General features: G+C 52.8%; 167 protein-coding genes, 2 tRNA genes, 1 pseudogene and 1 riboswitch (1 of these 171 running past the window's edge). Of the genes and pseudogenes, 101 read left to right on the top strand and 69 right to left on the bottom strand.

Annotation, left to right across the window (positions count from 1 at the left end; all coding sequences use genetic code 11):
* Both P8N76_09135 and P8N76_09130 read left to right on the top strand, forming a co-directional pair.
* The coding region (locus tag P8N76_09135) for a S1 RNA-binding domain-containing protein (GenBank protein ID MDG2381826.1) at nucleotides 1–955 on the top strand (955 nt) is incomplete at its 5' end.
* A gap of 85 nt (nucleotides 956–1,040) precedes the next feature.
* Entirely contained in the window at nucleotides 1,041–1,994 is a 954-nt protein-coding gene (locus P8N76_09130) for a histone deacetylase (GenBank protein MDG2381825.1), read from the top strand.
* A 3-nt stretch (nucleotides 1,995–1,997) separates the two neighbouring features.
* Here P8N76_09130 and P8N76_09125 read toward each other — a convergent pair whose 3' ends face one another.
* A complete protein-coding gene (locus P8N76_09125) occupies nucleotides 1,998–3,752 on the bottom strand; it encodes an adenylate/guanylate cyclase domain-containing protein (protein ID MDG2381824.1) in 1,755 nt (584 codons plus the stop codon).
* Between the two features lie 736 nt (nucleotides 3,753–4,488).
* Between P8N76_09125 and P8N76_09120 the strand changes: the two genes are divergently transcribed.
* Nucleotides 4,489–5,613, top strand: coding sequence for a hypothetical protein (locus tag P8N76_09120; protein MDG2381823.1), 1,125 nt, complete (start codon nucleotides 4,489–4,491; stop codon nucleotides 5,611–5,613).
* Between the two features lie 125 nt (nucleotides 5,614–5,738).
* Here P8N76_09120 and P8N76_09115 read toward each other — a convergent pair whose 3' ends face one another.
* Nucleotides 5,739–6,641 carry a hypothetical protein gene (locus tag P8N76_09115; protein ID MDG2381822.1) on the bottom strand — a complete coding sequence of 301 codons (903 nt, stop codon included), beginning with the start codon at nucleotides 6,639–6,641 and terminating at the stop codon, nucleotides 5,739–5,741.
* A gap of 249 nt (nucleotides 6,642–6,890) precedes the next feature.
* Nucleotides 6,891–8,144 (bottom strand): peptidase T, encoded by a 1,254-nt coding sequence (gene pepT / locus P8N76_09110; GenBank protein ID MDG2381821.1) that lies wholly within the window; start codon nucleotides 8,142–8,144, stop codon nucleotides 6,891–6,893.
* A gap of 109 nt (nucleotides 8,145–8,253) precedes the next feature.
* Here pepT and P8N76_09105 point away from each other — a divergent pair, with 109 nt between their 5' ends.
* On the top strand, nucleotides 8,254–9,081 hold the full coding sequence (locus P8N76_09105; protein MDG2381820.1) for a 3'-5' exonuclease: 828 nt from the start codon (nucleotides 8,254–8,256) through the stop codon (nucleotides 9,079–9,081).
* Here P8N76_09105 and P8N76_09100 read toward each other — a convergent pair.
* Both P8N76_09100 and P8N76_09095 read right to left on the bottom strand, forming a co-directional pair.
* Complete coding sequence (locus P8N76_09100; GenBank protein MDG2381819.1) at nucleotides 9,078–10,178, bottom strand: endonuclease/exonuclease/phosphatase family protein; 1,101 nt, start codon at nucleotides 10,176–10,178, stop codon at nucleotides 9,078–9,080. The two genes, P8N76_09105 and P8N76_09100, sit on opposite strands and share 4 nt — an antisense overlap.
* Nucleotides 10,179–10,297: 119 nt before the next feature.
* Complete coding sequence (locus P8N76_09095) at nucleotides 10,298–10,834, bottom strand: molybdenum cofactor biosynthesis protein MoaB (protein ID MDG2381818.1); 537 nt, start codon at nucleotides 10,832–10,834, stop codon at nucleotides 10,298–10,300.
* A 23-nt stretch (nucleotides 10,835–10,857) separates the two neighbouring features.
* Between P8N76_09095 and P8N76_09090 the strand changes: the two genes are divergently transcribed.
* Nucleotides 10,858–11,241: a CoA-binding protein gene (locus P8N76_09090; protein ID MDG2381817.1), complete on the top strand. Its 384-nt coding sequence runs from the start codon at nucleotides 10,858–10,860 to the stop codon at nucleotides 11,239–11,241.
* Here the strand turns inward: P8N76_09090 and P8N76_09085 are convergent, their stop codons facing one another.
* Both P8N76_09085 and P8N76_09080 read right to left on the bottom strand, forming a co-directional pair.
* Entirely contained in the window at nucleotides 11,242–12,354 is a 1,113-nt protein-coding gene (locus P8N76_09085; protein MDG2381816.1) for a Gfo/Idh/MocA family oxidoreductase, read from the bottom strand.
* A 21-nt stretch (nucleotides 12,355–12,375) separates the two neighbouring features.
* On the bottom strand, nucleotides 12,376–14,745 hold the full coding sequence (locus P8N76_09080) for a hypothetical protein (protein ID MDG2381815.1): 2,370 nt from the start codon (nucleotides 14,743–14,745) through the stop codon (nucleotides 12,376–12,378).
* Nucleotides 14,746–15,838: 1,093 nt separating this feature from the next.
* Between P8N76_09080 and P8N76_09075 the strand changes: the two genes are divergently transcribed.
* The gene (locus P8N76_09075) at nucleotides 15,839–16,402 is read left to right on the top strand and encodes a hypothetical protein (protein ID MDG2381814.1); all 564 of its coding nucleotides are present in this window, start codon (nucleotides 15,839–15,841) and stop codon (nucleotides 16,400–16,402) included.
* 202 nt (nucleotides 16,403–16,604) lie between these two features.
* Here the strand turns inward: P8N76_09075 and P8N76_09070 are convergent, their stop codons facing one another.
* Complete coding sequence (locus tag P8N76_09070) at nucleotides 16,605–17,963, bottom strand: BBP7 family outer membrane beta-barrel protein (protein MDG2381813.1); 1,359 nt, start codon at nucleotides 17,961–17,963, stop codon at nucleotides 16,605–16,607.
* 428 nt (nucleotides 17,964–18,391) lie between these two features.
* Nucleotides 18,392–19,225, bottom strand: a complete 834-nt coding sequence (locus P8N76_09065) for an AAA family ATPase (GenBank protein MDG2381812.1) — start codon at nucleotides 19,223–19,225, stop codon at nucleotides 18,392–18,394.
* 211 nt (nucleotides 19,226–19,436) lie between these two features.
* On the opposite strand from P8N76_09065, the gene P8N76_09060 reads away from it, so the two are divergent.
* Nucleotides 19,437–20,345, top strand: coding sequence for a rhomboid family intramembrane serine protease (locus P8N76_09060; GenBank protein MDG2381811.1), 909 nt, complete (start codon nucleotides 19,437–19,439; stop codon nucleotides 20,343–20,345).
* On the opposite strand, the gene P8N76_09055 is transcribed toward P8N76_09060, so the two are convergent.
* A complete protein-coding gene (locus P8N76_09055; protein ID MDG2381810.1) occupies nucleotides 20,329–20,862 on the bottom strand; it encodes a hypothetical protein in 534 nt (177 codons plus the stop codon). The two genes, P8N76_09060 and P8N76_09055, sit on opposite strands and share 17 nt — an antisense overlap.
* 188 nt (nucleotides 20,863–21,050) lie before the next feature.
* Here P8N76_09055 and P8N76_09050 point away from each other — a divergent pair, with 188 nt between their 5' ends.
* The 3 genes from P8N76_09050 to dprA all read left to right on the top strand — a co-directional run bounded on the left by P8N76_09050 (nucleotide 21,051) and on the right by dprA (nucleotide 23,745).
* Nucleotides 21,051–21,275, top strand: a complete 225-nt coding sequence (locus P8N76_09050) for a hypothetical protein (GenBank protein ID MDG2381809.1) — start codon at nucleotides 21,051–21,053, stop codon at nucleotides 21,273–21,275.
* 211 nt (nucleotides 21,276–21,486) lie between these two features.
* Nucleotides 21,487–22,581 (top strand): 3-dehydroquinate synthase, encoded by a 1,095-nt coding sequence (gene aroB / locus P8N76_09045; protein ID MDG2381808.1) that lies wholly within the window; start codon nucleotides 21,487–21,489, stop codon nucleotides 22,579–22,581.
* Nucleotides 22,582–22,650: 69 nt separating this feature from the next.
* A complete protein-coding gene (gene dprA / locus P8N76_09040) occupies nucleotides 22,651–23,745 on the top strand; it encodes a DNA-processing protein DprA (protein ID MDG2381807.1) in 1,095 nt (364 codons plus the stop codon).
* Between the two features lie 14 nt (nucleotides 23,746–23,759).
* On the opposite strand, the gene P8N76_09035 is transcribed toward dprA, so the two are convergent.
* The 3 genes from P8N76_09035 to P8N76_09025 are packed head-to-tail and all read right to left on the bottom strand — an operon-like array spanning nucleotide 23,760 to nucleotide 27,219.
* A complete protein-coding gene (locus P8N76_09035) occupies nucleotides 23,760–24,938 on the bottom strand; it encodes a M48 family metallopeptidase (GenBank protein MDG2381806.1) in 1,179 nt (392 codons plus the stop codon).
* A gap of 9 nt (nucleotides 24,939–24,947) precedes the next feature.
* Nucleotides 24,948–25,625 carry a tRNA (adenine(22)-N(1))-methyltransferase TrmK gene (locus P8N76_09030; GenBank protein ID MDG2381805.1) on the bottom strand — a complete coding sequence of 226 codons (678 nt, stop codon included), beginning with the start codon at nucleotides 25,623–25,625 and terminating at the stop codon, nucleotides 24,948–24,950.
* Nucleotides 25,606–27,219, bottom strand: a complete 1,614-nt coding sequence (locus tag P8N76_09025) for a permease (protein ID MDG2381804.1) — start codon at nucleotides 27,217–27,219, stop codon at nucleotides 25,606–25,608. The genes P8N76_09030 and P8N76_09025 overlap by 20 nt, the downstream gene beginning before the upstream one ends.
* 253 nt (nucleotides 27,220–27,472) lie before the next feature.
* Between P8N76_09025 and P8N76_09020 the strand changes: the two genes are divergently transcribed.
* The 5 genes from P8N76_09020 (at nucleotide 27,473) to P8N76_09000 (ending at nucleotide 32,451) form a co-directional block, all read left to right on the top strand.
* Nucleotides 27,473–28,069 carry an RNA polymerase sigma factor gene (locus P8N76_09020; protein ID MDG2381803.1) on the top strand — a complete coding sequence of 199 codons (597 nt, stop codon included), beginning with the start codon at nucleotides 27,473–27,475 and terminating at the stop codon, nucleotides 28,067–28,069.
* 5 nt (nucleotides 28,070–28,074) lie between these two features.
* Nucleotides 28,075–29,082, top strand: coding sequence for a hypothetical protein (locus tag P8N76_09015; GenBank protein ID MDG2381802.1), 1,008 nt, complete (start codon nucleotides 28,075–28,077; stop codon nucleotides 29,080–29,082).
* A gap of 94 nt (nucleotides 29,083–29,176) precedes the next feature.
* On the top strand, nucleotides 29,177–29,722 hold the full coding sequence (locus P8N76_09010) for a hypothetical protein (protein ID MDG2381801.1): 546 nt from the start codon (nucleotides 29,177–29,179) through the stop codon (nucleotides 29,720–29,722).
* A 212-nt stretch (nucleotides 29,723–29,934) separates the two neighbouring features.
* Nucleotides 29,935–30,771, top strand: coding sequence for a hypothetical protein (locus P8N76_09005; protein MDG2381800.1), 837 nt, complete (start codon nucleotides 29,935–29,937; stop codon nucleotides 30,769–30,771).
* A 276-nt stretch (nucleotides 30,772–31,047) separates the two neighbouring features.
* A complete protein-coding gene (locus tag P8N76_09000) occupies nucleotides 31,048–32,451 on the top strand; it encodes a hypothetical protein (GenBank protein MDG2381799.1) in 1,404 nt (467 codons plus the stop codon).
* Between the two features lie 51 nt (nucleotides 32,452–32,502).
* On the opposite strand, the gene P8N76_08995 is transcribed toward P8N76_09000, so the two are convergent.
* Nucleotides 32,503–33,759: a DEAD/DEAH box helicase gene (locus P8N76_08995; protein ID MDG2381798.1), complete on the bottom strand. Its 1,257-nt coding sequence runs from the start codon at nucleotides 33,757–33,759 to the stop codon at nucleotides 32,503–32,505.
* A 311-nt stretch (nucleotides 33,760–34,070) separates the two neighbouring features.
* A complete protein-coding gene (locus tag P8N76_08990; GenBank protein ID MDG2381797.1) occupies nucleotides 34,071–34,370 on the bottom strand; it encodes a hypothetical protein in 300 nt (99 codons plus the stop codon).
* A gap of 359 nt (nucleotides 34,371–34,729) precedes the next feature.
* On the opposite strand from P8N76_08990, the gene P8N76_08985 reads away from it, so the two are divergent.
* Nucleotides 34,730–36,280, top strand: a complete 1,551-nt coding sequence (locus P8N76_08985; protein ID MDG2381796.1) for a hypothetical protein — start codon at nucleotides 34,730–34,732, stop codon at nucleotides 36,278–36,280.
* Nucleotides 36,281–36,488: 208 nt separating this feature from the next.
* Nucleotides 36,489–37,682 carry an aspartate/tyrosine/aromatic aminotransferase gene (locus P8N76_08980; protein ID MDG2381795.1) on the top strand — a complete coding sequence of 398 codons (1,194 nt, stop codon included), beginning with the start codon at nucleotides 36,489–36,491 and terminating at the stop codon, nucleotides 37,680–37,682.
* A 109-nt stretch (nucleotides 37,683–37,791) separates the two neighbouring features.
* Here P8N76_08980 and P8N76_08975 read toward each other — a convergent pair whose 3' ends face one another.
* A complete protein-coding gene (locus P8N76_08975; GenBank protein ID MDG2381794.1) occupies nucleotides 37,792–38,652 on the bottom strand; it encodes a hypothetical protein in 861 nt (286 codons plus the stop codon).
* On the opposite strand from P8N76_08975, the gene P8N76_08970 reads away from it, so the two are divergent.
* From P8N76_08970 to P8N76_08960, 3 genes are all read left to right on the top strand, one after another.
* Nucleotides 38,651–39,079 carry a hypothetical protein gene (locus P8N76_08970; GenBank protein MDG2381793.1) on the top strand — a complete coding sequence of 143 codons (429 nt, stop codon included), beginning with the start codon at nucleotides 38,651–38,653 and terminating at the stop codon, nucleotides 39,077–39,079. The genes P8N76_08975 and P8N76_08970 overlap by 2 nt on opposite strands.
* Entirely contained in the window at nucleotides 39,076–40,383 is a 1,308-nt protein-coding gene (locus P8N76_08965) for a Glu/Leu/Phe/Val dehydrogenase (protein ID MDG2381792.1), read from the top strand. Before P8N76_08970 ends, P8N76_08965 begins: the two co-directional genes overlap by 4 nt.
* Nucleotides 40,384–40,739: 356 nt before the next feature.
* Nucleotides 40,740–41,435 carry a hypothetical protein gene (locus P8N76_08960; protein MDG2381791.1) on the top strand — a complete coding sequence of 232 codons (696 nt, stop codon included), beginning with the start codon at nucleotides 40,740–40,742 and terminating at the stop codon, nucleotides 41,433–41,435.
* A gap of 464 nt (nucleotides 41,436–41,899) precedes the next feature.
* Here the strand turns inward: P8N76_08960 and P8N76_08955 are convergent.
* Nucleotides 41,900–41,981: transfer RNA gene (locus P8N76_08955), tRNA-Ser, on the bottom strand.
* Between the two features lie 420 nt (nucleotides 41,982–42,401).
* Between P8N76_08955 and P8N76_08950 the strand changes: the two genes are divergently transcribed.
* The 3 genes from P8N76_08950 to P8N76_08940 all read left to right on the top strand — a co-directional run bounded on the left by P8N76_08950 (nucleotide 42,402) and on the right by P8N76_08940 (nucleotide 43,569).
* Nucleotides 42,402–42,725 (top strand): hypothetical protein, encoded by a 324-nt coding sequence (locus P8N76_08950; GenBank protein ID MDG2381790.1) that lies wholly within the window; start codon nucleotides 42,402–42,404, stop codon nucleotides 42,723–42,725.
* Between the two features lie 185 nt (nucleotides 42,726–42,910).
* Nucleotides 42,911–43,216, top strand: a complete 306-nt coding sequence (locus tag P8N76_08945; GenBank protein MDG2381789.1) for a hypothetical protein — start codon at nucleotides 42,911–42,913, stop codon at nucleotides 43,214–43,216.
* A gap of 8 nt (nucleotides 43,217–43,224) precedes the next feature.
* Entirely contained in the window at nucleotides 43,225–43,569 is a 345-nt protein-coding gene (locus P8N76_08940; GenBank protein MDG2381788.1) for a histidine triad nucleotide-binding protein, read from the top strand.
* A 31-nt stretch (nucleotides 43,570–43,600) separates the two neighbouring features.
* Here the strand turns inward: P8N76_08940 and P8N76_08935 are convergent, their stop codons facing one another.
* Complete coding sequence (locus P8N76_08935) at nucleotides 43,601–43,864, bottom strand: hypothetical protein (GenBank protein MDG2381787.1); 264 nt, start codon at nucleotides 43,862–43,864, stop codon at nucleotides 43,601–43,603.
* Between the two features lie 231 nt (nucleotides 43,865–44,095).
* On the opposite strand from P8N76_08935, the gene P8N76_08930 reads away from it, so the two are divergent.
* Nucleotides 44,096–44,509, top strand: a complete 414-nt coding sequence (locus P8N76_08930) for a 2Fe-2S iron-sulfur cluster-binding protein (GenBank protein MDG2381786.1) — start codon at nucleotides 44,096–44,098, stop codon at nucleotides 44,507–44,509.
* A gap of 2 nt (nucleotides 44,510–44,511) precedes the next feature.
* The gene (locus P8N76_08925; protein MDG2381785.1) at nucleotides 44,512–44,832 is read left to right on the top strand and encodes a P-II family nitrogen regulator; all 321 of its coding nucleotides are present in this window, start codon (nucleotides 44,512–44,514) and stop codon (nucleotides 44,830–44,832) included.
* 55 nt (nucleotides 44,833–44,887) lie between these two features.
* Here the strand turns inward: P8N76_08925 and glnE are convergent, their stop codons facing one another.
* The 5 genes from glnE to def form a co-directional block, all read right to left on the bottom strand.
* On the bottom strand, nucleotides 44,888–47,989 hold the full coding sequence (glnE, locus tag P8N76_08920; protein ID MDG2381784.1) for a bifunctional [glutamate--ammonia ligase]-adenylyl-L-tyrosine phosphorylase/[glutamate--ammonia-ligase] adenylyltransferase: 3,102 nt from the start codon (nucleotides 47,987–47,989) through the stop codon (nucleotides 44,888–44,890).
* 135 nt (nucleotides 47,990–48,124) lie between these two features.
* Nucleotides 48,125–48,406, bottom strand: coding sequence for a DUF427 domain-containing protein (locus tag P8N76_08915; GenBank protein ID MDG2381783.1), 282 nt, complete (start codon nucleotides 48,404–48,406; stop codon nucleotides 48,125–48,127).
* Between the two features lie 31 nt (nucleotides 48,407–48,437).
* A complete protein-coding gene (gene miaB / locus P8N76_08910) occupies nucleotides 48,438–49,871 on the bottom strand; it encodes a tRNA (N6-isopentenyl adenosine(37)-C2)-methylthiotransferase MiaB (protein ID MDG2381782.1) in 1,434 nt (477 codons plus the stop codon).
* Between the two features lie 190 nt (nucleotides 49,872–50,061).
* Nucleotides 50,062–51,021: a methionyl-tRNA formyltransferase gene (gene fmt / locus P8N76_08905; GenBank protein ID MDG2381781.1), complete on the bottom strand. Its 960-nt coding sequence runs from the start codon at nucleotides 51,019–51,021 to the stop codon at nucleotides 50,062–50,064.
* 35 nt (nucleotides 51,022–51,056) lie between these two features.
* Nucleotides 51,057–51,644 (bottom strand): peptide deformylase, encoded by a 588-nt coding sequence (gene def, locus P8N76_08900; protein ID MDG2381780.1) that lies wholly within the window; start codon nucleotides 51,642–51,644, stop codon nucleotides 51,057–51,059.
* A gap of 307 nt (nucleotides 51,645–51,951) precedes the next feature.
* Between def and P8N76_08895 the strand changes: the two genes are divergently transcribed.
* The 5 genes from P8N76_08895 to P8N76_08875 all read left to right on the top strand — a co-directional run bounded on the left by P8N76_08895 (nucleotide 51,952) and on the right by P8N76_08875 (nucleotide 55,831).
* Complete coding sequence (locus P8N76_08895) at nucleotides 51,952–52,932, top strand: hypothetical protein (GenBank protein ID MDG2381779.1); 981 nt, start codon at nucleotides 51,952–51,954, stop codon at nucleotides 52,930–52,932.
* 67 nt (nucleotides 52,933–52,999) lie between these two features.
* On the top strand, nucleotides 53,000–54,001 hold the full coding sequence (locus tag P8N76_08890; GenBank protein ID MDG2381778.1) for a hypothetical protein: 1,002 nt from the start codon (nucleotides 53,000–53,002) through the stop codon (nucleotides 53,999–54,001).
* A gap of 142 nt (nucleotides 54,002–54,143) precedes the next feature.
* A complete protein-coding gene (locus P8N76_08885; GenBank protein MDG2381777.1) occupies nucleotides 54,144–54,935 on the top strand; it encodes a MotA/TolQ/ExbB proton channel family protein in 792 nt (263 codons plus the stop codon).
* A 33-nt stretch (nucleotides 54,936–54,968) separates the two neighbouring features.
* Nucleotides 54,969–55,391, top strand: a complete 423-nt coding sequence (locus P8N76_08880; protein ID MDG2381776.1) for a biopolymer transporter ExbD — start codon at nucleotides 54,969–54,971, stop codon at nucleotides 55,389–55,391.
* A complete protein-coding gene (locus P8N76_08875; GenBank protein ID MDG2381775.1) occupies nucleotides 55,388–55,831 on the top strand; it encodes a biopolymer transporter ExbD in 444 nt (147 codons plus the stop codon). Before P8N76_08880 ends, P8N76_08875 begins: the two co-directional genes overlap by 4 nt.
* Here the strand turns inward: P8N76_08875 and P8N76_08870 are convergent.
* Nucleotides 55,828–56,628: a biotin--[acetyl-CoA-carboxylase] ligase gene (locus P8N76_08870; GenBank protein MDG2381774.1), complete on the bottom strand. Its 801-nt coding sequence runs from the start codon at nucleotides 56,626–56,628 to the stop codon at nucleotides 55,828–55,830. The genes P8N76_08875 and P8N76_08870 overlap by 4 nt on opposite strands.
* A gap of 182 nt (nucleotides 56,629–56,810) precedes the next feature.
* Between P8N76_08870 and P8N76_08865 the strand changes: the two genes are divergently transcribed.
* The 4 genes from P8N76_08865 (at nucleotide 56,811) to P8N76_08850 (ending at nucleotide 60,477) form a co-directional block, all read left to right on the top strand.
* Nucleotides 56,811–57,728 carry an SDR family NAD(P)-dependent oxidoreductase gene (locus P8N76_08865; GenBank protein MDG2381773.1) on the top strand — a complete coding sequence of 306 codons (918 nt, stop codon included), beginning with the start codon at nucleotides 56,811–56,813 and terminating at the stop codon, nucleotides 57,726–57,728.
* An 11-nt stretch (nucleotides 57,729–57,739) separates the two neighbouring features.
* A complete protein-coding gene (locus P8N76_08860; protein MDG2381772.1) occupies nucleotides 57,740–58,531 on the top strand; it encodes an SIS domain-containing protein in 792 nt (263 codons plus the stop codon).
* Nucleotides 58,532–58,600: 69 nt separating this feature from the next.
* On the top strand, nucleotides 58,601–59,635 hold the full coding sequence (locus P8N76_08855) for a cobalamin-independent methionine synthase II family protein (protein ID MDG2381771.1): 1,035 nt from the start codon (nucleotides 58,601–58,603) through the stop codon (nucleotides 59,633–59,635).
* Nucleotides 59,632–60,477, top strand: a complete 846-nt coding sequence (locus tag P8N76_08850) for an MBL fold metallo-hydrolase (protein MDG2381770.1) — start codon at nucleotides 59,632–59,634, stop codon at nucleotides 60,475–60,477. The genes P8N76_08855 and P8N76_08850 overlap by 4 nt, the downstream gene beginning before the upstream one ends.
* Nucleotides 60,478–60,487: 10 nt before the next feature.
* Here P8N76_08850 and P8N76_08845 read toward each other — a convergent pair whose 3' ends face one another.
* Together P8N76_08845 and P8N76_08840 are read right to left on the bottom strand one after the other, a co-directional pair.
* The gene (locus tag P8N76_08845; GenBank protein ID MDG2381769.1) at nucleotides 60,488–61,669 is read right to left on the bottom strand and encodes an AGE family epimerase/isomerase; all 1,182 of its coding nucleotides are present in this window, start codon (nucleotides 61,667–61,669) and stop codon (nucleotides 60,488–60,490) included.
* Between the two features lie 5 nt (nucleotides 61,670–61,674).
* Entirely contained in the window at nucleotides 61,675–64,266 is a 2,592-nt protein-coding gene (locus P8N76_08840; GenBank protein MDG2381768.1) for a sodium/solute symporter, read from the bottom strand.
* A 204-nt stretch (nucleotides 64,267–64,470) separates the two neighbouring features.
* Between P8N76_08840 and P8N76_08835 the strand changes: the two genes are divergently transcribed.
* The 7 genes from P8N76_08835 (at nucleotide 64,471) to P8N76_08805 (ending at nucleotide 71,845) form a co-directional block, all read left to right on the top strand.
* Nucleotides 64,471–65,610, top strand: coding sequence for a sialidase family protein (locus tag P8N76_08835; protein ID MDG2381767.1), 1,140 nt, complete (start codon nucleotides 64,471–64,473; stop codon nucleotides 65,608–65,610).
* Between the two features lie 47 nt (nucleotides 65,611–65,657).
* Nucleotides 65,658–66,863, top strand: a complete 1,206-nt coding sequence (locus P8N76_08830; protein MDG2381766.1) for a PQQ-dependent sugar dehydrogenase — start codon at nucleotides 65,658–65,660, stop codon at nucleotides 66,861–66,863.
* A 327-nt stretch (nucleotides 66,864–67,190) separates the two neighbouring features.
* Nucleotides 67,191–68,570 carry a hypothetical protein gene (locus P8N76_08825; protein ID MDG2381765.1) on the top strand — a complete coding sequence of 460 codons (1,380 nt, stop codon included), beginning with the start codon at nucleotides 67,191–67,193 and terminating at the stop codon, nucleotides 68,568–68,570.
* Between the two features lie 250 nt (nucleotides 68,571–68,820).
* The gene (gene deoC, locus P8N76_08820) at nucleotides 68,821–69,528 is read left to right on the top strand and encodes a deoxyribose-phosphate aldolase (protein ID MDG2381764.1); all 708 of its coding nucleotides are present in this window, start codon (nucleotides 68,821–68,823) and stop codon (nucleotides 69,526–69,528) included.
* A gap of 113 nt (nucleotides 69,529–69,641) precedes the next feature.
* Nucleotides 69,642–70,490: a purine-nucleoside phosphorylase gene (locus P8N76_08815; GenBank protein MDG2381763.1), complete on the top strand. Its 849-nt coding sequence runs from the start codon at nucleotides 69,642–69,644 to the stop codon at nucleotides 70,488–70,490.
* Between the two features lie 18 nt (nucleotides 70,491–70,508).
* Nucleotides 70,509–71,303, top strand: coding sequence for a thymidylate synthase (locus P8N76_08810; GenBank protein MDG2381762.1), 795 nt, complete (start codon nucleotides 70,509–70,511; stop codon nucleotides 71,301–71,303).
* An 11-nt stretch (nucleotides 71,304–71,314) separates the two neighbouring features.
* The gene (locus P8N76_08805; GenBank protein MDG2381761.1) at nucleotides 71,315–71,845 is read left to right on the top strand and encodes a dihydrofolate reductase; all 531 of its coding nucleotides are present in this window, start codon (nucleotides 71,315–71,317) and stop codon (nucleotides 71,843–71,845) included.
* An 8-nt stretch (nucleotides 71,846–71,853) separates the two neighbouring features.
* On the opposite strand, the gene epmA is transcribed toward P8N76_08805, so the two are convergent.
* Together epmA and efp are read right to left on the bottom strand one after the other, a co-directional pair.
* Entirely contained in the window at nucleotides 71,854–72,840 is a 987-nt protein-coding gene (gene epmA / locus P8N76_08800) for an EF-P lysine aminoacylase EpmA (GenBank protein ID MDG2381760.1), read from the bottom strand.
* An 89-nt stretch (nucleotides 72,841–72,929) separates the two neighbouring features.
* Complete coding sequence (gene efp, locus P8N76_08795) at nucleotides 72,930–73,499, bottom strand: elongation factor P (GenBank protein MDG2381759.1); 570 nt, start codon at nucleotides 73,497–73,499, stop codon at nucleotides 72,930–72,932.
* Between the two features lie 151 nt (nucleotides 73,500–73,650).
* Here efp and epmB point away from each other — a divergent pair, with 151 nt between their 5' ends.
* A complete protein-coding gene (epmB, locus tag P8N76_08790; GenBank protein ID MDG2381758.1) occupies nucleotides 73,651–74,676 on the top strand; it encodes an EF-P beta-lysylation protein EpmB in 1,026 nt (341 codons plus the stop codon).
* Between the two features lie 70 nt (nucleotides 74,677–74,746).
* Here epmB and P8N76_08785 read toward each other — a convergent pair whose 3' ends face one another.
* A complete protein-coding gene (locus P8N76_08785) occupies nucleotides 74,747–75,325 on the bottom strand; it encodes a hypothetical protein (GenBank protein MDG2381757.1) in 579 nt (192 codons plus the stop codon).
* 848 nt (nucleotides 75,326–76,173) lie between these two features.
* Here P8N76_08785 and P8N76_08780 point away from each other — a divergent pair.
* The 3 genes from P8N76_08780 to P8N76_08770 all read left to right on the top strand — a co-directional run bounded on the left by P8N76_08780 (nucleotide 76,174) and on the right by P8N76_08770 (nucleotide 80,019).
* Nucleotides 76,174–77,742 (top strand): sigma-70 family RNA polymerase sigma factor, encoded by a 1,569-nt coding sequence (locus P8N76_08780; GenBank protein MDG2381756.1) that lies wholly within the window; start codon nucleotides 76,174–76,176, stop codon nucleotides 77,740–77,742.
* Between the two features lie 154 nt (nucleotides 77,743–77,896).
* Nucleotides 77,897–78,105: riboswitch (cobalamin riboswitch) on the top strand.
* Between the two features lie 245 nt (nucleotides 78,106–78,350).
* On the top strand, nucleotides 78,351–79,187 hold the full coding sequence (locus P8N76_08775; GenBank protein MDG2381755.1) for a DUF1559 domain-containing protein: 837 nt from the start codon (nucleotides 78,351–78,353) through the stop codon (nucleotides 79,185–79,187).
* 46 nt (nucleotides 79,188–79,233) lie between these two features.
* A complete protein-coding gene (locus P8N76_08770; protein ID MDG2381754.1) occupies nucleotides 79,234–80,019 on the top strand; it encodes a DUF4465 domain-containing protein in 786 nt (261 codons plus the stop codon).
* Nucleotides 80,020–80,036: 17 nt separating this feature from the next.
* Here P8N76_08770 and P8N76_08765 read toward each other — a convergent pair whose 3' ends face one another.
* From P8N76_08765 to P8N76_08755, 3 genes are read right to left on the bottom strand one after another with little or no spacing between them, the layout of a single operon-like run.
* Nucleotides 80,037–80,846, bottom strand: coding sequence for a class I SAM-dependent methyltransferase (locus tag P8N76_08765; protein ID MDG2381753.1), 810 nt, complete (start codon nucleotides 80,844–80,846; stop codon nucleotides 80,037–80,039).
* On the bottom strand, nucleotides 80,843–81,871 hold the full coding sequence (locus P8N76_08760; GenBank protein MDG2381752.1) for an agmatine deiminase family protein: 1,029 nt from the start codon (nucleotides 81,869–81,871) through the stop codon (nucleotides 80,843–80,845). Before P8N76_08760 ends, P8N76_08765 begins: the two co-directional genes overlap by 4 nt.
* A complete protein-coding gene (locus P8N76_08755) occupies nucleotides 81,858–82,748 on the bottom strand; it encodes a carbon-nitrogen hydrolase (GenBank protein ID MDG2381751.1) in 891 nt (296 codons plus the stop codon). Before P8N76_08755 ends, P8N76_08760 begins: the two co-directional genes overlap by 14 nt.
* Nucleotides 82,749–82,811: 63 nt before the next feature.
* Here P8N76_08755 and bioD point away from each other — a divergent pair, with 63 nt between their 5' ends.
* Nucleotides 82,812–83,516: a dethiobiotin synthase gene (gene bioD / locus P8N76_08750; protein MDG2381750.1), complete on the top strand. Its 705-nt coding sequence runs from the start codon at nucleotides 82,812–82,814 to the stop codon at nucleotides 83,514–83,516.
* A gap of 81 nt (nucleotides 83,517–83,597) precedes the next feature.
* On the opposite strand, the gene P8N76_08745 is transcribed toward bioD, so the two are convergent.
* The 6 genes from P8N76_08745 to P8N76_08720 all read right to left on the bottom strand — a co-directional run bounded on the left by P8N76_08745 (nucleotide 83,598) and on the right by P8N76_08720 (nucleotide 93,123).
* Nucleotides 83,598–85,763: a DUF1926 domain-containing protein gene (locus P8N76_08745; GenBank protein MDG2381749.1), complete on the bottom strand. Its 2,166-nt coding sequence runs from the start codon at nucleotides 85,761–85,763 to the stop codon at nucleotides 83,598–83,600.
* A 134-nt stretch (nucleotides 85,764–85,897) separates the two neighbouring features.
* Nucleotides 85,898–86,944, bottom strand: coding sequence for a galactose-1-phosphate uridylyltransferase (gene galT / locus P8N76_08740; GenBank protein MDG2381748.1), 1,047 nt, complete (start codon nucleotides 86,942–86,944; stop codon nucleotides 85,898–85,900).
* Nucleotides 86,889–88,379, bottom strand: coding sequence for a glycogen synthase GlgA (gene glgA / locus P8N76_08735; protein MDG2381747.1), 1,491 nt, complete (start codon nucleotides 88,377–88,379; stop codon nucleotides 86,889–86,891). Before glgA ends, galT begins: the two co-directional genes overlap by 56 nt.
* A gap of 697 nt (nucleotides 88,380–89,076) precedes the next feature.
* Nucleotides 89,077–90,141 carry a cyclase family protein gene (locus tag P8N76_08730; GenBank protein ID MDG2381746.1) on the bottom strand — a complete coding sequence of 355 codons (1,065 nt, stop codon included), beginning with the start codon at nucleotides 90,139–90,141 and terminating at the stop codon, nucleotides 89,077–89,079.
* Between the two features lie 45 nt (nucleotides 90,142–90,186).
* Nucleotides 90,187–91,944, bottom strand: a complete 1,758-nt coding sequence (locus P8N76_08725) for a hypothetical protein (GenBank protein MDG2381745.1) — start codon at nucleotides 91,942–91,944, stop codon at nucleotides 90,187–90,189.
* Between the two features lie 9 nt (nucleotides 91,945–91,953).
* Nucleotides 91,954–93,123 (bottom strand): enolase C-terminal domain-like protein, encoded by a 1,170-nt coding sequence (locus P8N76_08720; GenBank protein MDG2381744.1) that lies wholly within the window; start codon nucleotides 93,121–93,123, stop codon nucleotides 91,954–91,956.
* 216 nt (nucleotides 93,124–93,339) lie between these two features.
* On the opposite strand from P8N76_08720, the gene P8N76_08715 reads away from it, so the two are divergent.
* From P8N76_08715 to P8N76_08705, 3 genes are all read left to right on the top strand, one after another.
* On the top strand, nucleotides 93,340–93,690 hold the full coding sequence (locus P8N76_08715; GenBank protein ID MDG2381743.1) for a hypothetical protein: 351 nt from the start codon (nucleotides 93,340–93,342) through the stop codon (nucleotides 93,688–93,690).
* A gap of 233 nt (nucleotides 93,691–93,923) precedes the next feature.
* Nucleotides 93,924–99,824, top strand: coding sequence for an Ig-like domain-containing protein (locus tag P8N76_08710; GenBank protein MDG2381742.1), 5,901 nt, complete (start codon nucleotides 93,924–93,926; stop codon nucleotides 99,822–99,824).
* 158 nt (nucleotides 99,825–99,982) lie between these two features.
* On the top strand, nucleotides 99,983–101,281 hold the full coding sequence (locus P8N76_08705; GenBank protein MDG2381741.1) for a thymidine phosphorylase: 1,299 nt from the start codon (nucleotides 99,983–99,985) through the stop codon (nucleotides 101,279–101,281).
* Between the two features lie 509 nt (nucleotides 101,282–101,790).
* Here the strand turns inward: P8N76_08705 and P8N76_08700 are convergent.
* Nucleotides 101,791–103,074, bottom strand: a pseudogene (locus P8N76_08700) (NupC/NupG family nucleoside CNT transporter).
* 173 nt (nucleotides 103,075–103,247) lie between these two features.
* On the opposite strand from P8N76_08700, the gene P8N76_08695 reads away from it, so the two are divergent.
* Both P8N76_08695 and P8N76_08690 read left to right on the top strand, forming a co-directional pair.
* Nucleotides 103,248–103,574 (top strand): YbjQ family protein, encoded by a 327-nt coding sequence (locus tag P8N76_08695; protein MDG2381740.1) that lies wholly within the window; start codon nucleotides 103,248–103,250, stop codon nucleotides 103,572–103,574.
* A 32-nt stretch (nucleotides 103,575–103,606) separates the two neighbouring features.
* Nucleotides 103,607–104,107 carry a heavy metal-binding domain-containing protein gene (locus P8N76_08690; protein MDG2381739.1) on the top strand — a complete coding sequence of 167 codons (501 nt, stop codon included), beginning with the start codon at nucleotides 103,607–103,609 and terminating at the stop codon, nucleotides 104,105–104,107.
* Between the two features lie 13 nt (nucleotides 104,108–104,120).
* On the opposite strand, the gene P8N76_08685 is transcribed toward P8N76_08690, so the two are convergent.
* Nucleotides 104,121–104,900: an SDR family oxidoreductase gene (locus tag P8N76_08685; protein ID MDG2381738.1), complete on the bottom strand. Its 780-nt coding sequence runs from the start codon at nucleotides 104,898–104,900 to the stop codon at nucleotides 104,121–104,123.
* Nucleotides 104,901–106,234: 1,334 nt separating this feature from the next.
* Between P8N76_08685 and P8N76_08680 the strand changes: the two genes are divergently transcribed.
* Nucleotides 106,235–106,657 carry a hypothetical protein gene (locus tag P8N76_08680; protein MDG2381737.1) on the top strand — a complete coding sequence of 141 codons (423 nt, stop codon included), beginning with the start codon at nucleotides 106,235–106,237 and terminating at the stop codon, nucleotides 106,655–106,657.
* Between the two features lie 21 nt (nucleotides 106,658–106,678).
* On the opposite strand, the gene P8N76_08675 is transcribed toward P8N76_08680, so the two are convergent.
* The 7 genes from P8N76_08675 to P8N76_08645 all read right to left on the bottom strand — a co-directional run bounded on the left by P8N76_08675 (nucleotide 106,679) and on the right by P8N76_08645 (nucleotide 114,616).
* Nucleotides 106,679–109,225 (bottom strand): hypothetical protein, encoded by a 2,547-nt coding sequence (locus tag P8N76_08675; GenBank protein MDG2381736.1) that lies wholly within the window; start codon nucleotides 109,223–109,225, stop codon nucleotides 106,679–106,681.
* A 26-nt stretch (nucleotides 109,226–109,251) separates the two neighbouring features.
* Complete coding sequence (locus tag P8N76_08670) at nucleotides 109,252–109,932, bottom strand: RluA family pseudouridine synthase (protein MDG2381735.1); 681 nt, start codon at nucleotides 109,930–109,932, stop codon at nucleotides 109,252–109,254.
* Between the two features lie 10 nt (nucleotides 109,933–109,942).
* Nucleotides 109,943–110,311: a molybdopterin dinucleotide binding domain-containing protein gene (locus P8N76_08665; protein MDG2381734.1), complete on the bottom strand. Its 369-nt coding sequence runs from the start codon at nucleotides 110,309–110,311 to the stop codon at nucleotides 109,943–109,945.
* A gap of 51 nt (nucleotides 110,312–110,362) precedes the next feature.
* Nucleotides 110,363–112,237 carry an aldehyde ferredoxin oxidoreductase family protein gene (locus P8N76_08660; protein MDG2381733.1) on the bottom strand — a complete coding sequence of 625 codons (1,875 nt, stop codon included), beginning with the start codon at nucleotides 112,235–112,237 and terminating at the stop codon, nucleotides 110,363–110,365.
* The gene (locus tag P8N76_08655) at nucleotides 112,234–112,515 is read right to left on the bottom strand and encodes a MoaD/ThiS family protein (protein ID MDG2381732.1); all 282 of its coding nucleotides are present in this window, start codon (nucleotides 112,513–112,515) and stop codon (nucleotides 112,234–112,236) included. Before P8N76_08655 ends, P8N76_08660 begins: the two co-directional genes overlap by 4 nt.
* A 179-nt stretch (nucleotides 112,516–112,694) precedes the next feature.
* Nucleotides 112,695–113,690, bottom strand: a complete 996-nt coding sequence (locus tag P8N76_08650) for a DUF1080 domain-containing protein (GenBank protein ID MDG2381731.1) — start codon at nucleotides 113,688–113,690, stop codon at nucleotides 112,695–112,697.
* A gap of 158 nt (nucleotides 113,691–113,848) precedes the next feature.
* The gene (locus P8N76_08645) at nucleotides 113,849–114,616 is read right to left on the bottom strand and encodes a YceH family protein (protein ID MDG2381730.1); all 768 of its coding nucleotides are present in this window, start codon (nucleotides 114,614–114,616) and stop codon (nucleotides 113,849–113,851) included.
* Nucleotides 114,617–114,868: 252 nt separating this feature from the next.
* Here P8N76_08645 and P8N76_08640 point away from each other — a divergent pair, with 252 nt between their 5' ends.
* The 4 genes from P8N76_08640 (at nucleotide 114,869) to P8N76_08625 (ending at nucleotide 120,665) form a co-directional block, all read left to right on the top strand.
* Entirely contained in the window at nucleotides 114,869–115,252 is a 384-nt protein-coding gene (locus P8N76_08640) for a VOC family protein (protein ID MDG2381729.1), read from the top strand.
* 62 nt (nucleotides 115,253–115,314) lie between these two features.
* Complete coding sequence (locus tag P8N76_08635) at nucleotides 115,315–116,376, top strand: DUF1611 domain-containing protein (GenBank protein ID MDG2381728.1); 1,062 nt, start codon at nucleotides 115,315–115,317, stop codon at nucleotides 116,374–116,376.
* The gene (locus P8N76_08630; GenBank protein ID MDG2381727.1) at nucleotides 116,373–117,410 is read left to right on the top strand and encodes a dipeptide epimerase; all 1,038 of its coding nucleotides are present in this window, start codon (nucleotides 116,373–116,375) and stop codon (nucleotides 117,408–117,410) included. Before P8N76_08635 ends, P8N76_08630 begins: the two co-directional genes overlap by 4 nt.
* A 117-nt stretch (nucleotides 117,411–117,527) precedes the next feature.
* Nucleotides 117,528–120,665 carry a membrane dipeptidase gene (locus P8N76_08625; protein MDG2381726.1) on the top strand — a complete coding sequence of 1,046 codons (3,138 nt, stop codon included), beginning with the start codon at nucleotides 117,528–117,530 and terminating at the stop codon, nucleotides 120,663–120,665.
* A 9-nt stretch (nucleotides 120,666–120,674) separates the two neighbouring features.
* On the opposite strand, the gene ggt is transcribed toward P8N76_08625, so the two are convergent.
* Together ggt and P8N76_08615 are read right to left on the bottom strand one after the other, a co-directional pair.
* The gene (gene ggt / locus P8N76_08620; protein ID MDG2381725.1) at nucleotides 120,675–122,357 is read right to left on the bottom strand and encodes a gamma-glutamyltransferase; all 1,683 of its coding nucleotides are present in this window, start codon (nucleotides 122,355–122,357) and stop codon (nucleotides 120,675–120,677) included.
* 190 nt (nucleotides 122,358–122,547) lie between these two features.
* Complete coding sequence (locus tag P8N76_08615) at nucleotides 122,548–123,342, bottom strand: glucose 1-dehydrogenase (GenBank protein MDG2381724.1); 795 nt, start codon at nucleotides 123,340–123,342, stop codon at nucleotides 122,548–122,550.
* 193 nt (nucleotides 123,343–123,535) lie between these two features.
* On the opposite strand from P8N76_08615, the gene P8N76_08610 reads away from it, so the two are divergent.
* The 8 genes from P8N76_08610 (at nucleotide 123,536) to udk (ending at nucleotide 141,744) form a co-directional block, all read left to right on the top strand.
* A complete protein-coding gene (locus tag P8N76_08610) occupies nucleotides 123,536–125,239 on the top strand; it encodes a GDSL-type esterase/lipase family protein (protein MDG2381723.1) in 1,704 nt (567 codons plus the stop codon).
* Nucleotides 125,240–125,293: 54 nt separating this feature from the next.
* Nucleotides 125,294–128,683: a HEAT repeat domain-containing protein gene (locus tag P8N76_08605; protein MDG2381722.1), complete on the top strand. Its 3,390-nt coding sequence runs from the start codon at nucleotides 125,294–125,296 to the stop codon at nucleotides 128,681–128,683.
* Nucleotides 128,673–131,609, top strand: a complete 2,937-nt coding sequence (locus tag P8N76_08600; protein MDG2381721.1) for a DUF1553 domain-containing protein — start codon at nucleotides 128,673–128,675, stop codon at nucleotides 131,607–131,609. The genes P8N76_08605 and P8N76_08600 overlap by 11 nt, the downstream gene beginning before the upstream one ends.
* Nucleotides 131,610–131,729: 120 nt before the next feature.
* Nucleotides 131,730–133,211 (top strand): DUF1501 domain-containing protein, encoded by a 1,482-nt coding sequence (locus P8N76_08595; protein MDG2381720.1) that lies wholly within the window; start codon nucleotides 131,730–131,732, stop codon nucleotides 133,209–133,211.
* Between the two features lie 136 nt (nucleotides 133,212–133,347).
* The gene (locus P8N76_08590; protein ID MDG2381719.1) at nucleotides 133,348–135,315 is read left to right on the top strand and encodes a redoxin domain-containing protein; all 1,968 of its coding nucleotides are present in this window, start codon (nucleotides 133,348–133,350) and stop codon (nucleotides 135,313–135,315) included.
* 32 nt (nucleotides 135,316–135,347) lie between these two features.
* Nucleotides 135,348–137,642: an MMPL family transporter gene (locus P8N76_08585; protein MDG2381718.1), complete on the top strand. Its 2,295-nt coding sequence runs from the start codon at nucleotides 135,348–135,350 to the stop codon at nucleotides 137,640–137,642.
* A gap of 250 nt (nucleotides 137,643–137,892) precedes the next feature.
* Nucleotides 137,893–140,787, top strand: coding sequence for a VCBS repeat-containing protein (locus P8N76_08580; GenBank protein ID MDG2381717.1), 2,895 nt, complete (start codon nucleotides 137,893–137,895; stop codon nucleotides 140,785–140,787).
* A gap of 327 nt (nucleotides 140,788–141,114) precedes the next feature.
* Nucleotides 141,115–141,744, top strand: a complete 630-nt coding sequence (gene udk / locus P8N76_08575) for a uridine kinase (GenBank protein ID MDG2381716.1) — start codon at nucleotides 141,115–141,117, stop codon at nucleotides 141,742–141,744.
* A 263-nt stretch (nucleotides 141,745–142,007) separates the two neighbouring features.
* On the opposite strand, the gene P8N76_08570 is transcribed toward udk, so the two are convergent.
* Entirely contained in the window at nucleotides 142,008–143,753 is a 1,746-nt protein-coding gene (locus P8N76_08570) for a chloride channel protein (protein ID MDG2381715.1), read from the bottom strand.
* 737 nt (nucleotides 143,754–144,490) lie between these two features.
* Here P8N76_08570 and P8N76_08565 point away from each other — a divergent pair.
* Both P8N76_08565 and P8N76_08560 read left to right on the top strand, forming a co-directional pair.
* Entirely contained in the window at nucleotides 144,491–147,055 is a 2,565-nt protein-coding gene (locus P8N76_08565) for a zinc-dependent metalloprotease (GenBank protein MDG2381714.1), read from the top strand.
* Between the two features lie 31 nt (nucleotides 147,056–147,086).
* Nucleotides 147,087–148,232, top strand: coding sequence for an exo-alpha-sialidase (locus P8N76_08560; GenBank protein MDG2381713.1), 1,146 nt, complete (start codon nucleotides 147,087–147,089; stop codon nucleotides 148,230–148,232).
* A 65-nt stretch (nucleotides 148,233–148,297) separates the two neighbouring features.
* Here P8N76_08560 and P8N76_08555 read toward each other — a convergent pair whose 3' ends face one another.
* Nucleotides 148,298–150,484, bottom strand: coding sequence for a serine/threonine protein kinase (locus tag P8N76_08555; GenBank protein MDG2381712.1), 2,187 nt, complete (start codon nucleotides 150,482–150,484; stop codon nucleotides 148,298–148,300).
* Between the two features lie 140 nt (nucleotides 150,485–150,624).
* Between P8N76_08555 and P8N76_08550 the strand changes: the two genes are divergently transcribed.
* The 5 genes from P8N76_08550 (at nucleotide 150,625) to ilvE (ending at nucleotide 157,049) form a co-directional block, all read left to right on the top strand.
* Entirely contained in the window at nucleotides 150,625–151,878 is a 1,254-nt protein-coding gene (locus tag P8N76_08550; protein MDG2381711.1) for an amidohydrolase family protein, read from the top strand.
* Nucleotides 151,879–151,994: 116 nt separating this feature from the next.
* Nucleotides 151,995–153,572: a lysine--tRNA ligase gene (lysS, locus tag P8N76_08545; GenBank protein MDG2381710.1), complete on the top strand. Its 1,578-nt coding sequence runs from the start codon at nucleotides 151,995–151,997 to the stop codon at nucleotides 153,570–153,572.
* 71 nt (nucleotides 153,573–153,643) lie between these two features.
* Nucleotides 153,644–155,221 carry an FtsX-like permease family protein gene (locus tag P8N76_08540; protein ID MDG2381709.1) on the top strand — a complete coding sequence of 526 codons (1,578 nt, stop codon included), beginning with the start codon at nucleotides 153,644–153,646 and terminating at the stop codon, nucleotides 155,219–155,221.
* Entirely contained in the window at nucleotides 155,214–156,023 is an 810-nt protein-coding gene (locus P8N76_08535; GenBank protein ID MDG2381708.1) for an ABC transporter ATP-binding protein, read from the top strand. Before P8N76_08540 ends, P8N76_08535 begins: the two co-directional genes overlap by 8 nt.
* Nucleotides 156,024–156,185: 162 nt before the next feature.
* Nucleotides 156,186–157,049, top strand: a complete 864-nt coding sequence (gene ilvE / locus P8N76_08530; protein ID MDG2381707.1) for a branched-chain-amino-acid transaminase — start codon at nucleotides 156,186–156,188, stop codon at nucleotides 157,047–157,049.
* A gap of 123 nt (nucleotides 157,050–157,172) precedes the next feature.
* Here ilvE and P8N76_08525 read toward each other — a convergent pair whose 3' ends face one another.
* Entirely contained in the window at nucleotides 157,173–157,430 is a 258-nt protein-coding gene (locus P8N76_08525) for a zinc ribbon domain-containing protein (GenBank protein MDG2381706.1), read from the bottom strand.
* An 85-nt stretch (nucleotides 157,431–157,515) separates the two neighbouring features.
* Between P8N76_08525 and P8N76_08520 the strand changes: the two genes are divergently transcribed.
* The 3 genes from P8N76_08520 to P8N76_08510 all read left to right on the top strand — a co-directional run bounded on the left by P8N76_08520 (nucleotide 157,516) and on the right by P8N76_08510 (nucleotide 160,356).
* On the top strand, nucleotides 157,516–158,823 hold the full coding sequence (locus P8N76_08520; GenBank protein MDG2381705.1) for a LysM peptidoglycan-binding domain-containing protein: 1,308 nt from the start codon (nucleotides 157,516–157,518) through the stop codon (nucleotides 158,821–158,823).
* A 101-nt stretch (nucleotides 158,824–158,924) separates the two neighbouring features.
* The gene (pyrE, locus tag P8N76_08515) at nucleotides 158,925–159,485 is read left to right on the top strand and encodes an orotate phosphoribosyltransferase (protein ID MDG2381704.1); all 561 of its coding nucleotides are present in this window, start codon (nucleotides 158,925–158,927) and stop codon (nucleotides 159,483–159,485) included.
* Between the two features lie 190 nt (nucleotides 159,486–159,675).
* Nucleotides 159,676–160,356, top strand: a complete 681-nt coding sequence (locus tag P8N76_08510) for a hypothetical protein (GenBank protein ID MDG2381703.1) — start codon at nucleotides 159,676–159,678, stop codon at nucleotides 160,354–160,356.
* A gap of 44 nt (nucleotides 160,357–160,400) precedes the next feature.
* Here the strand turns inward: P8N76_08510 and P8N76_08505 are convergent, their stop codons facing one another.
* On the bottom strand, nucleotides 160,401–161,174 hold the full coding sequence (locus tag P8N76_08505; GenBank protein ID MDG2381702.1) for an NRDE family protein: 774 nt from the start codon (nucleotides 161,172–161,174) through the stop codon (nucleotides 160,401–160,403).
* 903 nt (nucleotides 161,175–162,077) lie between these two features.
* Between P8N76_08505 and P8N76_08500 the strand changes: the two genes are divergently transcribed.
* Together P8N76_08500 and pepF are read left to right on the top strand one after the other, a co-directional pair.
* Complete coding sequence (locus P8N76_08500) at nucleotides 162,078–163,064, top strand: ketoacyl-ACP synthase III (protein MDG2381701.1); 987 nt, start codon at nucleotides 162,078–162,080, stop codon at nucleotides 163,062–163,064.
* A 55-nt stretch (nucleotides 163,065–163,119) separates the two neighbouring features.
* Nucleotides 163,120–164,922, top strand: a complete 1,803-nt coding sequence (pepF, locus tag P8N76_08495) for an oligoendopeptidase F (protein ID MDG2381700.1) — start codon at nucleotides 163,120–163,122, stop codon at nucleotides 164,920–164,922.
* 41 nt (nucleotides 164,923–164,963) lie between these two features.
* On the opposite strand, the gene P8N76_08490 is transcribed toward pepF, so the two are convergent.
* Nucleotides 164,964–166,502, bottom strand: a complete 1,539-nt coding sequence (locus tag P8N76_08490; GenBank protein ID MDG2381699.1) for an aldehyde dehydrogenase family protein — start codon at nucleotides 166,500–166,502, stop codon at nucleotides 164,964–164,966.
* Entirely contained in the window at nucleotides 166,495–167,667 is a 1,173-nt protein-coding gene (locus P8N76_08485) for a saccharopine dehydrogenase NADP-binding domain-containing protein (protein MDG2381698.1), read from the bottom strand. Before P8N76_08485 ends, P8N76_08490 begins: the two co-directional genes overlap by 8 nt.
* A 249-nt stretch (nucleotides 167,668–167,916) precedes the next feature.
* Between P8N76_08485 and P8N76_08480 the strand changes: the two genes are divergently transcribed.
* The gene (locus P8N76_08480) at nucleotides 167,917–169,275 is read left to right on the top strand and encodes a hypothetical protein (GenBank protein ID MDG2381697.1); all 1,359 of its coding nucleotides are present in this window, start codon (nucleotides 167,917–167,919) and stop codon (nucleotides 169,273–169,275) included.
* Nucleotides 169,276–169,292: 17 nt separating this feature from the next.
* Here P8N76_08480 and P8N76_08475 read toward each other — a convergent pair whose 3' ends face one another.
* On the bottom strand, nucleotides 169,293–170,324 hold the full coding sequence (locus tag P8N76_08475; protein MDG2381696.1) for a hypothetical protein: 1,032 nt from the start codon (nucleotides 170,322–170,324) through the stop codon (nucleotides 169,293–169,295).
* A gap of 550 nt (nucleotides 170,325–170,874) precedes the next feature.
* On the opposite strand from P8N76_08475, the gene P8N76_08470 reads away from it, so the two are divergent.
* From P8N76_08470 to P8N76_08450, 5 genes are all read left to right on the top strand, one after another.
* Nucleotides 170,875–173,115, top strand: coding sequence for a sodium:solute symporter family protein (locus P8N76_08470; protein ID MDG2381695.1), 2,241 nt, complete (start codon nucleotides 170,875–170,877; stop codon nucleotides 173,113–173,115).
* Nucleotides 173,116–173,411: 296 nt separating this feature from the next.
* Complete coding sequence (locus P8N76_08465; protein MDG2381694.1) at nucleotides 173,412–174,413, top strand: sugar phosphate isomerase/epimerase; 1,002 nt, start codon at nucleotides 173,412–173,414, stop codon at nucleotides 174,411–174,413.
* Nucleotides 174,414–174,547: 134 nt separating this feature from the next.
* Complete coding sequence (locus P8N76_08460) at nucleotides 174,548–175,648, top strand: peptidase (protein ID MDG2381693.1); 1,101 nt, start codon at nucleotides 174,548–174,550, stop codon at nucleotides 175,646–175,648.
* A gap of 146 nt (nucleotides 175,649–175,794) precedes the next feature.
* On the top strand, nucleotides 175,795–176,433 hold the full coding sequence (gene msrB / locus P8N76_08455) for a peptide-methionine (R)-S-oxide reductase MsrB (protein ID MDG2381692.1): 639 nt from the start codon (nucleotides 175,795–175,797) through the stop codon (nucleotides 176,431–176,433).
* 342 nt (nucleotides 176,434–176,775) lie between these two features.
* Nucleotides 176,776–178,599, top strand: a complete 1,824-nt coding sequence (locus tag P8N76_08450; protein ID MDG2381691.1) for a sodium:proton antiporter — start codon at nucleotides 176,776–176,778, stop codon at nucleotides 178,597–178,599.
* 15 nt (nucleotides 178,600–178,614) lie between these two features.
* Here P8N76_08450 and P8N76_08445 read toward each other — a convergent pair whose 3' ends face one another.
* From P8N76_08445 to P8N76_08430, 4 genes are all read right to left on the bottom strand, one after another.
* Entirely contained in the window at nucleotides 178,615–178,842 is a 228-nt protein-coding gene (locus P8N76_08445; protein MDG2381690.1) for a MoaD/ThiS family protein, read from the bottom strand.
* Between the two features lie 45 nt (nucleotides 178,843–178,887).
* A complete protein-coding gene (locus tag P8N76_08440; GenBank protein MDG2381689.1) occupies nucleotides 178,888–180,273 on the bottom strand; it encodes an FAD-dependent oxidoreductase in 1,386 nt (461 codons plus the stop codon).
* Between the two features lie 69 nt (nucleotides 180,274–180,342).
* Complete coding sequence (locus tag P8N76_08435) at nucleotides 180,343–182,178, bottom strand: aldehyde ferredoxin oxidoreductase family protein (protein ID MDG2381688.1); 1,836 nt, start codon at nucleotides 182,176–182,178, stop codon at nucleotides 180,343–180,345.
* A 4-nt stretch (nucleotides 182,179–182,182) separates the two neighbouring features.
* Complete coding sequence (locus tag P8N76_08430) at nucleotides 182,183–182,692, bottom strand: 4Fe-4S dicluster domain-containing protein (protein MDG2381687.1); 510 nt, start codon at nucleotides 182,690–182,692, stop codon at nucleotides 182,183–182,185.
* Between the two features lie 394 nt (nucleotides 182,693–183,086).
* Here P8N76_08430 and P8N76_08425 point away from each other — a divergent pair, with 394 nt between their 5' ends.
* Complete coding sequence (locus P8N76_08425; GenBank protein MDG2381686.1) at nucleotides 183,087–184,088, top strand: hypothetical protein; 1,002 nt, start codon at nucleotides 183,087–183,089, stop codon at nucleotides 184,086–184,088.
* Between the two features lie 141 nt (nucleotides 184,089–184,229).
* Here P8N76_08425 and P8N76_08420 read toward each other — a convergent pair whose 3' ends face one another.
* Nucleotides 184,230–185,123, bottom strand: coding sequence for an endonuclease/exonuclease/phosphatase family protein (locus tag P8N76_08420; protein MDG2381685.1), 894 nt, complete (start codon nucleotides 185,121–185,123; stop codon nucleotides 184,230–184,232).
* A gap of 330 nt (nucleotides 185,124–185,453) precedes the next feature.
* On the opposite strand from P8N76_08420, the gene P8N76_08415 reads away from it, so the two are divergent.
* The 8 genes from P8N76_08415 to P8N76_08380 all read left to right on the top strand — a co-directional run bounded on the left by P8N76_08415 (nucleotide 185,454) and on the right by P8N76_08380 (nucleotide 195,814).
* A complete protein-coding gene (locus P8N76_08415) occupies nucleotides 185,454–186,731 on the top strand; it encodes a lactate racemase domain-containing protein (GenBank protein MDG2381684.1) in 1,278 nt (425 codons plus the stop codon).
* 217 nt (nucleotides 186,732–186,948) lie between these two features.
* Complete coding sequence (locus P8N76_08410; GenBank protein ID MDG2381683.1) at nucleotides 186,949–187,527, top strand: sigma-70 family RNA polymerase sigma factor; 579 nt, start codon at nucleotides 186,949–186,951, stop codon at nucleotides 187,525–187,527.
* Nucleotides 187,527–189,764: a serine/threonine-protein kinase gene (locus P8N76_08405; protein MDG2381682.1), complete on the top strand. Its 2,238-nt coding sequence runs from the start codon at nucleotides 187,527–187,529 to the stop codon at nucleotides 189,762–189,764. Before P8N76_08410 ends, P8N76_08405 begins: the two co-directional genes overlap by 1 nt.
* Before the next feature lie 612 nt (nucleotides 189,765–190,376).
* Nucleotides 190,377–191,576 (top strand): aminotransferase class I/II-fold pyridoxal phosphate-dependent enzyme, encoded by a 1,200-nt coding sequence (locus P8N76_08400; protein ID MDG2381681.1) that lies wholly within the window; start codon nucleotides 190,377–190,379, stop codon nucleotides 191,574–191,576.
* A gap of 188 nt (nucleotides 191,577–191,764) precedes the next feature.
* Complete coding sequence (gene infA, locus P8N76_08395; GenBank protein ID MDG2381680.1) at nucleotides 191,765–191,986, top strand: translation initiation factor IF-1; 222 nt, start codon at nucleotides 191,765–191,767, stop codon at nucleotides 191,984–191,986.
* Nucleotides 191,987–192,246: 260 nt separating this feature from the next.
* A complete protein-coding gene (locus tag P8N76_08390) occupies nucleotides 192,247–193,851 on the top strand; it encodes a hypothetical protein (protein ID MDG2381679.1) in 1,605 nt (534 codons plus the stop codon).
* 124 nt (nucleotides 193,852–193,975) lie between these two features.
* Complete coding sequence (lysA, locus tag P8N76_08385; protein ID MDG2381678.1) at nucleotides 193,976–195,232, top strand: diaminopimelate decarboxylase; 1,257 nt, start codon at nucleotides 193,976–193,978, stop codon at nucleotides 195,230–195,232.
* Nucleotides 195,233–195,415: 183 nt separating this feature from the next.
* Nucleotides 195,416–195,814: a 4Fe-4S dicluster domain-containing protein gene (locus P8N76_08380; GenBank protein MDG2381677.1), complete on the top strand. Its 399-nt coding sequence runs from the start codon at nucleotides 195,416–195,418 to the stop codon at nucleotides 195,812–195,814.
* A 24-nt stretch (nucleotides 195,815–195,838) separates the two neighbouring features.
* Here the strand turns inward: P8N76_08380 and P8N76_08375 are convergent, their stop codons facing one another.
* Nucleotides 195,839–196,654, bottom strand: a complete 816-nt coding sequence (locus P8N76_08375; GenBank protein ID MDG2381676.1) for a sugar phosphate isomerase/epimerase — start codon at nucleotides 196,652–196,654, stop codon at nucleotides 195,839–195,841.
* Between the two features lie 26 nt (nucleotides 196,655–196,680).
* A complete protein-coding gene (locus P8N76_08370) occupies nucleotides 196,681–197,613 on the bottom strand; it encodes a site-specific DNA-methyltransferase (protein MDG2381675.1) in 933 nt (310 codons plus the stop codon).
* A 454-nt stretch (nucleotides 197,614–198,067) separates the two neighbouring features.
* Between P8N76_08370 and P8N76_08365 the strand changes: the two genes are divergently transcribed.
* The 4 genes from P8N76_08365 to P8N76_08350 all read left to right on the top strand — a co-directional run bounded on the left by P8N76_08365 (nucleotide 198,068) and on the right by P8N76_08350 (nucleotide 202,327).
* Nucleotides 198,068–198,964, top strand: coding sequence for a polysaccharide deacetylase family protein (locus P8N76_08365; GenBank protein ID MDG2381674.1), 897 nt, complete (start codon nucleotides 198,068–198,070; stop codon nucleotides 198,962–198,964).
* A 174-nt stretch (nucleotides 198,965–199,138) separates the two neighbouring features.
* Nucleotides 199,139–200,431 (top strand): glycosyltransferase, encoded by a 1,293-nt coding sequence (locus P8N76_08360; GenBank protein MDG2381673.1) that lies wholly within the window; start codon nucleotides 199,139–199,141, stop codon nucleotides 200,429–200,431.
* Between the two features lie 243 nt (nucleotides 200,432–200,674).
* Nucleotides 200,675–201,280: a lysophospholipid acyltransferase family protein gene (locus P8N76_08355; protein MDG2381672.1), complete on the top strand. Its 606-nt coding sequence runs from the start codon at nucleotides 200,675–200,677 to the stop codon at nucleotides 201,278–201,280.
* 6 nt (nucleotides 201,281–201,286) lie between these two features.
* Nucleotides 201,287–202,327: a phosphatidate cytidylyltransferase gene (locus P8N76_08350; protein ID MDG2381671.1), complete on the top strand. Its 1,041-nt coding sequence runs from the start codon at nucleotides 201,287–201,289 to the stop codon at nucleotides 202,325–202,327.
* A gap of 71 nt (nucleotides 202,328–202,398) precedes the next feature.
* Here the strand turns inward: P8N76_08350 and P8N76_08345 are convergent, their stop codons facing one another.
* From P8N76_08345 to P8N76_08335, 3 genes are all read right to left on the bottom strand, one after another.
* Nucleotides 202,399–203,490 carry a hypothetical protein gene (locus P8N76_08345; GenBank protein ID MDG2381670.1) on the bottom strand — a complete coding sequence of 364 codons (1,092 nt, stop codon included), beginning with the start codon at nucleotides 203,488–203,490 and terminating at the stop codon, nucleotides 202,399–202,401.
* A gap of 389 nt (nucleotides 203,491–203,879) precedes the next feature.
* Complete coding sequence (locus P8N76_08340) at nucleotides 203,880–204,299, bottom strand: (deoxy)nucleoside triphosphate pyrophosphohydrolase (GenBank protein MDG2381669.1); 420 nt, start codon at nucleotides 204,297–204,299, stop codon at nucleotides 203,880–203,882.
* Between the two features lie 104 nt (nucleotides 204,300–204,403).
* The gene (locus P8N76_08335) at nucleotides 204,404–205,225 is read right to left on the bottom strand and encodes an enoyl-ACP reductase (GenBank protein ID MDG2381668.1); all 822 of its coding nucleotides are present in this window, start codon (nucleotides 205,223–205,225) and stop codon (nucleotides 204,404–204,406) included.
* Nucleotides 205,226–205,475: 250 nt separating this feature from the next.
* Here P8N76_08335 and P8N76_08330 point away from each other — a divergent pair, with 250 nt between their 5' ends.
* The gene (locus P8N76_08330) at nucleotides 205,476–207,464 is read left to right on the top strand and encodes a sigma-54-dependent Fis family transcriptional regulator (GenBank protein MDG2381667.1); all 1,989 of its coding nucleotides are present in this window, start codon (nucleotides 205,476–205,478) and stop codon (nucleotides 207,462–207,464) included.
* 37 nt (nucleotides 207,465–207,501) lie between these two features.
* On the opposite strand, the gene eutB is transcribed toward P8N76_08330, so the two are convergent.
* From eutB to eutH, 3 genes are read right to left on the bottom strand one after another with little or no spacing between them, the layout of a single operon-like run.
* Complete coding sequence (gene eutB / locus P8N76_08325; GenBank protein ID MDG2381666.1) at nucleotides 207,502–209,685, bottom strand: ethanolamine ammonia-lyase subunit EutB; 2,184 nt, start codon at nucleotides 209,683–209,685, stop codon at nucleotides 207,502–207,504.
* A gap of 31 nt (nucleotides 209,686–209,716) precedes the next feature.
* A complete protein-coding gene (locus P8N76_08320; GenBank protein MDG2381665.1) occupies nucleotides 209,717–211,189 on the bottom strand; it encodes an ethanolamine ammonia-lyase reactivating factor EutA in 1,473 nt (490 codons plus the stop codon).
* Nucleotides 211,190–211,192: 3 nt separating this feature from the next.
* Entirely contained in the window at nucleotides 211,193–212,482 is a 1,290-nt protein-coding gene (eutH, locus tag P8N76_08315; GenBank protein MDG2381664.1) for an ethanolamine utilization protein EutH, read from the bottom strand.
* 668 nt (nucleotides 212,483–213,150) lie between these two features.
* Here eutH and P8N76_08310 point away from each other — a divergent pair.
* From P8N76_08310 to P8N76_08290, 5 genes are all read left to right on the top strand, one after another.
* Complete coding sequence (locus P8N76_08310) at nucleotides 213,151–214,623, top strand: GNAT family N-acetyltransferase (protein MDG2381663.1); 1,473 nt, start codon at nucleotides 213,151–213,153, stop codon at nucleotides 214,621–214,623.
* A 227-nt stretch (nucleotides 214,624–214,850) separates the two neighbouring features.
* A tRNA-Lys gene (locus tag P8N76_08305) sits at nucleotides 214,851–214,923 on the top strand.
* 323 nt (nucleotides 214,924–215,246) lie between these two features.
* Nucleotides 215,247–215,480 (top strand): hypothetical protein, encoded by a 234-nt coding sequence (locus P8N76_08300; GenBank protein MDG2381662.1) that lies wholly within the window; start codon nucleotides 215,247–215,249, stop codon nucleotides 215,478–215,480.
* A 792-nt stretch (nucleotides 215,481–216,272) separates the two neighbouring features.
* Nucleotides 216,273–216,437: a hypothetical protein gene (locus tag P8N76_08295; GenBank protein MDG2381661.1), complete on the top strand. Its 165-nt coding sequence runs from the start codon at nucleotides 216,273–216,275 to the stop codon at nucleotides 216,435–216,437.
* Between the two features lie 203 nt (nucleotides 216,438–216,640).
* A protein-coding gene (locus P8N76_08290; GenBank protein ID MDG2381660.1) for a HEAT repeat domain-containing protein crosses the window boundary here: on the top strand, nucleotides 216,641–218,219 show its 5' portion. Its footprint extends 29 nt past the window's final position; only the first 1,579 of its 1,608 coding nucleotides appear in the window; it begins with the start codon at nucleotides 216,641–216,643; its stop codon lies off the right edge, out of view.

Here is a 218,219-nt window from a genome sequence, read left to right as displayed (position 1 = left end):
ACTAATGAAACGATCGGCCAGTGAAGCTCCAGCCAGTGAAGCTCCAGCCAGTGAAGCTCCAGCCAGTGAAGCTCCAGCCAGTGAAGCTCCAGCCAGTGAAGCTCCAGCCAGTGAAGCTCCAGCCAGTGAAGCTCCGGCCAGTGAAGCTCCAGCCAGTGAAGCTCCAGCCAGTGAAGCTCCAGCCAGTGAAGCTCCAGCCAGTGAAGCTCCAGCCAGTGAAGCTCCAGCCAGTGAAGCGACACTAATCAACTTGGCTGATCAGTTAGCTCAAGTGGATGTGTCGCCTTTGGCTAAAAAACTTTCCGTTGGGACGTTGCTTTTGACGGACATTATGGCGTCTTTGGCTCGTCCAGGACGCGACCCTCGAGAAGATTTGTCGCCTCCAGTTTTCCGACGTGAGATTCTGAAGATTGAGAATTTAAAGTCGGGCATGAAGTTTTCAGGAGCCGTGTTGAACGTTGTCGACTTTGGCGCCTTTGTCGATATTGGTTTGACAGACAGCGGTTTGATTCATGTCAGTCGTTTGGCCGATCGTTTCATTAGTGATCCCCATGATGTAGTGAGTGTTGGTGACATCCTCGAAGTCTGGGTTGTCGATGTAGATGAGAAACGTCGCCGCGTTTCGCTGACAGCGATTGAGCCTGGAACTGAGAAACCCAAGCCGGCTCGCGGCGCTAAGTCGACCGAGCAAGGTGCATCACAAAAGCGCCGGCGTCCGCCTCGAGGAAAAGGCGGTGAAAAAAAGCCCTCCAAAGTGGGCTCGCGAGGAAAAGGGGCACGCGAAAAGACATCTTGGAAACCCAAAAAGAAGTCGAAGCCTGTGGTTCCCATTACGGATGGTATGGCCGACGGCAGTGAGCCGATGCGGACGTTTTCTGATCTGCTGCAATTTCACTCGCGTAAGCAGACGTCAGATGCCCCTGATCCGAAAGATAAAAAGAAGTCTTCTAAGTGATGCAGAGGTTCGCTGATTCGTTCGGGTCATTTTCTTAACAGCGTTGTGGCTGCCATATGTTGGCGACAAGCTGGTGGTGAATACGATGGCGCTGCTGTATTACGACGAATTTTTCTTAAAACATGACACCGGTTCACACCCCGAGAGTGTCCGTCGCCTGGAAAGCGTCTTTTCCCATTTGGTTGCATCCGGTTTCGCAGGCCAATGCCGTCAATTGCCGGTGCGCCCCGCGTCCATCACAGAGCTTGAGTCGGTGCATTCGGCCGACCATATCAACCATGTTCAAGCTTTTGTCCAGCAGGGTGGTGGTCGCATTGAATCGGATACGATGGTCAGCGAATCGTCCTTTGATGTCGCTCTTCATGCCGCTGGAGCAGTCTGTGACGCGGTGCGGCAGGTCGTGGCGGGGGCCGATCGAGCAGCTCTCTGTCTGGTCCGTCCACCTGGACATCATGCAAATCCCCAAGGTTCGATGGGTTTTTGTCTGTTTAACAACGTTGCGATTGCTGCCCGATTAGCGACCCGAAAATTGAATGTCGACCGCGTACTGATCGTCGATTGGGACGTGCACCACGGTAACGGGACGCAAGATGTGTTTTACGCGGATGAGCAGGTGGGATTCCTATCAATTCATCGCTGGCCTTTCTATCCTGGGACTGGCGCGGCCGATGAGACCGGTCGCGGATCCGGATTGGGATTCACCAAGAATCTGCCGATCGAATTTGGGACTCAACGAGATGCTTATTTCAAACAATTTTCTCTGGAGCTGGGGCGATTCGCTGATGAGCTGAAACCGGATCTGGTTTTGGTTAGCGCTGGATTTGATGCGCACCACTTAGATCCCTTGGGGACGCTTGGTCTTGAAACCGAGGACTTTCACAAATTAACGCGCCTCGTCTTAGAAATCGCCAACTCGCATTGTGAAGGCCGAATCGTAAGCGTATTGGAGGGTGGGTATAACACGGACGTTTTACCCGATTGTGTGGCAGCCCACTTAACGCCGTTGATTGATCACTCCACTAAATCGATTGCAGACTAGTTGTTATTTGCTGTTCAACGGAATAACACCATCCCAGTTCGGAGGCGGTGTGAATGCCTGCTGGGCCATGAAATCAAGGAAGTAGTTTCGTGCCGGATCCACATCGCTGACTGTTTCCAATAACTCCTTCGCCTGCTCCCAGTCACCGTGTTCAAATGCAGCCATGCCACGGCTGTAGCTATCTTCAAATGAGTCGAAACTATTGGCAGGTTGCAGTTCGAAGACCTCGACGGTGGATTCCATCCCGTACGGTCGGAATTCGGCCAGGCGACGAATTCGAGCGACATCCGTCGGGAAATGAGTGCGTGCCTCGGACGCCGTTTTGGCATCGATGAGAATGACATTGCCGAATTGACGCGTCATGCCTTCCAAGCGGGCCGCTGTGTTCACGACTGGGCCAAAGACCGTTACTTTTACCTGGTCGATGGTGCCAATTTTTCCCGCGACTGCCCGTCCCGTGGCCAGGCCCATGCCCACCCGGAATCCTGACATCCTGTGCTCGTCATGTGAAGCGGCAACCTCGAAAGCAGCACGTATCTGAATGGCGGCCAAGCAAGCTTGTGAGATTGCGTCGGTTTGCGGCCAGGGCCAACCCCAGAATCCCATCGCTGCGTCACCATGAAAGTCGCCGATCACCCCACCGTGGTCGAGGATTTGCCGAGTCATAATGCCTAACGATCCACTGACGCGTTCCAGCAGTCCGAATAAATCGTCAGCCGCCCGTTCAGACTCCCGTGAGAACCCGCGCAGGTCGCAAAACAGAACAGCGACGTCCGCTTCACGCGGTGCAAGCGTCAATTCTGGATCCGAGTTGGCTAATGCATCTCGAACGGGTGGCGAAAAAAAATGAGAAAGCGATGCGGTGCGGCGCTGCAATAAACGCACATCACAGACGCTGCCCACGGTCGTAGCCAGTAGCTCGACAAACTTCAGCGAGTCTTGAAAGTCATCGGGCGTGATCGATGATCGCTCGCTTTCCGCCGTGTTTCCAGCGACGTAGATCGCCCAATTGGAACAGCTGTCACCGGGAACAGGTATGCAAAAAGCCCAGTCAAATTCTTTGACGCTCCGCTGCTCGTCAGCAGAAGCTTGTCCACGCCAAAGATAGACGACACTCTGTTTGGCTTGGATTGCCTCTCGGATTAAATGACCACAGGGCTGGAAGCTGTGTTCGATGTCTTCAGTTCGATCCCAATGCAATACTTCGATTTGTTCGGGAGGATCTTGATCGGAAGGAGCGCGGACGACGGCAACTGCCTTTGCGGAGGTAACGCCCGTCAACAGCAGATTGACGAGCCGTGCACAGAGTTCCTGGTCGGTCACCGCACCTGCAATAATTTCTGGTAGGCGACTCAACGCCTCAATTTGTTGACGTGCGTGCCGAAAGTCGATTCGGCGTAAGTAGTCGGGACTGAAAGTCTGTTGGGTGACAGGACGTGGAATGTCGATTGTTACATTGATTGCGGCATCCACGACGGTGAAAGTTGTCGCGCCAATCACAAAGTGCTCCCCCTGACGGATGCTGAATCGACTAGCGGGCTCGCCATGAAAAAAGATGGGATTGGGACGGTCGGGAATTGCCTCAACCTGAAGTGCCGAATATTTCCAGCACAGTTTCGCGTGCTGACGGGAAATGCGATTATCCCAAGCCACTTTCCAGGCATCTTGGCCTCGCCCCAGCATGATCGGCTCATTCGTCGGAAGGGGGCGGCGCCAGCGATCGGATCGATTGGGCCCCTGAGCGATTAGGTCAGCCATCGTGTCGGGTCCCCAGCATTCACGGTTGATGGTCCTCTCAGAATGAAAGCTTCGCTTGATCGGGGTATTTTGTCGACGATGGCTGGCTCGTTGGCTCGTCGGCGGGTTGGCTTCATGGGTTGGCAGTCGCAGGGATTTAGTAGCATTTATTCCTGAATCGGCAGAGGGGGAATTCTCGAGCTTACGTTCAGTTTACGGGTTTGGAATAGGGCGCAACCTGGGAAGGTTGAAAGCTTCGTTGATTCGATACCCTTGTTCGTGATTAGTAAATCACATGTAACCAAGTGGGAAGTAGAAAATAACGATTTATTGACGTGGAAATTGCGTAAATAAAAATCCTTGTCATTTTAGTGGACGTTTTTGTCTTTGTTTCGTAAAAGGAACGTAACTCATTGTTGATAAGGGGTTTGTAGGTATTGATGGGGTGGGGAGATTGGTTGATAAGAGCGGACTAAAGGTGTCATAACCGCAACGAAAGATGCTTGACGTTCCTAGGGCCACTCCTAAGAATAACTCGACAAAGCAATAACAGATTTACCCCCCTAACGCTTCGAGCTTGCCCCCATGAGAGCCGGTAGATTTGTTTCAAGAATTTGACCCCACCAACGTAACGCGGTCGAGCGAACGACGTTTTTTATTAATACTGTGGCGTTTTTTAGTAGACTAGGATCATCGAAGTGTTTTGCAACTTGCGAGCCACTTGACGCCAAGGGGCGGGAACGGGAGACGAGTAGGCATGGATAATATGACAACTACAGATGAGTGCAAACTGGACACGAGTTACGAAGATGTACGACGAACGCTGCTGGAGGAGCGGTACACGGACCGCTTATCGAAGCCGCTGGGTTATTGGGTGCTTCCCAACGACCGCCGGCTACCGCTGGCGTTTCTCGGCAGAACCTTGGGGGATCTTCTAGCGACTCCCTTCGACGAGCTGTCGGCAACTCCGGGCATTGGCGAAAAGAAGATAGGTTCTTTAGTCAAGCTCTTGCATCGGGCGACCAAAGATCAACCGCCAGCCGTTTCGTTTGAAGCTTCGCTTTTGGGAGACGCTTCCTTGCAAGGAGGGGCCGAAACGAATGGTGGGCTGAAATTTGATCCGTCGATTGTCTCAGAGGCGTTGTGGAGTCAGTGGCGGGAAGGCGTGCGGGATTACGAAGTTGGCAATGAGAAACTTGGTCGACTCGCGCCTTCACTCCAAAATCTTCCGACAGTCATCTGGCACACGCCACTAAGTCAGTACTTGGACCACACGGTCGCAGAGATTCGTCGGTTGCGTACGCACGGCGAGAAGCGGGTACGTTGTGTGTTGGAGGTTTTTCACAGTGTTTATCAAACGCTAAACAAGGCAGAGAAGAGCGATAATCTGCGGCGTTTGCTGACTCCAGTCAACATTTTGCAGGTTCATGATTGGGTATCGGCTCAGTTGAAGGACCCATCCTGTCCGGCAATCGACCAGCTTCGTGATCAATTTGTGAGCCCGCTTTTGCAGCAACTCCAAGTAGACTCGGGGCCAACGGTTCATCGCCTAGCGATGGAACGTTTGGGGTTCAACGGTGAACCGACGAGTGTTCGGGCGCAGGCTCGCTCGCTGGGCGTGACGCGTGCTCGTGTCTACCAACTATTGGATGACGGCGGCAAAGTGATGAATGTTCGTTGGCCGGAAGGCAAGCGAATGCTCGACGAGTTAACAAATCGGTTGAGTGCCTTAGGCGACAATCCCGAACTGAGACTGTTCTATGGGATGAAGGAGCTTTGCTTCCCTGAGAAGCAAAATGGAATTCCAACGCCGATCGCCACACGGGAGGACGCTGCCCATCCGACGCAAGTGACTCCTTCGTTCGAGGCCATACCGTCTTAAGCCGCAGCGGTTTAAAAACAGAAAGGTCAGCGAGAGGCTGACCTTTTGAAGTAGCCCACTTTGGTGGGCTTTTTTTTTGAACGGTATCGCCGCTGTGATTCCGAGAAGCTCGTTTGGACCGGTTGTCAGGCGCTACGTCGGTAGTAGCGATCTGAATCCGATCGGTCCACCTGCTCGGGAAAGGGGATGATTGCCGACTGTTGATCGTTTGGATCCCAGCTTGTACTTTGATTCAACCGTGATTGAATGTTGCCGAGGCAGTGTCCGAACATTGCGGTGACAACTCCCAACGATGGAACGTGACGCGTTACATTTGTGGCAACGGTGAACAGATGTTGAAGTGTGACAGTACTTCCCATCGCGCGACGATGACGATGGTAAACACGTTCGAGTTGTTGGCTCGACCGAAAGCCAGTGGGTCGCGATGGGACGGAGCCTCGAATCATACAATCCGGGACATGGGCCGTTTTCAGGTCGAGACGTTTGAGACGAGCTGCCGTATCAGCGTTGGCGTGGTGGATGCCGAGTTTTTCGTCAAAGGGCCCGATGGCAGCGAGCGTTGAGGCACGGAAAAATCCTGCCTCGATGCAGGGTGCATCCGGCTTGGCGGTTTGGCGACGTTTTACCCGGACTGGTTTGCCAGTGCCCCCCGCTTGATAGCGAATGCCAGCGATGAGGGCTCTGCTATCGTCTTGAATGGATGGAGTCAGCGCGGCTGATTCCGGGTCAGCATCAAAACGTTCCAGTACGGACTGTGTCCAACCGGGGGTCGCTTCCATACCGGTTTGCAGAGAATGAATCAGAGCCCCTTGGCTCGCTTCAATTCCCACATTTAGCAGATGCAGCGGCAGATCGCTGCTGGCTTCCACAAATCGGACTTCGTCGGACAGGTTGTAGGGGTCTTGGTATTCCTTGGTGTGCGGCACGACAACTTCTGCAGAGTCAGGCCGATTTTCCAAGACGGAAACCAGCGTGTTGTCGAATTCGGATTGCGGACCAAGGGCGGGTACAATAATGCTAAATCTCACGAGTCACGTTATCCTTTTGCGAATTCGTGATGCCGATGCCGTTTCGAATCAAAGATTCAGGTAACGGCAAAAGGGATTGTGGCTTCGTAAATCGTTCCTCGACCTCAAAGCCGCGCACGGTTTCCTATTGAGTAAGTCGGCTAGCTGAATCTGTTAATTCACTGATAATTGATTTCAACTTCAAACGTTGCGATTCCGGCTGCCAGCAGATGATGCTAGCGGAAACCGCGTGATAGGGCGTTCCGAGCCTTATTTTTTAGGTTCCGCTTGGGTTTCCGCCCACACTTGAAACAGCTCAAGATTGACCTGAACAGCTTGCGCCATTTCATCCAAGCAGGCCCATTCCAAGATCGAGTGAGGATTGTGTTGGCCGGAAGACAAATTCGGTGTTGGCAGGCCAAGTTCGGTGAATCGTGATCCATCGGTTCCCCCACGAATGATGGATCGTTGGCATGGTAGGTTAAGTCGTCGAAATGCCTCTTCGGCAAATCCGGCAGCACGGGGTTCGATTGCGAGTCCATCCGCGAGATTTCGATATTGGGCGGAGAGTTGGAGATCGAATTCGGTGCCGGGGAATTCGCGTTTCACTTCTTCGGCAAGTTTGTTCAGCATGGCAGCATGCGCTGATAGCTTGGGAGTGTCAAAATCTCGGATCAGGATACGAAGGGTCACTTCTCCCACCCCTCCATCAAAGCTGTACGGGTGTAAGAAGCCCTCACGTTCGCTGGTTGTTTCTGGTGAAAGGTGTGTGCTGGGCAGGCGATCGATCAAGGCGGCTCCTGCTTTGATCGCATTGACCATCCTGCCTTTCGCAATGGATGGGTGAATGTTGATGCCACGAATGGTGATGGTGGCCAGATCGGCTGAAAATGTTTCAACGTCAATTCGACCCGCTCCGGGGCCATCGAGAGTGTAGCAGGCTGCGGCGTTCAAGCTGGGGACGTCGACATGATCGACTCCTCGTCCAATCTCTTCATCACAGGTGAAGGCAACTCGGATTGGCCCGTGCAGGATATCGGGTTGTTCGCCCAGTGATTGGATCGATTCCATGATGATCGCTAATCCGGCCTTATCGTCGCCTCCCAGGAGTGTTGTCCCATCTGTTGTGATCAAAGTACAGCCGATTAGTTGATTTAGTTCGGGGTTTTCGGCGACGCGAATGATCTGATTTTGCTCGTTAGGTAAGGCGATATCCCCGCCACGATAATCACGAATCACTTGCGGGTTTACGTTTTTTCCCGTTGTTTCCGGGGACGTATCCAGGTGCGAATTTAGCACGACAGTGGGAGCCTCGTGCTTCGTGTTGCCGGGCATGGTGGCGAGGACGATCCCCCGATCGTTTTGAGAGACTTCATGAATTCCCATCTGTTTGAGTTCGTCGACAAGCAGACGGCCAAGTTCGAATTGACCTTCGCTACTCGGATAATCATCCGTGGTGTCGTTCGCAGTCGTATCGACGCTTACGTAACGTAGGAATCGTGCCAGAAGTCGTTCGGTATTCATTCGATTTCCCCTTGTTTCAAGTCGATGCGACCGCTACCCGCTCATCGCAGAAACTGATACGTTGACAGCTCCGGGTGAATAGCTTGAATTTCGACTTGCGGAGGCTGACGTGAGTTCTGGAAAAGTGAAGTATTTCGTTTTCGATGTCGAGAGTGTAGCGGACGGTGAGTTGGTTTCCCAGGTGCGATTTCCCGATGAATCGCTCGGTTCACAGGAAGCTGTCCAGCGATACCGCCAGCAATTGATAGAGGAACGAAACTCGGATTTCATCCCTTATACCTTTCAAATACCCATCTCAGTCGTAATTGCGAAGGTGACGGAAGACTTTGAGATCGACGATATTGTCCTGCTTGACGAACCCGAATTCAGACCGCATGTGATCGCAGAGCATTTTTGGCGGGGTTGGGAGCGTTACGATGCACCGACTTTCGTTAGCTTCAATGGTCGTACCTTTGATATTCCACTGATGGAGTTGGCGGCGTATCGCTATGGGGTTGGTGTCCCGAAATGGTTCACTCAGAATGCAAGGTCCTGGGAACAACCTCGAAATCGCTACAACACGGATGCCCATCTTGATCTTCAGGATCTTCTTTGTAACTTTGGTGCAACACGATTTAATGGGGGCCTGAATCTGGCTGCACACTTGCTTGGGAAACCTGGGAAAATGGATGTGCAGGGTCACATGGTACAGGACATGTACGATCGAGGAGAGCTCGATCGGATCAACGACTACTGTCGATGTGATGTGTTGGACACCTACTTCGTTTTCTTGCGGGGCTGCGTATTGACCGGTCGAATAAGCTTAGAACGTGAGCAAGAAATCATTGCCACAACCAAAGAATGGCTAAGCAAGAATGCAGACGGTTCACCCGCCTATCAGCAGTACCTCAGAGAATGGGGAGATTGGCAGAATCCTTGGGATCGTCAAGGGAGTTAGCGTTTGAGCGTAGCCTGGCTGGGAGCACCCGCAGGAAGTTCGGCAATTCGACCTGCCTGGCCGCCTTCGTAGATTGAAAACTCCGCCCAAACCGGAAGGTGATCAGATACTTCCGCCGCTTCTTCGAGATTCATGTTGTATTCTCGGAGGAAATCAAAAACGCCTCCCCGTCCTGTGAATTCGATGGTGGAATTCTTTTGTACCACAATGTTCGACCATGATTGATCCCCATGCGTATTGGTGGGAATTTGGCTGACGGCGTAGCTTACATCCGATAGTTGATCCAAATCGCCGAGTTCCCTCGCTGCAGCTCGGAAGTCACCTAGGATAATGACATCGTCTTCCTGTCGACCGTCATCTCGGACCGCGTGGACAACATCATCCAGGACCTTTCGCTCGGTGTCAGCATTGGTCGGATCAACACGAATATTGACGAGACTGAAGGTGAAGGCCTCGGTTTTATCTGGTCCTACGGCGCGAAACCAACCAACAAAGGGTTCTCGCAAGAGAAGATCATCTTGGTCATCGACCGTATACAATTCCGCTCGATCTAATAGGACCGATTGGCCATCAAAAATGAATGCGTACTGTTCTTGTGCACCAACAGGTCCCAATCGTGGACCAATTGCGTAATCGTAACGCTGGCCTGATTTGTTCATCAAATCAACGAGTCGGGGAATGATGTCGTCGACATCGGCCTGAATCTCCTGAATGGCGATCACGTCGAATTGCCGAGCGATTCGCGACAGCACGTTCATCACACGCGGTTTATGTGATTTCGTTTCATTGAACGCATCGATGTTGAACGTTGCAATTCGGATGACTTGATCTGCCTTGCCGGCAAAACTGGATCCCCCAACGGATGTCGACGGATCGGGGCTTGGATTTAGCCACTGTTTCACCGTCGAAGTGATCGAATTCAACGGAGAACTTTTCGGTTCATCCATGTGACTGCCGGCCGTTGTTGGGTCGGTCTCAGCCGTTGATTTTGAAAGGACAGCCACTTCAGTCAGACTGTCCATCTTGTAGTTTTTCAAAAAGATCCAGCCGATTGCCGCGACCAGGACGCCAATCAAGAATATGACCGGTTTGCGCATCGTTCCACTCCTTTTCCACGATCCCCCAGTTTCCCGGTGGCGGAAACGATACGTCATCGTGCACCGTAACTCTAGATCACTTCCTCGCATTTGCGCTGACTCGGCGACTGTTGCTAGCGTTAGCTGTGTGCTTGCTGTACCAAATGGCGAAGTTCAGGGAGGATAAGCTGTTCCATTGCCAAATTGACGGCGGCGGGTGAACCTGGCATTGTCAGGAGGAGGGTGGAGCCGCGGAGCCCACCGACGGCTCGACTTAGCATCGCAGCGGGCCCGATTTCCTGATAGCTGAGTTGGCGAAAGAGTTCTCCGTAACCTGGCAGCTCTTTTTCAATCAAGTCACTGATGGTTTCGAAGGTTTGGTCACGGCTTCCGATGCCAGTTCCACCAGTCATCAAAATCGCATCCACGGTTACCGAGCTGGAAGTCAGTTGGAGGATGATTTGGCGGATAGAGGTCGGCTCATCTTTGACGATTTCGCGATGGGCAATCTCATGACCGGCAAAAACCAGATGGTCCATCAGTTGTTGCCCACCGCGATCATTGTCGAGTGTGCGTGTATCACTTATCGTAATTACAGCACAGACGATTGTTTTTGGAGCAGCCGCTCGGTGATCGTTCGGGATTGTGTTCGGGGCTTTGGGGGGCGTATCGGTCATCAAATTCTCAGGAGGCAGCAAAGATGTTCAAACCGTCGGTTGCGATTGTAGGCGCAAGTTCTGATCGGGAGAAGTATGGAAACAAGTCGGTTCGAGCTCATCTACGGCAAGGATACGAAGTCTATCCGATCAATCCGAAGGCTGGGACGATCGAAGGTTTGCCGGTGTATCGTTCTTTGGCCGAACTGCCTGTCCAGTCTCTCGATCGAATCAGTCTTTATGTTTCGCCCGAGATTGGCCAGCAGCTTTTGACCCAGATTGCCGCTATCGATTGTCAAGAGTTGTGGTTCAATCCGGGTAGCGAAAGCGAAGCGGTGCTCGAGCAAGCTCGACGGTTGGGTTTGGAGCCGATCGTCGGTTGTAGTATTGTCGATCTAGGGTCGCGACCTGAGGAATTTGATTCCTAATCATGTATTCAATTTCGTCAGTCCATTGTCGCGGGAAGCCAAGGGAATAGTTACGGGCAGGCCCTGGCGATGGGAATCGAAGATTGCTGAAATCATTTCGACCGTGGTTCTGGCTTCGTAAACATTGGCCTCGGGTTGTCGGTCTTCTTCAATGGCTGACAACAAGTCTTGGCAGGCGAGCTGATTGCCACCGGGTAAGCCTCGATCCGTGAGCGGTTCGGGTTCACCGGGACCGGCCGAGGAGATGGGGACCCATTGCTTTCTGCTCCGTCCGGGTGACCAGAGGGGATCTTCCAGTAAATACGCATCCGGTAAGTGGCCTGTTAACAGGTCGATCGCGCCCTTTTCCCCAAGGATTCTCAATCCGAATCGCCCCGTTCCTCCGGGCCCTGCGTTGCGTCGTGACCCGAAAAAACCGGTGACTTCATCGTCGAATCGGTAGATGGCTTGAAGATGATCAGCGGCCAGCGCTCCGAGTCCTTCGTTGCCTTGCCGGACATCGGTTGCCATCACTTGATGGCCGCTTTCTCGCATCCAGGCGAAGCAACGATTGGGTTCTCCTCCAAAATAGTGCATGAGATTAAAAATGTGCGAGCCGAGTACCCAGAGATCTTCGCCACCGCCGCGTCGGTCTTCTTTTCCACGCCCTCTCAATTCCAGGATAGGGCCAATTTTGCCCCCATCAATCAACTGGCGGATCACGGGGAGTTTGGGACTGTATCGAGTCTGAAAGGCGATCGCGAGCTTGATTTGGTGTTGTTCGCAGGCATTCACGATCGCGTCGGCTTCGACAAGGTCTCGACAAAATGGTTTTTCGAGGTAAACGTGAATGCCGCGTTCTGCTGCGGCCAGCACCATGGCATGATGTTGATCGGCCCAGCGTGGACAAATACTGACGACATCTGGCCGTTCCTGATCGAGCATCTTGCGATAGTCGGCAAAACCCTTGTCGACTTGCAAACGCTTTTGAGCTTTCGCAAGACCTGTCGGGTCGGCATCGGCGACGGCGACAATCTCGCACTGTGGCAACGACTGCCAGACTTGATCCAGGCCGTGTCCGAAGTTTCCGCGTCCCGAATGTCCAATCACTCCAATGCGATAGTTGGCTGTCATTTTTTTAACCCACGGTAAGAGTTATTCGTCCGTTATTTCTCCATCCAGCAACAAGCTGATGGCGGGCGGATCGCGGTAAACAATTTGACCCTTGTTGAGTTTGTCTTTCCACTTGAAAACGTGGGTTTTTCGTGGTTTTTCCGCGTAGTGTGGCATGTACAGCGATGGGATTCCTGTGATCGCTTTGAGATTTTCATGGGCGACGATCCGGAAATCGCTGGAGGGATGATCCAGGTAGCTGACGAGCTTTTGATCACTTCCCGCTTTTAGTTGAACCGAATTGAAACCTGCCAGCAGGCGAAACAGATCGCGTCCTTCGGGACCGTGTTTGTCCTGCAACGCTTGCAGTAATTTTTGAGCCGACTCTGGGCTAACTGTCATCGACTGAGTCAATGCATTGTATTCATCTGTCCAGTAGGCCTTCATGCGATTGTCATTCATGGCGACCAGAAGCGAGTCGAAATCGCCGAGAAAGGCCAGGCTGCAGACGGCCAAGGAACGGACTTCGAGCCGTCGTGAATCTGCCTGTTCTTTCAAGGAAAGGCTGACCGGACGTTCGACGCCGACTTCGGGAAGAAGTGATCGAATCGCGGTTGGGTCACGGGGACTTGCATCGCTTCCGTCGATCCATGCCGGATAGGTCGACACATCATTCAGTTGCGACTGTCGATCGTCGACAATCGTCAAACGCTGCCCGGCGGCGACCGTTATCGGCTCGCTGTTGTTGATCTGCCAATCGACGGAACCACTTGTGGTGTAAATGTGCGTGACCGTATGTGCCAAATCTTGAATTACGTCAGATCCGGGTATCAATTGTCGTGATACTTCGATCGCAAAGGACGATTTGATATCCGCCAGCTTGGCGACTGCCGACTGCGACGTCCATTCGAAGTTGATCTTCGAGCCGACCTGAGAAAACGTTTCAATCGTAGCCCGCCCAAACTCAATGCCAATTCCGGGTGAGTCGTCAGCGTCTGGCTGCAATAGCTGTATTTTCGCAGGTCCGACAAGCGTGAGTTGCATACCAGTGGATAGCATCACTTGGGGGCGAAAGATCGGAAATGAAAGCAAATCTTCTTGTTGGCGAATCGAGTCCCGGGCAGGAATCCGATCCCACAGATTCGAGATCGGATTGAAACGCGCAAGCAGCTGATCTTCCGACAAAAACTTACCAACCTCGCGAGCTTCGTCCTGACTGGAGTTCGCGTTCACTGCAGTCGTTTCGTCTGAAGTGTCGGTCGCTGGTATCGACACGGCCAGGTCGTCCACACTCGGAGCCGAATTGCCAGGGCCCAAATCGATAATTCCAGCATTTTCGCGATTCGGCTGGATAGTTGTTAGTGCGTCGGGAGTGTCTGGAGTAGCCGTTGTTGTCGCTTCGAGTTCAGGAGCCTCCGTTGGGGCCTCGAAGGTACCCCGATTCAATGGGGCAGAGCGATCAGAACCAACAGCGCCGACCTCTGGTGCTTCGTTGATTGGCGAATTATCTGCGGGTATGTCGGTTTGAGGCGGAACCATTTCAGGCGACTCCGAAACGGTTGGGGGTTGGGCGGAAGTCGTGTTCGGACTCGCAGCTTGCTCCATTACTCCATCAGCCGGTTCCTCCCGAACCACATCGGTCTGCGTTGCCGGATCCGGAATGGTCACCTTCGGAATATCGATATTTTCAACGTTACTCGGTAAGGCAGCGACGTGTTCCCCTGGCAGCCAATTGGCAAGTGGATGTGATTGGTCTAACGGACCCATGCCTCGTAGACCAGCAAAAGCCAAGCAGAACGCGATCATGGCGACGATACCGACGGACTTCCACATCCCTCGTTCCCGCTTCCGTAAATAATCCGGTGCACTTGTCCAATGCTCATCTGAATCATAACCGGCTGTCTCGCTTGGTTGGATTTCGGCAATCGGTTCGATGTTCATCTCATCGACCGTTTCGACGATGCCAGCTATCGCCTGCATCTCCGTTGGCTCCATCGTCGCGACAGATTCCACATGTTCATCGCTCGAGTTTCGAGTGAGCTGATAGATCTGCTTTCGAAGTTGCGGTGTGATCTCCGCTGGCTCACCCAACACGATGGTCAGGATCTGGTGACATGCGGCTACCTCGCCCAATTGAACATCTGAGTCCAGGCAAGATCGTTCGAATTCGGGGACTGATTCCGGGGGAAGGGTATTGTCGAGATACTCAGAAACGGTGTTCGCATCGCCAGCTATCCCGTCGGCATTTAATGCTGGTGAGTCGAGTCGTGTTTGCCCAATGATCTGACGAATCCGATGAACCAATTGCGTGGCCATTTCACTTTCGTCGATCTTTTGCTGCAATTCGCGCGCATCCGATTCATCCAAGATATCATCTAGATAGGCGAGCAAAGTTCGGAGCGTCAAACGCATGGCCAATTACCTCAGATCTTGAAAAACTTGGTCGTCACCCAATATTCTGGCTGTTTAGGTCGGGACGATCGTGCTTACAACAGTCGCGAAGCGTGGATTTGTCGTGTAAATGCTTTTTTTCCGCAAGTCGGCTACGACAAACCACTTCTACTTATGTTAGTGACCGAGGAACTCTCTCCCCGTACAAGAATCTTTCAGATTTTCCAGAATCTTCTTGGCGATCGAATTGCGAGCACTGCTGTGCGTGCGACTCTATCAGCAGTAGCTCTCAACTCATTTTTCTAGCCTGATTGACGCGCCAGAGAAAAAGTTGCTCCAGAATCTGAATAAGCAGGGGCCACGACTCACGATAGTTATGAAATGTGTGAGATTCGACTCGCAGTTTTCAAGCCCGGGTCGTCTTCGGGACCTTCTTTGCAAAGGTTGCCAGCTATCAGCCGGGACCTGTAAACCCTTTTTTGCGTGTGTTGACTTCAATTCTTATGTTCACTTGCAGGGATCACGCTCCGGCCTGTGTAAGTTTCAAATGGTTGGCAGCAGAAAAAATATGTTACTTGTGAGCAAATAGAAAGCCTTTTTTTCAGTGACAAGCGGTCCGCAATCGAGTTAGTCGACAGTTGGTGGGACAGCTCGGAAAACAATGCGCGGAAAAACCTTAAGCATGTTTTACACGAGCTGTTCGTAATCATTCTTATCCAGCAAATGGATTTTCGCTGATTCATTATTTCAACGAACAGGTTGTGTGTATCGATTTTTCAACGCTCGACGGCCTCGGCTCATGCCGCCGAGGCAAATCTTTTTTTTCGGCTTGTGCCCCGACAGATTGATAGATCTCTTGACGTTGCAAGTCAATCAATTCTGCCAGATTCTAAGTTGTGATCAGGGTTGGAATAATCGGATTGATACATCGAGTTTATCGGATCGGTTGTTCCCTTGTTGTCGTTCGCCATTGCCTGATTAGAATTGGAGGTAGCACATTGCTGAAAAGCAACTTTGAACGCAGGCATAACCCTTGGGGTCGTGGCGTGCGATCGGTAAAATCTCGATTGCAACGGACCGATTTCCAGACTGCAGCAGGCGAGGACCGGTGAACGTGTCTGGTTATTCTCGAATTCGACGACAGCAACTCATGCAGGAGGCTGAGGGCTATTTGGATCTCATTATGGCGACCTCTGATCAGTCGCCATTGTGTTCCGTGCTGCGTTGTAAGTTGGCTCAGCGGGCGATTGATGCATTGGATCGGTTAGAGGCGAACGAATCCAATCACGGTCGTGCTTGTTACCTGCGCGGACAGGCCTACCGTTTTATGGAACGTTACGATCTTGCCATCGATGTGTTAGTTCGGTCCTCACAGTTTGATCCAAGTAACACGCACATTTATCTGGCGCTCGCTTGGTGTTTCAAGAGAATGGGGCGTCTGGATTTGGCGATTGAGTCGATGGAAGACGCTTTGGAAGTGGATACTTGCCAAGGGATAATTTACTACAATCTCGCCTGTTATTGGAGTTTGGCGAGCAACGTTGGGTTGACGTTGGCTCATCTGGCCAGGGCCTTTGATCTTGACCCCGACTATCGCAACCTTGTGTTTGATGAACCGGATTTTAACCCGGTTAGGAATCATCCAGAATTCCTGGCTCTGACAAGTGTCATTGTTTGAGATCTTCGCTCCGTCTGACTATCTTTCTTCAGACTTCTTTCTTCACTGAGTTGGGCATCTGAAGTTGTTGATCGGATTCGACCTTTGTTCTACGACATGGCGTCATGGAGGGTGCGGTGTAAAAGAACAAAGGCCTCCGTCTCGAATGAAACGAAAGCCTAGTCCAGTGAAACGAAGCGAGGTTTGCTTGTCTTCGACTGAATTACCAGTTGTATTCGATGCCCATGTGGGCGCCGTGTAGTAACAGGTAATCGCTCGAGTTGGTTGCTCGGTATCGTTCGGCGCTGCCAAACTCGCCTGCAAGTGGGATGTTGCTCGTCGAGCGGGCGACCCCGCAAGCAGCGACCGCACGGTATCCGCCCGTTAGTCGCCAGTTGTAGCACACATCGTAAGACACTCCGGCAAAAAGTTCCCCGACGAAAGCGGCCTCGTTGTCGGATACGTTGAAGCGATAGTCTTCTTCCGTAATTAAATTGGTCGCCCGTGTACCGTCGCCGCTTGTGAGAGCTTGTTTGTGAGTGATGTGATTTCCGAAAAGTCCGAATTTGCTTCCTCCATGGATAGCTAATTTGCGATAAATGTAATGGTCCATTCGACCGCCGACCTGGAATCCAAATAAGTGATTGTCGACGTCGATTTCATAGAAAAGTTCATTGGCCGGGTCGCTACCAAACGACTCGCCTGAGAAATTGGTGTCGAAACCAAATTCCTCGTTGAGTTGAAGGTATCGAAAACCGGCGATCAACTCAAAGTGTGTGCAACCCCCACGCCTGGAGGGGTTGCGAAGTAAATTAATTTCGATGTTGTGAGCTTCAAAGTTGCGCCGCAAGCGATGAACGAACGCCGGATTCTCCGGGGTTCCGTACCAGAAAGAAACGCTGTCACGGATTGACCCGCTGTTGTAAATCAAACCATCGAAATCAATCGCTGACGCCAAATCCAAGTTGTCACAGGTGCTGCATACTGAGAGCTCCTGTTGCTGTGGGAACACACCCCAATAACTGACTTCGACTCCGTAGCCGTTGTTGAGGTACTTGCCCAGTCGTGTTTCAAATCCCAGGCCCGATTTCATATCGGTCGAGTCGGTGGCGAGCGCGGCAGGATAGGGGTTCGCTCCGTCGTAACTCAGTTCCACGCCGTGGTCGTCGGTGAGGCTGAGTCCAAGGACGTAGACGCCACCGAACCAAGTAGATCCGCAAGCTGCTGAGGGCTGGCATAACCGATCGGCACAGCCAAATTCATCATGGTGGGTAGAGAATTGGACGGCGGTTTGAGGCCGGTTGTCGATTACGCCGGAACCGACCGAAGCGCCGGAACCGATGGATGAGTTGTTGGGCCCCGGTATTGTTTCCGCTGTCGAGGTGGGTTCAGCCTCGGGTGGGGGCGGCGGTGGAGTCGGTTGTTCTTGCCTGTTCGTCGGGAAAGTCAGTGCCGGATCATCGTTTGTATTGGTTTTTGCCAGCCAACCGTTCGCCGTTCCCCAAGGGGTTTGTGCTGGCAAAGTGCTGGTCAATCCGCAAACAGAAAATATGACACCCCAGTGGACGATTTTGCTCATCATGTGTCTCCTTACTTCGTAGATCGACGTTGTGCGCCGTCTTGTCAGTGGTGCTCACCACTGAAGGAGGACATAGAAGTGTCATGATGGTTTCCGTTCCTACGCTTGCAATTCCGTTGCAGGAGGACATCATCTAAATCCTGGTATCATTCCGCTTAATGACATCGTCTCGAGGAGCCCCGCGAACAGCACCAAACAGATTCCGAATCAGGAAAAGGGAAAGACTTGGCCCCTAGGAACCCGTACTCGTTACGCAATCCGAACACTGGTGAGGCGTTGTGCTGTTCGCGTCAAGTTCACCGGCTAGCCTTCAAGATGACCCATTCCGTGTGACTGCTAGGGTCCGACGGGAAGCTGCGAATTGGCGGAACCCTCTAGAATGATGCGGTGCACGAATAAACCGATCCTCGTCGGGGCTGACCCGGCAGGTTTCAACGGATGATCTGCGTGCCTGATCCATGATTCGGTACCACCGACTGAACCGGATTTAAAACCTCTTCTGCAAGACTTCGGTAATCTAACGCTCCATTTGAGTGCGGGGCGTATTCGAAGATCGTTTGACCAAAACTGGGAGCCTCGGCCAGCCGAATGTTCCGCCGAATCCGACTAGGGAAGATTTGCGCACCGTACCAGGGGCACTCCGGTTGTTGTACGGAGCTGAGGAATTGCTCGACGTCGCCGGTTACTTCTTGGGCAAGTCGAGTCGCCGATTCAAACATACAGAACACGACCCCCGTCAGTCGTAGCTCGCGATTTAATCGCCGAATGACGACTTCGATCGTCTCTAATAATTTGCTCAGGCCGTGTAATGCCAGAAAGTGAGGCTGGAGTGGAAGAAATACTTCGTGGACTGCGACCAAGGCATTCAAGGTCAACACACCCAAGGAGGGTGGGCAGTCGATGATTAAGAAATCGTACTCGCTCTCTTGCTGAAGCAACTTGTCACGCAGGATGACTTCTCGCCCGACTTCACCAGCGAGTTCGACTTCGGCTGCTGCCAAGTCGATGTGCGAAGGGATTAAGGACAAACCGGGATGAATCTCGCTCCGTACGTCATCTAAGGCTGCGTCGCCAATTAAGACGTCGTAAATCGAAGTGCCAGGACCGTGTGGGGTGATGCCCAGATGGAGCGACGCATGGGCTTGTGGATCGAGGTCCACAAGACAGACTCGCTGTCCCAAGGTGGCGAGACCGGCGCTTAAATTGACGGCCGTTGTCGTTTTACCGACTCCACCCTTCTGATTGATGATGGCGATCGATCGCATGCACGGAACTCCTTTTCCGTTTTCGGTTTCAGCATTTGCCCAGGAAAGGGCCGCTTGGAGTATACCCTGGTCAGCCGACGAAATCCTAGACGAGTGTTATCTGCCAGCACTGATCTGGGGTCGGTAAGAGTCCCAAGGTCGGTTTTTTAACGGCAGGGAATGCGGTACAAAGGGGAGACGCTCCCCCCCACATTCCACGAAGCGGCAAAAAATGCGACAAATCGGCTACCTCCACGACAAACGACACGCACAGGTTTTTCTTGATTACCTACTAACTCAAGGTATTTCTGCTCAAACTGATTCGGATGAGAGCGGCTGGGCAGTTTGGGTTCGCGATGAAAACGACGTGCAGGAGGCGAGAACGCGACTGGCCGAATTCGAGAAAAATCCTGCAGATTCTCACTATCAAACGGTGTCAAAAGAAGCCCAACGTATCCGAGATGCAGAACGCGATCGGCGTCGGGCTGCAGTTAAACAGACCGTTGACATGCGGCGTCAGTGGAGCAAGCCGATGGCACGTCGGGCTCCTTTGGTGATGACGCTGATTGGTCTTTCGATTGCGTTGTCCGTTTTTTCCAACTTTGGGTCGTTGAGAGACGGCACGATCATGCGGACGCTTGGTTTTACGGATGCGGTCAGCTTTCAGAAGAGCGGGGATGGACTTCAGCAGATTCTTCATGGACAGGCTTGGCGAACTGTCACTCCCGTCCTGTTGCATGGTTCCATCCTTCACCTGCTCTTCAACATGTATTGGCTCTACGTCTTGGGAACTCAGGTTGAGGCTCGGAAAGGCTCTTTAGCGTTCGGAGCCATCGTGTTGGCGATTGCCGTCATTTCAAACCTGGCTCAGTTTTTCATTGGTGGAAGCCCGAATTTTTTGGGCATGTCGGGCGTGGTTTACGGCATCTTGGGCTACATTTGGATCAAGCAGCAGTTTGAGCCTGGATCGGGTTTTCAGTTAAATCCGACGACCTTCGCATTTTTGATGTTTTGGTTGGTGCTCTGTTTCACGGGTATGATGGGTGCGGTTGCCAACTGGGCCCATTTGGGTGGATTGCTAGTCGGGATGGCGATCGCTTATTTTCCCGTTCTGTTTCCCCGTTCTAAGGCGCGGGCCTAGCAACAGATGGCGTAGCCAATTCAGCCCATTGTTCGTCCAGGAATGTACGAAGACCGGCAGTCACATGGGGTGCGAGGTTAGCTTGGTTCCCGTGTTCCACGTTGCGGATGACGCCTTGCTTGAGATCGAACGCGAATGTTTGTTGGAGCGGTCCCGATCCAAATCGGATCGCTTCGGTCCAAACCGGTTGGGCGGGGGGGACCGTATCCCACTTGTAGCTGGCGTCGCTGATTAAGGCTTGTCGAGCATGAACAATCCCGCGGGCTTTGCCAATATCAACTTGATCACCCACGCCCCACAGCTCGCCTGCGATGGAAATCTGTTCATTGCTTTCGATTCCCGGTTGGCTGAGCCGCATCAGCTGGCATTCGGGCGCCATGCGGATTTGGAAGGCCATTTCGGCGTCCCAAAGTTCAAGAACGCGAACACCCTGCTGGTATTGGTGCCACCAGGCCACGATACCTGCGGTTAGTCCGGCGGTAAGCATGATCAAAATCAGCAATTTGCCGCGATTCATCGTTCTCTTGAGACTCCCATGTTTTCCGTCGACCCAACCGTTTGTATACTTACCCGATCCTAGGCCGTCGCGCTGTTTCCGGCTAGTGTACCCGGCCGTTTTCGGCGAGTGCACCCGGTATTGTCCAGTGGCAACTGCCATCAAAGTCGCAGAGTGGTTTTGGACTGATTTAAGTTTGGAGTAAAACGATGCCAGACAAGTTTGATCCTTATCGTGAAGCACTGGTCATCGAGACGACGACGATCTGGCCCGAGGAATACTCCGGGATGGATACGAATTCGAAACGGCAAATCGAGCAAGCCTTGCACGATGCCCCGGAGAATGTATCGATCCTGACCTACCAACGGCTTCATTCCGGTTTTTCCCGCGAGATCACGGTGACTGAGGAAGATGTTGACCGTGTGACGGGTTAAGGAGGTCGGCCTGATGATTCTCCAGCGTTGACTTTTGCCGATGCGGTGAGTCAAGCCCCCGACCTCGTTTAGGTCGAGGGGGGCAAGTCAATGTCTTGAGGAAACGATGCCGGCCTGAAGGGTTAACAAGCGGCTAAAGTTTGTTACCCGATTGATTTGCGGCATCGGGAACAGATATAAGTGTCGAGAATCAAACCGTGGAGGCAGTGCGTTGAACGACTCCGTTGCGACCGTGCACGTCAACTTGGATGACCGCCGATATGACATTGATATTGGAACCGGTATCCTGCCACAGATTGGTAGGGAAATTCTTCAACGATGTGAATTGACGCATGCGGTCGTGATTGCCGACGAGCAGGTGGCTGCTCATTCGACGGTTGTGCGGCAGAGTCTCGACGAAGCCGGTTTGCGCACCTCCTTATGCACGGTTCCATCGGGGGAACAATCGAAGTCAGTTTCTCATGCAGAGCGTTTGTGGGACCAACTGCTCGCCGAAGCAACGGATCGTAAGTCGGCGGTTTTTGCCGTCGGAGGTGGCGTGGTTGGAGACTTGGCCGGATTTATTGCCGCCACTTTTACACGGGGCGTGCGATTCTGCCAAATACCGACGACACTCCTCTCGCAAGTTGACAGCAGTGTGGGCGGCAAAGTCGGTGTGAATTTAACCGGCGCTAAGAACATGGTGGGTGCTTTTTGGCAACCGCAATACGTTCTGATTGATACCCAGGTGTTGTCGACCTTGCCGGATCGTGAGTTTCGCAGCGGCTTAGCCGAAGTGGTCAAATATGGAGTCATCCTGGATGCCGACTTCTTTGCCTACTTGGAAAAAAATGTCGACGGTCTGATGCAACGAGATCCGAATGTGCTGCGACAAGTGATCTCTCGCTCCTGTCGGTTGAAGGCCGATATTGTTGAGGCGGACGAGCGAGAGACTTTGGGGCTACGCGCAGTCTTGAATTATGGTCACACCTTCGCGCACGCGTTGGAGGCCGTTTCGGGTTACGGTCAATTGTTACACGGCGAAGCTGTTTCGATTGGTATGATCTGTGCCTCTCAGCTTGCTGGACGATTGGGGAAAATCGATCCTTCCATCACCGCGCGTCAGATCGCGTTGCTCGAATCACTCAACCTTCCGGTTAAACTACCTGATCTCGACGAAGACACGCTGGTCGCTGCGATGCAAAGCGACAAAAAGGTTGAGCATGGAAAGTTGAGGTTTGTGTTGCCTACACGAATCGGGCATGTCGAGCTGGTTCCCGATTTGCCGATCGAGGAAGTCAAACGAGCGATGAATGACTGTCGCTAGGCGGTTGCCAATCTGAACAATCATGCCTTTAATCCTGACTTGGACCCTACGCACGAACGGCTTGCGACGTTGGCGTTGCATTTAACCCACGGAGTCGGACCTCGCGTTTATCAGGCATTGCTGAATGAATTTGGTGACTCGACAAGGGTTCTTGCCGCGCCTCTGCAGCGATTGAAATCCGTGCCCGGTGTTGGCTCAACCGTTGCTCGGAAGATCGTTGCCACGACGGTCGATACTCGGGCGGAGCGAGAATGGTTGGAATGTTCTCAGGCTCAAATTCAAATCTTGGATGGCAGTCGAGTTGACTATCCCTATCTGCTGACCGAAACGCCTGATCCCCCACCGGTCCTGTTTGTGCGAGGACAATTGTTGCCCGCTGATCGTGTTTCCATCGCGATTGTTGGGACTCGCAGGGCTTCCTATTACGGGATTCAACAGGCCGAGTCGCTGGCCGTTGGATTGGCACACGCGGGTGTCACCGTGGTGAGCGGTTTGGCGAGGGGGATCGATGCGGCTGCTCATCGTGGAGCTTTGCAAGCGGGGGGTCGAACGATCGGTGTGCTTGCGAGTGGGCTCGGTGAAATCTATCCCCCGGAACACGATAACCTGGCCGATCAAATCAGTGCACAAGGCGCCTTGGTGACGGAGTCGCCGTTACGAACTCGTCCGAAACGGGGGCAGTTTCCCCGTCGAAATCGCATCATTTCGGGCGTGTCGCTTGGCGTAGTTGTCGTTGAAGCGTCTGGCCGTTCCGGTGCACTGATCACGGTGAAGCATGCCGTTGAGCAGAATCGTGAAGTGTTTGCGGTGCCCGGGCGTGTCGACCAGGAGTATTCCCGAGGTTGCCACCGTCTGATTCGAGATGGAGCCAAACTGGTGGAATCGGTCGACGATGTGCTGGAGGAATTGGACCCGTTGTCGACGACCAGCACTTGTTCGCCCGTTTTAGTTTCCGAACCATCTGCGGAAATAGGGCTCAGCGATTTGGAACGAACCGTGCTCCAATCGGTCGGGCAGGATCCATTGAGTGTCGATCAGCTGATCGAGTCTTGCCAAAGGGCTCAGCCGCATCTTTCTGTGTCGAGTGTGTTATCCGCTTTGAGCATTCTTGAGATGCGTCGGTTGATCGATCGATTGAGTGGTAGCGTTGTTGTTCGTCGTTAGGCACGCTTGCCTCATCAAATCCGGTCGGCGAGCGCTAATCGATCTTTGATGGGCGGATGGCTGTGGAAAAGGAACACCTCGAGGGGATGAGGATCTGGGTCTGCTTTGTTTAAGCGGGCCAGTTTTGTGAAGGCGGATCGATAGGCATCGTGAAGACCGGTCTTGGTCAGTGCGTAAGTGTCGGATTGGACCTCGAAATGTCGACTGACGAGATTTTGAATGGGTTCAACCAACATGGAAAAAACTGTGATTACCAGTGTCAGGAACGGCAGTGTGTAAACTGGCAGTTGTGCGTAGTCAACGGTGCCGTCAACGGTGCCAACCCACCAGGCGAGCATGCGGTCGCAGAGAAAGAATCCTGCCGTGCTATAGATCAGTCCGGTGATGATCATCTTTCGGAGGTGGCGATGGACGTGATGGCCAATTTCGTGGGCGAAGATGACTTCGATTTCATCTGCGGAGAATCCTTCCAGCAGTGTGTCACCCATGATCACACGACGCGTATTGCCTAGGCCGGCGAGCATCGCATTGGCCTTAACGGTCTCGTCGCTCATCTTCATTCGGTAGACACCTTCGATCGACAATCCGGTGCCTTTCGAAAGTTTTGCCATGCGCTGTTTGAGTGTCTCGTCGTCCAGCCGTTCGATCTTATAGAAGAGAGGCAGGATGAGCACTGGGGCCAGCTGACCCATCACGATACTCAGCACAAAATATCCCGCGGCTGCAACGATCCACCAGATAGGGCCCGTCAACCAAATCATCCAAAAAAGCCCTTGGGTCAACAGCAGACCGAACACCAGGGTCAGGCCATTGCGTTTCAGATATCTCCAAAACCAGGCTTTTAGCGTTTGACGGCTCATTTGAAACTGATGTTCAAGCACGTGTCCGGAGTAGAAGGACAAAGGGAACGAAACCAAGATATGGATGCCGGTAACAATCAAATACATGACAGCCAGCCGCGCGGTGAGGGTGGCGAGCGCCGGAAAGGATTGAAGCCATGTATCGATTGGGCGGGCGAACATGAAGGTCATGATTGCCAGATAGGCGAGATCTAGGCCACGGTCGCCCAGGTCGCAGGCCAATTCAAGCTGGTTGTATTGTTTGGCTTCTGCGAGTTGTGCGTCAGTCAGCGGTTGTTGCTCGCCGTCTGTTTGATGGGTTGTATTCGTCAACCGAGCCGATTCATCACTCATCGATGGCTTTCATGCTTGTTTGTTGAGAGGTTGGGGTCTGCCGATCCAAGTCCAATGTCGATCGCTGGTCGGCTGTACGGAGTCTGCTGGAAAACCTAAATCTTTGATCAGGGCACGGATTTCGTTGAGGGAAAGGGCGGCGTGGAGTGAATCGTGAAACATTTGGCGGCCAAATTCCGACTCACTTCCTGCATACAATTCCACTAACCCCTCCAACTGTTCCTCATTGTCAGGTCGCATCAGGTCTCGAAAGAATAATAGCCCATCCTCCGCAGTGACCCTGACGGCATCCCGTATTACGGGCTGCGGATCCGGAATATGGTGCACAATGCTGTTCGACATCACCAGCTGAAAGCGATTGTCCCCATACGGCAACTGTTTGGCATCGATGTGGTCTAACAGGATTCGATCGGTCAGATTGGCCAATTCCAGGTTGATTTTCGCTGTGTCTAGCATGTTGATCGACAAATCGACAGCCACAACACGAGCCGTTTCACTCCGCTGGCAAAGTTCGATGGGGATACGAGCCGAACCGGTTCCCAGATCGAGCGTCTCGCCTGCGGGCAGGCCTGCTGCTAAAAGATCGTTGACGAAAAGACGATTCACGGAAGCATGGTCCATTTGGTCGTAGACCAACGCTTCTTCGGACGAGTCCATGACTTCAGATTCAAGTGTGCGCTTCAGCATGATTTGTTGAGTCCGCCTCAGCATTGGGAGGTGTAAACGCCTTTGTGTAGTAATGAAGCCCCAGCAGGATGAGCGCTGCCAGGAGATAACCCGTTACGTAACGTATGACGAGCTCGAATGGATGTGAATCGAGTTGCCAAGGGAGATACATGGGACTTCCTGCCAAGGGGGAATGAATGACCCCAAATAAGGCACAGATTGCCGTGATCAATAGAAAGATTGCGGTGGTCCTGAGGCGGCGATCAATAATTGCGGCCAAGGTGGATGCCCATAGCAGGCTCGTCACAATGTATCCGTTTGAGAGAATCCTCAGCGTCTGGATTTCTTCCCCGAGTGCGGGAGATAGTTGGATGTTGTTTTCCCCGATCACTTTATCAGCGTAAATTAATGCAAGGTACGCCAGAGCAGGAATGCAAGCCAAGGCTACGGCCGGATAGTGACGCTTTGGTGTTGCTTGGAAGCTTTGCGACGTGATTTCCAGTCCGATGAAAACTAGAATGGGAAAGACTGCGGCTTTTGGAATGATCACATACAGGTAGGCAAAGAATCCGAAAACCCCTGCGCTTCCAATGAATAAGGCGGTTGCCAACGTGTAGGCAGCTCGACCTCCCATTGCTTTGTAGGCGGGATGACCGATGTACGGTGTGGTCTGAATTACCCCGCCGCAAAGGCTGGCTACCAGGGTCGCAATCCCTTCACCTGCCACGATAAGCCGAGTGTCGTACTCATCGCCGACCGCCGCCGCACTCTCGGTGCAGTCGATTCCGCCGACCACCGTAGCGAGGGCAAAAGGCAAAATTACCGGCAAGTAACGCATCGTTTCGCCAAACGCGTCGAGCCATTCAAAATGGAAGACGGTTGTCCAACCGGTGGGCATGAGCGCTTCGTGAGGGGCAATCAAGGGAGCCTGGGAATCAAGCCAGCCCATCCAGTTCATGATGTGGAACATCGTCCCAGCCACAATCAGGGCGACCAGTGTACCTGGGAGGTTCCCCGGCATCCGAATTCGACCGATCAATGAGGTGAGGACGATTGACAGAGCGATCAAACCGATGATCGGCGTATGCAGGATTTCGACCAGCGGTAGAAAGCTGATCAGCACCAGCGCGATCGCGGCCAGGGAGCCAAGCAGACCGGCTCTCGGAATGAGACGGCGAATCCAATTGCTGCCAAAAGCACAAGCAGATTTGAACACCCCGCTGAGGAAAATTGCACAAATGCCGATATGCCAAGTGTGTAGGGCAGCCTGGTCCACGGACATCGTGGTTTTTGCGACGGTGAAGGCGGGCCCCAAGACGAAAAACACCATGCCGAAGGTACTGGGGGTATCCAGACCTAAAGGCATCGCAGTTACCGTGTTAGAGCCTGTGGATCGAGCCAGCCGAAAAGCCAGCCAAAAGAAGAGTAAATCCCCTACGAGGACGCCAATGGCAGTCCCGGGTACCATATATTGCAAGGCGAATTGTGTAGGAAATTCAAATAATACCGCTAGCAGACTTACCGCGAGCAATAAACCGGCAACGTTATCTAACATCAAGCCAAAAAAGGCGTTAACGTCGCCAGCACGTGCCCATTGATACTTTTTAGCTGTCACTCGTGAACCGTTCGGCACGGGGTTTGCTTTTGAAGAGACCCGACGAGTTTATTACTGCCGCAATTGGCTGTCAATTCTCAACCGACGTTCGTCCCCCGTTCAGCAGACTGATTAAAATCACCTAAAGTTGCCTGTAACGAGTGACTCTCATCGGTTGCGATTGTCAGAGTGGCTTTTTTCCGAACTCTTTTAGGTGGGGTTCGTAAGAACTATGACAACAGCAATCCCAAAACGAAAATTAAGTAAACAAAACGTGACTGAACAAACGGGTGAGCAACTCTTGCTGCGATACCGGGAGACCGGTGACCGTGAAGCGTTTGCGCGAATTGTTCAGATGTACGAGCATGAATTGTACAACTATCTGCATCGGTACATGGGAAGTGCCGAAATGGCAGAGGACGCATTCCAGGCAACCTTTCTTCAAGTGCACCTGAAATGCGAGCAGTTTGATCGGGGGCGTCGGTTACGCCCTTGGTTGTACGCGATCGCGACGAATCAAGCCATCGATGCACAGCGCCGGAACAAGCGACATCGGATGGCCAGTCTCGATCAGACGAACACGAAACACGACGACGAACTGGGTAAGCTGATGGACCTGCTTGTCAGTGCCGAGCCTGATCCGGTCGACGTGGTGGATGCGGGGGACAACCAGCAATGGGTGCGGGACGAGATTTCCACGCTTCCGGACCACTTGCGATCGGTTGTTGGATTGGTCTATTTCCAAGGAATGAAGTACCGTGAGGCGGCCGAGGCCTTGGCAATTCCGGTAGGCACTGTAAAGAGTCGGTTGCATGCCGCTGTGTTGAAGTTGAACCAAGCCTGGCACGCCAGCCATGTGCAAAGAAACTAAAGATTATGCGTGATGATCTAGTCGGATTTCTGGTCGGTGCGCTTGACGCATCGGAACACGACGAGCTTGCACAAAAGCTCGATAAAGATCAACAGCTACAGCAGGAACTGAAGCTGGTAGAGCGGGGGCTTGAGCCACTACGGTGGGATTCGGCTCAGGTCGAACCACCTCAAGGGCTTGCTTGTCGCACTTGTGAAATGATCGACCAACATGCGGTCGCTCAGCCGCTTGACCGTGCTCGCGGTTCGGCAATGAGTTCGGCCTCGGGGCGTGAGTCCTCTGGCCGACGTCGCCGTTGGACGGTCGCAGATTTTGTGGTGGCGGCAGGGGTCTGTGTGGCAGCAGCTTGTCTGTTTTTTCCCGCGATAATTAATAGCCGCTATCATCATCAGCTGAATATGTGTCAGATGAAGATGCGGGATATTGGGCTCGCGCTCACCGATTACAGCATGAAAGATCGGCGAGGGATGTTCCCGGCTGTTCCGGCGAAGGGAAACTTGGCAGTGGCCGGCATGTACGCCCCCACCCTGTTAGAGAACGGGTTTGTGAAGGATCCCAATGTTTTTTATTGCCCGGCCAAAAGTAACACGATCGTGTTGAAAATCCCAACGGTGGCTGACATTCGATCCTTGTCAGCTGAGGCACCTGAACTCGAGGTCATTCAGGGTGACATGGGAGGGGACTACGCCTATACGCTTGGCTTCTTTGAAAATGGCAAGTTACGGGGCGTCCGGAACCAAGGTCGTGAGTTCTATCCGGTTTTGGCCGATGAGCCACGTGAGCATTTGTCAGATTCGGTGGTGACTAGCCATGGGGTTGGCCAAAATCTATTCTTCGAAGACGGAAGAGTTGCCTTTCGAACGACCCGGCTAAGACCGAACAGTGACAAAGATGACCTGTTTAAGAACGACAACGATGCTTGGTATGGGGCCGGTGTCCATGCGGACGATGCTGTTTTGGCTCCCAGTGCGATCAAGCCAACTTTAGTTGGCTATCCCGCGCCATCTCGTTAGACCAATCGGTCGGATTGACACAGCTGAAGACATTCGATAATCCTGATACTGTAAGTTCGGGCGTTTCTTGTTTCTCGCTTTATGGATCGATGGTATGTCACGCATTTCCTGCCTGTTTTTGTTGTTCTTGTTCTTCTCTGTTGGTTGTCAGCAACCCGTAGACCCAGCGATTACTGCTCAACGAGAAAAGTATCTGTTATCGGAGGAGCCAACGGGAGCTGTTGGCGTCTTGGAGGCTAGAGGACTTGTTACCGAGCAGGTGACAGCAGGGGGGGAAGGGAGCCCGGCCCTCAAGCCGGTCGTGTTGCTGGGTCGAATCGGCTCAGGGCCAGATTCAACGTGGGATCCGGGTGTCGCCAAGTTTGTGATTCGAGATCCAGCGGCGGAAATGGAAGAACATGACCATGGTCCTGGACACGATCCGGACAATTGCCCTTTCTGTAAGGCCAAAAAAGAAAAGTCACCCGATATGACCGCCCTGGTGCAGGTCGTCGATTCGGAGGGGCAGGTTGTTGAGATTGACGCTCGAAAGCTACTTTCAGTCGATCTCAATCAATTGGTTGTCGTTCGTGGGCAAGCCCAGATTGACTCGCTGGGAAATCTGATTGTGTCGGCCGACGGTATTTATGTCCGGCAATAGTCGATGCGAATTGTGGTCGTAACGGGTCGTTGATGTGTTTTTTTTGCATCAATCGACGATCTTCGCTCCGTGCGTCCCTGCCGTATGTAACTCTCAAGCTCCCAATCACTTCGGGGGTAATAGCCGCTCGTATCAACCGTGCTCGTCGCGTCTGGCATCGCAGTTGCAGTTTTGCTGGTCTGGTCTTTCTTACCTCAGCGAGCTGCCTCTCTATGTTCCTTCAACAACTGGTTCATCTTCCGGTCTTGCTGGCCTGTTCGTCCAGTCGCCTGCTGCGGGCCCTGGATGTCATTCCGGATCCACTCTTGCATGAATATTGGCTCGCAGCACGAAAACTCACGTTTCGCTGGTGCTGTCAGTTGCGAGCCTTCCGAGAGGCTTTGATCGACGCGCAGGGGATCGATCGCGAGAGAATCTGGCATGATTCCAAGTTTGTTTTGCGAGAGGTGTTAATTCACGATCTCACTACCCGCTTATCTTCAGCGATCTTGGAAGGTCTTGACGCACAGTCAGGCACGGAAGCTCATTGCTGTGTTGCTCAAAGCGTTTTTTGCGGTCAATTGGACGCCCGTCACCGGACTTTGAATTTGATGGTTTCTGCTGAAGGGATGCAATTGCCAGATTTGCACTGTCTGAACGAGGACCGCCGTCAACTGGAGCGGTGGTCGGATTCGCTCTTGTCGTTACTGCCCAGTTCCTGTCCGAAGCGAGCTTATTACTCGCACGCGGTTTCCGAGGAGCAATCCACTTTGGTGACAGGTTTTGCACCGTGCGAATCTCGTTCGATGATCACGACCAGTTTGATATCTTCGATTTCTGCGATTCGCTTTCAACGCACGCGAAACGAGCCCCTTCACCAACGTTTGAGTGATGCTTTGCTCACGGCGCTTGGTTCGGCCTTATTTGATGGCAGCAGCCTACCAGTAGGCGTTTTTCAGTCGATTCTCAACCGTCCTCCCATGGATGGGCAGCTGAAAATCGAGCAATGGTTGCCGCCCGGAAGCCAAGTGCCGGGGGCTGGTAGTTTTGGGGTCTTGGGGAGATTTTGAGGTCTTCTGCCGGACTCTTCGGCCATTCTGCACCATATTTTCCTAGTCCGGTTGACCGCAAGTTGTAGTTCTTACAGTAGTTTATCGGCTTTGGTGTCTCGGACTCGCTTGATGAAATGCGGGCATTTCCTATATCCTTATCGGGTGTGGACGTATGCCAGGGGCCGCGTTTCGCGGTTGACGTTCTTTGCAGGTTGCGTGGACACTCGCGTCACACGGCATTCCAGATTTGAGTTGAGGTCGGAGTCTCGATAGAGATGCCGTTGTTTGCGGACCATGAATGAGATTCTTTACCACTACAATCGACCTGAGCCGGCGACTTGGTTTTACTTGTCGTCTCTATTGATGATCGGACTGTTCTTTAAGTTTGGCCGATTTTGGAGCGTGCGAAATCTCGATCTGATCTTGTTGATTCTTTTAGCTCCAGGCCTGTTGTTCATCCATTACGGCAAACAACTGGAATCTGATCAGGCGGTGGTGACTCCATCCGTGACAAAAACCAGTCCGGATGAGCCGGAGCCTACCTCGGTCGCCGAGGCAACCGAGGTATCGACCGACGTCGAGCCGACGACGGAGATTGCATCGATTTTATCGACGGGCATGAAGGCCCAACGGTTCGGCTTTCTGTGGCTGTTTTGCACGAGTGTCCTTTGGCTCGCGAGGCTCCTTGCCGATCCCACCATGGTTCGACGGCCTCTTTTGGAGCCGAATCTTTCGGCGGGCGGACTCACCTTCATTGGTTGCTCCCTGTTCGTCTTCCTGATGGCCAATGTTCTCACTCGCACGGCGGCTGAGCCAGCGGCGATCCACGCAGCTTCGATGGTCAGCGAGCAAACATCTGACCTTTCGGATGAGACTCCTCGCGAACCGCGTGAGGGTCCTGGATATGCCCTGATGGATAAATTGACGATCAACACGCAAAAAGCTTTGGCGATTGTCGCTCACCTGCTCATCGTGCTAGGGATGGTGCTGATTGGCTACTGGCATTTCGACAATATTATCATGGGTGTTGGTGCGGCGACGCTCTATTTGATGTTGCCGTACACATCTCTCATGACGAATGAGGTCAAGCATGTCTTGCCAGCGGCGAGCTTGGTCTGGGCCGTTCTCTGGTATCGGAAACCGATGATTGCTGGTCTGTTTTTGGGCCTGGCGGGTGGCATGACCTACTATCCGCTGTTTTTGCTGCCTTTGTGGTTAAGTTTTTATTGGCCCCGAGGCCTGCTCCGATTCGTGACGGGGGTGGTATCGATCTTAGTCATACTGGCATTTGTGCTCGTTTCTTCCGATTCTGTCGTGGGCAACCTGCGGTTGATGTTCGGCATTCTTCCACCCGCAATGGACGGGCTTGGCGGTTTGTGGGATGAAACGATCGGAGGTTGGAGTGGCTATTGGCGGATCCCTGTCCTGACAGCCTTTGTTGCCTTGGCAGCCAGTATGGCCCTCTGGCCCGCACAGAAGAATTTGGGCACGCTTTTGAGTTGTTCGGCGGCTGTGATGGTTGCTACGCAAACATGGCACGGCTTTGGCGGCGGAACCTACATGGCCTGGTATTTGCCGATGGTTTTGCTGACGATCTTTCGACCCAATCTCGAAGATCGGGTGGCGTTGACCGTGTTAGCGGAAGGTTGGCTGCCTCGCCGAATCTCATCTTCCTTACCAACTGATAAGGCGGCTTGATCAGTCCACCTTGCGTTTCATTCATGACCCCGATGCGGTAAATCGCTTTGATTACAGTCGGCGGCGATGTTGACGTTGGCCTGATCGGCGTCCCAGCAAAGAGGGGACAGCCCGTTTGCTATCATCCTCCGGCTTCGGCTCTTGAATGACAACCGGTTTGGTGAGCACAAATCCGTCCATGTCACCTCGAATCAGCAGGCGGTCAATTCGCTGTTCGATTCGTGTTAATTCTCCGCCTTCTTCCGGCGTAACGAAGGTAAATGCCACTCCCTCGCGACCCATACGGCCTGTTCGGCCGACGCGGTGAACGTAATCATCCGAAAAAGCTGGGATGTCGAAGTTGACGATGTGAGAGACACCCGACACATCGATCCCACGTCCCATCACGTCCGTTGCGACCATGTAGCGAATTTTTTCTTCGCGGAATTTTGCCATCACACGGTTGCGTTCTCGCTGCTGCATGTCGCCATGCATGCAGCCAATGTCTTTGTCCTTCAGTTTGCGTACAAGCTTGTCATAGATCTTCTGGACGCCTCGCTTCGTCCGGCAGAAGACGATCGACTGCTTGGGTTGCTCTCGCTCTAGCAAGCGTACGAGCAGGTCGAATTTGCGATCATGATCGACGGTGAAATAGTGCTGCTCGATGGTATCAACGGTTACATCATTGGATGAAAAGTTGAGCTTCTTCGGCTCGTGCATGTACTTGTTAGATAAACGCTCAACCGGTGGGGGAACCGTTGCACTCAGCAGCAGCGTTTGACGCTCTTTGGGGCAGCGCCGAAGAATCTTTTCCATATCGGGGCGAAATCCGACATCCAGCATCCGATCGGCTTCATCGAGGACGACGCAGTCGATATCGCTGAGATTGAGCGTATTTCGCGACATATGATCAAGCACGCGACCTGGCGTACCGACAACCACTTCGACGCCCCGTTTGAGCTTAGTGATTTGACCTCGAATGGGTGTTCCACCGTAGAGTGCCGCACAGTTAATGCGCATCTCGATTGAAAGCTTTTCCACTTCTTCTTTGACTTGGACGGCAAGTTCTCGCGTGGGAACGAGAATCAATGCTTGCGGATTCTTGTGATTTGCGCTCAGGTCGAGCAATTCGAGAATGGGTATCACAAAGGCTGCTGTCTTTCCTGTCCCGGTGCGAGCCTGTCCGACGACGTCGACCTCCTCGAGAGCCAGCGGAATCAGTCCTGCCTGGATCGGTGTGGGCTCTTCGTACGTGGCCGCCTTGAGTGCTGCCAGCATTTCATCTGACAGATCGAGGTCAAAAAACGTCTTTGGTTGGTCTTTCTCCATGCCTAGATGTTTCATTTCTTGAGCGATCGAGGCCGAGGCAGGCCTTGAGGGGAGCGGATCCGTAGGTTGATACGGGAATCGGCGGTGGTCTTAGCCTCGCTGCATTTTCGCTAAATTGATGGATCTGTCGGGAATCGTCTCGACGGATTCAGCCGGCTTTTCGTGGGGATTCGAGCAGATGCGACCTGTTCGAACGCCATTTTCGGCTTTTTTCCGCGCATGCAATAGGCCGGCGCGTTCCAGGAAAGTTGGAACCTAATTCTATCCGCCGGCCTGTCTCGTTGTAACGGGTGGTTAGGCGTTATTCTTGCCTAACGCGAGCGCTTGGCGGTCTTTTTCCGCGTGGTTGTGCGCTTCTTAGGTGCTGCCTTCTTTTTAGTGGACCGCTTGGCGGTGGTCTTTTTAGTGGACCGCTTCGCTGCCTTCTTCTTCTTGGGAGCAGCCTTTTTCTTTGTCGACCGCTTAGCGGTGGTCTTTTTCTTTGGAGCTGCCTTCTTCTTCTTGGGGGCTGCCTTCTTCTTGGTGGATCGCTTTACGGCCTTCTTCTTGACCGTTCGCTTCACGGCCTTCTTCTTGACCGTTCGCTTCGCGGCCTTCTTCTTGGTTGCCATAATGATGGCTCCTCTTGGTCAGGTACCCTTACAACAGCTTTTGCGAATCCTTCCCCTTGGGTACCCTGAGAGGGGAAGCCGCGTAGTTAAACAGTGGAAGCTTGCCTCAACTTGGCGTCATCCACTTTTTTTCTCGTTGTGTTATTTTTCACGCGTGCCTTACTGGTTTGCCCAATCCTAGGTCGCGTTTTCGTATTGAGAATCCCGCAAGGAACGAACGAATCCATGATCGAATTGGGATCGGCCACTTGTTCGACCCTCCTAATTTCGCGCATTGAAGCAAGTTTGCCTGTCTTTCGTCAAGGTTAATTCACCGTCATCGAAAAAACTTTCCTCATACTGAGAAGCCAATTCAAGCCATGTTGACCACTCTCGATAGCATTTTGACGGCATTGAATGTCCATGGAACAGCTGAGCAGGATCGACAAGCAACGCCCCTGGCGCTTGATTGGATTCCACAAGCGACAACGGAGCAGTTGACGCTGCTATTCGAGCAAATCGCCCAGCTCGCGTCAGATCAACAGTTGAATGAATCGGTGTTAACGGCCGTTTTACGCGCGTTGACGAGGGCCAATGTTGACGAACGGCAGCAACCGTTTGCTGCATTAGTTTCGCCGATGGTTCGGGCCTATCAACAGCTCCCGGCGACGAGTCCTGCGCGTCATTTATTTTTATCTCGACTCGCGCAACAAGGCGATGCGGAAAGTTTGCAAGCGTTCGCAGAACTCATTGCCGTTGATCCTCCCCCCCAGCCCGAGGCGATTATTGAAGCTTTTGCACCGCTTTGGCAGCAGGAAAAACTCGACTATTCTCAACTGTTTCCCCGATTGCTGGACGCTTTGGCCCATCCGGCCGCCGCGACAGTGGTTCTTGATTTCACCAACTTTTTGCACGCCAAGGGTCGAGTCGTTGAGCATCCGGCTAAGCAACGAAGTCAGCAGCTTTTGGAGCTATTTAGCCGTCTGATCGAACGGCTCGAAGGATTCGAGGAAGCATCCGCCCAGCACGGTGTAAAGGACCTCGGCGATGCGCAACAGGTAACAGAAAGTATTGGCTTAGCCATTGCTCTTTGCTATGCCTTGTCGCTGATGAAGGAATCGGAAGCGATGGGACGATTCTATCGGATGATGGATTTGAGCCATCGACGACTCCGAGTGGAAGCGGCAACGGCGCTGTCTCGTTTACAGGAGAAAGCAGGTACCGAGACGCTCGTTGAACTGGCAGCGGAGCCCAGCGTGCGACTGACCGTTTTAGCGTACGCCGCAGAACTTGGTCTCTTGGATGCGATCGATGCACAGCATCGTTCGCAGGTTGCCCGTGCCGAAGCCGAATTAATTAATCAATTATCGGAACCCCGGTTTTATGGTCATCCGCCGACGGCCTGTGAATTGATGGACTCCCGACAGCTCAGTTGGCCTGGATTCGACGAAGCCGTTGACTGTTATCTGTTTCGATTCACTTATGTGTTGCCCGCGGGAGAAATCGCAAATGTTGGCATCGCAGGACCTCTTGCCCATACGTTTGCCGCGGATCTGACGGAATTGGCAATTCCCGATGCTTACGCCGCTTTTGCCGGCTGGCAGGCAGAGCACGAGGAAATCCGTGAGCTGCAAATCGATCCGACGAACATGCAGCAGTCGGTCGAGGTTGAAAAATTGCGGCGACGGATGGCGGATGAGGCCTTTGCTGATATCAAGCCGCAATTCATCGGTGTCTTTTTTGGCGAACGGTGTTTGGTGGCGTCTGCGGCTTGGCAAGGGGCTTCCGGTTGGATCGTGGCGTCCGGGCATGATCACTTGTGGGTGACACGAGGAAACTCGACGCGGCCGATCCAGGCTGAACTTGCCTTTTCAATCTTCAAGGGGCAGCGACTGTTGCGTTCGTTCAACAGGGAGTTCGAAGAGGCCTAGGGGGATGAGTTCTTCGTGAACCCGACACGGTTGGACCGTTTTCTCTGCTGCGAAGGTTTGGCAGGGCTTTGGCGGATCGAGGCCCGTGTATCGCAGAGTGAGGAGTTTGTCTGATCGTTCTCTTGGCCGGGCTGCAAGCTCTAGCCGAAACTTCCTGGAAAGCCTACGATAACGGCTTTGGATAGCTTTGAGATTGAGGATAGGTACCATGCTCGACCAACTTGAGCTCGCTCCGCCAGACGCAATTTTAGGACTGACGGAAGCGTTTAATCACGATTCGAATTCCAACAAGATCAATTTGAGTGTCGGCGTTTACAAGAATGAGCAGGGCGTGACCCCGATTTTGCCTTCGGTTAAAGAGGCCGAACGTCGGATCTTGTCCGAGGAAAGCACGAAATCATATTTGCCGATCTCAGGTCTCGCGACCTATAGCCAGCGCGTGATGGAGTTGCTGTTTGGTGCTGATCATGGGCTTCTCAAAGCGGGTCGAGCTGTGAGTGTCCAAACACCTGGGGGTACGGGCGCGCTACGAGTGGCGGCTGATTTCATCAAGACTCGTTTGCCAACTAATAAGATTTGGACAAGCGCGCCGACATGGGCGAATCATCCAAATATTTTTGCTGCCGCCGGCCTTGAGCAGGATTCGTATCCGTATTTGGATCCGGCGACCAATGGACTCAATCTCGAGGGGATGTTGGCTTGCATCGATCAGATGTCGGCCGGCGACGTCATCCTATTGCATGGTTGCTGTCATAATCCCAGTGGAATTGATCCGACCGCCGATCAATGGAAAGAAATCGCCAGCCGAGTTCAATCGCGAGGACTTTTACCTCTTGTTGACTTTGCCTATCAGGGATTCTCCGAAGGTATTGAGCAGGATGCCCGAGGATTGCATGCGATCTGCGAGCAGGTAGCCGAGGTGTTGATCGCGAGCTCCTATTCCAAAAATTTTGGGTTATATCGCGAGCGTATCGGTGCGTTGACCGCCGTCGGAGGCGATTCCGCAGCTGCCGCTGCGGCTCTCAGCCACCTGAAGGCCTGTATCCGTTGCAATTATTCCAATCCGCCAGCCCACGGAGCTGAAATCGTGCAAACGATTCTCGGCGACGCCAGCCTGCGGCAGCAATGGGAAGCTGAACTCACCGAAATGCGCGATCGCATCAATGGCATGCGTGATCTGTTTGTGAAGACAATGAAGGAACAGGCTCCTGACCGGAACTTTGAATTTATTCGCACGCAGCGCGGAATGTTCTCGTTTTCGGGACTTACCAAAGAACAGGTGACCCAGTTGCGAGATGAGGATTCTATCTACATCGTCGGGTCGGGGCGAATCAATGTTGCCGGGATTACTCCAGCAAACATTGATCAACTCTGTTCTGCGATTTCGAAAGTAATCAGCTGATGAGCTCGGAATCACTCCCCTCGATGTGAGCGATGGGGTGATGGTGATGATTATTTGCTCGAAAGATCAATCTCTATGACCTACGCGATTAGCAGGTCATCACGCGAGATCATTGTTTTCGTTTGGGAAAGTCCGCTTGGTAACGTTTCAGCAAGAGTGGTACATCATTTGGCAGCAAGTAAAGTTTTCCGCGAATTTGCTTGGTTTCTCCGGGGTTCAGCCCGCCAAGCCGAAAGTCGCTGTGTAGACAGCGGATGACACCCTGAAACAACTCTTGGTAAGGCTCAAAAGCGACGGCGAGCAAGTATTGGTTATCACCGCTAAAACAGCCAATCAGCCCGTTACTAGGTCGCTCGGCGTGAAGCGGTCTCGGATTGACGTCAGTGCGAGGAACTCCCGGAGCCGCCCAGACTTGGCCTGGGGTATATCTGGCTTCCGTTGCCCAATTGCGCGTCGGCATCGTACATAGCTGGCCGTCTAAAAATACAAATGACTTGCGAATGTAAGCGTAGGCGTCGGGCGTTGCCTGCTTTCCCGCCCCGGTAAATGTGCCCACTCGCATACAGGGTTGAGCCCAATGGACTTCGGATCGTGAACCGGTTGGATTGTGGGCTGTAAGTTGGAAATCGACTTCATCTTCTTTGGCAGTGATCAGATGGTCGACCGTGACTCCATCCTTAACGAGACACCTTAACCTCAGCTGGTTGCCGTCGTCGCTGACACTTACCAAGCGCGTCGTGTGTGGAACGACGGTGTGTTTTCCCCAATCAGTTGTTTGAGAATTTGCACGGCAATAGGCCTCCAAATACAGAATCTCGATCTTGCCGCCCGGGATTTTCGGAGAGCTGATGTGCAGTAGGTTGTTTTGCCAGCTGAGCGAAAGATGTTGACAATCCGCCTGTGTCGGGACGATGAACATTCCGAGGGTTACGATGAGGCTCAGCCTAAGTATGAACGAAATCGTCGGCATGTTGTTCTCCTTGGCGATCAGTAAGTTTGACGGATCAATCGTCACCCTTTGCTATGGCGAAGTTGGGAGCGAGGCCGGTCGCGTCGCCTCCTACCCACCGATCGAGCAATGGTCGGCGCCCAAAGGTGAGCGTCGCGATATGTTAGCACAGCTCAGCATCGCTGGGGATTTTAATTCCACCGCGGCAGTGTCGTTGCTGCTGGGCACGTTTTTTAGCTGGGAATTCGGCTGGAAATTCGGCTGGGAATTCGGCTGGATAGTAGCCTGTTCGATCCATCATTTGTCGGACGGGGCTCGACCGCTGCGCCTGGCTGAAAAGAGGCACTGTTCCTGGGGAGCGGACATGCCAACAATGTCAGTAGTGCGAGTTCTTTCACTTCTCTATCCCGACTTTTTTTCTTTAGGAGCGTGCTCGTGGCTCAAATGATCTCCTTGCCCGAAAAGGTTCACGAAGACCTCAACTCATTTCACATCGCCCGTCATCAATTTGATCAAGCAGTTGCTTATCTGCCGAACCTGAATCGGGGATTGGTTGATTTTTTGAAAGCGCCGCAGCGAACTTCATCCGTCTGTTTTCCTATTGAGTTGGATGATGGGTCGGTTCGCACCTTTACGGGCCATCGGGTTTTACACAGCCAAGTGCGTGGTCCGGGAAAAGGAGGGATTCGCTTCCATCCGGGTGTCACCGTTGATGAGGTGAGGGCCTTGGCCGCCTGGATGACGTGGAAATGTGCTCTCGTTGACGTTCCCTTTGGTGGTGCCAAGGGTGGGGTAGCTTGTAATCCCAAAGAGCTGACCGAAAACGAATTGCGAAAGATCACCCGTCGATACATCGTTGGATTGGGGGATTCCATCGGTCCTCATACCGACATTCCGGCGCCCGATGTTTACACCGATGAACGCACCATGGCGTGGATTTACGACACTTACGACATGATGCATCCCGGAAAAAATAATCGGCCTGTCGTCACTGGGAAACCGATTGCGATTGGTGGGACGCATGGTCGGAAGGAAGCGACGGCTCGAGGTTGTTTATATGCTACAGAACGTTTCATCGAACGTGGTTCGATTCCAGGTTTGGACACGCTCAAGGGTGCAACGCTCGCCATCCAAGGGTTTGGCAACGTGGGACGGATTGCTGCGGAACTTTTCCAAGTGGCAGGTGCCAAAATTGTTGCCCTCAGTGATTCGGAGGGTGGCGTGTTTTGTGAGCAAGGAATTGACCTTCACGAGGCAATAGATTTCAAGTCGAAGCATGGCACATTAGCCGGACTTCACGGTGTGCAAAGTGTCTCTAACCAGGAGTTGCTGGAAGTGGAGTGTGACATTCTCTTGCCTGCTGCATTGGAGAATCAGATTACAGTCGAAAATGCGGGACGAATTCGTGCCAAAATGGTCTGCGAGGGAGCTAATGGTCCCACGACCCCCGCAGCCGATGAGATTTTGCACGCTAAACAGATCTCGGTCTTGCCTGATGTGTTGGCCAATGCGGGTGGCGTGACTGTCAGCTACTTCGAATGGGTGCAAAATAATGAAAATCAGAGTTGGGATTTGGAGGAAGTAAATACGAAGTTGAGAACGAAAATGCGACGGGCAGTCGATGCAGTGATGGACCGACAGATTCACCTGGGAGCTGCCTCGAATCACTCGCCAAATCTGCGGACCTCCGCGTTGGTTGTCGCGATTGAGCGAGTTGCGGAAGTTACTCTGCAACGTGGTATTTGGCCCTAGTGGACGAAAGTCGGCGCCCGTTTGTGATGGTGAAGTGCGCGACATTCTTGGTCGCGAGCTTCGTCATGACAGCGAGGAGTTGACTTTGGAACACGATGGCGATTGCTCGGCCGCCAGCGGCGTCCTGCGAACAATGGAAGGTTCGACCTGATCGATATTGAATCGGTCCGGTCAGCCTCGTGATCCGTCATTGATGCAAAATAGGGTCGCGATGCAATCGATGATATCGACACGCTGCTTGCTGAATTCGCTCGAGTCTTCGGCCGTATGTTGGTTTTGAATTCAAAGGTTGTACACAGCCCGGATGCCAGTTTTGGAAGACTGTTGCCGCACGGCATCAGCAGGATGTTTACGATGTGATTTTTGATCAAGATGATCGACTATCTTTCATCACCGATTCCAGCAAGAATCCTTTCTGGATTCACCGAATGAATGCGGTCGCCAGAAAACGTGGATGGCGGACGTTAAACGTATTGATCTGGAAACACCCATTTGCCTCCGCTCATTCATTCAATAAACGCGGGCAGCTCGAAAGTTGGAAGCGAGAATGGACTCAGTATCACCGCTTTTACTTTTCCCTCGTGCAAGATTTTGTGTCGTTGAATCATGCGGAATTTGCGCAGTCTCCGCAGGTCTTGGATGCCTTGTGCAACATGGCCGGGATCGATAATTCTCCTCGGAAAGCCGAGTTCTGGAACAAAGAACATCACAATCTTGGCGGAAATGCATCTACCAAGATTCATCTTTATGATGAGGGAAATCCGTGTTTCGACGCAGCAAAGACGTTTATAGAACGTCAAGCTGCGGATCCCAAACAATCAACCCATCGTCAAATCTACGCTGAAGAAATTGACGAAGCGCAGATCGAAAACTCTGTTGGTATCAAAAACGATCGTGAAATCCAACGTATCGTGAGTGCACTCGAATGGTGTGATGTGAGGGCGGGCAAATCATCCCGCGAGAAGCCAATCATTCCAGAATACAGCAAGCCCTACCTGTTTGTGCGAGGAGGCCTCTCGAAGCTGAAGCACACCCGCTTACTTCCTCGGTGAATATTCTCGGCGAGTGTTTTGCAGCGGACATTTGGAAGGAGCTCTCATTCGCTTCCAGGTGGACTGCTTCTACTGGAAATCCATTCGATAGGGCAGGATAATGGTCTTTCCAATACAAAAGGTAGCTTGATGTGTGAGGGAAGCTGCTTGGGGCAAGTCTTTCCAGCAAAGCCCGGTGGCGAAACTCTCTTGCAAATCCAATTGTCGGGTAAGTTGTAGCCGTTGATGCGGATCCCAAAACGACATGTTTTTCGGAGCTGGAAGTGTCGTTTGGGCCCACTCCCTCACGAGAGCTCGGTCGTTGGAGATGGCAGGACGAGGAATCAGCCAAAGTGGGTGATGATTGGTTCGTCAAGTTTTCCCGCGGTGGGAATAAGCCGCTTTATTCGATCGATGCCGAATCGGCCCGTTTGGGTGCTGAGTCCCATAACAGAAAAAGCTCGGGAATTCCCGAGCTTTTAGAGCGGAGGGCACGGGACTCGAACCCGCAACCGTATAAACGGCAACTGATTTCGAATCAGCCTGCTCACCATTCGCTTACCCTCCTCGCAGGTCCGAGCTTATAGCTTTCGCCGAAATGTGGCAAGAGACCTCTTGAGCCGGTGAGGAAAACTTTGACGATGCGTACGCTCGATTTTCGCAGAAATCGCTCCCTGTCAATGTCAGGCTGTAAATCAGGGGAGTCGATCGGCTTCAAGGGCCCTCCGGCCTGGTGTGTGGTCGTGACGACTGTTCGGTCGACGCCGAAAAAGAGGGTCGTCCGATCGCATTTGCCTCATTTTATCTCGCTTCGTGACGCCCGTCGGCAACACAACTGATGTGCAGGTTCTCTGGGCTGTCGGTCATGTGCTATCTCCGGGGTTTTCTATTGTTTTTCTCAGGCTGCCAAGCCGATCATGGGACAAGCGGCGGGGTGCCGAGCGGGGAATTAGAAGTGAAGTAGTGGGTCGAGGAGCCAAACCAAACATGAAGAAAGACACATATCGAGTGGTCACTCACGGCACCAATGGGCAACTACGGGTCAAAGATTACGTCTCCACCGACAGCCTGTTACGACTGCACACTCAGGTCGGGGTGGATGACTGTAGTACGGATCTAGGGCTGCGTGGCTTGCCCGTGTTTCGAGGTCTGATCGGCCCCATGTCAGAAGGCAAAAATGTTGTCCGATACGAATCTCCAGATGTATTTGAAGCTCTCACAAAAGAATGGATTGCTCAGCCGCCGGAGCGACGAACTCGTCGCCGTCGGAAGCCAGCGGAAGCACCTTCCGAGGCGGCAAACGGCTCGTAATTATGAGGGAGCTGATCCCAAATCGGAAATCAGGTCGAACGCCGTGAGAATCATGGCGTTTTTTTGTTCCCTCCAGAGGCGACTACTCTCGACCACGAAATTGCAGATTTCGAACTCTTGCAGCCCACTGTTGCCCGATTTGCCAGGCTTTCCGATTTGCCAGCAAAAACAGTAGAATCGATCGTATGGTTTCGCCAACTCTTCTATCTCAGCTGCGCTGTTTGCACACCTCTAGCCCATTGCGTCCGGTCGACGTTGAGATCTGTGCCCAACTGAATCAGATGATCGAGGAGCGAAAAATCTTTGATTTGCTGGGACGCTGCCTGATGCGAAGGCTGGATGGCATGCTCGTCAATGCAGATTTCAGTTATGGCTATTCGATCCAGGATGAAGTACCGCAGCTACTGCGAGACGAAGCAATTGTCCTGGAAAATAAGATTTCGGGTCAAATTCGAAACAAAATGACCGGTGACTTCAATCATTCGGAGTGACGACCACCATGACCGAAAAGACGATCTTTAAACGCATTATCGATGGCGAGATTCCGGCGGATATCGTCTATCAGGATGACCAATGTTTGGCCTTTCGTGATATCAACCCTCAAGCCCCAATCCACGTTCTGGTGATCCCGAGAAAAGAGATTGCGTCGGTGGATGCCGTCGATGACGAAGATCAGGCACTATTAGGCCACCTTTGGATTGTGATCCGAAACGTGGCTCGAGATCTTGGTCTGCAAGCTGGCTACCGGGTGGTGGTCAATTGTGGCGACGAGGGTGGGCAGGAAGTTCCTCACTTGCATTTCCATCTGTTGGGCTCCCGCCAGATGAAATGGCCGCCCGGATAGATCCTCCCGGTTCCCGGCCTCGGAGATGGAATTAATCCTTTTCCGACATTAAACTCTTAACCAGATTCGCGACCAATTCCGGATTATCCTGTTCGACCAAATGCTTGATTTGGGCCGGTTTGACCCCCAGTTTCTCGAGATTTTTCGATAAAGTCTGCCAGTACTTTTCCCGCTTCTTGCCTTCGGCCAGGTAGAGTTCGGTAACAAGTTCTTGAACTCGCTGCAGGGCGATCGCGTCGCGATTGTTGTAATAATTTTTGATAATTCGTTGTTGGTGTTTGGAATAGTTAGCCATGGATTTGATCGGGTTTTCGTCGACGAAAGGGACGGTCGGGCCGGGGCTGCGAATCTCGCCAGCGGTCGTAAGCCGGCTGGCCGACACGGCCAGTCCGCAGTCGGCCAGACCTTGATTTGTGGTTTCCGCTTAGAGTTTTACATGGTAGATTCTATCGCTGCCAAGATGAGAATTATTTGGAATTTGTGGTGACAGATCGATCCGGTCGCCACTTGACCACAGGAAGCTTTCATGCCAGTAATCAAGTTTGTCAAAGAAAAGAAAGAGATTGAAGTTCCTCAGGGGGCAAACTTGCGTGCCGAGGCCGTTAAGGCGGGCATCAATCTGAATTGTGCCGTCAGCGGGGTGAGTGAAGGAATTGACAACTTTTCTCACGCCGTTTCTAAGTATCTTAACTGCCGTGGTTTTGGGCTCTGCGGGACCTGCCGAGTCAATATCACCGAAGGGATGGAAAACACCAGCCCGATGACGGTTCGCGAGCAGATGAAGTTCAAGTATTTACCGATTCCAGATCCCATGCCCTGTTTGGCCTATCTCGGAAACGAAGAAACGATGCGCTTAGCCTGCATGACGAAGGTCGAGGGTGACGTGGTCGTCGAAACGAAGCCGCAGGTCAACATGTTCGGCGAGAACTTTTTTAGTTAGCCGTGAAGCAAGTCATTGCCATCATTAAGCCGTTTCTTGCGGAGAAGGTGCTCGAAGGATTGAAGCGAGCACCGCTTGAGGCACTTGTGATTCGCGAGGTCAAAGGCTTTGGTCGGCAAAAGAGCTATCTGGACCAGTACGACGACAGTGAATTCTCCCAGGCCTTTCTTCCCAAGGTCGAGATCAGTATGTGGGTGGACGAGTCTCGTGTTGACGAGATCGTGCGGAAGATCCTGCAGATTGCCAGGACAGGACGAATCGGCGATGGCAAGGTTTTCGTTGTCCCCGCTGAGTCCTACGAGCGAGTCATTGACATCGAGTGATCGCCAGCAGGCTGAGTCAGATCGCTTGCCGCGTCACTTGGTTGGAGATCCGCTCTTACATTTTGTGGTTGGAGAATAGCCGATTAAAGCATGCTCTGTTTTTTTGCATGCACTCGCGGCTTTGTTGCGCGAGGACTTTTCCACTGCTGGCTCCGAACAGATAAGCCAGTTTGTCCAACTCGGCTTTGTCGTCTGGCAGGTCATGACGTGCGGTGGTATTCATGAGTCGTAAGCGAGCTTCGACACTCCTGAGAAACCGGTAAGCGTCGCAGAGCTCTTCGGCCGTTTGCACGTCTAGGTGGCCAGCCTGTTTGAGTTCAGTCAGTGCTTCGATCGTGCCAGGCTGCATGACGTTGGGTGACTCAACTGCGAATTTCATTTGCAGCATTTGCGCCAAAAACTCGATGTCAACAATACCACCCGGGCTTCGCTTCAAGTTGCGAGCAGAAGCTGTTTCTTCCATGCGACGTCGCATTTCAAAGATTTGATCGGCAAAGTCATCCTGCCAAGCCGGCTGAGTCACGATGTGGTTGACGAGCTTCAAAGTCGATGCTCGTGCTTCATCCGTTCCGTACAGCGGGCGGGCTCGGCAGAGCGCTTGTCGTTCCCAGAGTTGTCCCCGACCTTCGGTGAAATATCGTTCGAAGGCGTTGAATGATACCGCCAAAGCTCCGCTCTTGCCACTTGGGCGAAGTCTTGCATCCAATTCGTACAGTCGACCATAGGTGCCGAGACGATTGACTTGTTTGGTGATTCGCTGTGCTAGTTGGCTAAAGAAATGTTGGTTGGATGTGCTGTTGCCGCGTTCATTGGGCAAGGGCCGGGTCGTGCCTTCCCCTTCATAAAGAAAGACAACGTCCAAGTCGCTGTGGTAGTTGGGCTCGCGACCACCAATCTTACCCATGCCGAGTATGACTAGGCTGCAAGGCCGATCTTGGGCTTGGAGCCACGGTTCGCCAAACCGTCTACGTAAGGCGTCGAATTCCAGATTGGCGATTTGATGTAAACACACTTCGGCAACATCCGCCAAAAAAGCAGTTGTGTTGCGAATATCCTCTTTCCCGAGAATGTCGCGAACCCCCGCATTTAAATGTTGAGCGTTCTTGAAGCTGTGGAGGATCGGTTCGATGTCTTCTGCGTTACGACAGCGATCGATGAGATCATCCTGCAGCGTTTTTGGGTTGGCGAGCTTGTTCATCATCAGCGAGTCCATCAACTCGTCCAACATGCCAGGATTACTCGTCAAAATGGCTGATAGGTAAGGTGCCGTTGCGCACAAACGCACGTAAAGCTGCAGCGATGGTGGACTAAAGCTAAACAATTCCCACAGCACACCCTTGCCGCCCAGCGAGTCGCTTACCTGGCACAGATTGAGTAGTGCTCCATCCGGGTCAGGCGTCTTTCCGATCGCTTTCAGTAATGCTGGGGCGATGGCGGCCAGAAAGTGACGGCAGCGTCGGGTCGAGAGAAAGCGGATCCGTTCGACGGATAATTCGACCAAGTTGTTGTAGGCCGCTTGGACGTCCCGGAATCCATAGCGACTCAGGGTCTGTTCGATAAACTCAGCCAGCGGCTCCGGGTCAAGTACCAGATCGACTTCGGGTTCGGTATCGGAATCGTCGGCAAACGCATCGTGTAGGAGGTGATCGAGAATCTTGCGATTGGATTCGGTGCAATGTTGATACTCGCGTTTGAAGTCTTCCAGGTAAGTTGGATTCTCGCTGGTATAGCCCATGCGAATGGCAAGTTTTGCGAGTTCCGTGTCAGACTCGGGTAACGTGTGAGTCTGAACATCGAGCATGATTTGTAGCAAGTGTTCTAATTTACGGAGAAACGTGTAGTTGCGTTCCAGGATCGTGCGCTCCTCCAATGTCAGGCATTCAGCCTGTGCTAATTGGGTGATCGCTTCCAAGGTGTTCCCGGTTCGCAACTTGGTAAGGTCACCCGCGTTTAGAAGTTGAAGAAATTGGATGACAAATTCGATGTCGCGAATTCCACCTCGACCTGTCTTGATATTTCGATTGTCGGTTCCTTCTTGCCGAGTCCGATGTTCAATCCTCCGTTTGAGCGCTTTGACTCCGGTAATATCCGCTCGATTCAAGTAACGTCGATAGATCCAAGGCTCGAGTGACTTAAGAAATGTTTTGCCCAACTCTAAATCACCCGCGGTTGGCCGAGCTTTGACGAACGCCTGTCTTTCCCAGGTTCGGCCCATCACGTCGTAATAGTGCAATGCGGTGTCTCGGCGGTTGACCAAGGGCCCTCGTTTGCCGTGTGGTCGGAGCCGTAAATCAACCCGGTAGACGCTCCCTAATTCCGTATTTTCCGTGAGCAACTTGGTGAAATCTTGCGCTAGCCGATCGTAGAATTCGGTATTCGATACTTGTTTTGATCCGTCTGTTTTTCCGTCGCCATCGAAGATGAAAATTAGGTCAATGTCGCTTGAGTAATTCAGTTCGACACCTCCTAATTTGCCCATCGAGATGACGGCAAACTTCGCGGGCGTGCCGTCTTTGTTACGAGGCGTACCCCATTTGGCCTTCAGGAGATTTTCAGCGAATGACAAGGCCGACTCGCAGAGGGCGTCTGCCAAATAGGCGATCTGCTGGGTGACAATCGGCAGTCGTTGTTGGCGTACCAGGTCTCCGTAGGCGATTCGAAGAGTCTCGCGGCGCTTGTGTCGTCGCAAGGCGGTCAGCGCCATGCGACGGTCTTGCAGCGTGTCAATTTCGGACTTCAGTTCGTCGACCAAATGTTGGCGACTGGCCGGCTGACCTTCGGTGATCCGCAGTAATTCAAATGATTCGGGGTCGTTGACCAGGACATCGCCAAGGAATCGACTGCTCGCGAAAAGTTGCAACAGGGTGGCCAACGCTGTAGGGTCTTGCTCGAACAAGGTTAGCAATGCCAGAGGACTTCGCACGCTTGCGATGAATCGATCCAACGTATTCAACGCCAAGTCAGGGTCACTGCTGATCGGCAGTAATTCTTCCAGTCGCTCGCAAACGTGGGATAAGAGATTCAGGCCCGGGTCGAGGCGAGCGATTTCACGCAGATTCGTGTGCCCCCGTTCGACATCGATCACTCCAAGAGACCGGAGCCATTCGGTAGCGGATTTCGGATTCTCCAAGAATGGAGCAAGTTGTTGTACGTCCATAGGGGGGCTCTGCGTCGTCGAAACCGATTGGGCCATCCTACCTGCAGACTCCGCCAAGTCCTGCCGGCGACTAAGGGCAGCCAGATACTGGATCGTTCCTCCCCGGGCTCAATCGGCTAGTTCGTGCTTCCGTTGTTATCGGACCTCGACGCCTTTCCAAAAGGCAATGTGATTCTGGATGTGACTCACCTCTGATTTGGGCTCCGCATAGTACCAAGCTGCGTCGGCGTTGGTCTGACCGTCCACCTCAATATGGTAGTAATTGGCGGTACCTTTCCAGGGGCAGTCCGTGGTCGTGGGACTCTCGAGAAAGCATTTTTCTCGAATTGTGTTTCGCGGGAAGTAATGAGTTCCCTCGACAACAATTGTCTCTTTCGATTCGGCAATTGTTTCGCCGTTCCAGACAGCTTTGGGCATCGCATTTCTCGCTAAAAAATAACGCTCGGCATTACATTTGAAGGGAGTAAACGTCGGGTCCAACACAGTCGGTCACGACTTGGCCGAACAAGGTGTGGGGGCCGACCTCATAGATGGAAACGGGCAGGATCTGTCCCGCCTGACGACGATTTCCCTCGAACACTACGATGCGATCGCAATGGGTCCGTCCCATCATCTGGACGACGTGAGCCGGTTGATCACTTTTTGCCGCTGCCTCCTCGGCTGCTTTGCTGAGTCCTTCGACCAGTACATCGACATCTTGCCCTACGAACTTTTGGTTCTCTTCTTCACTGATCGTATTCTGGACTTTGAGCAGTTGATTGTTTCTTTCTTTTTTGACGCTGAGTGGAACATCATCCGGAAGGTGTTCAGCACCTTTGGTGCCAGGACGCTCGCTGTATTTAAAGATGAAGCTGTTCTTGAAGCGACATTCTTCGACTAGTTCGACTGTTTTCTGGAAATCCTCGTCGGTCTCACCGCAAAAGCCAACAATAAAGTCGCTCGATACGGCTGCGTTGGGAATGGTCTCTCGGATTCGGCCCATCATCTCCCGATAATCCTCGACCGTGTAGCCTCGCTTCATGCGGTCGAGCACTGAATTGGAGCCACTCTGAGCCGGTACATGAAGATAGGGCGAGCATTTCGGCAGATCACGTACGGCTTGCAGGAGTTCGTAACCCATGTCCTTGGGGTAACTTGTCACGAATTTGATGCGATCGATGCCTGAAATGTCATGTAATTGATAGAGCAGATCGGAGAGTCGTGTAGTCTGACCGCCTTCGACATGCTTGTAGCTGTTGACCGTTTGACCCAGCAGTGTGATTTCCATGCACCCCTGGTCCGCCAAAGCTTTGGCCTCTTCGATAATCTGTGCTGGTGGGCGTCCTTGCTCGGGACCTCGAACCATGGGAACGATGCAGTAGGTGCAGAATTTGTCGCAGCCGATTTGAATTCGGACATAGGCCTGATACGGGGAAGATCGCATCTCGGAATCCCGTAAAGGATCAAAACTCTCGTGGCTCCGCTTGATTTGCTGGGTCGATCCATCGCGGCGACCTAAGCTGACTTCAATCTGACGTCCCTTACCCGCTTCAACCTCCTCAATTAAATCCGGAACCTGATGTAATTGTCCCGGGCCGACGATAACATCGACGAAGGGCGCACGTTGGAAAATGAGCTTTTGGTCTTTTTGAGCCATACATCCCAGGACACCGATAATTTTGCCGGGATGTTCCTGCTTAAGTCGCCTCAGTCTTCCCAGAGCACTGTAGACTTTGTCTTCCGCCCGTTGGCGGACGCTGCAGGTGTTAAACAGAATGGCAGTGGCCTGGTCTGGAGATTGGGTTAATTCATAGCCGCGATTTCGCAGGCTTGCCACGACTAACTCACTGTCCAGCATATTCATCTGGCAGCCAACGGTTTCAATATACAGACGCTTCGTCATGGCAAATCTGGCTCAGAATCCATCAAGAAGTTGTAGAACGCTCTCGAAGCTTACCAACCGACCCGCCCGCGCTGCTTCTTCGCTCTTTTGGCGGCGGTTGCCCGTAAAACCCGGGCCCATATCTTACCATTTACGATCGGTGATCGACGAGGGGGATTCTGGGTGGGTTCGTTGACGATTCGCCGCTTGATCAACCGATTGAGTCTCCGACGGTCAGTCGAGAGCCTCTGAGAAAATCGGCGACTGGCATCGGTTTTTTGCCCGCCGGTTGGACTTGGATCAGCCGAAGACCACCTTTTCCGCAGGCGACGACGGTTTGCGATCGATCGATAAAGCCGATTTGCCCAGGAGCTGCTTCCAGATCGATTGGTGCCGCAACTTCGACTTCATTCAGGGCTAGTCGCATGGTTTTTTTTCCCGTTTGCCACTCCGTGTAGGTTCCAGGCCAGGGGCGGAAGGCACGAACTTGGTTGAAAATCTCGTCGGCCGTGCGTGACCAGTCGACACGGCCATCTTTTTTCTTGAGGCGAGGAGCTTTGGTGGCTTGCTGGGGATCTTGGATTTCGCCGATTGAGCTTTGCCCGTTCCAGTTGCCCAATTGTCCGATCGCAGCCAGCACGGCGGAAACACCTGTTTCCGCTAAGCGGGCTTCTAGATCGATGGCATCTTCAGTCTCGCCGATATCAGTTTGGAGTTGGACCAAGTTGGGCCCTGCGTCCAACTTGACTGTCATGTGGATCACCGTCACCCCTGTGATTGGTTCACCCTCGTAGATCGCCCAATTGATCGGCGCTGCTCCGCGGTACTTGGGTAGCAAAGAAGCGTGGAGGTTGATGCCACCCAACCGAGCGGTGGCAAGTGCTGCGTTTGATAGGATTTGGCCATAGTCACAAACGATGTGTAAATCGATCGCCTGTTCAGCAAGCTCCGCGACCGCTGAGGCATCATTAATCGAAGCAGGCATCGTCACAGCCAGCCCACGCTCCTCGGCCAGATCACGCATCGGATTGGAGGAGGGCGTCGATGCACGACGTCCGTGAATTGGTCGCGGTGGTCGCGTCACTAATCCTACCACTTCGTGCTCGGATTCAAGCAACGCTTTGAATGTCGGAATGGCGAAACCGCCTGTGCCCATCATTAGGATTCGCATCGACTATCTCCTCGTCCGGCAGTGGTGTTGACCGCTCATTTGGGCTCGCCGTACTGTTCTTCCAGCTGTGTCAACCTTGCCGCGATTTCCTCATCAGGCCGTATTTCTCCCGACTTTCTCCCGCTTTCAAAAGCCAATTGGAACTCTTCGAGTAAGGGTGTGATATTCATCTCGTGCGTGGCACTTAGTCGATCGGTGAACATCACGCCATCCAAATGATCCACCTCGTGCTGAACGACGCGGGCCATTAGCCCTTCGAGTTCCACGTCGATCTCTTGGCCATCCAATTGGTACGCCTGCAGTCGGATACGTTCGGGGCGAATCACCGGTGCGTAGACGCCCGGCAGACTGAGGCAGCCTTCTTCTCGTTCGGTCGAACCCTTGGGTTTGCTTACCAATGGATTCAGGAACACCAACTCCTCGCCTTCGCCTGCCTTCGCGGCCAAATTGCATATGAAAAACCGTAATGGCAGGTCGACTTGGTTGGCTGCCAAGCCAATGCCGTTGGCTTCGTACATTAATTCGAACATCTGGGTGATCATATCGCGCAAGCCGGCATCGACCCGTCGAATAGCTCGCGATTCGTGACGCAATGTCGGATGAGGAAACGTGACGATCTTCAACCGAGTGGCCTCCGCAGAAATTGATGGCAAGAAAAAAGAGGGGAAAGCGTCTATCTACGTAATGCTTTGACCTTTGATGACGTAATCAACCGACGCAGTGGAGTCGAATTATATCGGTGAGCTGTCCACGAACGAGAGGGGAGGGGGCAACAGTCCGCTTCTCTTTCCGGCGAATTACCGATCATTGAACTGCCGATGCCCGCGCGGTGAAGAGGCTCAATTGCCTGATTCCGTTGACCCCTGGCGGGGTGAGTCCTAGAATTGAATTTGATGTAAGTTCTTTACTGACTTCGTGTTTGAGGAAGCTATGCCGGCCAGGGAATCTGCCGAAAATCCGATTCATCCGCCCACCGCAACCGGCGGTCGACGATTTCCCGCTTGGGGTCTGTCGCTTTTGACCCACACTTGTCTTTTTGTCGTTCTGGTCCTGATCCTTCAGTTTACTCCCCAGCAACCGCAGGGAGAGTCGGAGCGAACAGTGGGGGTTGCGTTGGTCAAGGAGTCAAGCGGCGATCGGGAATATCTCACTTCAGAAGAGGCTCAAGAAGTGGAGGCTTCAGAGCAGTCGCCCGTTTTTCAGCCAGAAGAAGCTTTACCCGCTGAGGCGGAATTGGCCGTGGATTTATCGGACGTGTTGCCGGCGGAGCCCGAGTTGAGTGTGGGAGCCGGAGCGCTTACGCTTCCTGATTTGGGGGATGCCGGCTCGCGTTCAGCAGCCCAAGATCGTTTGTCAGGGAAGGTCAGTACCTCGGTGTTTGGCGTGACCGGCACGGGGACCAAGTTTCTGTACGTATTTGATCGCTCAGGTAGCATGGAAGGTTATGGAGGGCGTCCTCTCGCGTCCGCAAAACGAGAGTTGATCAACAGCTTGCAGGGAATGCATGATACGTGTCAGTTTCAAATAATCTTTTACAACGAGCGTCCCAAGGTCTTTCAACCGAATGTTGGCACCCCCCGATTGGTTTTTGGGACTGAAAGCGCGAAGCAGGAGGCGACGGATTTCGTTTATGGCATCAATGCGACGGGAGGAACGCGACATTTGGATGCATTGCGTTTGGCCCTGGGGATGAAGCCGGATGTGATCTTCTTTCTCACCGACGCGGATGAACCGCGATTGAGCGAAGGCGAATTGCAACGGATTCGTTCGTTGAATCGGGGGGTAACGATCAACACGATCGAATTTGGGTACGGGCCTCAGCATGATTCGAACAATTTTCTTGTCAGGCTCGCCAAGGAAAATGCGGGCCAGCATGTGTACGTCGACGTACGCAGACTTCCAGATCAATAACCGGCTTATGGCGAGTCTCCCAAAAATCTCTTGTTTTAAAGTTCGCCGTCAAAGGCCATCGGTGTGGATGAAGCGCGCCTTGACGATTGGCTTGATGTTGTGGGCCGTTGCAGCTGTTCAGGCAGAGGATCGGGTGATCTTGCTTGACAGGCAGCAGCGTCCGGTTTCGCGTTTGGGCGAAGTCATTCGCTTCGATGCCGACTCCTTGAAAATGCAGACCCGACAAGGTCGTGAAATTGAAATTCCAAGAGCGCGTGTTGTACGCGTTGAGTCCGAACAGTTACCAGAGCATTCGCAAGCCGATGCTCGATTCGGTGAACGCAACTACAAAGCAGCCCTTTCCGCCTATCAAAAGGCGATTCGACGAGAGGAAAGGAATTGGCTAAAGCGAGAAATCTTGGCTCAGATTATTCGCTGTCACAACAATCTCGGTAATCGCCGTGCGGCCGGGTCGATGTTCCTGATTCTTTATAAGGAGGATCAACGCACGTTGCATTTTGATGCCATTCCTCTCGTTTGGCGACCCTGGCAGCCTGATCGTGAAGCGACCACAGAAGCGACGAAGTGGCTTGATGACCCCCAGCCCGTCGCAAAATTGATGGCCGCCAGTTGGTTATTGTCAACGTCGAAGCGGTCGGCAGCGATTCGCGTATTGGAAGGATTGAAAAGATCGCGGGATTCACGTGTACAGCAGCTGGCGAATGCACAGCTGTGGAGAACTCAACTGGTGACCACTCGCAAAGACATTGTGCTTCACGAGTGGCCTCGTGCGTTGCAACAGATGCCGTTCGAGTTGCGTGGTGGGCCGCATTTTGTCTTGGCTCGAGCTTTGGCTAAACATGGCGCGAGTGATCGGAGCATTCTGGAATTTATGAGGGTTTCGATTGCGTATAGTGCGATGTACGATTTGTCAGCGGAGTCTCTTTGGCAGGCTGGGAGACAGCTTGAGGAAGCCGGAAATCGACCGGCTGCGGCGCGTATCTACCGCGAGATTATCCGGGACTATCCCGATACCTCGTCAGCCACTCAGGCTCAACAACGCGTGATGACCCTGACAACGGCTGGCTAGTTTGGGTTGCGAAATGCCATGCCGCCTAACGCTTCACTGTGTATCGGTATTGACCTGCTATCACACATCGGGATAACAGCAGATGCTGCCGCGTCGGAATTTTGAATCTTGTTAACCTATGAAACCGGATTGTTTGAGTCTGATGAAGTATCTTTTCCATCGCCGCTGTGTTTCGTCGGTTGCTGCGATCGTCCTATTGCTTGCCGCCTCACAACCATTGATGGGACAGCCGAGCGATGGAACCACTGCTGCGGAAGTCCCTCGCGGTTTGTGGCAGATTGTTTTTTCGGGTGGATTGCTGGGCGGTTCGATCATTTTTGTGTTGCTGGCTCTTTCGGTGACGGCGGCTTATTTGGTCTTTGAGCATGTGCTGACAATTCGGCGCCAGGAACTGATTCCTGCCGAACTAGAAGAGGAAGTCGGCAAGCAGTTAACGGCAGGCAATCTTTCGCAAGCGATTGACGCATGTAAACGTCGTCCCGGGTTTTTGTCGTTTGTGTTGATGCAAGGGTTGGCAGAAGCCGATGGGGGATGGCCTGCCGTTGAAAAAGGTTTGGAGGATGCCTTGGCCGACCAGGCAGCCCGACTCCTAAGGAAAATTGAGTATTTGTCCGTGATTGGTAACATCGCGCCGATGGTGGGCTTGTTAGGGACTGTGACTGGCATGATTTTCGCCTTTCAGCGAGTCGCGACGACCCAGGGTGCTGCGGGTGCGGGAGACTTAGCGGAAGGCATTTATCAAGCCTTAGTTACCACCGTTGGTGGACTAATCGTAGCCATTCCGTCGTTGGCTGCTTTTGCCGTGCTTCGCAATCGAGTTGACCAATTGGTGGCGGAGACTGCTTACGTGGTGCAACACGTTTGCCGACCTTTGCGTCGGCGATTACCAGCTCAGGCTTCCGCGGCTCCCCCCATTGCTCGGTCGGGAAAATAGGTTAGTCGAATCTCGAGCTGTCGGAATCTAAGCATGCAAGTCAGTCAACGAACACGACGCACGCCTGTGGGCTTCAATATGACGCCCATGATCGATGTCGTTTTCTTGTTGATCATCTTCTTCTTGGTCTCCAGTCATTTGGCTCAACGTGAAAATCGAATCGAAGTCGATTTGCCACTGGCTGCTAGTGGCGAAGATGACATACCGAATTCAACGCCACGAATGACAGTCACTGTATTGGCAGATGGATCCGTGTTGCTGGCTGGCAAGCCGATTGCACTGGCCAATTTATCCACTCGACTTAAAGCTCGTCGATTGCAATCAGGTGACCAGATTGAATTGCGAATCCGCAGTGATCGACAGGCACCCTATCAGATCATCGAACCGGTTTTATCGAGCGCGGCAGAGGCAGGGGTGTGGAATGTAACTTTTGCCGTACTGGAACGTTCACGATGAAAATCCCATCGGTCCATTCTCGATCTTCTGAACGTGCGGACGTGGCGATGACTCCGATGATTGACGTCGTGTTTCTTCTATTGGTCTTTTTTGTTTGGACAGCAAGTTTTCAGGTTGTAGAAATGAGATTGCCGAGCCAGTTGACGGAACTGGCAAGTTCCGGGCAAACGGTCGAGATAGAATTGCAGCAAGAAGACTTCGAATCGATTATCGTTCGCATTCAGCAGGACGCAAATCAAGTTGGCTGGACCGTCAATGAACAGGCTGCAGACAGTTTGAATGATGTTCAGCTTCGCCTACGGCGAGTTGCCGAGATCCGCCTTGATGTGCCGGTGTTGATTGATCCGGCAGAGCTTGTTGCACTAGGTGACGTGCTTGATGTGTTCGATGCGGCTCGGGCGGCCGGCTTTGTCAATATTCAATTTACGACTCGTCGCTAACGATTGGCTGAACGGAATTGGGTGATGACCCCTCCCAGGAATCGTTCAATTCCGTTTGGTGTTTCAAGCAACAAGGCTCCGTCATCGTCGATGCCCGCACAGATGCCACTGACTTTACGCGAACAAACTTCGATTTCGACGTCCATGTCCTGGAGTAAATGGTAGGTCCGCCATTGCTCCGCGAGGGAAGTAGAACAATCGTGGAAGGATTTCAGGCGTTGCTCGAGCGACTGGAGGCAGCCGATCAATACGTCGGTGATTTCGAAGTCGGTACCCAGGCAATCGCTTAGGGAGGTGGCCTTGTCTTGCACGTCCGTCGGAGCAGCTTGGAATCGGTTGTTGACATTGATCCCGATGCCAATCACGGCTTGCGGCGGTGCGTTTGGTGGAAGTTCGATCAGAATGCCGGCTAATTTCTTGCCATCCAGGAAGATGTCATTGGGCCACTTCAATGCGATGTCGGCCAACGGTGCGATCGACTCGATCGCTTGGCACAATGCTAAACCGGCGGTGAGTGAAAGTTGCGGTATTCTTTCACCCGGTAGATTTTCGAGTTCTGTCAGCAACGAAAAGGTCAAGGACCCTTCGGTTGACCACCATTGGTTGCTTCCTCGTCCGCGGCCACGCGACTGTGTTTCGCTTAACACGGCTAATGGACGAGGCAGCGTTGCATCGGCTGCCAATTTCATCGCGCGATCGTTGGTTGATGGGATCACCTGGTGAAAATCCAGCAGCTGAATGTAGGTTTCATTCAGAATGCGATCCAGCTGAAATTCCAGTTGCCGAGCGTTACTCATCCGGTTGATCTCCTGGCGATTTGGTGTCGACACCAAAATCCGCTTCCTTTCTGAAGTCGTCAATCTACCCGTTCGAGTCCGTGTCATCTACGCCTGCCTGCTCTTTTACTTCGAGGAGAATCTAGCGATTTGAACTTTGTAAACACTTCATAACGGGGTCGGTATTCGAAACGTGTCCGCAGTTGAATTGGGTAAGTCATGTGATTGCCCAACGTATCAACCAATCGGAGTCCCAGAAAGTAGCGCTTGACGTTACGCCTTCGAAGCCGACAATGGCGGAAGTGGACAGACAGCGTTTAAAAAATAAAACGATTGTTATCGTGGGCGGAACGTCCGGCCTTGGGCTTTCTGCAGCAAACGCTTGCGCCGCTGAGGGTGCAAGATTGGTGTTGGTTGGCCGTAACGAGTCGAAATGCCAGCAAGCGGTTTCGACTATCGATTCTGACGCTCTTTACGTCGTTGGGGATGCCTCGGTGGCAGCGACCTCCGAGGCGGCGATCGCTTTGGCCGTTGATCGGTTTGGTTATCTTGACGGTCTCTATCACGTAGCCGGCGGCAGTGGGCGACGTCGTGGAGACGGGCCACTGGATCAAATTACAGACGAAGGTTGGGATTTTACCTTGCGTTTGAATATGGATTCATTGTTCTACTCCAATCGGGCGGCTGTTCAGCAATTTTTACGGCAAGCGACGGGTGGCTCGATCCTAAATATGAGTTCCGTGCTGGCAGAAGCTCCTTCCCCTCATTTTTTCGCAACCCACGCTTACGCAGCGACCAAGGCGGCGGCCGTCGGTTTGACCAAAGCGAGCGCCGCTTATTACGCAGCCCAAAATATCCGATTCAATGTGCTGGCCCCAGCTCTTGTCGATACGCCGTTAGCTCATCGAGCTTTAGGCGACGACGAGACGATGGCATACATTCGTACGAAACAACCGCTCGATGGTGGCCGAGTAGGATATCCGGCAGATGCCGATCAGGCCGTGGTGTTTTTCCTCGGCGATGAGTCGTGTTTTGTGACGGGACAGGTACTGGCCGTTGACGGGGGCTGGTCGGTGAGTGAAGGCCAACATCAGCGTGCCGCAAAATCAACAAACACCTAGATCGAATCCTCATGAAATATGCCGAGAAATATCTGGAGGCGAGTCAGCAAATCCTCAATGGAGTTGCCAAGCAGCAGGCGGAGATTGAGCAAGCTGCTGACTGGTTTGCCGATTCGATCCTAGCCGATCGAATGGTCCATCTGTTTGGAGCAGGCCACAGCCGTATCATGGTCGAAGAAATGTGGCCAAGATACGGCTCCTTCGCTGGCTTCAATCCGATCGTGGAATTGTCTTTGACGTTTCACAATCAAGTGGGAGGCGCCAATGGGCAGCGGCAGGCGATGTTTCTCGAAAATCGCGCGGGACTCGCAGAACGGATTTTGCGAAATTTTGATCTGTCCGACCAAGATTCGGCGCTGGTGGTTTCGTCGAGCGGTTGCAATATCGTTCCGATCGAAATGGCTCAATTGTTTCAACAGGCGGGAATTAAAGTCGTGGCGATTACTAGTCGGCAACATAGCGAGGCTAGTCACTCAAAGCATCCTGATGGTGTTAAACTGACCGATTGTGCAGATCTTGTGCTCGATACCGGAGCGCCCGCCGGCGATGCGATGGTGTCGATTGATAGTCTTCCGGCTCCCGTGTCACCCGGATCGACAATCGGGGGTTGTCTGTTGGTGAACAGCATCAAGGCAGAGGTCGCGGGTCGTTTGACTCAGGCAGGTAACCCTCCGACTGTGCTCTCGGCTGCCTGTGTAGTTGGCAGCCAGGCTGCAACCGAAATGTTTGAAGATGCCTATGACGAGCATGCGAGAAGAGTTGCTCAATTGTATGCCAACTTGGGCCGACATGCTGATCGTTAGCGATGGTAGGCTTGTCGCAATTTAGCGATATCGTTTGTAAGTTGATCGATTGGGAGACAAATCAAAGCCATGCAACCAATTCCGCTCAGAACGACTGTGATTGGTAGTTATCCATTTCCAGGTTGGCTTGAATTTTCCAGCCAGAATCTCGATCAATTTGGTCGTGACGATGTTGTTGAGATGCAAGACGACGCGGTGATTGCCGCGATCCACGATCAGGTCAGTGCGGGACTCGATGTGATCACCGATGGTGAGCAAACCCGTTTTGACTTCAACCTTTCTTTTTACGGCTACATCGACGGAATCGATTTAGAATCGAGTAGTCCACGCCAATTTGGTCCGCCGGCGCACGATCAACGTGGTAAGCACGCGATCATCGGCGAACTGGCTGCCTCGAGAGGGCTCGGAGCAGTGGAGGAATTTGAGCGATTGCAGCGACTGGCTCCCTCCGGACCGGTGCTCAAGGCAAGTGTGCCGGGACCCTATACAATGAGCGGTCGACTGTTGCCAAATCAACAGTATCCCGATCGATTCGCCGTAACAGAGGCCTTGTTGCCACTGATTCGAAACGAGCTTGTTGCGTTGGTGGAAGCCGGTTGTCAGGAGATCACGGTAGATGAGCCGTCCATGAGTTGCTATGCCTACCGCGAAGATCGCCAACGATTCGTTGACATCTTCAATCGGACCGTCGAGCCGATTGTGGGCAAATGTCGGCTTTCGACCCATTTGTGTTTCGGGAATTTTAAAGGGCATGCGGTTGGTTTTCGACGTTATGAACCGATGTTTCCGGACTTTCTCGATTTCCATCTCGATGAAATTCATCTGGAAATGGCGAGTCGTGAGTTCAGTGAGATTGAGATCTTGGAAACCATTGCCAAGCGAGTTGATGTTGCGATCGGCATCATCGACGTAAAAAGCTATTACATTGAAAGTGTTCAGGATATCGTTGATCGCGTCCGGCTTTGCCTGAAATACGCGCCTGCCGAACGTTTGTCGTTCGCGCCGGATTGTGGTTTGAGTCAAACCGCTCGTTGGGCCGCCCGTCGTAAACTTGCGAATATGGTGGCGGGAGTTCATCAAGTGCGTAAGGAGCTGGGCGAATGATCAAGCCAATGCTCGCCGGTGACTTGCTGTTGGCTGACATTCGAGCAGCCGAGAGTAGCGAGTCCTTCTTTATTTGGTGGCTTGGTCAAAGCGGATTTCTTGTCAAATGGCAGCAACAACATTTGTTGTTTGATCCCTACTTGTCCGATTCGCTCACGAATAAATATGCCGCGACCGACAAGCCCCATGTGCGCATGACTGAATTGGCGATTGAACCAAGTTGTTTGGGGTTTGTCGGTGTGACAACCTCCAGCCACAATCATACCGACCACCTGGATGCTGACACATTAAAACCTCTGATGGCCGCCAACGCCGATTTGGAGATCGTCGTGCCCGCGGCGAATCAGCGATTCGCTGCCGATCGATTGGGGGTGGAACCGTCACGATTGCGAACGATTGACGCAGGGCAAGAATACGTGTCGGGGCCGTTTCAGCTGAATGGGGTGCCCGCGGCACACGAAACGGTCGAAAGAGACGAGCAAGGTCGCTGCAAGTTTATCGGTCTTGTGGCCAGGTTCGGACCGTGGAGCATTTATCACAGCGGTGATACGATGTTGTATGAAGGGATGGCAGAAACGTTGCAGCCGTTTGCGGTCGATTTGGCCATTTTGCCGATCAACGGTCGTGCACCGGAACGTCGTGTCGCGGGCAATCTTGGGGGCCGAGAGGCAGCCCAATTGGCGAAAACAATCGGGGCGCGACATGTGGTCCCTTGTCATTACGACATGTTCAAATTCAATACGGAATCGCCGGATGAATTCGTGGCAACCTGCCAGCAACTTGACCAATCGTTCGATCTGTTGCAAGCTGGTCAGCGATGGTGCAGCGATAGCATTCGCTGATCTTGGTGATTCAGGTGACTTCGGAAGACAGTTTTTCTTCGAGTAGCTTCCAGCAGTAGAGTTGCATTCGTGGCAAATGGAATGGCCCTTTCCAGAGATTGCCTTTGAGCGGCACCGAGATGCGCCCATCACGGTGCAGGTATCCATACCATTCACCGTGCACTTCATCGGGAAAATGCTGGTAGGCCCAGTCGTGAATTTGGCGGTGCCAATCCGCATAACGCGCTTGCCCCGTGAGCGACCAAGCTAAGAGCGTTGCGATGATCGTCTCGTTGTGAGGCCACCAAAATTTCATGTCGTGCCAGTATTCTTGGACGGGTAACCCCCGCAGATCACGGAAGTAAAACATTCCTCCGTATTCTTCATCCCAGCCGCGGTGCCACATCCATTCTAACATTTGTGTGCCGAGCTGAATGAGCTGCGGATCGGCTCGATGTTTGCCTTCATGCATGATAAACCAGGCCCCTTCAATCGCGTGCCCTGGATTCAACGTGCGCCCATCGAAATGATCGTAAATTTGACCCTCTGGCCCGACCGATTCCATTACCACCTCTCGATCCGGTTTGACAAAGTCTTGTTCGATTTCGTCAATGCTTTGATCAATGAATCGATTTGCCTGCGGCCAGTCGATCGCTGCCCGCAACACCTGACAGATCGACAAGGTGATCATGGGGCCTCCCATCGATTTCATGGGGCGGGTTGGCTCGAATTTGTTCGGCCCAGTCGGTTGTTGCCGAAAGGCTTGATAGCGTTCGAAGAGTTGAATCGCATTTTCTGCCATGCGATCGTCGTTCGTAGCGCGAGCGTATTCGGCAAACGCCATGATGGTAAACGCTTCGGTGAAAGCGTAACGTCGTTTGCGAAGGGGTGCACCCTCGCGAGTGAGATGGAACCACATTCGACCATCGGCATCAAATCCATGTTGGCGAATGAAGTCGATGCCATGGGTGGCTAATTCTAGCCACTCGGGCCGCGCCTCGACCTGATTGTAGAGGTGCGCTAACAACCAAGTGAAACGGCCTTGTTGCCACATTCCCTTGTCCGTGTCGATCACGCTCCCATCTCGGTCCAGCGACGTGATGAAACCACCGTGCTGACGATCGACAGCGGTTCGAATCCAGAAAGGAACGGTGTCGTTCAGTAATCCCTCACGATAAGTGTTCAGTAAGGAAGTACATCGGTTCGGTGTCATCTCGGTCAACGTGTCAGCCCGTCAAGATTCTTGGGTGGTTGCCGGACAATGATTGCCGCCAGCCATCCCGTGAACAAGCAGGTTGTCGCTCCGAGAGCGGCAAATAATAAGCTGTTTAAGTTGAAGCCAAAACGTGCCACGGCCAATGCGGCAATACTGAACACGATCCCAATCCATGCGTGGATAGCGGCTGTTCGTCGCGTAAAGATGCCGAGCAGGAATAAACCACAGAGAGTTCCACCGAATAAACCAATCAGGCCTAAGAAGAAAGTCCACAACGATTGTATGTCTTGTCCGGCCATCACCGTGGCGGTGATTGTGCCTACGATGCCCAGGATCAATGTCAACGCCCGAGCGATATTTAGGAAATGATGCTCTTCCAGATTGGGGCGAAAGCGGCGAATGAAGTCGGTGGTGATGGCTGTCGACACAGAATGAATACTTGAGTCCAAACTCGACATGGCCGCCGCAAAGATACCCGCGATAACCAGGCCTGATAGTCCCGGTGGCATTTCACTGGCGATGAACCAAGCGAAGATTTGATCGGTCTTTTCGAGTGGATGTAAGCTCGCAGGGTGGCTCTGATAGAAGACAAATAAGGCGGTGCCCACGAAGAAGAATAAGGCCGACGCCGGAATAGCCAACAACGCATTGGTCCAAATTGCGCGACGCGATGCTTGTTCATCCTTAGTCGTTAGGTATCGTTGAATTACCGCTTGGTCGGTCGAGTAAGAGACTAGATTGTTGAAGATGGCCGCCAGCACCATCACGAGGATTCCATCGCTGGCGAGGCTCCAGGAAGGATTGATCAGTTGCAGTTTTCCGTTCTCTTGTGCCGACTCCCAGATCGTGCCCAAGCCACCGTCGACTTGGAGAATCACGGTGGCGATTGCCGCTAACGCACCGCCCAATAAGACGAATGTTTGCAGTACATCGGTCCAGATTACGGCTTCGATTCCGCCCAGTACCGTGTATAAGGTGCTGAGAGTGCCCATCACGACAATGCATACGTACACGTTGATACCGGTGACTGCGGACAAAGCTAACGCGGGTAACAACACAACAATGCCCATGCGGCCAAACTGGAAAATGATGAACGACAAGCTGCCGATCAGGCGGATTCCAAGACTGAAACGCTTTTCAAGATATTCATAAGCGGTGGTGACTTGCAGACGTCGAAAAAAAGGTAGATAGACCACAATGATGACCGGCGCGATGGCGAGGATGCCGCAGTTCACCACAAAGAAAATCCAGTTGGTGCTGTAACTTCGCGCGGGGATTGCGAGATAAGTAATAGCGCTGAGCATGGTGGCGAAAATCGAAAGACCGGCCGCCCACCAGGGAACTCGCCCACCGGCCAGGAAGAAATCGTTGGTCGAGCTTTCGCGCCTCGCGAAATAAAAGCCGATGATTACAAGGCCTAGAAGGTAAACGATCAGTACAGACCAATTGAGGATTCCAAAACTCTGGTCTTCTCGCAGTAATGTCACGTCCATCACACGCGGTGAGCGGATGCCGGGCCGACTCTCGCCACTAACGATGATGCCGCGTCCACCGCTGGCAATACACGGCGCTGTGACGCGTGCGTCCTCCGTCGGTATCGTGCCGGCCTCTGCCCAACGGTCGGTGACTGGATTGTAAGACAGAATGCGTCCTGGAAATCCAGGATGGGTTACCTGGTCCGCATCAAACAGGGAACCATCGACGCCACCCAAGATCAGCAAGTGAGTTTGACCCGCGGGAAATGCCGGAGAAGGGGCGGCTGCGGCCGCATTCGGCAGCTCTGAGATGCGTCGCCAGTTGCCTGTTGTTGCTGAACGAGGTGCGTACTTCCAAGCTTCCTTGAGGTAAGGCGTAACCCTCGTTGACTTCCCCGCGGTATCCGCCTTCAAATGAATGCCCCCAAACAAAAAAAAACTGCCGCCTTGAGATCCGGCAATGGCTTGAATCCTGCCTGTCGGCAAGGGGGGCAACTCGGTCCAATGTTCGGCAGTCTTGAGATTGAGGCTCCAGAACTTGTCGGAGGCCTGGGTGGCGTCAAGTTGATTCATGCCACCGGCAATGTAGAGTAAGTCTCCGACAATCGCGCCGCTCATTTGCGTGCATGGAGCGGGGAGGGGCGGGAGCGAATCGATCTTGACGCGGTCGTTTTGATAGGTCAAGCGATAGACGTCAGAAAAAATTTGCTTGCCATCGTCTCCACCACAAACGATGATCCCGTCGGGATGCGATACGCTGACGCCATAAGCGACGGCGCTTGGTAGCTTCTGTTTGAGCGTCCGCCAAGTTCCTTGTTTCAAGTCCATGGCATAAATCTGATCGTGCCAGACCTTCGTGCCGTCTTGCCACGGTGGGGCCGTCGGGAAATTTGCACCCCCCCCGGCAATCAACTGGTCGTTGTGAATTCCTGCGACCATGCCTGCCAAGCCGGTTTGATTCGGGATCGGTTCCATCTCCCCCCAACGTAGGATTGGGCTGTTCTCGTCCGCTCTCAACTCACCGAGCGATGAAAGGACAATGATTCCAGCCAGAATGATTCCAGCCAGGAGGAGCTTTAACACAAACAGGGATTTTGATCGTTTTAAATTCAAATTCATTACTCAAATCGGTTTGTGATGTGCCCTCCTGTCGCGTACGATGGCGACTCGGCAGGCCGTCTATTTGTACGGGTCACGCGCTTTTGTCACGTCTATTGTGTCGATGTGGCGCGTGAAATGCCACCATACCCCCCCCCCTCAATAATGCTAAAATTCTGTCAGCTTGACGGAATTCGAAATACGCTACCAGATGTGGAATCTCTTATGAAGTTTTCATCGATCCTTGGCGTTTACTTGCTCGGAACGGGACTGATTGGGAATCTGCCGGCGGAAACGCCTCGAGGTTATTCCATTCCGCTGATCGACCTTGCGGATCAACAACAGCGTCAAGTCGTCGTCGATCGGGAGCCCGGACAGTATTTGGGCCATCCCACAACCGTCCTGTTGGAAGATCAGAAAACAATGCTCGTTGTCTATCCGAAGGGGCACGGTCGTGGCCCGATCATGATGAAACGTAGTGATGATGCTGGACTGACCTGGAGTCCTCGCTTGCCGGTGCCCGCGTCCTGGTCCACCAGCAAAGAGACACCGACGATCCATCGCGTTGTCGATGCCGATGGCAAAAAACGTTTGATTCTCTGGTCGGGACTCTATCCGGCTCGTCTTGCTGTCTCTTCTGATGACGGTCAATCTTGGTCGGAGCTCAAGGTGGCTGGTGATTGGGGGGGCATTGTTGTAATGGGTAGTGTTGTCGGGTTGGATGAACCCGGGCGATATCTAGCCATGTTTCATGATGATGGACGTTTCTTTACAGAGTCTGGAACACGAGGCCCCTTCACTTTGTATCAAACAACTAGCCGAGACGGTGGGCTGACCTGGGCCGATCCCTCAGTGATTCTGACCCGCGAGGATGTGCACCTTTGTGAGCCCGGGATCATTCGGTCACCCGACGGCAAGCAGTTAGCCGCCTTGCTGCGAGAAAATTCCCGACGTCGGAATTCGTTTGCGATTTTTTCTGATGACGAGGGTGCGAGTTGGAGTGAACCTGTTGAGTTACCGGGATCACTGACGGGTGATCGACATACGGCAAAATACGCGCCCGACGGGCGGCTCTTTATCAGCTTTCGTGATACGACTCACGAAAGCCCGACTCGTGGTGATTGGGTGGCTTGGGTCGGGACCTATCAAGATCTCGTGGCGGGTCGTGAAGGTCAATATCGCGTCCGCTTGATGGACAATCATTCTCGGAGTGATTGTGCCTATCCGGGCGTGGAAGTGCTCCCCGATGGGACCTTCGTGACCACGACCTACGGGCATTGGACAAAGGACGAGCCTCCCTACATCGTGAGTGTGAGACTTAAACTTTCTGAATTGGATGAAATGGTTAACAAGGATTCTAAGTGATCTGTGTTTACCAATGAATTTACCTGAAGGAATTGATGAGGATACTTATGAATCGAATCAGACGCATTTCGATGCTGGCCTGTCTTCTGTTGCCCTCAATTGTTGTTGTCTGCGGTGCAGAAGAAATTGACCAAAGTCCGTTGCCTTTGAAGGTGGTACGGTCTTTCAAGGAATTGCGACCGCGTCGGCCTGTTGTCATCACGACTGCTGATGATGGAACGAACCGATTGTTCGTGGCAACCCAGCAGGGTGTGGTGCAGTTTATGCCCAATCGACAAGATGTCACCGAGACACAGGTGTTTCTCGATATCGAGTCGAAGGTTGTCTACAACGATAACAAGAATGAAGAAGGCTTGTTGGGGTTGGCTTTTCATCCGAAATATGCCGAAAACGGCGAGTTCTTCGTCTACTACACGACCACCGATGCCCCGAGAACCTCTGTGATCTCACGCTTTCGTGTGTCAAAGGACGATCCTAACCGCGCGGATCCAGCCTCCGAAGAAGAAATAATGCGGGTCAAACAGCCGTTTTGGAACCACAACGGTGGCACCATTGTGTTTGGGCCCGACGGATACCTCTACATTGGTCTAGGCGATGGTGGTGCTTTCAATGACCCGAATATGAATGGCCAAAATGTCCAATCTCTGCTGGGGGCGATTCTTCGCATTGATGTCGATCGGAAAGACAAAGGATTGAACTACGCAATTCCTAAAGATAATCCGTTTTACGGCCATCCCCGGGTCGCTCGCGGTGAGATCTTTGCCTACGGATTTCGTAATGTGTGGCGCATGTCATTCGATCGCAAAACGGGAGCCTTGTGGGCGGCTGATGTTGGGCAAGATCTGTGGGAAGAAATCAATATTGTGCAACCGGGAGCTAACTACGGCTGGAATTTGCGGGAGGGGAATCACAAGTTCGGACTTGTCGGTGCCGAAGTTCGCGGAGACCTCGTTGACCCTATCTTTGAATATAATCACGATGTGGGGAAATCGATTACCGGGGGGTGTGTCTATCGTGGCAAGTTGTTGCCCCAACTCGACGGGTACTACCTCTACGCAGATTACGTGAGCGGTAAGATTTGGGGATTGAAATACGACTACGATACAAAACGGGTTGTGGCCAATCGTCCAATTGCAATTGCCGCCAGTGAAGGCGATAGCATTCCGGTGATCACCTTCGGCCAAGATCGCCAAGGCGAAGTTTATCTGTCGGATGCCTTTGGTCGAATTTTTCGAATCGTTGAGGCCGACTAAGCTAGCAACCGTGAAACCTACTCGCCTACGCGGTGCGCATTCCGTCGCATCGCGTTTTTTTATGGGTTCGTCATGGTGGGTTTTTTCGGAGCGAGGCTTGGGAATGGAGCCGAAACGATCCCTTAAACTGTGCTTATCTTTCTCAGAGTCCGAAACGCTTAAAGTCACACACCGACAGTTTCGATATTTATGACGGATGCCGATCGGTCGCGCCATTTACACGGTGTCGCCTGCGATGCTGTGCTTGCATTGGCCGTTCACTGATACCGAAGTGACTAACGATTCACTGGCCCGTGTCGATGTTGAAGCAGCGGAGGAGATGGAGAGATGTTTTGCCGACTGGCCATCTATGCACTCGCTGTCTTGATCTGCGCAGCTGTTGTTCTTCCACACACGGCTTCTGCACAGCTAGGCTCCGAGATCTTCGAAGATATTGAATTGCCAGACGTGATTGATGATGCGGATGATGGCATTTCGTCACCGGAAGAATTGCCGACAGGCGAGCTAGCGCCGCAGGATCCGTTTTTGGACGATCCACATCAATCCAGTCCTCAAGCTTTTGATGCGCCCGAATTCAATGAGCCAATCTTGAACGAGCCTCCCAAACTGGACCCGTCTTTCATCGGTGATCAAACATCGACCATCGCAGAGAATATTGATACAGAGAATATTGATATTGGGCAGCCCGATGAGATCCCCTACGAGATGATTCAAAAGCGTGATGCAGACGGTCACGTCTTGATTGAAAGGGGAGTGACTCAAGATGGAAATCAAAATTACATCAATCATGGCCCGTGGAAGATGTGGGACACCGATGGCAATCTGGTTGCCGAAGGTCGCTTCAATATGGGGCAACGTGTTGGCGAATGGTCTCGCTGGTATCAACCGAATGAAGCGGGCATTTTTTCCGCACCGCCATTCTCCATGTTTGCGCCACCATTTCAGTCGCGAGCGGCTTTTCGCAATGGCCAACTGGAAGGGCGTTGGACGATCAGTGATCGGCACGAACGGATGATTTGTGACTGGCGTTTCACTGCCGGTCGCCGTCATGGTAAGTCAACCTGGTGGTATCCCAACGAAACACGCATGCGAGAACTGGCCTATGACGATGGGCAGATCGATGGTGAGTTGATCGAGTGGGACAATAACGGTGAAATTCGCACTCGTGTCGAATATCAGAATGGTCGACGGTGGGAGAAAAATACCAAGCTATACAAAAATGGCCAGAAACAACTCGAGGGCATGGTGTTGCAAGCTCGCCTAGTGCTGAAGGATCCCGATGTCTGGTGGGATGCCAAGTTGGCTGGTTATCGTCGTGAAGGGAAAGATCAGAAGCACGGAAGATGGATTGCCTGGCATCCCAACGGGCAGATGCGTTTTTCGGGCGAGTACCAATTTGATCGACCGTCGGGTGAATTTACTTGGTGGTTTACTAACGGTCAAAAGTCGTTATTGGGTTCTTATCGAGACGGCGAGAAGACCAGCAAATGGGTTTGGTGGCACGAAACTGGCGCGAAGTCAATTGAAGGAAACTACGAACAAGGGTCGCCTGTCGACCGATGGATCTGGTGGAACGAGCGAGGACGAGTTGCTCAACGCGTCAATTTCTCCGCCGCGCAAATGATGACGCCCTCTCCTCAGTTGACGCGTGACTTACCGAGTCTGCCTCATGGTCGACCCGTGATGGTGCGCCGCAACCCACAATGAACGGTGACGGCTGTCATCAAGAACAGCTGTTGTGACGGTGTTTGCCGTCACTTCATTTCCGCGCTGCAAGATTTCCGCGCTGCAGGGGAGTGGTTGAGCTGCTTTGCGGATTCTCCCCTTCAAAAGTCGTCGAGGGACCTTTCTCGGACTGATTGCGTCCGCTAAAGTTCGGGAATTAGGTCGGGAACTTTGAATTGCTCTGATCCGCCGATGATCAGGAGCCAGAACCAAGCTGTATGAGGGACACGTCATGGACAGGTCACTGGTGGCAATGATCGACCACGCACTTTTGCATCCGACGCAGACGGACGAGGAATTAAGGGCCGGTTGTGAATTGGCAAAACAGCTGGGGGTCGCGAGTGTTTGTGTGAAGCCCTATGCCGTTTCGCTGGCGATGGAGGTTCTGGATGGTAGTGGAGTTGCTGTGGGGACGGTCATCGGATTTCCGCACGGATCGAATTTGACAGAGACCAAGGTTGTCGAAACTCGCTTTGCCTGTCAGCAGGGCGCCAGTGAAGTCGATTTGGTGGTCAATATCGGCAAGGTACTGAGCGAGGACTGGGAGTATGTGGAGGCTGAAATTCGGGCGGTTGTTGATGTGGCTCATTCGTTTGCCGCGATCACCAAAGTAATCTTTGAAAATGATTACCTAGCAGATGACCATTTGAAGATAAAGCTTTGTGAAATTTGTCGGCGGGTGGGTGCGGAATTTGTGAAAACGTCGACCGGTTTCGGCTTCGTCAAACAGCCCAGCGGCGATTACAACTATCACGGCGCGACCGAACATGATATCCGGCTCATGTGCGAGCACGCGGGTGCCCACATGCAGGTCAAAGCAGCTGGAGGAATACGCAGCTTCGAAGATGCTGAGAAAATGGTGGCGCTCGGTGTGACCCGTTTGGGGACGAGTGGTTCGGCGGCAATTGCTGCCGGAGCTCCTGATCCGGAGAGTTACTGACCGTCCTGTTGATGAGCCGAGCTGTCGACGGTCGATCAGTTGAAACGCTATGCGATTCGTTCTTGCAGGATCCCCTATTTCCGTCGGCATTACCCGAGCGGTAGAATCTGGAAATGCCAACAAGTTATCCTCCTATCAATGTCCAGAAAATTGACGATGCGGTTGTACGGATCCGTCGTGATTGGAAACTGCGACCTGCCGTTGGTATTGTTCTGGGGACCGGACTCAGCCGCTTTGCCGGGCAGATGGATGTTGATACTGCAATCAGTTACGAGTCGATTCCACATTTTCCGCCGACAACCGCACTCAGTCATGCGGGCCGTTTATTGTGTGGTTTTGTCGAAGGGATTCCGGTCGTCACGATGGACGGCCGATTCCACCGATATGAAGGCTACTCGCTCTCGCAGGTCGCTTTGCCTGTCCGGGTGATGAAAGCGTTGGGCGTTGAAGTGCTGATCGTTTCCAACGCGGGTGGCGGGATTAACCCACAATTTTGCTCGGGCGATGTCGTAGTGATCGATGATCACATTAATCTAATGTTCGGTAGTCCGTTGATCGGGCCCAATGATGATTGTCTTGGCGATCGTTTTCCCGATATGTCGGCTCCGTACGATGCGGAAATGAGTGATCTGGCTCTTTCCTTGGCCAGACGCAGCGGCTTTGCTGCCTATCGCGGCGTGTATGCCGCCATGACGGGGCCCAATTACGAAACACGTGCAGAATACCGCTTGTTGCGAAAGATTGGTGCCGATGTGGTCGGCATGTCAACGGTTCCAGAAGTGATTGTCGCCCGCCATGCCGGCATGAGAGTCCTGGCACTATCCGCGGTGACTAACGTTTGTCAGCCTGATCAGTTGACACCGACGAGTGGTGACCTGGTTGTTGCAGCAGCCGAGTCGACGGAGCCCAAGATGCGTGATATCGTGACAGGCGTGATTCGCTCGATGGCAAACGCTGATTAGAGATGCAGGGAGGTTTACATGCGGCAATATCTCGATCTTTTGCAACACATCTTGGACAACGGTTCGGAAAAGTCAGATCGAACGGGTACCGGCACACTCAGCCTATTCGGCCATCAGATGCGATTTGATTTGCAGGCCGGGTTTCCACTGCTCACGACCAAGAAACTGCATTTGAGGTCAATTATTCACGAGCTATTGTGGTTCTTGAAGGGTGAGACCAACATTGCCTATTTGCAAGAAAATCGAGTGCGGATTTGGGACGAATGGGCAGACGAAAATGGAGAGCTCGGGCCGGTTTATGGCTACCAATGGCGACATTGGACGGGGTCCGACGGTAAGGAAGTTGATCAGATTAGTGATTTGATCGAACAGATTAAGGTCAATCCTGATTCTCGTCGCTTGATCATTTCGGCCTGGAATGTGGCTGACGTTGCGAAAATGGCGTTGCCGCCTTGTCATTTACTTTGCCAGTTTTACGTGTCAGGAGATCGGCTTTCCTGCCAGTTGTATCAGCGCAGTGCTGATGTGTTTTTGGGCGTGCCATTCAATATCGCGTCCTATGCGCTTTTGACCATGATGATCGCGCAGGTCACCGGCTTAGTTCCTCATGAATTCATTCACACCTTTGGGGATGTGCACCTGTACAAGAATCACCTGGAGCAAGCCCGGTTGCAACTCGCGCGCGAGCCGAAGCCGTTGCCCCGCCTGACTTTGAATCGGAACGTCAAATCAATCTTTGGCTTCCAGTTCGAAGATTTTCAATTAGAACAGTACGAACCTCACCCGCATATCGCCGCGCCAGTCGCAGTCTAGGAGTCGGCAAGATGAAATTGTCTTTGATTGTGGCTGTTGCCGAGAACGGAGTGATTGGATGTGAAGACAATTTACCTTGGCGACTTTCGGCCGACTTGCAGCGTTTCAAGCAACTCACGATGGGCCATGCGATTCTAATGGGACGCAAGACTTACGACTCTATTGGCCGTCCGCTGCCTGGACGCCGCAGCGTTGTGATCAGTCGCAACCCCAATCTGGCCATCGAGGGTTGCGAGGTTGCCTCGACCTTTGACGCAGCGCTGCAACTTGTCTCAGCCGATAGCGAGGCGTTCGTGATTGGCGGACGGCAGATTTATGAGATGGCGCTACCGAAAGTTAATCGCATTTATTGGACCCGCGTTCGAGCGCAGGTTGCCGGTGATGTTTTTTTTCCCGAGATCGATTGGAATCAATGGAACATGATTGGAGAAGAGCACGGCTGTGCTTCTGATCGGAACGATCATGACTTCAGCTTTCAAACCTTCGATCGAACTCGTATCGCCAACTTTGTGCTGTCGGAAGATTTGGATATGCGGCGCTGAGCAGTTGGTTAGGCGCGATCGATCGGGAAGGTCAGCACCTGGCGAATCGAAGTGGCTCCTGTGGAAAGCATGGCCAGCCGATCAAATCCCAAGGCGACTCCCGCACACGACGGTAGGCCATGCCGCATTGCTTCCAGCAGTTGACTTTCCGCTGGCAAGGTGCGTTTTCCGTCATCCAGACGCTGTTGATTGACGATCGTATTTCTTCGAACAAGCTCTTCGGCGTCTTGCAATTCATGATATCCATTGGCCAGTTCGATGCCTCGTGCGTACAGTTCAAACCGTTCTGCGACAGGCGGATTTCCAGGTCGAATCTTTGCTAAGGCTGCTTGTTCGGCAGGATAGTCATACAGAATTGCCGGCCGTTCAACGCCCAGATGGGGTTCGACACCTTCGGCGAGTAGCAGATTGAGCCATTCGTTTCGATCGGAAGCTGTCATTGTATGCGGGATCGAAATCTGCTTTGCGATGGCAATTTGACGAAGTTGAGCGATTTTAGCCGTGTGAGGATCAATCCCCAGATGGTGTTGGAAGGCGTCGTGATAACTGATGAATTGGGCTGCTCCGAACGGTAGCAGCGTTTCACAAAGATCTGCCAGCAACTGCATGCCCGCCCGCTGATCATCGCCGACCCGATACCATTCGACCATCGTGAATTCGGGATTATGGAACCGACCGGACTCCGCTGCGCGAAAAGCATGCGTGACTTGGTAGATCGACGTGGCACCTGCCGCGAGCAGTCGCTTCATCGCAAACTCGGGCGATGTTTGCAGCCAGTAGGTGGAACCAGCGTCCGGTCGTTGCGGATCGCTAGATAGCTGAACGGGTAATGGGTCGAGATGCCGGTCAATGACGCAATCGGCTGAAAGGATTGGCGTTTCAACTTCGAGGAAGCGCTGTTCATGGAAAAAAGCGCGAAGTTGTTGCAATAACCTGGCCCGCTGTTGCAATGTTTCTAGCTGAGCAGAAGGTCGAAAGTCGCTGGACGCGGGCATGCTGTCACTCCAGCATCTTGGCTGCAGCCATTGGCATCTTGGCTTCCGCCATGGATCGTGAACTGAGGAGCCACTCTTCTTGGCGAAGCCTATTCCTTGACTCGCTCGACGTACGCACCCGTTCGCGTATCGATTTTGATCAGTTCGCCCATGTTAATGAAAGCGGGGCATTGGAATTCGGCGCCGGTCTCGACCTTGCAAGGCTTGGTCACATTGGTGGCCGTGTTTCCCTTCGCTCCGGGCTCGCAATACTCGACCCGTAACACTACGTGATTGGGCGGTGTGGTCGTGATGGGATTATTGTTGAAGAGCATCATTTGGCAGACCATGCCTTCTTTTAGATATTTCGATGCATCATCTACCTGCTCGGTACTCAACTCGTATTGCTCATAGGACTCGTTGTCCATGAAGACAAACGTTTCTCCCTGGCGGTACAGATATTGAGCGTCGATTTCTGTGACGTCGGCCGATTCGAGAGTTTCGCCACCCTTGTAGGTGCGATCCAATACCGTGTTGCGGACAAGATTTCGTAAGCGGCATTTGTAAAAGGCGTTGCCTTTGCCTGGCTTGACGAAATTGCACTCAATCATGAGGTACGGATCACCGTTGATTTGGACCTTGAGGCCCTTACGGAAGTCGCTGGTGTTGTAGGATGCCACGTTCTTTTCCCATCTGAAGAACTAGAGTCGCTTTCTGGAATTAGCGGATTATGGTACCAATTCAGGGGGCAGAGACAAAGTCCGGCGAGATAAAGCCGTCTCCGCACCTTGGGGCAACCCTTTTCGCGAATCCTCGCAGGAGCAAAAGCAATTGACCGGTGGAAATCAAGCGACGGGCCACTCAGCGGTGAAGATTGAGCCGGTCGGCGACTGGCGATCGGAAATGAAGCAGGCCATTCGTGACCCGCTGCAACTCTGCTCTGAACTTGATTTACCCGCATCCTGGGGGCGAGAAGCAGAACGGGCCGCCGCTGATTTTCCCCTCTTCGTGCCCCGACCCTATCTCAGACGGATCCGTGCGGGGGATGTTGACGACCCCTTACTGCGACAGGTTTTGCCGCTCGCTGCCGAAAATGACCCGGTCGATGGTTTTTCGTTCGATCCGGTGCTGGATTTGCAGGCTGAGCGAGCTCCGGGAGTCATCCAAAAGTACGAAGGGCGAGCTCTGCTTGTCACCACAGGATCGTGTGCGATCCATTGCCGTTACTGCTTTCGGCGGCACTTCCCCTATGCGGCGGCGCCGCAGTCCTACCGACAATGGCAGCCGGCAATCGACCAATTAGCCGAAGATCGAACAATCGAAGAGCTTATTTTGAGCGGTGGTGACCCGCTTACGCTTGTGGATACATCGCTGAATGAGCTGATTTCGCAGATCGCCAAAATTCCACACATTCGACGTCTACGGTTGCATACTCGCTTGCCAGTGGTGATCCCGAGTCGGATTACCGACGAACTGATCCGCGCGCTCATGGTCAATCCGAGCGTCGTGGTCGTGGTGCATATCAATCACCCCCATGAAATTGACGGCGCGGTTGCTGCAGCGATTGGGCGGCTAATTGAGGCCGGGGCCATTGTGCTGAATCAGGCCGTCTTGTTACGAAATGTGAATGATTGTGCGGAAACGTTAATCGAACTATCGCAGCGATTGATCGAGCTGCGGGTGATGCCTTACTACCTAAATCAACTGGATCGCGTTGCCGGTGCGGCTCATTTTGAAGTATCGATTGAGCGAGGTCAGGCGATCATGGATCAATTGTCACGACGCCTGCCAGGCTACGCGGTACCAAAATACGTGCAGGATTCCCCTGAATTTGCCTGGAAAAAGCGACTCGCCTGATTCGTTTTCCCTGCCTGTTTGCTGCGCTGCTGGCATCGCGGGCGGACAGTTGGGAAAGGGCGCGCCGCGATTAGCCTCTTCGAGTCTGCCCAGGTAGCAACAGCGAGGCGGCCACCAAACCGATTCCAATCAGCGCCAATCCCCAGAAGAGGTACAGGTAGAAACTCATTTCCTGGTAACGTTTTCGGTCTGCAAGAAATCGAGGCGTGTCTCGATATTCGAGACTTTGTCGCCGGAAATGGTCCCAGGCATCCCACGCCTGCATGGGAGTTACCGTTTGAATGTCGATGCTTAGCTCTTCAAATTCCGGTTGTTCGATGTTGAGATCTTGGCGTAAGGGGGCAAAGCGAAAGTGTCCGTAAGCACCGATAGCTAGTAGCAGAATGCCTGCCACAAACAGAGTTCCCCGCATCGCATTCCAGCCCCTACCGGGACGGGGAGCCGAGGACTGGGATTCGATGGGTTCTAGTTGTCGAACCTCGCGCAACGTGGGAACAACCGTTTGCTCCCCACAACGACAGGTTCGTGTTTCACCGGCTTGAGGTGGGCTCACTATCAGGGGTTGGCCACAAGCCGGACAGGGTAGTTTGAATTGTTGAGACATGGAAACGGGTTGGGATCGGGCAAAATAAGCGAGAGTGAACGGCACGGAGCAACGGTCGATCGTAACGTTTTAGCGTCTGGGACCAGTCCCGTTAATGGCCTGGCGCCGATTCTAACTGGATCTTAACCTTGGCTCCAATGGTACGAATGTGCGTTGGCTGTGGATGCGTCGCGTCAAGATCTTGAAACGAAGGCCGGCGGGGATGTCAAAAAGAAATGACTTGTTAAAGTTTAACGGCTTGGTCAAAGCGTTTGTTCAAAAAAAATAGTGGGGTACGGCATCTCAATTGATTTTGCCACTAGACCTCGCCACCAGTCGGATTAAAATTGGGGTGCTTACGCACTGATGTACCCTCGGCAAGGCAACCGGATTTTCGTCCCTCTCTGGCTGGGACGCTTCAATAATGGTCCGACAGAGGTACCGAGCGTTTAGGCGAGACGGATCGACTTTACACGAGATCGTGGCAGGGTGAGAGTAATCTACCCCGCCTGCGAGTAATAGTCCTGCAAAGGTTGCCAGGACTGACTGTTTCCCACTGCAGTGACTTAGCTCACCGTATTCATCACGAAAGTGAAGAATCCTTGTAACGCAAAAAGAAATCGCGTTCGGCTGTCTGTTTTGGTTGTTTAGGCGGACTAGGGAAGCAGATTGCCTTCGTTTCATACGCTTTGATCGCAATCTTTTGACAAATCACTGGTCGTCACGGACGTGTGGTAAATGAGTGGTAGAATTTTGAGGTCAACGGAATTGAATGCTCAAGTGAGTTTCAGTTCGGCATGTGCGGATGGGCAACTCGTCATCAACGTAGTTGGAGTCGCCGTCTATTTGGTCAAGCACGGGGGTGCTTCCTTCCTTTTGTCAACTTCTAGACCGTTTGGTGAAGGAGCTGGGGTTTGTACACACTGATCGAGGACTTCGAGGACGACGCGCGCACCACAACTGGTGATGCGTTTGCAGCAGGCGCTGCAGATGTTGTTCCATCGGATGACGATGACGAAGGTGGTAGTCTGACGGCCGCAGAGATGTCTGCGGCGGAGTCAGATTCGGGTGACGCGCCGCGTGAGGAAATAGCGGGTGAATTGGATGCCGAGTCGTGGTCGGATGACCCGGTTCGTATGTATCTGACACAGATGGGCGAAATCCCGCTGTTGACGCGAAAGCAAGAGATTGAGCTTGCCAAGCGGATTGAAAACACTCGTCAGCGTTTCCGCGCGAAGCTATTAGAATGCAATTACGTCATTCAATCGGCCTACAAGGTTCTGAATCGCGTCCACAATGGCGAATTGCCGTTTGATCGAACGGTTCAGGTTTCGGTAACCGATCGTCTGGAAAAGGATCAAATTTTAGGGCGACTGCCGCACAATCTGAAGACTCTGGATGTGGTGCTCAAACGCAACCGACGAGACTACCTGATCAGCGTCAACAAGCGACAGTCGAAGGCCAAGCGACGTGCTGCTTGGCACAGTTTAGGTCGGGGGCGAGTTCGTGCAGTACGGTTGGTCGAAGAGCTTGGGTTGCGAACCCAGCGAATTGAGCCAATGATTCGTACGTTAGAAGACTTCAGCCGCCGAATCGATGAACTCAGCAAGAAGATCAACGAGCATAAAACGAGTAAAGGCCCGGCAGAAGAGCGTGAAAAGTGGGTTCGTGAATACCGCAATTTATTGATGGCCTGCCAGGAAACGCCGACAAGCCTGCGGAATCGGGTCAAGTTTTTGCGTTCTGAATATGCTCACTACCAACAAGCCAAACGTGAATTGTCAGAAGGTAACTTAAGACTTGTTGTCTCAATTGCTAAGAAGTATCGGAACCGTGGTTTGAGCTTCTTGGATTTGATTCAAGAAGGCAACGCTGGGCTGATGCGGGCAGTCGATAAGTTTGAGTATCGTCGCGGGTTTAAGTTTTGCACCTATGCGACTTGGTGGATTCGTCAAGCGATCACTCGCGCAGTGGCAGACCAAAGCCGCACGATTCGAATTCCCGTTCATATGGTTGAAACGATGTCCCGTGTTCGCAATGTCTCACGTCAGTTGTTACAAGAATTGGGACGTGAGCCCACGATCGAAGAAACAGCACGCCGATCCAATACGACGGTGGAAGAAGCGCGTCGGGTGTTGGCGATGAGCCGGTATCCGATCAGCTTGGATCGTCCTGTTGGCAACAGTGAGGACAGCCACTTTGGCGATTTGCTTCCAGATGGGGGTGCTGAAAGTCCCGCGACTGGCGCCTCGCAAGAGATGCTCAGGGGACGAATCAATAAAGTTCTGAAAACCCTTAGCTATCGTGAACGCGAGATCATCAAACTGCGATATGGTTTGGGCGATGGTTACAGCTACACGCTCGAAGAGGTGGGGCATATCTTCAAGGTGACACGCGAAAGAATTCGTCAGATCGAAGCGAAAGCTGTGCGGAAATTGCAGCAGCCTAGTCGTAGTCAGGAGCTGGTTGGCTTTCTCGACTAATCTCTTGATTTGACCTCAAGACTCAATTTTGTTGTGGTGCTGGTCGTTCCCTGGAGGGAGGTCGCACCACAACAAATTCGGACAGCCGAGCTCTCCAGCAGGAGCTCGGCTTTTTTTCTTGTAGCCTAGACGTTGCAACAAGTCTCTGGTAGATTTCTTCCCACTAGACGTTGGTGCTCGACTGCCCATCCGGCATCGAGGGAAAAGGGAACACCGGTGAAATCCCGGGACGGCCCCGCCGCTGTGATCAGGTGCAAAGTCCGACTAATTCTGATGCCATTGTTGATCGATTGAATCGACGACGAGAAGGCAAGTTGGGATAGCCTGAAAGTCAGAAGACCTGCCAACGTCATTCGTGCAAAGCTTTGCGAGGGTCGAAGCTTGCGTCGGTGCTTATTGCGAGGAATCGCTAATCAAGGCTAGACCGCTTGAGGTTGCTCTTCACTGAGAGTCTTCACTGAGAGTTTTCACTGAGAGTTTTCACTGAGAGTTTTTACTGAGAGTTTTTACTGAGAGTTTTTACTGAGAGTTTTCACTGAGAGTTTTTACGGTGGGACGTCGCACGTCGAGGTTGATCTTGGGTTGGTGTTGGTCTGCGCATACCTATTATGGCTATTTTTACTCAGCGAATGCCAGTGACTTTGACGACGGATCGTTCCGTTCAATCCGCGCGCTGGGCTTTTACACTGGTTGAACTGCTTGTTGTTATTGCGATCGTTGGATTGCTCCTCGCACTTCTTTTGCCGGCTGTGGTCGCCACTCGGGAATCATCTCGTCGAGTGACCTGCACCAATAATTTGCGGCAAATCGGCGTTGCTTTACAGATGTACCACGAGCAGCATGGCCACTTTCCCATTGGTGGCGTGGAATGGCGACCACAGGGAAATCAGTCGAAGCGGCAGCTCGCTTGGTCGGCCTTCTTGCTGCCCTTTCTTGAACAACAAGCTGTCTATGATCAGCTCGATTTGTCGTTGGCTTTTGATAGCCCTGGAAACTCATCGGCGGCTGCGGTTGTGATCAATGTTTTTGTTTGTCCGACGAGCGAGCGGGGAACCCGGTTGGTTGATGGACGCGGTCCATGCGATTATGGCGGCATTTATGGCGAACGGATTTCGGGACCTAACAACCCTCCCAAGGGCACGATGCTCTACGACCAAGCGGTTCGCAGTATTGATATTCGAGACGGATTGTCAAACACGTTGATGGTGGCGGAGGATACCGCTTGGCCGGATGGTCAGTGGATCAATGGTCGTAATATTTTTGATCAGGCTTTTGCGATCAACGCCTCGCCAGCGTTCGAAAATGACATTCGGAGTCATCATCCGGGTGGCGCTAATGCTGTCTTTGCGAATGGAACGGTTCGGTTTTTGGAGGAGACAATTGCTTTGCCCGTTCTTGCATCGATCTGTACTAGAGCGGGTGGAGAAGCAGTCGAAGAATTTTGACTGGGGAAAATTGCAAACAACTTTTGTACCAATTGAAAGAAGGAACATGATGAACACCGGACTTTTATGGAGCTGTCTCTTCGTTGTCTGTTTGTGCCCATGCGTTCGGGCAGAGACAATCGTTGATTTTGAAGATCTGGGATTGCCTCCGAATTCGGCGGCGCCAGGCGATGCCAGCCAGCTTTCCTTTGTCAGTCGTGGTGTAGAATTTAATCGCACGTGGAATGCCGACTTTGATTGTTGCCCGGGTGCTTGGGCAATCAGCAACCAGGTCGATTTGACCACGGCGGGATTCACTAATCCTTATTCAGCTTTCGTCCTGCCGGACGGTGGTGGAGTGGATGGTTCGGCTACCTTCGCGATTGCCAATAATGCTGTTCAAGGCGAAGCACAAGTGCGGTTTCCCGAACCAGCCACCGTCCGTGGCACTTACGTAGCCAATACCACTTATGCTTACTTGGCGATCCTCGACGGCAATGACGCAGCAGGATTTGTAAAAGGACCGTTTGCTGAAAATGATTGGTTTCGGTTGGAATTCGTTGGCTTCAATGACCAAAGTCAGGAGTTGGGCACGGTCGAGTTCTATTTGGCTGACTTTCGCAATGGAGCGAGCAATGTGGTGTCAGATTGGGCTTGGGTGGATCTGACCTCGCTTGGTGACGAGGTGTCGCGATTGGATTTCCGACTCTTGTCAACGGATGGGGGTGATTTTGGCATGAACACCCCCGCCTATTTTGCTATCGACAATCTTTCCTACGAGGTGGTGCCGGAGCCGACCTCGCTGACTTGGTTTGCGGTGGTCATCCTGGTCGCATTTTTTCTGCGTCGTTAAGGCCCCCAACGGAAAAATCAAGGTGTCCAAACCATTGGCATTTGTTGACTATCGGCGCGTCGCCTGGCTTTGATGCGAACGTAGGGAGGAGCGTACTGACTTCGGTGCCCGAACGTGCCAAGCTCCGCTTCCGGCTCCGCATGGCAAGGTTCCGTCAGGTCTTCGATTAAGAAACCCGCTTGACACATCGCTCCAAGTAACTGATCCCAGCGATGCAAGAACTCCAGCGTTCCTTCTTCGCGGTGCAGACTGCCGTTGACTGCGGGGAGTGGACCTTCTCGGTAGTAGGGTTCTGCCAAAGGATAACCTGCGTCGATGGGAGTGGTGGATGCCTGCAGGCTAACGGGTTGTTTGTGTTGGCTAATATAGAGTCCACCCGCAGCGGTGACTCGTGAAACTTGTTGGTAAACCGCGTTCACATTCGGGACGTAGCATGTGCTGACCGGATGAATCACGATGTCGAACTCGCCGACTGAGAACATAGCGAGATCGTCCATGGATGTTTCCACGGTGCGGATGTCCAGTCCGCGTTCGGCGGCCACGATGCGATCTAGTTCCAATTGATCGGGGCTGACATCCACGACGGTCACTTGCGCTCCGGTCGCTGCGTAAAGAGGTGCTTGGCGACCTCCGCCGGCGGCGAGGCACAGCAGGCGTTTGCCCTCAATTTGCCCTCCCAGCCAGCCGTTGCCGTCCAGGATTCGCAGCGGTTCCCGGAATTCCTCATCTTTTGCAGCTCTGGTGAAGCGTTGCTTCTGCTTGGCCAATTGATCCCAAGCGTTTCGGTTGTGTGCAGCCGCGGAGGCGTTAGTCGTTTGTTGTTTCATGGTAAGTTCGAAACAGGTTCTTGTTGGGTCAGACAGTGAATAGCTCCCAAGCCAGCGACTAGAATATCCGCGGCTTGGGGCACAATCTTTCGGTTCGGAAACGAGTCCTGAAGGCATTCGCAAGCCACGGAATCCGCTGGATCATCGAACGTCGGAACGATTACCGCTTGATTGGTAATATAGAAATTTATGTAACTCGTCGGCAAGCGTTGTGATCCGTTCCAGCGAGCTGCGGGCATTGGCAGGGTTTTGGTTTTCAGTTCGATTTGCAATTCTTCGCTGATTTGACGTAATCGAGCTTGGTTTTGCTGGGCCATGGGATGTTCGGGCCGATCAGCGAGGATGACGGTCGTGCGATCAATAAACCTGGCAATCTGATCGATGTGGCCGTCGGTGTCGTCGCCAGGGATCTCACCGGCCAACCAGATCACTTTTTTCGTGCCGAGCCAGCGGGCGAGCCAACTTTCCAACTGTTGGCGGTCCAATTTCGGATTTCGATTGGGATTCAGTAAGCAGCGATCGGTCGTGAGTAGCAGCCCGGTGCCATTTCCATCAATCGCGCCACCTTCCAAAACAATATCTGCCGAAAAACGGCGTTTACCGGTTAGCTCACCGATTCGACGTGGGACCGAGTCATCCCGGTCAAAAGGCGCATACTTGTTACCCCAAGCGTTGAATTTCCAGTCAATTATGGCAGCTTCCCGTTCAATCTGATCGGCAGAAAGAAACGTGGGGCCATGATCCCTGATCCAGGCATCATTGGTAGCGATCTGGTGAAATTGAGTGTTGGAGATTCCTGAGAGCATGCGCTCAGCCGTTCGCAAGCTTTCGCCTTCACCTACCAGCAGCCGGACGGGTTCGAATTGCGCGATGCTGTTGACGAGTTCTGCGAATTGGCGTTGGGCGGCCTCAAGGCAGCCTGGCCAAGTTTCGGCATTGTGAGGCCAGGCAAGCCAAGTTGCCTGGTGAGGTTCCCATTCGGCAGGCCACCGATAGCCGAGTGATACGGGGTCAGCAATCGTCATCTTCGAGGTACCGTTTTTCAAGTCCTTGATAGGCGTCGATTCTTCGATCACGTAGGAAGGGCCAATGGGTACGAACGGCATCGACTTGGGCCAGGTTGCATTCGGCGCGAAGAATCTGTTCCCGGTCATCGGCCGCTCGTGCGATCACGTTTCCGTTCGGGTCGCAGATAAATGACTGGCCCCAGAATTCGAGTTCACCTTCCTGCCCGATCCGATTTGCTGCGGCAACAAAAACCCCATTCGCAATCGCGTGGCTTCGCATCATGGTTTCCCACGCCGAGCATTGGGTCGCACCCCACTGTTCTTTTTCCGCCGGTAGCCAGCCAATCGCCGTCGGATAGAACAGAATCTGAGCTCCACTTAATGCCGTCAGCCGCGCGGCCTCAGGAAACCATTGGTCCCAGCAGATGCAGACGCCAAGCGGACCTTTTGATGTTGCGATCGTTCGAAATCCGAGGTCGCCAGGTGTGAAATAGAATTTTTCATAATAAAGCGGATCGTCCGGGATGTGCATTTTTCGGTAACGTCCAACTTCCCTCCCGTCGGTGTCGAATACGACTGCTGTGTTGTGATAGATGCCTGGAGCACGTTGTTCGAAGAATGAACCGATCACGACCACCTGGTTGCTCTGGGCTGCTGCCGATACGCGATCATAGGTTGGCCCCGGCAAGGGTTCGGCGAGATCAAACTGTTGATGGTTTTCGGTCTGACACGGGTACTCGCTGGCAAATAGTTCCTGCAAGCAGACGACGTCTGCGCCCTCGCTGGCGGCTGTCGCGATTCGCGCTAGGGCTGTTTCGATATTCGTTTGTGGGTCACAGCAGCAGCTCATTTGAATCAAAGCTACCTGGATCTGCGGGGGGAATGGTTCGGTCATCGTCTCGTTTTGCGAGAGGTTGGCTCTTTCGAAGGGGCTGGTGGTGATGGTACCTTAACGGTTATGAAACGCAAACCGAATCATGGGTTGTTCATTACTGGTACGGACACAGGAGTCGGCAAAACGTATGTTACGGCGGCGATTGCTCGTGCGCTGCGAGCTACCGGATGTCGAGTGGGTGTTTACAAGCCTGTCGCCAGCGGTTGTGAAACTCGTGCGGATCAACCGCTTGTTACTGACGCTCAGGAGCTCTGGGACGCGGCCGATCGACCGTTGGATTTGGAGCGGGTTTGTCCGCAGACGTTCGCGGCTCCGCTTGCTCCCCATCTGGCAGCTCGAGCGGAAGGGCGTGAAATGGATGTGGACGGTCTGGTAGGAGGCCTCGAGGCTTGGGCTGACTTTGAATTTGTTCTTGTCGAAGGAGCCGGCGGTCTGATGTCGCCAGTGACCAATGAACTCTATGTGGCCGATTTGGCCGAGCAGATGGGATTTCCGCTTGTAATCGTCGCACCGAATCGAATTGGAGTCATCAATCAGGCGTTGCAAACCTTGATTTGTGCTATGACTTTTCGAGACGGCTTGTCGCTGGCGGGAGTTGTGTTGAATGACCTCGAACATTCCGCCCAAGATGATCCCAGTTTGGAATCGAATCAAGATGAACTGGCTGCTCGCAGTATTCCGCCGGTTTTAGCCCGTGTTGGCTGGCGAGACTCTCAGGCTCTGCAAGCGATCGATTGGCGACAGCTTGCGAAGCTGGAGGGCGAGTAGCGCAAAAAACAACGCGGATGCGCCCCAGACGACTCCCCCCAAAAGCGTCGTCGGTGCGCATCCGCGTTTCTCGTTTCTCGCTTACGACAAGGCTGCTGCGTCCGCGTGCATGCGACTTTCAGCGAATGTCGTGTCGATGTCCAAGTGGAGCGTCACACTCCAACGTCCATCTTGATCGCCGCGGACATGCCAGTGAGGCATAACCATGACTGACTGGTGAACAAGCTCGAAACCACCTTCGGACTGGCTGACGGTTTCTACCGGATGGGTCCAGAAGTTGGTGGGCTGATTCAGGTTCAAGCGAACGCTGAGCCCCAACCACTCGTCGGACAAGCCAAAACTTTGCAGGTTGGTCAACGAAAGTTGCTGACCAAGCTGACCGAACCGTTCGTCACCCGAGAAAAAGTAGCGATCATCGGCGCCGGACGGCATGCCCGCAAAGTTGAACTCGACGCCAAACAGCGTCGGATCGTCCTGAGGTAGCCCTTCCAGAAGGTAGGCAATTTCAAGTGTCGAGACGCCGGACTGAAGGGTGACGCCTTTGGTAATCCGTACGGTGTGGTTTCCGATCTTGCCTTCACGAGTCAGTTGGGCTTGGATGCGATCCGGATTGCGTCGGAGTCGCGATTCAAAGGAACCCTGAACGAAGTCGCCAATTTCGTTGGCCTCACCCCGTGCGACCGATTCCAAACTTGTGTCCGGATGGTAAAAATGGTCGACGAGCGAGTTGCGAGGGTAACTGTCGTACTGAACGCGTTGGTCCAGATTTTCTTGCTTGAAGATAACTCGATCGTGAATGCTGGCCACTTCACCCTCTTGTGAGTTAGCACCAGCAAGCACCTTGCGGTGATAGGCCTCTTCTCGCCGAGTCAGTGAGGCTTGCAAGTTATGGCAAATTGATCGCACGTCTAATTCATACATGTGGCCACCGAAGGACGGCGATAGCAGACACATTAATTTGTCATTTCGTAACTGAATTTCAGGGCGTGCGTCGAAGTTGAAATCGTCGGCGGAGCCTTCTACCCAGCATGCGGGCTTACCCAGAATCTGGTCCAGTAGGTTGTCCGCGGCGATCAGATGGTTGAAGACAGCGTTTCTCAGGTGGGGGAGGTAAACTCCACCGAACGCTCCATGCCAATAACTGCAGTTACACTGACCGCGGTAAAGTTCTCGACGGGGTCCCTCTAGAACCTCCTCGGAAATACCGCTTTGCCTGGCTTCCTCAAGACGACGGCTGACCATCATCATGCGACTATACATCTCGTCAGTCTCGGGATACTTCACTTTGAAGTTCCGCCAGTAACCACCACGTAAATACTGACTGAGTGTTTGCCAACGTTCATCACTCTCCATTTCGTGAGAAAGATGATCAAACTCGTTTTGACGAGCGACAGGCAAAGCCCACTCGGTCATTTCTCGGTAGCTGCCTTCAGGTAAATAGACTTTTCCCGTTGGCGGGACACTTTGCATCGCTTCCGAAAGTGTGACGGTGTGCAGCCATTCCTGATTCGCTGAAAGCAGATCAAAGAATTGGCTCAACCATCCTTCGTCGTAAACATGTCGCTTTGTGTCAGGCCAGGTCCCGAATTTTTCACCGTCGTCGCCAAACACCATGATGGAGCCGGGATAACGTTCGGCCGATTGCCGTAAGAAATCGATGGTCTCATGAGGATTGGCAAACGGAATCAAGTATCGGAGACGCTCGCTACCCGGAAAGACGCTGACCAAGTTACCGTCGTCTTCTGTGACGTAGTAGCCGTGCAGTTGGTCGTCCCGGAGTCCCGCATTCTTGAAATGGCGGTCATCCAAAAGCGTATATTGGATGTTTGCTGCATGGAGGTCGCTGGTGAGTTGCTGTTCCCAAACTCGTTCGGGAATCCACATGCCGCGAATGTCCGCCCCCAAACGAGACTCAAGCCATTTGCTGTAGTCCGTAATTTGACCAATCCGATCACGAGATGGAATCATCGTGAGAATCGGTTCGTAAAAAGCTCCCCCCACGATCTCGATCCTGCCGGCGGTGACAAGACCAGCCAGCCGATCTAAATATTCGGGGTGGTGGTTGTCGAACCACTCGATCAAAGGGCCGCTGGTGTGCAACGAAATACGTAGATTCGAATAGCGTTCAAAGACATCCAAAAAGGGGAGATAGCTGTCTTCGTAAGCTTGTTGAATTACATGGTCAAAATTACCCACCGGTTGGTGGTTGTGTAGCGCGAGGCAAAGATTGATTGTCTGTTTCATCATCGTCGTTTTTTTGGGGGAGCGAGATTTTGGTGAACGGTTTTTGTCGAAATTGGCGCCGAACCAACCCAAAGGTTAGATCGGCACATCTTGCCTTGCTTATCTATCTTTTCTTGGCGGAAAACTTTTGTTGTTCGTTAGCAACCGGTTTGTTTGCGCAGTCTGACCGCAGCTGCCTCGGGAGAGACACTGTTGATGTGAATCCCCGTACCCCATTCGAGTCCAGCGAGCCGCGCGAGCCGCGGAATAATCTCAATATGCCAGTGATAGTGGTCTTTCCGGCAAGTGTCAAAGGGGTTTGTATGTAACAAGTAGTTGTAAGCTGGCCGATTAAGCTCTTGTTCCAGACCTTGCAATACTTCGTGAACCATCTGCGCGAGTTCGAGGAGTAAATCATTCGCAGTTTGTTCAAAGAAGAACAGATGTTTTTTAGGAAGAATCCAAGTTTCGTAGCTGAACCGACTCGCATAAGGACAGAAAGCGATCAGCTGGTCACTTTCGGCTACGATTCGTAGTTTTTCGTCTCGTTCACGGCGGATCAAATCGCAAAAAACACATCGTCCCGTTTCCAGAAAGAATCTTTTCGAGTTATCGAGTTCCGTTTGCACAACGGGAGGCACAAATGGCAGACCTACCATCTGACTGTGGATGTGTTCACGCGACATTCCGGCCGCACTCCCACAGTTCTTGAAGAAAAATCCGTAAGCGATTGCGTCAGCTTTGGCATAGTCTTGCAAGCGGCCGCGATAGGCCTCGAAAACGATTCGGGTTTCGGCGACAGTCAGTTCAGTCATGCGTCGCTGATGTTGTGGCGACTCGATCACCACATCGTGCAAGCCCAACGAATGCTCCTTGCCGATCACCGGCGAGTCGGGTGTAAGAGAGCCCGCTGGAACGAATGCCGGATAGAGATTCGGGACAACACGAACTTGCCATTCGTGGTCATGCGAAGGGGATGCGGTCGGCGCCCAAACGGCAACCGGTTCGGTCGTTTCGGATTCTCGACCGGCGCAGAACGAGCACGATTCGAGTTGCGGTTCGTCAATCTTGATCGGTAAATCGTGCGGGCGGGCTGTACGGTTTTCGGCGATTACGACCCAGCGTCCCGAGATAGGGTCGTAGCGACGTTCAGGCACAGACGGCTGAGTTGGCTCGGGCGATTGTGGATTCGTAGAGCTCGGCATACTTGCGGGCACTTTCAGCCCAGGACCAATCCTGTTGCATGCCGGTGTTGACCAGCTGATTCCATGTCGGTTTATCGTCGCGATACATCTCGCACGCCCGATCCAAAGTGCGCTCCAACGCCGCCGCTTCGTAGACGTCGAAACTAAATCCGTTGGCGGATTGCGCTGACAGATTACTCGGTGATGCGTCGGCAATCGAGTCCGCCAATCCACCCGTAGCGTGCACGACCGGGACCGTACCATACTTCAAACTGTAGAGTTGATTCAATCCACATGGCTCATAACGACTGGGCATCAAAAAGATGTCAGCACCCGCTTCGATCTGGTGAGCCCACTCGTTCGAAAACTCGAGCTTTGCAGCCACTCTATCGGGATAGTCTGCCGATAGCTGTTTGAACAGTTCATGGTAGCTCGGTTCACCCGTACCGAGAATTGCCCATTGCACGTCGCGAGAGGTGACCCAGTGTCTCATGACTTGTGCGACTAGGTCGAAACCTTTCTGGTCAGCTAGCCGACCGACCAGTCCGATCAAAGGTACGTCCGGCTTTGTCGGTAGTTCCAAACGCTGTTGTAAATCTGTTTTGCAGCTCAGTTTGCCCGTCTGCCAATCCGTCGGATCGAAATTCGACGCGAGGTGCGGGTCGGTTGCCGGATTCCAGGCGTCGTAACTGACGCCATTGATAATGCCCGACAACACCTTACGGCGATGGCCGAGTACGTTTTCGAGACCACATCCAAACGGATCCGTTTGAATCTCCTGGGCATATCGAGGGCTGACCGTGTTGATGGAATCTGAAAACACGATGCCGGTCTTGAGCAGGTTAAGGTTGCCGTAGTACTCCATCTGATGCCAGTTGAAGTACTTCCAGTCGATCCCCGTCAGAAGCATGTCCCAGTGCCAGAACTGACCTTGGTAGGCCATGTTGTGGATGGTGAGCAGAGTCGCGATGTGTTCGTAACCGGGGGCACTTTCGTATTCAATTTTTTGAAGCGCAGGAATCAATCCGGTTTGCCAGTCGTTGGCGTGGATCAAGTCGATATCCAAATCGAGCAAACGAACGCACTCCATTACCGCTCGACAGAAGAAGACAAAGCGTTCGCAATTGTCTTTGTAATCCTCGCCTGATTCACGATAGAGTTCGTTCCGATCAAAATAGTCGGGTTGCTCCACGAAAAATACGGGTACATTGCTGCCCGGCAGCTGGCTGCGAAGGATGCGGCCGCTCACGATTTTGCTTCCGATCGGTATATCGACCGCTAAGCCCGTGTCAGTGAGCGGGATGTCTGTTTTTGTTACCGACCGAAAGGCTGGCATGATCACAGAAATTTGGTGGCCGAGTTTCGCGAGTTCGACGGGCAAAGAACCACAAACATCTGCAAGGCCGCCCGTCTTTGCGAACGGCACAACTTCGCTGCTGGCCATCAAGATCTTCAATGTTCCGACTCCTGCATCGAGGTGGATAGTGGAGCTGTTCCATTCGGAAGGAAACGACGGAATGGAACAAAACATCCAACGAGAGGTTGAGGGCAAGGTTGCTCGCTCCACCCCTTCACTTTAGAAAAAAAGCCAATTGTTACCAGTACTCTTAATCCGCGTGGCTGACAAAATCGAATAGTTTTCGCTATTCAGGTCAGTTTTCCCATCCATCGGAGACCGTTCGAGAAAAAGGTGAGCTTACCTCTGGAATCAGACAGAATTGATCGAATTCATGAACCAGTCGTTGCGGTTGTAAGCGTGACGCAGGGGCCTAACCCGTCGGAGGACTCGTTTTTACTCGAGACGGATCACGCTGTGGGGGCCGCCAAAATGGGTAGACCTTTGCCGGTCAAAGCGAGCAGAATGCTTGGAGCAGAACGTTTGTGAGATGGCCAACACGGACAAACGCACGAAGCTTGGCTGGATTTCGCCTGCGGTCCTGGTTGTCCTCGGAAATCTTCCGAGGACAACGATGAGCTCCAAGAGACCCTTCCGGCGATTGAAGGAGACCGATCGGTCGCGATGTCTTACACAAATGCCACGATTGAGCATGCTGGGAAAGATCGCATCGATCGCAAAGTGTGAAAGGGGTCGGACGGAGGAAGACGGTCCCTGTGGTTGTGGAGACGTAAGGCTTTGCTTGGCGAGTGGTCGCTCACTTCATCGCGAGTGGTCGCATGGTGAACCCGGCCGCCGTGCCGGCGATTTTATTGGTTGAGGCCACGTAGCAGAATTCGTAAACCTCGTCGTCGGCAAGATCCTCCAGGTAATGGAATTCGGCAATGTGTACTCCTTGCTCGATCAGCAAATAGTTGTGGACTGGGATGAATGATTTTGATCCAGCGGCAGCGGGCGCCTGCTCCAGCCCACTCGTATCCGATCCAATCATCATGGCTCCGTGTTCTTCAACCAGGTATCTCGCAGTAGCCAGGGTGATGCCAGCCGAATCGTGCTCGGCAATTTTTTCGTGATCTGCACCGTCGTCGCCCCAGTGTCGCAAAGTTCCAGTCCTGACAAAGACGCAGTCGCCTGGGAGCAATTCCATGTTTTGAGCAGCAAGGGCTGCGTCGATGTCGGCAGGGGTAATGCCGTATCCCGACTCGAGCTCGTCGACTCCTTTGAGCCCTGCGATGTCAAGCATGACGCCGCGCGCTACCACGGGAGGGATGGTGGTTGAATCACACTTGCGTGGTCCAAAGTCACCTCCCCACTGACTTTCCGTGAAACCATTGTACCAGTGGTTGTCTTTGCCAGCCGTGACGTGACCGAGACCATCGATTTGGGTCGCCACATTGTCGTTGATAAACAGCGCGCAACTGTGCCAACGATTCTCGACCGGATTAACAGCCGGCAGCGCGAATTCATGGTCTTTTTGACGGGCCACTCCCTCCGGTGATCGGTAAGTCATGACTTCTCCAGGGCTGTGCCCGGGCCAGATGTAACTGTTCCGACTGTAAGTGATGCCAAGATCATAGACTTTGCCATGGGTGGCGAGTCGTAGGGCAGCGGCCCGGCTCTCATCCGTCATCGCATTGAAGGCTCCGACTTCATCTTTTCGTCCCCAAATCCAACCCCAGCCGATACCTTTTTTCCAGCCCTTGATTTGTGATGGTTTGACAGCCCCGTTTTGTGCAGAGCCGTCTTGTTCCGCGGAAGCAAAATGAACCGATCCGACAACAGCGACAATCAGTAATGCGGCATACCGTGATAGTGGTTTCATAGTTTTTGCCTGCTCATGATTTGTTGTTTTGACTGACTGGATAGTCTACCAAAACACGACGAACGTGAGTATCAAACCGATCCCCCAAACGGCTAAGCCGAGTAGCAAAGGCGTCTTGGAACTCTCCGTTTTAACATCTACGTCGGCGAGTTTTTCACTTTGGATGATTTGCTTTTGACTTTGCGAGAGCCAGCTGTCTGGAGTTTGGGACTGAATGTAAAGCTCTTTTGGGGAAGTCCAACCGCGGGTCAGTGTGATCAAGAGCATGGTGATTGCCGTCAAGACGCAGCCGAGCGGCGCGGTCGCATAACTGTTCATGAACACGGGCGGCAGTAGCCACAGATTCGACTCGATCGCCAGTTTGGGTGCGTTGAGTGCCACAACGCCAAAACCTACGCCGATAATCAGGCCAGGAAGAGCGGAAGACCGGTGCACGCGCGTGAACGTGCCAAACAGATAGACAGTTAGGAGTGGTACCACGAAGGCACCAACGATTTTGAGATAGGTGAAAATCATTCCTTCAGCCAGAAGTGCCGGCACGTAGATGAAGGATCCGAAGATGATCACTGGCGTTAGCCATCTGCCTACGGCCAAGTAATGTTGATCGCTTCGGTTGGTCACGATCAGGCGAGCATAAATGTCGCGGGTGAGCAGCGAAGAAAGTGTCGAACCGATCGAATCATAGGTAGAAAAAGCGGCTGCGAACACTCCAGCGACGACAAGTCCGGTGAGTCCAGAGGTCCCGAACTGTTGTAAGATGTGAGGGAAAATATTGTCAGACCGACCGTCCGGTAACATGTCTGGGTCGGGAAACAAACCTCTTCCCATCACGCCCAGGCCAAGCGAGAGATAAGTCATGATGATGAGCAATAAGCCGGCTGGTACAATCGCCATTTTCATATGCCACTCGCTCTTTGAACCGAGCAGTCGCATAGACTGCGTGTGATTTACAATCGAGTAGGCAAAGCCGACGATGATGAAATTAATGATAATTAACCAAGCCGGTGTGGTGCGGGTGATCTCGGAGTCAGTCGCGTGATGATGACCGCCGATCCTCAAGGCGCGGGTTAATTGATCGGAAGAAAAATTCGTCGTGTCAATCGTTTCGGTATAGTCACTGCCGATATGCATGATTTGTTGAGCAAGTGCCGGATTTGTTGCCGCGATTTTTTCCTCCACGCCCGTCCAGCCGCCAATATTGTTCGAAACAGCGATGAATATTGTCACGGCTGCGATCAAGATGACGACGCCCTGCATCGCATCGGTAATCGCAACGGATTTAAGACCACCGGACATGGTGTAAATGGTTGCCACAAGAGCAATCCCCACAACGCCTGTCCAGGCGTATTCGCTTTGCCAACCGCAGACGACATGAAGCATGAGATAGATCGCCGTGCTGATCATCCCAATCATCACCGTTCGGTAAAGGACCTGAACCAGCACGCTAATGATGCGCGCACCCACCCCGAACCGAGCCTCCAGAAATTCCGCATTCGTATACATCCCTTGCCGATACATCGGGATTGCAACGAAGTGGGCCAGCACAATCCAACCTCCCATCACGCCGACCAGGTTGGGAACGAATAGCCTCAGCCCCAGGCTATAGGCGCCACCCGTATCCGCAATCAAGTCGGCCGAGTCGATCAGTGTGGCATAAAGCGACAGCCCTACGATCCAAAAAGGCAGCGTCTTGCCAGCCAGAAACCAATCTCCGCTGGTTTTTGTGTCGCGGCCGCGAAAGAGCGCATACGCGATCACCGAACCGTTTAGAAGTATGGCAATGCACCAATCAAGTAAGGTCATAATGAGCGATCAGGAAAAAATCTTGGGGTTCACACTTACTCCGAGTCCAGCCTCCTGGCTCATTCTAACAATGCCGCCTTGCGGTTGTGGTTCTCCGTGGAAAATGGGTTCAACCTCCACATCCGGTAAGGAGTCCCAGGAGGGCATGGGGAAATATTCAATCATTGGGCAATTGACGGTGGCCAGTGAAAAGTGGATGTGCGTGACTCCATAAGCGTGTGGAATGATCGGCAAACCTGCGGCGTAGGCGAGTGCGGCAATCTTTTTGCCCTCCGTGATTCCTCCGCACCGCCGTAGGTCCGGTTGGAGAATATCCATCGCTTCTTTTTCAATGATCTGCTGGAATCCGAATCTTGTGTATTCGTGTTCTCCACCTGAAATTGGAATGTCAGTTTCCTGGCGAAGATTGGCGTAACTGTTGAGATCATCGGGCAAAAAGGCTTCCTCAAGCCAAGCTAGTTGATACGGTTCGAGCATCCGCACCATTTTTTTTGCGTAAAGAAAGTCCCAACCCATGTAGGCGTCAGCCATGATCTCAATGTCATCACCCACGGCGTCCCGAACATTCGCAATGTGCTCTTCGTTGGCCCGCATTCCCTCGACACCGGCACCCGGTCCATAGGGAAATCGCATTTTCATCGCCTTGTAGCCCTCGGCGACGTAGGCCCGTGCCTCTTCCGCCACTTTTTCATGCCCAACCGGATGGAGGGCGGAAGCGTAAACCGGAATGGATTCCCGCACGGGTCCCCCCAGTAATTCGTAGAGGGGCTTTCCCGCCACCTTGCCGGCGATATCCCACAAGGCAATGTCGATCGCGCTGATCGCATGTAACGCGACACCCTTACGGCCATAGGGAAGTGAAGCTCGAAATAAACGGTCCCAAAGGCCCTCGATCTCTGCAGCATTCTGACCAATCAGAAGATGGCTGAGGTGAAGATCGATGAATTTGGCAATTGCATCGCAACCATCCTCGCACCATCCCGAACCGACAATCCCGTCCTCCGTCTCAATTTCAATGACTGCCATTCCTGAATCCCAGAACCAGGATCCACGTGTTTCTTGAAACTGTGGGTAAATATCGAGTGGCGTCACGAGAGGTAGCGATTTTTCTCTCTCCGCCAAGTGGCCCCAAATCGAACGGTTCGCGTGCTTCACGGTAACAGTGCTGATCTTACTCATCGGACAGTCTTTCGAAGGGCGGATTGGCTGCAGGTAGCCACGGAAAGTTTTTAATGGTCACTACTTTAACTCCTTGAAGGTAAAAAAGTGAAGCTAAGCGGCGAGAAAAAAATCCGAACAGGCTACCAAAATCTGATCGTTTGCCGGTCTGAGACGTCGTTTGGGGAGCTAGACGAGATTCGTCAAAACCACCGACACCTCCTGTGAGCTGCTGACATGCGCCCTGGAACAGGCGGCGGCCGCGGCCTAACCGTGAAATCCTTTGTCGGCTCTAAAATTGAGCCAATCATCTGCCGCAAAATCATCAAAGCTGATCGGGATCGAGGTTTCTTCCGCACGATCTCGCCTGCTTGTTGGGTCCATTTCTTCAGGTGGGGCCCTCAGAAGCTCGAACCGTTGCAGAATTGGTTGCATGCGGAGTATGGCGCAGGACAGGCGAATTGGGGTGGCGACTTCCTTTCGTTTTTTCATTGTCCAGACTCCGGCAACCATTCCGCAGTCGATGAAATCCTGAAAGAAATCGCAGTCGACACACGTCTCTTTCTTGCCCCTGGTTGCCTATTTTAATATCTTCTGATTGGCTCACACCTAAAAACTCGCCTGCAGGAACGCAGCGAAAGGTTGGGAAGCTTCGTTTTCGATGGTGCGATCGTAGCACCTGCAGATGAAAACGACTTTTCTGAGTCTCAGGAACGACAACAAATGATTTGGAAGCAAGGAGTGTTGTGGTGTTGGTCCGCAAATCAAGGAGTCGCAGGGGTCTTCGTCGGTTAGGCAAATCAGCAAGACGTTCCGATCGGATGCGAAGACAAGCGAGTTGGCAACTAGAATCTCTCGAAGGGCGCCTGCTGTTAGCGTCCGATCTGCAGGTCGTACAGGAGGTGGATGATTCGTGGGCGTTACCCAATGCGCCCATTACCTTCACGGCCAACACGGAGGGACCTGAGACGGTTATTGTTAAGGGGGCGATCGAGCAACCGGGCGGCACGGACCGCTTTCGTATTTCCGCGCACTCGACCGGTAAACTGATTCTCAATGCAATTTTTGATCACCGTCTGGGTGACCTTGATTTGGCTGTCGATGATGTGGCTGGTAATACAATCGCACGCGCTGAATCAAATGACGATGACGAACAAATTGTGATTCCCGTCGTTTCACAACAGGTTTATTTTGTCAGGGTGTTGGCGAGTGACGGTGAGTCGACGAATCGTTATGACCTGGAGGTTGAAAACTTTGCCGCACCGATTCCGACGGTATTGCGGTTGACCCCGGCAAGCGACACCGGGATGTTAAATCGAGATTCGATTACCGCTGATGCAACACCTGATGTGATTCTGCAAGCAGACTTGGCGGATTACTTGGCGATGGGAGTGTCTTTGCTTTCCTCCCCAGTCGATGCGTCGGGAGTCCCGGAATTGCCAAGGCAAGCGGGTGTTGCCGTAAGAGTTTCCGTCACCAATTTGGATACAGGCGATCTTCACTCCGGCTATGCGACGCCGTTGAATGATTCGGGAACGCTCTATGAATTTACCCTTGCCGATCAAGAACTGGTCAGCGGTCTCTACGTCGTTAATGCGGCTGTAGAAACCTTTGATGGTAGTTTGCTGGGGGACGAGAATGTTCCAGTGACTGGTCGTGGCCAGTTGTCCTCTCCGTTTGGGCTGACCATCGATCTTGATCCGCCAAATGGTGCAGATCAACCTGATCTGTTGAACTCAAGTGACACTGGGATGTCCATGAACGATAATGTTACCTCCCAGGCGCAGCCCGCCTTCAGTGGGATTGGTGAACCGAATGTCAAAGTTCGCATCATGGCTAATCGTTTGGGCGTTCAAACGGAAGTGATTGGTCAATCAGTCACCAACCCAGACGGAAGTTGGGAGATTACTGTTGAGCCCCTTGCGGATGACAAGTATGCCTTTCGCGCTGAGTACGAAGACGTCGCCGGCAATGTGAGCTCAATTGGGGAACCTCTGCTGGCGGAGGTCGATTCTCTCAAGCCGAATACACCGTATCTCGATCTGATGGATGACACCGGTCTTGATGCGGTTGATAACGTCACGAATACGGATTCGTTCCTGGTTTCAATGACGACAACCGATCCGCGTCAACAAAAGCACCTCAATCACTTTAATTACAAATATCGCGTCTTCCTCCGAGCTGATGCCTCCGATCCGAATGGTGATCCAACGGAAGTGATGATCTATGATTCATCGATCGACCCCGACATTCCTGTCGTGAACTTACTGGATGGCCTGACCGATTTGGAGCAACTTTCAAAAACGCTCGGACCATTACCCGACGGTGTTCATAATCTGAAATTGGAAGTCGAAGATCGGGCCGGAAACATCAGCGATGACTTTTTGCTGACTGTTGCGATCGATACTCAAGCACCCATCGCAACGGTCGATTTGATCGAGGCCAGTGATACGGGCGTTTTTCACGATGATAATGTGACTGCCAAGCGGCAGCCCGCCTTTTCTGGTGTTAGTGAGGTCAATTCAAAGATCAGTATCTTTGCTAACGGAGTGCTCGTAGGAACCGGATCGGTTGGAAGTGACGAAACCGATGGGCGTCCCGGAGATGGTCAAGGCGCCTGGGAAGTAACCGTCGAACCGTTGGCCGATGGCGAATACGACATCGTTGCCGAAATTGAAGATCTGGCTGGTAATCGGGGGCGGAGCGAAAGCGTTACCATTTGGATGGTGACGACCGATCCGCATATGCCCTTCCTCGATCTACGCAGTGACTCCGGAATCGATCCCCTTGATCGCATCACCAGCGACAACACGCCCGATATTTTAATCACGGCTGCGACGACGGCAGGGGGAGGCAATAATTCGTTTCCTCGTGATCTTCGCTTTCGAGTCTATGACCGACCCGGCGATGCAATGGGCGAACAGTTGTTAGTTGACTCCTTGAGTTTTCTGGGCGATCTGACTGATCAGGGGCTCTTTGTCGAATCATTACCTGAGTTGGGTGATGGTCTGCACAACTTAAGGGTCGAGGTGGAGGATCGAGCGGGTAACATCAGCCACGCGTTCCTGTTGGATCTCGAGATCGACACGGAATTCCCCTCGCTGCCAGCGGTTTCCTTGCAGTCTTTCAGTGATTCGGGCACCTTCCATGATGATTTTGTGACGGCGATCCGATCGCCCGCATTGGGTGGTACCGGTTCGATTGGCGACCGAGTGTCGGTGATTGCCAACGGCTTGTTGTTGGGAAGCACGGTTGTGGGTAGCGATGTGTCGGATGGAATGGTCGGAGATGGCTTCGGTGCGTGGCAGATCCAACTTGATCCACTCCGTGATGGTGAGCATCAAATCCAAGTTCAAATTGAAGATCTGGCTGGCAACCTCACGTCGGCAGAGCCCTTTTTTATCTGGGTGGATACGACCCAACCCAATCTGCCCTTGTTAGATTTACTCTCAGACTCAGGCCATCGTTCGGATGACGAAGTTACCTATGACAATACGCCGATCCTGTCGGTAACCGCCAACGATACGCCAGCAGGAGGGGAGAACCCGTTTCCGCATGACGTTGCGTTTCGTGTTTATGACCGAGACGGAGTTAGCGAAGAGAAGTTGCTTTACGATTCTTTTGTCGAGTTGGGGGGATTTGTTGCCGGTGGATTTTACGAAATTGCGTTGCCTGAACTGGCCGACGGGAGTCACAACTTGAAGTTAGAGGTCGAGGACCGCGCGGGGAATATCAGTCACGAATTTCTACTAGAGCTTGAAATCGACACCGAACTGCCCGGAGGCGTCACAATTGATTTAGCAGAGTACGCTGACAGTGGTATCAGTTCTCTCGATCATGTGACCAGGATTCAAAGCCCCGCCTTTCTCGGTCATGGGACAGTAGGTAACCGTGTTTTGTTGTTTGCGAACAACGAATTAGTTGGTGAAGCGACGGTTCACAGTGACGACAGTGATGGAACGTCCGATGATGGAATCGGACTGTGGGAAATCACCGTTGAACCTCTTGATGACGGTGTCTACTCGGTTTTTGCTCGTCTCGAGGATGCGGCGGGGAATGTGAATCGCAGTACGGAACTCACCGTTGAGATTGATACCTTGGAGCCAAATACGCCGTTCCTCGACCTGTGGGAAGAATTCGATTCCGGACGTCACAATGACGACAATCGCACCTACGCCGAATCGCTGGTCTTCTCTGCGACTTCATCCGATCCCCACCAGGCCGATCACTTGACCCTCTTTCCCGATGGTCAGAATCTGGAGTATCGGCTTTATGCTCGATCGGAATCCGGAGATGAGCTTTTGGTGTATCGTTCATCCGATGACGCTGCAATCGACGATTTGTTGGATGGGTTAACGTCCAAAACACAGCTTGCGACAACTCCAATCACTTTGCCGGAAGGATTGCACAATCTGAAATTAGAAGTAGAGGATCGGGCCGGTAATTTGAGTCATGACTTTTTGTTGCCGTTGCTTGTCGACCGCACCGGCTATCGCGGTGAAGTCGCGTTGCATCCGGATAGTGACTCGGGGATTAATGGAGCGTTTTCAACTTTTCTCGACGGTGTCACGCGAGATCGCACACCTGATTTTACCGGTCGAGCCGAAGCCAACGGGCTTGTGACGGTGACAATCGATGGTCTACCAGCGGGCACGACTGTCGCGGTTCCCTACGACGGAGACGAGGCAATACAACCCCCGCATCAACCATTTGAACTTGACGGCAATTGGAGTCTCTCCACCGTGACGCCTTTGGCGGAAGGGTCGCATGTTGTGGAGGTTTCCTACGAAGATCCCGCGGGAAATCGCGAAAGCTCTTCGTTCGATTTGATCGTTGACTCGGTAGGTCCCAAAATCGTTAACGTGACTCAGGATGTCGAAGGCTACCCGAGTCTGTTTGACCCGAAACCTGCCAGCGGTCCCGACCCGATCCTGGATCGCATTGTGATTCATGTTTCAGATGGACCTGATCGCGCCGGCATCGATTTTGATGCGGCGGTCTCTCAGCTTCTTAGCGAGGAGGGTCACTATCAACTCGTCGGTGACGCCAACGGAAACATGCCGATCGCGCGGGTTGAAGTCGAGGCCGAAGTCACCGCGACAGGTCAGCTGCTGACGCAAGCCATATTGGTTCTCGCCGAGCCCTTGCCGGATGATCGATACACGTTGACAGTCGCGGATTCAATTACTGATCGCGCCGGTAACTCGCTCGATGGTGAATCAGGCGCCGCTTCGCCCTTTGAAGGATCGCCGGGCCGGACACCGGTGGCTCCCGTTTTTCCATCGGGAGATGGGGTGCCAGGTGGGGAATTCGTCGCACGATTCACGATTGACAGTCGGCCTGAGCTCGGGGTCTGGGGCGCGGGGACGATTTGGGTCGATACCAACGGCAATTTTGCATTTGATCCAGAGAATTTGGACTTTACCAATCGCGATATTGTTTACCGAGCTGGCTTCACCAGTGATGAAGTCTTTGCGGGCAATTTCGCCTTGAGGCCCGATGATCTGACCGATGGTTACGACAAGCTTGCCAGCTATGGGAAATTCGATGATACGTTTCGCTGGTTGGTCGATACGGATAACGATGGAGTTCCCAATATTGATCGTCGTGATCCGAATGACGCCAACGGTTTGCCGGTTGCAGGCCGTTTCGATGCGAATGACGAGAATGGCGATGAGGTCGCGGTTTTTGACGGCCAAGCTTGGTATTTTGACACGGACCACGATTTTAAGACGGATGCGATCGTCCGAAGTAATTTGACAGGTTACCCATTTGTGGGTGACTTTGATGGAGATGGATTCGATGATTTGGCAACCTGGGCCGATGATCAATTCATGATTGACTTGGCGGACGGATCACTTCGTGGTTGGGACGGATTTGCCGAGCACATTATCAACTTTGGATTCATTGGTGTTCGGGAGCGACCGGTTGCTGCCGACATGGACCAAGATGGATTTGATGATCTTGGGATTTGGGTGCCCGATCGTCCTGGCGTCTTGGGACGGGCGGCCTCGGAGTGGTACTTTCTGGTTTCTGGCGGTGAATCCTTGTTGAACCGAATGAGTCCGCCCGATGATCCAGTCAACAGTTGGCCCACGATTGATTACACGCCAACGCCGTTCGGCAACGATTTGTTTGCTCAGTTTGGCGATGAATTCGCTTTGCCGTTGGTTGGTAATTTTGATCCTCCCACCTTGTTGCTTCCCAGCCAGTCAGAGGAGTACACCAATCCTGGGAATCCGCTTGATGTCAACGACGATGGCCACGTTTCGCCCTTGGATGCGTTGTTACTTATCAATGAACTCAACAACGTTGGCGCTCATCAGATCGAAGCTCGCATCGAAGGCGTCAAATATCCGGATGTCAATGCCGATCAATCGATCACTCCTATTGACGCATTGTTAGTTTTGAATGCAACGAATGCTAGTTTGCCTTTGCCGGTTCCCTCGCCTCGCTCCGATGTTTCGCTGACAAGTGCCATGTTGGCCGATCAACTGTTTGCGGATCAACAGGCAGTCACCGATGTCGAACAAAGTGTGTTTGCGTCCCCGATTCTTGCTGCGATGGCTCCGTCAAAAGTTGCTGTCTCGCATGCTCAGGACGATCGATTGGAATTGATCGAACCATCGTTGTCGGAAGGTGATCGTCGCCTTTCGCCCAGTGATCTGACCCAATTACAAAAGCTGGACCTTGCGTTATTCACTGATGATCTTGGCATTTAGATAGCTCGAATTGAAAACCTATCTTGCCGCGAGTTTGGGTGATCATTTCGGCGCGAAAAGGTCAGCATTTCACGTCAGTTGGGGTTTGGTCTCGCCAGCGTCGCTCGAACTGTCTAAAACGGTGTCTCATTGCAACAACCTGACAAGGGACGGTGGTAATGGTGATTCCTGCGAAGATCATTGCGCGAAAACGAGACGGCCTAGAGTTGACGTCCGACGAAATTGCGGAATTTGTTGATCTTTACACGGCCGGGGAAATTCCAGATTACCAGATGGCTGCCTTAGCCATGGCGATTTGCATTCGTGGCATGACGTTGGCTGAGACAACGGCTTTGACGCAGCACAAGTTGGATAGCGGACAGCGTCTGACTTGGAATGATAATGTTCCAAAGGTCGACAAGCACTCAACAGGAGGTCTCGGTGACAAGGTGTCGCTGATTCTCGCACCGCTCTTGGCCTCGTGTGATTTGCACATTCCGATGATTTCTGGTCGTGGGTTGGGGATTACCGGAGGGACGTTAGACAAGTTGGAGGCCATTGAAGGTTTTCGAACTACATTGACGATCGATGAAATTCGACAACAAACTGAAACTGTTGGATGTGTGATCAGTGGCGCCAATTCTCACTTAGCTCCGGCTGATCGAAAACTTTATTTGCTGCGAGATGTAACCGCGACCATCGAATCGGTTCCGTTGATCACCGCCAGCATCTTGAGTAAGAAGTTAGCTGAGTCTCTTGACCGTTTAGTACTGGACGTCAAATTCGGGTCTGGCACGTTCATGGCAGATTCTCAGGCTGCCCGCTATCTCGCACAAAATCTTGTGAGCGTGGGTGAACGACTGGGTGTCAAGACAACCGCGTTGCTTTCAGATATGAATCAGCCGCTGGGCCGCATGGTGGGCAACGCGCTGGAGGTGCAAGAATCGATTCAAGTCTTGCAGGGAGAAGGTCCGTCCGAAGTCAGGGAACTTGTGGTTGCACTGGGTGGCGAATTGATGAGAGACCGTGACAGAACGACGGATCCTGATTCAGTGATGAAACTCTTGAATCGACAGCTTCAAAATGGTGCTGCCTACGACAAGTTTGTCGAAATGGTCAATGCTCAAGGCGGAAATCTCAATCAGCAATTTGGTAGTTATCCACCGCGAACCCTCTGCGCAACAACAGCGGGTTGGGTTAGCCACTTTGATGGTAGAGAACTGGGGCATGCACTTATCTTACTCGGAGCAGGAAGAAAGGTGATTAGCGATCAGATTGATGCGGCAGCCGGTTTTGAGGTGTTGGTTAAGATTGGGGACGAAGTGAAAGTGGGCCAGCCGATGATCCGAGTCTTTGGTAGGTCCAAGGCTGTCGAAGCCGTTTCTGATGCGGTGCTTCAGGCGATTACGATCTCAGCGAATCAGATTGTAAACGCACCGCCGTTAATCGTTGAACGATTGACTATCGATGATTGTTGATGTTGGCATTGATTCACTTTGGGATATCCAACGAAAGATCAAACATGACGCGTGATGGTAGAATTGAAGAGATCGTCGAGGCGGCAATAGCCGCTCGACAGTTCGCATATGCACCGTACTCCCAGTTCGCAGTCGGGGCGGCGTTACTTGATGAGCAAGGGGCGCTGCACACGGGCTGCAACGTGGAGAATGGGTCGTTTGGCTTGACGGTTTGTGCAGAGCGGGTCGCGGTGCAAAACGCCGTTTCGCTTGGACAACGTAAATTCTCGATTCTCGCAATAGCCACTCAGGGCGGTCATGCTCCATGTGGGGCTTGTCGGCAAGTCATTTCGGAATTCGTTCCTGATTTGAGAATTCTGTTGATTGACGTTGCACAGGCGGCTGAATTCGTCGAAACCACATTGAATCACCTGTTGCCGAACCGTTTTGATTTTGACGGAGTTCGTGGAGGTTGAGACTGTGTTGGGTCGTTCGATCGGCCGATTCTCGACAGGTGCTGGAATCGAGGGTAACAGAATACCTGCGATGCAGGCCGTCATGAAGGCTGCTAAGGTTCCGCCAAACATCGCCCGAAGTCCCAGACGAGCTAAGTCCGAGCGTCTTTCTGGAGCAATGGCGCCAATTCCGCCTAATTGGATTCCAATTGAGCTGAAGTTTGCGAAGCCAGAGAGTGCATAAGTCATGATCACAATCGAACGTGGATTGGGGGCCGCTTCACCCGTTTCTTTCGCCCATTTGCCGAGACCGTCATAAGCCAGGAACTCGTTGGCAACCATCTTGACCCCCAGCAATTCGCCTGCCTTGCGGCAGTCTTCGGTAGGGATTCCCATGACCCAGGCGAACGGCGCGAATGCATAGCCAAAGAATAATTCTAGGCTCCAAGTTGTTCCGCGGGGTAGCTGAAACAGATAATTCGTCAGATCGTAAAACTGGTCGCCCACCCAACCCAATAGGCCATTAGCCATGGCCAGTAAGGCGAGGAACGCGATTAGCATAGCGCCTACGTTCAACGCCAGTTTCAAGCCGTCGCTTGCGCCCGCCGCGGCTGCTTCAATTAAATTGACATGTTCGATTCCAGGCAGATTTTTTACTGGGCCTAACGTTTCTGGTTGCTCCGTTTCCGGTAGCATCACTTTGGCAATGAGTAGGGCGGCGGGTGCGGAGATCACGGATGCGGTCACGAGATGACCAGCGTCAACACCCATCTCGACGAATGCCGCCATCACACCTCCAGCAATGGTGGCAAAGCCGCCTACCATCACGGCATTCAATTCCGACGTTGTCATTTTCGAAATGTAGGGTCGAATGACCAGCGGAGCCTCGGTTTGACCGACAAAGATGTTGGAAGCGGCCGACAAGCTCTCGGCTCCCGAAGTGCCGAGTGTTTTCTGCATGATCCAAGCGATCAAATTGACTAAGCGTTGCATGATTCCCAGGTGATACAGGATCGACATCAAGGACGAGAAGAAAATGATCGTCGGTAAGACTCCAAATGCGAACGACCTTAACAACGCATAGGTCGGAGGTAACAGTTCATCATCCGACCTAGGGTTCAAACCAAATAGAAACGATGATCCCGCTTCGACATTTGAATTCAAAGCCCTAAATAAATCCCCGATGCCGTCGAACATCAGGCGACCCGGGGTCGTGCGCAAGATAAACAAGGCAAATGCGATTTGAAGCGCCAATCCACCGAAGATGATTCGCCAATTGAGCTGGCGGCGGTTGGAACTCATCAACCACGCCAGGAAAACCATTATCAGTAGGCCGAGTGCGCTGATTGCCGTCTGCATTAAATCTCCAAGTCAATCTTCGACGGAGGGTCGGTTCGACGGGATATTTCCCCCGAAATCAGTTGATTTCAATCTTTTAAATCTTATCCGACCACTTGTTGGTCGACGAGGTCACCATCACAATTGTGGAACTGATCGTTTGGGTTTCGGCCTCGGACTTGGGAGAGCTTGTCATGATTGTAGTGAATACAGATACGGTCCCAGGTCATCGAATTTTAGAAGTCAAAGGGATTGTCCAAGGTAATACAGTGCGGGCGAAGCACGCCGGCCGAGATATCGCTGCCGGGCTGAAAAATTTGGTTGGCGGAGAACTTGTTGGCTATACCGAACTTTTGACGGAATCGCGTCAAGAAGCAATGCAGCGTATGTTGGCTCAAGCCCAGCAGTTGGGTGCCAATGCAGTCTTGAACGTGCGGTTCACTACGAGCTCGATCTCGGCCGGTGCGTCCGAGTTATTTGCTTACGGCACCGCCGTCACGGTCGCTCCCGAAACGGTTTGATATTTGGTGGGTCTTTGATAGGAGCAGCTGAAATGCATCCGTTCATTCTGTTTGAGTTGGGGTTGGCCTTCGGTGTGCCGATGGCCCTGCTTCTATTGGGGCTGACACTTGGACGGCAAATTGAAAAAAAACATCTTGCCGATTTAGATCGTCGTGAGGCAGCAACTCAAAAGGTCTTGGTCACGCAGACGCACGCCTATACCGACCCCGTTCCTCAGCATGAATTAGTGCCCAGCTTGGTGGTGTCGGAAGTTGTCATCAGCAGCGATTATCTGAAAACTTTTCTCGGCACCATCAAGAATCTGTTTGGCGGGGAGATTAGCAGCTTTCAAACGTTGTTGGAACGGGGCCGCAGAGAGGCGCTTCTCCGCATCAAGGAACAATCGCTTGAGCTGGGATATAATGCTGTGTGTTGTGTGCAAATCGATACGGTACAGATTGGCGGTCGGGATCCGGCTCGGAAAAAAAATATCGTTGTGGCTTCCCTCTTGGCAACCGGGACTGCTTACTATCGCGAACCGACTCAAATCTAGATTCGTCTCACGTCTAAAGATCGGGTTGTTGCCAAACGCTCATGCCGCCGTCAATTAATAGCATTTGCCCGTGAATGTGGTCCGCCACGTCACTGACGAGAAATGCGGCTGCGGCGCCCGCAACCTCCGGTCCGGGCACTTGCCCGTTCGGTGTGTGCTGTTGCATCCACTGTAAAACTCCCGGCTGATCCAACGCGGAAGATGTGAGTGGCGTGCGAAACAGACCGGGGGCAAGACCGTTAACACGAATTTGATGTGGAGCCAGTTCAACGCACAGGGTTTTGACCATCATTTCGATCGCCCCCTTGGAAGTGTCGTAGCCTGAATGGGTCGGTTCCGCAAGCCGACCGTTGATTGAGCCAATCAAAAGGATGCGACCCGCAGTGTTATCGTTGACCCACTGTCTGGAAAAGGCTTGGCTCAAAAAGAAATAGGAAAAGACATTCAATCGCATCGTCCGTTCAAATGATTGATAGGTCATGTCAAGGAACGGCAGATCGGCGTAAGTGCCGGCGTTGTTAATTAAGATATCGATGCCAGGCAGCGTCGTTTGGGCCTGTTCAAAGACTCGTTGCACGGCTGATTCGGTTGGCCCCGACAAATCTCCGTCGATCAAACCGACCTCAACTCCTGTCTCACGACATGCGGCAGCGGTCGCATGCGCTTGTTCGTCGATCGTAAGTCCATGCAGGACGACGTCTGCACCAGCTTGCGCCAGCGAATAGGCGATGGCAGCGCCGACGCCCTGTGTTCCGCCCGTCACCAAGGCCCGATGTCCCTGAAGGTTAATCATTTATCTTGATCATCCGTGGAGTGAAAGTCGAATTCCCAACATGCATCAATGCGGTGATTATCGAGCCGTTGGAACGAGGTAATCGTCGTTGACGCCAAGATTGATCGGAGCGCCGCCGATTGCTCTCATGATACGTTGAATGGTTACTCGAGAAACAAGCCAGACGGCATTTTCTCGCGTTTGATGCAGATGTTGCAAAGTTGTAGAGCAGAATAAACAGGTTCGGCTTGAGCGAAAAGAGCGACTGCCATGCGACTTTGACGAATCCCGGCTGTTTGACCTAATTTGTCACTGGAAAAGTTCCTGGGAAGATCGTGGCGAGATAGAAAACGTATGTCAGAACTGAACAAGCTCCATGAAGTTTTTCTAAGCGTTGTAGCGGGTCGCCGAGAAACGGCAGGTGGTGGCGAGCCGAATCTGTTGCCAGACCTGCTTCACGCCTGGCAAGCGAAGACGGTCGGGCAACGGTCGACTCGAATTGTAAGCAGGCTTCAAGCGTGCCAGCAAAGACGTGCGATGCTTTTCTGCCTGCAGACTCCTATGCTAGGGCTGCGAGCAGTCTGGTGGCCTCAGGGCCGGGTGCATGGACAGTTTGTTTGTGTGCTCAGTTCGCGGATAGGACGTAATCTGTCTACGAAATCACTTTGGTTGTTTGGTCTTCGGCAGGTGGTGACGGGATTGGAGCCTCGGCGGCAAATCTTGCTGACCGCTCCACGGACGACGTGTCACCCATTTGTCAGCCAACTGGCGCAGGACGGTATACAGCCGCTGGTGATGGTCGATTCTTTCGCCGGAAAAACTGTGAGTTGGCTGGATCGATGTTTTGTACGGTCCAAGAGTTCCCAATGGGCAATGCGCGCGATCGTTTCGCCACCTCTTGCCAAAAAGCCAGTGTCTCCGATTGGCCCCAACTTAGATGCCTGTCTGCTCTCGTTGGCCAGCACTGTGTTTGTGTTAGGGTTGCGATCGCAGGGCCGGCTAATTCGTTTATTGTCGTGGCGAATTTCCTTGCCTGATCCGCCAGCTGTGCGGCTCGTAACATCAACCGGGGAGCTGGATAGAAGACTGTCAACAAGATTGGTCGGGCAAGGTGCGACGCTTTGCCGTCACACTGATATTCAGTCGATCGATCGTGATCGGTCCGTTTTGATTGGCGGGAGACGATGCAAAACCCAACGCTGAGTGCCACAACGGTCGTTCCTCGTTTGTGACATTGGACGCGTGCCTGTCACGGTCCGTGGCCCGATCAACCGCTTGACCAGTACTTGGCCGAGCAACTTTTTGCTGAGGCGAGTTTGCGGAACTCGCTTGGCTCGTTAAAGCAGATTCTGCAGATGCAACGGCTGATTGCTACTTGTCGCATGACGCGATCGCCAATCAAAGTTGTTTGTTTTACTGAGTGGAGCCATGACGAAATTGCGACACGGCGACTGTTTCGTCCGCATCTGAGCAGGTGGGACTTTGAAGCCTATGGTTTATGTATTGACCGAAAGTGGCTACAGCAGCGAGCTGCTCGACCTGTCATCTACGGGGACGAAGAATGTTGGCGACAATTAAGTTCCCATCAACGTCCTTTTTTTCAGCTGTCTCACTCAAAATGTGGAGTTGCCTGGAGCGTTGAGCGCGAATGGCGTCATTTGGGCGATATCGATCTGCGCGAGTTGACTCCACAGCAAGCGATCGTCTTTGTACGCTTTGAGTCTGAAATTTCAGCCGTTTCGCTTGAGAGTCGCTGGCCGGTGATTTGCGGCTCTTGAGCCCCCCTCCCCAGACGCGATTCAGTTCGAGTCACCAAGAGATCTCTTTTTTTTGAGTTCTCTTAACAGCTTTTCGAAGGCTCGTTGGGTTGCCTTACTATTCATGTCAGGATGGAGGGCCATCGTCAGCTGAATCACTTCTACGGCTCGCTCTGTTTGGCCGAGTTTTGCCAAGGCTCGAGCGACTCCTAGTTTTGCTTGGAACCAATTAGAACCACCAGCAGGACTGAGGCGGATCACACGTCGCCAATGTTCAAGGGCGGCTGTCTGATCTCGGTCTGATGCGCGGGCGGCATACAGTTCTGCTAGCCGCTGTTGCACGACTCGGTCGGTCGGACGTTGGTCGATCAGCGCGTTGTAAATCTTGATTGCCGCAAGGGGTTTCGATTGGTAAGCGTAGGCTTCGGCGTTGAATTGGTTGAGTGCATCGCGTTGATCGTCGCTTAGATTTGGCGATGAGTTGGTGATTTGCTTCGTCAATTCAAGCGTCAATTTTGCAAGTGTATTCGCAGCCGCTGGATTGATACGACATTCCTGGTTCAGGCGAGCCACAATGTCGATTTGTTTGTCAACCTTTGACCAATCGACTTGGGCGAACAAGGCGTTTGCGGCGGTGATGTTACGTGATAAGCCTTCGGCGAGGCCTAGTATGGCTTGGGTTGTCGACGCCCAGCGGGCAGACCGATTGTCCGACGCGGCAGCCGACCGTAATGCTGGCAGGATGGCGGCTGGCGACTGGTTGGTGAAAAGCAGATGAAATGTAGCGGCGTCCGTAATCGCCAGGCGTGACTGGTCAGTCCAATGATCAAGATTCTTATTGTTGGCTGCAGCCGCTTGCTCAAAATATTTCGATGCCTTTTCCGCCAAACTGACTTTTTCCGTCTTGGTAACCTGTGGGTTCTTAAGCAGCTTCAGGAAACTGGATCGCAACCGATCACGAACTTCGGTGATTTTTTCGAATGATGGATCAATCAGGATCCATGAGTCGATGGCCGCCAACCATTCACTTCGTCCATATTGGAGGTTGCCTAGCCACCAGCGGACTTGATTTGCCGATGGGTGGCGCGTCCATTGTCGCAAGTGCTCGAAGAGCAAGGCTTCATACGATTCGAATTCGGCAGCCGATTTCTTTGCGAGTCGGGCAGCAGATGTGATGGCTAACAAATGAGCTTGACTGGCCCTGATGTTGTCGGGGTGTTGGATGGCTAATTGGCGAAATGCGTTACGTGCTTCCGCAAACTCATGTTGTTTATATTCAATGGCGGCGGCTTGAAAACCTAAGTCGAAGCTGCGGTTTTGATCGTTCAACTGTTGGGCCAGTTCGGCGGCGCGCCGGTAGGTGGCGATGGCTTCCTCGAACTGATCTCGTCGATACTGTGTTGCAGCCGTACGTTCAAGTACATCCACGTCGGCAAATCCTGTGGCTCTCAGGCGGATCGTACTTATTTCGCGTTGAGCAAGGTGAGCCCAATAAGGAGTGCGAGTTTTTTCCATTTTTCGCACAAGACGTAGAGCGGATGATTGCCATTGTTGTGCACGGTTGTCATGACCCGCGGTGGATGCGGTTCGGACTAATGCCAAATAAGCTCGCAGAATCGATAGTTCGGCGAGAGCCAAGGTGGGGCGATCCTCTGAGCCCTTTGCTTGAAATAGATTCTTTTCCAGCAAGTCGATGGCTTGTCGAGCGGCCTGGCGATCGATCAACAGCTCAGCTTGCTGAATGATCAACTTTTCACGAAGCTCCTGGCTGAGATCCGCATTCGAAAGCCGCTCGATACCCTGTCTTGTCTCCGCCCTATTTCCCAGGCGACGGTGGCAGTCGATTTCGGCTAACTGGCTGAGACGTGTTAATTCGGAGCTGCCAGCAAGTCGTGCTACGGAATCAAAACGGCGCACCGCCTGGGTAAGTAAATGAACATAATCGGGGCTGTCGGGTGGATAGCAGAAAGCTTGTTGTCGCAGGCTTTCGCCAAGTTTGAACTCGATGAGTGCGTGGAGTTGTTGAAGGGCTCTTGACGAAAGTCGCTCTTTCGCCGACGCAGTACGCTGTTGTGTTGCAACCGATTCGGCCAGTTTTTCCAGTGCTTGTGAAGTTTGCCGCAGCTGCGCGGTCGCATTTCGAACTGCCTGGGCGCGGTTGTTTGAGAGGTCGATGGCTGAGGCGAGCAACTCCCCCCGTGCTAATTCGATTAAGCGGTATTGTAACTCGATATCGGGTCGCTGCGGATCGATCGGTTCCTGTTGAAACCGATCCCATTGTTCGCCGGCGGCTTTCCAAATGCTCTCGCGCGCCGATTCGGACGCATTTAATGCTTGCTGGGCGTATGTCTTGAACAGTAGCTTGTACCAGTCAGCTTGTTGTTGAGGCTTGCCTGCCGATTGCTTGATTTCATCTAAACACAATAATTCTGCCTGGCGATAGAGCGAACGTTGACAAAGACCTTTCACCAACAAGTCATCGCGCTCGGTGCCACCAACCGTAGTCGGCAGGCAGGCAAGGGTTGTTGCAGCGCAGAACACAATCGCTGTTAGTAAACGTGGTTGCCATCGTAGTAACCGATTGGTCATGAGACACCACACAATAGGAATGTCTTTCAAAACGGTACAGGAACCTCTACCCTCAGCATATCACCACTGACTGGATGGACGAAGTCGAGTCGATGCGCGTGAAGAAACATGCGGGAATCTGGCGTGCCGTAGATCGGATCACCCACAATCGGGTGGCCTAAATATTGGCAGTGAACTCGTAGTTGATGAGATCGGCCCGTCACTGGTTTCAAACTCAAACGTGTGCGATGACGGTCTGTCTCAATGACTGCCCAGGAGGTTTGTGCGGCTCGGCCCGCGTTGTGGTCAATGCAATATCGTGGTGGAAGCTTCGCACCTGGGACTCGACCAATCGGTGCATCCACGGTCCCTCTTGCGGTTTGGGCAGATCCTTCGACCCAAGCACAGTACTCCTTGGCCAATTCTCCCCGTTGAAACATCCGGCCCAAGGCGGATTGTGTTTCGGAGTTGCGGGCGAATAGCATGGCGCCCGACGTATCACGATCCAGCCGGTGAACCACATACAGTTCGTCAAATGCAGGTTGTAATCGAGTGAACAAGCAATCTTGTTTGTCAGGTGTGCGTCCGGGAACACTGAGTAAACCGGTCGGTTTGTTGATCACGAGCAAATGTTTGTCAATATAGGCAAAGTCATGTGTCAGGTCCGTGCCGGCTCGAACGGTTTTCTGACCGACGCGGAATTTTTTCGGGTCCTGGGATGTTTGCACGATTGATCAATCAGTCTGTCGGGGGTGCGTCAGTTTCTTCCAGGATCTGTAAGGTGACGTCGAGGCCTTTGCTCGTTGGCATGCCGGACCCATGAGTGTCACCTCCCATGAGTCGACTTGATAGATCACCGTAGGCGATGAATAAAAGGCCCTGCGGTAATTCGCCTTTCGGTGCTGCTTTGATCGCAACGTCGATTTGCCCATGGTCGCTTTTGATGCGAACGCGGCTTCCCTCGGAAAGTCCCATCTCTTCCATGTCTGTTTGGTTGAGTTGCAAGGCGTTGATCTCTGACTGATAATTCTCGCCAAATTTCCCCTCGCTTATTCCACAGCCTTGTTTGCTGGTGCGGCCAGGGATCAGGATGAATTGATGGGTCATAGTGGTGTCGCAATTCGTCGTTGAGATTTTCGTGTTCGGTTGTTTGTGGCGCTACGATGGCGGGTTGTTTACCAACAAGGTATCAAGTTTTAGATCAGTGAGGGAATCTGGTTTTAGCCAGCCTTCGTCAGTCCAACCTCTTTCTCGATTGTAAGCGATAACCATCGAATGCAATTCAGCATGGGTTAAAGTCGCTTTGGGGTCATCGGGGAGCGGTTCGCTGAGGAATCGTTTGGGCAGTGTGTCATCTTTGGGGTGCCAACCGGCTTGAATATTAAAAAGCTTTTTGGTCGCAACAATGCGATTTGCCGTTTGTTGTAATTCGGACGCATTCATATCCCATCCGGTGACCAGATGGAGCATGCCGGCTGCTTCGGAAAGAAAGTCGTCAAATACGCCCCGCAGAAATTTGCAAAGAATCAAGGAATCCATGATTGCGGCTTGATTTTCCGTCTGAATAGCGAGTCGCACCGAGCGTTTGTCAACCTGACGCCGGTCAACTTTTTCCGAGAAATCCGCTTCGTAGGCACCACTGCGGTTGTGATCAGCGCCTCGCGCAGAAACGGCAAACCCAAGCGCCATCGCTTGTAGGCCTCGCGGTTCGTAGCCCGGGATTTCAAGCCCTTTTACATGGGGCGCAAAATCAGCCGAGTTCTGGCCAATCTGCACCGCGAGACGACGGCTGCCTTCAGCGAGTTGGTCTCCGAATCCTCGGCGATTACCGATGAGGTCAAGTGCCCGCAGTAACGCGGGCCCATTGCCAAATTGGAGCCAAGATTCATTCAGCAGGCCCCGTTGTACACATTCCATTGCAAAAGCAATGGTTGCCCCCGCACTGATGGTGTCGATACCTAGTTGGTCGCAAATTTTTGATGCGTGCAAAACGATCTCAGGGTCATCCACTTCACAGAGTGAACCTAACGCGAACAGGTTTTCATACTCAAGTCTTACGCCGTCACCTGACTTGTCCAGTTGGTAGACATGTTCACAGCCAATGGTGCAAGCCACGCAGGAGTGTCGCGTTTTTTGATGGCTTATCGAGAGAGTCTCGGGCGCAAGTTGCTTTGCTCCCTCAAACGAACCGCGTTGGAAGTTACGCGTTGGTAGAGTTTTTAATCGGTTGAACGTCAATAAGTTTGAGGCGGTGCCTAACTCGCGGTACTTCGCGGTGGCAGGTCCGAACGACCGAGTCGAGAGGTCTTTGCTATATTTCGTCAGAGCTGCCGGATCAAACCAACGAGGTCTTTGGTTGCCGCGAATGGCAATTGCCTTGATCTGCTTCGAACCGAGAATTGCACCGGATCCACCGCGTCCTGCGTGTCGGCCGTCATGAGAAATGGTGGCGAAACGAACTTGTTGCTCACCTGCCGGTCCGATCGTGGCGTAACAAAATTGCGAACCAAGGCGCTGTTGCAGTCCACGCTCGGTCTCTGGTATCGATTGTCCCCACAGTCCTTCGGCTGGTTGCAGATCGATTTGATCTTCGTCAATGATGACGATCGACGGAGCTTCAGCTTGACCCACCAAAACAACCGCGTCCCAGCCAGCGCTTTTGCCGGCGATCGCGAATCCGCTGCTGGCGAGCGAATCATTATACATGCCGGTTAACGGACTTCGGTTGGCGACAGTAAATTTCGCGCTTGTCGTCAATGGACTCCCGACGAGCGGACTGAATATGAAGGCCAACGCGGAACGACTGTCAAACGGATCCACGGTGGCTTGGGACTCCTGGTGCATGAGAAATACGCCTAAGCCCGTGCCTCCCAGAAAACTACGCAACACCTCCTCGCGAAGTTCAATGGACTGACATTTGCCGGTAGTCAAATCAACCCGCAAATATTTGCCATGGTATCCAGGAGGTGCGGTTGCCGAGCTATGTTGAGTCGTCACGATGATTTTCTGTAAGCGGGTAATCGGTTGCCTCATCCGCCGGCGTCTGCCGACATGATTAGAACAGATTCTCCAGGACGAATCCGATGATCAGGGTTCGTGACGAACTGTTCGCCATTAATATTGGCTACGAATCCGGGTTGTAGCTGGTCGTCTACGATACACTCACCATTTAGATCCGGGAACTCGCGTGCCAAATGATGTAGAACCTGATGAAGGGGGATCGCATTCTGAACGTCAGAAATCAATGTGTCTGAAACCTGAGCCCGTTGGCGAGCTATTCCGTAAAACTCAATCTTGATTTGCAGTGTCATGGCTGTCGACTGTCCGCAACTCTGATGGTCGGAACCAAGTGGCTGAGGTTAATCCGGCGAGAAGTAGGTACCGATGATCCAATCCATCGGTGCGCGCTGAAATCTTACCCGCCGACGATCTCAATTGGTCCAATGATTTTAACGAGTTGGATAACAACTGACGATGACAACTCCCGCCACTACTGATCAACAGGAACAACCCAGATGTTTCGGTATCGAACAGGATTACTATGATCCTGGAGATAAACGGGACCGGGGCTGTTTCCCGGTTTCATGGGTGCCGCCGTGGTGTGGTGTGGCAATTCGATGTTCTTATGGATCACAACTCCGTTGTGCTTGACGGTCATATGTGGGTTTTTTGTGACTTTTCCCTTGTCGTCGTAGCGTGCGGCAATGAAATCGATGTCATAGGTTTGCCAACTGAGCGGGGGCAGGCACATGTTGACGTCGGGGGCTTTAATCGAATAAACCCCGCCGCACTCGTTGTTCTTGCCTTCCAGGCCGAACGAATCAAGCATTTGCACTTCATAGCGTCCTTGCAGGTAAAGACCGCTGTTACCGCGGCCTTGGCCTCGAGACTTCGGTTGGTAAGGCAGTTGGAATTCAATGTGTAATTGATGGTCCTGGAAAGTCGGCTTACTGGTAGTACCCTGCATTAGTTTGCCATCGTCGGTCATCTTGCCATTTTTCCAATGATCAACGTTCGAGCCATCAAACAGGACTGTCGCATTCGCGGGCGGTTTCATGCCCAGTGTGGGGCTCTTGCGTGCTATTTTTTCTAGCAAACCCACATCTTTGCCATCGAGCGATTCGATTGACAGCTTGCCGTCTTTAAGCACTGCCATTGAATGCTCAGTTTTGATGACGAGGCGATCGCCGACAAGTTTGCCTGTTTCTTGGAATTTTTCAGAGCCATTCCATCCGGCACCGGGTAACCCGCCGATGTAACCGACGGCATCGAAATTTCCATCGCCTTTGGCGATGATCTGGACGCCCACCTTTTGCTCCTCACCATCGAGCGTGACGGTGCCGGTGTACTCGCCCTGGATGGGGAAATCAGAATCGGCCTTGCTGGTGTCCGTGGTCGCTTCAGCGCCGCAGCAGACGGTTGCCGTGATGAACAGGCTGAAAACAATAATGGATTGGCCAATCGCAATCGAGGAAGCGCGTTTCATGGTTTTGCATCCGTTGGGCTAATGAGGTGTGGGCTAATGAGGTGTGGGCTAATGAGGTGTGGGCTAATGAGGTGTGGGCTACGGGTTCGGCATCAGGTGTGCCGACCGCCAAGGATTGTGCTACCGCCTAAACCATAGGCATGGAAGGCATCGGAAAGTCAGCGGAGGTTGGACCAAATGTCACTAATTTCGCTCTTGAGGCGGGCGATTTCTGTTTTTAAATCATCGACTTCCCGACGCAACTCTCCGATTGTAGCTGATTCTTCGCCGGGATTCGCCTGAATCGTCGTCGCGGGGGGCGGTGAATTTGGCGGGGCAGCGGGAGAAATCGGAGAGACGTTCGTTGATATTTGTGCCGAGTTTAATTTTAGCAGTTTCTCTTGCTCTTCGGGCAGGTAGAGTGCGTGAGTAACTAATTGACCGCGCCCTTCCGCGGTGAGCGAAATCATCAACTTCTTGTCGATCAGGGATTGAATCACTGGCCGTAAAGCGGCGACGTCAGCAATGGGATCCATGCGTCCGGCCCGACCACGCAGTTCACCAACCGTTTGGGTGCCTCGCAACAGGAGTTCGGTCATCACGGCGGCTTCCACTTTTTCGACGCCCAGCCATTCATACATCATGTGACGATATTTGGCGACGCGACCGCTCCCTGCGATTTCGACGACTGCGCCAAGATGTCTTAGCTCTTCCAGGGCGTCTTCTACCTGGTGGGGTTCCAAATTCATTTTTGGATCCCGATTGCTTTTCTGGTTGCAGCCGTTTGTCAAGCCATTGAGGGTCATCGGGTAAGCGTCTGGAGTTGTTTTGGCTTTTTCTACCAAAACACCTAGCACGCGTCGCAGCACTTTTCCAATCGGTCGCCACTTGGGCGGCATTGGTCCAGCTTCTGGATCGGCGGTCGACGATTGCAACGGGTCGCTCATCTCGGCTCCAATTTGGTGAGGCAGCAGGCGGGATTGGTCGGATCGCAATGCTACGCTGGGCTGCAACTTGATTCAACTCCAACGCTTTGAAATGCTCGGTGATACACGATTTGTCAGATTGTCTTCTCCGCGCTGGTGCGAACCGCCACTCAATGGTGAGGATGGCACACATGCTGGCATCGGTGGGAGCTGCCTGCTAGAACTGCTGCCATAGCACCTCTCTTCATGGTTTGCCGGAAGGAGCTGAATACAGTGACGTTTGCACATCTAACGTTGGCCACGCGGGATGTGGTCGCCACCGCCGATTTTTTTTGCCAAACGATGGGTTGGACCAAGATTTATCATCCAGACAATATTGAAAGCCAAGCGGCTTGGCTGGATATCGCTTTAAATCAGCAATTGCATTTGCTGTACGTGCCGGATTTTGAGCCCTCGGCCTGCGAGCGTGAATTTGGCCGGCATGTTGCTTTCTTTCATCCCAATGCCGATTTTAGCGACCTCAAGCAACGGCTGTCAGCGCATGGGGCCGAGATAATGGAGCCCGAGCGGGCGACTCCCTTCGAACGCTTCTTTTTTCGTGATCCGCAGGGTTACGTATTTGAGGTAATTGATCAGGAGGGCTTCTTGACCGCATGAGTGAGCGTGGATTCCAATGGAGCCTTCAAGATCGAAACCGTCGCAGTTGAAAGCACTATCTCATGTCGCACTTAGTCGATACTCACACTGACCGTAAGCTCGTAGTTCTCACGGAAGGTCACACGAATCCGATTACGGCGAAAACAGCTTCGAGCGTGCTCCGTTATTGTGCCGACCAGGTTCAGGCCTTGTTTGATACGACAGAGGTGGGTAAGTCGGCTGACGAGCTATTGGGCGTTGGCGCTGCAACTCCCGTGATTGGAACACTCGATGATGTGCCCGGTGCAAACGCGTTGATGATCGGCATTGCACCGGCTGGTGGTCGGATTCCCGCAGCTTGGCGAACGATTGTCTTAGAGGCGATTCGCCGCAAAATGGATGTGATTTCCGGGTTGCACGATTTTTTGTCGGATGATCCCGAGTTCGTGTTGGCCGCTGAGCAACAGGGTGTCCGGCTGATCGATGTGCGACGCAATCAAGAACATGATGTGGCTAATCGAGTTGGAATCAGCGATCAATGTTTACGGATTCAGACGGTTGGTAACGATTGTTGTGTCGGCAAAATGGTTGCTGCGATCGAAATGACATTAGCGCTGAAAGCGCAAGGATGCGATGCAAAGTTTGTCGCGACCGGACAGACCGGCATCTTGATCTCGGGTGAAGGTTGTCCCATCGACTGCGTCGTGTCGGACTTTGTTAGCGGCGCAGCAGAAAAGCTAATTATCAATAATCAAAATCACGAAATGCTCTTGATCGAAGGTCAGGGGAGTCTCGCCCATCCGCGCTATTCAGCCGTCACTCTTGGCCTGTTACATGGCTGTCTACCTCATGGTCTGGTGATGTGCTACGAGGCTGGCCGAGAAGGTGTGCATAGCATGGAGCACATTTCACTCGCTTCGCTCAGTCATCTGAAGACCGTCTACGAGACGATGGCCAATGTGATGCACCCGTGTCGCGTGATCGGCGTTGCGATGAACTCTCGTTTGCTCAGTGAGAAAGCCGCCGCCGTGGAACGTCGCCGGGTTCAAGACGAGCTGGGTGTACCTGCCTGTGACGTTTTTCGACATGGACCTGACGATTTGGTGAAAGCCGTGCAGGATTTGCAAGCGGAAGTTATCGCGTGAAATTATTGTTGCACCAATTCGAGCTGCCTTTGCGGCACGTTTTTACCATCTCGCGGGAGTCGATTTCCGTGCAGCAGACCTTGATTGTTGAGCTGCGACAGGACGGGCAATGCGGTTTTGGTGAAGCGACGACCAACGCCTATTACAATGCAACCATTCCGAGGATGACCGAACAACTTTCGCGGCTGCAGTCGCAGATTGAGCGGCACTCGGCAACGGAGCCTGAGCAGTTGTGGGATTTGCTCAGTCCGCAATTAGCCGATAACCCTTTTGCTCTCTGTGCCGTTGATCAGGCCGCGAATGATCTTGCCGGAAAACTGCAGGGCGCGCCTCTTTATAAACTCTGGGGATGTGATTTTGACCAAGTTCCAGTCTCCAATTTTACGATCGGTATTGACGCCGTCGATGTGATGGTGCAAAAGCTCAAGGAGACCCCGAATTGGCCGATCTATAAAATCAAACTTGGTACCTCCCAAGATCTGGAAATTGTTGAGGAGCTGCGGCGCCACACGGACGCTCGATTTCGCGTTGACGCCAATTGCGGTTGGACAGTGGCCGAAACGATCACGAACTCCCAGCGACTTCTCGAACTTGGCGTTGAGTTTATTGAGCAACCACTTGTCGCAGATGATTGGAACGGACATCGGCAAGTTTATTCTAACTCGGTGTTACCGATCATCGCCGATGAGAGCTGCATTCGACCGGAAGACGTTGCACGCTGTGCCGATCGATTCCACGGAGTGAATATCAAGTTGGTCAAGTGTGGAGGACTAACGCCGGCTCGACGAATGATTCAGGAGGCAAAACAACGGGGGCTCAAGGCAATGGTCGGTTGTATGACAGAATCGACGGTAGGCATATCGGCCATTGCGCAATTGTTGCCGCTGCTGGACTATGTCGATATGGATGGCGCCGCGCTGTTGTCAAGCGATATTGCTACGGGAGCGACTGTCGTCGACGGTCATTGTCAGACGAGCGCCGGTAACGGTACGGGGGCCCAGCTCGTGCACGAGAATGTGATCTGGCCACTGTGATTTTACGGTAAAATAACGGTTGTTACCGTCACGGAAAACAGCCCGTCGCCGAACGAGTGCATGGGTTGTGGACCCGCCGATTGCCAAATGGAAATGCCCCGTAGAGGAGATAGATGCATGAGAAGATCGCTGATCTTGGTCTGTTCCGTTTTGATGGTGTGCAGCCAGCTTCAAGCGGAAATGCCCCTGGCCGATCGACTTGCATCGTTGATGGAAGATTATCCGGGTGAAGTTTCGGTCGGTGTGAAAAACCTGCTGACGAAGGAGTCTTACTTTTACCAGGCGGATCGTGTGATGCCGACGGCGAGTTTGATCAAATTTCCGATCATGATCGAGGTTTATCGCCAAGCGGGACGAGGTGCACTCGATCTACAGCGGTGGCTTACTTTGGAAGCCTCGGATAAGGTGCCCGGATCAGGCCTGTTAACTGAGTATTTTCAACCAGGCACGCGGATCTCGCTGTTGAATGCGATTGGGTTGATGATCTCTCAGTCCGACAACACTGCCACCAATCTAGTCCTGGATGAGATCGGGTTGCGAGCAACCAATCAGACCATGAAAGATTTGGGTTGTCCTGAAACACGAATCAATGCCAAGGTCTACCTGCGTGAGACTTCGATTGATCCGGAACGCAGCCGTCAATTTGGCTTGGGGAGTACGACCGCTCGAGAAATGGTTCAGCTGCTCGAGATGTTGGATCAAGGCCAATTGGTGAGCAAAGCGGCCTGTGAAGCCATGTTGGCTCACCTGAAAAAATGTGATGATCGCACCAAGATGGCGAGATCCTTACCTGCCGAAGCCGTTTTGTTTCACAAAACGGGCGCGGTCGCGCAGAGTCGGACCGATGCTGGATTGATTCAGTCGCCAGCAGGAACGCTTGCCGTTTGTCTCCTTACCACCGCCAATCAGGATCGAAGTTGGCGCGATGATAATGCGGCGAATGTTCTCTGTGGAAATCTTGCGTTAGAGATCTACAAGCACTTCAACCCCACGCCAGCCGATCAGCCCGGTGTGACGCTGCTGGCTTCCGGAGCTCATGGACGTTTGGTCGAAGCGGTGCAACGAACGCTCAATACACGCCTTCAGCCGTCGCCGGATCTGTCGGTCGATGGGGATTTTGGGCCTCGCACGGAAGCGGCTGTTATTCGACTGCAGGTCAGCGCGGGGCTAACGCCATCCGGTCAGCTGGACAGGGCAACTTGGAAATCGCTGGGTCGCCTGCAAATGGAAGAGCGATCGGTGGCTGAGCCGGCGGAAGTCAATGCAAGAAAGTTGCCACGAGATCAGCAAGATAGCTTGGCGGGACCCCCATTTGTTACCTGCAAAGCTTGGGCCATCGTGGATGCTGCCTCCGGCGATTTACTTGCGGGCTACCGGGCTCGTCAACCTTTCGATCCCGCCAGCACCACCAAAATAATGACGGGCTTCGCTGTACTCAAGCAAGTGGCTCAAAACCCTGCATTGCTCGACCAAGAAATTACGTTTTCTCAACGTGCCGATGATACGGTAGGCTCCACGTCAGGCGTGCGGGCGGGAGAAATCCTGCCTGTTGGCGACCTGTTGTACGGATTGTTGTTGCCGTCCGGAAATGACGCCTCCGTGGCGTTGGCCGAGCACGTGGGAGCGTTGCTGCCCGGAGATGGGGACCCTTACAGTCGATTCATTCGTCGTATGAATGAATATGCAGATCGAATTGGTTTGCGTGAAACACGCTATCTCAATCCGCATGGTTTGACGGCCGTTGGCCATCAAGCCAGCGCAAGAGATTTGGCAAAGCTGGCCGTGGTGGCTTTGCAAATCCCCCGATTTCGTGAGATCGTCGACACACGCCAATATGGGGTAACCGTCGAGGCCACGACGGGATATTCGCGGAACCTGTTGTGGAAGAATACGAACCAGCTCTTGGAAATCGATGGTTACGCTGGCGTTAAAACGGGCACCACGCGCGCCGCAGGTGCTTGCTTGGTGTCCACGGCTCAACGGAATGGTCGGCAACTCGTGCTGGTTGTTTTGGGCTCCAGTTCTAGCGATGCCCGCTACGTGGATACCCGCAATTTGTATCGTTGGGCCTGGCAACAACTGGCGCAGGGTGATCTGCCTAAGCAAAAACTTGAGCCCATCAAAGTCTCGGAAGAAGCTCGTCGAATTCATCAGGCTTCCAATCTGTTCGATGGTCACAATGATTTGCCCTGGCAGTTTCGTGAACGCGGAATGCCGTCATTTGAAAAGTTAGACATTTCCAAGGATCAGCCCGAACTGCACACCGACATTCCTCGCTTGCGATCCGGTGGCGTGAAAGCACAATTTTGGTCGGTCTATGTGCCAGTCGAGGTGGGTGAACAGGGGAAGGCGTTGCTTACCACGCTCGAACAAATCGATCTCGTTAAACGCATGATCAAAACATATCCCGATACGTTTGCTTTAGCGATGACAACGGCGGATATCGAACGAATTCAAGGCGAGGGGAAAATTGCCTCTCTCATCGGAATGGAGGGAGGTCATTGCATCGAGAATTCGATTAATGTTTTGCGGCAATTACACGCAGCCGGCGCCCGCTACATGACACTCACGCATGCCTCAACCCTTGATTGGGCCGATTCGGCAACCGATGATGCTCAACATCAGGGCTTGAATGCGTTTGGGGAAGAAGTTGTTCGTGAGATGAATCGACTGGGTATGTTGGTGGATATTTCTCACGTCTCGATTGAGACGATGAAAGATGCGATTCGCGTTAGTCAAGCACCGGTCATTTTTTCGCATTCGTCGGCTCGCGCCATTGCGGATCACCCTAGAAATGTTCCGGATGACGTCTTGCGGTTGACGGCTGAAAATGGGGGTGTCGTGATGGTGAATTTTTATCCATCGTTTGTCGTGCCTTCGTCAGCCCAACGCAGTGTTGAACGGACAAAGTACCAGGAACGGTTGGTGAAGCAAGGACTGCCGAAGGATGAGGTGGGGCGACTCCTTAAACGCTGGGAGAGCCGCCACCCAATGGATGTCGGCTCAATTCATGATGTGGTCGATCACATCGATCATATCGTGCGAGTGGCCGGCATTGATCACGTTGGTATTGGCTCGGACTATGATGGCATCGACGCGGTGCCCGAGCAGTTGGAGGATGTTTCGACCTACCCTCGCATCACTCAGGAATTATTGAATCGAGGCTATTCTGCCGCGCAAATTGGAAAGATCCTCGGTGGCAATATGATGCGTGTCATGAAGGCTGCGGAAGCTGTTGCCCGCCGACCCCGATAAGGTGCGTCTCTACCAGCCGGCGGCTTTTCCGGGTACACGCGGGTCACTGACTCCGTGGAAGTTGCCGTTGGGTGAGCGCAAGATGGCTTGCATCACGCCTCCGTGTTTCAATCGTTCAGCCACCTGCCCCCGCTCACGAAGGGCGCTCAGCACTTCGCCGGGGAACGCGCTTTCCACGAAGAGACGATTTGGCAGCCATTGGTGATGCCATCTTGCGCCGCCGACGGCCTGATCAATCGACCATCCCAAATCGATTACACGCACAATTCCCAGGACAACTTGGGTGATGATTTTGGGGCCGCCAGCCGCGCCGAGTGTCATTACGGGTTGACCATCCTTGAGAACAATGGTGGGGCTCATGCTGGAAAGTGGACGTTTTCCGGGGGCAATCGAATTGTTTTCACTGCCGACCAGTCCGAATGCGTTCGGTGTACCTGGTTGGCTCGAAAAGTCGTCCATCTCGTTGTTCAGAACGACACCCGTTCCCGGCACGACGACCTTCGAGCCAAATGATGTGTTGACGGTGGCCGTGATCGCGACCCAATAACCTTCCGCGTCTGCGGTTGCAATGTGTGTCGTGTGGCGACGAAAAAAATCGGTTTCCCAGTTTGGAGGCGTGCCATGTTTTGAGACCTGGATGACGGAGTCAGGTTTGATGCGAGTGGCTAATTCCTTGCCGTATTCTTTTGTAACTAATCCTCGCGGTACTTGGGCGAAATCAGCGTCTCCTAACCAGTAGGCACGATCCGCAAAGGCAAGCTTCATCGCTTCGGCAATCACATTGGTGAAGACGGTTTGATTCGATTCGTAGAGATCACGAAGCTGGAAATTCTCCAGGATGTTTAAGATTTGTGCGACGTGAATCCCGCCAGAACTTGGTGACGGAAAGCCGACGATTTGGTAACCCCGATAAGTGCTTTGAATCGGACTGGTTTCCTGAGCCTGATAGTTGCGGAAATCTTCGAATGAGATTAAGCCTTGGTTTTGCTTCATCCAGGAGGAGACCTTTCTCGCATAGGGGCCCTGGTAAAACCAGTCGATACCATGTTTAGCGATTTCCCGATAGGTCTTGGCCAAATCCAATTGAATCAAGGGTTCGCCCGCTTCGTAGGGGGCACCATTCGATTTGAGGAAAATCTCTCGGGTTGCTGGGAAGCGAGCCAAGTCATTCACTGTTCCCTTCAGGTTGCGGGCCATCACGCGGTCGATCGGAAAACCGGCTTCGGCGATATCTGCCGCGGGTAACAGCAGTTCTGATAAATTGCGACGACCTGCTTTGGTGAGTGCCCGTTCATAGGCCTGCAACGCACCGGGGACGCCAATCGCTAAAACGCCCGTTCGACTGAGTTCCGGGCGGACGCGACCCTCTCGCATGTACATGTCTCGTGTGGCAAGTGCCGGGGCTGTTTCTCGACCATCGATGGCCAACAGAGTTCCATCGGGTTTGCGAATCAAAATGAAACAGCCACCGCCGATCCCCGAGTTGTGTCCATCCACCACACCCAGTGTGAGTGCCGCTGCAATGGCAGCGTCGACCGCATTGCCCCCCGATTGAAAGGTTCTTAAGGCTGCGTCCGTTGCGATTGGCTGGACGGTTGCGACCATGCCATGCTGGCCCGTTGCCGAGTCCGCGGTGAGCTGTGTGGGAAGCAGGTAAAGTGTAATGATGACGATAGCGAGTAGGCGATTCATGAAGTTTATCGGATCACGGGAACGATCCGTCCCAGCTGTGGTGCAGGTGAGTTGCTTGAAAAGCAAAGTCCTCGTGATTATACGCATGAAGCAGCCAGTCGATGCGATTCGAGGGCAAGGAAGTTGGCAAAGACTGTGGGAAATACGGTGGAAAACCGCACTGTCGGGAGTGCAAAAAAGAGCTTGGCCACTACGCGTTATCATCGTCGATCGGCCACGCCCAGCCCGCCGTGAAACCACCGTCGACGTAAAGAACTTGACCGGTCATGAAAGCTGCAGCTGGTGATGCGAGAAAGATGGCTGTACCAATCATGTCCTCGGGAACACCCATGCGGCGTTGAGGCGTATTGCTGGTTCCCCACTGCTGCATCGTTGGATTGGACCACAATTTTTGAGTCAAGTCAGTCAGAATGAATCCCGGAGCCAGGCCGTTTACCCGCACGCCATGCGGCCCCCATTCCAGTGCCAACGCTTTGGTCATTTGCCCCATTGCCGCTTTACTCATCGCGTAGGGCGACACGTTACGCAAGGGGCGATCATTGTTGAGGGACGTAATGTTGATCTGACTGCCAGATTCTCGCCCGACCATATGCTTGCCAACCTCGCGTGAAAGTTGAAACGCGCCCCTGAGATTGATGTTCATAACGAAATCATAGTCGTCATCGGTTATCTCGAGGGCCGGTTTTCGGCGGTTGACCCCCGCGACGTTGACTAACGTATCGATCCGTCCGTGGTCACGAATAACTTGGTCGACAAAGTTTCGAATTTGATCAGCTTCGGAGACATCGCAAATGGCTGTGCTTACGCTCTCCGGCTTTACTTGAATCTCTTCTTTTGTTTTCTGTAGAACTTCTTCGTTGCGGCCGGTGACGATCACATGTTCCGATCGCTGAGCGAATCCGGCTGCAATGGATTTGCCGATGCCCCGACTCCCACCCGACACAACAACGACTTGGTCCGCAACGGAGAATAATCGATCGCTCATTGAAATTATTTCCAGGTCTGATAATTCTTGCAAAGGAAAATTGATGCTCTGGGAGGCAATATTCTGACTCCAAACGACCGTTGCTGCAAGCGAACCGATCTGTTCGATCTTGCCATCTTCGGTCACTTATCAATTGAAGATTGACGGCGGGTCGGCCATAATAGGTCGGTCAAAAAAACGCAGGAGCCTCAACGTGGATCGGATTATTTTTCTTCTTTTGTTTTGTGTTTGCTGTTGGCCCGCCATGGGGACGGCGAGCGAAGTTCCAACCGCTCAATGGATATGGGGTACCCCCGGCGGGAATGAAAAAGCTCAAGCGGGGCGTTGCGAGTTTCAGTACCAATTCTCATTGGCGAAACCGAAGCAGGGCGAATTGATAATTACCTGTGACAATCAATATCTCGTTCGGATTAATGGGCGACTGGTTGGGATGGGCGACGATTGGGAAGAACAGGAGCGATACGATGTTTCGGAACTTCTGAAAGACGGTGAGAATACGATCTACGTTCGCTGCCGTAACACCGATGCAGGTCCCGCTGGTTTGCTCGCTCAGTTATCGGTTGAATCCGAAAATGGATCGCAAACAATCGTTACCGACGATCGCTGGGAAGCGAAAGTTCAGCATGCAGGGACTTGGGATCCTACCATCATTCGTCGCACACCCTGGACTCCCGTTCATCGTCTTGGCACGGCCGGGGAGACAGATCCGTGGGGAAAGGTTCGCTTGGCCGAAAAGGTCCAGGTTGTTCGGCCTTCGGTGTCTTTTGGTACCGGACCGCTACAACTGGAATCAGGAGACCGAGTCCTGTTTGTGGGTAGCACGCTCATCGAACGGGCACAAAAATACGGGCTGATTGAGCAGGCGTTGACCACGCGTTTTCCCAATCAACATGTTCTGTTTCGGAATTTAGGCTGGAGCGGGGATACGGTATTCGGTCACGCCCGAGCGCGGTTTGGAACGGTTGCCGATGGGTTTGACCATCTTGAAACGCATGTGTTCGCAGAAAAGCCAAATTTGATTCTCGTTGGTTACGGTACAAACGAAGCTTTTGCTGGAGAAGCGGGACTCGATGAGTTTGTGCAGGGACTGCACCTGCTTGTCGACACACTGTCCAGTACGGGGGCTCGGATTGCCCTCCTTTCGCCGGTGCGGCAAGAAAATCTCGGTTCTCCGCTGCCCGATCCGACGGAGCAGAATCGGCGTATCTCGCTCTACCGCGACGCGATTCGTCAGGTGGCTGAAGATCGTCGTTGTGGTTTTATTGATCTGTATGCTTTGGTGAAGCCAACGAGTGAGCGAAAGCTGACTGATAACGGCATGCACTTGACGCCCCACGGTTACGCGGTCGCGGCTCGCGCTTTCGAAGCAGGCTTTGCTTGGCCCGATCGGCAACGGCGGCTTGTCGCTGATTGGCAGGCGAAATCGATCGAAGCCGAAGGAGCTATGGTGACAGATGTTTCTGCCGCCGATCAAGAATTGCAGTTTGATGTGCTTGACGTGATGTTGCCGTCACCAATAACGAATGCCGATTCTCACGCGGAAAGGACGTTGACAGTCCAGGGACTTCCTCCTGGACAGTATCAGCTGGCGATTGATGGCGGCGTGATTACTGTCGCTGATCAGCAACGCTGGCAAAACGGTGTGGCGATTGTTTCAGGGCCAGAAATCGAGCAGGCAAATCGTTTGCAAGAGACGATCAACCAAAAGAATGAATTGTACTTTCACCGTTGGCGTCCACAAAATGAGACCTACCTGTTCCTGTTTCGTAAACACGAACAGGGTAACAATGCGGTTGAAATTTCTCAGTTCGATCCGTTGATTGAATCAAAGGAACAAGAAATTGCCACGCTTCGTGTGCCCCAAACTCATCATTATCGCTTCCGCCGCATCGAATAGCCGACCGATAATTCATTTCGATAATTCATCTCGATACAACGGACGATCAGCCGAATGTTCCGATATTTTCAACCTCTGTTAATTCTTTTCCTGCTTCCAACGCTTGCCGTCGCACAACGCAATTTGACCGACATTCCCGTTCCCGATCCGGAAATTGAGCGTCGGCAATTGCAAGTTGATCCGGAATTCGAAGTGAATCTTTACGCGGCAAATCCGCTCTTGGCCAAGCCGATTCAAATGAATTTTGACGAGCAGGGGCGACTTTGGGTGGCTTCCAGTGAGCTCTATCCCCAGATTCGTCCGGGACAAGCGGCCAATGACAAGGTTTTGGTCATTGAAGATACGGATCAGGATGGCCAAGCTGACAAGACAACCGTGTTCGCTGATGGTTTGTTGATTCCAACTGGTGTCTTGCCGGGTGACCAGGGTTGTTACGTGGCGAACAGTACCGAGTTGTTGCATTTGAGCGACAGTGACGGTGACGGGCGTGCCGATCAACGACGTGTTGTTTTGTCGGGATTTGGTACGGAGGACACTCATCATATCCTGCACACTCTGCGCTGGGGTCCGGAGGGACTCATGCACATGAATCAATCGATCTACATTCACTCGCATATCGAAACTCCGTACGGAGTGCGGCGGATGAATGGAGGCGGCGTGTGGACTTTTCGACCGTCCACCATGGAATTAGAGACTTTAACACTTGGATTAGTGAATCCCTGGGGAACCGCTTGGGATCGACAGGGTGCAACCTTTGAGACGGATGGTGCTGGTGGTGATGGGATCGTCTATGTCTTCCCTGGATTTGTTGGCGTGACTTCGCCCAACGCCCAACAAATTATGAAAGGTTTGAATCCGGGCAAGCCGAAATTATGTGGTTTGGCCGTTGTGGGTGGATCTCATCTTCCAGATGATTGGCAAGGCAACCTGATCGCCAATGATTTTCGAGCACATCGTGTCTGTCGTTATGTTGTGAACGAGGACGGCAGCGGTTTCAAATCAAAGGAAATGGATGAGCTGATAAAGACCCGCCACGTCGCTTTCCGGCCAATCGACGTCAAAATGGGACCCGATGGAGCGATTTATATTGCAGATTGGTACAACCCGATCATTCAACATGGTGAAGTCGACTTTCGAGACGAACGGCGTGACCACGTTCATGGTCGGATCTGGCGGGTGACCGCGAAAGGACGCCCCTTGGTTCCGAGAGTTGATATGCTCGATATGCCCACCGAACAGCTGGTCAGCTACTTGGGTTCCAATGAGCCATGGCAGCGGCAAAGTGCCCGAACAATCTTGAAGTCCAAAGATTTGGAGGATGTGCTGCCGGCCTTGGGGCGGTGGGTAGATGACTTGTCCGCAGACGATGATCAGAATCGTTTGGAAGCGCTTTGGGCCTATCAGACGCTGGATGTGCCTGATTCCAGTTTGCTCGCTCGAGTCTTGGCATCCGAGGATGGTCGTCTACGAGCCGGTGCGACGCGAGTCATCTATCATTGGCACAGCCGTCTATCAGATCCGATCGATTGGTTGGCACCACTGGTTGCTGATCCTCATCCTCGTGTCCGACTTGAAGCTGTTCGTGCGCTGAGTCGATTGTCGGATCCGAATGCCTGCCAAGTGGCGATGCGTGCACTCGATCTGCCTCGTGATTCGTTCCTGAATTTCTGCCTCTGGAAGACTGCTCGTGATTTAGAGCCAGTTTGGATGCCGGCTTTGCGACGCGGTGAAATCGATTTCGACGGCAACGCGACTCATCTAACCTATGCTTTGCAGGCGATCGAGTCATCCGACGCGGTGCCTATTCTGATGGAGTTATTGAGTTCCGGCCAACTGGATCCACAACGCACGCGGAATGTGCTGAAGGTCATGGCGCGTATCGGAGCGGGATCCGAATTGCGTTATGTCTTGGAAGCCGCTCTGGCGCCAAACGTTCGTGGAGAATCGAGAATTGAATTGCTTGACGCTTTGGTAGCCGCCAAACGGCAACGGAATGTAATGCCGGCTGGCGATCTTTCTTTTCTCAAGGAATACCTTGCCAAGGATACTGAGGCGTCAGCGAGTCTTGTGAAAGCCGTGGGGGCCTGGCAGTTGAGTCCGATGGAGGAGCATGTGATTTCTATTGCAGCTGATTCTAGCAAGCCAACCAAGCAACGCTCTGCAGCGATTCTTGCCCTCTCAGAGCTTGGCGGCGAGCAATGCAAGGACGTGCTTGATCAGCTCTGTCGAAAATCAGATCCGTTGCAGGTCGAGGCCGTGGCTGCCATGATCCGGCTTCAGCCAGCCGAAGGCGTCAAGCGACTCACGGAAGAATTGTTGAAGGTGGAAGAAGTTGATCCGACCCTGGCCTTGCAGGCCATGTTGACTCAAAAGGGAGCCGCAGATCTGTTGGTGCGCCAGTTAGCCGGGCAGACCATTACACGCGATGCCGCGATGCTTGCGCTCCGAACGGTCGGCAGTTCCGGGCTAAATTCGCCTGAACTTGACGCCGCTTTACGCGCCGCGGGGCGCGTCGATGAGACGCGATGGCGATTGACCGCTGAACAAAAAGATGAGCTATTATCCGATGTCGGGAAGATCGGAGACGCTGCCAGAGGCGAACAGGTGTTTCGTCGGGCTAATTTGAATTGCCAAAAGTGCCACGCCATCGGTGGCGCGGGTGGCGAAGTCGGTCCCGATCTCGTCAGCATCGGTGCGAGCGCCCAACCGGACTACCTATTGGAGTCGCTGCTCGAACCTAACAAGAAGATCAAAGAAAACTATCATTCTCAAATTGTTGAAACGGATGACGGCAAAATCCTAACAGGAATTAAGCTTCGTGAGACCGATACCGATTTGATTCTGCGAAATGCCGAAGATCAGGTTTTCACCATTCCATTACAGAAGATTGAAGATCGAGTCGATGGCGGTAGTCTAATGCCGGAGTCGTTAATGGAATCTTTAACACGGCAAGAGGTCGTTGATCTGGTGCGTTTTCTAAGTGAGTTAGGCAAGGTCGGTGGCGCCTACACCGTCTCAAACCGACCCTATCTGCGTTCATGGCGAGCGCTAGATTCAACGTCGGCGAACTCTCGCATGCTGCGGCTGCGAGGAATTAAACATGCAGCCGAGGCTGACAATCAACTTGATTGGAGCCCTTGTTACTCGTTGGTCGCCGGTGCAATGCGGCTTATCGACTTGCCTAGCAATGCCATCGCGCCCGACGATCAACGCGTTTTCTTGCAATACGCGTTCGAAACGGATCGACCCGGACGACATCAATTGCAGCTTGACGATGTCTCAGGATTGTTGCTCTGGTTCAATGACGAACAGCTTTCCCCGTCGGAAACGATCGACCTGGAAGTTCCCGTCGGCAAACACCGAATTACGATTGCCGTCGACGCTAAACAGCGAACGAGTAATCTGTCGGTGATTCTTGTGGATGGATTGGATCGTGAAAAATAAAAGAATTGATTGGATCGGCCACCGTAATCACATTTCTTTTGTGGCGTTTGTCATCGCATGCGTCGGGGTAATGCGGACGCCGGTCGTGACAATGTTGTGCGCTGACGAAACCGAACCAAAACGAATTCCGACCGAACAATTACAGTTTTTCGAAAACGATGTTCGACCATTGCTCGTCGAAAAATGTGTGGGTTGTCACGGATCCGAGGAGCAAGAAGGTGGCTTGAGGCTTGATTCGTTGATGGGGTTCTTGCGCGGCGGTGACTCGGGCGCTGCCTTCGTACCGAGTAATCCTGTTGAGAGTCGCTTCATCAAAGCCATTCATTATGAAGATGACATCTTGCAAATGCCTCCTGACGGTAGGCTGGCGGATGAACAAATCCAAACTCTCATCCGCTGGGCGAAGATGGGCGCGCCTTGGCCAGACGATCAGGCGCTGCGGCCTGCCGCAGAAACGAAGTTCGAAATCACGGCGAAGGATCGAAAGTTTTGGTCGTTCCAGTCGATTCGACGCGCGGATTTGCCACCCCGTCAACTCGACTCGATCATCCCCACACGAAACGCAATCGACCGCTTCGTGCAAGCTCGGTTGAAGGAAGCCGGACTCAACTCCGCGCCATCTGCTCAACGCCGTGTGCTTGTCAGGCGGCTCTATTTCGATTTGATCGGATTGCCACCGACCCTGGCGCAAGTTTCTGAGTTTGTTGATGATCGAGCGCCCGATGCTTATGAACGCTTAGTAGATCGATTACTTGCATCGCCAAAATACGGAGAACGGTGGGGGCGGCACTGGCTTGATGTCGTCCGCTTTGCTCAATCAAACGGTTACGAACGTGATGATGGCAAGCCTTTTGCCTGGCGGTATCGTGATTACGTAGTCGAGGCGTTGAACTACGACAAGCCATTTGATCAATTCGTGCGAGAGCAATTAGCGGGTGATGAACTGGATGTTGTCACTGATGACTCGATCACTGCCACCGGATTCATGCGACTGGGAGTTTGGGACGATGAGCCAGATGATTCAGTTCAAGCTGAATACGACGCACTCGACGATATGGTCGTTACCACAGGCGCCGCTTTTCTCGGTTTAACGCTGGGTTGCTGTCGTTGCCACGATCATAAGTTTGACCCGCTCTCACAAGAAGATTATTACGCGACGCTTGCTTTCATGCGAAATGTCAAATTCTACGTGAAACATGACAGCAAGGAAGCGGAGTCGACTATCTTTGCACCGTTGCCTTCCGGAAAGGGGAAGGCTCTGGCTGTTCGTGAAGCAGGGCCCGAGGTGGCGAAAACCAATGTGCTAATCCGAGGCAATCCCAAGACACCCGCTCAGGAAGTATTGCCGCGCTTTATCGAAGTTCTCTCCGATGGGAAATCGGTTGGGGATCGCATCCAGCCGACGTCAGCCAACACGGCTGGTCGACGGCGCGTCTTGGCCGATTGGATGATAGATAAGCAAAACCCGTTGACTGCTCGTGTTATCGTAAATCGTCTCTGGCAACATCATTTTGGCACAGGGATTGTGGGCACTCCCAATGACTTTGGTCAGACCGGAATTAGACCGACGCACCCTGAGTTACTTGATTGGCTTGCCTGCGAATTGATGGATGGTGACTGGAACCTGAAATCCATTCATCGGTTGATCCTGATGAGTTATACTTATCAACAATCTTCCGGAGCGGAGAATGAATCCGCCGTATTGATCGACCCGAAAAATAAATTGCTCTGGCGTCAGAATCTTCGTCGGTTAGAGGCCGAAGCAATTCGAGATGCAATTCTTGCGACGAGTGGTCAATTGAATTTGGAAATGAAAGGTCCGAGCGTCTTTCCAAATCTTCCAGCGGATGTGATTGCCAGCCAATCGATGCCGGGTCGTGGTTGGGGACGGTCGACCACGGCAGAACGTAGTCGACGAAGCTTGTACGTATTCTCCAAACGCGGATTGCAAGTTCCGATTTTGGAGTCATTCGATTTTGCCAGTAGCGAACAACCGATTGGTCGCCGCGATACGACAACCGTGGCGCCACAAGCTTTGACCTTATTGAATAGCGATTTCATGGATGAACAGGCCAATCGCTTTGCCGATCAGTTGGTGGCCCATTCTGCCAGTCAGGATCCGGTCCGGCTTGTTCGGGATGCTTATGCGTTTGCCTTCGCAAGGCTGCCGACGGATGAAGAATCATCGGTGGCTGTCGATTATTTTCGTTCGCAATACGCCCGTTGCAAAGCTGCGGCAGCGACGCCAACGCTGCTGCCGAAATTACCCTCCGCCTTGCATCGCAGTTTTATGCAGTTGAACAAAGCAGAACATTACCTGGCGGGACCTCGTCAAGGATGGCGATATTTTGTCGGCGATTGGCCGGCCCGCGGCGACGGGATTCATTGGGTGCGGTCAGAACGAGGACCATTCGCTCTTTGGGGAAAACAGCAATTCTCCGATGGTGAAATTCAGTTGCAAATCCTATTGCATCCTCATGCCGAGGTTGCCAGTGTCATTTTTCGGGCTCAACCTCGCGGTGAACTGTTCGATGGTTATGAACTGCTGTTCTTGCCTGAACGACAACAGGTGCGTTTGCAGCGAATTGACGAGACGGAAACCACATTGGCGTTTGCTGATTTGCCAATTCGTTCCGGCGAATGGATTCCAATTCGGATTCAACTGGCTGGGGCCAAGCTGCAAGTCTGGATCGATAACTCCGACGAACCACAGATGACCGCCGTTGATCCCCGACCTATCGATCATGCCGGCTATGTGGGTCTCAGGACTTGGGTTGCCGGTCTTAGTTTTCGTGATTTGCTGCTGACTACCGAGGGTAAAACCGCAGCGGTTGAGACCGCTGCTGACGGTAATGCTCATCGGCGTGCTCTTGTAGCATTGTGTAACTTGATTTTGAATCTGAATGAATTTATCTACGTTGATTAGTAGGAGAACAGAACGGACAAACGATGTGCGTTGAATGGTGGAAAAAGCGAACTCGGAGTGCTTCGAAATCGTTTATCAATTCTGGTGGGTATCTGACCTTTGATATTGCGGAGGAATGAAATGGCGACTCGTCAAGAAAAATGTGCGGGTCAGCGACGACAATTTCTGTGGGAGATTGGGGCAGGATTTGGTGGCGTCGCGTTGTCGGCCATGCTGCAAAACGATGGTTTTTTTTCCGGATTCGCCGCAGCCGAGCCATCGGTCACGAATCCTTACGAAAATCCACTTTCCGTGCGACCGCCGCATCATTTTCCGAAAGCGAAGCGGTGCATTTTTCTGTTTATGTACGGAGGACCATCTTCGATGGATACCTTCGAATACAAACCCGAATTGCAGAAAAGGGATGGCGAAGAAATTGATGTCGAAATTCGGCGTGGTTCAATCAAGAAGCAAAGGTTACTCGCATCACGGCGGAAGTTTCGACAGCATGGTGAGTCAGGCATGTGGTGCTCGGACGCATTCCCCGGGATCGCGAAGCACATGGATGATATTTGCGTCATCAATAGTCTCTACGCCGATTCGTTTGCTCACGGTTCAGCCGTTTTGCAACTGAACAGCGGACAAATTATCCAAGGGTCACCCTCCCTGGGGTCCTGGGTCACTTACGGATTGGGAACGGAAAACCAAAATCTGCCCGCTTACGTTGTGATGCTTGATCCTCGCGGCGGGCCGATTCCAGGTGCGCCAAACTGGGGCAGCGGCTACATGCCGGCGACTTTTCAGGGGACTCGATTTCGAGCCAAGGGGGATCCGATTCAAGATCTTTCCCCCAACGGAAGAATGACACGTCGCATGCAAAGAGATCACATTGATGCCTTGCAAAAACTCAATACCCAGCACTTAGCAGATCGGCCTGGCTATTCAGAACTGCCCGCGCGCATTGCCAGTTATGAACTCGCCTTTCAGCTGCAAACAACCGCTCCCGAAGCGATGGATTTGCGCCAAGAGAATCAGCGAACTTTGAATGCTTACGGTATTTATGATCCTAAACCCCCGCACAAATTGTCGATTGGGCCCGCTCATTTTGGTCGGCAATGCCTGATCGGCCGCAGAATGATTGAACGTGGGACGCGGTTCGTGCAAATTTATTCCGGAGGAGGACATCAGCAACAGAACTGGGATGCCCACAACGGGATGGAAGAAAATCTCGAGATCCACGCACCTGAAATTGATAAGCCGATCGACGCTTTATTAACCGACCTGAAACAGCGAGGTTTGTTGGAAGAAACACTTGTCGTGTGGGGCGGGGAATTTGGTCGACAGCCAGTTTCCCAGGGAAACAACCATGGTCGTGATCACAATCCGAAAGGTTTTCTTTACTGGATGGCCGGAGGCGGTGTTAAAGGTGGCTACGCACATGGTGCGACCGACGATTTTGGTATGGAGGCCGTCCAAGATCGCCATCATATTCGCGATCTCCATGCAACGATCCTTGAATTGATGGGGCTGGATCACGAAAAATTGACCTATTTTTACGGTGGGCTCAATCGAAAATTGACGGGAGTCAAGACAGCTCAGGTGATTGAAGAAGTGATTGCTTAATCTTCATCGGGTCGCAAACTGCACTGAAACTCACCCGTCGCGAGTTTCCGAGGCAGCCTACTGGCCGCTTCACGTCCGGCGTGTAACGTCTAGAATGTTCCCGTGTCAAATCGTTCGCTCAAATTCGGTGAAAATTATGAATTTTTTGTTTACGCTCGCCTTGCTCGTGTCGGCCAACCAGGCGATTCCCGTTGGAGAAACGGTTTCAGATTTTGCTCTCGATGATTTTCGTGGCAAAAAACACACGCTCTCGGACTTTAAGGATCAGCCGATTGTTGTGTTGGCGTTCTTGGGAACCGAATGCCCCCTGGCCAAGTTGTATGGCCCGCGACTGCAGCGATTGCAGGATCAGTATGCCGATCAGGGTGTCGTCTTTGTGGGGGTGAATTCGAACACGCAGGATTCCCTTAGCGAGATTGCAGCCTTCGCGCGTAAACATGACATCAATTTTCCGATGCTGAAGGACCCGGGAAATCGCATTGCTGACCAGCTGCGAGCGAAACGCACGCCCGAGGTATTTGTATTGGACGAAAGGCGAGTGTTGCGTTACTGGGGTCGGATCGACAATCAGTTTGGAGTCGGCTATCTGCGGGAAGAGCCGACCGAACATCAGCTGAAAGATGCGATCGATGCTCTGTTGGCAGGACGCGCAATCGAAGAACCGAAGGTGGAGTCGGTGGGATGCTACATCGGGCGTGTGCGTGAACCGTCTGTCGAAAACACAGGCAAAACCGAGGTGACGTACCGAAATCAAATCGCGAAAATCATGCAGGAGAACTGTATTGAGTGTCACCGTGATGGCGAGATTGCTCCCTTCACGCTGACGAATTATGAGGATGTCTCTGCCTGGGCTGAAACGATTACAGAGGTAGTACGCGAGCAACGAATGCCTCCATGGCACGCGAATCCTGCTCATGGCGATTTTCTCAACGCTCGAATTTTAAGCGACGAAGTAAAACAACAGATTGATGATTGGGTGGCCGCAGGCGCTCCTGAAGGAGAGGGCGGGTCACTACTGGAGCCAGCAAAATTCACCCCGGGGTGGCACTTGCCGCGCGCCCCGGACGAAGTGTTTGGAATGAGTTCCACTCCGTTTCAAGTCGCCGCAGAAAATACGGTTGAGTATCAGTACTTTGTGGTAGATCCCAAGTTCAAAGAGGATAAATGGATTTCCGCAGCCGAGGTTATTCCTGGAAATCGATCGGTTGTCCATCACGCGATTGTTTTCATTCGCCCGCCAGGACAACCCAGCCGCAAGCAGATGGCTTGGTTGACAGCTTACGTTCCGGGGCAATCGACGATGGTCTTGCCCGCGGGGCAAGGCGTGTTGGTGCCGGCAGGGTCGAAGTTCGTCTTTCAGATGCACTACACACCGATTGGAATCGAGCAGGAGGATCTGACGAAGGTGGGGCTGATCTATGCGGAACCGGAAAGTATTAAAGAGCAAGTGTTAACGTTGATCGCGATGAATCGAGAATTTGAGATTCCAGCTGGCGCTGCCGACTTCAAAGCCCGAGCCTGGCTCAACCAAGTACCCAACGATGCGAAGTTGTTGGCGATTGCACCTCACATGCACTTACGCGGAAAGTCCTTCAAGTTTGTCTTACATCCGGCAGATGATTCCGATACGGAGACTTTATTGGACGTCCCGAATTACGATTTCAATTGGCAGCATTCGTATCAATTAACATCGCCGATTTCTCTTGAGAAGGGCATGACGGTCGAGTGCATCGCTGAGTTTGACAATTCAGAAGACAATCTTACTAACCCCGACCCGACGGTGTCTGTTCGTTGGGGAGACCAGACGTGGCAGGAGATGGTCGTTGCTTATTTCGGGATTGCAATTCCTCATCAACCGAGTTCTGCAAAGTCGGTAGAGGATGATTCGCCAGCGAACGAAAAATACTCGGAGTCGGTCAAGGCAGCCGAACGAATGATGAAACGATGGGATTCGAACCGAGATGGGCTGGTGACTCGGCGAGAGGTTCCCAAGGCATTCGCCGTTTTTGCTTTTGCAAAATTTGATCAAGATGGCGACGAGCGAATTTCTTTCGAAGAGGCACGAAAGCAAGCGTTTCGGACTCGCAAAACAAACAGCCAGTAATTTAGTTGGAAGATGGAATCAGAGGGTGGGCTGTGCTGTTGGATCTGTATGCAAATCTTTTCTTGCGACACCGTTGGGTCGTTACACTTTTTGTCGTTGTGATGACGGCGTTAGCGACCTGGGGGCATCTGCGTGAAACGCCGTCGCCTCTCCGGGCTAGAGCTCAGCGTCAGCAGGAACAACAGAGTCCTCGCGATTCGGACTCGACAAGCCAGCTCAAAGCTGATCGCCAAGAGGCGAATCAATCCGACGATGACGAATCTCCGAAATCGCAAGCATTGTTGGTTGTTGAGTCAGAAGATTTCTTTCGCCCTTCAACGATTGATGCGTTGCGGAAGATGGTCACTGCTGTCGAAGATCTGCCCGCGGTCGCTTCTGTGATTTGGTTGGAGCGGCTTCCGATTACCAACATGTTCGGTGTCACAGAGCCATTGATTCCGCCGTCAGGAAGCTCGCAAGATCGGTATGTCGATACACGACGTCGTGTGCTCGAACATCCCTTAGCTGTTGGACAACTCATCTCGGCAGATGGGCAAACAATGTTGATGCCAATCGTGTTCGATTGGTTGAATGTCGAAAGTGACGCTGACTGTACGGAAGCTATTCTGGTGGCGGCCCGAGGTTCGTTGGACGAATCGGGAATCGATGGCATGGGTGTGAAAATCACCGGCGACGTACCTTTGTTTGTCGCCCAAAATGACGCTTTGCATCGAAGCCAAATGAAGTTTCAGGTCATCGGCTATTTGCTAGCGCTGGTCGTCACGATTTTCTTGTTTCGCGGCGTGAGTGCTGTGTTGATCGTGGCAAGCGCACCGGCGGCCGGTATCTTTTGGTCGATCGGATTGCTTAATTTGCTGGGGCATTCGACGAATACCCTGACCAATGTGATTTTGCCGGTTCTCGTTAGCATGATTGGACTCACCGATGGCGTCCATCTGATGATGCATATTCGTGAATGTCGTACGCGAGGTCTGTCGCAAGCGAAATCTGCCAGGGAAGCGATCCTTCGAGTGGGGATGGCTTGTGCTTTGACATCCTTGACTACTTGTATCGGATTTGGTTCGTTGATGGTGGCAAGTGCCGAGTTTATTCGAGATTTCGGTGAAGCTTGTGCGATTGGTGTTGTTGTCTCCTTTTGTGCTGTTGTCACCCTGATCCCTCTGCTCAGCTGTACCGTGATTGGCCGTCATGTTCACGTCGGCCACGCCAACGATCTGATCAGTCATCAGTTGCGTGGAAGTCTGGGGTTTGTGAACTGGACGATGCGGCATCCTCGTATCGTGACCGCACTCGCTGTTCTGCTGACTATTGGGTTCGGGGCAATTTCGCTGACCTTGCGTCCTGATAATGTTACCAAGAATTCTCTTCCCAATGATAGCGAGATGTATGCAGCGCTCGCTCATTGCGATGATGCGATGGGCGGAATCGATACGTCGCAAGTTGTCATTACCTGGCCCGATGATGTTCAGGCCGATGACCCTCGGATCTTTCATCTGGTGGAAAGCGTTCAAACGCTGATTGATCGTCAGCCGTTGTTGAAACATCCGCTGTCGATTTGCGACTTGTTGGCGACCTTTCCGACAGACGACGGTGATTTGTCAACAAAAATGTCGTTCCTTGAACTCTTGCCGCCGCCCCTCAAGGCACTGTTCGTCAATGATGAATTGCGCCAAACGATTATCACATTTCGGATTCGCGATGACGGTATCGCAAAATACGAACCTGTGTTCCGCAAGATCGAATCTCAATTTGCATCCGTTAACTCGGCCTATCCTGGATTCCAAATCGAGTTGAGTGGAGAATCGGTAAGACGAAGTCGTGATCTCTATCAGGTTGTTGTCGATTTGGCGAAGAGTTTGGGCGTTGCTTCCGTGGTGATTTTTGTGGTGATTACGCTTGTTTACCGATCGTTGCGAATTGGCTTGATATCCATCATTCCTAATGTGTTTCCGCTCGTATTCACCGGGACCGTGCTCGTCATGATGGGTGGTGCCTTGGATTTTGCCAGTGTGTGTGCTTTCACTGTTTGCTTGGGAATCGCCGTTGACGATACGATCCATTTCTTGACTCGCTTCGAAAAGTCAGAAGAGAGCTCGCTGGCTGATTCCATTCGAAGCACCTATCTCGGTGTTGGAACGGCGATGGTCACGACCACGGTGATTTTGGTTCTCGGATTTGGTACCGCCTTGACCAGCGAATTACCCGATCATCGCATGTTTGCTGGCATGGCTTGTGCGACGATTGCAGCGGCCTTGGTGGGGGACCTGCTTTTCTTGCCTGCCATGCTCGTTTGTTTTCCAGCAAAAAAAGATTCACAGGTTCACTAATTCGGCGGATTTCATCCAGTTAACCATCAAGTAATTTTGATGGCTTCGAATCTGAAACAGGCTAACGAATGTTGTCTATTTCATGGATCGGAATCGTTCGTCGCGATGGGAATCTGACAAGAGTTTGGAATCGGGAGGCGGAATGTGGATACCAATCTAGGCTTGTGTTATCGTGCAATAATAGGTGGGCTTCTGTCTTTCTTTGGCTTCGTGAGCGATTCCGCGGTAATTTGATCTGGAGACCGGGTGCATGGCAGCTAAAAATATCGTCGCGAATCAATCCCCAGGTCGTCGGCGTTGGGCGAAATCATCTCGATTGTTTGACTTCGAGCAGCTTGAGGATCGGCGCGTTTTGGCGGTGACATTTACAGCTGAAGTACCAATCGTGGAAGCGGATGCCGTCTATCCTAAATCATTGGTCGCGGCGGATTTTGATGGAGATACGGACGCCGACATTGTGGTTGCGAGTTACATCGACAACAAAATTACTTGGTACGAGAATCTTGACGGTGAAGGGACTTATGGAAAACCGCAGGTGATCACTGATTTCAGCTTCGGGGCTGCGGCAGTCAATGTGGCTGACATCGATGGAGATGGCGACTTGGACATTCTGTCCGCTTCGGCCGACGATTACGATGCCGATGTATCTTGGTATGAAAACACCGACGGTCTTGGCACATTTTCTGAGCAAAAAGTGATTTCGGCCGAGATCGCTGGAGGCGACTCAGTATTTGCAGCCGACCTGGATAATGATGGCGATCTGGATGTCTTGTCGGCGTCGCGTGGCGATAACAAAGTGGCTTGGTATCCCAATTTGGATGGCAAGGGTGGCTTTGGTGAGCAACGGGTTATTTCTGACACGGAATTAGGGGCAACCACCGTCGTGGCGGCGGATTTGGATGGCGACGATGACATCGATGTGATTGCCGGTTCGGTGGGCGAGCGAGATGATCTGGGCCAAATCACCGCCTTGGGCGAAATTGTTGTCTTCGAGAATTTGGGCGACGGAACGGATTTCGAACGCAAAACGATCCTGACGGCCGACTTTATTACGTCGATCGTTGTCACCGATATTGACGGTGACGGCGACCCTGATATTGCTTCGACTTCACGCGAAGACAATGTCGTTTCCTGGTTGGCAAACGATGGGGGTGAATTTGGCCCCGAGCGAATTATTTCTTTGGAGGAGGGGGCCCCAAATCAACTCTTCGTTGATGATGTGGATGGTGACGGCAAACAAGATGTTGTCACCGCGGGACGCATCGGAGACAGCGTCACTTGGTACCGCAACATCGGAGTAGGGATCTTCGGCGCACCCATGACGATTAATCGTTCGGCGGATGGAGCTTCATCGGTTTTTCTCGCGGATGTCGATAACGATAAAGATTTAGATCTTTTTTCCACCTCGCGATTTGACAATAAAATCGCCCTCTACAAAAACTTGGATGGGAATGGCCAGTTTGGTCCCCAGCAAGTACTGGCCGCCGTCGGCGCACCGGGAGCCCAATTGGTCAACGTGGCGGATCTCGATGGGGATGGTGACGAGGATGTCTTAACGGCGGCATTTTCAAATGATTCTGTGCTATGGTCTGAAAATCTTGGTCGAGGCAAATTTGGTGAGCCTCAGCTGATTTCTGATCGAACCAATGGTACCGAGTCAGTGGTGGGAGCCGACTTCGATGGAGACGGTGACATTGATGTTGCTTCTGCATCCTACTTCGACAACAAAATTGCCTGGTATGAGAATCTGGATGGAGGGGGTCGCTTCGGCCCCCAACGCCTTGTTGGGCGGGCTGGGAGGGCGCCTGAAGATCTGTTTGCTGCGGATCTTGATGGTGACGACGATATCGATCTCTTGACGACCTCAAGATACGACAACACGATCAGCTGGTATGAAAATGTTGATGCTTTGGGGACGTTTGGTAAAGCCAGGCTGATCTCCGACAGTCAGTTGGGCCCGTCCATCGTGCGTGCGGCTGACATCGATGGGGATGGGGACCTCGATGTAATGGCCAATGGCTATGATGGCTTCACATTCGCTTGGTATGAAAATCTTGATGGTGCTGGCGATTTCAGTAGTGAGTTGTTGATTGCTTCACTGGCTGACGGTAGTGTTCCCACATCAATCCTTGCTTCCGATCTGGACAGCGATGGTGACCTTGATGTTGTCACGACCGAGGGAGGCGATGATCGAGTTGTTTGGTATGAAAATCTGGACGGCCGCGGTGACTTTAGTGAAGCCCGGTTGATCTCAGATGACTTGGATGGTGCTTTCTTTCTTGATGTGGCCGATTTTGACGATGACGGTGACATCGATGTGTTGGTTGGTGCCATCTTAGCCGATGTGGTTGGCTGGTACGAAAACGTCGACAGTGGACGATTGTTTGGCGATCTTCAAATTATCGACGACAGTTTGACCGGTGCGACATCTGTTCTGGCTGCCGATCTAAATGCCGATGGAAGACCGGACGTGCTCGCCACGTCAAGCGTTCTCGATAAGGTGAGTTGGTATAGTAATCGAGATGGCGAGGGTGGATTTCCTCGTGGGGATTTCAACCAAGATCGAGTGGTCGATGAGAGCGACATCAATCTGTTGTGCGCAGAAATTATCGCTGACTCCCTGGATGATTCATTCGACTTGACCGGTGATGGAGTAGTTAATCGATCCGACATGAATGAATTGATAACGAATATTCTGAATACCGAGTTTGGTGATTCGAATCTCGATGGATTGTTCAACTCGGCGGACTTTATTCAAGTATTTCAACGCGGTAAATATGAGGACGAGCTTAAAAATAATGCTGAGTGGGGCGATGGCGATTGGAATTGCGATGGTGATTTCACCTCCAGCGATCTCGTCGTGGCGTTCCAAAACGGAGGCTACACGGCTGCTGTTCCTGCGCCCGCCATTGCCATCAAAATGGATGTGGCTGCTGCCTTGACTGCCCGCGTTGCCACCTCACCACGCGAGAAAGAGGTCAAGACGGTGACTCCCCAGGTGGTAATCGAGCGAAAGGCCACGGAAGTCCTGTTCGTGGATGACAACACGTTCGATTCGCAACGTGACAAATTTCGGGCAGTAATCGATCAAACCACGGCTCGTCCTCTTCGCGATATCATCGATTTAGCTTTTTGCGAATTTTAGGGGCTGCTGGATGTTTTGCTGGTCGCCCGGTCATTGTGGGTAGGCTCAGCTGACCATTCCTCTCGGGTTTGAATTTGCCGCGGATCACCCGGATCATGATCCGACCGTTCGAGGTGGAAATCGAAAACGAATCATGCGGAAGAAGACGCAGTGCGACGGCTAGCTCGACGACAAGACGCACGCTATCCTCGTCGTTCAGCAGGGGGACCCAATTGCGATGGTGATTGCCGATCGGCGGTCATGACTGGAAAGATATGCTGCTTTCACTTGTTCGCTGTTGCGTAATCGTTGTTTTTACTTGAAGGTCATTTGGCGTCAGGAATATCAATGGCTGGCAAGATGATTGTTGGAGTTGCAGGTGGCAGTGGTAGCGGAAAGACGATATTTTGTCGGCAGTTGGAAGAATATTTGGGTGCGAAACTTGTCACCACGCTTCAGCACGATGCTTACTACCGTGATCTGAGCCATTTGCCAAAGTCGGATCGAGCAGCGACTAATTTCGACGATCCTCAGTCATTGGAGTCTGACTTGCTGGTCGATCATGTGCAGCAATTGATTTTAGGCCGTGATGTCGAATCTCCTCGCTATGATTTTGTTAATCACTCAAGGCATAGGTCGGGAGTTGTGCTGACCGCAAAACCTGTCATTTTGATTGAGGGAGTATTGCTTCTTACGCAGGTAAAACTTCGCGAGATCTGCCATCTCAGGATTTTTGTGGAGGCCCCAGAAAGTCTGCGATATGAACGAAGGCGGTCGCGAGATCGAGAGCAGCGCGGTCGATCGGATAATTCCATTTCGGAGCAGTGGCACCAAACAGTGAAACCCATGCATGATCGTCATGTCGAACCGTCAAAGGGTTGGGCTCACATCATTGTTCCGGCTGCTAAGCCCAACCAGAAAGCGGTTGAGCTTGTGGGCAGTTACCTTAGATCTGAGTTGGATTCCCAGGGGATGTGACGTGAGCTCAGAACGTCATTGTTTGCCGAATCCGACTTGGGATGATGGTTGCGTACTTTTCTCTGATCTAACCGTTCCTTACTCAACAAACCGTGAGCGACAATCAAATGACGAAAGTGGAGTATTGAACGGATCGTACGCGTTACCTCGGTCGGATCATTGAGGCATTGTCGATGAGCTTCACGGCAAGCAACATGGCACCGTGGAAATGGACTAAATTCTCGTAACAGCATCGAAAACAAGAGTCGTTTTCTTAGGCAGACTTACATTAAATTTGCGACGCGTTTCATCGATTCCGCAATCTCGTGGTCAGTAATGATGCCCACAATCGGAGAGCTTTGGTCTGAAGTTTCTCGAATGATTACAAACGGAGCATCTTCTGTCTTCATGAGACGCAATGTATCAATGATTGGTGTGTCTTGACTAACAACACTGCAATTGTTGTCCAGAGGGCTCGGCGGGGTGGTGACGTTGGCGGGTGCGACGTGAACATTGCCACTGCCAAGCTCAATCACCGTAATTTTGTCTGAACGCGTCCATTGATCCTTGCTCGTCAGACTTCGGAAATCTCGAGTCATGATGTGTTCCGCACTTTGAGCATCCGTAATCGCTGCCTGGAGACCTTCGGGGACGATGTGGCCGCGCCGAAGCAGTTTGAGCGTGTATACACTTCCTGGTGAAAGAGTTTTTCTTACCACGTTCGCAATCACACAAGTCAAGATGATAGGTAGCGTAACGCCAGCGTCAGCCGTCATTTCAATGAGCATGATGGCACCGGTCAGAATCGCGCCCGTCGATGCACCAACACCGGCGGCCATTCCCGAGATCACGAAAGCCACTTGATGTCCCTGTAACTCGTTGGCCAGCCATGCCGGAGAAACGGCTTCGGCAAATTGCCAAAACAGACTGCCCGTGATAGCGCCCAAAAAGAGGGAGGGTGAGAAAACACCGCCGGAGCCACCCGAGCCGAGCGTCAAGAACGTGGCGGCCAATTTCAAGACGAATAGGAGTAATAAAAAGAGCGTGAGTTCAATTCCCTCTAATTTAAAAAGCGATGCGTCACCATGAAGCAAGTCCATGATGGTTGCATAGCCGACTCCCTGAATGTAGTAGTAGTGCGTCGGGGACCAGAGGGAGACGCAGTAAATCATAATTCCTACGACAAACATCCCGGAAAGGTGTCGGGTGTATGCGTTTCCTGGCATCGCATCAAAAAGATCTTCCGCCCAATAGATTCCACGCACAAACACGTATGCGACTAAACCCATCAGTGCCCCAAACGGAATGAATAACGCCAGAAATCCCGGTGTGGCGAGTTCGAAATTTTGTATTTGGATTGCGGGAAAGTCAAAGGCTGGCTCAGCGCCCAACAGAACTCGGCCAATGTAGCTGGACGTCACGGTAGCAAGACCAACAGGGAGCAGCGTGCGGACATTGATTGATACCAGTAATAATTCAATCGCAAAGACCAAGCCGCCAAGCGGCGCATTAAAAGTGGCTGCGATCCCAGCACCAGCGCCGGCCGCAACCAACGTGACACGTTGGTTGACAGGAAGCTTTGTGATTTGTCCCAATGTTGATCCGAAGGCCGATCCAATCTGGATGATCGGGCCCTCCCGACCGACCGAACCGCCACTGCCGATGCACAATGCCGATGCGACCGATTTAACGACGGCGACTACCGGGCGAATATTACCTTGGTTGTAATAAACGGCGTCCATGACCTCCGGAACACCATGCCCTTTGGCTTCCGGGGCGAAGTTCTTGACCATCCAAGCCACGAGCAGGGCGCCGATAACCGGGACGAAAATGACGGCCGCGCCCCACGGATTGGGGGGCGTATGCAGATTCGCGTCATAATGAAAGTTCAACTCGCCCAGAAAAAGCAAGTTGTGGAAAAAACCGATGAGCATGCGAAAGGCCCACGCGCCCACACCCGCGATCACACCGACCGCTAATGCATAACCGCACATGATGGGCAGTTTTATTTGGTCCGTTGTTTGACCCAACGTAGAATCCGAGGTTGAAGCTAAGGGAACTCGTAAAGTTGACCAGGCGAGCGGATCACCGCAAAAGCCGATCCGAAGCATCGACAGATTGTGGCCGCAATCAACTGTGCCGTCAAACCTATTACCTGCTGGCGTGATTTCTGGTGCGAACAGGCCGCATCTGAGTTTTGAACGGAACCGACGGGCCGGCTTACGTAAAGTACGGGGTTGGGCCGAAGTGGTCTTGGGGGATCAAGCTTAACCGCCAAGCCATTCAAGGCCCGGTAATGTGGCAAACAGGGGAGCGGATGGTGGATTGCGGCCAACGGTCGTTTGGGCTGTCGGCAAGCGAAGCTGAACGGTGGAGTCGAATAGAAACGGTGGAGTCGAATAGAAGTTGTGTGCTTTTCGAGAGGATTTTAGACATCCTGAAGTCGGACAATCGGAGCCCTCCTCGGCTGCGATCGTTGTAGGGAAACCGTACCTGCCGGGTTTGTTATTGACGAGGTTGGGGCATTTTTTACCTGTTTGGCCAGAATTCTTGGCTGTGCCCATGCCGGCCGTCTCGTACTGCTCGTCTCGCTGGTGTCATTGTTTCCGACAAGTCGTTACGTGGTTTTCGGCTTTTTTCCAGAATGACCTACTTTATGGGGGGGCATCTTGGTTCGCTTATAATGGGTCGGGAGCGGCAGCTCCCTACGCATGGCATTGCAGCTGATGACAAACATCTTCAGAGAATGTGTATCAGGTAATCACTCATGAAATTCATTTTTTACATCGGGCTGCTCACGACGATCGGCAATATCAACGTCTTTGCTGATGAGGCAGTACCCACAGCGTCGACAACGAAATCCGCAACCGACTCGAATTCGAATCCAGCGAGCTCTGAAAAGTCTTTCGAGCAAATCGTGAAGGATAGTCAGAAGTTTGAAGGTCTTTTTACGCTTTATCAAGAGCGAGAGTCGGGGCAGGCTTATTTTGCTGTCAAAAAGCCGCAGCTCAACAAGGAGTTCATTTACTTCAGTCACACGGTCGACGGTCTCGTTTCGGTGGGACACTTTCGTGGGAATTTTCGCGCGAACGAAGTGATTTCGATTCGGAAACAGTTTCGCCAGTTGGAGTTTACAGCCCAGAACACGGCTTATTATTTTGATGCGAAGAGTCCACTGAAACGGGCGGCGATGGCCAACATTAGTCCGGCTGTTCTGGTGAGTGCGGAAATTGTTGCCGAGGATAAGGCGAAGCAGATATTTCTCATTAAGGCCGACGACCTGTTCTTGAATGAGAGTCTTGAACAGATCAAGCCGTCGTCATCTCCAGACGAAAAGGACGAGAAAGCGAAATTCACCCTGGGGGCTTTGAATGTTGATAAAACCAACTTTACGAAGTTAAAGAGCTACCCCAAAAATACGGCGGTGACAGTGCGATATGTTTACGACAATGCCTCGCCAGTAGTACGCGGTGGTGATGATGTAACCGACGCGCGAAATGTAAGTATTGTCGTGCAGCATACTTTAATCGAATTGCCAAAGAATGATTATCGTCCTAGGCGAGACGATCCTCGTGTCGGGTACTTCACTCAGCGAGTCACCGATATGACGTCGACCGATGCAACACCTTATCGAGACGTGATCCGGCGTTGGCATTTGAAAAAGAGTGATCCAGGGGCAGAGCTTTCCGAGCCCGTCGAACCCATCGTCTGGTGGATTGAGAATACAACACCTCTGGAGGTGAGAGGTGTAATTGCGAAAGCAGTACTGGCGTGGAATGAGCCGTTTTCCCACGCCGGTTTTCGAAACGCGATTCAGATCCGCACGCAGCCTGATGACGCCGAGTGGGATGCGGGAGATATTCGATACAACGTTTTGCGTTGGACCTCCTCGCCGAACCCTCCATTCGGAGGTTATGGGCCGAGCTTTACGAATCCGCGGACGGGGCAGATTCTGGGAGCCGACATCATGCTGGAGTTTTCCTTCCTGACAAATCGTATTAACTTTCAAAATGTGCTGGCACCGACGCCGCCAAAATCGCGGCGAGATCAACCGTTCTGTAGTTTAGGTGTTGGACTTCAACATTCGAACGTGTTTGGCATTCATGCACTCCGCTCAGCGGGATATTCTCGCATGGAGGTTGAGGACCTATTAAATCAGTCGTTGCATTATTTGTTGTTGCATGAGGTCGGGCACACGCTTGGCCTAATGCACAATATGAAGTCGAGTCAGCTGTTAACGCCGGCCGAACTGCAAAGTCGTGAGTTGGGTGAGCAAGCAGGAATTACCGGATCTGTGATGGATTATCCCGCGATTAACGTCGCGCCGCCCGGAGGAAAGCAGGGACTGTTTTACACGACCAAGCCGGGGCCGTATGACCTTTGGGCGATTGAGTATGGTTATCGATCGAGCGCTCCGTCTGCTGATGCAGAGGAAAAACGCCTGACCCAGTTGCTGGCACGTTCGACCGAACCTGAATTAGCCTTTGGCAATGATGCGGATGACATGCGTTCTGCTGGCAAAGCGGTTGACCCGCGTGTGATGATTTATGATCTTTCCAGCGACGCAATCGCCTACGCCGAAGGACGGATCGCCTTGTCCAAAGAGACGATGGGAAAGATTAAAAGTGAAATTCCTCGTGATGGTGACTCCTATCAGGCTTTGCGAGACTCTTTCTTCTTGTTGCTGAAGGAGCATCGGCGCGCTGCTGAAGTGGCTTCTCGGTATGTGGGTGGACTCTATGTGGATCGTGGTTTTCATGGGCAACCGGGTGCCAAACAGCCCCTGCGTCCCGTCTCGAAGGATGATCAAAAGAGAGCTATGAAACTACTTGGTGAGCATCTGTTTGGTCCTTCAGCCTTTGTCCTGCCCAGCGATGTATTGGGTTATCTACAGCAGCAACGGCGGGGATTTGATTTCTTTGATGATCGAGAAGAACCTCTGTTGCATGATCGTGTTTTGAACGCTCAGAAATCGGTTCTCAATCACCTGATGCATGCTCGTGTGCTGACGAGAATTACGGACAGTCGACTGTATGGAAATGAGTATTCTGTATTCGAACTTATGTCAGATCTGACCAATGCAATCATGGCAGTTGACGAGTCGGGTTACGATACGCTTCGACAGAATCTACAGATCGAATACGTACGTCGGTTGGTGAAGCTATTGGACACCACCGGTGATGGGAATGCGATACCGCAGTCAGCCGCACTCTCTCAGTTGCGAAGAATTCGACAATTCGTCACAGTGGTCTCGGCGGAGGGTGCCGAGGCCCAAGCACATCTGGATCACATGCAATTCTTAATCGATCGGGCGCTTCGTACGGATTCCTGAAGCGACTTATGGGGCTCAATCGGAAATTATCATGAATCAATATCTCAACAAATCTTTCACGATCGTTCTATTGCCGCAAGTAAATGGGCGGATGATCGCCGGCTTTTTTTTCTTGTTGCTGTTGGGCTTGCGACCGGCGGGCGCGACGGAGGAGCAGTCCGGTGAGATCGAGCTTCTCCCGACTGAAAAGGTGTTCGGTCCGGAGGATCCCGGTGGGCCCTACAAGCATCCGGCGAGCTTTGACGAACTTCAAAACGGGGATCTTTTTCTCGTGTTTTATGGCGGGAGTGGAGAGTATCAGGACGATACGGCGATCTACGGGGCCCGGAAACCCCAAGGTGAATCTGCTTGGTCGACACCAAAGATTATTGCGGATACGCCGAACCGGTCCGAGGGAAATGCCGTTGTCTGGCAAGCACCTGATGGTGTCGTCTGGCTGTTCTATCTGACTCGCTACGGCGATACCTGGTCGACTTCCAGGATCAAAGCCAAGATCTCGACCGACGACGCGGTGACTTGGTCAGATCCGTTCTTGATTGCGATCGAGCAAGGCATGATGGTTCGGAGTCATCCGATCGTCTTGGACGATGGGGACTACCTCCTGCCCGTGTATCATGAGCAGGGTGAAGATACGGAAGTCGTCGGCGCAGGAAGCACGTCACTCTTTTTACGCTATGATCAGGCAACCAAGGAGTGGTCCGAAACGAATCGAATCGGTTTTAAAACTGGCTGTATTCAGCCGGCCGTCGCTAAAGTTTCTGATGACTACTACGTCTGCTATAACCGTCGCGGGGGTGACTATTTGCCGGAAACACGTGGCTATGTTGTGCGTTCTGAGTCGCGAGATGGAGGCCGTACCTGGTCGCCGGGAACAGCGACAAAATGGCCGAATCCGAATGCGGCCGTTGATTTTTTTAGTTTGAATAATGGGCATCTGGCTTTGCTTTATAACGATAGCTTTAGCCGTCGAACTCCGCTGGTGATGGAGATTTCAACCGATGGTGACAAAAGCTATTCGATCCGGAAGGTGCTTGCTGATGGAGACCAAACCTTTGCCTATCCCTGCGGGATTCAGGCCAGCGATGGAAAGATTCACGTGATCTATACAACGAATTCACGCAAGACCATCATGCACTGTTGGCTAGACGAAGCGGATCTGTTGCCGGCCGAAAAGTAGTCATTCGATCAGCAGCTGTCGTGCTGAATTGACGCTGTTGAAACCCAGTTACGGAATCGCGCGGATCAGCGTTTCATGCGACTGGGTAATTCAATCGTGTCCATACTGTGGATTGTTGAAGTGCTCGAGCGAAAAAGTCCATTTCTTCGGACGTTCTCATTGGGGTCGCGGAGAGCGCGAGCCACCAGAAACCAGATTATGAAAACGACTAGCACCACAACGCCTAAGGCAAGCAGGCCGCTGACGAGAAGTGAATGTCCTAATTGATTGATCGGTTGTGTCGCATTTTGGTAGTTTTCTTGCACGATAACGACAAGGCCTGTGTCGGTGTCGATTGGGGAGCCCGTCGTATTGAGTGCATTTGGGTCGAGTTGCACTTCACGCTTGGCGACGATCCAATCTTGGTCGAAATTAGCTCCTTCGCGATGTTGGCCCAAAACGTCGCGATAAATGTTGGAATCATCAAGTGCATCTAATGGAATCCGATAGGCCTCGTTGGTGCTGAATTCGGTGTCCAATGTCTCGTTGCGAGCCAAGATCTCAGTAAAGAGAGGATGTTGGAGGATGACACCCTTGCTGTTGCCTTCACGCCCGTCGACAAGTGTAGTGAACTGGCGTTCGTTCGTTTCGTCAAGCTGTTCACCGATTCGTCCGAGTTCGACTGTCAAAGCGACAATGCCCAAGAGTTGGCCGTCATTGCTTGTCACCGGGGTGGAAACGGCAACTTTCCAAATGCCAGTGATCGTACTTTGGAACACGGCAGAGAGATGTGTTTGGCGGATCGGGGTAGGGTGAGCAGGGTGATCCGTGGGTCCGCCATGGAAATAGGTTCGATATGAATAGTCGCGACCGATCGATGATTTTGCGGTGGGAGAATCGAAGGCCGCTGCGAGGTGAATGCCTAGTTGGTTCGTGACGAACCAGCTGGCGATGTCTTTTTGTTTGGATTTGTCTTGCAAATCTTGCAGGGTGCTTTGCAATGCCTGACGCTGCGGGTGTTGTTCAAGTTTGCTGCGGAGTTCCGGCGGGCTTTCCGTGCCACGCAGTTGCTCCGTGATTGCGAAGATCTCGCCGTTCTCGGTGAGTTCGCTGAGTGTTTTGATGAAGTTTGGGTTGGTGGCAACATTTTCGACGTCGCGGAAGTATCCTTCAATTCGTCTCGCGACTGCTTCCGAGACAAAGTCGGCCGCAAACTTGTTGCTCTCTTTGCCTCGTTTCAACAGGAGGGTTTGCGAACTGGACAACGCTCTTTCGTAGCCCCACCAACCAAAGATTGCTGTGACCATCAGGATCAGCAATGGCCCCAACAGGCCAAGGATTAATAACGGTTTCCGATCACGCGACAAATCTCGATTGGTAAGAGCGTCGCTGACACTTTGTATATTGGGATACCGCTCATCGGGATCGATCGCCAGGCAGCGATCCACAATGTTAGCCAGTTGGCCGTCGACGCCTTTGAGCGCGCGGTGTTCGTTGGCTGCTGGGTGCGCCTTGAGGAATTCTCGATAGCGATGCAAGCGGTCGTCCAGACTACGAACGGAATCGATTTCGGAAATGGCATCTTTACTTCGATAGGGTGCTTCTCCTGTCAGCATGCAATAAAGCAACGCGCCCAGTGCGTAGACATCCCAGCGGGCATCAGGCACGGCTTCCAAGTCAGCCTGTTCCGGCGCCATATAGAACAGGGTGCCGAGTGCAGGTGTCTGTTCGTGGGAGAGGCGAGATTGGCCGAAATCAGCTAACCGCGGTTTATTGTCTTGGTCCAGCAAAATGTTGGCGGGTTTAAGATCGCAGTGCAACACGCCTTTTCCATGTGAATGCAAGAGACCTCTGACGACGTCTCGAAAGATTTCAACAGCTTCTCCCGTGGGTAATGCTCCATATTCACCCAGGTAGTCTTCGAGCGAGCCATTTTCCACGTACTCCATCACGTAGTAGGGTGGGGTGGCATCCCAGCCGACATCCAGCAATTGGACCACGTATCGGTCTGCGGCGAGAAACACTAATTTTTCGACTTCGCTCGACAGGAGTGACCAATCTAATCCGCCGCGATGGGTGTAGAACTTGATCGCGACGCGCCGCCCAGTATTTTCATCGATGGCGACCCAAACTTCGCCGTAAGCGCCCGATCCCAAGAATTGTCGAATTTGATAGCCGGGAATCTGTAATGGCGGAGCCGCTCGTTCGTGGCTTAACTCACGCGATCGTTGTTGTTCTTCCGATGATTGCTGTTCAGTTCGATCGGCCGTCATACACTGATGATATTGCCTGAGGGAAATGCCTGAGATGGACAGATTGCGGAAATGTTCGGCATCGCCTCGCGCCTCCTGTTACGATAAATGTAGCAAAGGTTGTTACGCAATGCATTCTACTTTCGTTCGGAGCGTTCAAGTTGATCGGCGATCCCCGACCCCTGCGTTGGTTCATACGCATTGTGACGTTATTGGTAGCCGGATTGGCGGGCATCCTGCTGTTTCAGTCTTGGTTGCCTTTGCAGGCGGTCTCGGAGGGAACGAGAGGGGATCAACCAACCTCGTCCTCGGCAGCGCTGCCACTCGATAAATTCCGCCCGCAACCGATGCTGCGCCTGCGGCAGGCTGGTGTCAATCGGGCTCGATATCCCGTCGTTGATGTGCATACGCACTTTCATCACCGATTCAAAGGGTCCCTGCAGCGTTTGGATGATTTTGTCCGCGTGATGGATCGAAATGGGATTGCCATTTGCGCAAGCCTCGATGGACGTTTGCCCGAGATGCTGCTCGAACATCAACAAGCGCTGAATGAGAAGTATCAGGATCGGTTTGTCGTCTTCGCGAATATCGATTGGCGGGGGGATGGTAAGGAAGATGATCCGAGCAGCTGGGATTGCCAGCGGCCCGATTTTGTGCGGCGAACCGTCATGAGTTTGGAAGCGGCGGCCCAGCAGGGGGCGAGTGGACTCAAAATCTTTAAACGCTTTGGGCTGAATTATCGAAACGCAGACGGTTCGCTGATGCGGATTGACGATCCGCGTTGGAATCCGATTTGGGAGGCTTGCGGGCGACTCGGGTTACCGGTGATCATTCATACGGCCGATCCAGCCGCGTTCTTTCGTCCAATTGACGAGACCAATGAACGTTGGGAGGAATTGAGCCGACATCCAGATTGGAGTTTTTATGGTGATGCCTTTCCCAGTCGAGAAGAGCTACTTGCCGCTCGTAATCGAGTGATCGATCGACAGCCGCAAACGATCTTTATCGGAGCCCATCTGGCCAATAATCCGGAAGATTTGCAGACGGTAAGTGAGTGGCTGGATCAATATCCCAACCTTTACGTCGAATTGGCCTCACGTATCGGAGAATTGGGCCGACAACCTTACACGGCGCGTAAGTTCTTCTTGAAACATTCCGATCGCATTCTGTTTGGGACTGACGGGCCCTGGCCGGAGACTCGTTTGCGCCTCTACTGGCGTTTTCTCGAGACGTTTGACGAGTACTTCCCTTATTCCGAAAAGGATTTTCCGCCCCAAGGGTTTTGGCGGATCTACGGAATTGGTTTGCCAGATGAAGTCTTGCGTCGTGTCTACTATGAAAATGCGAGTCGAATCGTACCTGGCGTTCGTCAAAAACTCGCAAAGCTTGTTCCGCAAACCGACACTAAGAAATAAGTTTGCGCTGAGTAATCCGTTGCGGTCTGCCGGCACCTACCATCTTATTGGCCGACGCACTAGAATGTCTCGATTCGCCGAGGCCGGTTTTGGACGTCAAGGTAGGGTAAAGGGTCATGACAACAGCGCAAGAAACCAGTGGTGGTCTAGAACAGTCGCGTCGCGAAAAGCTGCAACGCATTCAAGAGTTGGGAGTGGATCCTTGGGGCAGTCGCTTTGACGGCCGTCAGTCCATTGCACAGCTCCGCGACCGAGTCAGCGAAGTGAGGTTTCATACGGAATCTGGCGAGCAAATGGAGCTACCAGATCCTGCAGATCCTGATGCTGATCCCGACTTCAATTTTCGACAATGGCTTGCCGATCAGGGAAAGGGTGAACTCGTCGGGCCAAAAGTTCGAGCTGCTGGTCGCATCGTCCTGATGCGCGACACGGGCAAACTGAAGTTCATCGACATTCGAGATCAAACTGGGCAGATTCAGCTGTTCGTCGGTAAGAAACAGGTTGGCGAGCAAGCTTGGGAGCTATCCGATTGTTTTGATCTGGGGGATATCGTCGGAGTTGATGGTCAGCTGCGGCGAACGAAGACCGGCGAAGTCACCATCTTTGCCGAAAGCTTACATTTCCTTTGTAAGTCACTCGAGTCACCCCCCGAAAAACATCATGGCTTAAGTGATCCTGAACTGCGACAGCGAATGCGGTATCTTGATTTGACCTACACCGAAGGTGTGTTGCCTCGCTTTCTCGATCGAACAAAGATTGTTGCGTCCGTGCGGGAGACCCTCGCGAAACAAGAGTTTTGCGAAATCGAGGGGCCCACGTTGCATTCGATTGCCGGTGGGGCGGCTGCTCGACCCTTTGTCACCCACCACAACACTTTGGATCTCGAGCTGTTCCTCAGAATCGCGCTCGAGCTGCACCTCAAACGATTGCTCGTCGGCGGAATGGAACGCGTCTATGAGTTGGGGCGTGTCTATCGAAACGAAGGGATAAGCCCTCGACATAATCCTGAATTCACCATGCTCGAGGTCTACGAATCGTTCGGCAACTATGAAACGATGATGGACTTGACCGAACAGATTATTCTGGATGCTATCGCGAAACTTGGACGTGGGCAGCAATTGCCCTGGGGCGAATCCACCATCGATTTCTCACCGCCGTTTGCACGGCGATCCTACGCCGATCTGTTTCAGGAATGTACCGGGGTCGATGCTTCTGACGAACAGGCGGTTCAAGCACTCGCGAGCAAACTTGGTATCGAAACAGCAGGTCGCCATCCGGATGTAATCAAGAACGAGATTTTCGAAGAGAAAGTCGAAGACTCGCTGGTGGGGCCGATTTTTGTGATCGACTATCCCGCTAGCATTTGTCCGTTGACGAAGCGAAAGTCGGACCAGCCTGAGATTGCCGAGCGTTTTGAGCTGTTCGTGCAGGGGATGGAAGTGGCTAACGCTTACACGGAATTGAATGACCCTGATTTGCAAGCAGAGCTGTTCAAGACGCAGCTAGCAGGGCTGTCGGATGAAGACTCGATGGCTAAAATGGACCACGATTTTATTCGCGCTCTGCGTCACGGCATGCCGCCTGCTGGTGGATTAGGTATTGGCATCGACCGCCTAGTCATGCTATTGACCAACACACAAACGATTCGGGACGTGATTCTGTTCCCGTTACTTCGCCCAGAAATTGCTTCTTAGCTGTCACACTTGGTGGTGGGAAAGGATTCTCACGCGGTGCCAGTATCGATTTTCGCGCCAAAGGAATGGCCATGTATAAGCTGCTTCTCTGTCTGAGATATCTCCGTACCCGTTACATTGCGCTGGCATCCATCATGAGTGTGATGCTTGGCGTGGCCACGATGATTGTCGTCAACAGTGTGATGTCGGGATTTCAGAGTGAGATGCACAAGCGGCTACACGGCATTCTATCTGACGTTGTCGTCGAAGCTCACAGCATGGAAGGTATTCTGGATCCGACCGAGCTGGAGAACGAGATTCGCGAGGTCATCGGGGATGATTTGACCGGATTAACTTCGACGGTTCACATTCCCGCGATGTTAAGTTTTCAAGTACGTGGGCAATGGATGACGAAGCAGGTCAACCTGATCGGCATTGATGAACGTTCCTACGCCAATGTGAGTGAATTTGGTAAGTATTTACTGCATCCTCAAAACCGTGAAAAACTTTCGTTTGATTTGTACGAACGGGGCTACGATTCTCGCTTGCGAGAGGCGGGCTGGGCGTACCGTCGTGTCAAAGTTGCTCAGGAACGGTACTATCGCGAACAGATGGAGAAGTTGAATCAAACGACTCCTCAAGACAACGGGGGCGATGGGGCAACGAATACGATTCCTGAAACGGAGAGTGTCGCCGACAGTGATGATAGCCCGTTTGGATTTGACATTGGCAGCGATCCATTCGAGGCAGTAACGGATGAAGAAAATGATGCCCGTACGTTTGATGCGGCGACGCAGCAGCATGTGGGTATCGTGTTAGGAATTGCGACCTCCAATATTCGCCATCGGACCCCCGAGGGCGAAATTGTTGATCTGTTTCTCTGCAAACCAGGTGATGATGTAAAAGTCACGTTTCCGACCGCGGGGACGCCACCTCAGGCGGTCAGCGCCAACTTTACGGTGTGTGATTTCTATGAAAGTAAAATGAGTGAATACGACTCGACATTTGCTTTTATTCCGATCGGGCAGCTCCAGTATCTGCGTGGGATGATTAACCCCGAGACGGGCGCTGGTGCTGTCAGCTCGATTCAAATCAAGTTGCGTGACGGGGTGGATCTGAATGCGGCCCGCGACAAACTACGAGAGCGGTTTCCGGCCGAATTGTTTCCGTACCGGATTCAAACTTGGAAAGACATGCAAGGGCCACTTTTGGCAGCCGTTCAAATGGAGACGACGATCCTGAACATCTTGTTGTTCTTAATTATTGCGGTGGCCGGTTTCGGTATCCTGGCAACCTTCTTCATGATTGTTGTCGAAAAAACTCGTGATATTGGTGTCCTCAAATCCTTGGGGGCGACAAGCCGTGGAATCATGTCCATCTTTTTGGGCTATGGTCTCTCGTTGGGTTGTGTTGGCTCGGGCGTGGGGATGGTGTTGGGATTGCTATTCGTCGTGAACATCAATCGTATCGCAGCCGTGTTGGAGATGGTGACGGGGCGAGAAGTGTTCGATCCAACGATCTATTATTTTCAAGAGATTCCGACAATCATCAACGCTTACACGGTCGGTTGGATCGTTGCTGGGGCAATGCTGATTGCTGTGATCGCGAGCGTTCTGCCTGCGGTTCGAGCTGCTCGGATGCACCCTGTGGAGGCTTTGCGATATGAGTAAATTGACGACTGCCCGAGAAAAACTCGCGAGCTCCACGCAAGCCGAAGGCTTACGTGGACCTCACTTTCGTGTCGCTCCCGAGACCCGGGTAACACAGCCGATGGTCGGAGAGGCCGTCATGGAAGCGTGTGATCTGCGCAAAAGCTACCGGAAGGGGCCTGTTCAGGTTCCGGTACTCAAGGGGGTTGACGTCCAGGTAGGGGACGGCGAATTCATGACCATCGTGGGGAAAAGTGGATCTGGGAAAAGTACCTTGCTCCATTTGCTCGCGACTTTGGATGCTCCCGACAGTGGTGAGATCCATTTCCAGGACCGCAGGATCGACAATCTGACGCCCGCCAAACGTGATGGAATGCGAAATCGAGATATTGGCGTTGTCTTTCAGTTCTATCACTTGTTGCCCGAGCTCACGACGCTTGAGAATACGATCTTGCCGGCGATGATCGGTCATTCCGTTGCCGCCTACTGGGGCAAACGGAAGCAGCTTCGCCGGGAGGCAAGTGAATTGCTTGAGCGAGTGGGGCTGTCGCATCGCTTGAAGCACCGGCCTAGTGAACTTTCTGGCGGTGAAATGCAGAGAGTAGCGATTGCAAGAGCTCTTTTGAATCGCCCCCAAATCCTGCTGGCTGATGAACCGACCGGCAACCTGGACCGCCAAACGGGTGTTCAGATTATGGATCTCCTGCGGTCCTTGAACCAGGATCAGAAGCTCACTATAGTCATGGTGACTCACGATTCAGCCATAGCTCAGCAGACGGATCGAGTTGTGCAATTGGTCGAAGGGCGCGTCAGCTTTGCCTAGCAGCTGATTGCAGGCCCAACCGCTAAAATTCCCATTCCGGACGGAAGATGTCCAGAATAATGAACTCTGTCGGTGAGTAGAGTAGAGTTAACATTTCCAAGGCAATTCACTCCTCGTCGGTGGACGGCTCCCTAAACTCGTAACCGAGAAGTTAAGCGATCGATGGCACTGCAGGTCTACATCAACGGTACTTATTTCGATACGGAAGATGCCAAGGTCAGCGTTTACGACCATGGGTTGCTCTATGGGGATGGTGTCTTCGAAGGGATGCGGAGCTACGGTGGCGCCGTTTTTCGCTTGGATGAGCATCTGGAGCGGCTTTGGGCTTCTGCCAAAGCGATTCTCTTGGAGATTCCCATCAGCCGTGAGGCAATGGGATTAGCGGTTAAAGAAACTTTAGCCAAAAATAAGCTTCCCGATGCCTACATCCGATTGATTGTGACGCGAGGTGTGGGGTCGCTTGGACTCGATCCGCAGCGGACTCGTAATCCGCAAGTGATTATTATCGTGGACAAGATCGCTCTCTACCCGGCTGAGTACTATGAGAACGGATTAGAGATCATTACGGCGAGTACGATTAGAAATCATCCCGCGGCGTTGAGCCCACGGATCAAGTCACTGAACTACTTGAACAATGTGCTGGCGAAAATTGAGGGTACCCAGGCCGGTTGCGTCGAAGCTCTGATGCTCAATCACAAAGGCGAAGTGGCCGAGTGTACCGGCGACAATGTTTTTCTTGTCAATCAGGGAGAACTGATGACTCCGTCGATCGACGCAGGCATTCTGGACGGTATCACACGTCAGGCGGTAATCGATCTCGCTAAGAAAAAATCCATTGTCGTGCGGGAAATTCCTTTGACGCGACATGATGTCTATGTCGCCGACGAGTGTTTCTTGACCGGTAGTGCGGCCGAGGTTGTGCCGGTGATCAAAGTGGATAATCGCGTGATTGGCGACGGGAAGCCGGGCCCGATCACAAAGCTACTGAAGGACCAGTTTCAGCAGTTGACTCGCAAGTCGGGCTAAACTATCCGAGTTGGTTTGAATCGTGGATCGAGCAACTCTCAGCTTGGCGTTGATTTTCCCGCAAATCGGCCTAGCCGCTGGCTGCCACATCTCCTATGATTCGCCGCGCTGAAAAGTCGACGGTTATCTGGCGAGCGATAGCGTGTAGATGACTGCAGCAACGCCAATGCCTCCGATGATCAGCCACCAGATGGGACGACCAGACCAGACGCTGGTCGACGCTTGAACATAATTACCGCAGTAAGGACATTCCACAGCTTCTTCGTAGATTGGTTCGCCGCAATGTGAGCAAGGCACAGTTTCCGCTTCCGTGTCGTCGTCAACGTCCGGCTCCGGATACTCGTAATCCTCTAACGGTTTGTTTGCATCGTCGAAATTCATGGAGAAGAAGCCTGGCAACAAAGGGGACCGAAATTGGATTCCTCTAGTTGAGAAATCAGCGTTGAATTCGTCAAGGAGGACGAAGGTGAATTCTATAAAGAATGCGATCGTAACGGTGACTTTGCTGGCTGTTAGCTACGGCGCTTATGTGGTTCTCAGCAATCCACCTGCCGAACCTGTTGCCAGTCTCGGTGGGATGGATGAGGCGGATGTAATGGGGGTCAGCGTCACGATTCCGGAAGCCTCCGCTGGCGCACAACTGTCCGCAGACTCAGCGACGCAAGTCGCATCGCCTCAGACAGAACCCAGTCTGGAAGTCGAGCGTGTCACCAATGATTGGGTGGATCCTTTCCCTGCCTCGACAGCAAGTCCCGCTGCAACGGATAGCGATCCTTATGGATATTCCCCCCAGACGGACGCACCAGGGACCGCATCAGGGAATTTACCAGAGAGCGACGTTGCAACCCTTAACCCACCCGGCCCCGGCTCGACGGTCCCAGACTCGCAGGTCGCTGCTTCGCAATTGCCCGGTATGCAAGCTCCGCAGCAGCCGTTTGGGGCGGATGCTGGAACCTCCGCCGATGACTCTTATGACCAGCAACCTGCCGCCAGCTATCCAGAAACTTCCGACCCGGTCATTCCGCCTGTCGGAGAGGCATCCGCTGATCTGAGCGGGAAGGCTAATGGTTTCGACGAAGCCTGGAAATTGGCTCAGTCAAGTATCAACACTGGCAAGCTCGAAGATGCCTTGATGACGCTATCGATCTGGTACAACGAACCGTCGATGTCAACGGAACAAGCTCGACGTTGTACGGCTGCCTTGGATGAATTGGCGGGAACGGTGATTTATTCGCAAGAGAGCTTCATGGAGCCCGCCTATGTTGTCCAAGAGGGTGAGACGTTGGGTGAGATAGCGGCCAAGTATCAGGTTCCCGTCGACTTCCTCGCCCGCATCAACGGCGTTGCGACGCCCTATGAACTCTATCCGGGTGAATCACTCAAGGTCGTCAAGGGACCATTTCGTGCTGAATTGCGATCAGAGCAAGCTGAGATTACGGTCTTTCTTGGTCGTCATTACGCCGGTCGATTCGCCGCGCGCATCGGAGCCGGTACACCAATCGCAGAGGGTGACTACGAAGTTGCTTCAAAAGAGGCTGGTCGAGAGTACTTCGATCGCACCACTGGTTATCGTGTGAGTCGCGAAGACCCAAGTAATCCCTACGGCTCGTACTGGATCGGTTTGCGGGGCGAACAAGTAACAGCTGCCCACAATGTGGGTATTCATGTCGATATGGGAAGTCCCAATGCGGGCTGTATCGCTGTGAGCCAATCCGACGTCGCTGATCTGAATGCGATCCTTTCGATCGGTTCCCGGCTGACCGTACGACGATGAGGACGTATTTCCAACTTGCCCTCCTTTACGATCAACGGCCGCGGACGATACGATAGGTTCGTCCGTCAAAAACGTGGTCGAGATTTATTGGTGGGAGTCGCATGTCGGAATATGATCGCAACGCTCTGATCGATTTGGTTCGTGAGCAAGCCTTGGAATTTGGTGACTTTACCCTCGCTTCCGGTAAGAAGGCCAAGTTTTACCTCGACTGTCGTAAAGTAACGCTTGACTCCCGCGGGGCCAATTTGATCGGTGCCGGCATGCTGGAATTCATGGCTGCGGATTCGCCTGATGCGGTAGGAGGCATGGCCATTGGCGCCGACCCAATTACCGGGGCGATCATCACCTTGGCGGGGCAGAAATCTCGCGGCTTGCGGGGCTTCATTGTCCGGAAAGAAATGAAAGATCACGGAAAAGGTCGAATGGTCGAAGGCCCGGTGAATCCTGGAGATCGGGTCTTCATCGTCGAAGATGTGGTCACGACCGGCGGCAGTGCTTTGAAAGCCGTTGATCGAGCACGAGATTTTGGTCTCAAGGTCATTGGAGCACTGGCGATTATTGACCGGCTTGAGGGCGGGGAGACGGCTTTCGCGAGTCGTGGGGTGCCCCTGAAAACACTGCTCACCATTCGCGATTTTGGAATCGAACCCCAGTCTTCGTAACCCGCTAAATCGATTGGAGATCGCCGCGAAACGGAGGCGGCAAAAGGAGTCCGGCAGATTTGCTGGCAGCTTCGTTCAACCCGTTTCTGCGATTGGTCGATATCCTCTAGGGACGCTGGACACCTTTTGGCGACAGCATTGCTTTCACTTTGCCCGGATTGGATGCCCGACTGATCTCATGGAAACTTCGTTGCATCGTCAACTCAAAGACGCCTACGCCCATTCAGAGGCCGATCTCGAGGTCAAACTCGATCGTTATCGAATCGATGTGGTTTCGGGTGATGAGTTAATTGAAATTCAACACGGTTCGTTGGCGGCCATTCGCAACAAGATTCAACAGCTCGTTGGGGAGCATCGTGTCCGTGTCGTGAAACCAATTATTGCCATGAAGCGGCTCATCAAACGGAGTGGCAAAGGCCGGCGAATTATCGATCGCCGGATGAGCCCCAAACGTTGTACGATCCTGGAAGTGTTTCACGAGCTTGTCTACTTTAGTAAAGTGTTTCCCCACCCGAATCTGCTGCTCGAAGTCCCTTTAGTCTTCGTGGAAGAATACAGGTATCCCGGCCACGGAAAGCGGCGAAGGCATCGTGAAAGGGATCATGAAGTCGAAGACCAAAAACTGATTGAAGTTCAAGATATTCATCAGTTTCGTACGGCAGATGATCTTGCCGAATTGCTGCCGCCACGCCTGCCCAAACCCTTTCACACTCAGCACGTTGCGGAAGGCTTAAAGATCAATCGCAGTTTTGCCCAACGCATTGCTTACTGCCTACGGGAGACCGGAGCAATCCGGCAAGTAGGCAAGAGTGGAAACGCATTGTTGTACGAGCGGAATCGTAAGCGCAGAAAAAACGTCGCAACGAACTGACGTTGCGACGGCCTGTGGTTTATTCGAAATCGTTGCCCGAAAGACTAGGTGTTGGCGTTCGTGCTCGCCTCACGGAGACCTCGGCTCAAAATGTCTCGCAGGAGCGGCGAAAAATCTTCGTACCGCGAACGATCCGGTGCACTACCGGAAAATTGATAGATCGCGTCACGTGGCTTTTTGCCAAGCGAAATTAGCGTCGAACTGACCGTGCCACGATCTTTGTCTCGAATGACGATGCTTGGTCGTCCTGGAGGCGACGGCGGTCGAGCAAAAACCTTGCTGGCGACAGCCAGGAATTTGACCGGCGAGTCCAGCGTGTGCAATGTTAACAAGCGCCGGGCCATTTCCACTCGCTCGTCTCGTGCATCATTTAAATCTCGACTAGAAATGATGTTCAAACCTTCATGCATTTCTACCGTGTCGATCTCCTCGGCACCATGAACTACCCAGCCACTTTCGGCGTCGACACAAACAAAATTAGCGCCGTCGTAACGACCGCTGGATAACTCCTCCATCGCCACGTCTCGAGCGTGAACGGCCGAACTCGATTTTAATAGTTCGCGGCAGAGTACGCCCCTCGAGCGGGAAGGGAATGTTGAGGAAGCTTTACGTCGATTGCAAACGCCAATCACCAACCCATGTTGGTTGACGCCTAGCCAAGTGCCACCGGCCTGAGCATCGATTCCGCACAGCACACGCGGCTTTCCCGATTGAATCGATGGGGGCTGCGAAGGTCGCTCATAGAATTCCTCACGATTAGCGGCCACCAAAATCGGGGCTTCTGGAACGAGTCGATACTGTATTGCCAGCAAGCACATATGATCACGTCTTGGAAGGAACGTCCTGTAAGTTAAATTCCGATAACCAGTTTGCTGAAGAAGTCACGCCCCCCCGGCAGCGAACAACTGGTTTGGTAATGCTTAACCTCCGCCTTACCAAATTCCAGACAGACTTTTCTTTACAAGTCCATGCTTCGCGAACTGTCTCCCCTGAATGTACCGATCTGCGATTTGGTCGAACACCCCTTAGCGGGGGTTGGGTAATGGAATTATCGAAACTCTTTGTGAAAGAGGCAGGGATTTGTCTTTCCCGAAAGGTCTGACAGTTAGGAAGTCTCGTTTCTTCTGGGTGACCTGAGAGTATGGGTTGAATAAGGGGTGTTTTGGGTGGTTTGGGTTGTAGTTGGCTGGCGGGGTGTCGACAGGTTGGCTGAGCCACCGCCCGGCCGGCAATTCGGCAAACCGGGCACGGTCGCGGCTGTTCTGCAATGGCGGCGGCGACGGAAGTTATTCGGTTGGGATGTTTCGACCGGTTAGCCCCGTTTCGGGACGAATGATTAAATGGCTCTTTCGTCCCTCTTCGGTCCAGAGCTTCCGCATCGAACACGCCGTTCCAGCAGACGGACTATCTGAATGGCGGTTCGGCGGGCGTGAAGGCGGAGAGCCGATCAGGAGATTTTCGATAATTATTCCTTGAGATCTGTCGCGATTGAGGTCCGATTCGGGCGATCCGGCTGGCGGGTATCCAGGCCGGGCACGTATTCTGCTATATTCGAAACTCACGAAGCAGAGAATCGTTCGGAGGAAGCCGTTCCCGAACGGAAGCCATCCGACGGCAGTTTCAAGCATAAGTAAAAGTATTTAATGAGCAGTTCTCCGGCCATCAAACCTCGGAACATCCCGATAGCACTTCCCACTTGTGAAGCTTCTCAGCGGAATCGAATGCATTCGTTGACAGGTGTGCAATTGCTTTCAACGGGTAGCTACGTGCCGCCGGATGTTGTCACCAACGAGGATCTGAGACAGCTCGGTTACGATTCGGACTGGATCATCCAACGAACGGGAATTCAGAGTCGTCGTCGAGCGTCGGCGGACATGGCGACGAGTGACTTGGCCTACGAGGCGGCTCAGAGGTGTTTGGACGCATCGGGTACGGATGTGGCTGACATCGACCTTATTTTGCTGGCGACGATGACGCCGGACGCTCCCATTCCATCGACGGCATGTCTCTTGCAGGAGCGTCTTGCGGCGCCTCAAGCGGGAGCTATGGATTTGAATGCGGCCTGTGCTGGCTTCATGTACGCTCTGCTAACGGGTGCACAGTTCATTGGTGCGGGTACGTGTCAACGTGTCCTCGTCGTGGGAGCTGACATCAATACTCGGATCGTGAATCCGGATGATGAAAAGACTTTTCCCCTGTTTGGTGATGGAGCGGGTGCGGTCTTGCTTGGTCCGGGCGATGACGATCAGGGATTTCTGGCTTTCACGATGGGTTCAGATGGATCGGGCGCCGATCTGTTGCGAATTCCAGGTGGGGGTTCGCGGCGTCCTTTGACTCCGCGATCGCTGTCAGAAGGGGAGCAGTTCATTCAGATGGATGGTCGACCAGTCTTCAAGTGGGCCGTACGAACGCTCACCGACACGCTCCAAGAAGTTCTTGCCCATGCGAACTGCACGTTGGAGGACATCAAACAGGTTGTCTTGCATCAGGCGAACATTCGCATCATCGAAGCGGCGGCCGAGGCGCTCGCCATTCCACGGGAGAAAATGCTGATCAATGTTGATCGCTTTGGGAACACTTCCGCAGGTAGCATTCCTCTTGGACTTGATGAATCCTACGGCGCGGGTAATCTGTCTCGCGGCGATCGAGTCTTACTGTGCGGCTTTGGTGCAGGACTGGCCTGGGGTGCCGCAGTCGTCCAATGGTGATGGGTGATCTTAGCTAAGACGAACGCCCTTTTCTTCACGAAAGTCAAGAGGACCGATGAGTAAAGTCAAACGTCTACCTTCGCGCTCACGCGTCAAAGTTGATGACACTTGGGATCTTTCCAGTCTTTACCCCAACGACAAAGCCTGGGAGCGTGATCTGAAAAAAATGAAACGCCAGATCTCCGGATTTGCAGCTTTTCGTGGCAAGTTGGGGGAGAGCCCTAAGACGTTGGCGAAATGCCTCAAGTTTGATTCTGATTTTGACCGCTTGGCGGAACGGTTGGGCGTTTATGCATTTCTCAATACGGCCCAAGATCAGGCCGATGGTGACTCGCAGAATCGGATGGGGCAATTTCAAAACATTGCGGCTCGCGCTGCGGAAGAGGCCAGCTTTATTCGTCCGGAGCTGTTGGCATTATCCGGCGCAAAGCTGAAGAAGTTGATGAATTCGCCTGAGTTAAAACACTATCGGTTGACACTTGATAGGTTAGTGCGTTCAAAACCCTACACGCTTGGCAAACGCGAAGAACAGTTGCTGGCGATGCAGTCGGAAATGTCGCAGACTGCCAGCCGAACGTTTCGACAGTTATTGGATGCCGATATGAAGTTCGGCGTGGTCAAGAATGAGAAGGGCGAGCAGGTTGAGTTGAGTAACGCCACGTTTGGCCAGCTACTTGTCTCACCAAGTCGAAAGGTTCGCAAGGAAGCGTTCACAACTTACTACAAACAGTTCGAGGCCCATCAGAATACGATCGCCGCAACGTTAAATGGATCGATTCAAAAGGATGTCTACTATGCCCGGGCACGCGGTTATGATTCTGCCCTGCACGCCGCGCTATTCCCCGACAACGTGCCTGATTCCGTCTACGAAAAACTGATTGGCAGCGTGCATCGTAATCTGCCTGCCCTGCATCGATACTACGACTTGCGTCGGCGAAAAATGAAGCTTCGCGACTTGCGGCATTACGACACTTATGTGCCGATTTTGAGCGACCTCGAGACGCGACACACCTGGAAGCAAGCCGTGAAAGTGATCATTGACGCTTTGCGGCCGTTAGGCGATGAATATTGCTCGGTCTTGGAGCAGGGGCTGAGTCAACGCTGGTGTGATCGCTATCCGAATCAAGGCAAACAAAGTGGTGCTTTTAGTTGTGGGTCGTTTGATGGTGATCCGTATATCCTGATGAACTACCAGCCAACAGTGCTCAACGATGTCTTTACGCTCGCCCATGAAGCGGGGCACTCGATGCACAGTTACCTGTCGTCAAGTCATCAGTCGTTCGAATACTACGATTACACCATTTTTGTTGCCGAGGTTGCCAGCACGTTCAACGAAGAGCTGCTGAGCCATCACTTATTGGAGAATACGACTGACAAGAAGCGTCGAGCTTTCTTGATCAATCGCGAGATCGATGACATACGCGGTACGATCTTTCGCCAGACGATGTTTGCCGAATTCGAAAAGATCACGCATGAAATGGCGGAGGCGGGTGAGCCCTTGACGCTACAGGCATTCCAAACCGTCTATCGAGATCTGTTGGTTAAATACTTCGGTCCCGATTTCACGATCGACGATCAATTGTCATTGGAGTGTTTGCGGATTCCGCATTTCTATCGCGCCTTCTATGTGTATAAGTACGCCACCGGATTGTCAGCAGCCATCGCTTTAAGCCAGCGTGTCTTGAAGGGTGGGGAGACTGACTTGCAAGCTTATCTCAACTTTCTCAAGTCTGGCTGTTCCAAAGATCCGCTCGATCTGCTCCGCGATGCGGGCGTTGATATGGAGCGGCCCCAGCCGGTCAATACCGCACTCAAATACTTCAGCCAACTCGTGGATGAACTCGATGACTTGCTCTGAGCGAGTGCTGCGGGTGGCCATCGCACGAGTCCGTCTAACACCTAGGTATCGAACTTGATCCCTTGTGCCAGTGGCAAATCGGTGGAGTAATTGATCGTGTTGGTGACTCGGCGCATGTAGATTTTCCAGGAGTCTGATCCGGACTCCCGACCGCCGCCTGTCTCTTTTTCGCCGCCAAACGCGCCACCGATTTCCGCCCCACTGGTTCCAATATTGACATTTGCGATTCCGCAGTCGCTGCCGGCGGGTGAACAGAATAGTTCCGCTTCTCGTACGTTGCTGGTAAAGATCGCCGATGCGAGTCCTTGCGGTACGGCATTGTGGATCTCGATAGCGTCGTTCAGGCTTTCGTAACGCATGACATACAACAGCGGCGCGAATGTTTCTTGCGTCACAATCTCAGCCTGACTGTCAATTTCGACAATCGCTGGTCGAACGTAAGTACCATTGGGTGGAACGTCTTGTTTGACACGTTCGCCGCCAACTATCAACTTACCGCCCTGCGACTGAGCTGCTTCGATGGCGCCTTCCATCGCTTGAGCTGCACGCTCGTCAATCAACGGTCCGACCAGGGTCCCCGGTTGGGTTGGATCGCCAATCGGCAGGCTTTGGTAGGCCTGCTGCAATCGGCTGATGACTTGGTCGGCGATGGAATGGTGAACAATCAGCCGTCTCAGCGTGGTGCAGCGTTGGCCACAAGTGCCGACTGCAGCAAAAACGATCCCGCGAATGGTAAGTTCGAGATCTGCTGACGGGGTAACGATCATTCCATTGTTTCCGCCCAATTCCAACAAGCTGCGTCCCAAGCGACTGGCGACGGTTTGGGCGACGGCTCGGCCCATTGGTACGGATCCTGTGGCTGAAATGAGCGGGATGCGATTGTCGGCGGCGAGTGTTTGTCCCGTATCGGCTCCGCCCACAATCACGCTCGATAATCCGTCGGGTGCATCCTGGAATTTTTTCGACACTTGATTAAACAGGCTCTGGCAGGCGAGCGCACAAAGCGGAGTCTTTTCCGAAGGCTTCCAAATGACGGAGTCACCGCAGGCGATGGCTAAGGCCACATTCCAAGCCCAAACTGCGACCGGAAAATTGAATGCCGTGATGATGCCGACGGGTCCCAAAGGGTGCCATTGTTCCATGAGTCGATGCAGCGGTCGCTCGCTGGCAATGGTCAAGCCATACAACTGTCGGCTGAGCCCCACCGCGAAGTCGCAAATATCGATCATCTCTTGGACTTCGCCCAACGCTTCTTGGGTGATCTTGCCCGCTTCCCAGGATACGACCGTGGCCAAGTCGGCTTTGTGTTCTCGGAGTATTTCCCCCAGTTGTCGCACCAATTCACCACGACGTGGAGCCGGGACAGTGCGCCAGTCATGAAATGCGGTAACCGATTCTTGGATTACCTCTTGGGTCTGGGCGGGGGTTGCCAGCGTCAGTTCGGCAAGGCACGATCCGTCAATGGGAGAGTCGACCTTCAATACGTTTCCTTGCCCGGCGATCGAGTTGTTGCCAACCATGATTGCCGCCGAGTCGGAAACTCCCATTCTTTGCAGACTTTGCTGCAATGGATTACTCATTGGTCTCTCCTTGGCTGCTTGCGTTGCTGAAACGGGTTGCCGCTTGGTTTGCATAACGTCGACCAAATTGATTGTTGAGGAAGTCATCGAAATTGACATCCTCTTGTTTGACGAATCCTTTTGGCGGCAAATGTCCCTCCCGGGCCAGATCGATCACGGCGCAGATGCCGGCTGCGGTGGTTAATTGAATCGCACTCCAGGGTTCGTTATCAATCGTTTCCGCATAGATCTTACGAGCATCGCTCATTTGAACCAAGTTTCCATTTCTCCAGCCCGAGACGGTGCAGAAAGTGACGACCACATCCTGGAAGGTGATGGGAATTGAATCTTCTAATATCTTTTTGAGCTGATCTCGTTGTTCACTCATTCGCAATTCACCAACAAGAAATTGCATTAATTGTCGATGTCCCAAATAACGAACCGTTTTGTAGTTGAGTTCACGGACTTGTGTGTTCAGCGTTTCGCAAAGTGTGCCCAGGCCCCCCGATGTGTTAAACGCTTCGTATCGGACACCATCAAGCGAGAAGTGTTCCAGCCCCTCGAGCGGCAGAACATCAATTCGTTTGCCTTCGTGAATCGCCTCGCAAGGATTGCAATATTCATTGATTAAACCATCTGTCGACCAGGTTAAGTTATATTTCAGTTCACCTGTGGGAAACTCGGGGAGAGCACCTACTCGCATATGGACTCGATCAAGACGATCGAATGACTTGGTGAGATGGTGGGCTGCAATCGAGATGAATCCTGGTGCGAGTCCGCACTGGGGCATGAAGATTTGATTGTCCTGAGAACGCTTGGCGATGTCTCGCACGGCCCGAGTCGTAGCAACGTCTTCGGTTAAGTCAAAATAATTCGTGCCCGTTTCCAGGGCTGCTTGTGCGACCGATGGATTGAAACGAAAACTGAGTGCCGATACCACACTCTGGCAGTCCTGCATGCAGCTCGACAGTTGGTCATGTTGGGTCACATCAAGTTTTTCGACTTCCACATCCGTGGTCGTTTTGATTCTCGCGAGAGCTTCCGAATCGACGTCCGCGACACGGACGCGGTAGTGACCAGACTCGGTCAAAAATTTCGCGATCATCCGACCGATTTTTCCGCCGCCCAACAACAAAACTTGGTCCATGGTTTTTTCCAGTTCTGAGATAAAAAGGGGGTCGACCATTGTGGTTGGCGATCCCAATCAACATTCGTGTGATATTTATCAAGACGCCCGTGAGCGTGCAGCATAGAATTGCACGATGTCGCCAATTGAAAAGGCTGACGAATTATATGATACGCTGGCAGCCGAACCCAGATAAATAAGTTGAGCCCCCTTTTTCGTCTCCCGTCACGGTGATGAGCCGGGCAATTGTACGGATGATGCGAGCCATCGCGTTGATATTGATGCAACCGACAAACAGGAGATCCTCGTATGACCGATGCAAACAAACTGTCAGAGTTGGGGTCCGAATGGGAATGTCAGCCGGAAGCCTGGTCATTTCTGCAGGATGCGCTGCAGGAATTCTGCGAACAAAGTCCAGTTATCGCCGATTGGCGCGATCGTTTGTTGCGTGAGACAGGTACCCGTCTAGTCGATTGGATTGATCACCTGACACTTCGTGAGGCAGTGGTATCCGACGATCAGCTCGTTCGACTCGGCTTTCAGCCATCTTCCGCTGCGAATGGGTGGTGTCACGCGCAAGGATTGTTTCCGACCATTCACCGGCCCCAGGACGACGGTGAAGTGGGAGTGGCGATGAAAGTGCAGTCAGTGGATGATTTTTGTCGACTTCATGACACGCAAGATTCGCCCAGTCTGGTGGCGGTTGCGAATTTGCGAATCGTCGCTGTGCAACGGAGCCCGGACGCTACTTTCTGGGTTGTAGAACGACATGGCAATCTGGGGATGGTGCCCAGTTTGGCGACAGATGTCCAGCGGCAAATGATTGTCGATGGGGCTCGATTGATGCGTGAACGCATTCGTGCCGACGGTCAAGCAGGCTTCGACCATGCTCGGCAGGCATTCGACGTTGTCGCGGATAAGTTGGGGCGTGATTGGGCCTGTGACTTGTTTTTCTCGACCGAGCGAGATTATTGGCAGTCCCGCAACTATGCGGCCAGAATCCAAAAACAGCGGCAGGATGCGTTAGCCGTTGGGTGGGCGAATCATGATCACCACACGTATCGATGCAGTCGCGAAAACTTTCGTAGTTTGATTTCGGTCTTAGAGCATTTTGGTTTTGAATGCCGGGAGCGATTTTACGCCGGTGCTCAAGCAGGATGGGGTGCACAAGTCTTGGAGCATTCGAATTGTGGTTTGGTGATTTTTGCCGACGTGGATCTTTCCCCTGATGAAGTTGCCGGTGATTTTGCTCACCAAGGACTGGGGAAACGTGAATCGCTGGGGACTGTCGGTTTGTGGTGTAAGTTGCATGGCGATTCATTTCTGTCAGCCGGCATGCACCATCTGGAGTGTCAGTTCGACTTCGACGCTGTACGCGCACAATTGGCCGAGCAGGGGATTGAAACGATGGTCCCCTTCACTGACTTTGCTTTCCTCCGGCAAGCGTTTACGGTCGGCGAATGTTGGGAAATTAGCTCAGAACGGCTCGATCAACTGGTGGAGCAGAGATGGATAACGCGTGGCCAAGCAGAGACCTTCGCCGATCAAGGCGCGATCGGGTCGCATCTCGAGATTCTGGAACGAAACGACGGGTATAAAGGATTTAATCAGACCGGCGTGAGTGACATTATTCATCGCACGGACCCGCGTTTACAAGGTTCCAAGTAACCAGCTGCGGCGGCCAGTTAGAGAGGGGTCAACCAGATAAACGGACGATCGGCGTCATCGTTTCGGATTTCCGCTTGCAGTCCGGCCTGAAACAAGACGCGATCCAGGATGCGTTTGTAGAATGTTCGCTTGGCGGGAAAAGCAACCTTTACCTTCATCGGCTCGATTCGTTTTCTTGCGATAGATTCATGATCGATGAGTATTGGAACACCAAGTCGTTGCTGAATCGCGGCAAGCACGTCTTTGAGAGGCGTATCGACGATTTCAGTCGATAGCGATTCAAATAATTTCGGTAGCATTTGACGTGTCGGCGTCTCGGTTTTCCAGCCCACTGGCCATCGCTGTTTGGCTGTCCGTCCGTCGATGATATCGACGCGAAGTGTGCCGTCTGGACTGACGGCCGGGGCCCACGCCAAGCCTTTGGATTGCAATGCTGCAGCCAAGGCGGTTCCGCAGCTTAATCCCGAAAGCTCATTCTCGATCGGCTTGTCGTCACCAATGCGAGTGGCCACGCCTGTTCGAATTGGGATTGTTGTGATCGATTGGATATGTTGAAAGAACTTTGAGAAAGGTTCGTCTATTGTTTTTATCCGCACTGGCGTCGAAAGTAGTCGGCGAACGCGATCCAACTGAGGACCCGTCATGCCAAAGGCGACTCGTTCCGTGATCGTATTTCCGTCGGAGGACGATTCGAGGTTCTCGATCCACTGCTTCATTTTTTGACGGTCTGAAAGGCGGAAGCGATGGTCTGGCACACGAAGCACGCCATCCGTACCCAGGATTGCTTTCACCCGAATGGTTCGAGACGCCTCCCCGCCTTGTCGATCTACATTGAACGTTTCACCGTCTCGTCTTTGACGAAGGCGGATTGAAGCAAGCGGCAAGTTGCGGAGCATCCTTAGCCACTGTTGAGGTGCATTGACTGCAGCTCCGCGATCGCTGAGTACTTCCAAGTAAACACGGGGCGTCGCCCCCATCGTGGTGGCAGCAAGCAAAGTTGGCAGCAATACGGCGATTAAAAACTGGGTGGGCTTTCGCCAAGGCGACATCGTTTGCTCCGATTTCTGAAACTGCATTAAAAACGAATCTCTCGCCAAGCGAGGTCCAGCCGTACAAATCACCGCTCTGTCGGTCCCGATCCAGTGGCGAAATGTGGCCGCCCGTTTTCGCCCAAGTTGCTGGCACGCGAGTGTCTGTCGTTTGGGGGCGTGGGAAATATGGGGCCGCAGCAACTTGATTGTTTGGGAAGCGTGCGGTGCAAACGATTTTTCCATTCGGGGCAGACGACCACGGCATCATTCTGGAGCCAAACGGGATTCTGCAGTAGTTCAGGCGAAAGAGGGACCGATCGAGCATCCTCCTTCATCATATCTTGGGCGGTCACCAACCGCAAAGATTGCGCCCGGTTACTTGCCGATGCGATCACGGCTTCGAGCACTCCCATTTTGATTTCGGAGGAACTGCGGTTTTCCCGGATTGCCTGGCGATGTCTCGTTACGCTGGATGTTTCAGATTGTCCGCTCGGTCGCGGACAACCTTCATCGGGCGTCCGTGGTATGATCGTGGGCTTTGCGATCTTTTCGTATCAGGAGTGAATTCATGCATTGGCTAGATTATGGAGTGCTGCTTGGCTATTTCTTGGTGATGGCCGCCATCGGTTTATGGGCGATGCGTCGCGTCAAAGTTCAAGAAGACTACTTCATGGGCGGCCGTTCCTTTGGAAAGCTGATGCAGACTTTTGCCGCTTTCGGGGCCGGGACAGGCTCAAGCGATCCGGTGAACACCGGCCGCACCACGTTTACCAGTGGTATGAGTGGAATGTGGAGTGTCATGTACTGGTTGTTTGTGACACCCTTCTACTGGATCGCGGGCGTGTGGTACCGGCGCATGCGGCACCTGACGTTGGGTGACTGGTACGTCGAAAGGTACGAGTCCAGGAGTTTAGGGGCTGCTTATGCCGTTTTTGGGCTGATTTTCTACGTTGTTTATGGGTCGATGTTGTTTTCCGCGATTGGCAAAGTTGCCGCACCCCTCGTTGGTACGGGGACAGTCATGATCGGCGACCGCCCAGTCGGCATTGAATACGTCTTGGTTCCGATCATCGGTGTCGTGGTTCTGGTGTATGGGATGTTGGGCGGTTTGCGGGCCGCCTATATCACCGATTTGATCCAAGGCGTGTGCATCATCCTGCTCTCGGTCATGCTGGTGCCCTTTGGACTGCGTGCCCTGGTGGAAAAGTACGGGGCGGATCCGGCAAGTCAGAGTCTGCTTGATGGGTTTGCGATTCTTCACGAGCAATTACCAGCAGAACACTTTCATGTTCTTGGTGGAGCCAACAGCAGCGATTTTCCATTGTATCGGATCGTCGCAGTTGTGATTATCAATCTTGTCGGGGTTGTCGTGCAGCCTCACTTTATTGCCACAGGTGGTGGTTCGGCCAAAACCGAGATGAATGCGCGAGTCGGCTTGGTTTTGGGTAATTTTCTCAAACGATTCTGTACGGTTGGCTGGGTTTTGACCGCCTTGATCGCCTTGGCACTCTATGCCAATTCTCCAGAACTGATTGCCGATCCCGACAAGACCTGGGGTGTGGCCTCTCGAGAACTCCTTGGACCGGGACTCACGGGACTGATGTTGGCTTGCCTGCTGGCTGCCTTAATGAGTTCCGTCGATGCGTACATGATTGTGGGGTCGGGGCTTGTTGTGCGAAATATCTACGCGGCGTTTGTAAATGCAACCGCCAGCGAGCGCGAGTACGTGATGCTGGCCCGTTTGACGGGCGTGTTTGTGGTTGGTGGTGGTGTGTTGGTTTCGCTGATGTCAATGAACGTATTCCAACAACTGCAGTGGACCTGGGTGATTCCCGTGCTGTTTGCGGCTCCGTTTTGGGTGGGAATGTATTGGCGACGTGGGACGACAGCGGCAGCTTGGTCCACGGTAGCCTTCAGCGCTCTTTTGTTCTTTATTCTTCCTGCCGTGCTACCGATGATCTTTAGCAACCTGCGATCTCAGTATCACGATGCGAATCAGATCGTTCAAACGACCATCACGCGAGCGGCCGCCCCCTCGGATGTGGCGCGCCGTGAGGCCTCCATTCTGATGATTGATCAACAACGAGCAAAGTTGCAGGCCGATTTAGATAACGCGCGGCAAGCAGTAGGAGCGGACAGGGGAAACGCTGGGAGAATTGCCGAAATTGAGCAAGAAATCGCTGGGCTTACGCAACCCAAGCCACTCCAAGTCGGGGCGGAAATCTCAGAGACTTCGAGGAGTGGTGGCCAGAGTGTATTTTGGAGTCGACTTCAACCGGTGGATGATCAAGGCAAGCCTCGGAATGACCTGCAGCCCTTGCCGATCGGTTCGGCTGAGCAACCCGACGCAAATACAACGCGAGTGATTCTCGCCTATCCTGCTGATGTGAAGTTAAGAGGTGAGGGGAACTTTCGTCTCGATTTCTTGTTATACAAATCGTGTGGGATGGACTTTACGAACAAGAGCAACCCGATTCTAAGTACGCTGGAGCTACCTCCCAAAATCATTGCTCCGTTTTTAGTGATGATCGGGGTGAGCTTTATGACTCGACCCAATCGCAAGGAGTCGTTGGATCGATACTTCAGCAAGATGAAGACGCCTGTCGATCCAGATCCTGCCGCGGATCAACGGGCGTTAGAGACAGCCCTGGCGTCGCCCGAAGTGAACGAGGCCAAAAAGCTGTTTCCGGGCAGCAATCTTGAGTTCCAACGGCCCAGTGCTCTTGACGCGTTGGGTTTCCTGGCCTGCTTTGGTGTGTGCTTTGCGGTGATCGGTTTGGCCGTCTGGTTAGCGAACATCGGCAGTTGATCGGCATTCGCGGATCGTAGCGCGTCTGGCGGATAGCGCGACGTTTGGGGCGGGAGACCGGCTCGTCCCGATTTGGGTAGGCCCATTGTGCTGCAAATGGGCTCCTGATTGAGGCTTGAGGCAAATACTGCTCCGTGTAGGCGTCATGAGGCGTTGTTTTCGTCAAGGTTCCCCCGGTTTCTCCCATTCTGAGGGCGGTGAGCAGCTTGGTTGGGTCGATAGCTTGCAGAGCGGCACCCACATCGCCACAATAGCGGACAGTCGAATACGAGATTTTGATTATTGAGGAGTTGCACATGAGTCGTCTGGTTACTTTGTTCACCGGTCAATGGGCCGATCTTCCGATCGAAGATATGTGTCGCAAGACACGCGAGTTTGGTTACAACGGAATTGAATTGGCATGCTGGGGTGACCACTTCGAAGTGGATAAGGCCTTGGCGGACGATAGCTACTGTAATCAAAAACGCGAGCTATTGGCCAAGTATGACTTGCAGTGTGAAGCGATCAGCGGCCATCTGGTCGGCCAAGCGATTTGCGATCCAATTGATGAGCGGCATAAGACGATTCTGCCCGATTACGTTTGGGGAGATGGTGATCCCGAAGGTGTGAATCAACGTGCCATCGAAGAAATGAAAAATACAGCCAGAGCCGCCCAAAAGTTTGGCGTCGGCGTCGTAAACGGTTTTACGGGTTCGAGTATTTGGCATCTGAATTATTCTTTCCCACCAGTGCCTCAGTCGATGATCGATGATGGTTTCAAGCTGTTTGCTGATCGGTTCAATCCGATCCTCGATGTGTTTGCCGAGTGTGGTGTGAAATTCGCTTTAGAGGTACATCCGACAGAGATCGCCTTTGATTTGCACACGGCTCAAATGGCCTTGGACGCGCTGGATAATCGTGAGGAGTTCGGCTTTAACTTTGATCCGAGTCATCTCCATTGGCAGGGTGTGGATCCCGTTGAGTTCATTCGCGCCTTCCCTGATCGGATTTATCATGTGCACGTGAAAGATGCGATCACGACTTTGGACGGTCGCAGTGGCATCATCGCCAGTCACCTTAACTTCGGGGATCCAAGGCGCGGTTGGGACTTCCGTTCGCCCGGTCGTGGTGCTGTGAACTTTGAAGAGATCGGACGAGCCTTGAACCAGATTGGGTACCAAGGTCCCCTTTCGGTCGAGTGGGAAGACTGTGGCATGGATCGCGAATTCGGCGCTGCAGAAGCTTCTGAGTTTGTTCGACGCACGATGTGCTTCACGCCAAGCAATGTTCAGTTTGACGCGGCCTTTTCAGAAGAGTAGGCTGCAACTTCACGCTGAACGATGTTAATCGATGAATGGCTTTCAAGACAAAGAACCGCGGCAAATTGCGGTTTTTTGTTTGCGCCAGCCTGTTTGTGCGGATTGCCACCCGAATTTTAAATTGAGGCGAATCCATGAATCAACGACCGTTCCGCCACGGTAATCGTCGCGAATTTCTGGCCACTGCGGCGGTTGGCGCCGTCTCTGCAGGGCTGGCAACACCCGCGATCGTGACGGCGAAAAAAACCGATGGCAAAGTGGTTGTCGGAAAAGACGATTACCAGTACGAAGTCTCTCATGACTGGGCCAAGCTGCCTGACAAATACCATTGGCAAACGACGCATAATGTGGCTTTGGACCGAGATGGTTTTCTCTATGTGATTCATGAGGGGCGCGTCGAAGAGCCTGACCACCCATCGATTTTCGTCTTCGATCCGTCGGGGCAATTCGTGCGAGCCTTTGGCAAGCAGTTCCAAGGTGGCGGACACGGAATCGAGGTACGAGAAGAGGACGGCCAACAGTACTTGTACGTCTGTGCGTATCAACAGGTCAAATCGTTCGCGAAGTTGGATCTGAATGGTGAAACGGTTTGGGAAAAATTTGCACCGATGGATTCGGGACTTTACGCGAAAGGCGAAGATACCAAGCCTGAAAAGATTTGGGGCCGGGACCGCTTCATGCCCACGAATTTTGCCTTTCTTCCCAACGGCGATTTTTTCCTCGCAGATGGTTATGGGTCCTTCTATATCCATCGTTACGATAAGAATGGCGAATGGCAATCGTGCTTTGGAGGACCTGGTGAGGGGCAGGGTAAGTTCAACACACCCCATGGTCTTTGGATTGATGATCGAGGCCAAGGGGATCCAACCCTCGTCGTCACCGACCGAGCCCATCACACGGTCCAGCTACTTGACCTCGACGGAAATCATTTGCAGACGTTGGAGGGCTACGGATTACCGGCGAATGTCGATTCACATAAGGGGCTATTGCTCGTTCCTGAACTCATGGCACGCGTGACCCTCTTGGGTCCGGACAATCAGGTAGTGGCACGGCTGGGGGACGATAGCCAACGCATACAAGACGATGAAGGATTACAGATTCGTGGTGATGAGAGTCGTTGGAATTCCGGGCGGTTCGTGCATCCCCATGATGCTTGTTTCGACGGTCATGGCAATATTTTTGTCGCCGAATGGGTGGCGACCGGTCGTGTCTCAAAGTTGAATCGGTTGAGTTAACCGGCCGGTTGGCTCAAAAAAATGTCTGATTGGCTGCGCTTTTCTGTGTCCCGAAAGTGATTCGGTCTCTACCGAGTCGCGAGTCGCGCCTATAATCAGCTGACGAGCTAATTTGAACGGTCTACAAACAGTGAGGAATTGAACGAATGAGATGCCAGATTCTGTTGGCCGCTTGCCTGAGTGCATCGATCTTGCTGGGCTGCCAGCAAGCGAGTACGCCGGGGTCTTCCAATTCGACGAGTGCTGATTTGACCAAGGTTTCAAACGGGGAAGGCGAGGAGGAAAAAACTGTGGGAAAGGCGCAAGAGAATCAGGGCGGTGATGCCAGCCAGGCAGCCATCGAATACGACTTGACCAAGATTGAGCGAAGTGAGAGCGAGTGGGAGCAATTGTTGACTCCTGATCAGTTTCATGTGACTCGGAAGCATGGGACCGAGCGAGCCTTTAGCGGAGAGCTTTGGGACAACAAGAAGCAAGGGGTTTACTATTGCGTTGGTTGTGATTTGCCATTGTTTTCTTCCGAAACAAAATTCAAATCCGGCACGGGTTGGCCGAGCTTCTACGAACCATTGAAGTCTCGGTATGTTGGCGAGACGAGTGATAACACTTTCTTTATGCGACGCACGGAAGTTCATTGCAACCGATGTGATTCACATCTTGGGCACGTCTTCGAGGATGGTCCACAGCCGACCGGTTTGCGCTATTGTATCAACTCGGCCTCGCTGACGTTCAAGGCACCGGCCGAAGGCGATGAAAGTTCTCAGGATGCGAATCCGGCTCCCTAGATGGCCGGCGCTGATCTGACTGACAGCACGTGTCACGCGTGCTGTTTTCGTTGCCCGAGTGCGGGCTGAATGAAAGTGGTGCGACCCGCGGCGGGCTGGATCAACCAACCCCGCCTCTGGCCGACACATGTCGTGTCTTAGGACAAGGTGGGATGATTTACTTGGGTAGGGTGTGATGAGGGAAGTTTTGAGCTAACCGGATCCGTCGCAATCCCCAAGTTGGTTGTCGGAAGGCTCAAAAAATCTGCTCCCGTCTGGCTGGGGCGAATTCGGCTTGTCAAAACGATTGATTTTCGCCAACTTGCTGCAGCAGATGAAATCAACCCGAATCAGGAGTTTCCTTTGAGAGAGCCGCTTGTTTTTTTAAGTGCCGTACTGGGACTTGGCATTGCTGCTCAATGGCTTGCTTGGCGGCTACGACTCCCTTCCATTCTGTTATTGTTGGCTTTCGGATTTCTCGTCGGCTGGTTGTGTGGTGATGACCCGTCATTGGCTGGGAAAACGATCACGGATGAGATTCTGACAACCGATCTGCTGTTTCCGATTGTCGCTCTTGCCGTTTCGGTGATCATGTTCGAGGGCGGGCTAACGCTGCGTTTCCGAGATCTGGAAGATTCGGGCAGTGTTTTGCTAAGACTGGTGACTCTGGGAGCATTGGTGACCTGGGGCCTCGCCGGTTTGGCCGCCTACCTATTCGTTGGTGTGGACTACCGCACGGCGACTTTGATCGGTGCCATCTTGATTGTGACTGGGCCAACGGTGATTACCCCCTTGCTTCGGCATGTGCGCCCACACCGACGAATTGGTTCCGTGATCAAGTGGGAGGGCATCGTCATCGATCCAATCGGTGCGGTGCTTGCGGTGTTGGTTTTTGATGCCATGGTGGTTGGTAAGAGCGATGAAGTCGTTTGGGTGCTGCTCAAAATTCTATTGGTAGGGATCGGACTGGGGCTTGGGGTCGCGTTTGCTCTCGTCCAGTTAATGCGACGTTATTGGATCCCGGATTTCTTGCACAATTCCGTATTTCTGGCTGCAGCTGTGGGCGCCTTTGCATTGAGCAACCAAATTGCCCATGAAGCGGGGCTGGTGACGGTGACCATTCTGGGCATCGCCTTGGCCAACCAAAAAACGATTCCCGTTAATCACGTCGTTGAATTCAAAGAGAATTTGCGCGTGCTACTTATCTCTTGCTTGTTTATTGTACTGGCGGCCCGAATTCAATTCACGGATATCGTCGAACTTGGTTGGGGTGGCTTAGCGTTTGTAGCTGCTTTGATCCTTGTTGTTCGTCCGCTGGCGGCGCTGGTATCAACCTGGAGGAGTGAATTGACGTGGAACGAGCGTTGCTTCTTGGCCTTTCTCGCTCCGCGGGGAATTGTAGCGGCCGCTGTCTCTTCTGTATTTGCTTTAGAAATTAGCTCGCATTATGGTGACCTTGCCGAATTGAAAAACGCTGATCAGATTGTTTCTCTGACATTCTTGGTGATTGTCGGAACCGTCACTTTCTACGGTTTGGCCGCGGCTCCGTTGGCTCGTTTCTTGGGTCTCGCCGTGAAGAATCATCAGGGGGTCTTATTTGCGGGAGGCTCTCCCTGGGTCTTGCCCTTGGCGAAGGCGATTTACGAGGAAGACATCCCCGTACTGGTTGTTGACACAAATTTCCGGCACGTTTCCGAGGCTCGTATGTTGGGATTGCCAAGTTCGTGTGCAAGTGTGGTGTCGGACTACATGGAGGAAACGGATCTCGGAGGGATTGGTCGGCTACTCGCGGTAACGCCCAATGACGACCTCAACACGCTGGCTGCGATGGAATACGCTCCACTGTTCGGTCGTGGAGAAGTCTACCAGTTACCGTTTCGCGAAATCGTTGCTGGTCGTCGAGAAACTTCGGCGCATAATCGGGGACGCTATCTTTTCGGGCAAGACGCGACTCACTCGAAACTATCCTTTCGAGTGGCGATGGGGGCGCAGGTCAAGAAGACGAAAATCACGAAGGAGTTTACTTACGAGGATTTCTTGAAATTATATGGCGACACGACCGTGCTGATGGGAGTCTTGGCGGACAACAAGCAATTGAGCCTAGCAACCGCCAACACCGAGTTGCAGCCGAAGCCCGGCCAAACGGTGATTGCGCTCGTTGATCCGCGCGACGGTGAGGCCAATTGAGAGACCAACTGGTGACTAACCGCCACCCACCGGCGGAAAGACTGCCAATTCGTCTCCATTTGCCAAGCTACGTCCCTTATCGCGTTCCAGCTTGCCATTCACGGTAAACACGTGGACGGTGTTGGCGTCAATCGACAAAGACGCGAGCAGGTCGCTGATTGTTGCCTGGTCGTTGATTTCGATTTGATCGCCTGGGGGAGACTGATCCTTCAGCATGCCCATCAGTTTAAGCTGCACGATCATCGATGCGAGACCTTCCTGCTGAAAACGGCTTGTGAGTGGGTCGTGTTATGACTTGGTGTTGACGTAAGCTGAATGCTGGGGGCCCGGCTGGTGTTTGATCTCCGCATTGCCGAAGCGGAAGTTGCGGTTTTGGGTGGGGCGCCCCAGCAGCGTCTTGCTTGCCAGCTGCTCGGGGATACGAGCACCAACAAATGCTCGCCGAACGTCGAAGGGGTTCTCTCGTAAGAAATTGATCCAGTCACCCAAGTCGGCTTGTGTTTGGATGATCCCTTTGACCATGCCCACATCGGTCAGCATTCCCACATCGTTTGCTTGACCGACGAACATCGCTCCCGTGATGCGACTGTCGGTGATCAAAAATCGCCGGTAAATCGACCCTTCGGGATTGCAAATCGTAATCGGTTCAGCTGAGAGGTCGTCCCAGGTACCGAAGCTGGCGCACTGCAGTTGACAGACGTCGAGCACATTCATGGAGAGGCTGCCGCAATAGGTGATCTCCTGGCCGGCCATATTAGCGCCCGCCACTCTTCCATGGTCGACAGCCGTAGTTTGAATTGCATGAATCGCCCGGCTCCCATCCAACAGGTTGGGGCCCTGGGCCACATCTCCGGCTGCATAGATGCAGGGAACGTTGGTTCGCAGGTGGTCATCGACCAGAATCCCATGATCGGTTTGCAGCGAAGTTCCCTTGGCGAGTTCGATATTCGGTTGGACTCCGGTGGCAACAATCACGATGTCGGCGGCAATCTCACCACCATCCGCAAGGATGACGCGTTTGCTACCATCTTCGTGGGCGGTAATGGAGTGAGCACCCGTATTAAGATGGATCGGGATGTTTCGAGCTTGCAACCAGCTTGCCAGTATCTTTGCGGCATCCTGGTTCAACATCCGCGGGAGAAGATAATTTTCACGTTCGATGACTGCTAGATTCCAGCCACGTTTGAACATGGCGTTCAACACAATCAGACCGATAAAGCCGGCTCCAATCATCACGATACGTGGTTTGTCTTGTTGAGCTGCTGCGGCCAGGACGGCTTCGGTGTCCTTGAGGGTCCAGAGATAATGAACGCCGGGCAGATCAGCGCCTGGAATGGGTAGCTCCAAAGGTCGCGAACCGGTGGCGATCAACAATTCGTCAAACTCGATTTGGCTCTCATCAGACAATGTTAGTTTCTTGGCTTGGTCGTCCAGTCTGGTGACGCGTTGGCCGATTTTTGCATCGACCTTTAATTTGGAAAACCAGTTGGCGTCTGCGGTGTGAGTTTGTGTTTCGGGAATCGATCCTGCCAGCCAGTAAGGCAGCGCCATGCGGGAATGAGCCAGCTCGTCGCAGATCAAGGTGATTTGATCGTCTGTGTTGTACTGACGAATCGTTTCGATCGCGTTGGTGGCGGCGGGACCACCTCCGATAATGACAAGTTGTTTGGCCATGATTTCGACCTGTATGAGACCCATTTGGGCGTGTGTGTTGGTTCGATGTGCGACGCGTTTTTACAATGCTTACAGAGATTCCAGACCCAGTTCGATCAGTTTTTCTTGGCTTGGAATGCCCTCTTTGTCCCAGCCTCGCTCCTGGTAGTAATCGGTAAGCATACTTTCCAGATCGACGGTCACACCGGCGGAAGGACCTGTCTTGTGAGCTTCTTTCAGTAATCGCTTAGGGAGTGAATCGTCGGCCTTGGTCAGGCCGGCTTTCGTGTTCCAGATTCGCTCGAGGTTCCAAGTGCGTTCACCGGCTTTCAAGAACGAGTCGACGGTGAAGGAGACGCCCGTGGCCGCCGTTGTGCAAGGAACAAAGGTTTCCAAGGGGCCACCGGCACCCCCCACGAACAGACAAAGTCCCGTGTTGTCATGGGCGGTCGTTCGATCTTGCTCGTGGGCCACCCACTGACCTTTGCCTTTTGTCTCATGCGGATCCATTTCACCGCTTGTTTCTGGTCCCGGCGTCCAGGCACGCAGGTGGCAACCGCCACGGTTGCACGTGGCGTAGGCGACTCCCATGCCCTGGAAACCACGTGGGTCGTACGCAGGGAATTCTTGCCCTTTGCTGCCCATGAAGACTTGCGGTTGTTTGAGCTTTTCACTCATTCGCTTTGAGCCCTCAGCCAGTGCGTTTCCAAAGCCTTCTCGGTAGGCGGTGGCCTCTGTCATTCGAATGAGCGCTTCTTCGGAGCCAAAATTCAGCGGCATTTCGACCATTTGGTCCGTGATCGTGCCGGCTTCGTACAGTTCCATCGCGGCCGCGAGGGTGGCACCCATCGAGATCGGATCCATGCCCAAGTCGTTGCATAGCCAATTTGCTTTCAGCACTGCATCGAGGTCGCCGATGCCTGCGTCTGCACCTAATGCCCACGCCGTTTCATATTCGGGACCTTCACCCGCCATACGCCAATTGCGCGGATGCATATTGACGAGGAATTTTTCGGAATGTTCTCCCAAACGCGTTACGCGGCCGCAGGCGATTGTGCAGGCGAAGCAGGCCTTGTTATTGATCAGTCGAGTCTCTTTGATCGTGTTTCCATTCAGGTTCTCGAATTCGTCAAATTGTCCCTGTAGGAAATTGCGGGTCGGTAATCCGCCGAAAGCCTGGGTCATATCGATTGTTGCTGCAGTCCCCAACTCCGCAAATGATTTGCGCCCTGGATTGTCTTGCATCGATGCCCGCATTTCCCAGTGACTTTTCATGAACGATTCGGGATCGGCAATGGACACACCACCAGTGCCCCGGACGGCAATCGCTTTGAGATTCTTGGCGCCCATGACCGCACCCACACCACCTCGTCCGGCTGCACGATGCTTGTCGTTCATGATGCAAGCGAAGCGAACCCGGTTCTCGCCTGCCGGACCAATGCAGGCAACTCGCAATTGAGGGATTCCCAGATCGCGACGGAGGCCGTCCTCGGTCTTCCAGACCCCTTTTCCCCAATACTCTGTCGCGTCGCGGACTTCGACTTGGTCATCGTAAATGTACAAATAGCTCGGCTTCGGAGCAGCGCCTTCGAGGATCAGAAGATCGTAGCCTGCGAATTTCAGTTCCGGACCCCAATGACCTCCCGAATTCGACGTGGTGATCGCGTTCGTCAGCGCACCTTTGGTGACGACCATGTATCGCGCGCCGCAAGGGACCGGCGTGCCGGTCAGCGGACCCGTGGCAAAAATCATTTTGTTCTCGGGTGAGAATGCGTCGACTGTGGGGTCCATTTCTTCCAGCAAATATCGCGCTGCCAGTCCACGCCCGCCGATGTAGTCTCGCTGCCACGTCGCGTGGACCTCTTCGACCTGATGCTGTCCGGTTGTCAAGTTGACTCGCAATAATTTTCCTGTCCATCCGGCCATTGGATTATTCTCCATCTCGAGGTGCGATGACGTCGGTTGAGTTGGCTTCTTCAAAACTCGCTGCGACTTTTTTGCCCCACTCAGCAAACCAATCGCCGGACGCTTCGGTATCGACATATTGAATGGCGTCTGTGGGGCATGAAGTGACGCAAGCCGGATTGCCGTTGCACAGATTGCACTTGGCTGCTTTGTCCGTTTCCGGCAAGGTCCAGACCGTACCAAACGGGCAAGCAATCGTGCACAGATGGCAGCCAATGCAAAGTGATTCAAGAATAATTTTTGCTCCGGTCGAATCATCAATCGCAATGGCGTTGACGGGGCAAGCATTCATGCACCAAGCTTCGTCGCATTGAATGCACGAGTAGGGCGCGTAGCTGGCCTCTTCGTCAAACACATTGACTCGAATTAAACTCTGTGACGGCTGGAAGCTCCCTGTCTGGACCCAAGAACATGCAAGCTCGCACTGCATGCATCCGGTGCATTGGTCCGGAAGAATATTAAGCATCTTTGACATGGCTAGAGGCTTTCTTTTTCCCGATCGAAAAGCTTGATTGATCTCGATTCGCCGCCATTGCTGGCACTAATTTCGCCGCCATTGCTGGCACCGATACGGGGCGGATTTTACCAGACAAGGGAGCGGCAAACCATAGTCAAGAATGAATCGGGAGGTTGTTGTCTGATCCTGACGGCGATGCATTCGCATCCTCACCCGGGACGGGCAAGATTAATCATTAGATAAGCCTCGCGGGTCACGAAGCCCGTTCCGTTCGGTTGAAAACTACGGGCAGGGGAAAAAAACGAGCAGTGACGGATGAACGGATTCCGATGGAAATGCAGACGAGGCACGTCTTTCCAGAGCGTGTCGACCGGACCCCAGCATCCCCGTTTTCAGGCAGAGGAAATAAAAAATGACCAAGACGAATCTCCTTTCCGGATTGACCCTCGTATTGGCCCTTATTACCTCGGGTTCGATCCAGGCGGATCCTGTTGTTCCTGGCACTGGTCAAAAACTCAATCAAGTTGGTGACGATTTTGAGAATCCCAACTGGTCATTTATTCACAACTTTCCCAAGAGTAGTGAAGAGATTGACGAACGTCGCCGTGGTCCAACCGGCAAGTCGACAAACGGTCGTTGGTACGAAGGGATCAAACGAGGGCAACCCGACTTCATGAAGGTGGTGCCTTCGCCTGAGGACGGATTGTCGGGCAGCCAGCATTCGCTGCTGATGCGAACGTTGAAGTCGGGGGTTCCTGGTCGTCGTTCAGGTCAGATGCAGCAGGATGATCTTATTGTGAATTGCTACCCGAGATTGGGAGGTCCGATTTCGGTGTCGCAAAATCCCAATTGTACCGTTCGCGTCTATGTGCCGCCTTTCGAAGAATGGGAAGATCGATCAGGTCCGTCTTTTGGTTTCCGAATCGCTGTGGAAACTCACGCGTGGACGGTGCCGGAGGAAAAGAAAAAATCTCGAGGCTTTTTCGGCGGTCGACCTAAGAAGGAATTTGCCAAGGAAGTCTACTGGCCCGGCATGTTTATTCAGTTCCGAAACGGAGCAGAGAGTCGGCATGAAGCCGATTCGGCTTTCTTTACCATTCGCGGAAAGCGAAACGGGGCTGATTTTAAGGGTCCTGAGATCACCGAACCCGGTTGGTGGACACTCGGCATGTCCGTCTCGGGAGACGGAATGGTGCACTATTACATCAGCCAAGGTGTCGATGATTTAACAGCCGAGGACTTTGTGACTTCGCAGCTTCCGTACAGTTACAAAGCAGAGCGATTCCGTACATGCTTTTTCAATGTGTGCAATCGTGACGACGGGCGAACCTGGTCGACACCTTGGATTATCGATGACCCGTCCTTCTACATTGGCAGTGGCCGCTTGGCCACCCGTAAATCGAATCGGCGCTAACACCCCCTGGCGCAAGCACGCTCAGTAAGACAGGCCCGTTGGTTGTTGATTTTGATCCGATTGATCGTGGATGTCCTGCCGAGCGTGCTTGCGATTTTCTCAGGAGAACGGTTCGCCCGACAGTGCTCAGCCTCTCGACCACTACTTGGCCGGTAGGCTGAGCACTGCGGTGACGGGGAAATGATCCGAAGGGTAGCGGTCATCGTCGTGGTCGGTGACGATCATTGCCTTACGCACTGTGAAGTCGGTTGAGGCGAGAATCCAGTCGATGCGTTGGCTGCCGCGGAAACCTCGGAATCCGTTGAAGGTGCCCTCGTTTTTTGAGGCGGTTGGGTGGAGCGTCGAATAGGTGTCGACAAGCGTGATGGGATTACCCGGTCGAAGCAAGATTTGGTGAGGTTTCGATGAAACCGATGCGTTGAAGTCGCCCGTCACAATCGATGGACTGTTCGAAAGTCGCTCGATTTGATCGCGAATGATTATCGCGCTTTGCTCTCGGGCGATCTCACCTTCATGATCAAAGTGCGCGTTGATCCAAAAGATTTCTTTTTTGGTCTTGCGATCAAACAATCGGACCCATGTGGCAATCCGCGGCAGTGACGAATCCCAGCTCTTGGATCCGGGAACACGTGGCGTTTTGCTCAGCCAAAAGTGGCCCTGTTCCAGATCCACAAATCGATCCCGTCTGAAAAAAATCGCACACTGTTCATCTGCCCGGTTGTTCGGCGTTCTCGATTTACCGACGTATTGATAATCTGGCAATTGTGCTTGTAGGAAATCGGCCTGCATCCGCTGGGTCTCTTGTGTTCCAAGTAAATCCGGCGAGAAAGTCTTGATCGTCTTGAGCAGGAGCTCTCGCCGTTGGGGCCAACTGTTTTTCCCATCATTCGCAGCGCCCTGACGAATGTTGAATGACATGACGCGGAAAGATGGGAGAGCCGTCTCTTCGCCGGTTTGGGCCTTGGCAATTGCCGAAAAGTTTAAGCTGATAGCTAAACTCAGCAGAGCTTGTAAAAACAATCGATGATGGGGCATTGTGACTTTCCAGCGTGAAATGGTGAAACGGCCCAGTCTAAAACAAATTGCATTTGCGTGCGAGTTCTTGCTCGAACTGGACCATCGCTTCAGGCGGATATCTGTTCCGGTGCACGGTGGGATTTCGAGTGCTTTGCGGCTTCGTTGAACGGGATAACGATCGAAGAATTGCCGACGGGAGCTACTGTCGGGACACGCTCATGCCGAAGTGATGCGTTACAATGTGGGGCTGTCAGTCGGGTCGCCGTCGTTCATTTTGAAACGACTTCGGAGTGAGTGATTCGTACCGGTTCCCTTTTTCGCTTTTATTCGGCAGCGAGGATCGATCAAATGTCGAAACTGGATTTTCCTCAGCTCTTTCGAGTTCGACAGCGTTTCAGTGATTCTCGTTTGCAAGATGTTGAGTCGACGATCCGACAGCAGTTGTCGACTCTTTTATTAAAAGAACGAATAAGGCCAGGTGAAACGGTCGCTTTAACGGCTGGCAGTCGTGGCATCCATCAGATCGCGAAAATCCTGCGAGTGATCGTGGATTGTCTACGCGAAATAGGAGCAGAGCCATTTATTGTGCCGGCCATGGGCAGTCACGGGGGCGGCACGAGCGATGGGCAGTTGCGCGTCTTGGAAAGCTTGGGGGTGACCGAAGTAACGTGTAATTGTGAGATCCGAGTAAGCATGGAAACGGTTGTCGTTTGTCAAGCAACTGAAGGGTTTCCCGTGCATTTTGATCGGCACGCCTTCGAAGCCGATCATGTGCTGGTCTGTAACCGAATCAAGCCGCACACGCGATTCACCGGAGATCTGCAAAGTGGCCTCATGAAAATGATGTTGATCGGACTTGGGAAACATCATGGCGCGGAAATCTACCATCGTGCCATTCAAGATTTTACCTTCGGTCAGATTGTGCGCAGTGTAGCCAGAGAAGTTTTACAGCGTTGTCGAATTGTCGGAGGCTTGGCGATTATCGAAAATGCATTTGATGAAACCGCCATCATTGAAGCAGTCATGCCAGATCATTTCGCCATCAGAGAAGCAGCGTTACTCAGGCAGGCTGAATCCTTGATGCCCCGCTTGCCATTTGACGCAGCAGATCTTCTGGTCGTGAATGAGATCGGCAAGAATGTGAGCGGTACCGGAATGGATACCAACGTGATCGGTCGCAAGTTTAATGATCATTCCGCGATCGGTGAGGAGCGTCCTTCTATCAAGTACATTTTCGTTCGTGGTTTAACAGCAGAAACTCACGGAAACGCGACCGGAATCGGTGCGGCAGAATTTACTTTGCAACGATTGGCCGACCAAGTCGATCCGGTTTCAACGGCGACAAACTGTATAACCGCAAATCACCCCACCGGCGCGATGATTCCGATTGCCTTTCAAAACGATCGAGAAGCTATTGCAGCCGCACTCGGCTCGATCGGGTTGCGAGATCCGGCGGACACGCGCGTGATGTGGATCGAAAATACATTGCGGTTGGCCGAATTAGAATGTTCCGCTTCATATCTGAATGCCGCAAAAATGCATCAACAGCTGGAGCTGCTTTGCGAGCCACGCCCGATGCCCTTTGATGCGGATGGAAATCTTCCTCAGTCGCTGGCAACTGCCTAGCTGGTGAGCCAAGTGTCTCTTCCGAGTCGCATGGGCAGCGTTTTGCGCGCCTGAACGGATTCGTAAGAGAAATAGAAAGGGAAGGGTGCGGGGAAATGAGGGGCGATCGGTTCGCCACTTTGACCGTTAACTGGTGTTACGGCAGCACTCTGAATAAAATGTGGCTCGATTAAAAAGTATGAAGCAACTTGGGTAGGTAGAGCCTGAGGTGTCACAGATGATGACTAATCAACGGGCCAACGACAGATTTCAGCGTCTTATCGCAGCCGTGCGCCAAGGCGATCAGCAGGCGATCACAATCCTGCATGATGATTACTGCAAGCATGTCATGGCGGTCGTGAGACGGACTTTGATGGGCGCGATTCGCAGTAAGTACGACTCGCACGACTTTTCTCAAGTGGTGTGGATGGCCTTGTTCTCTGCGCCTGAGAAGCTTGATGGAATCAAAAACCCGTCGCAACTCACTGCATTATTGACCGCGATTGCTCGTAATAAAGTGAACGATGAAAATCGTCGTCAAACACAAACTCAGAAGAATTCGGTTTTTCGGGAAACCAGTTTCATGACCGATGGGGGGCGAGAGTTGGCAATTACCAGCAACGACCCGACCCCAAGTCAATTTGCAATTGCAAACGAGACGATGGCACAGTGCGAAGCAAGTCTTTCTTCAGCGTATCAGCGAATTCTAGGAATGAAGATCGATGGATGGACTTATCATGCGATCGCTGGCGAGTTAGGAATCAACGAGCGAACCGTTCGTCGGGTATTGCAAAGGCTGGAAAAAGGAATCCATTGATGAATGGAATGACTGAATCGATGGCGAAGTTCGAACGAGTGTATTCCCAAACATGGCAAAAAATCAGAGCGGAGACTCAACGTTGGAAGCAGCAAAAAGTCGATCCCGATGCGTTCGAATTTCTCCGTAAGCATGGAGATATACGAGATCATCCGACCCTGGTTTTGGAGTTGGCCTACGAGGAATTTTATCTGCGGATCGATCGCGGGGAAGAACTGGACGTTAGCCGGTTTTGCCAGCGGTTCCCATTGGTGCAACGGTCACTTCGGCGTCGTATTGAGGTTGACCAATGCTTACGAAACAAAACGCCTGAATTGTTCAACGATTCATTTCGGTGGCCGGACATCGGTGATCCGTTACTGGACTTCCGGGTCGTTGCTCCGATTTCGATGGGTGGATTCTCGCGTGTTTATCTCTGTGCTGAGAAAGGGGTTGGTGATCGACAGGTTGTGGTTAAGGTGGCTCGTCGAGGTGCCTTTGAAGCGGACACGATGGGGCGACTGAGCCATCCCAATGTGATGCCCGTCTTATCCGTGCGCACAGATGAACGTACGGAAACGACCTGTTTGTGCATGCCCTTTGTCGGACGTTCAACCTTGCGTCACATCGTGGATATTGCCTTTTGTCAATCACCACCGCGGTTTGCCAGTGTGATTCTAGAGGCGTCTGCTTGTTGCTTGCAATCGGGGGATCGTTTGCAGCAAACGATCTCCCCAATTCAAATCGACCCAAATTCGTCTTACACCCTGGGCGTGCTTCAATTGGCGATTCAAATTGCTTCGGCGTTGCAGCATGCACATGAACAGGGTGTGATTCATGGCGACTTGAAACCTTCAAATGTTGTCGTAACTCGGTTGGGAACACCCTTATTGGTTGATTTCAATCTGGCTCACGATGTGGATGAGCAGATGAATGCGGTTACAGGAGGAACAGTGCCTTATATGGCCCCCGAAAAGCTTAGAGCACACATTTTGAGTGACTTTGGACAACAAGATGTCATTGGTGCACGCGCAGATGTCTTCTCATTTGGAGTGATGCTGTATGAGTTGTTAACCGGTCAGCTGCCGTTCGAGTTACCTCACATCAGTCGGCAGGCGGTCAGTGTCGTTGAATTGCTGCGATTGCAGGCGAATGGTGTAAGTCGCGTGAATCCGCTGAACTCTATTGTCAATCGGACCGTCGCGGTCTTGTTGGAGCGTTGCATGGCGTTTGAGCCTGCTAACCGCATGCAATCGATGGATCAAATAGTATCTTTACTTGACCGTGAGATCACTCGGTATCGACGACTCTTGCGAGGCCTGCACGATCGACGCTCGACTGTTACAGCGATCGCTGTTGTCGGTTTTACCGGTATTGCTGCAGCGATTTGGTCTCGTGGGCAATTAGGCCCGGCACGGGATCGGCACTATCGAGCCGGGCTACTCTTGTTTGGCGAGAAGGAATTTGTTCCTGCATTGGAGTTGTTCGGCGAATCTATTAACGACGATGATCAATTTCATCAAGCTTATTTTGCTCGTGCCTGCGCCGCGCTGCATGCCCGGACAGAACGCCATCGCTCTGTTTCCCTGGATGCGATTGAAACTGATTTAAAAGCGAGTGGAGCACTGCATTTCGATCCACGGATACTGGTCGGGCACGGAATGGTCTATCTCACTAGAAATGACTTGCTCACGGCAGCAAATTGTTTCGAGAACGCTGTCCAGCATGGAGTCCAATCTGCTGTGGTCTGGAATAACCTGGGGTACGCATATCTTAAGACATTTGGGGTTGGGGATGCACACGGTATCTTTTTACGTCGAGCCGCTGCCGCCTTCAGCAAGGCAATTGCCATGGAGGATACCTTGTTGTCAGCGCACTACAATTTTTCCATTTGTGCGCTTGCCTGTTATCGTTCACTAGGCGATCAAAAGATGCCAGCCTTGGGGTTAACATCAATCCGAAAGGTCGTTGCCGTTGAACGTGGAGCTGTGCCCTATGTTTACGCAGCCAAGCTTGCCGGCATTGCTGCAGCGCAAGACAGTGATGATCAGTTGTGGGAAGAATGCATCACTTTCCTTGAGCATGCTTACGCTCATGGAATGGATGTTGGCAAATACTTAGGAAATCACCCTTTTGCTTCGCAAAGTAAGCATCCTAGAATTCTTGACTTAGCGGATCCACCTTCGATAGAAATGTCAGCGGATTCTCCTGATCGAATTGTGTTGCCTGGCGAGATTTTGTCACCGGATGTGTTGTAATTCCATGCTCGCACGGTTCTTGCGATCGTCTGCTCAAGTGGGATTACATCAGGAAATTAGGGGGCACGCGATCAGTGCTGACTGATGCCAATCCGCATGGACGGCAGGCAAGTAGGCGATTACATGTGTTGTCGCTACGTCGAATAGCGCAGATTGTCGTGTGTGGTGCCCCTGCAATGGTTGTCGACCAATTACGGTGCACGATATTGGATTATTGGGCTTTCCTGGGTTTCGAGGCGGATCTCGACCTGTGACCATTCGCCTAAACGCTGTCGTGTGCAGAGTGTCTTCTAGCAATACGCGCATTGCTAAGGCTGGACTTGCTTCGCGAGTTGTGATTGCGGGACTCTTTTGTTGGAACGAAGGAGGTAACAAGGTAGTTTCTTTCCTCGGATTTGCGTTTTCGTCGATCCAAATAGGGTTCGTGTTCAACTCGTGGGAAGTACCGCTTCTGCGGTCCTGGTGATTGAGTTTGCCAGTTGATCTACTCAAGACGCCAACAACACGTATGGATTGTGTGGCCGGTTTATAAGACAATCGGGTTCGTATGGCGTGTTAAGAGGATTAGGGTTATTGGTTCTGGAATTAGAGCATTGAGTGGAGAGCGGGCGAATGTCGAAACGTGCTGATGATATTTGTCCATTGTCACAGGAGATTTCTTTGGGAGCGGTGCAGCCACACAGCACGCCAATCTACTTGACATCGGTCTATCAGTGCCAAGACCCGGATCAGGCGCTTGCCATGTTGGCCGGGTCGCAAGCAGGTTACGTCTACCAACGAGATGGGCATCCAAACGGCGATCTGTTAGCGGAAAAATGTCGTCAGCTGCACCAGGCGGGTTGGGCCTTGGTGACAAGTTCTGGGATGGCTGCCCTCTCTTTGGCAGCGCTCGGATATTTGTCCGCAGGTGATCATGTGGTGGTAAGTCATCAGGTTTACGGCCGGAGTCTCCAGTTGTTGGATCGTGAAATGGCCCGGTTAGGTGTGGCTACCGCGGTTGTCGATATAAGCGATCTGAATCAAGTCGAAACAGCAATCAATGATCGGACCCGTTTGGTCTTGATTGAGACAATTAGTAATCCAATGCTGCAAGTCGCCGATATTCGACAGCTTGCAAAATTGGCTCATGCTCATGATGCTCGCTTGTTGGTCGACAATACATTCGCTTCGCCGACGGTCTGTCGTCCGCTTGATGCGGGCGCTGATTTGGTGATGGAAAGCATCAGCAAAATGATGAATGGTCACAGCGATGTAATGCTGGGGTTGCTCTGTGGCCGGGATAAAGATGGTCGAGCGGAAGACGAAGCTCGTTTGCGAGATGTGCTCTCGGTTTGGGGGCTTGCCAGTAGCCCTTTTGATTGTTGGTTAGCCGCGCGTGGTTTAGCAACGTTGCATTTGAGAATGGACCGGGCCTGTGCTTCCGCCGAACGATTGGCGATTCATTTGCAGCAGGCTTCGTCGGTTAAGCAAGTGGTTTATCCGACGCAAGCCGATCGGGACCAACGCCAATTGGTTGACACTCAGTTCCTGGATAATCAGGCCGGTTGCATGGTGACGTTTACGTTGCAAGGGGGGCGTGAGGCAGCCGTGCGATTCATGCACGCTGCGGCCAAGATTCCATTTTGCCCCTCGCTTGGAGAGGTTTCGACGACCCTCAGTCATCCTGCTTCAACCAGCCATCGAGGGTTGTCGCCCGAGCAACAGCGACAGCTGGGGATCGAAGCCGGCACCCTTCGTCTCTCTGTCGGGACGGAATCGTCCGCTTATGTCTTGCAAGCGGTCGATGAAGGCTTGGCAGCTGCGGGGAAATAGCTGTGACTCGGCAAATCAAGCTGACCGTCAGGGGAGGACCTCTGGACCCAAGTCCAGGACTTGTTATAGTTTATGCTCAATAAAATAGAAATTCCGTTCAAGCCGGTTTTCCCGGCGCGAACGGTCTTCCATTCGCTCCGATTCTCCGTTGGCTCCTGTTCGAGGGGCAGAAGTAGAAAAAGACATTTATGTCGAAGAAAGAAGAAGCACTTGAGGTCGAAGGTGTTGTCACTCAGGCATTGGCAAACACCCGTTTTCGCGTCCAGGTCGACGATGGTCCCGAGGTTTTGGCCCATGTTGCAGGTAAAATGCGGAAGCACTTTATCCGAATTGTTCCTGGCGACCGTGTCAAAGTGGAATTGTCGCCCTATGATCTGACCAAAGGCCGGATCACCTACCGCGAGCGGTAGTCTTCGGAGCTGGTTTTTCCGGCGTTTTCGGCTTTGAAATTCATCTTCGAGTCGAAATCTTTCCCCGTGTATCCCACAAACGGTACCTTCGGTTCGAGTTCAGTTGTTTTCCTGAAACTTTGATCGGAATCGAAAGGTACAATTCCGTGAAACCGGCAGATAAAAGCCCGGATAGAGTCGGTTTTTAGTTGGCAGATTTCTCAGTTACGAGATTACTGAAGGAGAAGACAGCAGTGAAAGTTCCGTCCTGGAAGCCCATCGTGAAGGTTTTTACTCTGACGCTTTGCGTGGCAGCGATGGTCGCCACGCCTTTGAAGGCAGCGGATACGCTTGCCGTTGTCTCGATCAAGCCGACTGATCGTCTGCTCACGGACGCTGAGTATGTGCTGGAGGCAACGGGTACCAACGGCATCGCTCAGTTTGTGATGCCAACGATCAAGTCGTTTCTGCAACATGTTGACGGCAAACGGCCGATCGGAATGGTACTTTCGGTTGATGGTCCCGAATTCATTCCGCTCGGATTCTTGCCGGTGACCGATCTGGATGCGTTCATTGAACAGATCCAGGAGCAGGTGGGACCGCCAACGGACGCCGGTGATGGCATTAAAGAGTTTCAGGGGCCGCAGCAGTCCATCTATGTGAAAGAGCAAAATGGCTGGGCCTTCATCGGACAAAACGTTGAGTCGTTGAGCGATTTGCCCAAGGATCCGGCCAAGTTGCTCGATGGTTTAGATCAAAAGTATGACCTTGCGGTCCAGGTCCATGTGAACAACGTTCCGGATGTGTACCGGCAGATGGCGATGGATCAGATCAAGGCAGGTTTGCAGCAGGCCCAACTGAATACCGATTCGGATGCTGCCAAAGTCACGCGAGAACAATTGGAACAGCAGATGGAAGCGATCCAGGAAATGGATGTGGTAACGCTTGGCTGGCAGATTGATCCAGAGGAAAAGCAGACCTATCTGGATATGGCTGTGACGGCAACGCCTGGCACGAAGTTAGCCAAGCAGATGGAAATGGCTCAGGAAACTACGAAGTACTCCGGCTTTGTCGTGCCCGATGCTGCGATGTCAGCAAATCTTTCGGCAGTCATCCCTGCCGACCAGATTCAGGGGCAGGTCGCTGCCTTTGACGAACTTGAGGAGTCGGCGTTGAAAGAGATCGATTCTGATACGAATTTGACCGATGAAAATGCTCGTAAGGCCGCTAAGCAAATCGTCACCGGCTTCATGGGGATCGTCCGGGAGACGATGAAGACCGGGAAAATCGATTCTTGCATGTCCGTGATCCTCAAGCCAAAGGCAATGACGCTCGTCTCTGCGAATCATGTGGCAAGTGGAACGGCTGTCGAAGATGCAGTCAAACAACTCGTCGAAATGGCGAAGAACGAGCCCGAGATTACCTTCTCGAGCGTTAAGTTTAACGCTGGGGAGCACGCTGGCGTGCGATTGCACACAATGGCTTTGCCGATTCCTGAAGATGAGTATCTGCGGCAAGTGATGGGAGACCAGCTGGAAATCGTCGTCGGGGCGTCTGATGAAAGCGCCTACTTCGCCCTCGGAACGGATGGAATGGATTATCTCAAGAAGATGATTGATGCATCGTCGAGTTCAGGCGGTAAAAAGTTGGATCCCATGGGGATGACCATTTCCGTCACACCCATTTTGGAATTTGTTGACTCGATCGAGCCGAACCCGATCGTTGCATCGCTTTCGCAGTCCATTGCGGCAAGTGAAGGCAAGGATCGTATCCAAGTCAAAATGACCGCGATTGAGAATGGGGTTACCTATCGATTCGCGATCGAGGAAGGCATTCTGAGATTGATTGGCCAGGCTGTGCAGATGGGCGGAGCTGGCGGGTTCTAGTTCACTCGTCGAATAGGTGAAATAATGCAAAAGCACTCGCTAACGCGAGTGCTTTTTTGTTTTATGACCGACGAAGAACTCGTCTCTAATGGGGACGAACTGGGGGGGGGATAGGATGTCTGAAATGTCGATGAATCTCTGTACTGAAATTGCAGGTGTCTCTGTTGGCGACCTCGTCCAACGGTTTGGGACTCCCTTATACGTCTATGACGAATCGACGATTGTGAAACAGATCGATCAGCTGAGACAGTTTGATGTTATTCGTTACGCTCAAAAAGCATGTTCCAATTTAGCGATCTTGGATCTGATGCGTCGTCAGGGTGTTTTGTTAGATGCGGTCAGTGCAGGGGAAATTCAGCGAGCGTTAAAGGCAGGCTTTGCACCAACTGGCGATCCACCTCCTGTCGTCTTCACAGCCGATATTTTTGATCGCGACGCGTTGCAGCAATGTTTGGAATTGGGAGTGCACGTGAATGCGGGTTCGCCGGATATGATCAGCCAATTTGCTGCGGCCTCGCCAGGTTGTGAAATGACGCTCCGAATCAATCCAGGCTTCGGTCACGGCCATAGCCAGAAAACGAACACCGGCGGTGAGCAATCAAAGCACGGTATTTGGCACGAACAGATTGACGACTGCATGATGCGAGCTGATCTGCAAGGCGCCGCCATCACCGGTGTCCATATGCATATTGGCTCCGGAACCGATTTCGAACATTTGACGATGGTCTGCGAGGCGATGGAATCCGCAGTCACTGCCGTGGGACGCACGGTAAAGACCATCAGTGCTGGCGGAGGGCTGCCCGTGCCCTATCAGCCTGATGACGAGCGGCTTGATCTAGAACCGTTCTATCAACATTGGAACCAAACACGCCAACGGTTGGAAAATCAGTTGGGACATTCACTGCGATTGGAGATCGAGCCAGGACGCTTTCTGGTCGCTGAAAGCGGTTTTCTGATCGCCGAAATTCGGGCGATCAAGCAGATGGGAAGCCATTTATTCTATCTGCTGGACGCTGGTTTCCATAATCTGGCTCGGCCGATCCTCTATGGCGCCTATCATCCGATGAGCGTGTCGCCGGCTGACGGCCGGCCTGGTGAGCGAAAATCTCATCCGGTGGTGGTCGGTGGGCCGCTCTGTGAGTCGGGAGATATATTTACCCAGCAGGAGGGGGGCCTGGTCTCGACTCGGCAGTTGCCTCGCGCTGCGGTGGGTGATTGGGTCGTGATTGGAGCGGCCGGTGCCTACGGCCAAGTGATGGCCTCCAACTACAATTCCAAGCCATTTGCCGCCGAGGTGCTACTACAGGAGGGGGTGCCGCACCTGATTCGGGCGCGACAATCGTTGGACGCGTTGATTGCCGACGAATTCATTCCTGGATGATTCCGCGGTTTGGGAGAGCAAAATGGAAAAATCTCCGGCCGTTCCGGCAGATTTTGATCGCAGAACTGGTTGGAAGAAAGACGATCAATAAGTATAATTGTTCGAGTTCGTGAATTCTGTCACGAAGTCGTATCTTGTTACCTCAGCATCATTTGCTGCGTTAGATCTCTGCGGAAATCAGTAATGGCCAAACAGAAACCTCGCAAGAAATTGCCCAAAGAGCTTGCCGTCATCAATGCCGATAATTGCACCGGCTGTGAGTCTTGCCTGGAAGTTTGTCCGGTTGACTGTATCACGATGATGACTCTACCCGGGACGCCCGGAATCAAAGGGAGCCAATCTTGGTGTGAGATTGATCTGGAACGTTGTGTGGGTTGTGAAGTTTGCGTCCACATTCCGCAAAAGAAAACAAATCCCTACGAACTCCTCGTCTGTCCCTGGGATGCGATCGAGATGGTCAAGACCGAGGAGGTTGCTCAGGTGGTGTCGCAAATTGGCGGTCCGCCAGAGTATATCCAAGAAAACTGGGATCGGCTTGTCGGAACAGCTCAGCACTTGGCTGAACTGAAGGCGAACGCTTAGGCATTCGAGTTGAGCCGTTTAATCTCATTGCGGCAGGCATCGTTGCATGTACTGCATGCTGTCGTTGGTTAACGATTCGATGCCCGGTTCGTAATCAAAGACCTCGACCGACACCCAGCCGTCATATTTCACGTCCTGCAAGGCTTGGAAGATCGGCACGAAGTCGACATCTCCCATGCCCGGTCCTCGCTTGTTGGGATCGTTGGCATGAAAATGGGCCAGGTAGCTCTGACTGTCTCGAATGATTTCGGGGATCGGTTTTGCTTCCGTTGACATGGCTTTGACGTCCAGATGTAGACGAACGTTGGGCGAGTCGATCATGTTTGCCAATTCAATAGCGCTGGCAGCGGTTAAAAGGAAATCGCCTTCCGCGGGTCCGAGTGGTTCGAGTGCTAACGTCACGTCGTGATCAATGAATGCGGGCAGCGCAGCTTGAATCACCTCTGCCGCGTACTCCATCGCAGCTTCGTGCGTGACATTGGGTAGCAGATTCCTTTGTTGGGGTGAACCAAGCACCATTATCTTGCCATTTAAGTCATGGCAGAGTCGGGCCAGTTCGCAGAAGTAATGGCTTGTTCGCTGCCGGATATCGGTTTCTGGCGAGGTCAGATAATAGCCTTCTGTTTGGGCTAACAGCCAATGGAGACCTATTGATTCTAGCTGGTGCTTGTCGAGTAATTGACGGATTTCAGCTCGTTGTGATTCGGAAACCTCGGTCGCGTTTTGGCCTAGCGTGAACGGCGCAAATTCGATGCCGCTGTAACCCACTTTGCGCGCGTACTCAAATGACTTTTCCAAAGGCCAGTCTTGGAACGTCTCGTTGCAGATGGCAAATTTCACTTTGGTTGACCTCACAAACTAGTGCATTACAGTCCGGGTAAAGACGGCTGATCATTCGTTTTGTCGCTGGCCTGTCGCGACTTCTTGGGCTTTGCGTCAAGCCGTCGACCATCAGCCGTACTTGGAGCACTGACCGAGGGTTCGGCGGCGCCGTCGAGGGCGTCGCCTACTTGGATTCGAGATAAGCGTTGGCGAATGTTCTTGGCGTAGTCCTTCGACAATTCAAAGCCGAGGTACTGCCGATCGAGTTTCTTGGCAACCGCCAGGGTGGTTCCGCTGCCCCCGAAGGGGTCGATGACCAATTCACCCGGATTCGAGCAACTGCGGATGATGCGGCCAAGCAGCTGTTCGGGCATTTGGCAGCCATGCCACCCGGCACGTTCCTTGAAAGTGCCCGCAACGCGGGGGAAATACCAAGTATCCTGGTCCGGTGTGAAGCCTTCCGGGAGATCTTGTGGCCGCAAAATCCAGGTGTCGTCGGGAAGTCGTCCGGCCGGATTGGCACGTCGATCGCCATACACGAGTTGTCGCGCCGAAGGCACGCGGACCGTGTCGGCGTTGAAAGTGAAATCCTGTGGGTCTTTGACCATATGGAACAAGTGCGCGTGCGATCGACTAAACTTGTTCTTGCAGTTGACTCCAAACGTGTAGTACCAGATGACCCAGCTACGACAACGGAAGCCCAGTTGTTGCTGCATCATCACCTTGAGCTCAGCCGCATATTCGTCGCCGATTGCCAACCAAAAAGTGCCGTTTTCGTTGAGTACCCGATGGATTTCTGATAACCACTGCTCGCACCACTGCAGGTAATCCTGGCTTTGGCGACGATCGTCATATTTGTCGTAATCGTAACCAATATTGAATGGCGGATCGGCAAAAGCCAGATGGACGGACTGGTCGTCGATTTCTCTTAAGCCTTTGATGCAATCGCGATTGTAGATGGCGTTTAAGCGGGGCACGGGCACGTCAGCTCCTGGGGGGCCCTTGGGCAAGTCGTTTGCCGGGTGGCGCGAGTCGCTCAATGTAGCAGATGTGGTGCTTGTCGTCGTCTCCTGATGCTCCTTTTCGACGGTTGACGAGCGGCTTTCTGTCAGTTGGCGAGGGCAGGTGCGGGTCGGGGTTGGGTTGCCACTTGCCAGGGCGAAGAGCCCCGTTTGCGTGACCCGTCCGAGGGTTTGTGTCCTGATGATTGGACGGTTGGCTGCTGGCAGGAGTTTCAGTCACTTCATGAAAAACGGCCAGCAACGGGCTGGGATCTTCCCGCAATCGATCTTGACGGTTAACGCGAGTGGACCGTGCGAGAGATTCGTGTTGGTCGATTGGAGCAACGGATTAATGGGAGCTTCAGCGGTAACTTCAGGCTACACTTTTCAATAGCTAGATCATCGACTTAATCGTGGTTGGATTTCTGTTATGGATTGGAAACGATTTGCCGATGCGGCGAGTTACTACCAAACATTACCGTGGCGCGAGTCGGCCAATCGGCACGTCTGCGAGCAAGATTTGGCTCCGATCTGTGTATTGTCTTATCATCGAGTGGCCAATAGCTTTCCGGACGAGCGAACCGTATCGCCTTCACTTTTCGAACGGCAGCTTGATTGGTTGCAGGAGCGTTGCGATCTGATTTCCTTACACGAAGCCCAGTATCGAATTCGTGTGGGTAGGAACGATCGACCGGCTGTTTGCATTACCTTTGACGATGGCTATTCAGATAATTGCCACTACGCAATTCCGCTGCTGGTCGAACGCAAGATTCCATGCACTTACTTTGTTGCTTTAGACTTTGTGCTCTTTTGTTTGGCCTTCCCGCACGATGTTCGAAGAGGGTTTCCGCTTGAGCCGAATTCGGTGCAGCAGCTTAAAAAGATGGCAGCTGATGGGATCGAGATCGGCGCCCACTCCCGAACTCACGTTGATCTACGAAAGATCAAGGATCCGGCAGTCTTGATTGATGAGATCGTGACCGCGGGCCGCGAATTAGAGGAGCTGGTTGAACAACGAATCAACTATTTCGCATTTCCATACGGGCATCTGGACAATCTGACCGCAACGGCTTTTCGCGTGGCTCGCGAGGCCGGATATGCGGGCGTTGTCTCGGCTTATGGCGGTTGCAATTTTCCAGGGGATGATGAGTTCCACTTGCAGCGGATTCAGGCTGACAAAGATATGATTCGATTCCGCAAGCGGATGACGGTTGATCCGCGACCGGTTGGGGTTGTCGAACCGCTGCCGACCGAAAACTTTGTGGGCCGGATTCCGTTTACCGAGGTATCCGGTACGACGATCTCGGAGAACCCGATGGCTCGCTGAACCTCTCTGCCTCACACGGGGCGCGCCGATCAGCACTGCTGGCCACAGCAGACGAGAAAGTAACGTCTCGGAAATCGCTTTGTCCGAATAATGGCCAGTCCCTTGCTGGATTTCTGTTTCTCACAATGACAGATCAACGCAAACCCGAAAAAAAGCTGTCGAGGGGAATTTGCGATGCGGAAAGACAAGGTGACAATCGATCATGATGGGCCGTTAGAAAATCACGCTTTGGTTGATCAGGTAAGCAGGCGTCGATCGAGTCCATTTCAATCTCAGGAAGCCTCGGGTGTTGCTGGAGATGAACCGTTACGTGTGATGTGTCTGTTGACTGATTGGCCCGAAGGGATGGCGACACATTTGGTCTCCAGTCTGATGCAACGGATGGACATCATGCGTTTCATTCCACAGCTTTGTTGTTTGAGGGAACCGGGGGCATGGGGAGAACAAATAGCGGATCGATTTCAGGTGAATGGTGGTCTGTCCTCTTACCCCTGTGATCTTCGCGTCTTGCCGCGTTTGGTGCGGCAGATGCGTAATCGTGTGGATGTTGTCATGACGGTTGGTACGGGTGACAGCATGTTTTGGGCCTACTTGGCTGCCAAGTTGTCAGGTGTTCCTGTGGTCTTATCCGTGCTGGATCTGGCGGATAGGTCGACTGTCGTGAATCGTTTGCTGGCAGCTTGGACAGACGTGGTTGTCGTGACTTCGGCGGCTCAAAGCAACTTCCTGCGGGAACGAAAGCACTTCGCAAAGGAAAAGATTCGGGTCATTCCTTTGGGGATTGATCCGCAGAAGTTTGTCTTCGATCCGAAAGCGCCGTTTGCCGTTCGTCAACAGCTTGGCATACCTCTTGAATCAGCCGTTTGTGGAATGGTCGCCCCGTTGCGACCAGAAAAAAAACATCGACTCTTTCTGGAGGTCGCGAGACGGATTCTCGATGAAATTCCCACAACTCATTTTCTCGTCGTGGGCGATGGTCCAGAGGCTGAACGTCTGAAGGTGTTTTCGGCGCGACTGCAACTGGCGGAACGGGTCCATTTTTTGGGGGATCGGGCAGACATTGCTCATCTCCTTTCATCCCTCAATGTGTTTCTTTGGAGCTCAGATCGGGCAGGGGATTCCGTTGAAATCTTGGCAGCCCTTTCGATCCAAATTCCTGTTGTCGCCGCGCCGCTTGATCGCAGTTCCGCATGGGTGAAAAATGGAGTTACGGGATTTTTGGCCCCGCCGGGCGACGTTGGGCAACTGGCCGATTTTGCTGTTGAGTTGATCCAAGACGGAGCGTTAGCCCATCGCGTCGGCGCTTTAGGACGCCAGGAAATCATCGCACATCATTCGGTGGATCGGATGGTGCGAGCCTATCAGCATCTAATTTTGGAGGTCTATCATCGGAAGCAATCCGGAGGGCCTCCCCGGCAGCAGGAAAGCCGGCTTAATTCTTTCGGAATCTGTGCCGCAACACCCTGATGTGAGTGGGTTCGTCTGGTGGCGGTTGCGTTGCCCTTGTGGATTGGGATGACCGAAAGAGTGGCGGACAGCGGTCTGAACGATTGCGTTTCGGACGATTTGGACTGATTCTGGGATGCAAGAACCGTGATCGGGGAGTAGGAACAAACTTTGGGAATCGATACGATATAGGATGGAGGGCGTGGACTGGCAACGGTGCCGTGTGAGTGCAACTAGGTTCTCGGGGCTTTTCGCGGTATTGCCATGCGAGTGACGGTCGAAGTTTTGTCATGGGTTGCGAAGCTGTTGAGTGGCGCGAGTGCGCGCTGGGTGGACAGTCATCCCGACACTTGTCAACGCGTTTATTTTGCGAACCATACAAGTCATCTCGATGTGTTGGTGGTTTGGGCTTCACTACCCTCGAACGTGCGACGCGTAACCCGACCGGTGGCGGCCAAGGACTATTGGGAAAAGAGCATCGTGCGCCGTTATTTGGCCCGCTCGTTCAACGCCCTTTTGATCGACCGTAAAGAAATTAAGGTTCATCGCAGTCCGGTTGATTTGATGATACGGGAAGCTGGAGACGAGTATTCACTGATCGTTTTTCCGGAGGGCGGTCGCAATACCTCGGGAGAGCTAGGCGAATTTAAAAGTGGGCTTTATTATCTCAGCAAGAAACGACCGGATCTTGAATTGGTTCCGGTGCACATCGACAACATGAATCGAGTTTTGCCACGTGGTGAGTTTTTGCCCGTGCCCCTGTTAAGCTGTATCACCTTCGGTCCGCCGATTTGGTTGGAGAAAGGTGAATCGAAAATCGACTTTTTGCAACGAGCTCAAAGCGCTGTGCGACGGTTGAAGGAAATCTAAGACGGAATGCAGACGATTCAACCGACATTGACGAGTCTTTTGGCCTGGGCTGGCGAGCCCTGGATCCAGAAACCAACGGCCATTCTATTGGCGGTTGTGCTTGTCGTGCTGGGGGCGACCTATCTAATTGGCCTGATCATTCGTCGACAGCCCGATGCAACCGTCAATCCGGCGATTGTGCAGGCATTCAACTCTCGTGTGCGCGCCTGGTGGCTGATGTTTGTCATCCTTACGGCCGCAATTTTGCTGGGTCCCACCGCGACCGTCGTGTTGTTTTTCTTGATCTCATTCTGGGCTTTGCGTGAGTTTATCACGCTGACACCAACACGGATGGGTGATCATCGTACGCTGTTCTGGATTTTCTTTCTGTTTGCGCCGTTGCAGTACATCTTGGTGGCTCGAGGAAACGAGTTTTATGGTCTCTATAGTATTGTGATTCCAGTCTATGTTTATCTATTCATTCCCGCACGTATTGCTTTGGCAGGCGACTACAAACGGTTCTTGGAACGGGCTGCTAAGATTCAAGCCGGCATTCTGATTTGTGTCTACGCGCTGAGTTACGCGCCCGCCTTACTCTATCTCGATTATCGTCCGACGAATGGATCGCTGGATAGCGTCGAAATTTGGCAGGGCAGTCGTGCCGGTGTGCTGCTCTATTTGATTCTGATTGTCCAGATCGGCGACGCAATGCAGTACGTTTGGAGCCGTTATCTTGGCAAACGACCGATCGCACCCGCGATTAATTCAAGCCGAACTTGGGAAGGATTCTTCGGCGGCACGTTGACGACCACGCTGATTGGGGCGGTGCTCTACTTTGTGACGCCATTCAATCCCTGGGAATCGGCGTTCATGGCAATGATTACTGCCGTGATGGGATTTGCCGGCGGGATGACGATGTCGGCCATCAAACGCGATCGAGGCGTGAAAGATTATGGCACGCTGGTCGAAGGGCATGCCGGTATCCTGGATCGAATTGATTCGTTATGCTTCGCAGCTCCCGTTTTCTTTCACTTGACGCGATTTTGGTTTACCGACATCGGTCAATGAAGAAAGCTGCGAAATGATTTTCAGCAGCCGTTCATGCTAGAAAACGGCCGAGTTGCCTGCCTGTTGGGAGCTCAACGCCAGCGTTGGCCACCGGGCCGCGGATCATGATAGATCGGTGCCAATCGATTCTTCGCCGGCGAGGAGGCTGGCGCATGGGCTCGCGTTGGTTGGTCCGCTCGTGGGGACGCCTTCATCGAATCCCGCCTGCCTGAATTGACAGGCTCTTCTTGTGGTTTTCGAGCGTACCAACTTCCCCTCGACGCCGCGGGTAAGGTGCGGGATTCGTTGCGAGCCAAAAGATTCTCTGAGCGTTTATCAATTAACGGTCGAGGTGCTTGGGCGATGGGTGTTGGTTGATTCAATTGGGGCTCGCCCACTGGGGGAATCGAATTCTGATTTGAGGCCAGCGTTACCGGTGTGTCCGCGACCGGAATGGTGCGCGGGCTGCCTTGCTTGACCCACTCGACCCAGGTGACTTGCAGTTCACCCAGTGATTTGAAACCATAGAACTCCTTGACTGACGAAACCCAGTTTCCGGTGTCCATCCCTCGCCCCACAAACTTGACGAATTTAGGTTTTCCACCTTGGGCGATCAAATAGCGAGCGACCGAGTAGCCCTGGGAATACAGCGGCATGATATCTCCCGGATATTCCGTCATTGCAAACATGTGGTTAAACGGAATGCCTCGCTCCGACTTCAAAAAGCGGATTAACCACATTTCCTGCTTTCGTCTTTCTTGATGGTGTTCCACTGTCGTGCAGGCACCTTCGTCCGCCCAGCGAGGTAACGGTCGGCCAAAGTGTGTTGCAAAAACTGTATGGGTGACTTCATGCGGAAGCACGGAATCGAGAATTCTTTCGCGCGATCCTTGGACTTCCATGTCCCAGCCAAAGGGGACCCGTTGTTCGAACATGAAGCTGGTTCGCCCACCTGCACCCAGTTGCGGATTGACTTTCGCAACCAACGGACAGGGCTGACGCCAAGCGGGTAATTCGGTCTCCAGCCACTCCAAGGCGAGGTCGCGACGGAATGTCTCTGCGGCTTGAGCAATTTCGTTCGCCAGCGCTTGAGTTGGCGCGGTGACGACAAAATTGCGAGTGCGAGCACTAGCTCCCATTGCGGGGAGAATCGCGATCAGTAAGAGAAGACAGCGAGCATCCATGCTCTTGGATCCCTCCATGGTGATGTTTGCCTCGGTTTCCGCATCCTTGCGGTGGCACGACGAGTAGACGAGATTCTCAGCAAACACCGTGTCGTTTTATGGGTGTTTTTTGCGGTGCTTATCTCGCAGGTAGCATCTGGACGTTTACTAAGTGATTTAGCCTTGCCTTCCGGACCGTTTGACTAGCGACTCTTGTAAATCTTTCAAGTCAAAACTTTGCGAGCGAAGAGTAGACGATTCGTTCACTGTCACCTAGAGCGCTTTTACCGCAAATACCGCAAACTCAACCTGGAATTTTGACGAAATATCGTGGAGCCAGTTCGGCGGTCGATTCGCAAACGCAGGCAATGCCACCGTTGCCGGCACACGGGAAAACGCGTCCGATCGCCTCAGTGAGAATGACCCGATGCTGACTGGCTTAAACGCTTCAGTAGTTCGCTGTTGGCGGCGGGGAACTGATAACTGGACAGCTCTTGTCTCGCGACCCAGCGGAAGGGTGCTAACGGAGACGGTGGCCCTGCGGAGCTGTTCTCGACCGGGAGAGGAGAGCAGCGAAAGAAATGAAGTTGCACGGCAGCGTGAGGGTATTGGTGGTTTGCCGTTGGGTAGCGTGCGATGATCTTGACGTTGATCTCCGTTTCCTCTCGACATTCACGAATCGCTGCCTGTTCGGGGGATTCGTCGGCGTGTATCTTTCCGCCCGGGAATTCCCAGTAGCCGGCCAAGGCAACATCGGCGGGGCGCAAGCCGATCAAGAAATGATCTTGGTGTTCAACGACTGCCACAGCGATTGGTGTTGGTTGATGCATCGGCAGGTTATCTTTGTCGTCGCTGGGCCGTCGCCAAAATCTGCTGTGCCCGGTTTGCAGTGTGCCCGGTTTGCAGTGTGCCCGGTTACGGCGCACTGGGAGGATTAGTTTTCTTGCAGTTGATCGAGTAACCGGCCGGGGGATCCCATGATATTGTATCCGCCGTCGACGTGTAGGATTTCGCCCGTGATGCCGCCGGACATGGAGGACAGCAGGTAGCAGCCGGCTTTTCCAACTTCCTCGTGGGTGATGTTCCGGCCCAGAGGCGCCATATGAGAGTAGAGAGAAAGCATCTCGTCGACGCCAGCCGCACGACCGGCCAGTGTGCGAACGGGGCCGGCGCTCAATGCATTGACGCGAATGTTTCGAGGCCCCAGATCGAAAGCCAGGTAGCGAACGCTGGCGTCGAGCGCGGCTTTGCAGATTCCCATTACGTTGTATCCCGGTACGGCTTTCTCACCACCGAAGTAGGTCATTGCCGCGATGGCTCCGTTATCACTCATGATTTCCCGTGCAGCATTGCAGACGGCAATCAGGCTGTAGGCGCTGATGTCCATCGCCATCTTGAAGCCCTCACGGCTTGTTTCGACCGTATCTCGATTCAAGTCGTCACGATCGGCAAACGCAATGGAGTGCAATAAAAAGTCGATTTTTCCAAAGTGTTCGGCGGCAACTCCCATGACTTCACGGATGTTTTCATCATTTTGAACGTCGAGCGGCACCAGGAATTTTGCTTGCTCGTTTTTGTCTGTCAGCAGTTTGACTCGTCTTTGATTACGTTTGCGTTCGTCGTCAGGTCGATCGGGCAGGTGGGTAAATCCACACTCACCGCCTTGTTCCATAATTTGTTGAGCGATTGCCCAGGCGATTGAGTGGTCATTGGCCACACCCAGAATCAAGCCTTTTTTGCCGTCGAACAATCCCATAACTTTCATCTCCCTTGTCGTGTGTTTGGACCGGTTACAGGTCGCTAACGCGGGGCGGTTTCCGGTCGTCGGTGCTTCGTCGAGTGGACTTCGTGATCTCGCCGAGGCCCTCATTGTAAGTGCGAACGCCAAGTAAGAGGATATCGGTCTGGGACTCCCTGTCTATTGCCCTACCAGCGAGTTATGGGTTGAGACGTCAGGATCCTTTGTCGGCAGCGCCCGGATCGCCTATGATGGCGGTTTCTCGCGAATGCGAGTCGCCCTCTCGAATCAACCCAGGACATTCGGCAGCAGCATGGAGCTGAGCAACGAAATTCGGCGAATTCAGTCGTTCCCGGAAGATTACCCCTTCGCACTCGAGATTCTCGTTGAACAGGCTCAGTACGTGGACCTAGACGGATTTCTAGATTATGCGCTGCCACGCGTCGCAGAGCATCTTTCGGCGAGCTACGTGGCGGTCGTTGATGCCCAACAGGGACATTGGCAAACTTTAAGGGAGACGGGTGGCCTGACCGGCTCTTTGCCGACGATTTTATTGGGCGACGCACTCGATTCTGAAGAAGTCAGGCTGCAGGCTCCCTGGTTGGCTGCCCCGCTTCAGGTTCGTCCCTCAACGGGCGAATTATTGGTGGCCCAATTTCAAGCCGAGACTCCCGATGCTACGCGGTTGCGCTTTGACATGCTGGCTGCCACGATCGGAACTTCCGTAAAACGGCTGCTGACCCGACATCGCAATCAACGGCGTTTACAGCGTTTGGAAGCCATTTTAGAAATCGCGGGCCAATGGAATCAAAATCTCGAAACCGAACCGTTGCTCTGCCAGATGGCTGAAACGTCGACGCGGCTTCTCGGGGCGGAACGAGCCAGCATTTTTATTTGGGATCGACCGCAACAGCTGCTTGTCGGGCGACCTGCTTTGGGTGTTGATGATGGTGAATTGCGTATTCCCGATGACGAGGGAATCGTTGGGCAGGTTGTGCAAACAGGTGAGGTACGTCGAGTCGATCAAGATGACACTCGAAATGCCATCAATCGTGAAGTCGATCAGCAGTTGGGTTTTGAAACCCGCACCTTGCTGTGTGTTCCGCTTCGAGGGCGCAAGGGCAAAATCCTCGGCGCCTTTGAAATGATCAACAAGCAGGATGGCAACTTTTCACCGGAGGACGAGTCGGGATTGGTTGAGCTTGCGGGGCATGCGGCGATTGCCTTGGAGAACAGCCAACATATCGAGCAGTTGCTAGAAAGTCGCAAGCAGATTGCTCAACAAGCAGCCGACTCCGTTCAATTGATTGGTGAGACGCCGGCGGTGCAGAAGTTGCGAGATTCGGTGCAACGTGTCGCTGCCACCGATTTGGCACTGTTGATTCTGGGTGAAAATGGTACAGGAAAAGAAGTCGTCAGCCAGATGGTGCATTACTTGAGCAAGCGGCGCGACGAGCCCTTCATCGCGGTCAATTGTGCCGCGCTGACCGAAACCTTATTGGAGAGCGAGCTGTTTGGTCACGAGAAAGGAGCCTTTACCGACGCTCACGAGCCGCGCGCGGGTAAGTTCGAGTTGGCTTCAGGCGGCACCCTCTTTCTGGATGAAATTGGTGACTTGAGTCTTAGCGGACAAGCAAAGTTGTTGCGAGTGTTGGAGGAAAAGGTCGTTGTGCGTGTGGGGGGCTCAATTCCTATTCCAACCGATACGCGTGTGGTGGCTGCCACAAATCAAAACTTGGGAGAGATGGTTCGCGATCGCCGATTTCGAGAAGATTTGTTTTTCCGACTTAACGTTGTCACGGTTCAAATGCCGCCGCTGCGAGAACGGGTCGATGACATTGTGTTGCTGGCCGACTTTTTTCTGCAAGATTTTTGCGTGCGAGCCGGACGTCAACCGCCTGTTCTGACGGATGCCGCAATCAAACGACTTCGACAACATGCTTGGCCGGGAAACGTGCGAGAACTTCGCAACTTGATGGAACGTTTGGCCTTCTTGACACAAGGAGATCGGATTGATGTCGAGGATTTGGCTTTCATTATCTCACCCGGACGAACAGGCGAGATAGCTCCCATTTCGCTTGAGCTTTCACTTGCTGATGCAACCAAGCAATTTCAAGCTGACTATATTAGCAAGCATATTGAATCGACCGGTGGAAACATGAGTGACGCCGCTCGGCGGCTTGGTTTGCATCGATCTAATCTCTACCGCAAGATGCGACAACTTGATATGTCGACGGACGAGGATGACGAATCGTAAGGTCGATCCGATTGCTGCCCGCGCCATCATGAGTAAATTAACGTTGCAGACGATTTTCTAAGCGATTGCCGGCTGCCTGGTGTTGCAGAATCTCAATCGCTTTTTCAACGATGAGCGAGCCGGCCTCGATGGGTGGAAGTCCCGCCGAATAGATGTTGGAGATGAGCGTGAATTCATATTGAATCTCACTATTTCCACTGTATTCAGCCGCCTCTTTTTGAATCTTGGCATCGGCAAGTCGATAGGCCAGGTAGGCCGACATACTGCGAGACGCCAAGGCATCGCCGCCAGGCCTTTCTCCGATGAGGTTAATCACCAACTGTGGCTCCAATGCGTTGCCGATCGATTCAGCAAGCTTCACTCGACCATAAGGTGCAATGATCGGCTCACCCAAACTCAGCTGATGGGCACGTAATCCGTCCAAAACGACTTCCAATAAATCAGGGAGATTGGCGTGGATGGCCTCTGCGCTGAGACCGTCGGAGACGACTATCTGAACATCTTTGTCTTCTGGGGTGAGCTTGGATCGCAAAGTATCTTCGAGTCGTGCGCCAAGTGACGGGTCGTTCAGGTGTGCGACCTTGTTTGGGGCCGCTGTTGCGAAGACTCGATAGGCGCAGCCATTCAGGATGTCGGTTCGAAGCTCGGCGTAGGTGGCCTCACGGGCAACTGCCTGATTGGCTCGTGCTTCAAGCGATACCTGATTTGCCGGACGGGGGCCCGCATTGTCGAATCCATAGGTCGCCGAGACGGATTCTCGCAACCGTTGGAACTCTGCATCCGAGTCGCAGAAGATGCGGGGATTGCCCCAGTTGGTACCCCGCGTCACCTTGCCTTGATGATCTTGTTTGAACACGCCCTTGCGAAGACCCCATTGCAGAAATTCGTCGGTCGGTTGGAGATCGTGCACTTCGCGCAATGTTTGGTCATCGTGACCGCTCGTGTCAAAATAGGCCAGCATTCGGTCGGTGCCCAGATAAACATCCATAAAATAGTTGGAGCCTGCTGCCGTTAGAAGTTGAGTTGCCATTTGCTGGCCCTCGTTGGTGATGCGAGAATGCAGCGTGTAGCAAGGTGCCATCCCCATCGGTAGGCCGAGTAGTTTTCCCATGCAATGATCTTGCAGGTTTGAGATCATCATCTCGAAATTATCCAGATGGGTTTCTGGTCCGATGAAACCGGTGACGTTGTTGACCATGAAAGGGTCGTATCTACGGGCGAGCCCGTAACACAACGCTTCACAGGTTGTCATGTCAATGCCGTTGTGTTTGCCATAAGAAAACTCGGATCCTTGGCCCGTCTCGAAATACATGAATTGTTCGGCCCTATCTCGTAGCGGTCCCTGTTGAGCCATGGCCTCTCGGGCTTGATCGAGCAATTCCACCGTGACGTCGAATTCCTCTACCAGCGTTCGATCGGTACCCGCTAAGCTTTGGAAAATGATTTCCACCGGTGCGCCTCGCTCCAAGCAGGCAAGCTGTGTCTTCAAATGCGACAAGACACAAATTTGAGTAGGTGCTTCCGTATCGCGACGCAGTTTGTCGAGATGCCGCAATAGCGCGTCGATGTTGTCTACCGTGTCAACGGACGGATTCAGGCCCAGTAGGCAGTCGCCTGATCCCATGCTCAGACCAACATACGTCAGCAGCGTGATGCCATTCAGATCGTCGGTAGGATGATTGGGCTGGAGACGGGATGATAAAGTGCCCGACAGACCAATTTGAGTTCGAGCCTTCGTCGGTTGTCTGATCTGTTTGCTGAGATAGATCATTTCATGAACATCTAGCAGCTTGACGATGGCGGCGACCATCACTCCCGTCAGGCCGCGACCGACACGTTTGATTTCTTCAGGCGAGCTGTTTAATAAATGATCTTTCAATTGGCCCAGCGACTTGGAGGCAATATCTTGAAACGTCTTCAAATTAAGATCGTAATTGACTCGCATGATCGAGTCGGTTCGACCTTCGTCGTCAACAAGCGGTCGATCGTAGAGGTGTTGCAGGGTTAGCGACGAGAGGATTGAGCGAGCGGCTTGGCGAGCGATCTCATTCTCAGCACAGAGGCCTGTTGAACGATCTCCTGCTTTACTAACGTCAGCGGCCCCCAGCAACTGTTTGAGACCATGAAAAGTGTAATCGCGGTCGAGCAGGACGATGGTGTAAATCTCATCCGTAGCCGGGACCGGTACGTGAATCTCCTGCAGGTTGCTTCGTTGCGTCATGAGGTTCGATTTCTGGATGGGAAGGAATGTTTCAACGCAGACCATAAAAGCTGATTGGGATCACGTTTTGTCGGGCTCGGCCAATGTTGACGAATTGGGCGTCCCGTGTGGGGACCTCGTCGATCACGATGAGGTTGATCGGTAACTTTCGCCATTGGGTGGCATAATTTCCGATTGCATGTCCCTGATTGTCGGGTGTCAGAATGACGAGCGGCTGCGCGGGTTGGAAATCTTGTTTCAGCATGCCCTTTGCCAGCCGTTCACCCATTTGTTTTAGCCTGGACAAGCCGTTTTCTGCAAGCTTTGGTGATCTTAAATCATTATTGACTAACTGAATGCAGGCGCCTTGGGCGTTTTTCACTGCCAGTGACAAAACACGGTTGATATCGTCCGCCGTAGCATCCATACGTAGGCAGGCGATCACGGGAAGGTCTCGCAACGGAAGTGTCGTTGGATCAGGCAGATAGAGAGTTGTGCCGGACAACTCGGTGCTGTGCAGCGTTAAGCCAAATACGGTGGCCCGTCCGAGATTCTCTGGGATGAGTGACGAAAGGTTGCGAGACAATCGCGAGGAAGCAACGATTCGTTTCGCGAGATCGATTCCTAGATCGCCGAAGTGAGTTGTTTCCGGCAGCGATTCACCCGCACGGTGCCGGTAAATCAACTCACCGACTCCACCGGAAAAAGTGACGGCACAATCCTCGCTGACAGGGGGCAAATTCCATGGGACTTGTTCGACTAGACGACCGTCCGGAGAGTTTAGGGATTCCTGGCAACCGGTGGCAATCGCTTCTAAGCCGGTGACGTAGAAGTCGAGAATTCGATTCACTTGCTGCTCATCAAGCTGTTCTCCAAGAGAAACATCGAATCCAAGATGGCGAAGAAGTTGCCCGCCGTGCTGGGATACCTGACGTAGCCGATACGTGCCTGGAATGAATTCGAAGTGGCGTGCGCCGATAAAGTAGCTTGCCGTGCCGAGTACCTCGCCATTGATGCCAATGGCCGGATTCGTGGTGCCCCCGCCAATATCCAGATTAATGATCGTCAGGTCGGAATGGTGACGGCTGAGCGTCGAGCAGTTGCCCATAAAGGCTAGCCAGGATTCGAGAGACGGATCACCGGCCGTCGCGGTCAACGACTCGCCGATCTGTCTTTGAATTAGGCGGGCGAGTTGGTTCGCATTCGTTGTTTTTGCCGCCAAACCGGTGATCATGCAGGCGCCGGCGAACACCTGTTTTGCCAGAATGCCACTCGCGTCTAGCCAAGCATCGAGCTGTGCTTGGAGCTGCTGTTCATCAATGCGATCCTGGACGAACGGCGTGAACACGGGGTCCGACCGAAAGATAATCTGCGGGTTTCCAAAATGCATCCGTCCCGTCACGCCGTGACTGGATACATTGGCACGCGCAACAATGGCACTGCTGGTGGTCGTCCCAAAGTCGAGACCGAGCAGGAAGACTTGGTTGTCGTTGCTGCAAGTCGTGGGGGGCGGATAGAGGGCCATCGATTATGACTCGGTTGGGTTGGATGAATCCATCACCTTGGCGATTGTTGGAGGTTCGGCGTCCACTGATTCGTCGGACTTGCGAGTTTGTTCAGCGTTGTCCAACTGTTCGAGTTCGATTGTTTTGGGAACGCTTAACCAATAGGCCAGCGCGAAGCCGCAGCAACCGCCCGCCAATTTTCCAAGCAGGATAGGTGATACGAGGGTGGGTTGGAAATTCACCGTGAAGGCTAGATGGTCACCGAACATGAAGGCTGCGCAGACTGCAAAAGCGATGTTCAAAACTTTGTCTTTGGGACGCATGTCTTTGACCAACCGAAACATGGCCAAGATGTTCGCCAAGGTGGCCAGTAATCCAGCCGCACCGGCGCCTTCCAGACCCAAGCGTTGGCCAATTGATTCCATCGGACGCGCGAGGAACTTTTGGATCAAGTAGACCATGGGAAACGCGCCGGTGAGCATGAGCCCAATGTAACCGGCGATTTCTAATGCATCGAGCTCGCCGTCGTGTTCGATGATTGGATTGAAGCCCCACCAGCCGATGGTTGCGGAAAACACTCCGGTAAATGTTTCCACGATTGTAGCCACCAGTACCAATTTAATCGCAGCATCCAAGCCACGGCCAAAGATCATGAAAATGCGGATCATTGCATCGGGGATGAATCGTAGGCCCAATGCCAACAACACGACAAAAAGTATTAACGGTACCAAGTTGAACACAAGTTGAGGAAAGGTCAGCAGCAGTTCGGCACTTGCGGGATCCGCCGTCGAGATCTCGCCTCGTACGAGCGGCATTTGTAGAGCGATAATGATCGACGAAGTTGCCACGCCGATTGGAATACTCAAAATACCGGACATGATTCCCAATGCCATGTATTTTTGATCTCGCTGCTCTAGCATCGCTAAGCCAACCGGAATGGAAAAGATGATTGTCGCTCCCGCCATATAACCAACGATCATCGCCATAATCCAGTTGCCGGTTGACTGTGCGTCAATTGGATTGGCGAGTTCTTTGGCTAACTGATATCCGCCCATGTCGACGGCAATGAAAGTGGTTGCGGCCATCGCTGGGTCGGCGCCTACGAGGCCGAAAATTGGGCCAAACAGTCCCTTGATGCCCATCATCAAAAAGGGAATCGAGGCCATGATTCCCGCTACTGGCAAAAAGATAGGCCCGATGCTTTCCAGGCCTTGCATGAATTCCCGTCCGAGTCCACGGTTGGGATCGCGAATAGCCGCCAACGCTCCCAGCACTGCACAGCCCATCACGATCCAGAGTACGATCGTTCCCATATCAGGTATCTCTAATTGTGCTTTCGCGGAGACTCATGCAAATTGGATAAGTACTCCAGGGGAATGAAAATTGATTGATGGGACTCGCCTCAGCTAGATGGCATGTACCAAAATTAGTCGCGTTGGCTCTTCTACTTGCACCCGGCGATGATCAACGTCGAAGCATCAGAATAACAAGAGATTTAGGCCAACAGACGGTCGCAAGTCGAAGCGGATTCTGGCCACTAAAGTAACAGATTTTTTCGCCTGATATTGGGGCCGCATCTTAAATTCCGATGGCCGTCGAATCTCATCGCTGGAATCTGGCAAGCGATCTGTATTGATCCTCAGGTGAAATCGTCTGCTAAGCGATTCGTTCATTGGCGTCAGGGGCATCGGCATTTACTGGGATTTGTGTAGACTAAGCCTCATCGACTGACAAAATTAGCTGCACGATAAGAGCTGTCAGTGGTTGCCATTTTGGTTGCACCCCCTGGGCGTTTAGGTGGCGTTTGAACATTGGCTGCTCAGACGTTTGGAGATAGGGTTTGCAAGACTCCGGCAAACGGCACCGTGAGTGGATTGGGTCGATATCCGCAGCTTTTGTGTTCGCCACCCTGGCAATGATGGCACCTGGGTTAGAGCACAAAAGGTTTTCTGTTTGACTAAATTGAAATGGTTTCCCGACGATGCAATTCGAATTACGTTTCAACAATCAACTTTCTGTACTTCCGAGTGTTTCTGCTTTTGTTGGCACGACGCTTCGGCAAACGGAACTCGCCGAGGCTGAGGTCAAGCAGCTTGAGGATCTTGTGCTGCGCGTCGTCAATTATGCCATCGAGCATGCCTACCTCGAAGGAGAAGAGGGGGAGATTTCTCTGGCGATTACTCATGATTCGGGCAAACTTGAGATGACGGTTCGCGACTATGGTTTGCCACAGGACATCGAGGTCTTGGAGGAGCAGTTGCATGAGGCGCATGGGAAACTGTCGGAAATTCTTGCTGTGCAAACGCCCGGGGTTGTGGATGAGAAGCATTGGATTGGTTTTGGATCGCAGGGGAAGGCATTGCAGTTTGTGAAATGGCTGCACGATTCGGCAGTTGACGAGGATTCGCATGCTGCCGAGCTCTCCAAAGTGTCCGATGACGCACCGCTTGCACCGGAACAGGAATATGATGTGCGGAGAATGCAAGCGGACGAAGCGTTGCAAGTTTCACAGCTCATCTACCGCACCTATGGCGGTACCTACTTCAATGAAGACGTTTACTATCCCGATCGAATTGCGGCGCTTAATTCGAAGAATCGTGTGCTGTCGATGGTCGCAGCGGGTGAGGATGGACAATTAGCAGGGCATTGTGCACTCGAGCTGAATCAAGCGGGACCGGTTGCTGAAGTGGGGCAGGCGGCAGTGGATCCTCGCCATCGAGGTCGCGGCTTATTGAATCGAATGAAAGCAGCGTTACAGGAAGAGGCGCGAAGCTTGGGATTGGTAGGCTGGTATGCCGATTCGGTGACGGTACATACTTACACGCAGCAATCGAATGCACATCATGGAGGCCATGTGTGTGGATTGGCCTTGGCGGTGTCACCTAAGAATGAGTCATTTCGCGGCATTGCTCAAGAATTGAAGCAACGGGTGAGCTGTGTGGTTTATTTTCATGGATTGATCGAGCCCGAATTACGGACGGTCTGCGTACCGGAAAGACACCAGGAAATGGTGGCTGCCATCTACGGAAATTTGGGCTACCCCGTGGAGTTCAAGCAGGGATCGGAAGTGACGGAAAAGCACGGTACGTTTTCCGTGAAGTTGAATCCGCGGGCGCAGATGGCGATGATTCGGGTTGGCGAGTTTGGTGAGGATAGCCTCCCTACCATCCGTCGTTCTGTGCGTGATCTCGTCGAGCGATCTCATGTCGAAGTTGTGGTGGTGGAGATGCCTGTGGACAGTCCGATGACGGCCTCCATCTGGCAGGCCTTAGAAGGAGAGGGCTTGGGATTCACGGGAATCGGTCCGCACTTTGCCTCGAACGGCGACGTGGTGACATTGACCTATTTGGTTGAGCCGGTAGAGCGAGAGCCGATCAAAACGTTTGAGCCATTCGCTGACACGCTTGTCAATTACGCCTTGGCAGAGCAACAGCGTGCTCGAGCAACGCTTTAGGTCGCGTGGCCACCTGACTCCGAATGCCGGTTGTTTCGATCGCGTCGGGCGATTGAAGCAAATCGGATAGCGCGAACCATACAGACAGAATCCATTTCCTGACCCGCATGAAATCTGATGATTTCTAGGGGGGGGGTGACCACTTGTCGCCGCAGCGAGACTCGGTAACATAGGGGATTGCTTGTCGCGGCAGCAGCTTGTTGGATCGGTTTCTGCGGCAAACGCCAGCCCCCTTAGCTCAACTGGCAGAGCAACTGACTCTTAATCAGTAGGTTCAAGGTTCGAGTCCTTGAGGGGGCACTGATTCACTCGGCATGCGGAAGCACTGAGCAGAATCCAGCGGAATTAGCCCAGGTAAAGCCTGGGTTTCTTTATGCGCTGTGCACTCCGTGCCGCCTGATTCCGCGGGGTGCTGCTTCGCTCGGCGATTGGGTTGCTGCTCGTCTAATTTGATTCCCGCAGCTTTTTGGAAATCATCGTCCGTGGTCCTGAGGCCGTGCTTGGTGGCGATGCTCTCGCGATGACCTAGCCACGCAGCGATTGTGTGTTGAGGGTAGTTTCGGTTCAAATCCCTCCGTCTTGGGAAGTCATCTACCGCCGGAGAGTTGCTGAGCAAGGCCAAGATGTCACATGATGATTTATTCGATGGCATCAGTCCGAGAAAGGTTTCCGAAATTCTCAAGCAATATGGATTCAAAACGAGCAAGTCGAACGGACGCAATGAGTACAAGGATATTGATCCTAAGCAGCTTCGCGAAGTCGAGACAGCGTACGGTCTTGATTTAGAAATCAAGTCGGAAGTTAGTAGGCGATACACCCTCTGGAACGTACCCTTATCTATGGATATCTATTTATAGATAAGTGCTTTATGACTCCTACTGCAGGGTGCATACAGAGCACGTAGGGGATGTATGCCTCTGCGGATACGGGAGGGAAGCTCGGATCATACAAGAGTGACGATAGATGCCTGTCACCACGAGGACAGTTCGGTCGCGTCTTGTCCCCAATCCCCAGTGACTTTGCTCACTCGATGAAACGGCCCCCTCACCACACTTACGATTCTACCGTTTTTCTCCATTAGCCTGAAATCGGTCATCGATCACACGCCAAATCATAGAACTAACGCGGGACGAGCGAGAGCAATAGTGTAAAGAGTACGATTGCAAAACATGGCAGCCTTCACTTTCTGCCGGCGTCTCTCTTTGTCGTGACCCGCGAGGCACCTATGACTCGCTAGATGACCTACTAGAATCGGCCTGCAATTCCTGCAGAACAGTTCAGGTTTAGATTTGAAACAACTAAAGCCAAGCCGACTACTCTCATGGCAGGTGATTCGGCTGTGGCTTGCAGGGAACCGTTGCTTAGATACACTCACCACGGCGACGCTTTCCTTTGACTTTACGCTGTGGCTTGCAGGGAACCGTCCTTCACTTTTGTGACCTCAGCGGCTTGGGGATTAGTTTAGCTCGACGGTGTTACGCAGTGATTTCATCAGAAGCCCAAGCTTCCGCCCTGCTTTCTCTGGTCGGCGAATCCTCCAGGGTTATCCTGGCGACCTGATTACGATCATTGCACGACATACTCGCCAACGTACTGTTGTTCAATGATCGCCGTCATTGAAATCAAAGTGAATCGATTTCAGGATAACAATGCTTTTTCTATTTTTAGCCGCGGTCATGGAGAGCATGGAGGCTCAAGCTGAGCTAAGCACTCAAGCCTTAAACTCGGAAGTGATCCGCGAGGGCTTGAAGGTCATCTTGCTCAATCAGCTAGGACTGTACGAGCAGTTGAAGCAGCGGGCGAGCCACAGTTAGATTTATTTGGTTTGTGGCATTAACGCTTTGAATCGTTTTGCAGGGGCGGTGGTCCGCCGCGAGTTAGCGGCTTGATACTGTTTACTTAATGTGTCGACTGGGCTAATCTCATTGATGGCTTGATTTTCACATTCCCGGGGGGCGGACGTGTATAAGCCAGCTCGCGTCCATGGCTCGAAAATAACGAGGAGCATACGAAATTCATGTCTGAATCGCTTGGCTCATCGCAGAATAAACCCGGTATCGTTGGCAAAATCGTTGGCACAGCTGTGGCCGGGGGGGCCGGAGTTGCAATCACCGTGGTGCTCTCGATCGGAAGCGCAGTTTTGGTTCATCTTGGCTGGATCAGTCCTGAATCCGTCGGCCAGGTTGGAATGAAGTCGTCGACATCGTCACTAGTCGAAGTGGTGAAAGATCCGGACCGACCCCCACGGATGCGGATCAAGGCCATCAGCATTCTGCGATCCAGGGGGCCCGAGGCGATACCGGCTCTAACCGAAGCCTTAAAGGACGAGAACAAAGGTGTGCGCTCGGCAGCCATGAATGGCTTGCGCCGGATGGGCCCGGCGGCAACTCCGGCATTGACCGAAGCCTTGAATAATCTGGATTGGGAGATCCGCCATCAGGCAGTCGTTTTCTTGATAAGGTCAGATGCCGAGGATGCAATACCGGCACTAACAGAAGCCTTGAAAGATGAGAACAAGGCTGTTCGCTTGGCGGCCATGAATGGCCTAAGCAGGATCGGCGCGGAGGCAACGCCGGCCATGACCGAAGCATTGAACAATCCGAGTTGGGAAATCCGCCGCCAGGCAGCCGTTTCCTTGACGGGTCTGAAAGCCAAGGCTGCAATACCGGCTCTCATCGAAGCATTGAAGGATAAGAACAAGAAAGTCCGTATGGCGGCCGCGGTATCCCTTGGGAGTATGGGGCCGGAGGCCGAGAGTGCGATACCGATTCTGATCGGAGACATGAAGCACCGGGATCAGGATGTCCGCAGAACAGTAATGGGAGCCCTTTCGAAAATAGGGCCGGCGGCGATACCGGCGCTGACAGTGTCATTGAACGACGAGGATAATGACGTCCGTGTGGCGGCCATCCATTGCCTGGGCAGCATGGGATCGGAGGCGAAAGCTGCAATACCGGCGATAATAGAAGCAATGAAGGATGAGCATTGGGTTGTGCGCCATGATGCGGCCGGCGTTCTGAAACTGCTGCGGCCGGTGGCCACGGCTGCGATACCGTCGCTAACGGAATCATTGAACGATGCGAACACGGACGTTCGCGTGGCGGTCATCGATTGTCTGGGCAGCATGGGACCGGAGGCCAAGGCTGCGATACCGACACTGATAGAATCATTGAACGATGCAAACACGGACGTCCGCGTGGCGGTCATCAATTCCCTCGGCAGCATGGGGCCGGAGGCGAAAGCTGCGATACCGGCGCTGACAGCGTCATTGAACGATGACGATATTGACGTTCGCGTGGCGGTCATCGATTGCCTCGACAGCATGGGGCCGGAGGCTAAGGCTGCGATACCGGACTTGACCGAAGCATTGAACGATGAGAATATTGACGTCCGCTTGGCGGTCATCAATTGCCTGAGTGGGTTAATGGGCCCACAGGCGATACCGGCGCTGACTAAAGCACTGAAGGATGACGATTTAGCTGTTCGGGAGGCAGCCGTCAGTTGCCTAGGGTGGATGGGTCCGGAGGCGAAAACCGCAATACCGGCGCTGACCGAAGCATTGAAGGACGACGATCAGCTTTTCCGCAGCATGGTCA

Source organism: Pirellulaceae bacterium (genome assembly GCA_029243025.1).
Taxonomy (GTDB): domain Bacteria; phylum Planctomycetota; class Planctomycetia; order Pirellulales; family Pirellulaceae.
Note: the sequence above shows the minus strand (reverse complement) of the source record. Positions and strands in the feature narration are given on the sequence as shown.

What these genes read in the sequence shown, in the direction of transcription:
- P8N76_09130 (MDG2381825.1), top strand. Translation starts at nt 1,041, where the DNA reads ATGGCGCTGCTGTATTACGACGAATTTTTCTTAAAACATGACACCGGT.
- P8N76_09125 (MDG2381824.1), bottom strand. Translation starts at nt 3,752, where the DNA reads ATGGCTGACCTAATCGCTCAGGGGCCCAATCGATCCGATCGCTGGCGC.
- P8N76_09120 (MDG2381823.1), top strand. Translation starts at nt 4,489, where the DNA reads ATGGATAATATGACAACTACAGATGAGTGCAAACTGGACACGAGTTAC.
- pepT (MDG2381821.1), bottom strand. Translation starts at nt 8,144, where the DNA reads ATGAATACCGAACGACTTCTGGCACGATTCCTACGTTACGTAAGCGTC.
- P8N76_09100 (MDG2381819.1), bottom strand. Translation starts at nt 10,178, where the DNA reads ATGCGCAAACCGGTCATATTCTTGATTGGCGTCCTGGTCGCGGCAATC.
- P8N76_09095 (MDG2381818.1), bottom strand. Translation starts at nt 10,834, where the DNA reads ATGACCGATACGCCCCCCAAAGCCCCGAACACAATCCCGAACGATCAC.
- P8N76_09090 (MDG2381817.1), top strand. Translation starts at nt 10,858, where the DNA reads ATGTTCAAACCGTCGGTTGCGATTGTAGGCGCAAGTTCTGATCGGGAG.
- P8N76_09085 (MDG2381816.1), bottom strand. Translation starts at nt 12,354, where the DNA reads ATGACAGCCAACTATCGCATTGGAGTGATTGGACATTCGGGACGCGGA.
- P8N76_09080 (MDG2381815.1), bottom strand. Translation starts at nt 14,745, where the DNA reads ATGCGTTTGACGCTCCGAACTTTGCTCGCCTATCTAGATGATATCTTG.
- P8N76_09070 (MDG2381813.1), bottom strand. Translation starts at nt 17,963, where the DNA reads ATGATGAGCAAAATCGTCCACTGGGGTGTCATATTTTCTGTTTGCGGA.
- P8N76_09065 (MDG2381812.1), bottom strand. Translation starts at nt 19,225, where the DNA reads ATGCGATCGATCGCCATCATCAATCAGAAGGGTGGAGTCGGTAAAACG.
- P8N76_09060 (MDG2381811.1), top strand. Translation starts at nt 19,437, where the DNA reads ATGCGACAAATCGGCTACCTCCACGACAAACGACACGCACAGGTTTTT.
- P8N76_09055 (MDG2381810.1), bottom strand. Translation starts at nt 20,862, where the DNA reads ATGAATCGCGGCAAATTGCTGATTTTGATCATGCTTACCGCCGGACTA.
- P8N76_09050 (MDG2381809.1), top strand. Translation starts at nt 21,051, where the DNA reads ATGCCAGACAAGTTTGATCCTTATCGTGAAGCACTGGTCATCGAGACG.
- P8N76_09035 (MDG2381806.1), bottom strand. Translation starts at nt 24,938, where the DNA reads ATGAGTGATGAATCGGCTCGGTTGACGAATACAACCCATCAAACAGAC.
- P8N76_09030 (MDG2381805.1), bottom strand. Translation starts at nt 25,625, where the DNA reads ATGCTGAAGCGCACACTTGAATCTGAAGTCATGGACTCGTCCGAAGAA.
- P8N76_09015 (MDG2381802.1), top strand. Translation starts at nt 28,075, where the DNA reads ATGCGTGATGATCTAGTCGGATTTCTGGTCGGTGCGCTTGACGCATCG.
- P8N76_09010 (MDG2381801.1), top strand. Translation starts at nt 29,177, where the DNA reads ATGTCACGCATTTCCTGCCTGTTTTTGTTGTTCTTGTTCTTCTCTGTT.
- P8N76_09005 (MDG2381800.1), top strand. Translation starts at nt 29,935, where the DNA reads ATGTTCCTTCAACAACTGGTTCATCTTCCGGTCTTGCTGGCCTGTTCG.
- P8N76_09000 (MDG2381799.1), top strand. Translation starts at nt 31,048, where the DNA reads ATGAATGAGATTCTTTACCACTACAATCGACCTGAGCCGGCGACTTGG.
- P8N76_08995 (MDG2381798.1), bottom strand. Translation starts at nt 33,759, where the DNA reads ATGGAGAAAGACCAACCAAAGACGTTTTTTGACCTCGATCTGTCAGAT.
- P8N76_08990 (MDG2381797.1), bottom strand. Translation starts at nt 34,370, where the DNA reads ATGGCAACCAAGAAGAAGGCCGCGAAGCGAACGGTCAAGAAGAAGGCC.
- P8N76_08985 (MDG2381796.1), top strand. Translation starts at nt 34,730, where the DNA reads ATGTTGACCACTCTCGATAGCATTTTGACGGCATTGAATGTCCATGGA.
- P8N76_08980 (MDG2381795.1), top strand. Translation starts at nt 36,489, where the DNA reads ATGCTCGACCAACTTGAGCTCGCTCCGCCAGACGCAATTTTAGGACTG.
- P8N76_08970 (MDG2381793.1), top strand. Translation starts at nt 38,651, where the DNA reads ATGTTGTTCTCCTTGGCGATCAGTAAGTTTGACGGATCAATCGTCACC.
- P8N76_08975 (MDG2381794.1), bottom strand. Translation starts at nt 38,652, where the DNA reads ATGCCGACGATTTCGTTCATACTTAGGCTGAGCCTCATCGTAACCCTC.
- P8N76_08965 (MDG2381792.1), top strand. Translation starts at nt 39,076, where the DNA reads ATGATCTCCTTGCCCGAAAAGGTTCACGAAGACCTCAACTCATTTCAC.
- P8N76_08950 (MDG2381790.1), top strand. Translation starts at nt 42,402, where the DNA reads ATGAAGAAAGACACATATCGAGTGGTCACTCACGGCACCAATGGGCAA.
- P8N76_08945 (MDG2381789.1), top strand. Translation starts at nt 42,911, where the DNA reads ATGGTTTCGCCAACTCTTCTATCTCAGCTGCGCTGTTTGCACACCTCT.
- P8N76_08940 (MDG2381788.1), top strand. Translation starts at nt 43,225, where the DNA reads ATGACCGAAAAGACGATCTTTAAACGCATTATCGATGGCGAGATTCCG.
- P8N76_08935 (MDG2381787.1), bottom strand. Translation starts at nt 43,864, where the DNA reads ATGGCTAACTATTCCAAACACCAACAACGAATTATCAAAAATTATTAC.
- P8N76_08930 (MDG2381786.1), top strand. Translation starts at nt 44,096, where the DNA reads ATGCCAGTAATCAAGTTTGTCAAAGAAAAGAAAGAGATTGAAGTTCCT.
- glnE (MDG2381784.1), bottom strand. Translation starts at nt 47,989, where the DNA reads ATGGACGTACAACAACTTGCTCCATTCTTGGAGAATCCGAAATCCGCT.
- P8N76_08915 (MDG2381783.1), bottom strand. Translation starts at nt 48,406, where the DNA reads ATGCCCAAAGCTGTCTGGAACGGCGAAACAATTGCCGAATCGAAAGAG.
- miaB (MDG2381782.1), bottom strand. Translation starts at nt 49,871, where the DNA reads ATGACGAAGCGTCTGTATATTGAAACCGTTGGCTGCCAGATGAATATG.
- fmt (MDG2381781.1), bottom strand. Translation starts at nt 51,021, where the DNA reads ATGCGAATCCTAATGATGGGCACAGGCGGTTTCGCCATTCCGACATTC.
- P8N76_08895 (MDG2381779.1), top strand. Translation starts at nt 51,952, where the DNA reads ATGCCGGCCAGGGAATCTGCCGAAAATCCGATTCATCCGCCCACCGCA.
- P8N76_08890 (MDG2381778.1), top strand. Translation starts at nt 53,000, where the DNA reads ATGAAGCGCGCCTTGACGATTGGCTTGATGTTGTGGGCCGTTGCAGCT.
- P8N76_08885 (MDG2381777.1), top strand. Translation starts at nt 54,144, where the DNA reads ATGAAGTATCTTTTCCATCGCCGCTGTGTTTCGTCGGTTGCTGCGATC.
- P8N76_08880 (MDG2381776.1), top strand. Translation starts at nt 54,969, where the DNA reads ATGCAAGTCAGTCAACGAACACGACGCACGCCTGTGGGCTTCAATATG.
- P8N76_08875 (MDG2381775.1), top strand. Translation starts at nt 55,388, where the DNA reads ATGAAAATCCCATCGGTCCATTCTCGATCTTCTGAACGTGCGGACGTG.
- P8N76_08870 (MDG2381774.1), bottom strand. Translation starts at nt 56,628, where the DNA reads ATGAGTAACGCTCGGCAACTGGAATTTCAGCTGGATCGCATTCTGAAT.
- P8N76_08860 (MDG2381772.1), top strand. Translation starts at nt 57,740, where the DNA reads ATGAAATATGCCGAGAAATATCTGGAGGCGAGTCAGCAAATCCTCAAT.
- P8N76_08855 (MDG2381771.1), top strand. Translation starts at nt 58,601, where the DNA reads ATGCAACCAATTCCGCTCAGAACGACTGTGATTGGTAGTTATCCATTT.
- P8N76_08850 (MDG2381770.1), top strand. Translation starts at nt 59,632, where the DNA reads ATGATCAAGCCAATGCTCGCCGGTGACTTGCTGTTGGCTGACATTCGA.
- P8N76_08845 (MDG2381769.1), bottom strand. Translation starts at nt 61,669, where the DNA reads ATGACACCGAACCGATGTACTTCCTTACTGAACACTTATCGTGAGGGA.
- P8N76_08840 (MDG2381768.1), bottom strand. Translation starts at nt 64,266, where the DNA reads ATGAATTTGAATTTAAAACGATCAAAATCCCTGTTTGTGTTAAAGCTC.
- P8N76_08835 (MDG2381767.1), top strand. Translation starts at nt 64,471, where the DNA reads ATGAAGTTTTCATCGATCCTTGGCGTTTACTTGCTCGGAACGGGACTG.
- P8N76_08830 (MDG2381766.1), top strand. Translation starts at nt 65,658, where the DNA reads ATGAATCGAATCAGACGCATTTCGATGCTGGCCTGTCTTCTGTTGCCC.
- P8N76_08825 (MDG2381765.1), top strand. Translation starts at nt 67,191, where the DNA reads ATGTTTTGCCGACTGGCCATCTATGCACTCGCTGTCTTGATCTGCGCA.
- deoC (MDG2381764.1), top strand. Translation starts at nt 68,821, where the DNA reads ATGGACAGGTCACTGGTGGCAATGATCGACCACGCACTTTTGCATCCG.
- P8N76_08815 (MDG2381763.1), top strand. Translation starts at nt 69,642, where the DNA reads ATGCCAACAAGTTATCCTCCTATCAATGTCCAGAAAATTGACGATGCG.
- P8N76_08810 (MDG2381762.1), top strand. Translation starts at nt 70,509, where the DNA reads ATGCGGCAATATCTCGATCTTTTGCAACACATCTTGGACAACGGTTCG.
- P8N76_08805 (MDG2381761.1), top strand. Translation starts at nt 71,315, where the DNA reads ATGAAATTGTCTTTGATTGTGGCTGTTGCCGAGAACGGAGTGATTGGA.
- epmA (MDG2381760.1), bottom strand. Translation starts at nt 72,840, where the DNA reads ATGCCCGCGTCCAGCGACTTTCGACCTTCTGCTCAGCTAGAAACATTG.
- P8N76_08775 (MDG2381755.1), top strand. Translation starts at nt 78,351, where the DNA reads ATGGCTATTTTTACTCAGCGAATGCCAGTGACTTTGACGACGGATCGT.
- P8N76_08770 (MDG2381754.1), top strand. Translation starts at nt 79,234, where the DNA reads ATGATGAACACCGGACTTTTATGGAGCTGTCTCTTCGTTGTCTGTTTG.
- P8N76_08765 (MDG2381753.1), bottom strand. Translation starts at nt 80,846, where the DNA reads ATGAAACAACAAACGACTAACGCCTCCGCGGCTGCACACAACCGAAAC.
- P8N76_08760 (MDG2381752.1), bottom strand. Translation starts at nt 81,871, where the DNA reads ATGACGATTGCTGACCCCGTATCACTCGGCTATCGGTGGCCTGCCGAA.
- P8N76_08755 (MDG2381751.1), bottom strand. Translation starts at nt 82,748, where the DNA reads ATGACCGAACCATTCCCCCCGCAGATCCAGGTAGCTTTGATTCAAATG.
- bioD (MDG2381750.1), top strand. Translation starts at nt 82,812, where the DNA reads ATGAAACGCAAACCGAATCATGGGTTGTTCATTACTGGTACGGACACA.
- P8N76_08745 (MDG2381749.1), bottom strand. Translation starts at nt 85,763, where the DNA reads ATGATGAAACAGACAATCAATCTTTGCCTCGCGCTACACAACCACCAA.
- galT (MDG2381748.1), bottom strand. Translation starts at nt 86,944, where the DNA reads ATGCCGAGCTCTACGAATCCACAATCGCCCGAGCCAACTCAGCCGTCT.
- P8N76_08730 (MDG2381746.1), bottom strand. Translation starts at nt 90,141, where the DNA reads ATGAAACCACTATCACGGTATGCCGCATTACTGATTGTCGCTGTTGTC.
- P8N76_08725 (MDG2381745.1), bottom strand. Translation starts at nt 91,944, where the DNA reads ATGACCTTACTTGATTGGTGCATTGCCATACTTCTAAACGGTTCGGTG.
- P8N76_08720 (MDG2381744.1), bottom strand. Translation starts at nt 93,123, where the DNA reads ATGAGTAAGATCAGCACTGTTACCGTGAAGCACGCGAACCGTTCGATT.
- P8N76_08715 (MDG2381743.1), top strand. Translation starts at nt 93,340, where the DNA reads ATGCGCCCTGGAACAGGCGGCGGCCGCGGCCTAACCGTGAAATCCTTT.
- P8N76_08710 (MDG2381742.1), top strand. Translation starts at nt 93,924, where the DNA reads ATGCGAAGACAAGCGAGTTGGCAACTAGAATCTCTCGAAGGGCGCCTG.
- P8N76_08705 (MDG2381741.1), top strand. Translation starts at nt 99,983, where the DNA reads ATGGTGATTCCTGCGAAGATCATTGCGCGAAAACGAGACGGCCTAGAG.
- P8N76_08695 (MDG2381740.1), top strand. Translation starts at nt 103,248, where the DNA reads ATGATTGTAGTGAATACAGATACGGTCCCAGGTCATCGAATTTTAGAA.
- P8N76_08690 (MDG2381739.1), top strand. Translation starts at nt 103,607, where the DNA reads ATGCATCCGTTCATTCTGTTTGAGTTGGGGTTGGCCTTCGGTGTGCCG.
- P8N76_08685 (MDG2381738.1), bottom strand. Translation starts at nt 104,900, where the DNA reads ATGATTAACCTTCAGGGACATCGGGCCTTGGTGACGGGCGGAACACAG.
- P8N76_08680 (MDG2381737.1), top strand. Translation starts at nt 106,235, where the DNA reads ATGCAACGGCTGATTGCTACTTGTCGCATGACGCGATCGCCAATCAAA.
- P8N76_08675 (MDG2381736.1), bottom strand. Translation starts at nt 109,225, where the DNA reads ATGACCAATCGGTTACTACGATGGCAACCACGTTTACTAACAGCGATT.
- P8N76_08665 (MDG2381734.1), bottom strand. Translation starts at nt 110,311, where the DNA reads ATGACCCATCAATTCATCCTGATCCCTGGCCGCACCAGCAAACAAGGC.
- P8N76_08660 (MDG2381733.1), bottom strand. Translation starts at nt 112,237, where the DNA reads ATGAGGCAACCGATTACCCGCTTACAGAAAATCATCGTGACGACTCAA.
- P8N76_08655 (MDG2381732.1), bottom strand. Translation starts at nt 112,515, where the DNA reads ATGACACTGCAAATCAAGATTGAGTTTTACGGAATAGCTCGCCAACGG.
- P8N76_08650 (MDG2381731.1), bottom strand. Translation starts at nt 113,690, where the DNA reads ATGAAACGCGCTTCCTCGATTGCGATTGGCCAATCCATTATTGTTTTC.
- P8N76_08645 (MDG2381730.1), bottom strand. Translation starts at nt 114,616, where the DNA reads ATGAGCGACCCGTTGCAATCGTCGACCGCCGATCCAGAAGCTGGACCA.
- P8N76_08635 (MDG2381728.1), top strand. Translation starts at nt 115,315, where the DNA reads ATGTCGCACTTAGTCGATACTCACACTGACCGTAAGCTCGTAGTTCTC.
- P8N76_08625 (MDG2381726.1), top strand. Translation starts at nt 117,528, where the DNA reads ATGAGAAGATCGCTGATCTTGGTCTGTTCCGTTTTGATGGTGTGCAGC.
- ggt (MDG2381725.1), bottom strand. Translation starts at nt 122,357, where the DNA reads ATGAATCGCCTACTCGCTATCGTCATCATTACACTTTACCTGCTTCCC.
- P8N76_08615 (MDG2381724.1), bottom strand. Translation starts at nt 123,342, where the DNA reads ATGAGCGATCGATTATTCTCCGTTGCGGACCAAGTCGTTGTTGTGTCG.
- P8N76_08605 (MDG2381722.1), top strand. Translation starts at nt 125,294, where the DNA reads ATGTTCCGATATTTTCAACCTCTGTTAATTCTTTTCCTGCTTCCAACG.
- P8N76_08595 (MDG2381720.1), top strand. Translation starts at nt 131,730, where the DNA reads ATGGCGACTCGTCAAGAAAAATGTGCGGGTCAGCGACGACAATTTCTG.
- P8N76_08590 (MDG2381719.1), top strand. Translation starts at nt 133,348, where the DNA reads ATGAATTTTTTGTTTACGCTCGCCTTGCTCGTGTCGGCCAACCAGGCG.
- P8N76_08580 (MDG2381717.1), top strand. Translation starts at nt 137,893, where the DNA reads ATGGCAGCTAAAAATATCGTCGCGAATCAATCCCCAGGTCGTCGGCGT.
- udk (MDG2381716.1), top strand. Translation starts at nt 141,115, where the DNA reads ATGGCTGGCAAGATGATTGTTGGAGTTGCAGGTGGCAGTGGTAGCGGA.
- P8N76_08565 (MDG2381714.1), top strand. Translation starts at nt 144,491, where the DNA reads ATGAAATTCATTTTTTACATCGGGCTGCTCACGACGATCGGCAATATC.
- P8N76_08560 (MDG2381713.1), top strand. Translation starts at nt 147,087, where the DNA reads ATGAATCAATATCTCAACAAATCTTTCACGATCGTTCTATTGCCGCAA.
- P8N76_08555 (MDG2381712.1), bottom strand. Translation starts at nt 150,484, where the DNA reads ATGACGGCCGATCGAACTGAACAGCAATCATCGGAAGAACAACAACGA.
- lysS (MDG2381710.1), top strand. Translation starts at nt 151,995, where the DNA reads ATGACAACAGCGCAAGAAACCAGTGGTGGTCTAGAACAGTCGCGTCGC.
- P8N76_08540 (MDG2381709.1), top strand. Translation starts at nt 153,644, where the DNA reads ATGTATAAGCTGCTTCTCTGTCTGAGATATCTCCGTACCCGTTACATT.
- P8N76_08535 (MDG2381708.1), top strand. Translation starts at nt 155,214, where the DNA reads ATGAGTAAATTGACGACTGCCCGAGAAAAACTCGCGAGCTCCACGCAA.
- ilvE (MDG2381707.1), top strand. Translation starts at nt 156,186, where the DNA reads ATGGCACTGCAGGTCTACATCAACGGTACTTATTTCGATACGGAAGAT.
- P8N76_08525 (MDG2381706.1), bottom strand. Translation starts at nt 157,430, where the DNA reads ATGAATTTCGACGATGCAAACAAACCGTTAGAGGATTACGAGTATCCG.
- pyrE (MDG2381704.1), top strand. Translation starts at nt 158,925, where the DNA reads ATGTCGGAATATGATCGCAACGCTCTGATCGATTTGGTTCGTGAGCAA.
- P8N76_08505 (MDG2381702.1), bottom strand. Translation starts at nt 161,174, where the DNA reads ATGTGCTTGCTGGCAATACAGTATCGACTCGTTCCAGAAGCCCCGATT.
- P8N76_08500 (MDG2381701.1), top strand. Translation starts at nt 162,078, where the DNA reads ATGCATTCGTTGACAGGTGTGCAATTGCTTTCAACGGGTAGCTACGTG.
- pepF (MDG2381700.1), top strand. Translation starts at nt 163,120, where the DNA reads ATGAGTAAAGTCAAACGTCTACCTTCGCGCTCACGCGTCAAAGTTGAT.
- P8N76_08490 (MDG2381699.1), bottom strand. Translation starts at nt 166,502, where the DNA reads ATGAGTAATCCATTGCAGCAAAGTCTGCAAAGAATGGGAGTTTCCGAC.
- P8N76_08485 (MDG2381698.1), bottom strand. Translation starts at nt 167,667, where the DNA reads ATGGTCGACCCCCTTTTTATCTCAGAACTGGAAAAAACCATGGACCAA.
- P8N76_08480 (MDG2381697.1), top strand. Translation starts at nt 167,917, where the DNA reads ATGACCGATGCAAACAAACTGTCAGAGTTGGGGTCCGAATGGGAATGT.
- P8N76_08475 (MDG2381696.1), bottom strand. Translation starts at nt 170,324, where the DNA reads ATGTCGCCTTGGCGAAAGCCCACCCAGTTTTTAATCGCCGTATTGCTG.
- P8N76_08470 (MDG2381695.1), top strand. Translation starts at nt 170,875, where the DNA reads ATGCATTGGCTAGATTATGGAGTGCTGCTTGGCTATTTCTTGGTGATG.
- P8N76_08465 (MDG2381694.1), top strand. Translation starts at nt 173,412, where the DNA reads ATGAGTCGTCTGGTTACTTTGTTCACCGGTCAATGGGCCGATCTTCCG.
- P8N76_08460 (MDG2381693.1), top strand. Translation starts at nt 174,548, where the DNA reads ATGAATCAACGACCGTTCCGCCACGGTAATCGTCGCGAATTTCTGGCC.
- msrB (MDG2381692.1), top strand. Translation starts at nt 175,795, where the DNA reads ATGAGATGCCAGATTCTGTTGGCCGCTTGCCTGAGTGCATCGATCTTG.
- P8N76_08445 (MDG2381690.1), bottom strand. Translation starts at nt 178,842, where the DNA reads ATGATCGTGCAGCTTAAACTGATGGGCATGCTGAAGGATCAGTCTCCC.
- P8N76_08440 (MDG2381689.1), bottom strand. Translation starts at nt 180,273, where the DNA reads ATGGCCAAACAACTTGTCATTATCGGAGGTGGTCCCGCCGCCACCAAC.
- P8N76_08435 (MDG2381688.1), bottom strand. Translation starts at nt 182,178, where the DNA reads ATGGCCGGATGGACAGGAAAATTATTGCGAGTCAACTTGACAACCGGA.
- P8N76_08430 (MDG2381687.1), bottom strand. Translation starts at nt 182,692, where the DNA reads ATGTCAAAGATGCTTAATATTCTTCCGGACCAATGCACCGGATGCATG.
- P8N76_08425 (MDG2381686.1), top strand. Translation starts at nt 183,087, where the DNA reads ATGACCAAGACGAATCTCCTTTCCGGATTGACCCTCGTATTGGCCCTT.
- P8N76_08420 (MDG2381685.1), bottom strand. Translation starts at nt 185,123, where the DNA reads ATGCCCCATCATCGATTGTTTTTACAAGCTCTGCTGAGTTTAGCTATC.
- P8N76_08415 (MDG2381684.1), top strand. Translation starts at nt 185,454, where the DNA reads ATGTCGAAACTGGATTTTCCTCAGCTCTTTCGAGTTCGACAGCGTTTC.
- P8N76_08410 (MDG2381683.1), top strand. Translation starts at nt 186,949, where the DNA reads ATGATGACTAATCAACGGGCCAACGACAGATTTCAGCGTCTTATCGCA.
- P8N76_08405 (MDG2381682.1), top strand. Translation starts at nt 187,527, where the DNA reads ATGAATGGAATGACTGAATCGATGGCGAAGTTCGAACGAGTGTATTCC.
- P8N76_08400 (MDG2381681.1), top strand. Translation starts at nt 190,377, where the DNA reads ATGTCGAAACGTGCTGATGATATTTGTCCATTGTCACAGGAGATTTCT.
- infA (MDG2381680.1), top strand. Translation starts at nt 191,765, where the DNA reads ATGTCGAAGAAAGAAGAAGCACTTGAGGTCGAAGGTGTTGTCACTCAG.
- lysA (MDG2381678.1), top strand. Translation starts at nt 193,976, where the DNA reads ATGTCGATGAATCTCTGTACTGAAATTGCAGGTGTCTCTGTTGGCGAC.
- P8N76_08380 (MDG2381677.1), top strand. Translation starts at nt 195,416, where the DNA reads ATGGCCAAACAGAAACCTCGCAAGAAATTGCCCAAAGAGCTTGCCGTC.
- P8N76_08365 (MDG2381674.1), top strand. Translation starts at nt 198,068, where the DNA reads ATGGATTGGAAACGATTTGCCGATGCGGCGAGTTACTACCAAACATTA.
- P8N76_08360 (MDG2381673.1), top strand. Translation starts at nt 199,139, where the DNA reads ATGCGGAAAGACAAGGTGACAATCGATCATGATGGGCCGTTAGAAAAT.
- P8N76_08355 (MDG2381672.1), top strand. Translation starts at nt 200,675, where the DNA reads ATGCGAGTGACGGTCGAAGTTTTGTCATGGGTTGCGAAGCTGTTGAGT.
- P8N76_08350 (MDG2381671.1), top strand. Translation starts at nt 201,287, where the DNA reads ATGCAGACGATTCAACCGACATTGACGAGTCTTTTGGCCTGGGCTGGC.
- P8N76_08345 (MDG2381670.1), bottom strand. Translation starts at nt 203,490, where the DNA reads ATGGATGCTCGCTGTCTTCTCTTACTGATCGCGATTCTCCCCGCAATG.
- P8N76_08340 (MDG2381669.1), bottom strand. Translation starts at nt 204,299, where the DNA reads ATGCATCAACCAACACCAATCGCTGTGGCAGTCGTTGAACACCAAGAT.
- P8N76_08335 (MDG2381668.1), bottom strand. Translation starts at nt 205,225, where the DNA reads ATGGGATTGTTCGACGGCAAAAAAGGCTTGATTCTGGGTGTGGCCAAT.
- P8N76_08330 (MDG2381667.1), top strand. Translation starts at nt 205,476, where the DNA reads ATGCGAGTCGCCCTCTCGAATCAACCCAGGACATTCGGCAGCAGCATG.
- eutB (MDG2381666.1), bottom strand. Translation starts at nt 209,685, where the DNA reads ATGACGCAACGAAGCAACCTGCAGGAGATTCACGTACCGGTCCCGGCT.
- P8N76_08320 (MDG2381665.1), bottom strand. Translation starts at nt 211,189, where the DNA reads ATGGCCCTCTATCCGCCCCCCACGACTTGCAGCAACGACAACCAAGTC.
- eutH (MDG2381664.1), bottom strand. Translation starts at nt 212,482, where the DNA reads ATGGGAACGATCGTACTCTGGATCGTGATGGGCTGTGCAGTGCTGGGA.
- P8N76_08310 (MDG2381663.1), top strand. Translation starts at nt 213,151, where the DNA reads ATGCAATTCGAATTACGTTTCAACAATCAACTTTCTGTACTTCCGAGT.
- P8N76_08300 (MDG2381662.1), top strand. Translation starts at nt 215,247, where the DNA reads ATGTCACATGATGATTTATTCGATGGCATCAGTCCGAGAAAGGTTTCC.
- P8N76_08295 (MDG2381661.1), top strand. Translation starts at nt 216,273, where the DNA reads ATGCTTTTTCTATTTTTAGCCGCGGTCATGGAGAGCATGGAGGCTCAA.